Origin of the sequence: Microbacterium sp. NPDC056052, from assembly GCF_042266785.1 — a bacterium.
In the GTDB taxonomy this organism is placed as follows: Bacteria; Actinomycetota; Actinomycetes; order Actinomycetales; family Microbacteriaceae; genus Microbacterium.
On sequence record NZ_JBHJWV010000004.1, the window covers coordinates 176,516 to 360,400 of the forward strand.

The 183,885-nt window shown below is 69.5% G+C and carries 174 protein-coding genes and 2 pseudogenes (1 of these 176 running past the window's edge); 97 read left to right on the forward strand and 79 right to left on the reverse strand.

Annotated features, from left to right (window positions below):
* Positions 1 to 652: the 3' portion of an LLM class flavin-dependent oxidoreductase gene (locus ACFC1J_RS09795; RefSeq protein WP_375904809.1), read on the forward strand. 404 nt of this gene lie to the left of the window's left edge; the window shows 652 of its 1,056 coding nt (coding positions 405-1,056); its start codon lies off the left edge, out of view; it ends in the stop codon at positions 650 to 652.
* Positions 653 to 715: 63 nt separating this feature from the next.
* Here the strand turns inward: ACFC1J_RS09795 and ACFC1J_RS09800 are convergent, their stop codons facing one another.
* The gene (locus ACFC1J_RS09800; RefSeq protein ID WP_375904811.1) at positions 716 to 2,569 is read right to left on the reverse strand and encodes an alkaline phosphatase family protein; all 1,854 of its coding nucleotides are present in this window, start codon (positions 2,567 to 2,569) and stop codon (positions 716 to 718) included.
* A 159-nt stretch (positions 2,570 to 2,728) separates the two neighbouring features.
* Here ACFC1J_RS09800 and ACFC1J_RS09805 point away from each other — a divergent pair, with 159 nt between their 5' ends.
* Together ACFC1J_RS09805 and ACFC1J_RS09810 are read left to right on the forward strand one after the other, a co-directional pair.
* Positions 2,729 to 3,031 carry a hypothetical protein gene (locus ACFC1J_RS09805; RefSeq protein WP_375904813.1) on the forward strand — a complete coding sequence of 101 codons (303 nt, stop codon included), beginning with the start codon at positions 2,729 to 2,731 and terminating at the stop codon, positions 3,029 to 3,031.
* A 37-nt stretch (positions 3,032 to 3,068) separates the two neighbouring features.
* Entirely contained in the window at positions 3,069 to 4,511 is a 1,443-nt protein-coding gene (locus ACFC1J_RS09810) for a CCA tRNA nucleotidyltransferase (RefSeq protein ID WP_375904815.1), read from the forward strand.
* An 83-nt stretch (positions 4,512 to 4,594) separates the two neighbouring features.
* On the opposite strand, the gene ACFC1J_RS09815 is transcribed toward ACFC1J_RS09810, so the two are convergent.
* From ACFC1J_RS09815 to ACFC1J_RS09825, 3 genes and pseudogenes are all read right to left on the reverse strand, one after another.
* On the reverse strand, positions 4,595 to 4,795 hold the full coding sequence (locus ACFC1J_RS09815; RefSeq protein WP_375904816.1) for a hypothetical protein: 201 nt from the start codon (positions 4,793 to 4,795) through the stop codon (positions 4,595 to 4,597).
* A 3-nt stretch (positions 4,796 to 4,798) separates the two neighbouring features.
* Positions 4,799 to 5,902, reverse strand: a complete 1,104-nt coding sequence (locus tag ACFC1J_RS09820; protein ID WP_375904818.1) for a hypothetical protein — start codon at positions 5,900 to 5,902, stop codon at positions 4,799 to 4,801.
* Positions 5,903 to 6,027: 125 nt separating this feature from the next.
* Positions 6,028 to 6,336 (reverse strand): annotated as a pseudogene (locus ACFC1J_RS09825) (PadR family transcriptional regulator); the annotation flags it as partial.
* Between the two features lie 143 nt (positions 6,337 to 6,479).
* Here ACFC1J_RS09825 and ACFC1J_RS09830 point away from each other — a divergent pair.
* The 7 genes from ACFC1J_RS09830 to ACFC1J_RS09860 all read left to right on the forward strand — a co-directional run bounded on the left by ACFC1J_RS09830 (position 6,480) and on the right by ACFC1J_RS09860 (position 15,853).
* Positions 6,480 to 7,808 (forward strand): GAF domain-containing protein, encoded by a 1,329-nt coding sequence (locus tag ACFC1J_RS09830; protein ID WP_375904820.1) that lies wholly within the window; start codon positions 6,480 to 6,482, stop codon positions 7,806 to 7,808.
* 260 nt (positions 7,809 to 8,068) lie between these two features.
* A complete protein-coding gene (locus ACFC1J_RS09835) occupies positions 8,069 to 9,619 on the forward strand; it encodes an aldehyde dehydrogenase family protein (RefSeq protein ID WP_375904822.1) in 1,551 nt (516 codons plus the stop codon).
* Positions 9,620 to 9,744: 125 nt separating this feature from the next.
* Positions 9,745 to 10,125, forward strand: coding sequence for a DUF779 domain-containing protein (locus tag ACFC1J_RS09840; protein ID WP_375904824.1), 381 nt, complete (start codon positions 9,745 to 9,747; stop codon positions 10,123 to 10,125).
* A 177-nt stretch (positions 10,126 to 10,302) separates the two neighbouring features.
* Positions 10,303 to 11,937: an ABC transporter substrate-binding protein gene (locus ACFC1J_RS09845; protein WP_375904826.1), complete on the forward strand. Its 1,635-nt coding sequence runs from the start codon at positions 10,303 to 10,305 to the stop codon at positions 11,935 to 11,937.
* A gap of 112 nt (positions 11,938 to 12,049) precedes the next feature.
* Positions 12,050 to 13,126, forward strand: coding sequence for an ABC transporter permease (locus ACFC1J_RS09850; protein WP_375904828.1), 1,077 nt, complete (start codon positions 12,050 to 12,052; stop codon positions 13,124 to 13,126).
* Position 13,127: 1 nt separating this feature from the next.
* Positions 13,128 to 14,141, forward strand: a complete 1,014-nt coding sequence (locus ACFC1J_RS09855; RefSeq protein WP_375904831.1) for an ABC transporter permease — start codon at positions 13,128 to 13,130, stop codon at positions 14,139 to 14,141.
* Entirely contained in the window at positions 14,138 to 15,853 is a 1,716-nt protein-coding gene (locus tag ACFC1J_RS09860) for a dipeptide ABC transporter ATP-binding protein (RefSeq protein WP_375904834.1), read from the forward strand. Before ACFC1J_RS09855 ends, ACFC1J_RS09860 begins: the two co-directional genes overlap by 4 nt.
* Before the next feature lie 130 nt (positions 15,854 to 15,983).
* On the opposite strand, the gene ACFC1J_RS09865 is transcribed toward ACFC1J_RS09860, so the two are convergent.
* Complete coding sequence (locus ACFC1J_RS09865) at positions 15,984 to 17,162, reverse strand: hypothetical protein (RefSeq protein WP_375904837.1); 1,179 nt, start codon at positions 17,160 to 17,162, stop codon at positions 15,984 to 15,986.
* A 52-nt stretch (positions 17,163 to 17,214) separates the two neighbouring features.
* Complete coding sequence (locus ACFC1J_RS09870; RefSeq protein WP_375904840.1) at positions 17,215 to 18,180, reverse strand: hypothetical protein; 966 nt, start codon at positions 18,178 to 18,180, stop codon at positions 17,215 to 17,217.
* A 175-nt stretch (positions 18,181 to 18,355) separates the two neighbouring features.
* On the opposite strand from ACFC1J_RS09870, the gene rpsF reads away from it, so the two are divergent.
* The 12 genes from rpsF (at position 18,356) to dnaB (ending at position 29,437) form a co-directional block, all read left to right on the forward strand.
* Positions 18,356 to 18,721 carry a 30S ribosomal protein S6 gene (gene rpsF, locus ACFC1J_RS09875; RefSeq protein ID WP_292717734.1) on the forward strand — a complete coding sequence of 122 codons (366 nt, stop codon included), beginning with the start codon at positions 18,356 to 18,358 and terminating at the stop codon, positions 18,719 to 18,721.
* 5 nt (positions 18,722 to 18,726) lie between these two features.
* On the forward strand, positions 18,727 to 19,248 hold the full coding sequence (locus ACFC1J_RS09880) for a single-stranded DNA-binding protein (RefSeq protein ID WP_375904843.1): 522 nt from the start codon (positions 18,727 to 18,729) through the stop codon (positions 19,246 to 19,248).
* 71 nt (positions 19,249 to 19,319) lie between these two features.
* The gene (gene rpsR / locus ACFC1J_RS09885) at positions 19,320 to 19,574 is read left to right on the forward strand and encodes a 30S ribosomal protein S18 (RefSeq protein ID WP_040168021.1); all 255 of its coding nucleotides are present in this window, start codon (positions 19,320 to 19,322) and stop codon (positions 19,572 to 19,574) included.
* A gap of 11 nt (positions 19,575 to 19,585) precedes the next feature.
* Positions 19,586 to 20,038, forward strand: coding sequence for a 50S ribosomal protein L9 (gene rplI, locus ACFC1J_RS09890; RefSeq protein ID WP_292717746.1), 453 nt, complete (start codon positions 19,586 to 19,588; stop codon positions 20,036 to 20,038).
* 232 nt (positions 20,039 to 20,270) lie between these two features.
* Positions 20,271 to 21,287 (forward strand): Bug family tripartite tricarboxylate transporter substrate binding protein, encoded by a 1,017-nt coding sequence (locus ACFC1J_RS09895; protein ID WP_375904847.1) that lies wholly within the window; start codon positions 20,271 to 20,273, stop codon positions 21,285 to 21,287.
* Between the two features lie 84 nt (positions 21,288 to 21,371).
* Positions 21,372 to 21,938, forward strand: a complete 567-nt coding sequence (locus tag ACFC1J_RS09900) for a tripartite tricarboxylate transporter TctB family protein (protein WP_375904850.1) — start codon at positions 21,372 to 21,374, stop codon at positions 21,936 to 21,938.
* Entirely contained in the window at positions 21,938 to 23,542 is a 1,605-nt protein-coding gene (locus ACFC1J_RS09905; protein WP_375904852.1) for a tripartite tricarboxylate transporter permease, read from the forward strand. Before ACFC1J_RS09900 ends, ACFC1J_RS09905 begins: the two co-directional genes overlap by 1 nt.
* A gap of 83 nt (positions 23,543 to 23,625) precedes the next feature.
* Entirely contained in the window at positions 23,626 to 25,221 is a 1,596-nt protein-coding gene (locus tag ACFC1J_RS09910) for an ATP-binding protein (RefSeq protein ID WP_375904855.1), read from the forward strand.
* Entirely contained in the window at positions 25,218 to 25,895 is a 678-nt protein-coding gene (locus ACFC1J_RS09915) for a response regulator (protein ID WP_375904858.1), read from the forward strand. Before ACFC1J_RS09910 ends, ACFC1J_RS09915 begins: the two co-directional genes overlap by 4 nt.
* 238 nt (positions 25,896 to 26,133) lie before the next feature.
* Positions 26,134 to 26,808 carry a hypothetical protein gene (locus ACFC1J_RS09920; protein WP_375904861.1) on the forward strand — a complete coding sequence of 225 codons (675 nt, stop codon included), beginning with the start codon at positions 26,134 to 26,136 and terminating at the stop codon, positions 26,806 to 26,808.
* A gap of 22 nt (positions 26,809 to 26,830) precedes the next feature.
* Positions 26,831 to 27,559: a class F sortase gene (locus ACFC1J_RS09925; RefSeq protein ID WP_375904864.1), complete on the forward strand. Its 729-nt coding sequence runs from the start codon at positions 26,831 to 26,833 to the stop codon at positions 27,557 to 27,559.
* Between the two features lie 492 nt (positions 27,560 to 28,051).
* Entirely contained in the window at positions 28,052 to 29,437 is a 1,386-nt protein-coding gene (dnaB, locus tag ACFC1J_RS09930) for a replicative DNA helicase (protein WP_375904867.1), read from the forward strand.
* A 262-nt stretch (positions 29,438 to 29,699) separates the two neighbouring features.
* Here dnaB and ACFC1J_RS09935 read toward each other — a convergent pair whose 3' ends face one another.
* Positions 29,700 to 30,725: an alpha/beta hydrolase family protein gene (locus tag ACFC1J_RS09935; RefSeq protein WP_375904870.1), complete on the reverse strand. Its 1,026-nt coding sequence runs from the start codon at positions 30,723 to 30,725 to the stop codon at positions 29,700 to 29,702.
* Positions 30,726 to 30,755: 30 nt separating this feature from the next.
* Between ACFC1J_RS09935 and ACFC1J_RS09940 the strand changes: the two genes are divergently transcribed.
* Positions 30,756 to 31,346 carry a GNAT family N-acetyltransferase gene (locus ACFC1J_RS09940; protein ID WP_375904873.1) on the forward strand — a complete coding sequence of 197 codons (591 nt, stop codon included), beginning with the start codon at positions 30,756 to 30,758 and terminating at the stop codon, positions 31,344 to 31,346.
* On the forward strand, positions 31,343 to 32,152 hold the full coding sequence (locus tag ACFC1J_RS09945; protein WP_375904876.1) for a PaaX family transcriptional regulator: 810 nt from the start codon (positions 31,343 to 31,345) through the stop codon (positions 32,150 to 32,152). The genes ACFC1J_RS09940 and ACFC1J_RS09945 overlap by 4 nt, the downstream gene beginning before the upstream one ends.
* A 1,066-nt stretch (positions 32,153 to 33,218) precedes the next feature.
* Here ACFC1J_RS09945 and ACFC1J_RS09950 read toward each other — a convergent pair.
* The 6 genes from ACFC1J_RS09950 to ACFC1J_RS09975 all read right to left on the reverse strand — a co-directional run bounded on the left by ACFC1J_RS09950 (position 33,219) and on the right by ACFC1J_RS09975 (position 40,143).
* A complete protein-coding gene (locus ACFC1J_RS09950) occupies positions 33,219 to 33,695 on the reverse strand; it encodes a hypothetical protein (RefSeq protein ID WP_375904879.1) in 477 nt (158 codons plus the stop codon).
* A gap of 26 nt (positions 33,696 to 33,721) precedes the next feature.
* Positions 33,722 to 34,843, reverse strand: a complete 1,122-nt coding sequence (locus tag ACFC1J_RS09955; RefSeq protein WP_375904882.1) for a hypothetical protein — start codon at positions 34,841 to 34,843, stop codon at positions 33,722 to 33,724.
* 862 nt (positions 34,844 to 35,705) lie between these two features.
* Positions 35,706 to 36,986: a Gfo/Idh/MocA family protein gene (locus ACFC1J_RS09960; RefSeq protein ID WP_375904885.1), complete on the reverse strand. Its 1,281-nt coding sequence runs from the start codon at positions 36,984 to 36,986 to the stop codon at positions 35,706 to 35,708.
* Positions 36,967 to 37,857, reverse strand: coding sequence for a carbohydrate ABC transporter permease (locus ACFC1J_RS09965; RefSeq protein ID WP_375904888.1), 891 nt, complete (start codon positions 37,855 to 37,857; stop codon positions 36,967 to 36,969). Before ACFC1J_RS09965 ends, ACFC1J_RS09960 begins: the two co-directional genes overlap by 20 nt.
* 2 nt (positions 37,858 to 37,859) lie before the next feature.
* Positions 37,860 to 38,759 (reverse strand): carbohydrate ABC transporter permease, encoded by a 900-nt coding sequence (locus ACFC1J_RS09970; RefSeq protein WP_375904891.1) that lies wholly within the window; start codon positions 38,757 to 38,759, stop codon positions 37,860 to 37,862.
* Positions 38,760 to 38,841: 82 nt separating this feature from the next.
* Positions 38,842 to 40,143 (reverse strand): ABC transporter substrate-binding protein, encoded by a 1,302-nt coding sequence (locus tag ACFC1J_RS09975; RefSeq protein ID WP_375904894.1) that lies wholly within the window; start codon positions 40,141 to 40,143, stop codon positions 38,842 to 38,844.
* A 187-nt stretch (positions 40,144 to 40,330) separates the two neighbouring features.
* Here ACFC1J_RS09975 and ACFC1J_RS09980 point away from each other — a divergent pair, with 187 nt between their 5' ends.
* The gene (locus tag ACFC1J_RS09980; RefSeq protein ID WP_375904897.1) at positions 40,331 to 41,578 is read left to right on the forward strand and encodes an ROK family protein; all 1,248 of its coding nucleotides are present in this window, start codon (positions 40,331 to 40,333) and stop codon (positions 41,576 to 41,578) included.
* Positions 41,575 to 43,266 (forward strand): beta-galactosidase, encoded by a 1,692-nt coding sequence (locus ACFC1J_RS09985; protein WP_375904900.1) that lies wholly within the window; start codon positions 41,575 to 41,577, stop codon positions 43,264 to 43,266. The genes ACFC1J_RS09980 and ACFC1J_RS09985 overlap by 4 nt, the downstream gene beginning before the upstream one ends.
* A 42-nt stretch (positions 43,267 to 43,308) precedes the next feature.
* On the opposite strand, the gene ACFC1J_RS09990 is transcribed toward ACFC1J_RS09985, so the two are convergent.
* From ACFC1J_RS09990 to ACFC1J_RS10035, 10 genes are all read right to left on the reverse strand, one after another.
* Positions 43,309 to 45,153 (reverse strand): right-handed parallel beta-helix repeat-containing protein, encoded by a 1,845-nt coding sequence (locus ACFC1J_RS09990; RefSeq protein ID WP_375904903.1) that lies wholly within the window; start codon positions 45,151 to 45,153, stop codon positions 43,309 to 43,311.
* Positions 45,154 to 45,260: 107 nt separating this feature from the next.
* The gene (locus ACFC1J_RS09995) at positions 45,261 to 46,193 is read right to left on the reverse strand and encodes a carbohydrate ABC transporter permease (protein ID WP_375904906.1); all 933 of its coding nucleotides are present in this window, start codon (positions 46,191 to 46,193) and stop codon (positions 45,261 to 45,263) included.
* A complete protein-coding gene (locus ACFC1J_RS10000; RefSeq protein WP_375904909.1) occupies positions 46,193 to 47,107 on the reverse strand; it encodes a carbohydrate ABC transporter permease in 915 nt (304 codons plus the stop codon). Before ACFC1J_RS10000 ends, ACFC1J_RS09995 begins: the two co-directional genes overlap by 1 nt.
* A gap of 67 nt (positions 47,108 to 47,174) precedes the next feature.
* Positions 47,175 to 48,512 (reverse strand): ABC transporter substrate-binding protein, encoded by a 1,338-nt coding sequence (locus tag ACFC1J_RS10005; protein WP_375904912.1) that lies wholly within the window; start codon positions 48,510 to 48,512, stop codon positions 47,175 to 47,177.
* Between the two features lie 250 nt (positions 48,513 to 48,762).
* Positions 48,763 to 49,785, reverse strand: coding sequence for an aldo/keto reductase (locus tag ACFC1J_RS10010; protein ID WP_375904915.1), 1,023 nt, complete (start codon positions 49,783 to 49,785; stop codon positions 48,763 to 48,765).
* On the reverse strand, positions 49,775 to 50,098 hold the full coding sequence (locus ACFC1J_RS10015; protein WP_375904918.1) for a hypothetical protein: 324 nt from the start codon (positions 50,096 to 50,098) through the stop codon (positions 49,775 to 49,777). The genes ACFC1J_RS10010 and ACFC1J_RS10015 overlap by 11 nt, the downstream gene beginning before the upstream one ends.
* Positions 50,095 to 50,442 (reverse strand): L-rhamnose mutarotase, encoded by a 348-nt coding sequence (locus ACFC1J_RS10020; protein WP_375904921.1) that lies wholly within the window; start codon positions 50,440 to 50,442, stop codon positions 50,095 to 50,097. Before ACFC1J_RS10020 ends, ACFC1J_RS10015 begins: the two co-directional genes overlap by 4 nt.
* Positions 50,439 to 51,539 carry a Gfo/Idh/MocA family protein gene (locus ACFC1J_RS10025; RefSeq protein WP_375904924.1) on the reverse strand — a complete coding sequence of 367 codons (1,101 nt, stop codon included), beginning with the start codon at positions 51,537 to 51,539 and terminating at the stop codon, positions 50,439 to 50,441. Before ACFC1J_RS10025 ends, ACFC1J_RS10020 begins: the two co-directional genes overlap by 4 nt.
* On the reverse strand, positions 51,509 to 52,219 hold the full coding sequence (locus ACFC1J_RS10030) for a ThuA domain-containing protein (RefSeq protein WP_375904927.1): 711 nt from the start codon (positions 52,217 to 52,219) through the stop codon (positions 51,509 to 51,511). Before ACFC1J_RS10030 ends, ACFC1J_RS10025 begins: the two co-directional genes overlap by 31 nt.
* 27 nt (positions 52,220 to 52,246) lie before the next feature.
* On the reverse strand, positions 52,247 to 53,362 hold the full coding sequence (locus ACFC1J_RS10035) for an enolase C-terminal domain-like protein (RefSeq protein WP_375904930.1): 1,116 nt from the start codon (positions 53,360 to 53,362) through the stop codon (positions 52,247 to 52,249).
* Positions 53,363 to 53,481: 119 nt separating this feature from the next.
* Here ACFC1J_RS10035 and ACFC1J_RS10040 point away from each other — a divergent pair, with 119 nt between their 5' ends.
* Positions 53,482 to 54,252, forward strand: a complete 771-nt coding sequence (locus ACFC1J_RS10040) for a FadR/GntR family transcriptional regulator (RefSeq protein ID WP_375904933.1) — start codon at positions 53,482 to 53,484, stop codon at positions 54,250 to 54,252.
* A 10-nt stretch (positions 54,253 to 54,262) separates the two neighbouring features.
* On the opposite strand, the gene ACFC1J_RS10045 is transcribed toward ACFC1J_RS10040, so the two are convergent.
* From ACFC1J_RS10045 to ACFC1J_RS10065, 5 genes are all read right to left on the reverse strand, one after another.
* Complete coding sequence (locus ACFC1J_RS10045) at positions 54,263 to 55,168, reverse strand: ROK family protein (protein ID WP_375904936.1); 906 nt, start codon at positions 55,166 to 55,168, stop codon at positions 54,263 to 54,265.
* Positions 55,168 to 56,916, reverse strand: a complete 1,749-nt coding sequence (locus ACFC1J_RS10050; RefSeq protein ID WP_375904939.1) for a class I mannose-6-phosphate isomerase — start codon at positions 56,914 to 56,916, stop codon at positions 55,168 to 55,170. Before ACFC1J_RS10050 ends, ACFC1J_RS10045 begins: the two co-directional genes overlap by 1 nt.
* Positions 56,917 to 56,994: 78 nt before the next feature.
* Complete coding sequence (locus tag ACFC1J_RS10055; RefSeq protein ID WP_375904942.1) at positions 56,995 to 58,011, reverse strand: LacI family DNA-binding transcriptional regulator; 1,017 nt, start codon at positions 58,009 to 58,011, stop codon at positions 56,995 to 56,997.
* Positions 58,012 to 58,118: 107 nt separating this feature from the next.
* Positions 58,119 to 58,682, reverse strand: coding sequence for a TetR/AcrR family transcriptional regulator (locus tag ACFC1J_RS10060; RefSeq protein ID WP_375904945.1), 564 nt, complete (start codon positions 58,680 to 58,682; stop codon positions 58,119 to 58,121).
* A 5-nt stretch (positions 58,683 to 58,687) separates the two neighbouring features.
* Complete coding sequence (locus ACFC1J_RS10065; protein ID WP_375904948.1) at positions 58,688 to 59,155, reverse strand: DUF1348 family protein; 468 nt, start codon at positions 59,153 to 59,155, stop codon at positions 58,688 to 58,690.
* A 312-nt stretch (positions 59,156 to 59,467) separates the two neighbouring features.
* On the opposite strand from ACFC1J_RS10065, the gene ACFC1J_RS10070 reads away from it, so the two are divergent.
* The gene (locus ACFC1J_RS10070) at positions 59,468 to 59,899 is read left to right on the forward strand and encodes a YjdF family protein (protein ID WP_375904950.1); all 432 of its coding nucleotides are present in this window, start codon (positions 59,468 to 59,470) and stop codon (positions 59,897 to 59,899) included.
* 29 nt (positions 59,900 to 59,928) lie between these two features.
* Here ACFC1J_RS10070 and ACFC1J_RS10075 read toward each other — a convergent pair whose 3' ends face one another.
* From ACFC1J_RS10075 to ACFC1J_RS10085, 3 genes are all read right to left on the reverse strand, one after another.
* Positions 59,929 to 61,704: a glycoside hydrolase family 3 protein gene (locus ACFC1J_RS10075; protein WP_375904953.1), complete on the reverse strand. Its 1,776-nt coding sequence runs from the start codon at positions 61,702 to 61,704 to the stop codon at positions 59,929 to 59,931.
* Positions 61,705 to 61,793: 89 nt separating this feature from the next.
* Positions 61,794 to 62,531: a tyrosine-protein phosphatase gene (locus ACFC1J_RS10080; RefSeq protein WP_375904956.1), complete on the reverse strand. Its 738-nt coding sequence runs from the start codon at positions 62,529 to 62,531 to the stop codon at positions 61,794 to 61,796.
* Positions 62,528 to 63,841, reverse strand: a complete 1,314-nt coding sequence (locus ACFC1J_RS10085) for an MFS transporter (RefSeq protein ID WP_375904959.1) — start codon at positions 63,839 to 63,841, stop codon at positions 62,528 to 62,530. The genes ACFC1J_RS10080 and ACFC1J_RS10085 overlap by 4 nt, the downstream gene beginning before the upstream one ends.
* 147 nt (positions 63,842 to 63,988) lie before the next feature.
* Between ACFC1J_RS10085 and ACFC1J_RS10090 the strand changes: the two genes are divergently transcribed.
* Positions 63,989 to 64,666, forward strand: a complete 678-nt coding sequence (locus ACFC1J_RS10090; protein ID WP_375904962.1) for a TetR/AcrR family transcriptional regulator — start codon at positions 63,989 to 63,991, stop codon at positions 64,664 to 64,666.
* Between the two features lie 53 nt (positions 64,667 to 64,719).
* Here ACFC1J_RS10090 and ACFC1J_RS10095 read toward each other — a convergent pair whose 3' ends face one another.
* Entirely contained in the window at positions 64,720 to 65,631 is a 912-nt protein-coding gene (locus tag ACFC1J_RS10095) for a LysR family transcriptional regulator (protein ID WP_375904965.1), read from the reverse strand.
* Positions 65,632 to 65,726: 95 nt separating this feature from the next.
* On the opposite strand from ACFC1J_RS10095, the gene ACFC1J_RS10100 reads away from it, so the two are divergent.
* Both ACFC1J_RS10100 and ACFC1J_RS10105 read left to right on the forward strand, forming a co-directional pair.
* Entirely contained in the window at positions 65,727 to 67,253 is a 1,527-nt protein-coding gene (locus ACFC1J_RS10100) for an aminotransferase class I/II-fold pyridoxal phosphate-dependent enzyme (RefSeq protein WP_375904968.1), read from the forward strand.
* Positions 67,254 to 67,310: 57 nt separating this feature from the next.
* Positions 67,311 to 68,744, forward strand: a complete 1,434-nt coding sequence (locus ACFC1J_RS10105) for an amino acid permease (RefSeq protein ID WP_375904971.1) — start codon at positions 67,311 to 67,313, stop codon at positions 68,742 to 68,744.
* 40 nt (positions 68,745 to 68,784) lie between these two features.
* Here ACFC1J_RS10105 and ACFC1J_RS10110 read toward each other — a convergent pair whose 3' ends face one another.
* Complete coding sequence (locus tag ACFC1J_RS10110; RefSeq protein WP_375904973.1) at positions 68,785 to 69,435, reverse strand: DUF2461 domain-containing protein; 651 nt, start codon at positions 69,433 to 69,435, stop codon at positions 68,785 to 68,787.
* A 1-nt stretch (position 69,436) separates the two neighbouring features.
* On the reverse strand, positions 69,437 to 69,811 hold the full coding sequence (locus ACFC1J_RS10115; protein WP_375904976.1) for a TfoX/Sxy family protein: 375 nt from the start codon (positions 69,809 to 69,811) through the stop codon (positions 69,437 to 69,439).
* Positions 69,812 to 69,952: 141 nt separating this feature from the next.
* Between ACFC1J_RS10115 and ACFC1J_RS10120 the strand changes: the two genes are divergently transcribed.
* Positions 69,953 to 70,519, forward strand: coding sequence for a dihydrofolate reductase family protein (locus ACFC1J_RS10120; protein ID WP_375904979.1), 567 nt, complete (start codon positions 69,953 to 69,955; stop codon positions 70,517 to 70,519).
* A 92-nt stretch (positions 70,520 to 70,611) separates the two neighbouring features.
* On the opposite strand, the gene ACFC1J_RS10125 is transcribed toward ACFC1J_RS10120, so the two are convergent.
* Complete coding sequence (locus ACFC1J_RS10125; RefSeq protein WP_375904982.1) at positions 70,612 to 71,208, reverse strand: TetR/AcrR family transcriptional regulator; 597 nt, start codon at positions 71,206 to 71,208, stop codon at positions 70,612 to 70,614.
* An 82-nt stretch (positions 71,209 to 71,290) separates the two neighbouring features.
* Between ACFC1J_RS10125 and ACFC1J_RS10130 the strand changes: the two genes are divergently transcribed.
* Positions 71,291 to 71,677 (forward strand): DUF1304 domain-containing protein, encoded by a 387-nt coding sequence (locus ACFC1J_RS10130; RefSeq protein WP_375904985.1) that lies wholly within the window; start codon positions 71,291 to 71,293, stop codon positions 71,675 to 71,677.
* A 44-nt stretch (positions 71,678 to 71,721) separates the two neighbouring features.
* A complete protein-coding gene (locus tag ACFC1J_RS10135) occupies positions 71,722 to 72,759 on the forward strand; it encodes an NADP-dependent oxidoreductase (RefSeq protein WP_375904987.1) in 1,038 nt (345 codons plus the stop codon).
* Positions 72,760 to 72,817: 58 nt separating this feature from the next.
* Here ACFC1J_RS10135 and ACFC1J_RS10140 read toward each other — a convergent pair whose 3' ends face one another.
* Entirely contained in the window at positions 72,818 to 73,639 is an 822-nt protein-coding gene (locus ACFC1J_RS10140; protein ID WP_375904990.1) for an alpha/beta fold hydrolase, read from the reverse strand.
* A 107-nt stretch (positions 73,640 to 73,746) separates the two neighbouring features.
* Entirely contained in the window at positions 73,747 to 74,574 is an 828-nt protein-coding gene (locus ACFC1J_RS10145; RefSeq protein WP_375904993.1) for a helix-turn-helix transcriptional regulator, read from the reverse strand.
* A 177-nt stretch (positions 74,575 to 74,751) separates the two neighbouring features.
* On the opposite strand from ACFC1J_RS10145, the gene ACFC1J_RS10150 reads away from it, so the two are divergent.
* Positions 74,752 to 75,720 (forward strand): Dyp-type peroxidase, encoded by a 969-nt coding sequence (locus ACFC1J_RS10150; protein ID WP_375904996.1) that lies wholly within the window; start codon positions 74,752 to 74,754, stop codon positions 75,718 to 75,720.
* Between the two features lie 11 nt (positions 75,721 to 75,731).
* Here ACFC1J_RS10150 and ACFC1J_RS10155 read toward each other — a convergent pair whose 3' ends face one another.
* A complete protein-coding gene (locus tag ACFC1J_RS10155; RefSeq protein WP_375904999.1) occupies positions 75,732 to 75,902 on the reverse strand; it encodes a hypothetical protein in 171 nt (56 codons plus the stop codon).
* Between the two features lie 172 nt (positions 75,903 to 76,074).
* Here ACFC1J_RS10155 and ACFC1J_RS10160 point away from each other — a divergent pair, with 172 nt between their 5' ends.
* The 3 genes from ACFC1J_RS10160 to ACFC1J_RS10170 all read left to right on the forward strand — a co-directional run bounded on the left by ACFC1J_RS10160 (position 76,075) and on the right by ACFC1J_RS10170 (position 78,199).
* Positions 76,075 to 76,542, forward strand: coding sequence for a hemerythrin domain-containing protein (locus ACFC1J_RS10160; RefSeq protein ID WP_375905002.1), 468 nt, complete (start codon positions 76,075 to 76,077; stop codon positions 76,540 to 76,542).
* Between the two features lie 132 nt (positions 76,543 to 76,674).
* A complete protein-coding gene (locus ACFC1J_RS10165; RefSeq protein WP_375905005.1) occupies positions 76,675 to 77,061 on the forward strand; it encodes a YciI family protein in 387 nt (128 codons plus the stop codon).
* A gap of 82 nt (positions 77,062 to 77,143) precedes the next feature.
* Positions 77,144 to 78,199, forward strand: a complete 1,056-nt coding sequence (locus ACFC1J_RS10170; protein WP_375905008.1) for an RNA polymerase sigma factor — start codon at positions 77,144 to 77,146, stop codon at positions 78,197 to 78,199.
* Positions 78,200 to 78,354: 155 nt separating this feature from the next.
* Here the strand turns inward: ACFC1J_RS10170 and ACFC1J_RS10175 are convergent, their stop codons facing one another.
* The 3 genes from ACFC1J_RS10175 to ACFC1J_RS10185 all read right to left on the reverse strand — a co-directional run bounded on the left by ACFC1J_RS10175 (position 78,355) and on the right by ACFC1J_RS10185 (position 81,277).
* Positions 78,355 to 78,582 (reverse strand): RNA-binding S4 domain-containing protein, encoded by a 228-nt coding sequence (locus ACFC1J_RS10175; RefSeq protein WP_375905011.1) that lies wholly within the window; start codon positions 78,580 to 78,582, stop codon positions 78,355 to 78,357.
* A 127-nt stretch (positions 78,583 to 78,709) separates the two neighbouring features.
* Positions 78,710 to 80,023 carry a serine hydrolase domain-containing protein gene (locus tag ACFC1J_RS10180; RefSeq protein ID WP_375905014.1) on the reverse strand — a complete coding sequence of 438 codons (1,314 nt, stop codon included), beginning with the start codon at positions 80,021 to 80,023 and terminating at the stop codon, positions 78,710 to 78,712.
* A gap of 273 nt (positions 80,024 to 80,296) precedes the next feature.
* Complete coding sequence (locus tag ACFC1J_RS10185; RefSeq protein ID WP_375905017.1) at positions 80,297 to 81,277, reverse strand: J domain-containing protein; 981 nt, start codon at positions 81,275 to 81,277, stop codon at positions 80,297 to 80,299.
* A gap of 105 nt (positions 81,278 to 81,382) precedes the next feature.
* Here ACFC1J_RS10185 and ACFC1J_RS10190 point away from each other — a divergent pair, with 105 nt between their 5' ends.
* Both ACFC1J_RS10190 and ACFC1J_RS10195 read left to right on the forward strand, forming a co-directional pair.
* A complete protein-coding gene (locus tag ACFC1J_RS10190; RefSeq protein WP_375905020.1) occupies positions 81,383 to 81,922 on the forward strand; it encodes a VOC family protein in 540 nt (179 codons plus the stop codon).
* A 59-nt stretch (positions 81,923 to 81,981) separates the two neighbouring features.
* On the forward strand, positions 81,982 to 82,788 hold the full coding sequence (locus ACFC1J_RS10195) for a 2-phosphosulfolactate phosphatase (RefSeq protein WP_375905023.1): 807 nt from the start codon (positions 81,982 to 81,984) through the stop codon (positions 82,786 to 82,788).
* 37 nt (positions 82,789 to 82,825) lie between these two features.
* Here ACFC1J_RS10195 and ACFC1J_RS10200 read toward each other — a convergent pair whose 3' ends face one another.
* Positions 82,826 to 83,476, reverse strand: coding sequence for a GntR family transcriptional regulator (locus ACFC1J_RS10200; protein WP_375905026.1), 651 nt, complete (start codon positions 83,474 to 83,476; stop codon positions 82,826 to 82,828).
* 78 nt (positions 83,477 to 83,554) lie between these two features.
* Here ACFC1J_RS10200 and ACFC1J_RS10205 point away from each other — a divergent pair, with 78 nt between their 5' ends.
* A complete protein-coding gene (locus tag ACFC1J_RS10205; RefSeq protein ID WP_375905029.1) occupies positions 83,555 to 86,419 on the forward strand; it encodes an FAD-binding and (Fe-S)-binding domain-containing protein in 2,865 nt (954 codons plus the stop codon).
* Between the two features lie 150 nt (positions 86,420 to 86,569).
* Here the strand turns inward: ACFC1J_RS10205 and ACFC1J_RS10210 are convergent, their stop codons facing one another.
* Positions 86,570 to 88,888 carry a hypothetical protein gene (locus ACFC1J_RS10210; RefSeq protein WP_375905032.1) on the reverse strand — a complete coding sequence of 773 codons (2,319 nt, stop codon included), beginning with the start codon at positions 88,886 to 88,888 and terminating at the stop codon, positions 86,570 to 86,572.
* 164 nt (positions 88,889 to 89,052) lie between these two features.
* On the opposite strand from ACFC1J_RS10210, the gene ACFC1J_RS10215 reads away from it, so the two are divergent.
* Genes ACFC1J_RS10215 through ACFC1J_RS10235 form a run of 5 tightly spaced genes read left to right on the forward strand, consistent with a single transcriptional unit; the run spans position 89,053 to position 94,891 of the window.
* On the forward strand, positions 89,053 to 90,102 hold the full coding sequence (locus ACFC1J_RS10215; protein ID WP_375905035.1) for a LacI family DNA-binding transcriptional regulator: 1,050 nt from the start codon (positions 89,053 to 89,055) through the stop codon (positions 90,100 to 90,102).
* A complete protein-coding gene (locus tag ACFC1J_RS10220) occupies positions 90,099 to 91,703 on the forward strand; it encodes an FAD-dependent oxidoreductase (RefSeq protein ID WP_375905038.1) in 1,605 nt (534 codons plus the stop codon). The genes ACFC1J_RS10215 and ACFC1J_RS10220 overlap by 4 nt, the downstream gene beginning before the upstream one ends.
* 29 nt (positions 91,704 to 91,732) lie before the next feature.
* Complete coding sequence (locus ACFC1J_RS10225; protein WP_375905041.1) at positions 91,733 to 93,019, forward strand: ABC transporter substrate-binding protein; 1,287 nt, start codon at positions 91,733 to 91,735, stop codon at positions 93,017 to 93,019.
* A complete protein-coding gene (locus tag ACFC1J_RS10230; RefSeq protein ID WP_375905043.1) occupies positions 93,016 to 93,990 on the forward strand; it encodes a carbohydrate ABC transporter permease in 975 nt (324 codons plus the stop codon). Before ACFC1J_RS10225 ends, ACFC1J_RS10230 begins: the two co-directional genes overlap by 4 nt.
* Positions 93,980 to 94,891: a carbohydrate ABC transporter permease gene (locus tag ACFC1J_RS10235; protein WP_375905046.1), complete on the forward strand. Its 912-nt coding sequence runs from the start codon at positions 93,980 to 93,982 to the stop codon at positions 94,889 to 94,891. The genes ACFC1J_RS10230 and ACFC1J_RS10235 overlap by 11 nt, the downstream gene beginning before the upstream one ends.
* Positions 94,892 to 95,053: 162 nt before the next feature.
* Here ACFC1J_RS10235 and ACFC1J_RS10240 read toward each other — a convergent pair whose 3' ends face one another.
* From ACFC1J_RS10240 to ACFC1J_RS10290, 11 genes are all read right to left on the reverse strand, one after another.
* Positions 95,054 to 95,395: a CHY zinc finger protein gene (locus tag ACFC1J_RS10240; RefSeq protein ID WP_375905049.1), complete on the reverse strand. Its 342-nt coding sequence runs from the start codon at positions 95,393 to 95,395 to the stop codon at positions 95,054 to 95,056.
* A 26-nt stretch (positions 95,396 to 95,421) separates the two neighbouring features.
* Complete coding sequence (locus ACFC1J_RS10245; RefSeq protein ID WP_375905052.1) at positions 95,422 to 96,216, reverse strand: ABC transporter ATP-binding protein; 795 nt, start codon at positions 96,214 to 96,216, stop codon at positions 95,422 to 95,424.
* Positions 96,213 to 97,265: a FecCD family ABC transporter permease gene (locus ACFC1J_RS10250; RefSeq protein WP_375905054.1), complete on the reverse strand. Its 1,053-nt coding sequence runs from the start codon at positions 97,263 to 97,265 to the stop codon at positions 96,213 to 96,215. The genes ACFC1J_RS10245 and ACFC1J_RS10250 overlap by 4 nt, the downstream gene beginning before the upstream one ends.
* Complete coding sequence (locus ACFC1J_RS10255; protein ID WP_375905057.1) at positions 97,262 to 98,311, reverse strand: FecCD family ABC transporter permease; 1,050 nt, start codon at positions 98,309 to 98,311, stop codon at positions 97,262 to 97,264. The genes ACFC1J_RS10250 and ACFC1J_RS10255 overlap by 4 nt, the downstream gene beginning before the upstream one ends.
* On the reverse strand, positions 98,311 to 99,342 hold the full coding sequence (locus tag ACFC1J_RS10260) for an iron-siderophore ABC transporter substrate-binding protein (protein WP_375905060.1): 1,032 nt from the start codon (positions 99,340 to 99,342) through the stop codon (positions 98,311 to 98,313). Before ACFC1J_RS10260 ends, ACFC1J_RS10255 begins: the two co-directional genes overlap by 1 nt.
* A gap of 99 nt (positions 99,343 to 99,441) precedes the next feature.
* The gene (locus tag ACFC1J_RS10265; RefSeq protein ID WP_375905063.1) at positions 99,442 to 99,918 is read right to left on the reverse strand and encodes a hypothetical protein; all 477 of its coding nucleotides are present in this window, start codon (positions 99,916 to 99,918) and stop codon (positions 99,442 to 99,444) included.
* A gap of 124 nt (positions 99,919 to 100,042) precedes the next feature.
* On the reverse strand, positions 100,043 to 100,849 hold the full coding sequence (locus tag ACFC1J_RS10270) for a prolipoprotein diacylglyceryl transferase (RefSeq protein ID WP_375905066.1): 807 nt from the start codon (positions 100,847 to 100,849) through the stop codon (positions 100,043 to 100,045).
* A complete protein-coding gene (locus ACFC1J_RS10275; RefSeq protein ID WP_375905069.1) occupies positions 100,849 to 101,268 on the reverse strand; it encodes a hypothetical protein in 420 nt (139 codons plus the stop codon). Before ACFC1J_RS10275 ends, ACFC1J_RS10270 begins: the two co-directional genes overlap by 1 nt.
* A gap of 33 nt (positions 101,269 to 101,301) precedes the next feature.
* Positions 101,302 to 103,011 carry a radical SAM protein gene (locus ACFC1J_RS10280; protein WP_375905072.1) on the reverse strand — a complete coding sequence of 570 codons (1,710 nt, stop codon included), beginning with the start codon at positions 103,009 to 103,011 and terminating at the stop codon, positions 101,302 to 101,304.
* Positions 103,012 to 103,179: 168 nt separating this feature from the next.
* Complete coding sequence (locus ACFC1J_RS10285) at positions 103,180 to 103,590, reverse strand: hypothetical protein (RefSeq protein ID WP_375905075.1); 411 nt, start codon at positions 103,588 to 103,590, stop codon at positions 103,180 to 103,182.
* A gap of 76 nt (positions 103,591 to 103,666) precedes the next feature.
* Positions 103,667 to 104,689, reverse strand: a complete 1,023-nt coding sequence (locus tag ACFC1J_RS10290) for a hypothetical protein (RefSeq protein WP_375905078.1) — start codon at positions 104,687 to 104,689, stop codon at positions 103,667 to 103,669.
* Between the two features lie 156 nt (positions 104,690 to 104,845).
* Between ACFC1J_RS10290 and ACFC1J_RS10295 the strand changes: the two genes are divergently transcribed.
* The gene (locus ACFC1J_RS10295; protein WP_375905081.1) at positions 104,846 to 106,150 is read left to right on the forward strand and encodes an aminotransferase class V-fold PLP-dependent enzyme; all 1,305 of its coding nucleotides are present in this window, start codon (positions 104,846 to 104,848) and stop codon (positions 106,148 to 106,150) included.
* A complete protein-coding gene (sufU, locus tag ACFC1J_RS10300; RefSeq protein ID WP_375905084.1) occupies positions 106,147 to 106,596 on the forward strand; it encodes a Fe-S cluster assembly sulfur transfer protein SufU in 450 nt (149 codons plus the stop codon). The genes ACFC1J_RS10295 and sufU overlap by 4 nt, the downstream gene beginning before the upstream one ends.
* On the opposite strand, the gene ACFC1J_RS10305 is transcribed toward sufU, so the two are convergent.
* Positions 106,593 to 107,492, reverse strand: coding sequence for a LysR family transcriptional regulator (locus ACFC1J_RS10305; RefSeq protein ID WP_375905087.1), 900 nt, complete (start codon positions 107,490 to 107,492; stop codon positions 106,593 to 106,595). The two genes, sufU and ACFC1J_RS10305, sit on opposite strands and share 4 nt — an antisense overlap.
* Before the next feature lie 150 nt (positions 107,493 to 107,642).
* On the opposite strand from ACFC1J_RS10305, the gene ACFC1J_RS10310 reads away from it, so the two are divergent.
* From ACFC1J_RS10310 to ACFC1J_RS10330, 5 genes are all read left to right on the forward strand, one after another.
* Positions 107,643 to 109,034, forward strand: a complete 1,392-nt coding sequence (locus tag ACFC1J_RS10310; RefSeq protein WP_375905090.1) for an MFS transporter — start codon at positions 107,643 to 107,645, stop codon at positions 109,032 to 109,034.
* A 40-nt stretch (positions 109,035 to 109,074) separates the two neighbouring features.
* Entirely contained in the window at positions 109,075 to 110,295 is a 1,221-nt protein-coding gene (locus ACFC1J_RS10315; RefSeq protein WP_375905092.1) for an FAD-dependent monooxygenase, read from the forward strand.
* Entirely contained in the window at positions 110,292 to 110,912 is a 621-nt protein-coding gene (locus tag ACFC1J_RS10320) for an NADPH-dependent F420 reductase (RefSeq protein ID WP_375905095.1), read from the forward strand. The genes ACFC1J_RS10315 and ACFC1J_RS10320 overlap by 4 nt, the downstream gene beginning before the upstream one ends.
* 197 nt (positions 110,913 to 111,109) lie before the next feature.
* On the forward strand, positions 111,110 to 112,159 hold the full coding sequence (locus ACFC1J_RS10325; RefSeq protein ID WP_375905098.1) for a pyridoxal-phosphate dependent enzyme: 1,050 nt from the start codon (positions 111,110 to 111,112) through the stop codon (positions 112,157 to 112,159).
* A complete protein-coding gene (locus ACFC1J_RS10330) occupies positions 112,156 to 113,307 on the forward strand; it encodes a cystathionine gamma-synthase (protein WP_375905101.1) in 1,152 nt (383 codons plus the stop codon). The genes ACFC1J_RS10325 and ACFC1J_RS10330 overlap by 4 nt, the downstream gene beginning before the upstream one ends.
* Before the next feature lie 106 nt (positions 113,308 to 113,413).
* Here ACFC1J_RS10330 and ACFC1J_RS10335 read toward each other — a convergent pair whose 3' ends face one another.
* On the reverse strand, positions 113,414 to 114,082 hold the full coding sequence (locus ACFC1J_RS10335) for a hypothetical protein (RefSeq protein ID WP_375905104.1): 669 nt from the start codon (positions 114,080 to 114,082) through the stop codon (positions 113,414 to 113,416).
* Positions 114,083 to 114,249: 167 nt separating this feature from the next.
* Complete coding sequence (locus tag ACFC1J_RS10340; protein WP_375905107.1) at positions 114,250 to 114,792, reverse strand: hypothetical protein; 543 nt, start codon at positions 114,790 to 114,792, stop codon at positions 114,250 to 114,252.
* A 125-nt stretch (positions 114,793 to 114,917) separates the two neighbouring features.
* On the opposite strand from ACFC1J_RS10340, the gene ACFC1J_RS10345 reads away from it, so the two are divergent.
* From ACFC1J_RS10345 to ACFC1J_RS10360, 4 genes are all read left to right on the forward strand, one after another.
* A complete protein-coding gene (locus ACFC1J_RS10345) occupies positions 114,918 to 115,496 on the forward strand; it encodes a DUF1349 domain-containing protein (protein WP_375905110.1) in 579 nt (192 codons plus the stop codon).
* A gap of 151 nt (positions 115,497 to 115,647) precedes the next feature.
* The gene (locus ACFC1J_RS10350; RefSeq protein WP_375905113.1) at positions 115,648 to 115,857 is read left to right on the forward strand and encodes a heavy-metal-associated domain-containing protein; all 210 of its coding nucleotides are present in this window, start codon (positions 115,648 to 115,650) and stop codon (positions 115,855 to 115,857) included.
* Positions 115,857 to 116,828, forward strand: coding sequence for a heavy-metal-associated domain-containing protein (locus ACFC1J_RS10355; RefSeq protein ID WP_375905115.1), 972 nt, complete (start codon positions 115,857 to 115,859; stop codon positions 116,826 to 116,828). The genes ACFC1J_RS10350 and ACFC1J_RS10355 overlap by 1 nt, the downstream gene beginning before the upstream one ends.
* A gap of 38 nt (positions 116,829 to 116,866) precedes the next feature.
* Entirely contained in the window at positions 116,867 to 119,179 is a 2,313-nt protein-coding gene (locus ACFC1J_RS10360; protein WP_375905118.1) for a heavy metal translocating P-type ATPase, read from the forward strand.
* Between the two features lie 157 nt (positions 119,180 to 119,336).
* Here the strand turns inward: ACFC1J_RS10360 and ACFC1J_RS10365 are convergent, their stop codons facing one another.
* From ACFC1J_RS10365 to ACFC1J_RS10375, 3 genes are all read right to left on the reverse strand, one after another.
* Positions 119,337 to 119,702, reverse strand: a complete 366-nt coding sequence (locus ACFC1J_RS10365; protein WP_375905121.1) for a Fe-S protein — start codon at positions 119,700 to 119,702, stop codon at positions 119,337 to 119,339.
* Positions 119,703 to 119,829: 127 nt separating this feature from the next.
* Positions 119,830 to 120,555, reverse strand: a complete 726-nt coding sequence (locus tag ACFC1J_RS10370; protein WP_375905124.1) for an SDR family NAD(P)-dependent oxidoreductase — start codon at positions 120,553 to 120,555, stop codon at positions 119,830 to 119,832.
* The gene (locus tag ACFC1J_RS10375; RefSeq protein WP_375905127.1) at positions 120,552 to 121,262 is read right to left on the reverse strand and encodes a hypothetical protein; all 711 of its coding nucleotides are present in this window, start codon (positions 121,260 to 121,262) and stop codon (positions 120,552 to 120,554) included. The genes ACFC1J_RS10370 and ACFC1J_RS10375 overlap by 4 nt, the downstream gene beginning before the upstream one ends.
* A gap of 53 nt (positions 121,263 to 121,315) precedes the next feature.
* On the opposite strand from ACFC1J_RS10375, the gene ACFC1J_RS10380 reads away from it, so the two are divergent.
* Entirely contained in the window at positions 121,316 to 121,792 is a 477-nt protein-coding gene (locus tag ACFC1J_RS10380) for a MarR family winged helix-turn-helix transcriptional regulator (RefSeq protein WP_375905130.1), read from the forward strand.
* Between the two features lie 136 nt (positions 121,793 to 121,928).
* Here the strand turns inward: ACFC1J_RS10380 and ACFC1J_RS10385 are convergent, their stop codons facing one another.
* Positions 121,929 to 122,816 carry a helix-turn-helix domain-containing protein gene (locus ACFC1J_RS10385; RefSeq protein WP_375905133.1) on the reverse strand — a complete coding sequence of 296 codons (888 nt, stop codon included), beginning with the start codon at positions 122,814 to 122,816 and terminating at the stop codon, positions 121,929 to 121,931.
* Between the two features lie 174 nt (positions 122,817 to 122,990).
* Between ACFC1J_RS10385 and ACFC1J_RS10390 the strand changes: the two genes are divergently transcribed.
* The 3 genes from ACFC1J_RS10390 (at position 122,991) to ACFC1J_RS10400 (ending at position 126,678) form a co-directional block, all read left to right on the forward strand.
* A complete protein-coding gene (locus ACFC1J_RS10390; RefSeq protein WP_375905136.1) occupies positions 122,991 to 123,995 on the forward strand; it encodes an aldo/keto reductase in 1,005 nt (334 codons plus the stop codon).
* A gap of 123 nt (positions 123,996 to 124,118) precedes the next feature.
* Positions 124,119 to 125,591 carry an MATE family efflux transporter gene (locus tag ACFC1J_RS10395; RefSeq protein ID WP_375905139.1) on the forward strand — a complete coding sequence of 491 codons (1,473 nt, stop codon included), beginning with the start codon at positions 124,119 to 124,121 and terminating at the stop codon, positions 125,589 to 125,591.
* Between the two features lie 184 nt (positions 125,592 to 125,775).
* Complete coding sequence (locus tag ACFC1J_RS10400) at positions 125,776 to 126,678, forward strand: VOC family protein (RefSeq protein WP_375905142.1); 903 nt, start codon at positions 125,776 to 125,778, stop codon at positions 126,676 to 126,678.
* A 144-nt stretch (positions 126,679 to 126,822) separates the two neighbouring features.
* On the opposite strand, the gene ACFC1J_RS10405 is transcribed toward ACFC1J_RS10400, so the two are convergent.
* A complete protein-coding gene (locus ACFC1J_RS10405) occupies positions 126,823 to 127,188 on the reverse strand; it encodes a DoxX family protein (protein WP_375905145.1) in 366 nt (121 codons plus the stop codon).
* 59 nt (positions 127,189 to 127,247) lie between these two features.
* On the opposite strand from ACFC1J_RS10405, the gene ACFC1J_RS10410 reads away from it, so the two are divergent.
* The gene (locus tag ACFC1J_RS10410; RefSeq protein WP_375905148.1) at positions 127,248 to 127,712 is read left to right on the forward strand and encodes a winged helix-turn-helix transcriptional regulator; all 465 of its coding nucleotides are present in this window, start codon (positions 127,248 to 127,250) and stop codon (positions 127,710 to 127,712) included.
* A gap of 177 nt (positions 127,713 to 127,889) precedes the next feature.
* Here the strand turns inward: ACFC1J_RS10410 and ACFC1J_RS10415 are convergent, their stop codons facing one another.
* Positions 127,890 to 129,635, reverse strand: a complete 1,746-nt coding sequence (locus ACFC1J_RS10415; RefSeq protein WP_375905151.1) for an AMP-binding protein — start codon at positions 129,633 to 129,635, stop codon at positions 127,890 to 127,892.
* Positions 129,636 to 129,818: 183 nt separating this feature from the next.
* Between ACFC1J_RS10415 and manA the strand changes: the two genes are divergently transcribed.
* The 7 genes from manA to ACFC1J_RS10450 all read left to right on the forward strand — a co-directional run bounded on the left by manA (position 129,819) and on the right by ACFC1J_RS10450 (position 136,202).
* Complete coding sequence (gene manA / locus ACFC1J_RS10420; protein WP_375905154.1) at positions 129,819 to 130,979, forward strand: mannose-6-phosphate isomerase, class I; 1,161 nt, start codon at positions 129,819 to 129,821, stop codon at positions 130,977 to 130,979.
* 180 nt (positions 130,980 to 131,159) lie between these two features.
* Positions 131,160 to 132,095: a DMT family transporter gene (locus ACFC1J_RS10425; protein ID WP_375905157.1), complete on the forward strand. Its 936-nt coding sequence runs from the start codon at positions 131,160 to 131,162 to the stop codon at positions 132,093 to 132,095.
* Positions 132,096 to 132,476: 381 nt separating this feature from the next.
* Positions 132,477 to 132,938 carry a hypothetical protein gene (locus ACFC1J_RS10430; protein ID WP_375905160.1) on the forward strand — a complete coding sequence of 154 codons (462 nt, stop codon included), beginning with the start codon at positions 132,477 to 132,479 and terminating at the stop codon, positions 132,936 to 132,938.
* Between the two features lie 34 nt (positions 132,939 to 132,972).
* Entirely contained in the window at positions 132,973 to 133,290 is a 318-nt protein-coding gene (locus ACFC1J_RS10435) for a hypothetical protein (RefSeq protein ID WP_375905163.1), read from the forward strand.
* Between the two features lie 225 nt (positions 133,291 to 133,515).
* Positions 133,516 to 134,184: an acyl-CoA synthetase gene (locus ACFC1J_RS10440; RefSeq protein WP_375905165.1), complete on the forward strand. Its 669-nt coding sequence runs from the start codon at positions 133,516 to 133,518 to the stop codon at positions 134,182 to 134,184.
* Positions 134,181 to 134,621, forward strand: coding sequence for a hypothetical protein (locus ACFC1J_RS10445; protein WP_375905168.1), 441 nt, complete (start codon positions 134,181 to 134,183; stop codon positions 134,619 to 134,621). The genes ACFC1J_RS10440 and ACFC1J_RS10445 overlap by 4 nt, the downstream gene beginning before the upstream one ends.
* A 168-nt stretch (positions 134,622 to 134,789) precedes the next feature.
* Positions 134,790 to 136,202, forward strand: a complete 1,413-nt coding sequence (locus ACFC1J_RS10450; protein ID WP_375905170.1) for an MFS transporter — start codon at positions 134,790 to 134,792, stop codon at positions 136,200 to 136,202.
* A 168-nt stretch (positions 136,203 to 136,370) separates the two neighbouring features.
* Here the strand turns inward: ACFC1J_RS10450 and purB are convergent, their stop codons facing one another.
* On the reverse strand, positions 136,371 to 137,747 hold the full coding sequence (gene purB / locus ACFC1J_RS10455; RefSeq protein WP_375905173.1) for an adenylosuccinate lyase: 1,377 nt from the start codon (positions 137,745 to 137,747) through the stop codon (positions 136,371 to 136,373).
* A 41-nt stretch (positions 137,748 to 137,788) separates the two neighbouring features.
* On the reverse strand, positions 137,789 to 138,292 hold the full coding sequence (locus ACFC1J_RS10460; protein WP_375905176.1) for a low molecular weight protein-tyrosine-phosphatase: 504 nt from the start codon (positions 138,290 to 138,292) through the stop codon (positions 137,789 to 137,791).
* 192 nt (positions 138,293 to 138,484) lie between these two features.
* Between ACFC1J_RS10460 and ACFC1J_RS10465 the strand changes: the two genes are divergently transcribed.
* Positions 138,485 to 138,730: a hypothetical protein gene (locus ACFC1J_RS10465; RefSeq protein ID WP_375905179.1), complete on the forward strand. Its 246-nt coding sequence runs from the start codon at positions 138,485 to 138,487 to the stop codon at positions 138,728 to 138,730.
* 6 nt (positions 138,731 to 138,736) lie between these two features.
* Positions 138,737 to 140,140: a hypothetical protein gene (locus ACFC1J_RS10470; RefSeq protein WP_375905181.1), complete on the forward strand. Its 1,404-nt coding sequence runs from the start codon at positions 138,737 to 138,739 to the stop codon at positions 140,138 to 140,140.
* A gap of 23 nt (positions 140,141 to 140,163) precedes the next feature.
* Here ACFC1J_RS10470 and ACFC1J_RS10475 read toward each other — a convergent pair whose 3' ends face one another.
* Complete coding sequence (locus tag ACFC1J_RS10475; protein WP_375905184.1) at positions 140,164 to 140,568, reverse strand: phage holin family protein; 405 nt, start codon at positions 140,566 to 140,568, stop codon at positions 140,164 to 140,166.
* A 185-nt stretch (positions 140,569 to 140,753) separates the two neighbouring features.
* Between ACFC1J_RS10475 and ACFC1J_RS10480 the strand changes: the two genes are divergently transcribed.
* From ACFC1J_RS10480 to ACFC1J_RS10505, 6 genes are all read left to right on the forward strand, one after another.
* On the forward strand, positions 140,754 to 141,821 hold the full coding sequence (locus ACFC1J_RS10480; protein WP_375905187.1) for a histidinol-phosphate transaminase: 1,068 nt from the start codon (positions 140,754 to 140,756) through the stop codon (positions 141,819 to 141,821).
* Positions 141,822 to 142,142: 321 nt separating this feature from the next.
* Positions 142,143 to 143,267 carry a thiamine pyrophosphate-dependent dehydrogenase E1 component subunit alpha gene (locus ACFC1J_RS10485; RefSeq protein ID WP_375905190.1) on the forward strand — a complete coding sequence of 375 codons (1,125 nt, stop codon included), beginning with the start codon at positions 142,143 to 142,145 and terminating at the stop codon, positions 143,265 to 143,267.
* A 106-nt stretch (positions 143,268 to 143,373) separates the two neighbouring features.
* Positions 143,374 to 144,375 (forward strand): alpha-ketoacid dehydrogenase subunit beta, encoded by a 1,002-nt coding sequence (locus ACFC1J_RS10490; protein ID WP_375905193.1) that lies wholly within the window; start codon positions 143,374 to 143,376, stop codon positions 144,373 to 144,375.
* Positions 144,376 to 144,505: 130 nt separating this feature from the next.
* Positions 144,506 to 145,867, forward strand: a complete 1,362-nt coding sequence (locus ACFC1J_RS10495; protein WP_375905197.1) for a dihydrolipoamide acetyltransferase family protein — start codon at positions 144,506 to 144,508, stop codon at positions 145,865 to 145,867.
* Positions 145,868 to 146,009: 142 nt separating this feature from the next.
* Complete coding sequence (locus ACFC1J_RS10500) at positions 146,010 to 146,288, forward strand: hypothetical protein (RefSeq protein WP_375905200.1); 279 nt, start codon at positions 146,010 to 146,012, stop codon at positions 146,286 to 146,288.
* Positions 146,281 to 146,859, forward strand: a complete 579-nt coding sequence (locus tag ACFC1J_RS10505; RefSeq protein ID WP_375905203.1) for a hypothetical protein — start codon at positions 146,281 to 146,283, stop codon at positions 146,857 to 146,859. The genes ACFC1J_RS10500 and ACFC1J_RS10505 overlap by 8 nt, the downstream gene beginning before the upstream one ends.
* Here the strand turns inward: ACFC1J_RS10505 and ACFC1J_RS10510 are convergent.
* From ACFC1J_RS10510 to ACFC1J_RS10520, 3 genes and pseudogenes are all read right to left on the reverse strand, one after another.
* On the reverse strand, positions 146,856 to 147,992 hold the full coding sequence (locus ACFC1J_RS10510; protein ID WP_375905206.1) for a hypothetical protein: 1,137 nt from the start codon (positions 147,990 to 147,992) through the stop codon (positions 146,856 to 146,858). The genes ACFC1J_RS10505 and ACFC1J_RS10510 overlap by 4 nt on opposite strands.
* The gene (locus tag ACFC1J_RS10515; protein WP_375905292.1) at positions 147,989 to 148,717 is read right to left on the reverse strand and encodes an ImmA/IrrE family metallo-endopeptidase; all 729 of its coding nucleotides are present in this window, start codon (positions 148,715 to 148,717) and stop codon (positions 147,989 to 147,991) included. The genes ACFC1J_RS10510 and ACFC1J_RS10515 overlap by 4 nt, the downstream gene beginning before the upstream one ends.
* Before the next feature lie 120 nt (positions 148,718 to 148,837).
* Positions 148,838 to 149,014 (reverse strand): annotated as a pseudogene (locus tag ACFC1J_RS10520) (helix-turn-helix domain-containing protein); the annotation flags it as partial.
* 331 nt (positions 149,015 to 149,345) lie between these two features.
* On the opposite strand from ACFC1J_RS10520, the gene ACFC1J_RS10525 reads away from it, so the two are divergent.
* Positions 149,346 to 149,738 (forward strand): helix-turn-helix domain-containing protein, encoded by a 393-nt coding sequence (locus tag ACFC1J_RS10525; RefSeq protein ID WP_375905208.1) that lies wholly within the window; start codon positions 149,346 to 149,348, stop codon positions 149,736 to 149,738.
* 43 nt (positions 149,739 to 149,781) lie between these two features.
* Positions 149,782 to 150,858, forward strand: coding sequence for a DUF3039 domain-containing protein (locus ACFC1J_RS10530; protein WP_375905211.1), 1,077 nt, complete (start codon positions 149,782 to 149,784; stop codon positions 150,856 to 150,858).
* A 692-nt stretch (positions 150,859 to 151,550) separates the two neighbouring features.
* Here the strand turns inward: ACFC1J_RS10530 and ACFC1J_RS10535 are convergent.
* Positions 151,551 to 152,762 (reverse strand): ROK family protein, encoded by a 1,212-nt coding sequence (locus tag ACFC1J_RS10535; RefSeq protein ID WP_375905214.1) that lies wholly within the window; start codon positions 152,760 to 152,762, stop codon positions 151,551 to 151,553.
* A 145-nt stretch (positions 152,763 to 152,907) separates the two neighbouring features.
* On the opposite strand from ACFC1J_RS10535, the gene ACFC1J_RS10540 reads away from it, so the two are divergent.
* Genes ACFC1J_RS10540 through ACFC1J_RS10555 form a run of 4 tightly spaced genes read left to right on the forward strand, consistent with a single transcriptional unit; the run spans position 152,908 to position 157,748 of the window.
* The gene (locus ACFC1J_RS10540; protein ID WP_375905217.1) at positions 152,908 to 154,212 is read left to right on the forward strand and encodes an ABC transporter substrate-binding protein; all 1,305 of its coding nucleotides are present in this window, start codon (positions 152,908 to 152,910) and stop codon (positions 154,210 to 154,212) included.
* Positions 154,209 to 155,120, forward strand: coding sequence for a carbohydrate ABC transporter permease (locus tag ACFC1J_RS10545; protein ID WP_375905220.1), 912 nt, complete (start codon positions 154,209 to 154,211; stop codon positions 155,118 to 155,120). The genes ACFC1J_RS10540 and ACFC1J_RS10545 overlap by 4 nt, the downstream gene beginning before the upstream one ends.
* Positions 155,120 to 156,016 carry a carbohydrate ABC transporter permease gene (locus tag ACFC1J_RS10550; RefSeq protein ID WP_375905222.1) on the forward strand — a complete coding sequence of 299 codons (897 nt, stop codon included), beginning with the start codon at positions 155,120 to 155,122 and terminating at the stop codon, positions 156,014 to 156,016. Before ACFC1J_RS10545 ends, ACFC1J_RS10550 begins: the two co-directional genes overlap by 1 nt.
* A 52-nt stretch (positions 156,017 to 156,068) precedes the next feature.
* Positions 156,069 to 157,748 carry a glycoside hydrolase family 13 protein gene (locus ACFC1J_RS10555; protein ID WP_375905225.1) on the forward strand — a complete coding sequence of 560 codons (1,680 nt, stop codon included), beginning with the start codon at positions 156,069 to 156,071 and terminating at the stop codon, positions 157,746 to 157,748.
* Between the two features lie 100 nt (positions 157,749 to 157,848).
* On the opposite strand, the gene ACFC1J_RS10560 is transcribed toward ACFC1J_RS10555, so the two are convergent.
* From ACFC1J_RS10560 to mshB, 8 genes are all read right to left on the reverse strand, one after another.
* Positions 157,849 to 160,641, reverse strand: a complete 2,793-nt coding sequence (locus ACFC1J_RS10560; protein ID WP_375905228.1) for a PIG-L family deacetylase — start codon at positions 160,639 to 160,641, stop codon at positions 157,849 to 157,851.
* A gap of 185 nt (positions 160,642 to 160,826) precedes the next feature.
* Positions 160,827 to 161,708, reverse strand: a complete 882-nt coding sequence (locus ACFC1J_RS10565; RefSeq protein WP_375905231.1) for an ROK family protein — start codon at positions 161,706 to 161,708, stop codon at positions 160,827 to 160,829.
* A 20-nt stretch (positions 161,709 to 161,728) separates the two neighbouring features.
* Positions 161,729 to 163,234, reverse strand: coding sequence for an argininosuccinate lyase (gene argH, locus ACFC1J_RS10570; protein WP_375905234.1), 1,506 nt, complete (start codon positions 163,232 to 163,234; stop codon positions 161,729 to 161,731).
* Between the two features lie 35 nt (positions 163,235 to 163,269).
* The gene (locus ACFC1J_RS10575; protein ID WP_375905237.1) at positions 163,270 to 165,012 is read right to left on the reverse strand and encodes an ABC transporter permease; all 1,743 of its coding nucleotides are present in this window, start codon (positions 165,010 to 165,012) and stop codon (positions 163,270 to 163,272) included.
* A complete protein-coding gene (locus ACFC1J_RS10580) occupies positions 165,012 to 166,097 on the reverse strand; it encodes an ABC transporter ATP-binding protein (RefSeq protein WP_375905240.1) in 1,086 nt (361 codons plus the stop codon). The genes ACFC1J_RS10575 and ACFC1J_RS10580 overlap by 1 nt, the downstream gene beginning before the upstream one ends.
* An 8-nt stretch (positions 166,098 to 166,105) precedes the next feature.
* Positions 166,106 to 167,203: an extracellular solute-binding protein gene (locus ACFC1J_RS10585; RefSeq protein ID WP_375905243.1), complete on the reverse strand. Its 1,098-nt coding sequence runs from the start codon at positions 167,201 to 167,203 to the stop codon at positions 166,106 to 166,108.
* 71 nt (positions 167,204 to 167,274) lie between these two features.
* Positions 167,275 to 168,393, reverse strand: a complete 1,119-nt coding sequence (locus tag ACFC1J_RS10590) for an ROK family transcriptional regulator (RefSeq protein ID WP_375905246.1) — start codon at positions 168,391 to 168,393, stop codon at positions 167,275 to 167,277.
* Positions 168,393 to 169,277 (reverse strand): N-acetyl-1-D-myo-inositol-2-amino-2-deoxy-alpha-D-glucopyranoside deacetylase, encoded by an 885-nt coding sequence (gene mshB, locus ACFC1J_RS10595; RefSeq protein ID WP_375905249.1) that lies wholly within the window; start codon positions 169,275 to 169,277, stop codon positions 168,393 to 168,395. Before mshB ends, ACFC1J_RS10590 begins: the two co-directional genes overlap by 1 nt.
* Before the next feature lie 154 nt (positions 169,278 to 169,431).
* On the opposite strand from mshB, the gene ACFC1J_RS10600 reads away from it, so the two are divergent.
* The 14 genes from ACFC1J_RS10600 (at position 169,432) to ACFC1J_RS10665 (ending at position 182,619) form a co-directional block, all read left to right on the forward strand.
* A complete protein-coding gene (locus tag ACFC1J_RS10600; RefSeq protein ID WP_375905252.1) occupies positions 169,432 to 170,364 on the forward strand; it encodes a metal ABC transporter solute-binding protein, Zn/Mn family in 933 nt (310 codons plus the stop codon).
* Between the two features lie 62 nt (positions 170,365 to 170,426).
* Positions 170,427 to 171,233 (forward strand): metal ABC transporter ATP-binding protein, encoded by an 807-nt coding sequence (locus ACFC1J_RS10605; RefSeq protein WP_375905295.1) that lies wholly within the window; start codon positions 170,427 to 170,429, stop codon positions 171,231 to 171,233.
* Positions 171,230 to 172,114, forward strand: coding sequence for a metal ABC transporter permease (locus ACFC1J_RS10610; protein ID WP_375905255.1), 885 nt, complete (start codon positions 171,230 to 171,232; stop codon positions 172,112 to 172,114). Before ACFC1J_RS10605 ends, ACFC1J_RS10610 begins: the two co-directional genes overlap by 4 nt.
* A 408-nt stretch (positions 172,115 to 172,522) precedes the next feature.
* Complete coding sequence (locus ACFC1J_RS10615) at positions 172,523 to 173,824, forward strand: cell division initiation protein (RefSeq protein ID WP_375905258.1); 1,302 nt, start codon at positions 172,523 to 172,525, stop codon at positions 173,822 to 173,824.
* A gap of 84 nt (positions 173,825 to 173,908) precedes the next feature.
* Positions 173,909 to 174,310 (forward strand): Fur family transcriptional regulator, encoded by a 402-nt coding sequence (locus tag ACFC1J_RS10620; protein WP_375905261.1) that lies wholly within the window; start codon positions 173,909 to 173,911, stop codon positions 174,308 to 174,310.
* Positions 174,311 to 174,317: 7 nt separating this feature from the next.
* Positions 174,318 to 175,388 carry a permease gene (locus ACFC1J_RS10625; RefSeq protein WP_375905264.1) on the forward strand — a complete coding sequence of 357 codons (1,071 nt, stop codon included), beginning with the start codon at positions 174,318 to 174,320 and terminating at the stop codon, positions 175,386 to 175,388.
* Complete coding sequence (locus ACFC1J_RS10630; RefSeq protein ID WP_375905267.1) at positions 175,381 to 176,172, forward strand: TIGR03943 family putative permease subunit; 792 nt, start codon at positions 175,381 to 175,383, stop codon at positions 176,170 to 176,172. The genes ACFC1J_RS10625 and ACFC1J_RS10630 overlap by 8 nt, the downstream gene beginning before the upstream one ends.
* A complete protein-coding gene (locus ACFC1J_RS10635) occupies positions 176,162 to 178,018 on the forward strand; it encodes a hypothetical protein (protein ID WP_375905270.1) in 1,857 nt (618 codons plus the stop codon). The genes ACFC1J_RS10630 and ACFC1J_RS10635 overlap by 11 nt, the downstream gene beginning before the upstream one ends.
* Positions 178,018 to 178,830, forward strand: a complete 813-nt coding sequence (locus ACFC1J_RS10640; protein ID WP_375905298.1) for a DNA-3-methyladenine glycosylase — start codon at positions 178,018 to 178,020, stop codon at positions 178,828 to 178,830. Before ACFC1J_RS10635 ends, ACFC1J_RS10640 begins: the two co-directional genes overlap by 1 nt.
* Positions 178,831 to 178,971: 141 nt before the next feature.
* The gene (rpmB, locus tag ACFC1J_RS10645; RefSeq protein WP_045271470.1) at positions 178,972 to 179,208 is read left to right on the forward strand and encodes a 50S ribosomal protein L28; all 237 of its coding nucleotides are present in this window, start codon (positions 178,972 to 178,974) and stop codon (positions 179,206 to 179,208) included.
* On the forward strand, positions 179,208 to 179,378 hold the full coding sequence (rpmG, locus tag ACFC1J_RS10650; RefSeq protein WP_045250846.1) for a 50S ribosomal protein L33: 171 nt from the start codon (positions 179,208 to 179,210) through the stop codon (positions 179,376 to 179,378). Before rpmB ends, rpmG begins: the two co-directional genes overlap by 1 nt.
* A gap of 3 nt (positions 179,379 to 179,381) precedes the next feature.
* Positions 179,382 to 179,687, forward strand: coding sequence for a 30S ribosomal protein S14 (gene rpsN / locus ACFC1J_RS10655; RefSeq protein ID WP_045250847.1), 306 nt, complete (start codon positions 179,382 to 179,384; stop codon positions 179,685 to 179,687).
* 320 nt (positions 179,688 to 180,007) lie between these two features.
* Positions 180,008 to 180,295 (forward strand): HU family DNA-binding protein, encoded by a 288-nt coding sequence (locus ACFC1J_RS10660; protein WP_045250850.1) that lies wholly within the window; start codon positions 180,008 to 180,010, stop codon positions 180,293 to 180,295.
* A 134-nt stretch (positions 180,296 to 180,429) separates the two neighbouring features.
* Positions 180,430 to 182,619, forward strand: a complete 2,190-nt coding sequence (locus ACFC1J_RS10665) for a cytochrome c oxidase assembly protein (RefSeq protein ID WP_375905277.1) — start codon at positions 180,430 to 180,432, stop codon at positions 182,617 to 182,619.
* Between the two features lie 40 nt (positions 182,620 to 182,659).
* Here ACFC1J_RS10665 and ACFC1J_RS10670 read toward each other — a convergent pair whose 3' ends face one another.
* Positions 182,660 to 183,778 carry a hypothetical protein gene (locus tag ACFC1J_RS10670; RefSeq protein ID WP_375905280.1) on the reverse strand — a complete coding sequence of 373 codons (1,119 nt, stop codon included), beginning with the start codon at positions 183,776 to 183,778 and terminating at the stop codon, positions 182,660 to 182,662.
* Positions 183,779 to 183,885: the final 107 nt, after the last annotated feature.

Below are 183,885 nucleotides of genomic sequence, written 5' to 3' on the forward strand. Positions count from 1 at the left end.
CAGCGTGCTGGCCCGCGACAAGTTCGACCTGTTCCTGGAGGCGATCGACGGCGCCGGCATCGCACCCGGCGATCCGCGCATGGTCGGGGAGGGTCACTACCTCTCGGTGGAGCCGCGCTCCACGAGCCTGCGCGATCACATCTGGTGGGGATCCGGTTCCCGTGCGACCGCGGAGGAGACCGGCCGGAAGGGCCTCAACATGATGAGCTCGACGCTCGTCACGGAGGCGACCGGCCAGCCGTTCCACGAGCTGCAGCGCGAGCAGATCGACCTGTTCCGCGCGGCCTACAAGGAAGCCGGCCACACCGGCAGGCCCCGGGTGTCGGTGAGCCGCAGCGTGTTCCCGCTCATCAGCGATCAGGATCGGGCGTACTTCGGGCTGCGCAGCGAGGAGAACGGAGACCAGATCGGCGTGATCGACGGGTTCCGCTCCACGTTCGGCAAGACCTACGCGGCCGAGCCGGACGTGCTCATCTCGCAGCTGAAGCAGGATGAGGCTGTGATGGCGGCCGACACCCTCATGCTGACGATCCCGAACCAGCTCGGCCCCGAATACAACCTGCACGTGCTGCAGGCGTTCGCCGAGCACGTGGCGCCGGCACTGGGCTGGAAGCCGAACACCGAGGGACCGGTGCAGGGCGACCCGGTCTGAGCCCGGACTCATGCGTCGAGGGGGCGGGCATCATGACGATGCCCGCCCCCTCGACGTCTCCGCTCAGCCCTCCTGATCCGGCGGGCCGAAGATGTTCTTCCCGTGCTTGTGCAGCAGGTTGTACGCATCCATGAAGGTCTGCGGCTGCTCGTCGCCGGGCAGGCCGTAGCGCGCCAGCAGCAGACCGAGCAAGCCTTCCGCCGGCGGAGTCAGCGGCTTCTTCGCGTGCGTGTGCGCGGGATGAGCCGGCTTCGATTCGGGATTGGGCGGCAGGAACCGGGACTGGGTGACCGGCCAATCCGAGGGGTGACGGGGCTTGTCCAGGTTGATCACCTGGAACAGATCGTTCGCGGTCGCGTCTCGACGAGTCAGCGGCTTCAGGCCGTGCAGGCGAGTGAGGGTCGCGATCACGGATCCGTGATGCATCTGGTCGTTGATGACCGTGCCCCTGCGCGTGTAGGCGGACACGGCGATCGCGGGCACGCGGCATCCGAGGCGATCGAACGCGAAGCCCATCTCCCCCTTGCCGGAGTTGTCGGGCGGGGTTGCCTTGGGCGGCGCCACGTGGTCGTACGTGCCGCCGTGCTCGTCGAAGGTGATCAGCAGCAGCGTGTTGATCGCGTTGGATCCCTTCGGCGACTTGCTCGTGCGGATCGCGTCGTAGATGTCGTGCACCAGGTCATCGCCGGCACGCACATCGGAATAGGCACTGTTGATCAGCGCCGTGTCCTCATCCTCCAGATCCGTCTCGCGGCGGCTGCCGAACGGCGGATGGAAGTCGTTGTGGTCGTAGATCATCCGCGGCTCGACGAAGGCGTACGCCGGCAGCTCGCCGTGCTCGACATCGGCGTAGAAGTCGTCCATCGTGCCGAAATGCTCGGTGCGCCAGAACTCTTCGAGCACCGGCGCGTGCAGGACGCCGGTGAAGGACACCATCTGCACCTCGTCGAAGTAGATCTTCCAGCTGAGACCCGACTCCTCGAGGCGGTTGAAGATCGTCGGCGACTTCGGCGCGTTCAGCCACTTGGCGTAGTCGCCGCCCTCGTGGTTGGTGACCTGACCGTGCGAGGTCGAGGCGTTGAAGAAGGAACGGTTGCAGAAGGTCTGCGAGGGCACCGCGCAGAACCAGTGATCGAACACGGCGAATTCGCGAGCCAGAGTCGACACGGTCGGCAGCATCTCCGGCGAGAACGAACCCATGATGCGCGACAGCTCGTCCTGGGTCGGGGACTTGCCGTGCTTGAGGCGCATGACGTTCACCATGTAGTCGGTGACGAAGCCGGTCATCGTCGGCTCCGTGCCGTCGGCGGGCTCGTTGTAGGGAGCCGAGAGCCCGCCGTTGTAGAGCTCGGCATTGCTGGCCGGGTCGATCGTGTTGTACAGCTGCGTGTTGACGTGCGGATACATCTCGCCCGGATCCGGATCCGGCCAGGTCATGATCGTGTCGGTCGGACCCTCATAGACGTGCGCGTCGTAACGCTGCCCGTCGAGCTCGTTGTAGTACTCCCCGAACGCCAGGCCGTCGAACTCCTGTCCCTCGGGCAGATCGTCCTTCGTGTAGAGATAGCCGAGCAGGTTGTCGAAGGAACGGTTCTCGCCCATGAGCACGACGATGTGGTCGAAGCCCGGAGCGTGGCGGGGCGCAAGGGCTCCGTAGTCGTCCATCGCCTCCTGGAACCCCTCGCGCTGGCCGAGGCCGTATCCGATCGCGGCACCGGCCCCGCCGCCGACCACCGCGCCGGCGGCGGTGAGGCCACCGATCCGGAGGAAGTCGCGACGGGAGCGTGTACCGCCCTGAGGGGCACCGTCCGTGCTGCTCTCTGCCGCGGCGGGTGTGCTTTCCGGCGCATCGGCGGCGTTGCCCTGCGATCCTGACCTGCCGTCGCCCGAGGCGGGGGAGTTCTTGCGTCTGACCATGCCGCGATCCTACTGAGCGGGCGAACGGTTCCTACAGGCTGCGAACGGCTCCCTGCGGATCCTTCGCGACACCCGCGGCCCCATCCACGGGATACCCCGTAGACGCCGCGGCGGCCTGGCAGAGGAGGCGGCCGCACGGCGTCGCCTACGCTGTCCGACATGACCGACTACTCGACCCAGGCGCAGGTGCGCCGCATCACCGAGGAGTTCGCCCGCAAGCGCTCCCGCATGTTCGTGGCGTTCGCCTGCATCGAGGGCGCGATGCTGGCCGGTGCGGTCATCGTGGTCTATGTGCTCAAGCTCGTCGATCCCGACGTCGGCGTGTGGATCCTCGTGGCGCTCGCCCTCATCGGATCGCTGGTGCTCAGCACGATGATCATCCGGCAGATCAAGGCCCAGCAGCAGGCGATCCGCGACGTGGGCGGCACCCCGTTTCCCGGCTCGACCGGCCCGACCTTCTGACGGCACGGGCCGAGCGCGCCCGGGTACCCTGGAAACCATGCTCAACATGGCCGATTCCCTCGCGCGCCTGGGCGCCCTCGCCGAGAATCCGGTCGTGCGGACCCTGGCGACGGCGTTCGCCGAGGCCGGGTTCGACCTCGCCGTGGTAGGCGGTCCGGTGCGCGACGCGCTGCTCGGCCGCCCCACGCACGATCTCGACTTCACCACGAACGCTCGTCCCGACGACATCCTCCGCATCGTCACGCCGATCTCGACCACGCAGTGGGACATCGGCCGGGAGTTCGGCACGATCGGCGCCAAGGTCCCCTCGCCCGACGGTCCCTCCGAGCAGGTCGAGATCACGACCTACCGGGCGGACGCGTATGACGGCGTCACGCGCAAGCCCGTCGTCTCGTTCGGGGATGACATCGAGGGCGACCTCGTGCGCCGCGACTTCACGGTCAACGCCATGGCGTTCCTCGTCCCGCAGCAGAAGCTCGTGGATCCCACCGGGGGAGTGGAGGATCTGCTGGTCGGCGTCCTGCGCACCCCGACCACCCCGGAGGTGAGCTTCGGCGATGACCCGCTGCGCATGCTCCGTGCGGCACGGTTCAGCGCGCAGCTCGGATTCGGCATCGAGGAGCGCACGCTCGCCGCGATGTCGGACCTGCGGTCGACGCTGAGCATCGTGAGCCCGGAGCGCATCCAATCCGAGCTGTTCCGGCTGCTGCAGTCCGACGATCCGGTGCGCGGGATCCGCGTGCTCGTCGAGACCGGGCTCATCGACGAGTTCCTGCCCGAGGTGAGCGCGCTTCGGCTCGAGATCGACGAGCATCACCACCACAAGGACGTCTACGAGCACTCCCTGACCGCGCTCGAGCAGGCGATCGCGCTCGAGCACGCGCGTCACCCGGACGAGCCGGCCGATGCGGTGCTGCGTCTCGCGGTGCTGCTGCACGACATCGGCAAGCCGCGCACCCGCAAGCTAGAACCGGGTGGCGTCGTGAGCTTCCACCACCACGACGTGGTGGGATCCCGGCTCGCCCGCAAGAGGCTGCAGGCGCTGCGGTTCGACAAGGACTCGACCGACGCCGTGGCGAAGCTCATCGAGCTGCACCTGCGCTTCTTCGGCTACGCCGAGGGCGCGTGGACCGACTCCGCCGTCCGCCGCTACGTCCGCGACGCCGGCGACCAGCTCGAGCGGCTGCACATCCTCACCCGCGCCGACGTCACCACGCGCAACAAGCGCAAGGCCGGTCGCCTCGCCGCGGCCTACGACGACATCGAGGCGAGGATCGCGACCCTGCGCGAGCAGGAGGAGATCGACGCGATCCGTCCCGAGCTCGACGGCAACGACGTGCAGCGCATCCTCGGCATCGCCCCGGGCCGCGAGGTCGGCGAGGCGTACCGCTTCCTGCTCGAGCTGCGCCTCGACGAGGGCCTCATCGGCCCCGAGGCCGCCGAGCAGCGCCTGCGCGACTGGTGGGCCGCGCGCGGCTGAGGTTCAGCGCGCCCTGACGGAGCGGATCCGGGGCTTCTGGGATGCCGTCGAGTCGATCGCCCGGGTTGTTGCTGGTACGAAACTCAGTCGTTTCGGGGGATGGCGGCCGAAGTCGCAGCCTTTGCCCCCGAATCGACTGAGTTCGACACGCGGTCGGTCGTGTACTGGACTTCGGTGGCCTCCTCGTGATGGGGGACACCGCCGTCCTGGCCCTCGTGTTCGCCGCGCAGTGCGGCTTCCACGAGGTGCGTGAGATCGATCGAGACGATCCGTGGCGCGGCCATCGCTCAGCCCGCCGGGGTGGGGGTCGGCGACGGGCTCGGCACGGCGTCGGATGGCCGTGGCGACGGTGTCGGCGTGGGCGGCGTCGTCGAGCCCGGCGTGGGCGCGGGCGCGACGGTGAGCGCGCGATCCGGCGCGCGCAGGAACGGCGGCTGGGGCGTGATGACAGAGCCGTGACTGCCGCCCTGGATGTCCTTGAAACTGCGAAGGGGCAGCGGGTAGACGTTCCAGACGGGTCGTCCTTGGGCATCGCGCATCGGCACGACGGTGTTCTGGCTTTCGTTGTCGGTGATCCACCCCATCGCGTCGTCCATGTTCTCGCTCTCTTCGCCGAGCAGGTTCACGGGTGTGCCCCGGTTCGTATACAGCTGAGCCCCCTCGACGAGGTTGCCGTCCTTGTCGTAGACGAACAGATTGCCGATCCGATTGCCGTCGAGCAGCAGGCCGGGCGGCGGCGTGTAGCCCGCGTTCGACGGGTCGACGTTCTGGTTCCACACTCCGAACATCACGGGGGAGGAGAGCAGGGGCAGGAACATCACGGCGACGATGCTGGCGACCGTGCGCACGTGTCGCAGTGCGTTCCTCGGCAGCCAGCGGCCGCGGCCCCACTGCACGCTCACGAGGACGATCATCGCCACGAGAACCCAGGTGAACACCTGCGCAAGGAAACCGCCGAAGCCGGCGATCGTTCGCGGGCCGAGGCCGGCCGGAATGGCGATGAGCGCTGCCAGTACCAGGCCGCGCAGCACCCACCACACGGGGCGCAATGCGATCAGCAGATCCAGCAGCCAGGCGCCGAACGCCGAGGACCGGATCCGCCCCGCTGCCCGTCCTGCCACCGCGGCGAGGCGTTCGTGCCACGGCGCCTTCGTCCCCGGGGTCGGACCTCGCTCGGGCAGGCCGGCCGCGGAGCGCAGTTCCTCGGCGTACGCGGCCGGATCGCCCAGATCGATCGCACCGTCGTGGTCGGCGGCCTGATCCGTGAGGTCCCCGACGAGGCCGTCGACGAGGTCGTCGACTTCTTCGGCGGGCAGGTCTGCGAGCTGTGCGCGGACGGCGTCGGCGAACGCGCGGATCCGTTCCGCGGCGCTCAGGGTGGTTTCGTTCATCGCTGCGCTCCTTCGGAGAGGATCCCGGTGGGTTCGGCGGGGGGATGGAACAGGGCGGGTGCTGCGGCGCCGGCGGCCGCGGCGGGTCCGGGCGGAGCGGCGGCCGCGGGTGGGACGTGGGGGGCGAGCAGCCCCGACATGGCCACGGCGAAGTGCGACCAGGTCGCGATCTGCTCGTCGAGCATGTGCTTGCCCTGCGCCGTGATCGCGTAGTACTTGCGGTGCGGTCCGCCGTCGGAGGGCACCACATAGCTCGAGAGCGCGCCGCCGGAATAGAGGCGGCGCAGGGTTCCGTAGACCGAGGCATCGCCGACATCGCCGATTCCGGCGTCGCGGAGGCGGCGCACGATGTCGTAGCCGTACCCGTCCTCGTCGCGCACGACGGCGAGCACCGCGAGATCCAGCACGCCCTTGAGCAGCTGCGTCGTATCCATTCCGCCTCCTCCGCCACGTCCCCGTGGCTGCGTCGCTCCGCACACTACCACGCGACACACAGTAGTACCGAGCGCGCCACAGTCCCAGGGTCGCTCCGCGGTCGTACACTGGACCCACTCCGTCGCCGATGATCGGAGACCCTGTGTCCTCTGGCTGGCAGCCCGCCCGCGAGCCTGCGCCCGCGGCGTCGCGCCTGCTCATCGAGCGCGCGCACGAGGAACTGGTCGCAGGCAACATCGCCGACGGCCGGCTGCAGAACGTGCGCTCGCTCGTGCGAGAGTCGTGGGAGAGGGCCTGGCGCCAGAGGGTCGGCGCCGAAGGGCTCCCTCCGCTCGACTTCACGGCGGACGCCCTCGATGCCTACCGGCGCGCGCATCCGCTCGCGGGCGCGATGGACACCATTCGCGCGCTGCTGCTCCCCGGATCCGCCGACGACGCGGGCGTCATCGTCGCGGTCGGCGACCACGCAGGCCGCCTGCTGTGGGTCGAGGGCGACCTGAACCAGCGGATCCTGTCCGGCGAGATGGGCTTCGTCGCGGGCGCGAACTGGTCGGAGCGAGCGGTCGGCACGTCCGCTCCCGGTACGGCGCTCGAGCTCGGCGCCTCGGTGCAGATCCACGGGGCCGAGCACTACAACCGCCTGGTGCAGCCCTGGTCGTGCACCGCCGCACCCGTGTTCGATCCGGAGGATCGGCGCATCCTCGGCGTGATCGATGTGACCGGCGGATCCGAGGCGGCGAGTCCGCAGGCCCGCATGCTCGTCGACGCCACCGCCCGCGCGGTCGAGGCCGAGCTGCTCGTGGCGCGGCTGCGGGCCAGGGCCGAGCCCGCGGTTCCCGCCGCTCCGGCGTCACGTCGACGCCCCGTGCCGGACCGAGCCGCCCTGCGGGTCCTGGGCAGGGATCGAGCCAGGCTCGAGGTCTCGGGAGGCGACGGCGAGCGCGTGGTCGAGCTCAGCGCACGGCACGCGGAGATCCTGCTGCTGCTCGCTGTGCACCGGCAGGGCCTGTCCGCCGAACGCCTCGCCGAGCTGGTCTACGGGGAGGGCTCCTCGGCCGACACGCTGCGGCCCGAGATGGTGCGCCTGCGGAAGGCTCTGGAGCGGATCTGGCCTGCGCTGGTGCCCGAGTCGCGTCCGTATCGGCTGCCCGTGCCGTTGGAGACCGACGCGCAGGACGTGCTGTCGCTCCTCGACCGAGGGGCGCACCGGGTGGCTCTCTCGGCCTACCGCGGCCCTGTGCTGCCGGACTCGACCTCCCCCGGCGTGGAGGAGTACCGCGAGACCGTGCGCTCGACACTGCGGGAGACGATGCGCACCGAGGCCAGCATCGACGTGCTGCTGTCATACGCCGAGATCCCCGAGGGATCCGAAGACGCCGAGGTCCTGCGGCTCTGCCTGGAGCTCCTGCCCGCGCGCTCGCCGAAGCGGGCGGGCCTGGTCGGCCGGATCGAGCGCCTCGAGCAGGCCTGACCCGGATCCAGGCCGCCCTTCGTCTCGCTTCGCTCGCTCAGGGACCGGGCGCTTCGTTCGCTCAGGGACCGGTGGGAGCGCGCCAGGCAACGGTCCCTGAGCGAGGAGCGCAGCGACGAGACGAAGGGCGCCGGCCTCATCGGGCAGCGTCTGCAACCCGTTGCAACGTGACGCACCGGCGTGCAACCTCCGCGCGCCTACCGTCGAGGCACACATCAACCCGCGCGGCGATGCAGCCGCGGAACGTCGAAGGAGACGCGATGACCATCATCGAGGAGACCGTGTCGACCGCCTATGCGGCACCAGGGCAGCCGGGCGCGCTCGCGAACTACCGCCCGCGCTACGGGCACTACATCGGCGGCGAGTTCGTCGAACCCGTCAAGGGCCAGTACTTCGAGAACATCAGCCCCGTCAACGGCAAGCCGTTCACCGAGGTCGGCCGCGGCACGAGCGAGGACATCGACCGCGCCGTCGACGTCGCCTGGAAGGCGTTCGCGAGCTGGGGCAAGACCAGTCCCGCCGAGCGCGCCAACGTCCTGAACAGGATCGCCGACCGGATCGAGCAGAACCTCGAGGCGATCGCGATCGCCGAGACGTGGGAGAACGGCAAGCCCGTGCGCGAGACGCTCGCAGCCGACATCCCGCTCGCGGTCGATCACTTCCGCTACTTCGCCGGGGTTCTGCGCGCGCAGGAGGGCGGGATCAGCCAGCTCGACGAGAACACCGTCGCCTACCACTTCCACGAGCCGCTCGGCGTGGTCGGTCAGATCATCCCGTGGAACTTCCCGCTGCTCATGGCCACGTGGAAGCTCGCTCCGGCGCTCGCCGCGGGCAACTGCGTCGTCATCAAGCCGGCCGAGCAGACCCCGGCATCGATCCTGTTCCTGTTCGAGATCATCGGCGACCTGCTCCCCGCGGGCGTCGTGAACATCGTCAACGGCTTCGGCATCGAGGCCGGGGCTCCCCTCGCGCAGCACAAGAGGATCCGCAAGGTCGCGTTCACCGGCGAGACCACGACCGGCCGCCTGATCATGCAGTACGCCTCGCAGAACCTGATCCCGGTCACACTCGAGCTCGGAGGCAAGAGCCCCAACGTCTTCTTCGAGGACGTCGCGAGCTCGACCTCCGACCCGTACTACGACAAGGCGCTCGAGGGCTTCACGATGTTCGCGCTGAACCAGGGCGAGGTGTGCACCTGCCCCTCGCGCGCGCTCATCCAGCGCTCGATCTACGACGGCTTCCTCGCCGACGGCCTCGAGCGCGTGAAGAAGGTCGTGCAGGGCAACCCGCTGGATCTCACCACGATGATCGGCGCGCAGGCGTCGAACGACCAGCTCGAGAAGATCCTCAGCTACATCGACATCGGGAAGCAGGGCGGCGCGAAGCTCCTCACCGGAGGGGAGCGGGTGGACCTGGGCGGCGATCTCAGCGAGGGCTACTACGTCGCGCCGACCGTGTTCGAGGGCACCAACGACATGCGGATCTTCCAGGAGGAGATCTTCGGACCGGTGCTGTCGGTCACGAGCTTCTCCGACTTCGCCGATGCGATCTCGATCGCGAACGACACGCTCTACGGCCTCGGCGCCGGCGTCTGGAGCCGCAGTGGAGACACGGCGTACCGCGCCGGGCGTGCGATCGAAGCGGGCCGCGTCTGGACGAACACCTACCACCAGTACCCGGCGCACGCCGCGTTCGGCGGGTACAAGCAGTCGGGCGTGGGCCGCGAGAACCACAAGATGATGCTCGACCACTACCAGCAGACGAAGAACCTCCTCGTCTCGTACGCCGAGGGGCCGATGGGCTTCTTCTGATCCGGATCCGTCTCCGCCCCGGTCGTTGAGCGAGCCGAAGGCGAGCCGAAACGCGGCGAGCTCGACAGGGCGCCGCGTTTCGACGCGCTCAACGACCGGTGGAGCACACACGAGAGGAGTGGGCGATGCCCGAGTTCCACCGCGTCGACGTCTCGGAGGAGGCGGCGGCGCTGCTGCGCACGCTCACCGTGCAGCACGGTCCGCTGATGTTCCACCAGTCAGGGGGCTGCTGCGACGGATCGGCGCCCATGTGCTACCCGGTGGGGATGTTCCTGACCGGATCCGGTGACGTGCTGCTGGGCGATCTCGAGGTGGGTCTCGACGAGACGGTGCCGGTCTACATGTCGGAGTCGCAGTTCGAGTACTGGAAGTACACGCACCTCACGATCGATGTCGTCGCCGGTCGCGGATCCGGCTTCAGCGTCGAGTCGCCGACCGGCAAGCGGTTCCTGACCCGCTCGCGGATGCTCGATCAGGCCGAGCTGGAGCACTTCGCTTTGGCGTGAATGAGCGAGCATCGCGCCGCAGGAAGATCTGCGGTCGAGGTCACGTCTCGGCGTCGGAACTCCCGAGAATCGCCGACCCGTGCCTACAATCGGGTGTCCCGTGCGCCGTGAACCCTGACGGCCATGGATGTTGCGGCCGCGTTGAAGCGCGGTCACGGAACCGATACAGAGGTGTATATGTCATTCCACAGCACTCGAGGCCGTCTCGGCCTCGCCATCGGCGCGCTCGGCGCCACGGCCCTCGTTCTCGCGGGCTGCGCGACGAGCAGCACGGGCGGCGGGGGTTCGACCGGGGGATCCTCCGGCAGCACGATCACCGTCGGCACGACCGACAAGGTCACGTTCCTCGACCCGGCCGGATCGTACGACAACGGTTCGTTCGCGGTGATGAACCAGATCTACCCGTTCCTCATGAACAGCAAGTACGGCACGGCGGAGGTCACCCCCGACATCGCCGAGTCGGCGGAGTTCACCTCGCCGACCGAGTACACGGTGAAGCTCAAGAAGGACCTGAAGTTCGCGAACGGCGACCCGCTCACCTCGGCGTCCGTCAAGTTCTCCTTCGACCGCATGGTGAAGATCAACGACCCCAACGGCCCGGCTTCGCTCCTCGGGAACCTCGACCGCACCGAGGCGCCGGACGCGACCACGGTCGTCTTCACGCTGAAGAACGGCAACGACCAGATCTGGCCGCTCATCCTGTCGAGCCCCGCGGCTCCCATCGTGGACGAGAAGGTCTTCTCGGCCGACAAGGTCACCGATGACGACACCATCGTCAAGGGCAAGGCCTTCGCTGGTCAGTACGAGATCACCGACTACAAGAAGAACCAGCTCATCTCCTACAAGCCCTACGCGGGCTACCAGGGCGAGCTCGGCAAGGCCGCCAACAGCCAGGTCAACGTCAAGTACTACGCGGACGCCTCGAACCTGAAGCTCGCGGTCGGCAACGGCGACATCGACGTGGCCTTCCGCAGCCTGTCGGCCACCGACACCGAAGACCTGAGCAAGAACAAGAAGGTCAAGCTCGTCGAGGGCCCCGGTGGCGAGATCCGCTACATCGTGTTCAACTTCAACACCATGCCCTACGGCGCCACCACTCCCGAGGCCGACCCGGCCAAGTCCCAGGCCGTGCGCCAGGCGGCAGCCGACCTGGTCGACCGCGCGGCGATCGCGAAGGACGTCTACAAGGACACCTACAGCCCGCTGTACTCCTTCGTCGCCGACGGCATGGCCGGCGCGACCCAGCCGCTGAAGTCGATGTACGGCGACGGCAACGGCGGTCCCTCGCTCGACAAGGCGAAGAAGGTCCTCGCCGACGCGGGCGTCACCACTCCGGTCACCCTGAACCTGCAGTACAACGGCGACCACTACGGCCCGTCCTCGGGTGACGAGTACGCCGCGATCAAGGCTCAGCTCGAGGAGGGCGGCCTGTTCGCCGTGAACCTGCAGAGCACCGAGTGGACGCAGTACTCGAAGGACCGCACGGCCGACGTGTACCCGGCGTACCAGCTCGGCTGGTTCCCGGACTACTCCGACGCCGACAACTACCTGTCGCCGTTCTTCCTCACGAAGAACTTCCTCGGCAACCACTACGACAACACCGCGGTCAACGACCTCATCGTGAAGTCGCAGACCGAGACCGACAAGGACAAGCGCATGGCCGACCTCGCGCAGGTGCAGGACATGGTCGCGAAGGACCTGTCCACCCTGCCGCTGCTGCAGGGCAAGCAGGTCGCGGTCGTGGGCGCGGGTGTCAACGGCACCACGCTCGACGCCTCGTTCAAGTTCCGCTACGCGCCGCTGACGAAGTAGCGCACCCTCAGACGGGGCACCGCCGCACTCGCGACGGTGCCCCGTCCTCGTTCCGGGGCCCTTCGACGGGCTCGGGGACCGTCATTCCCTCTCCTCCTCACGAAGGTTCTCCATGGCCGTTGATGTCCTCGCCGCAGATCCCGTGGCGACGCGCCCCAAGTCCTCCGGAGGAGGACTGTGGCGCTACATCCTGATCCGCCTCGTGCTGATCATCCCCACCGTCCTCATCCTGATCACCCTGGTCTTCTTCCTGATGCGGGTCACCGGCGACCCCATCACCGCGGCCCTCGGCGGCCGCCTTCCCGCCGACCAGCTCGCGCAGCGCGTGCACGAGGCCGGCTACGACCGCCCGGTCCTGATCCAGTACTTCGAATACCTCGGCAACATCCTGCACGGCGACTTCGGCACCACCATCACGGACGGCCAGAAGGTCACCACGGTGCTGCTGACCTACGGATCCGCCACGCTCGAGCTCGCGATCTACGCGCTCATCGTCGCGTTCGCGGTCTCGATCCCGCTCGGCCTCGTCGCCGCGCACCGCCGCGACAAGTGGCAGGACGCGTCGCTGCGCATCATGGCGATCCTCGCCTACGCCACGCCGATCTTCTTCGTCGGCCTGCTGCTGAAGCTCGTCTTCTCGGTGTGGCTCGGCTGGATGCCGGTCTCCGGGCGCGCGAGCACCCAGACGGAGCTGCTGATGAGCGGTGTCAGCACCCCCACCGGCATCTACCTGCTCGACGCGATCCGCCTCGGAAACGGCTCGGCGATCCTCGACGTGCTGTGGCACGCGATCCTGCCCGCCGTCGCGCTCGGCCTGCTGACCGCCGGCATCTTCCTGCGGCTCATCCGCACGAACGTGATCGGCACGCTCGGCCAGCAGTACGTCACCTCCGGACGCTCCCGCGGTGTGAGCGAGTACCGCCTCGTCACCAAGCACGCGTTCCGCCCGGCTCTCATCCCGATCATCACGGTCATGGGCCTGCAGATCGCGCTGCTGCTCGCGGGCGCCATCCTCACCGAGACGACCTTCGAGTGGAAGGGCATCGGGTTCATGCTGAGCGAATACCTGAAGGCCCGCGACTTCGTGGCCGTGCAGGGCATCGTCGTCATGATCGCCCTGATCGTCGCCGTCACGAACTTCATCGTCGACATCGTCGCCGCCATGATCGACCCGCGGGTGAGGTACTGAGATGACCGTCGACAACACGCCCGAACCCGTGATCGACCGGGACCTGCCGACCCCGAAGACCGAGGCGCTCGCCGCGCAGACGCCCCACAAGCGCCGCTGGAGCGAGCGACTCCCCGTGGTCTCGCAGCTGCGCCAGAGCGTCGGTCTGCAGCGCGGCATGCTCATCACCGGCCTCGTCATCACCGGTGTCTTCGTGCTGGTCGCGATCCTGGCTCCGCTCATCGCCCCGTACTCATGGGCGCAGCAGTCCGTCAACGGGGTGAAGTTCGGCACGCAGCAGCCGCCGAGCGCCACCAACATCCTCGGCACCACCGTGAGCGGGTTCGACGTCTTCTCGCGCGTGATCTGGGGATCCCAGACCGCCCTGCTCGTGATCCTCGCGGCGATCGCCTGCTCGATCTTCATCGGCATCGCGCTCGGCCTGGTGTCCGGGTACTTCGGCGGCTGGCTGGACCGCACGCTCGTCGTGATCGCCGACGCGATCTACGCGTTCCCCTCGCTGCTGCTCGCGATCGTCATGTCGATCGTGATCAGCCACGGCCAGTCGAACCTGTGGTCGGGCATCATGGCCACGGCCCTGTCGATCACCGTGGTGTTCGTGCCGCAGTACTTCCGCGTGATCCGCGCCGAGGTGGTGCGCGTGAGGGCCGAGCCGTTCGTCGAGTCGGCGAAGGTCATCGGGGTTCCGACCGGACGGATCCTGACCCGTCACGTGCTGCGCAACTCGACGCGCTCGCTGCCGGTCGTGATCACGCTGAACGCCTCAGAGGCGCTGCTGACCCTCGCCGGGCTCGGCTTCCTCGGCTTCGGCATCGAGGCGACCTCGGCCGCGGAGTGGGGTTACGACCTGAACCGCGCCATCGCGGACGTCACCAGCGGCATCTGGTGGACGTCCATCTTCCCCGGCCTCGCGATCGTGCTGGTGGTGCTCGGCATCACCCTCGTCGGCGAGAGCCTGAACGACCTGAGCGATCCGCGACTGCGCACCCGCCGTCGCGCGGGAGGTGCGGCATGACCGGCACGACCATGAACACCGGGCTGCCCGATGTGGCCGACATCCGCGGCCTCAAGGTGCGCTTCGCTACCGACGGCGACCCGGTCGACGCGGTCAAGGGCATCGACATCCAGGCGCACGCGGGCGAGGTGCTCGCGATCGTCGGCGAGTCCGGATCCGGCAAGACCGTCACCGCCAACGCCCTGCTCGGCCTGCTGCCGGAGACCGCGACCATGTCGGGTGCGGTCATCGTGCGCGGCCGCGGCGGTGAGACCGACGTCGTGCACGCGTCTGCCGCGAAGCTGCGCGCGATGCGCGGGCGCGACGCGGCGATGGTGTTCCAGGAGCCGTCCACGGCGCTGAACCCCGTCTACACCGTGGGCTGGCAGATCGCCGAGGGACTGCGCGCGCATCACGACGGCCGGCTCTCCAAGAAGGAGGCGAGGGCCAAGGCGATCGAGATCCTCCGCAAGGTGGGGATCCCGGATCCGGACAAGCGCGTCGACGAGTTCCCGCACCAGTTCTCCGGCGGGCAGAAGCAGCGCATCGTGATCGCGATGGCCCTCGTGCTGAACGCCGGGCTCATCATCGCCGACGAGCCGACGACCGCCCTCGACGTCACGGTCCAGGCGGAGATCCTCGAGCTGCTGCGCGCCTGCCGCGACGAGTTCGGCGCGACGATCGTGCTCATCACGCACAACATGGGCGTGGTCGCCGACCTCGCCGACCGTGTCGTCGTGATGCTGCGCGGAGACATCGTGGAGCAGGCCCCGGTGCGGGACCTCTTCGCGAACCCGCAGCAGGAGTACACCAGGGAGCTGCTCGCGGCCGTGCCGCACGTCGGCCAGGGCAAGTCGGCTCTGCAGCCGGTCTCGACCCCGGCGGGCACCGCCGGCTCGGCGCCGGAAGGCAGCCTCATCGTGGCGCGTGCGTGCGAGATCGGCTACCCGGGTCGGTTCGGACGCGGCGTCGTCGCGGTCAAGGGCGTCGACTTCTATGTCGGTCCGGGCGAGGTCGTAGGTCTGGTCGGCGAATCCGGATCCGGGAAGACCACGATCGGCCGCGCCGTCGTCGGCCTCACCACGGTCGTCGGCGGATCGCTGCGCGTGCTCGGCCAGGAGATGAACGGCGTCAAGCAGCGCCAGCTCACCCCGCTCCGCCCCGAGATCGGGTTCGTGTTCCAGGATCCGGCGACGAGCTTCAACCCGCTGCTCTCGATCGCCGAGTGCATCGCCGAGCCGCTCGTGGTGCACGGGAAGGCGTCGAGCGTCGCCGCCGCCCGCGCCCGCGTGGACGAGCTGCTCGACGCGGTGCGGCTGCCGACGAATTTCGGCGACCGCTTCCCGCACGAGCTCTCCGGCGGACAGCGTCAGCGCGCCTCGCTCGCACGCGCCCTGGCCCTGGATCCGAAGCTGCTCATCGCGGACGAGCCCACGAGCGCGCTCGACGTCTCGGTGCAGGCGAAGGTGCTCGACCTGTTCGTGCAGCTGCAGGCCGAGCTCGGCTTCGCGTCGTTGTTCATCAGCCACGACCTCGCCGTGATCGACGCCGTCTCCGACCGCATCATCGTGCTGCAGCACGGCCGGATCCAGGAGCAGGGCACGACCGCACAGGTGCTGAACGATCCGTCGAACTCCTACACCAGGGAGCTGCTCGCGGCCCTTCCGGTGCCGGATCCGGTGGAGCAGGCCGAGCGTCGCGCCCTCTGGCAGGCGGTGCGGCGCACGGCCTGACCGGCCGCACGTCGGGGTCGTTGAGCGAAGACGCGCGCCAGCGCGACTGAGACGAAACGCGGTGCTTTCGTGAAGATGCCGTGTTTCGTCTCGCCTTCGGCTCGCTCAACACCCCAGAGGGGGCGACGGGTCAGTGCCCGAGCATCATGCGGAACACCAGCCACGAGATCCCGACGCCGGCGAACACCAGTACCGACACCCAGGGGAAGGCGCGCTTGAGCCGGCGCCCGCCGGGAGCGACGCCGGGCGGGGGAGACCACGGCTGGCCGGGATCGCCGGGCGTCGGCGCGACCGGCCCGGCGAAGAGGGCGGGGGCCGATGCCGGCGACGCTGCGACCGTGACCTGAGGGGTGCCGGACTCGGCCGGGGTCGCCGAGCGCAGGCGCTCGTCCCGCCAGCGGGCCCACTGCGCGAGCTTGTCGATCACGGCCCCCACGGTGGCGAAGGCACGCGCCCAGGCATCCGGTTCGAGCGTCGACACGTCCTGGCGCTGGGCGTACAGGAAGAGCCAGTCATCGACGACCTCGACGTCGAAGGTCGCCGCGTTGTCCATGAACCGCGCCATGATGTCGGGCGTGAACAGGTAGAGCGCGTCGCGCTCGTAGCCTTCGGGGCAGTACAGCGCGAAGTACTGATCGAAGTCGCCCTCGAGCGACAGGCGCTGGTGGCCGCTGTAGGAGGCGGGCAGGTTCGAACCCAGGAAGCCGTTGTTCGCGAGCGAGTCGAGCACGATGTTCGGCAGTGGCACGTCGAGCTTGATCGCGATGTAGCCCCATGCGTGCGTCTCGGCGTTCTTCCCGGATCCGGTCGTGTACCGGTAGTTCGCGAACTCCACGAAGCGCGGAGACGTGCCGCGCACCAGGTCGGACGAGCGCCGGCCATGGCCGAGGCCGAAGATCATGCCGGGCAGCTGCGGGTCGGAGAGCTCGGACAGGTAGCTCATCCCGTTGGCGGCGGCGAACATGGCGAGGCGATAGGCCCGGATCCTCCGGCTCCGCAGCCAGAACACCACTCCCAGAGCGACGCCGGCCACCACGACGAGGATCAGCAGGGGCGTCACGATCGCGCCGACTCCGACGCCCAGTGAGGTACTGATCATCGCGCCGAAGACGGTCCCCGCAACGCCGAGGATGAAGACGACGACGATGCCGCCGAAGACCAGGGCGATGATCTGGGAGGCGCTCATCCCCGAACCTCCGGCGGGTGCCGAGCGGGCGAACGCCGCCAGCGCGGCGCGGTCGATCGGCGCGGTGAGCGGTCCGGCATCGAAAGGATTCGAGCCCGCAGGCCGGTTGGTCGGGACAGTCACGCGTCCACGCTAAACCCGACGGCGCCCGTCCGCCCCCGGCCGCCCCGGAGGTTCAGCGGTTGACCTCGTCGGCGTCCCATTGCAGGTTCGCGCCCTCGGGGATCGGCCGGGCCTCGAGCCGCTCGTCCGCGCACAGGGCCGAGACGAGCGCGGCGGATCCGGCCACGATCGTGGAGTCGAAGTCGATCTCGCTGACCAGGATCCAGGCGCGGTCGGCCGGCCAGATCAGGTTCGGATGCAGCGCGCCGGGAGGGAAGCCCTCGGCGGTCTTGTCGCTCCACGGGACGAAGGCCACCCAGTCCGGATCCGCGAACGTGCGCGGCGGTGCGGCGAAGAGCACGTGGTTGCGCTGGGGGAGCTGGAGGCGGGCGCCCTCGGAGATCTCGCGGGAGAGGACCCCGTCCTGCCACACCGCCTTCTGATACGGATTGTTGAACGGGTCGTGGATGCTCTCTGCGAGCATGGCCGCGTGCGCCTCCTCCGGATCGCCGGTGAAGGTGAGGAAAGCGCGGCCGGTCGAGCCGAAGCCGCCCAGCAGACCGCCCCACCCCTCCCAGACGCCTGCGACGCCGTCGTCGGGTGTGGTCGTGTGCGCCACCAGGTGCTCGGCGACGGACGCCAGAATGCCGGGCGGCAGGTCGCCCTCGATCGGCGCGTGGAACTCCCGGCCGTCCGGAGCGCGGCGGTGACGCCAGTCCTCGCCCTCGGGCGTCCGCACGATCCGGTTCCACTGCGCGAGCGGATGCAGCACGGTGCCGAACGCCGCGGCCGCATCCGCCCAGGTGGCCTGCTCGTCGCGGAGCCCCGACAGGATCCGCGCCTCCTCGTCCTCCGGCATCGCCCGCAGCTCGTCGTTCGTCGGCACGCCGCCGCCGGACACGCTCCGCACCCAGGCGGGATGGAAGATCCGCGCATACGCCTCGAACCCCCGTGGGACGACACCGTGCATGGTCTCGAAGCCGGGATCCAGGCGTTCGCGGATCCAGCGGCCGACCTCGACGTCGTTCTCCCAGCGCATGCGGCCAGGTTACCCGGCCCGATCGCCGGGCGGAGAGGGCTCCGATTCGGCGCACCCAGCCGGATCCGCTAAGCTGTTCAGGTTGCCTGGGTGAATCATGCCCCGGCACGTGCTACACACCCTCCTGCTTCCGGGAAAGTCCCGGAAGCCGTTCTAGTCCGAAGGAGGTGGGTAAGTGACGCACCAGTACGAGCTCATGGTCATTCTGACCCCCGAGCTGGACGAGCGCCAGGTTGCCCCCAACCTCGACAAGTTCCTGAAGGTCATCACCAACGATGGTGGCTCGATTGACAAGGTCGACATCTGGGGCAAGCGCCGTTTCGCCTACGAGATCAACAAGAAGACCGAGGGCATCTACGTCGTCGTGAACTTCACCGCGACCAGCGATGCCACCAACGAACTCGACCGTCAGCTGAACCTCAGCGAGCTCGTGTTCCGCACCAAGGTGCTGCGCGCTGAAGAGGCGCAGGCGATGGTCGCCGCCGAGGCCAAGCGGGCCGAGGAGAAGGCCGCTCGCAAGCCCAAGGCCGCGAAGGTCTAAGGATCATGGCCGGCGAGACCGTCATCACCGTGGTGGGAAACCTCACCGCCGACCCCGAGCTGCGTTACACGCAGAACGGGCTGCCGGTGGCGAACTTCACCATCGCTTCGACGCCGCGCACCTTCGACCGCCAGGCGAACGAGTGGAAGGACGGCGATGCGCTGTTCCTCCGTGCGTCCGTGTGGCGCGAGTTCGCCGAGCACGTGGCCGGTTCGCTGACGAAGGGCATGCGGGTCATCGCATCCGGACGCCTGCGTCAGCGCTCCTACCAGGACCGCGAAGGCCAGAACCGCACGGCGATCGAGCTGGAGGTCGACGAGATCGGCCCCTCGCTCCGCTACGCGACCGCCCAGGTCACCCGTGCCGCCTCGAACGGCGGCGGCGGGAACTTCCAGGGCGGCCAGGGCGGCGGACGTCCGCAGCAGCAGGTCTCGGAAGAGCCGTGGTCGACCCCCGGGTCGTCCGGTTCCTCGAGCGCCGATGCGTGGAGCACTCCCGGCTCGTTCGGCGACGACACGCCTTTCTGAGCGTCGTCTCCGGACACAACAAGATTCCGGATCCTGACGGATCCGAAAACCATTTCTCGTAAGGAAGACTCATGGCTGGAAAGTCGAGCGGCGACCGCCGCAAGCCGCGGAAGGGCGCGAAGAACGCCGCTCCCGCGAAGTCCATCCGCGTGGGTGTCATCGACTACAAGGACGTCGCGACCCTCCGCAAGTTCATCTCGGAGCGCGGCAAGATCCGCGCCCGTCGCATCACCGGTGTTTCCGTGCAGGAGCAGCGTCTGATCGCCAAGGCGATCAAGAACGCGCGCGAGATGGCTCTCCTGCCCTACGCCGGCGCTGGCCGCTAAGGGGTACCGACATGGCAAAGCTGATTCTCACGAATGAGGTCGCCGGGCTCGGTAGCGCCGGTGACGTGGTCGAGGTCAAGAACGGGTACGCCCGCAACTACCTCGTGCCGCAGGGTTTCGCCGTCGCGTGGTCGCGCGGTGGCGAGAAGCAGGTCGAGCAGATCCGTGCCGCCCGTCAGGCGCGCGCGATCCACGACCGTGACGACGCCGTGGCGCTGAAGAACGCGCTCGAGGCCGCCAAGGTCCGCCTGGCCGTCAAGGCCGGCGCCGAGGGCCGTCTGTTCGGCTCGGTCAAGACCGCCGATGTCGCCGCTGCCGTCGAGGCTGCGGGCATCGGTGCGATCGACAAGCGCAAGGTGCACATCACCACGCCGATCAAGTCGGTCGGCGAGCACGAGGCCACGGTTCGTCTGCACGACGACGTGACCGCCGTGATCACGCTGCAGGTCGTCGCCGCCAAGTAGTTCATGGCGACGCTGTAAGCGCCGACACTCTGTCAGGGGCCGTCTCCTTCGGGAGGCGGCCCCTTTCGCGTACCCGGGATCCGCCTCTCCTGGGGAGCCGCGGCGAGGTCGTGGCTTTTCTTAATGACCACAACCGGTTTCACGGGAGACGCCTCAGTACATTCATCGGGTCCGGCAGCGTCGCCGGCTCCGCACACCGGCGATGGTGCCGGTGACATGAAAGGCATCGTCCGTGAAGATCTCGACATTCGCCAGGGCCGCGGCGGTGGGGACGGTTCTGCTCCTCGCCCTGACGGCGTGCAGCTCCCCTCAGGCCGACAAGACCGCCTCCGCCGACTCCGGCACCACGGCGTTCGTACCGCTCACCCGCCTCGAGCTCATTGCACCGGCCGCGCCGGGCAGCGGATGGGACCAGACTGCTCGCGCGACCCAGGGCGCGCTGCAGACGGATGAGCTGGCGAAGACCGTGACCGTCAACAACGTGCCGGGCGCCTCGGGCACCGTCGCCCTCGCCCAGGTCGCGCCCAAGAAGGGCCAGAAGGACCTCCTGATCATGTCGGGGCTGGCGATGATGAGCGGCGTCGTGACGAACGGCACCGCGGTGTCCCTCGACGACCTCACCCCGATCGCGCGCCTCGTCGGAGAGCACGAGGCGATCGTCGTCCCCAAGGGGTCGCCGTACGCGAACGCCGACGATCTCTTCGCGGCGATCAAGAAGGATCCCAAGTCCGTCGCGATCGCGGGCGGATCCGCCGGATCCGCCGACCACCTCTTCATCGGCCTGCTCGCGCAGCACTACGGAGTGAAGCCCTCCGACGTCAACTACGTGCCCTACTCCGGCGGCGGCGAGGCCACCACCGCGCTGCTCGGCGGCAAGGTGCAGGCGGGCATCGCCGGCACGGGCGAGTTCGCGGCGCAGATCGAGAGCGGCGAGCTGACCGGCCTGCTCGTGTCGTCGCTGAAGAACGACGGCTCCCTCACGTTCGCCCAGGCGGCCGGGGAGATCGATCCGAAGCTCGAGTTCGCCAACTGGCGCTCGATCATGGCGCCGGGAGGGATCGACGCCACGCTGCGGACCCAGTACCTGGCCGCGATCGAGAAGATGCACGCCGGCGATGCGTGGAAGGCGGAGCTGCAGAAGAACGAGTGGCTCGACAACTACATCGCCGGCGACGAGTTCGCCGACTGGCTGAAGACCGAGAACACCCGGGTGCAGAGCGTCCTCAAGGACCTCGGTCTCGCGAAGTAGCACCGTCGCTCGCGGAGGAGGGGATCGTCCTCCTCCGCGAGCCGTCGTGCCTGCGCCGTATCAAGCCGCATGAAGGAGCATCCGATGAGCGACCTCTCTTCGCATCAGGGAACCGCCACGCACGAGGATCCGCAGCCCGAGGGCCACGGGGAAGGACCCGGTCCGGCATCGACGAGGGGGCTCGGCGAATGGGCCGTGGCCGGGGCGGTGTTCGTCCTGGGCGGGATCGTCCTCCTCGACGGCCTCGGCCAGCGCCAGTCGACCTCCGCCTCCGGAATCGGCGCCGGCTTCATGCCGATCGTGGTGGGGAGCCTGCTGCTCCTGCTCGCGGTGGTGCTGGCCGTCCAGCTCGCTCGCGGCCGGCGCGGTGAGCCGGAACAGGCCGAGGGCGACGTCGACGTCACCCGCACGCACGGGGTCGCGCTCGGCATCGCGGCCGCCGGCCTGCTGTTCTTCCTGTTCACGGTGGAGCCGCTCGGCTTCATCCCCGCGACCACCGTGATGTTCTTCCTGATCTCGCTCGCGATGGGATCCCGCCGGTACCTGTTGGCCTTCGTGATCGCTCTCGCGACCGCGTGCGTGATCTTCTTCTCCTTCACGAAACTGCTCTCGATCGATCTGCCCGCGGGCTTCCTGGAAGGGATGATCTGATGCCAGGCCTCGAAGGACTCATGCACGGGTTCGAGCTGGCGTTCCAGCCGCAGAACCTGCTGTTCGCACTGATCGGCACGATCGTGGGGACGCTCGTGGGCGTGCTGCCGGGGATCGGTCCCGCGCTCACGATCGCCCTGCTGCTGCCGCTCACCTACTCGGTCGACCCGTCCGCCGCGTTCATCATGTTCGCCGGCATCTACTACGGGGCGATGTACGGCGGTTCGACGACCGCGATCCTGCTGAAGACCCCCGGCGAATCCGGATCCGTCATCACGGCGATCGACGGCAACAGGATGGCGCGCATGGGAAGGGGGGCGACGGCCCTCGCGACCGCGGCGATCGGATCCTTCGTCGCGGGCACGATCGCGACGATGCTGGTCGCGTTCTTCGCGCCATGGATCGTGGACATCGCGGTGCAGCTCGGCCCACAGGACTATCTCGCCCTCATGGTGGTCGCCTTCCTCACCGTGAGCGCGCTGGTCGGCAGCTCCCCGCTGCGCGGGCTCATCTCGATGGCGGTGGGACTCGCGATCTCGCTCGTCGGGATCGACTTCCAGAGCGGGCAGCAGCGCCTCACGTTCGGCCTGCTTCCGCTGCTCGACGGCATCGACACCGTCGTCCTGATCGTCGCGCTCTTTGCGATCGGCGAGCTGTTCTACGTCGTGGCGCACCAGTCGACCCTGATCTTCAAGGTCATGCCGTTCGCCGGGCGATGGATGAACCGCGAGGACTGGCGGCGCTCGTGGAAGCCCTGGCTGCGCGGCACAGCGATCGGCTTCCCCCTGGGCGTCATCCCCGCCGGAGGATCCGAGATCCCCACGTTCCTGTCCTACACGTTGGAGCGCAGGCTGTCCCGGCGTCCGCAGGAGTTCGGCCACGGCGCGATCGAGGGCGTGGCGGGGCCGGAGGCGGCGAACAACGCCAACGCCGCCGGCACCATGGTGCCGCTGCTCACGCTCGGCATCCCGACCTCCGCGACCGCCGCGGTGATCCTCGTCGCCTTCCAGCAGTACGGCATCCAGACCGGACCCCAGCTGCTGGAGACCAACGGGCCGCTGGTGTGGAGCCTCATCGCGAGCCTCGTGGTCGCCAACGCGATCCTGCTGCTGCTCAACCTCCCGCTCGTGGGCCTGTGGGTCAAGCTGCTGAAGATCCCGAAGCCGTACCTGTTCGCCGGCATCGCGACCTTCGCCGTGCTGGGGGCCTATGCCGCCGGCGGATCCACCTTCGACGTGGGCCTGCTCCTCGTGCTCGGGGTGCTCGGATACGTCATGCGCCGCTTCGGATACCCCGTCTCGCCGCTCATCGTCGGGGCGATCCTCGGCCCGATCGCCGAGGTGCAGTTCCGGCGCGCGCTCGACATCGCCGGGGGCGATCCCGCGACGCTGATCTCGACCCCGTTCACCTGGGTGATCTACGGCACGCTCGCCCTGGTCTTCGTCCTCACCTTCGCGCTGCGCCGCCGGCCCTCGAAGCGCGACGTGCTCGTCGAGGTGGGCGGTCTGCCCACCACACTGACCCCCACGATCGAGGCGCCCGAGCCGGCCGGCGACACCGCGCCAGAGCAGGAGGCGGCGCGCACGCAGAGCGATCAGGCGTGAGCATCGCGGAGGGCACGAGCCGCGCTCGCACGGAGGTTCCCGCCTCCGGCGGGCGCCGCTCCGCCCCGTGGGACACTGGTCACGTGCGTCGATCGATGTCGTTGAGCACGCAGCTGCTGGTGCTGCAGATCGCCATCGTGCTCGTCATCGTCGCCGGAACCGGCGCGGTCGCCGCCGTCCTCGCCGCCCAGGCGAACCGGGACGCCTACCGGGATCGCATGGTCGCGATCGCGCAATCGGTCGCCGGCCTGCCGACCATGGCGGAGGCGCTCCTGGCGCAGGATCCCGACGGCCAGATCCAGCCGATCGCCGAGGCCGTGCGGAAGTCGTCCGGCCTCAGCTACGTCGTCGTGACCGATGATCACGGCATCCGCTACTCGCATCCGAATCCGGACCGCATCGGCGAGAAGGTCTCGACGGATCCCTCGGTCGCGCTGTCCGGGAAGGTCCAGATCGAGACCCAGACGGGCACGCTGGGCGAATCCTGGCGGGTCAAGGTCCCCATCCACGGCCCGGACGGTCCCGTGATCGGCATCGTCTCGGTCGGGATCTTCGAGGTGGATCTCCAGGCGCAGTTCGTCGACGATCTGCCCGGGCTGATCATCGCGCCGATCGCCGCCGCCGTGATCGGCGTGATCGGCTCGGTGTGGATCGGCTGGCTGCTGCGCCGGCGCATCTACGGCCTCGAGTCGGAGGAGATCCGCACGATGCTGGACACCCGGGAGGCGATGCTGCACGGCATCCAGGAGGGGTTCATCGCCGTGGACGCGGACGGCCGGCTCGTCGTGGTCAACGATGCGGCGGCGCGGCTGCTCGGAGTGGAGTCGGACCAGATCCTCGGCAGGGACGCGGCGGACGTGCTCGACGAGGAGCTGGCGCAGTTCCTGCTCTCCGGGGAGACCGCGGAGACCCCCGTGCTCTCGGGCGAGCGCGTACTCGTGGTGCACGGCGCCGTGGCGCGGGTGAAGGATCGCGACGTCGGCCACATCGCCATGCTCCGCGACCGGACCGAACTCGAGGAGACGCTGCGCGACCTGAGCGGCGCACGCAGCCTCGCCGATGACCTCAGGGCGCAGTCCCACGAGTTCTTCAACACCCTGCAGGTGCTCAGCGGTCTGCTCGAGACGGACCAGACCGATGCCGCGCTGTCCTTCATCCACCGGGTCGGCGGGGGCGGAGCGCTTCCCACGGGGCAGCTGCTGCACGGCATCGACGACATCGAGGTCTCGGCGCTCGTACTGGCCAAGTCGGCACGGGCGCAGGAGCTCGGGATCGACCTGGTCGTGGATCCCGAGTCCCATCTGCGCGAGGTCGAGCAGGACGACGACCTGCTGACGATCGTCGGCAACCTGCTCGACAACGCGATCGAGGCCCTCGAAGCCCGGGGAGGGCGCGTGGTGCTGCGGATCAGCGACGACGTCGCGCCGGATCGGATCACGGTGAGCGTCGACGATGACGGCCCGGGAGTCCCGGCGCACCTGCGCGATGCGGTCTTCGAGATGGACGTCTCGGACAAGGGATCCGTGCCGCGCAAGGAGAGGCGCGGGATCGGGCTCACGATCGTCAAGCGCGTGGCCCAGCGCCTGGGCGGCACGGCGATCGCGGAGGCCTCCGCGTCGGGCGGCGCGCGTTTCGTGGTGGACGTGCCGTGGTCGTTCGAGGCGCGGGCTCCGCGATGAGCCCCGCACGGGTCGTCATCGTCGAGGACGACCGGCTGCTCGCCGCCCTCAACGCGACGCTGGTCGACGACCATCCCGGGTTCGAGGTGGTCGCGGTCGCGCACACGGCGTCGGCGGGCCTCAGGGAGATCGAGCATCATCGCCCGGATCTGCTGCTGCTCGACGTCTATCTCCCCGACCTGAACGGTCTGGAGCTGCTGCGCCGCCTGCGGGCCATGCGCACCGACGTGGAGGTGATCGCGGTGACCGCCGCCCGCGATCTCGAGACGGTCCGCCGCGCGCGGGTGCTGGGCGTGCGGCACTATCTCGTCAAGCCGTTCACGAAGGCCGACCTGCACCGTCGGCTGAACGAGGTGCAGCGGGCGCTCAGCATGACGACGGGGGATGCGGATCTCGATCAGCGCGCGGTCGATCTGATGCTGGGCGGCGGATCCGAGGATGCCGCGGTCGCCCCCAAGAATCTCTCGGCTTCGAGTCTGCAGCGGGTCGCGGAGCTCCTCGAGGGCACCGAGGGGGACATGTCGTCGGCGGAGATCGCCGACGCCCTCGGGATGTCGCGGGTGAGTGCGCGCCGCTATCTCGACCATCTCGCCACGATCGGACGCGCGGAGGTCGCCCCGCGGTACGGTGCGGTGGGGCGGCCGGAGAACCGCTACCGGGCGATCCGGCGCTGAGGCCCTGCGGCGGATTCGCTGCGACGGCGCTGACGTTCCCGCCGCCCCCTTGTCCGCATACCAGAACACCGGTATGGTTTTGCTCAAAGATTGCATGGGCTGGGGCGTGGGCAATTTTGACGGGGTGGGACCCGACGAACTGGGGGAACTGGATTCGCGGTGTCCGTTGGACACTCCGCCGATTTCCTCGTACCCGGATGCGTGTGATCGTCACCGATCACCGAGGGGGACTGGGGAGATGTCTAGGAACAACTGGGGCGCTGGGGTGCTCCGCAAGGCCACGTACGCGGCGGGGGCGATGTCGCTCGCGGTCGCAGGAATCCTGATCACGGTGCCGGGCGCGTCCGCCGAAGACGCACCGTGCACACCGACGCCGGCGTCGGACGAACAGGTGCTCGTCACGCCCGCGGTGCCGGCGACGCCGGGTACGCCCGCCGTCACGCACACCGAGTACCAGAGGTGGTCGTGGAAGGGCGGACCCGATGGCCCTGCACCCTCCGACATCCCGCCGAGCGAGGGGTGGCAGGAGAACACCGAGGCGTACTTCCCCGGCCATTCGGACGACCCGCTGAACACGATCTTCCAGGCGGGAACTCCCGGCAACGCGGACTACTTCTATTGGGCGACGGAAGAGGTCACCGACACTCCGGAGGTTCCCGGAACTCCGGAGATCCCCGCGGTCTACACGACGATGCACCACGACGCCGTGACGTGCTCCGTGGTGACGCCCCCGGTGGTGACCCCGCCGGTCGTGACGCCGCCCGTGGTCGCACCCGAGACGCACATCGTGCCGACCACCGTGCAGACCGACGGCGACCAGACCGCCGTGACGGTGCTCGCAGCCGGCCTGGGGGTCCTTGCGGCCGGTGCGCTGACCGGGGCGGGGCTGCTCATCCGCTCGCGCCGCGGCTGAGCCGCACGCGCCGCAGCACATCATGAAGGACAGGGCCATCGCGTCGCGCCGCCGCCTCGCGGTGGCCCTGCTCGTCGTGGGCCTCGTCGCGGGCGGATCGGCCGCGCTGCTCTGGAGCGCGACGCGCTCCGCGCTCGGCGACGTGCCGATGTCCACGTCGCCGGCCTCGTCGACGTTGCCGGTCGCGCCGGTCGCACCCGCTCCATCACCGGGCTCCACCACGCCGACCGCGGCTCCGCTGCAGGACATCGCAGGGACGCCCGTGCACGTGACCGTGCTTCAGGAGGGCGCGCGGCTGATCGATGCCGATGTGAACCGGATCCAGCTCGATGAGGACGGCTGGCTGAGTCCCGATCAGGGGCTGGCAGGATGGTACGGGCCGCCGCAGTGGGAGACGGTTCCCGGCAACCTCTCCGCCTATCGCGGCATCATCGTCGGGCACAATGTCACGGGCTACGGCACGAAGGACGTCTTCTACGACCTTGGGCAGGTGCGGGCGGGGGACAGCGTGGTGGTCACCTACGCGCTGCAGGCGGGCGGATACGCCACCGCGGGCTTCGCCGCCACGCAGGACGCGCAGTCCGCCCCCAAGCAGGACGTCGTGGAGCAGGCCGCGACCACCTACAGATGGGTGTGGCAGGTCGATGCGCCGGAGCGCTCGCTCGCACTGTTCTCCTGCGATCTCGACGCCCCGCACATCGACGGGCACTCGGTCGACAACTGGATCGTGACCGCGGTGCGCGTGTCCTGATCCGGCGTCCCCGTGTTCGCGCGCGGGTACGTCCATGCGAGCGCGCGCATCGCGCTCTCTCGCTCGGATGAGCAGCGCCACACCCGCCGAATGGCCGACTTGACAAACAGATGGGTGCGTGAGTGTTGCCGCCAAGTTGTACACATCCGACGATCTGCGGCGTGAACCTTAAACACGCGCTTGAAGCAGGATTCCGTCCACAGGGTGGGGAGGAGGAAAACCGCTGATCCTGAGCAATTAAATAGTTCCAGAACCCAACCCTCCCCACAGTTATCCCCAGGCGTTCTGCACAGACACTCCAGAGTTTCCCGCAGACTCTCCACAAAGTTATCCACAGGCACTCTTGCGTGCGGAGAGGGGTGCTTCTAGCGTTGTCGAGCATCCCGATGTCAGACCTTGGTGATGTGCTTTGTGCGGCGGGGGTTCATCCCGCCCAGAGCGCGGATCTGACCGGGATGTGCTCGGCAGTCGGTGGAGGAGAAGGGGGCGCGCGTGTCGATCGCGGACATCGCGGAGGAGCGGCTCGGTTCAGGCCGCGGCCCCGAGCGGACCCCGCCGCACGACCTCATGGCCGAGCAGAGCACCCTCGGCGGCATGCTGCTGTCGAAGGACGCCGTCGCCGACGTGATCGAGTCGCTGCGCGGATCCGATTTCTACATCCCCAAGCACGAGCTGATCTTCGACGCGGTGCTCTCGCTGTACTCGCACGGCGAGCCCACCGACGTCATCGCCGTCACCGACGAACTCATCAAGACCGGCAACCTGTCCCGCGCGGGCGGGGCCGACTATCTGCACTCGCTGACGTCGATCGTGCCGACCGCCGCGAACGCCGGGTTCTACGCCGGCATCGTGTCGGAGCGCGCGATCCTGCGCAAGCTCGTCGACGCCGGCACCCGCATCGTGCAGATGGGCTACGACGGTCAGGGCGATGCCGCCGACCTCGTCAACAGCGCCCAGGCCGAGATCTACTCCGTCACCGGAACCGAGCACGCCGAGGATTACGTGCCGCTCACCGTCGCGGTCGATGCCGCGGTCGAGGAGATGGAGGCCGCGAGCGGTCGCGACGGATCCATGACGGGCGTGCCGACCGGGTTCCGCGAGCTCGACGAGCTCACGAACGGTCTGCACGGCGGCCAGATGATCGTCGTCGCCGCCCGACCCGCGATGGGTAAGTCGACGCTCGCGCTCGACTTCGCCCGGGCGGCCTCGATCGGGCACAACCAGCCGTCCATCTTCTTCTCGCTCGAGATGGGCAAGGCGGAGATCGCCATGCGTCTGCTCAGCGCTGAGGGCGCCGTGCCTCTGCAGAACCTCCGCAAGGGCACGCTCGACCAGCGCGACTGGACGACGGTCGCCTCGACCCGCGGCCGCATCAACGACGCCCCGCTCTACATCGACGACAGCCCGAACATGACGCTCGTCGAGATCCGCGCGAAGTGCCGCCGGCTCAAGCAGCGCGTCGGCCTGAGGATGGTCGTCATCGACTATCTGCAGCTGATGACGAGCGGCAAGAAGGTCGAGTCCCGTCAGCAGGAGGTCTCCGAGTTCTCCCGCGCGCTGAAGCTTCTCGCGAAGGAGCTGCAGGTGCCGGTGATCGCGCTCTCGCAGCTGAACCGTGGCTCCGAGCAGCGGCAGGACAAGAAGCCCGCGATCAGCGACCTCCGCGAGTCGGGCTCGATCGAGCAGGACGCCGACATGGTGATCCTGCTGCACCGCGACTCCGTCTACGACAAGGACGTGCGACCGGGAGAGGCCGACCTCATCGTCGCCAAGCACCGTAACGGCCCCACCGCGACGATCCAGGTCGCCTTCCAGGGCCACTTCTCCCGCTTCGCCGACATGGCCAGCGATTTCCAAGGCGGCGGCGACTTCCACTGATGTAGGTTCCGGTGCAGTCCCGACTACTGACGGCAATCCGCGCGGAGATGGCAGTGACATGGCAGCAAGGCAACTGTCTGGCAGTCGGTGAAGACGAGGCTCTGAATCCGGGGTGGCTGGCGGGGCGATCGCCGCGTTTCCGGGTCCGGAGGAAAGAGATCGCTGCGGGGGTTCGCCGCGCGGCCAAATCTATGACGCGACGCGCCTGGACCCCGGGGTCGCCCGGTCATGCCGATTCAGAGTTGACGGTCATGAGCCCGGATCAGCGCCCGATTGTAGAGAGAAATGCCCTGTAGTCCTTGATGACGCCGGGGGCGAGGAGGGCTCGAGGCCAGACAATGCCCGTGGCGAGGCCTACGGCTTCGTTATCCTCCATCACTGTGCGGGCCAGTGAGTGCGCTCCATCGATATGCGTGACTGTGAGAGACGGTCCAAGGATCGAACGGTAGGTCTGTTCGGTCTCCGCGACGTCGACGTTGCGGTCATGCCTGCCGACCATGAGATGCACGGGAACCACTTGTGAAGCAGAAGTGATCAGGTCCTCCGTTGCATCCGCGTTGAAGTTCCTCATCACGAAGCCCCAGCGATCTTCGGTCATCCGATCGGCGCTGGTCGTCGACGCACGATACTCCTTGTACGTCGCCCCGCGCTGGAGAAGTGCCAGCGTCTCGTCACTCTCCGTTATGACGCGTTCTCGCTCCTGCGGACTCGCGTCGTCGTAATCAAGCTGAGCGAGAAGATTGAACCTTCCTTGACGGATCCAGCTGATCGCGGTCCCGACGGCCACGACGCCGTCGATGTCATCGCGATCACCAATGACCTTGGGGAGAACCCATCCAGCTTGACTCGCACCCCACAAGACGATGGCGTCGGTCGGGACGTCCTTGCTTTGATCAGCCCAATCGAGCACCGCGGAGACTTCGTCCGCCCGGTCTTTCATCGACTGCGACAACCAGTCACCGTCGGACCCGCCTATCCCAGGCTTGCTCCATGAGAGTGTGGCGAATCCCGCATCGGCCGCACCTTCGAACCAGGGCGAGTAGAGACCATCCTGCGTCGCTTCGACGGAGCCATCACCATGGACCATGACGACCAGGCCACGCGCCGAGCCGTCAACCGGGAGGGTTAGGACCCCGGCAAGGTTTCCGTCGGGCCCAGGGATCGTGACCGGCACTTGGCGGAAACGATAGCTGTTGCCGACGACCGTGGTGCCGACCACGAGCATCGCAGTAGTGACGAGCGCGAGAGTGACGACGAGCGCCTTGCGGACTAGTTTCTTCCTTTGCACGTTCGTAGCGTAGACGATAGATTGATCTCTATGGACACCGTCGCGATCGGCCGAGGATTCACCGAGGATGAACGCACCCGAGTCGCATCCTTGTATTGGGAGGCCTTCAGCCGGAAGCTGCGACCCGGATTCGCCGACGAGCCGACCGGGGTCGCCGTCGTCCGGGCTGGTCTGCGCACTGACCACGTACTCACCGCCCGCCGCGGTGACCAAATCCTCGGGGTCTGCGGCTTCTACGACGCCGGCACAGGGGCAGCGGATCTCACCTGGACTCGCCTGCGACGGTCGCTGTCTGTCCCGGCGGCACTGCGTGCGAGCCTTGTGCTGTCGCTGCTGTCTCGACCCGCCCGCCCGGGATCGCTCGTGCTGGATGGCCTCTGCGTCGACAGCGCCGCGCGTGGCCTCGGCATCGGGACAGCGCTGCTGAGCGCAGCATCCGAGCGCGCCAGACAGGATGGCGCGCGAACTGTCCGCCTCTCGGTGGTTGATGGCAACCCTCGTGCGCGCGCCCTCTACGAACGCCGGGGCTTTGTACCGGTCGAGTCGGGAACGATCGGCATACTCTCGCTTGTGTACGGCTTCGACGGCTACACCGCCATGGAACTCGCGGTTGACAAATGACACGTCAGATCACCCCGCGGACCGTCGTTGAGGCGTTTCTGCCAGCTTCTGGCGAGGCCCGGCTGTCCGACATCTACGACACCGCCAATCTCGCAGGCCTCGACGACCAGCCAGTGCGCCTGGCGATCCGCCGCCTCATCGCCGGCGGCGACGTCACACAGCATGGGCGAGGGCGAGCAGGCACGCTCGCCCTCACCAACGCCGGACATCGTCGCCTGCAGCGCGATAGGCAGAGCCTCACCCTCGCCTTCGCCCAAGATGCGGGCCACTCAAGGTGGGACAGGCGCTGGCATTTGATCGTCGTGAGCGTCCCCGAACGCGAACGCGCGGTACGGGACGCGCTCCGCCGGGAGCTCGGCGACCTGGGGGCGGTATCCATCTCGACCGGGCTCTACGTCAGCCCACATGACCTCGTCGCTGCGCTGCGTGTCGACGCAGGCCAGTACTTGTCTACGGCGACGACCGACGACCTCAACGTCCAAGGGATCACCGATCCTCTCGCGATCGCCGAGAACCTCTGGCCACACCGCCACATCGCCGCCGCCTACACGGTCATCGACGACGTCCTCCGAGAAGATGCCGCCAACACGTCGACACCCGACGTCGTGCGCCAGCTACAACTCGCCGATGCCCTCGAACGAGCTATACGACATGACCCACTCATCCCACTCGAGCTCCGAGGGGGCACCTGGGCACCAACCACGATCCGTGCCGCATGGGCACACCGGTGGGACACGCTGCAAGAGGGTGGCAGAAGCCTGATCTACCAGGGGTGGTGGCCACCCGCGACCGACGAAACGAGTTGACGGACGCCGGGCTCCTTTGACCTGATCGAAAGCCACCGACTCTCGATCAGGTCAAGGGGTGAATGCTGGGTTCGTGGTGCGCGGCGATGGGTGGTGTCCCGGCTGGAGGCTGCGTGGTCACATGGGTGTTGTGCTGGTGATGCGCTCGTCCCCAGAGACGACCCGCGCTGAGCATCCCACGAGGCTGCCGGCCCTCATTACAGACACGAAGGATTTCATCCGGTACGAGCATCTCTACGCAGGATCGCCATCACGGGATCGCCCTAGTTGGAGTAGTTCTTGCCGGGTAGGACCGTTGCGACCGAGCATCCACTCACTGACTGGTGCGGGCGGGGTGATCCACATGTGTGGCTCCTTTCTGCCAGCTAGACCAGCCTCCCATTGGCCTCGGTCCTCGTGGCAGTCCGGCCGGTGGCTCCTGGTGCTGCCGTCAGTTCTGCTCGCCGGCACGCGAGGTGCGGTGTCGACGTTTGAGTGAACGTGCTGTCCGATACGTCATGCGCGCGATGACTATTATCGCCAGCATCAGGGGTCGACGAAGTTGTCAAACGCATGGGCGGGCAGGGCACGGACATCGCATCTGCGCTGACCTCCCGATGGGGGCGGTCTCGTGGTCAAGGTCGATGAGGACTGGATGCGTTGCTGGGTCTGGAAGGCTGCCGCCCGCTGGCGAGCCGCTGCGAGTAGAGGGATTGCGGTGCCAGCGGGGAACGAGGTCGCGGAGGTCGTGTCGCTTCGGCTGATCACGATCGACCGGGGGCTCGAGTTCGACGGCCTGTAACAGCGCGCGAGCCGCACCGTCTCGGTTGCTGGCGTGGGGATAGTTCTGCGTCCTCTCCTGAGGACGCCTGTGGTGATCGTGGCGCTTACTTGGATGTCGGTGCTAGGAATCCGCCAACTATGCCGGACGGTTGCCCGCGGTGAACGCCTGCCAACCATGCGGGAATCGGTACCTTTCAGTGCCAACCTCCGCCCGAACCTACAGGCGACTTCCACTGATGTAGGTTCCGGCTATTGATGGCAAAATCCGCCGCTAGTTGGCAGTCCGGCAGGGTTCACGACTGCATTAGTCGACAGGCTTGTGCGGGTTCTGGGCGCGTCGCCGTGTGACTCGGCTGACAACCAGTACAAGTGTGAGGGCCAGGGCCGATCCGGCTGCGCAGAAGAAGATCCATGAATTGATTCCCCAGACCGAATCCGGGTTGCTTGCCAGGACGGCAAGGGTCGTGATCATGACGACGGCGATGGCTGTAGAGAACAGCCATGCGTCTCTACGTTGCTTCGCGTATCGCTGTGAGGTGAGGGTGATCAGCGCTGCGACGATTGCGACGATCACCCCTGCCAGGGTGACGATCGTCCCTGTCCAACCGACGACGAGAGCGAGAGGGCTTCTCGTCCCGCAGGTGATCAGTAGTGGTGCGAACGTATACGAGAACTGTTCGCTGCAGTGCAGGTCCCTCAGCCTCAACATCGCCAAGAACGATACGAGAAGCGGTATGAGGATGGCGCCGACCAATGCCGTCCATCCGAGGATGAATGGCATCGGCCGACGCATTGATGTGGAACTACTCAATTGACTCGGCAATCCCAGAACTGAGCCGAGTCGTTTCCGAAGTTGCCTGAGTACCAGCAGAGGTTCGGAGCTTTGTAGTGCCACTTGTCACGGTTGAGCACCATACGGCTTTCTGCAGGCCCTGGGCCGGGGTAGGTGCCTGGGGTGACTCCCATGCAATCCATCAGCGCCATCTGAGGCCACGTCTCACACATGGATCGACTCACCGGCTGGACGATCGAGCCGAGCTCGCTGGAAGTGTCGTCCCCCTTGAGCGGGTACATATAGATCGACAGATAGTTGCCGCCTGTGGAGTTGGCCCATCCCATCACCTGGGGCTGCGCCATGCCCACGGTGATTGAGCTCACTTCGCACGGGTCGGTCAGATCGTTGAAATCACCGTAGAGCCCGAGGTTGCCGGGGGCGGCGATCTGCGACCCCCCATAGATCACCCACGCGAACCAGCTGAACGGCCTCGTGGAAGCCGCCGCCCAATCCTTGTAATTGACCGTCGTGGCACCACAGGTCGGCCGGTACCCATATCCGATGGGGAGGGGGCCGGGAGCTGTGCGAGCATGCGTGTAGAAGTCGTACTGGAATTCCATCCCCCAGTGGTCCGCCATAGCCGACGGCGTGGCGAAAGGGGTCAGGCCATACCATGAGTACTTCGCGCTGATCGCAAGGGTTGTGCCGGCGCTTTGCACCATAGACTCCACTGCGTTCGGTTGCCACGTATATGTGTAGCCGGACGCGCGAGCAGGCGGTTGCTCGCTAGGCGGGGGGTTCTTTGCATCTTTCATTGCCAGCGATGCATCGGCGTCCGGTGCGTCGTAGACGGGTAGATCCGCGCCCAAGGCGACCGGCGCGCTTCGCTTGCCTGAGCCGCTGTCGGCTAACAACTGCGCATCGACGTATGCGGATGTGATCTCTGGTGCAGTTCCTGTCTTTTCCTTCACCTGCGCCAGGAACTCGTCGACTGTCATCCCCTCGTCAGGCCAGAAGTCACCGACGATCGAGTCGGTGACGAAGTGGTAGCCGAGAACTTCGATCCCTGCGCCGGTGGTGACGGTTGTCGCCGACTCAAGGCTCACCGGATGGGCGAAGTCCAATTCGGCGAACGTCGCCTTCACATCTTTCATTGTTGGAGCCGTCGAGGCAGGTGCAACAGCGGCGCTTGCCGCCGGCAACCCAACTGACGCGGCGAGCACGACAGCAGTGATCCCCCCTAGAAACGATCCCACGAGCTTTGTACGCAAACTATCCTCCGGTCCCGCTTCGCTACAGCCTTCCCCCTCTTCGGAGTCTGGGGATTTGTTATGTGCTTGTCAAGAATTTCTTGAGAGGTGCAACAGGGCGGTCGGGGCGCCTGCAATGTCGGTGGCCACTGTTGCGCCAGGAGCCAAGGCTCGCCGTGTGGTTCCCGGAGTGGGCGCAGGCAGAGGCGCGCCCGGCACCGCATGTCCGCATGAACACGACCGTTACAGAGGCATGGGGACAGGTCGACGGGTACCCCTGGGCTCGGCCACAGAGCCATCGTCCATGCGGAGTGTTGCACGACTAAGTTCGGGAACACCGCGACCATGCGCTCTCCTGAACGCGTGTTCAATCATGCCTTTGGCGTGGTTGCTTATCTCGGAGTCCGTCATCGCCCTGAGCGTACACACGGGCGCCGATGTCGGGGCCGACGCGAAGATGGAACGCAGTGTAGGAATCCGCCCCTTCACGTGGAACCCTGAGCGGGCGGCCATTGTCAATTGCCTTAGATTCGGCTCGATCCGCCGCCATCTCGTGCCCGAGCCTACAACTGACCCGGTGGGCGCCGGTGGTTGACGGAGAGTCTGCGAGTCTCTGGCGACGACTCGGCACGGGGGAGGGATGTCTTTGTCGTTTGGAGAGCCCGGCCCGCGCCGACCACCTAGCGCCACAACCGTGCTGTCGCATCAGAGCGCAGCGTCACCCCGCGGAGTTGCCCGACTCGCTGCGATCTCCGCGGAAGCACTATCAGTGCGCAGCCATCTCCACCACGGCTCCCGTTCGCCGCGACTCCTCTGCCGCGAACACCACGCGATGGCTCTCCATGCTGGCGTGGATGCTCGTCGAGAGCTGTTGCGGCGACGCCTCCCGCAGCGCCTCGACGAATGCCGCGACGAGTCGCGCGTCACCACCGCCGTGACCGGCTGCGGCGTCGAACCCGCCCTCGTCCGTGTCGTACGTCGTGGTCTGCAGTGTGCGGAAGTCGTAGACGCTGATCATCCGCCCGTCGCCCGTGATCTGCCCCGCGGTGCCGAACAGCCGCGTCTTGCGGTTCGCGCCCTCGGTGAAGGCGGAGAGCGTGAAACTTGCGAGCCGGCCGTCGGCGAACTCCATCTGCACGGTCTGGTGATCGACGAGATCGTTGTCGCAGTCGTACACGCATCGCCCCCAGGGGCCGGTCTCCAGCGCCCGCTCGATCGCCCCTGGAGTGACCTCGCCCGCCATGACGAGAGCGTTGTACTCCTCCGCGGAACCGGGGTTGTCGAGGCCGCGCCGGTAGTAGCGCACGGCCGAGAAGGCGCAAGAGGGCTCCAGCGCGCAGCTCACGCACCGATCTGACGCGCCCGCCGGGCGTGCCTCAGGGCGGAAGTATCCGAGGGACCCGAACGACGTGACCCGTTGCACGGGCCGCCCCATGACGTAGAGCAGCCAGTCGATGTCGTGGCACGACTTGGCGAGCAGGAGGCTGTGACTGGCGTCGGATCGCCGCCAGTTCCCGCGCACGAATGAGTGCGCGAAATGCAGATGCCCGATCGGCTCGAGGTGCTCGATCTGCATGATCTCGCCGATCGCGCCGCCGTCCAGCAACTCACGCAGCTTCTGCGTGTAGGACGTGTAGCGCAGCACATGACAGACGGTGATGCTCACCCCGTTGTCGTTCGCGACGGCCTCGATGTCGTCGCAGTCCTCGGGACTGGTGGCGATCGGCTTCTCCAGGAGGATGTCGTATCCGAGCTCCGCGAAGGCCACACTCGCGTCCCGGTGCTCCTGGTCGGGCAGCGTCACGATGACGGCGTCCGCGAGCCGTGGCTGTGCAGCCAGTTCACGCCAGTCTCCGAAGACCTGTGTCACGGCGAACGCGCCCGTGAATCGCTCCAGCGTCGTCGGATTGGGCTCGGCGACGGCGGCGATTTCGACGCCAGGGATCTCCACCGCTGCGGAAGCATAGGCATGACCGCGCATCCCCGCTCCGACCACGGCGAGACGGATCCGCCGCGCCTCGATGACATCATCCCTTTGCTGCACCACTGAGCAGTCCCTTCACGAAGTATTTCTGCAAGAAGATGAACAGGATCACGATGGGGATCGTGGCCAGCACCATGAAGGCGAAGACCGCACCATAGTTCGACACGTGCTCACTGATCTGGCGATACATGCCGACCGTGACCGTGCTGCCGCTGGCCGGGCCGAGGATGATCAGCGGTGTGATGAAGTCGTTCCAGAGCCCGACCGCGAGGAAGATGATGACGCTGGCCCCGGCGGGCCGGAGCAGCGGGAACACGATCGCCCAGAACGTGCGGATCGGCCCGGCGCCGTCGATCGCGGCGGCCTCCTCGAGTTCCTTGGGGATCGTGCGCATGAAACCGGTGAACACGAGCACCCCGAACGGGAGGTTGCCGGCGACGTACACGATGATGAGACCGAAGATCGAGCCGATCAAGCCGAAGTCCTTCATCATGCGCAGCAGCGGCAGCAGGGTGGTCGCCTGCGGGATCATCAGGCCCAGCGGGATCGCGACCCACAGCGCCTTCGAGACCCAGCCGCTCGATCGCACCATGTAGTGGGCCATCATCGCGGAGAGCACCGTCGAGATCACGACGCTGATCACGGTGATCTGCACGCTGTTGATCAGTCCGTTCCAGAACAGGGCATCCGGCCTAGTCAGCACATCCACGAAGTTCTGCAGGGTCAACGGCATCACCGGCAGACCGGGGAAGCGATAGATGGCGTCCTGAGTCTTGAACGAGTTCAGCAGGACCAGATAGATCGGGTAGATGAAGATCGCTGTCACGATCAGCGCGATCAGCGTGCGCAGCGGGCCGGAACGGCCGGTGTCGACGCTTCCGTTCCGACGGCGGCGACGGCTCTTCGACGAGGCGGTGACGATCTGTTCGGTCACGGTCACAGGTCGACCTCCCGCTTGCGCATCAGACGGATGGAGAGGAGCGAGATCAGCGCGATGATGAGGAACATCACCGCTGCCTTCGCTGCGGCATACCCCACAGCCCCGGAATCGAGCCCGGTGTGGACGACATCGAACGCGAGAGTCGAGGTCGTGCCGACGCCGGGGCCGCCATTGGTCATGACCTTGACCTGGTCGTAGATCTTGAAGCCGCCGATCATCGACAGGACCGTCATGATCGTCACGGACGGAGCCAGAAGCGGCCAGGTGATCGCCCAGAACCGACGGATCGGCCCCGCTCCGTCGATCGAGGCCGCTTCGGCGAGCTCCTTGGGCACGCTCTGCAAACCGGCGAGATAGAGCACCACGCACGTGCCGACCGACTGCCAGGCGACGATCCCGCCCACGCTGTAGAGCGCCAGCGCGGGATCGGACAGCCATCCGGGCGGATGCGGCATGAATGCGTGCAACGCCGAGTTGATCAGGCCGTCGTCCTTCAGCAGCTGCTGCCAGATGACCGCCACGACGACGGAGGACAGGATCACCGGGACGAAGAAGACCGCGCGCATGGCGTTGAACGCCCAGCCGCTGCGGTCCAGCAGAACCGCGATGCCGAGCCCCAGCGCGTTCGGCACGACGACGCAGATGGCCGTGAGGATGACGGTGTTGCCCAGGGTCTGCAGATAGGCCGGATCGGCGAACAGGCGCCCGTAGTTCTCGAACCATACGAACGATGTCGTGACGCGGTAGGCGTCCTCATTCGTGAGACTCGACCAGAAGGCGACCAGAAGCGGCCAGAGCACGAAGATCGCGTAGAGGGCGGCGCCGGGGACGGCGAACAGCAGAAGGTGGAGTGGATTGCGCAGGATCTTCCGGCGCGGGGTGGTCTGTGTGGTCATGAAGGTCCTCACCTCCGAACGGCGCACCGGGGAGGGGCGGATGCTGCGGCACTGCGCGCATCCCCCTCCCCGGGCGTTCGGGCTACTTCTGGGCGGCCGCGTACTGCTCGTCGAGGTACTGCGCGAACTCCTGCGGCGACTTCTTCCCCGTCAGCAGGTCGACGTTCGCGGCGATCAGCAGATCGCCGAATCCGGGCGGCAGTGCGCCGTCGCCGGTGACATTGCCCCAGGCCGGCACCGCGGTCTTGGCGGTGGCCGCGTCGTCGTAGGCGGTGACCATCTGGGAGTAAACCGGGCCGACATCGCTCGGCACGGTGTAGTCCTTGACGGTGATGATCCCGCCGTCGATGATGACCGTGGAGTCGAGGTTCTTGGTGTCCGTGGCGAAGGCGAGCGCCCACTTCTTGGCGAGTGCGACGTTCTTCGACTTGGCGTTGACGTTCATGCCGGCACCGCTGACCGTCGGGATTGCGGCCTTGCCATCGTCGCTCGGCCAGCCGAAGACGCCGATGTCCGTGCGCTTCGCCTTGTCCGCGGCGGCGGTGAACCACGAGCCCATCGGGTACATCGCGGCCTTGCCGTCGAGGAACGCCTGCTCCAGATCGGCGTACGGGCGCGTCATGGCGTCGGCGTCGTCGTAGCCGGCCTTCACCAGGTCCGCGACCTTCTGCGCGGAGCCGACGAACTCCTCGTCCGTGAATTTCACCTGGTTCTTCTCGCGCTTGACGAACCAGGTCGGATCCTTGATGAGCACATCCGCGGACACCGCGGCGTTGAGGGCGAACACCGTCGCCCAGGTGTCTTTGCCGCCGCCGCCGATCTCGAACGGGGCGATACCCGCGGCCTTGAGCTTGGCGCAGTCCTCGGCCAGCTCGGCATAGGTCTTCGGCGCGCCACTGATGCCGGCCTTCGCGAAGAGATCCTTGTTGTAGTAGACGAGCGGGATCGCCTGGGCGCTGCTGGGCACGCCGTAGAACTTGCCGCCGATCGTTCCGGAAGTGAAGTCCGTGATGCCTGCGTCCTGCAGTTCCTTCTTCGTGTACTCCGCGAGTTCGCCCTTCTGTGCGAGTCCGTTCGCGACGCCGGCGGCGAAGATGTCGGGCGCCTGCCCCGAGGCGAACAGCTGCTGCGCATAGGCCGGGGTGTTCTCCCCGACGACCTTCTTGATCGTGACCCCCGGCACCTTCTCGGATGCGCGCTTGATCGCCGCGTCCCAGTACTGCGGGGTGAGGTTGGGCGACTCGGAGACGAGGAAGGTCAGGGTGACCTGATCGCCGGACCCGGAGGAGTTCGGCGCGCCGGCGGTGCATCCAGTGAGCGCAACTGCTGCCGCCGCGACGGTGCCGACGAACAGGAATTGCGTTTTACTCCGTTGTGTACGCATGGGGGCTCGTTTCTCGGTGATGTGGGCGCGTGGCGATCCACGCCGCCTTGTCGGGATTAGATAAAGTGATTTAATAATCACCGTATCCCGGGTAGTTTGACAGTCGCTCCTCACGCTGTCAACCCTCTCTTGATCAGATAGGCTCTGCCCTATCCGGGTCGGCGCCGATTCAGAAATGAGCTTTGTTATGTCCCTTGAGCACGCCTCCTCGAGCGTGGCGCACGCGGGAGACTCGTCAGCGTTGCGCAGCTGGAACGTCGCCGCGGTCCTGCGCGTGCTCTTCGACGCTCAGGGGTCACCGCCGTCGACACCTCCCTCGTCGCGCACCGACGGGCACACCGTCACGGACATCGCGCGCACCGCGGGAGTCTCCCGCCCGACGGCCGAGGCCGCCGTCGAGGCCCTGATCGGGCAGGGGTGGCTGACGGTCGCCCCGCCGCCCGCGAAGGCCGGACGCCGCACCGCGGGGCGGCCCGCACGACGCATCCGCTTCAACGCCGACGCCGGATGCGTGGTCGGCGTGGACATCGCTCCGCATTGGGTGCGGTGCCTCGTCGCCGATCTGGCCGGACAGGTGATCGGCCGCGCCGACTACCCCCTCGCGGGTGGAGCGACAGCCGAGGAGCGCATCGCCGCCGCGCGCGTCGCGATCACCGAGGCGCTGCGGCTCGCCGACCGCACCGATGACAGGATCCTTGCCGCTACGGCCACGACCGTGGGTATCGTCCAGGCCGACGGCGAGGTCCTGAGATCGCTGCTGCCCGGTCTCAGTGGTCGGAACATCGCCGAGATGCTCAAGCCCCTCCTCCCGGTTCCGGTGCGCGTGTCGAATGACATGCGCGCCGCGGTGCTCGCCGAGCACTGGGTCGGTGCGGCGGTGGACTGCCGCAGCGCCGTCTATCTGCATGTCGGTCGTCGGCTGGGCTCGGCATTCCTCATCGACGGCGCCTCACCGCTCGGGCACCATGGCGCCGCGGGAGAGATCCCGCCGGAGACCGGCCGCCGCCTCATCGACGCCTATCGCAAACTCATCCGGTTCACCGGCGTGCACGTCGATACGCTCTCGCGTGAGGAGCTGCTGGCCGTCGATCCGCATACGGTGTTCGACGCCGCACGTCTGGGGGATCCCGGCGCCCACCACGCGGTGACGGAGTTCGCGGGCGAGTTCGCGGAGGGCATGGAGGGCCTTGTGATCACGGTCGACCCCGAAGTGGTCGTGGTCGGCGGCGGCGTGGTCGTCGCGGGCGAGGTCGCCGCCGAGGCCTTCAGGACGCATTTCGCGAAGGTGTGCACGTTCGAGCCCCGGGTGGTGGTCTCCACCTTGGGTGAGAACGCGGCGGCGATGGGTGCCGTGCGCCTCGCGCTCAACGATGTCGAGGCGCACCTGTTCGCCAATCCGCTCGCGCACCCGACCACCATGGGAGCCGTCGGATGACCTCGACCGGCGCCCCTCGGGTGCTCTCGGGCGCGGCCCACTACTTCCGCTCGCTCCCCGAGCAGTGGCCCGACATCATGCGATCGCTGCGGGCGATGGGCCTCGATACCGTCGAGACGTACCTCGCCTGGAACGTGCACGAGCCTCGAGAGGGGCGATGGGAACGTCTCGACGAGATCCGGCGGTTCCTCGACGACGCACACGCAGAAGGGCTGCGCACCATCGTGCGGCCCGGTCCGTACATCTGCGCGGAGTGGGACAACGGAGGGCTGCCGTCCTGGCTGACCGGCCGGCTCGGACGCCGCGTGCGCAGCAGCGATCCCGGCTACCTCGCAGCGATCGAGAGGTATCTCGATCAGGTGGTGCCGCAGTTCGCCGATCACCCCAGTCTTCTGATGGTGCAGGTCGAGAACGAGTACGGATCCTTCGGCACCGATCGCACGTACCTGACGGCGCTCGCGGACGGGCTGCGGCGGCGCGGCGTCACCGTGCCGCTGTTCACGAGCGATGGCTGGACCGACGCGTGCCTGACCGGGGGCATGATCCCCGGAATCCCCGCGACGGTGAATTTCGGATCCCAGGCGGAGGACGCGTTCGCCGCGCTGGCGCGGCATCGCCCGAACGATCCTCCGTTCTGCATGGAGTTCTGGAACGGCTGGTTCGACCATTGGGGGCGCCCGCATGTCACCCGCGCTGCGGACGACGCCGCCCGCGCCCTCCAGGAGATCCTCGAGGCCGGCGGATCCGTGAATCTGTACATGGCTCATGGCGGCACCAACTTCGGCACCGGCGCCGGCGCCAACCATCACGACCATGCCGGCGCCGACGTCTACCTGCCGACCGTGACCAGCTATGACTACGATGCTGCGCTCGATGAGCGCGGCGCCCCCACCGAGAAGTTCTTCGCGTTCCGGGAGGTGCTGGAACGGTTCCGGCACCGTCAGGAGCGGGCAGAGCTGCCGTCGCTGCACCCGCTCGTCTCTCCCGTCGTCATGCCACTCGTTGACGAGGCATCCGTGGTCTTCACCGAGCGCGGTGCCTTCCCCCTGCCGCCCGCCTTCGAGGACCTCGGCATCGATCATGGTCTGGTCCGCTATCGCACCGCGGTGCCCGGCCCCCGTGTGCCGTTGCCGCTGCAGCTCGTCGAGCTGCGCGACCGCGGGCATGTCCTCGTCGACGACCGGCTGGTCGCGATCGTGGAAGGATCCGGTGCGCCCGCCGATCTGCCCGTCGTCGGGGGGCCCGCGCGCGTCGACGTGATCGTGGAATCCATGGGGCGCGTGAACTACGGCCCGCGCCTCGGCGGCACCAAGGGTCTCGGCGGGCTGCGCCAGGACAACCAGTGGCTGCATGGCTATGCCGTGTCCGTGCACGAACTGCCGCAGGTGCATGAGCTGGAATGGACGCCGGTCGTCGCCCCGCCGGCGCCGACCGGACCGCGCTACTACCGCGCCACGGTCGACCTGCCGGAGCAGGCGGACGGCTATCTCTGCATCCCCGGAGGATCGAAGGGCTACGTCTGGTTCAACGACCTGTGCCTCGGACGCTATTGGAACCAGGGCCCTCAGCAGCGGCTGTACGTGCCGTGGCCCTGCACCCGCGCCGGCGTCAACACGGTGACCGTGCTGGAGCTGGACGGACTGGCGTCGCTCGACGTCTCCCTACACGACGCGCCGGCGCTCGGGTAGACCCCGTCGACCTGACCGTGCGCCGTTTCGACGGCGCCTGCATCAGGGGGCGGGGGAGGCGGGGACACCCGTTCGCGGCCAGACCGGCAACCGGCCCACGGCTGCCGGTTCGAACGGTCCCGGGGTGACCTGCTCGGTGCGCGGTCCCCCGAAGTAGTCGATCGTGACGTCGGCGGAGCTGCCATCCGCATTCGTGTAGCGCTGCTGCGGCACGACGGCGACCCCGAACGCCGAGGCCACCACCGGTCCGACCGAGCGGGTCCAATGCGTCCGGGATCCGATCGACACCACCCACTCGTCGCCGAGGTGCTCGAGATCCACGACGAGGTCGACCTCGTGCGGGTGGCGCTCGTCGGGTGTGATCGGCACATTCCCCTCGAACGAGCAGGGCAGATCGGGCGCGGCCCCGTCATATTGACGAAGGTCGACGGCGTCGCCGAGAAGGTTGTTCACCCAATGCGCATCGCCGACCGTACATAGGCGGCGCATCTCGACGAGATCAGTGCTGTGCGGACGCAGGTAGGGCGTCTCGCGGTCGTCATGCCGCACCTCGAGCCGGCCGAACACGAGATTGTGAGCCAGGAGCATGCCGCGCGAGTTGGTGAGCAGACCCCGGCGGGACAGCAGGATGTTGTTCACCAGTTGAATCGGCCCGTGGCATACCTCGGTGAAGACATCCCGCACGTTGTCATGCAGGAGGTTGCCGATCAGCTGCGTCCCTTGCGCCATCCAGTCCAGCCAGATCGCGGCGGGCTCACCGCAGCGGTACAGGTGGTTGCCGCGGATGGCGACATCGATCGCGCCGTGCAGTTTGATGCCCGCCATCTCCGCTCCCGACCAGATGCCCTGCAGGTTGCAGTCGTGGATCTCGTTGTCCTCGATCGTGCTGAACGCGCAGCCGAGAGAGCCGACGATGCCGACCTGGCCGCAGTGATGGATGCGATTGCCGCGGACGGTGTGCGAACCGATGCTCTCGCGCGACCAACCATCGCGATCGAGGGCATCGCGGATCGTGTCGTAGTAGCCCTCGGTCGTGCCCCGTTCGCCGTCGAAACCGTCACGGTTCTTCGCCAGGGCGATGCCCGCGCAGCGGGAGTAGCAGATCTCGTTGTCCTCGATCAGCCAGCCGCGGCTCCAATAGGCCGTGACCATGCCCTCCTGGCCCGCCGTCGGGGCGACCCAGTTGGTCGCCGCGTTGCGGATCTCGAAGCCCCGCAGCGTGATGTGGTCGATGTGCTCCGCCGTGGGGGTGAACACGGTGGGGCGTACGGAGACCTCGACGTCCCCGGCGTTCGGATCGACACCATGCGGGAAGCGGGCCGTGATCGTCGTCACTCCGTCACGGTCGTAGACGGCGGGCGTGAACGCCGCGTGCCCCTCGACGCTGTACACCTCCGCGATCGGGCGGTCCTGCAATCCGTCGACATGCGAGGTCCAGCCGACGCCGATCCCCGTCTCGAGCGCGTCCGGAGAGACGACCTCGGGAAGCCATCGGCCGTCCAGGAACACGTTTCCGCGCCGATGCCGTCGACCGTTGCCGTTGAACCAGTCCCCGTGCACGACTTCGGCATAGGGGTTGAAGTCGCCGAAGTGCCGGTTCGGCACGACGAGTCGCCACAGCCCGTCATCGAGAGGTGCCCAGTCGTCGAATCGATCGGAACCCGTCAGCACGACCGCGGCGCCGGGCTCGGCGGCGTAGGTGATCGGCGCCTCCTCCGTTCCGCCACGTGGAGGGTCGACGCGCTCGCGATAGACGCCCGCGGCGACGAGTACGGTGTCGCCGGCCCGCGCGCGCTCGGCAGCCGCGGACACCGTGCGCAGCGGGAGAGCGGCCGTCCCGTCGTACGCGTCGTCGCCGGAGGGCGAGACGTGGATCGTCCTGGTCATGGGCTCGCTTTCCGTGGAGGGGCATGGTGGTCCGTCCCCGGCGCCGACGCACCGGGCGGATGAGGTAGGCGTGCGACTCTCGAGCGGATGCCGAAGGGGCTACCCCGCTACCCCTTCGTCCCGCCCGCGAACATTCCGGCGACGAGCGAGCGCTGCGCGAAGAGGAACAGCACGAGGACCGGGACGACGGAGATGATGATCGCCAGCGCCAGTTCTGGCGAGTCGATGCCGAAATCGGCGGTGCCTCCTGGATTGAAGGCCGGCGACGACGCCATCAGCTGGCTGAGCCCGACCTGGATCGGCTGCTGTGCGCTCGACGGGGTCACGAGGTAGGGCAGGAAGAAGTTCTGCCAGTTCCCCACGAAGTTGAAGAACGCCACCAGCGCGATGATCGGCTTCGCCAGCGGGAGTGCGATCCGGAAGAAGATCTGCACCTCACCCGCACCATCGATCCGCGCCGCCTCGAGCATCGATCGCTGCAGGCTCGTGGAGAAGTAGATGTACGTGAGGTACACGCCGAAGGGGAAGAACGCGAAAGGCAGGATCAGTGCCCAGGGCGTGCCCACGAGTTTCACGGCGTTGAGGCCGAGGAAGAGCGGGATCACCAACGTCGTGGCCGGCATGATCATCACCACGAGCGTGATCGTCAGCAGCGCTTTGCGCCCGCCGAACCGTGTCAGGGCGAGGCCGTACCCGGCGGGGATCGCGGTCACCAGGGTCAGGATCAGGCCGCTGAACGCGTAGAGCGTGGAGTTGCCGAACCACTGGAAGATGACGCCGTCCTGGAACGCCGCAAGGTGTCCCCACGCTGTGCCGACCGCGTCGAAGGATCCGAACGCGAACGGGAAGGCGTGCTCTATCTGCTGCGCCGTCTTCGTCGGCGCGAGCAGCAGCCACGCCATGGGCAGCACGAAGAACACGCCGAAGAGGATCAGTACGGCCCGCACCAGGATCCCGCCGATGCTCCGGCGCGTCCTCGACCCCCCGCGCACGGGGTGCCGTTGCGCTCCGGGCGCCACGATTGCGCGTGTCTCGCTCATCAATCCTCCGCCTCCACATCGAACAGGCCCGACTTGCGCACCAGGATCACCGCGAAGACGAGGCCGACGGCGAGCAGCAGCACGGATAGCGCCGCGGCGGCGTTCGCGTTCGACATCGGCCCGAACGCGAACTGATACGCCAGCTGATTGGGCGACCAGGAGATGTCCACCTGCTTGCTCGCCACCCCGAGCATCTGCGGCTCGACGAAGAGCTGCGTCCCGGCGGCGAACGCGAGAATGGCCATATAGGCGATCCACTGCCGGATCATCGGGATCTGGATGTGCCAGGCGAGCTGCCAGGCCGACGCGCCATCGATGCGCGCCGCCTCCATGACCTCGTCGGGGATGTTGTTCAGCGCGCCGTACATGATGATGATCCAGCCGCCGGCGCCGACCCAGAAGGCCATGACCGTGAAGATCACGGGCAGGTTCTGCGGCTGGACGATCCTGCCGAAGTCGGTCCAGCCGGCCGCCTTCAGCAACGGCGCGATCGGGCTCACCTGCGGGGACAGCATGAACATCCACACCAGCGAGCTCGCGACGCCGGCGAGTGCGCCCGGCAGGTAGAACAGGAACCGCCAGAACACCGACATCCGACCGCGCACGTAATTGCGCAGCAGAAGCGCCAGCGCCACGGCGAAGACGACGATCGTGACCAGCCAGAGCAGTATGTAGGAGCCCAGGTTGGCCATCGAGCGCAGGAACCGGAAGTCGGTCGTCGCGACGACGAACTGGCCGAAGCCCACGAACTGTCCCTGATCGTTCGTGAACGCGAGTACGAACGAGTAGACGGTGGGGAGTACCCCGAACGCGAGCAGCAGGATCGCGTACCCTGCCACGAAGACGTACCCGGATCTGTTGCTGCGTTCCCTGCTCGATGGCCGGATCGACGGAATTGTGGTGCGGGCGCTCATGCGGTGCCTCCTGAACGGAAAGGGCTCGGGTGCGGCAGGGCGACGCCCGCCGCCGCACCCGAGGACGTTACTGGACGACCTTGTACCCCGCGGCCTTGGCCGTGTTGGTGGCCTCGGTCTGCCAATCGGTCAGCACCGAGGTCACGGTCTTGCCGCCGTTGATCGCCTTGAGCACGACGTTCTTGAACGGATCCTGATCCGAGAACGTCGAGAACGCCCACTTCTTCCAGACCTGGTCGGCGGCCTTCACGAACGGCGCCTTCACGTCGGTGGCGAAATACGAGACGTTCTCGGGGTTCTCCAGCCAGGCTGCTGCGGCCGCCTTGTTCGCCGGGTAAGTCGGAGCCGTCTTCTGGAAGCCGGGGTCGCTGGTCACCCAGGTGATCAGGTCATTCGCGGCCTTCAGGTTCTTGCTGTGCGAAGACGTCATCCAGACGCCGCCGCCCACATTGCCGTTCGACGCCGTGGAGTCACCCGCCCACTGCGGCTGGTCGGCGACGCCGATCTGCCCCGCGGGCACCTTGTAGGTCGCGTCGAAGAGGTACTTGCCGAACCAGCTCGGCCCCACGGCCAGGGCGATCTTGGAGCCGTCGAGGCCCTTCTCGAAATAGCTCTGCTTGCCGAGAGATCCTGCTGCGAGCAGCTTGTCGACCATTGCGGCGGTCTTCTTGCACTCCTCGGTGGCGAGGTTGATCCGGAGCGTGTCGGCCTTGTCCGTCGTCTCCTGCGCGGAGCATCGGCTCGCCCAGAAGTACACGTCGAGCGCGTTCGGGTCGCCGAACTCGCCGACGAGGTATCCCGGGTGCTCGCTCGCGATCTTGAGGCCGAGCGCCTCGTAGTCCTCCCACGTCTTCGGGACCGCATAGCCCCACTGGTCGAACAGGGACTTGTTGTACCAGGTGACCGTCTGCGCCAGGTCGTTGCGGAGGCAATAGGTGTTGCCGTCGATCTGGCACGGCGCGAGCGAGCCGTCTGCCCAGCCGTCGAGTGTCGCCTTCGGGATCATGTCCTTGTTCAGCGGAGCGGCGAACGCCTGCACGCCGCCGTTGGGCTGCGCCGCCCACGCGACGTCCGAGGTGTTGGGCGAGAACACGACATCGGGCCAGCCCGACCCGGACTTGTCCAGCAGGGAGATCTTGGCCTGCAGGCCCTGCCCGTCGAACGTCTCGATCTTGAGCTTCACGTCCGGGTGCGCCTTCTGGTAGGCCTCGACGGCCGCCTGGCGGGTCGGATCCACGAGGACGTCGATCGCCGACTTCTCGTCCTGTGCGACGGGGGCGAATCCGCTGCCTCCGGCCGGCTTCGACGGTGCAGCGCTCGCACAACCCGCCATGATGACGGCGGATGCGAGGATCGCGATCGCCCCGAGCCCTGCGCGGAGCCGATGCTGTGTGGTCTTGTTCACTGCGACTTCCTTTCTGGATGACGCCGGCTGCGACAATGCGATACCGGCGGACGAGCGGAGAATCGGGTGGTTCTCCGCGATGGACGACGTCGAACTCATCGGAGAATCGGGAGTCCCGAGCGACGCGTCCGAGGGAACCGGGTCTGTCGTCGCGGAGCGGCGGTCGTCGATGTCATGAACGCTCCTCGGACGTCGTCGTGCGAAACGCGGTGCGCCGATCAGGTATCGGCTCTCGTCAAACGTTACACGTCTAATGTTTGCTCGGCAAGAGGTCTTCGTCGCAGCCGCTTCCCGGCCGCGGGCCCGGTCGCTCGGCCGTGAGCCCGGTCCGCCGTTCGGCGTCGAGTTCCACCCAGAACTCGACGGGGATCTCCGCCGAGAGCAGAGCGACGTTCTCGCGCAGCTGAGCCGGCCGTGAGGCAGCGACCACCACCGACACGATCGCCGGATCCCGCAGCGGGAACTGCAGCGCGGCCGCGGGCAACCGCACGCCATGGTTGCGGCACACGCCCAGAATCGCCTGCAGCCTGCCCCAGAGCCCCTCGGGCAGGGCCCCGTACTCGAAGCGAGCATCCCTCGACGGATCGTCCGCGGCGAGCAGTCCCGAATTGAACACCGAGGCGGCGACGGCCTTGGTCCCGCGTTCTCTGCAGGCGGGCAGGACACCGTGGCGCGCTCCGTCGTCGAGCAGCGTGTAGCGGCCCGCGATCATGATCACGTCGAGGCGCGCCTCCCTGACCGATCGTTCGAGAGACGTGTTGTCCATCGAGCCGATGCCGACACCCCGCACCGCACCATCGTCCCGGGCGTGTTCGAGCGCCGGGAACGCGTCCGAGATCGCCTGCTCCAGGCTGTGATGCTCGGGGTCGTGCACGAAGACGATGTCAGGATCGAAGCCGAGCCGGACGCACGAGTCGTCGAGCGAGGTCAGCACCCCGGTGCGACTCAGATCCCAGATCCTGCGGTGGCTCGCGCGGACGTGGAAGCCGTTGTCCGTGTCGAGACCGCCGTCGTACCGGGGGTCGGGTCGGATCAGTCGCCCCGCCTTCGTGGAGACGATGAACTCGCTGCGCGGCTTGGTCTGCAGGAATGCTCCCAGGCGGCGCTCACTCAGGCCGAGACCGTAGTGCGGCGCGGTGTCGAAATAGCGGATTCCTTCGTCCCAGGCCGTCTCGAGCAGCTCCCAGGCGTCCTCGTCCGAGAGCTCCCGATACAGGTTCCCCAGATTCGCGGCGCCGTAGCCGATCCGCCCCGGGGAGGCGTCAGCGTCCATCTCCGTCTCCTCCTCGTCCGTCCTTCTCCCGCAGCTTGTAGAAAGTCCGGGCGGCGCCGGCCTCGACCGCGTGCGGATCCGCGCGCCATTCCCTGACGCTCGGCCAGACGCGACGCAGGCCTCGAACCCACCTGACCTCGTCGATCGCCTGGCCCAGCGCGTTCCCCGCTTCGACGAAGATCATGCCCGTCGTCTCGCCGTCGCACCGATCGAGGTCCGCCGGAAGATGCGGCGCCGCGCGATCGCCGGCGCCGTCCAGCCAGGGGTAGGCGAACACCGTCGGATCCCAGATGTGCACATGCGCGTCGATCACGGCCGTCGCCGTTCATCCTGCCGCTGAGTGGACAGCGCCCAGACCTCGGCGAGCGGTGCGGCGTCATCTTGCCCGTCCGGTCCGTGGAACCTGCTCACGAATCGGCCGATGTCGCGCTGCCAGGCCTCGTTCTCCGGGCTTTCGCCGATCCGGCGCATGACGTCGTCGATGTCGTCGCAGTCGACGAGATGGAACAGCCGATCCCCCGAGCGCCAGATGACCCAGTCGATGACGCCGACGCGATCGAAGACGCCCTGCAGGTCGTCCGGGATCCTGCGGTGCTGCGCCACATAGTCGTCGATCGCGTCGGCCCGGATCGTGGAGTGCAGGGCGAAGCGCGTCATCGGAGGTCCGCGATCCCTGCGACCAGAGGGACCAGCGGCGGGCGCTCCGCTCGCGTGGAGAGCGTCACGCCCGCGCCGCGCCGAGCTGAATCGAGGAGCGCGGTCATCGCGTCGAGCACGTGCAGCCCGAGGTCAGCGGACGCCCGCGGCGGCCGCGCCCGCTCCCCGCGGAGCATCTCGATCAGGCCCGCTCCGCGTCGCGCATCGGCGACCCCGGCGAGCGGCGGCACCGGCTCCCAGCCCGCGTCGCCCAGCAGGCGCACCGCCGGGGCGCCGTCGAACCCGTTCGGATCGGGCACCGTCAGACTGCCCCGTTCGCCATGCACCTCGATCGGAGGCGCGGCGCTCGCCACGCTGTCGAAACTCATCACGACGGTCGACAGCGCCCCGGACTCGTGCTCGAGGACACCCGCGACATGGGTGTCGACATCGACCCGAACCCTCTCGCCCTCCCGCGGTCCGGAGCCGATCCGGCGCTCATCCCTGAGGCGGCTCGATGCGCCGATGACCCGCCGGATCGGGCCGAGCAGATGCACGAGCGCGGTGAGGTAGTACGGCCCCATGTCGAGCAGCGGGCCACCACCCGGCGCGTAGTAGAAGTCGGGGTTCGGATGCCATCGTTCGTGACCCGGTGTCGCCATCATCGCGGTTGCCGCCAGGGGCCGCCCGATCCGCCCCTCGTCGATCACCGCGCGAGCGGTCTGCACGCCCGTGCCGAGCACGGTGTCGGGCGCACATCCCAGCCGCACGCCCGCCGCGCGCGCATCGTCGACGAGCGCGCGGGCGGCCTCCAGATCTGCGGCCAGCGGCTTCTCCCCGTACACGTCCTTGCCTGCGCGGATCGCGGCGGTGGCGACCTCGGCGTGCGCGGTCGGTATCGTCAGGTTCAGCACCGCATCGATGTCCGCTGCCGCCATCAGTCCCGCGACCGTGGAGGCCCTCGCGCCGGGGATGCCGTGTGCGATGCTCTCCGCCCGGCCGAGATCCAGATCGGCGACGGCGACGATCCTCACGTCGTCGACTTCCTGGAGCGTCTCCAGGTAGACGCGTGAGATGGCGCCGAGACCTACGACGCCGATGCGGTGCGTGCCGCCCATAGCATTCCCCTCTCGATGATCGTTCGTACGCTGCGCTCCTGCAGGGTCGGGACGTCGTGCCCCGGGGTGATCACGACGATCCGCCCCGCCCCCCACTGCCGGGTCCAGACGGCCGGGCAGGTGAGGGGTCGCGACCAGGCGGCGCCCGGCTCGGCAGGATGCGTCGTCGTCGCGAGCACATCGTTCAGTGCATCGCTGAGCACCCAGTACTGCTCTGTGCGCAACGGGAAGTCGGTGAGCCCCGACGTCACGGGATGCCGCCGACCGGCCTCGGTGAGATCGATGGTGTGGTCCGGCCACGACTCCTGCCCCGGGAGACGTTCGACGCCCGTCGCGACGCGGGGGTGCGCGACGAACTGCCCGCCCACGAGCTGCAGGTACTCCGCGTTCGCACGGTAGGAGTCCACGATGCCGCCATGCCACCCGACCATGCCCGCACCGGACGCCACCGCCCTGCGGAGTCCGGCGACCTGATCCGCGGCGATCTCCGACATCGTCACGCACGGGACGATCAGATCCACGGGCGCCATCGCGTCCGGGGCCGCGTAGACCTCGGGGGTCTCCTCGACGCGCACATCGAAACCCTGCGCGGAGAGGAAGGGGATGAACAGCTCCGTCGCCTCCCGAGGAACATGCCCTTCCCAGCCGCCGCGTACGACGAGGGCCGAACGTCTCACCATGCGATGCGCCTCCCTGTCTTCGAGTTCTCAGGCCGTCACGAGGGGAGCGGGGTCCGGGTTGACGTACTCGGCGAGCTCCGAGGGGTACTCGAGCGTGCGAGGCAGGGAGACCCCCGGCCCTACGGGCGCGAGCAGATGCCCGGCCTCATCGATGCCCGCCGCGCGCTCGAAGCCGGTGTGGGTCACCAGCGATTCGAAGTAGCTCGCATTGCTCACCGCCATGCACAGATGCCGCTCCGGCTCGCCCATGCCATGGGGCTCAGCACGCACCCGGAACGAGTCCGCGAGGTGCGCGGTGCGCATCGCGCCCGAGATCCCGCCCCGCAGCTCGGAGGAGATCCGCAGGCCGAAGGACGCTGCGCCCGCCGCCACGAAGTCGGCGGAGTTCATGTAGGCGCCGTCGGAGGTCTCCGCCGAGAGCAGCGGCACGCGCACCGCGCGGCCCAGCGCGGCGTAGGCGGAGACGGAGAACTCGCGCATCGGCTCTTCGTACCAGAGATAGTCGGCCTCGGCGAGTGCGTGGCCGAGGTAGATCGCGTCGGGAAGATCGAAGCCTGCGGATCCGTCGTACATGAGCGGGACATCCGGGCCGACATGGTCCCGCAGAGCCTGACAGAGTGCGGCGTCCTTGCGGGCATCACCCCAGGCGTGCAGCTTGATCGCGGGGTATCCGAGGGCGAGGGCGCGATCGGCGACCGCGAGGAACTCCTCTGTCGTCTCGTACGTGGTCGTCGACGCATAGGCAGGGATCCGGGTGCGTGCGCCGCCGAGCAACTGCCACAGGGGAACCTCCGCGTCACGGGCGGCGAGGTCCCACAACGCCAGGTCGACCGTCCCGAAGTAGGGAAGAGGGAACTCCTCGAGCCGATCGAGTTCCCACATGCGGTGATAGAGGTGTTCCCGCTGCCGTGGGTCCTGACCCACGAGCTCGTCCCGGAGCACGCGATCGACGAGATCGCGCAGCACCGTCGCGCTGCCGGGACGGGATGCGAACGCCACGCCGGTCGCCCCGGTGTCGGTGCCGATGCGCAGGATCCCCCGCTCACCCTCAGGACCGCTCCCGGCAAGCCCCTGCCGCCAGCGGAAAGCGGGGATCGGCGCCGGAACGGACACCGGCCAGACTTCGACGTGGGTGATCTTCATGGTGATTCCTCGAGCCTCGGAGCGCCGAACCACTCGGCATTGGTAAGACGTTACACGTTTGATGTTCGACCAACAAGATACGATGCAACGAGAACGACCGCCTCCAGGAAGGAGCAGGGATGCCTCAGTCATCCGCGGGCCGAACGCGTCCAGAACTCCTCGACGTCGCACCAGGAGCCCTCGATCCGAAACGCCGCGGTCGCCCGAACCGGCTCAGCACCGCCGTCTCGGAAGAGCTCCTGCGCCGGATCATCTCGGGCGAGTACCCCATCGGCACCCTGCTCCCCCCGGAACCCCAGCTCGTCGCGGAGTTCGACGTGAGCCGCCCTGTGGCCCGCGAGGCGGTGAAATTCCTCGAAGCGGCCGGACTCGTGTCCATCCGTCAGGGTGAAGGGACGGTCGTCCGGGAGTCCTCCCGCTGGAATTTCCTGGAACCCAGTGTGCTGAGGATCGCTCTCGCTCTGAACGTCGGCAAGCGCATCCGGGCCGACGCCGTCCAGCTGCGGCTCGACCTCGATCTGTCGCTCCTCGCGGAGGCCGCTCCGTTGCTGATCGAGGACGACTACGTCGAGATGGAGGCTCATCTGCACACGATGGACACGGAGAAGTCGTTCAGCCGGCTCCAGGCCGCGGACCTCGCGTTCCACCGGGTCTACCAGAGCCGTGCGGGCAACCAGCTCACCGAGGGCATCGTGCATCTGCTCGTCGAGGAGATGCCGCCGCCGAATCGCGTCATCGCCAATCCGCGGGACTCCTACGACCACGCCAACCGGCAGCACTGGGCGATCTACGAGGCCCTGCGGGCGGGTCGCGCGGAGGACGCCCTCACCACGTTGCGGGAGCACATCTCGCAGATGTGGACGTGGCGGGAGGAGACGCCGCCGGCCTGAGCGCGGCCCCTCAGCGCCGGAGCACCGACGCCATCGCCGCGCCGACGAGTGGGGACCCGTCGGGATCATCCGCACGGCGCAGCACGGTCGTGCGCGTGCGCGGGTCGCCGTGAGCGAGTCCCTCCGCGAGCGGGGCCTCGATGAGATCCCAGGATCCGGAGATCGATCCGCCGACCACGAGCGCGTCCGCGCCGAATTCCGCCACGCAGGGAGCGAGGCAGATCCCGAGCGTCCGGAACGACTCGGCGAAGATCCGTGCTGCCGCCGCATCGCCCGCACGGGCCGCATCCGCGATCTCATGGACGTCGCGCGCGAGCCCTGTGCGGTGCGCGTAGGAGTCGATCAGCGTTCGCCGGGACACCGCCCGCTCGATCGGTCGTCCCTCCCAGCGCAGGCGGAAGATCTGCCCGTGAGGGGGAATTCCTCGCCCGTCGGCGACCGGCTCGCCATCCACGAGGAAACTGGATCCCAGTCCTGTGCCGAGCGTGACGTACAGCGCCCGGTGCTCGGTGCCACCGCGCCCAGTCCACTCGCCGAGGGCGAAGGCCTCCGCGTCATTGACGAAGACGATGCCGTCCGGACGAGGCGCGATCCGCTCCTGCAGCGCTGCGCGCAGGTCCCTGCCGCGCAGCGCGCCGAACTTCCCCACGCCGGTGAAGTCGCCGATCCCTCGGGCGTAGTCGAAGGGGCCGGGGATCGCGACGCTCCACGGCATCCGGCTCGCGCCGCGATCGAGCGATGCCGCCGCAGCGGCGAGCGCGGCGAGGATGTCCTGCGCCGTGCCCGTGGGGTCGAGCGACGCACGGCGCCGTTCGTGGATCGATCTCAGCCGCACGTCGACCATCGCGGCCGTGACATGAGTGCCGCCGATCTCCAGGACGGCCACCGGCGGCGGGGATGCGGCGGGCGCCGTCATCACTCGCCTCGCCGGGTGCCGCGCACGTACGCCTTCACGGTCGCGAGGCGCCGGCCCACGCCGCGGCCGTGCGGCCGGATCGTGTAGGCGCCCACCGCAGCCGGTACGACGAACGTCTCCGCATAGTGCACGATGAACGGTGCGAAGGCGCCGGACGGGGACTCGATGATCGCCTCGTCGCCCTCGACGAGGTTCAGCATGTTGACCGTCCCCTCGGTGTCATGCCTGACGACATCGGTGAACCAGTGCCGCCGCACCTCGATGAACTCGAGCTCGTGCAGGCCCGTGCGCTCCTCGACCCATCCGTCGCCCTGGTCGACGACCTCGACCTGCGCGACGAGGTTGTCGCCGACCCATTCGGTGTCACGGTCCCACTGGATGTTGGCCAGGGCGTGATCCAGATGGATGGGCCGAGGGGCGCCGTCGAGGCCGACTCGATCCCAATCCCACATCTTGAAGGTGAACAGGTACGGTGTCGCGGAGATCTCCAGAACCATCGCATCCGCTCCGGAGCAGTGCACGGTGCCGGCAGGGATCGCGAAGTGGTCGTGCGTGCGCGCGGGGTAGGCGTTCACATAGTGCTGCGCGGGGAACGAGGGGCCACCGGACTGCGCCGCGATGAGATCGCGTTCCAGGGCGGCGGGATCCACTCCCGTCTTCAGCCCGAGATAGACCACGGCGCCCTCACCGGCGTCGAGCAGGTAGTAGCTCTCGTCCTGCGTGTACGCCATGCCGAAGCGATCCCGGATGTAGTCCGCGAGCGGGTGCACCTGCAGCGAGAGGTTCCCGCCTCCCATGGTGTCGAGGAAGTCGAAGCGGATGGGGAACTCCGCCCCGAACCGTGCGTGCGTGCGGCGTCCGAGGAGCTCGACCGGTCGTGCGAAGACGAGGTCGATCGCCGGGATCTCGAAGACCGCGTCGCCGTCGGTGAGCAGCAGGCTGTTCTCCTCCGGGACTCCGTCGAACGACCAGGCGTAGTTCGGCGCCTCGTCGGGCAGCCCGCACACCTCCCGCATCCACTGGCCGCCCCAGACTCCGGGGTCGAAGTACGGCACCAAGCGGAAGGGCCCGTGCGAGAGTTCGGTCACTGCGCCGCGGAAGGCTTCACCGGTGATCGCCGCGATCCTGTCGGAGCGGTTCAGATCGAGGACGAAGTCCGCCGTCTGCAGCAGCGGTCGCTTGTGGCGGTCCGCGACCCGCCACTCGATGAAATACCCGCGCTTGATCTTCCGGAGCACATCCTCGTCGCCGTTGTCGGCGTGCCAGTTCGCTGCGCCCGCGCGATATCTCTGCTGGATCTCCCAGCGGGCGAGCTCGCCGAGGACGACTACGTCCGCCGCCGGTGCCACATGGGAAGCGCCCCATCCGACGAGCACGACCCCTCCCTCACGGCGGGCGAGCTCGTCGCGCAGCGCGCCCACGGCGTCATCGTCGTAGAAGACGTCGATCCTCGCGTGCGAGAGGATGCCGAAGACCCGGTCATCCGTCAGGTTCGCCTGCATCCACCCCGTGAGCTCCTCGCCCGGTCGCGCGGCAGCCTCCACATCGATGATCTCGAAGGACGGCAGCCCCGCGCTCACGTGAGCGAGGAGGGCCGCCATGTCCGTTCCCGGATACGCGTCGATCGCGATCACCGGGCGTTCGATGTTGTGCGCGGCATCCGCGACCGCTGTCCATGCGTCGGCATCGAGCAGGATCCTCTGCCCGTCGGCAAGGCGGGTCCGGGGTGTCTTGTCGTACGCGGACATGCAGTCCCTCCATCCTCCTGGATCGTTCTGGTAACGATAACAGAATGGATTCGCCGACAGCTCTCCCGCTTGCGCAGGTCAGTTCCGCAGGCGGGTCGGCAGTTCGCGTCGCTCCGGCGCCAACGGCGCATCGCTGTCCAGCTGACGCAGCGCCAGCTCCGCGGCCGTCCGGCCGAGAGCGCGCGCGTCATGCTCGATGACGGACAGATCGAAGGGCAGGAGATCGAAGAGCTCGAAAGCGTCGAACCCGACCACCGCGATGGCGCGAGGATCCATGCCCGAGTCCGCGATGGCCCGGAGCGCCCCGACGGTGTTGCGGTTGTTGGCGCTGAACACGGCCGTGGGGGCGTGTCCCGATCGGAGCAGATCCTGCAGCGCTCTCCGCGCGGCCTCCGGATCGCGCTGTCCCATCTTGATCAGCGCGGGATCGGTCGCCACTCCGGCGTCCGCATGGGCGCGCAGGTATCCGTCCAATCGACGCTCCGCGGTGAACGCCGAGCTGGAATGCCCGAGGAACGCGATCCGCCGGTGTCCGTGCGCGAGCAGCGTCGCGACGCCGTCATAGGCGCCCCGCACGTCGTCGAGGACGACGCCGTCGACGTCGAAGCCGGCGATCGCACGGGAGGCCAGCACCAGGGGCACGCCCGCGGACCGCACTGCCTGCAGATGTGCGGATCGCTCCCCGACGGGTACGACGATCAGGCCGTCGACCTTGCGCCCGAGGAAGTCGGAGACGAGGTCCTGCTCCCGATCGATGCGCTCATCGCTGTTCCCGACGAGCATGCGGATCCCGCGGGACGTCAGCACTTCCTCGACGCCGAGCTCGAGCTGGCCGTAGTACGGGTTGGACACGTCGGTGACGATGAGCCCGAACAGATCCGTCCGCTGTCCCGGGCGGATGCTGCGCGCATTCTCGTTGCGGCGGTATCCCAGTTCCAGGATCGCGTCACGGACGCGCTGGACCTTCTCCGCCCGGACGTCGCCGGTTTCGCGAAGCACCCGGGAGACGGTCATCGGCGAGACGCCTGCGGCCGCGGCGACGTCGTTCACCGTCGGCGGCGTCGCCCATCTGGCGGAACCTTCCGACGCGCTCACATCGCAATGCTACTGACCTGGGGCCGGTTCGAGACGAGTCTCTGGCGGGCAGCTGTCAGGGTGCTCCAGCGCGAAGGATGAGCGCGATCCTGCGGGGCGGGTGCGCCTCACAGGTCGAGGGACGTGCGTGCCGCCGCGATGGCGCCATCGAAAACGGCAGGATCATCGAGGGCGCGAGCCAGGGTGATGCCGCCCTGGATGGCGGCGATCAAGTGAATGGCGTGTTGGCGCGGCGCCCTGATGCCCAAGACATTGAGGGCGATGGTGAGGGCGTCGATCCACTGCGAGAAGTATGCGGCCACCGCCGTGTCGAACCGGTCGCGTTCGCGGCCGACGGCGAACACGCCGGGGAGACACACCCGCCTGCCGGAGCGGTAGTAGCGGCGCACCTCGTCGAACATCGATCCGATGCCTTCCCGTGCCTGAGCCCGGTCCGTGCTGTTCGTGCGCAGCGGCGCGAACACGTGGTCATCGAACCACGTCCGAATGTCGGCGAGGACGGCGGTCGCCATTTCCTCCTTGCCGCCGGGAAAGAAGTGGTAGAGGCTGCCACGCCCCAGCCCTGTCGCATCCTGGAGGATGGCCATGCTCGCTCCCTCGTACCCGTGCTCACGGAAAGCTTCTGCGAGCACGGGGACGACGGCCTCCCGTGACGTGGGCGGTTTCGGCATGGTGTCTAGATCCCCAGCTCGGTCAGGCCGGGGTGATCGGCAGGGCGTGGACCGAGCGGCCAGTGAAACAGGCGATCGCTCTCCCGAATGGGGACATCGTTGATCGCGGCGAGCCGGCGCCGCATGAGGCCGTGTTCGTCGAACTCCCAGTTCTCATTGCCGAACGAGCGGAACCAGCGGCCCTCGGCATCGCGGGACTCGTAGACGAATCGCACGGCGATGTGGTTGCCCTCATATGCCCAGACCTCCTTGATCAGGCGATAGTCGAGCTCCCGCGACCACTTGTCGGTGAGCAGCGCGACGATCTCGGCGCGACCATTCACGAATCGATCACGGTTGCGCCAGGCGCTGTTCTCCGAGTAAGCCAACGAGACCCGTTCAGGGTCGCGGGTGTTCCAGGCGTCCTCGGCCGCCCGCGCCTTCTGGGCGGCCGTTTCGGCAGTGAACGGGGGGAGTGGCGGGCGTGCATCCATGGGCTGCTCCAGACATTGTCAGCGCCGGCTCTTTACCGACTGGTACAGAACAGTCTGCTGTACCGATCGGTAAAGTGCAAGTCCTGCCCAGATCGTCCACACCTGCTTCGTGCGCCGCGGAGGAGTGGGGCCCACGACGAGGATCCTGGAGAGGCAGTGCGGAATGATACGGTCGACTCACCTATTCGGTAACGAACCTCACAGCCCGGCTGGTAGTCCGGGCGGCCAAGACCAATCGGCTCGTTGTCCCACAATCGTGGAAACCAGTTGCGACCAGGCATCTTTTTGATGCCCGCACACTGAGGAGATTCCATGGGGACCGAGTCCGGCTTCACCGTGTTCTTCGACGGCAGGTTCTGGGTCGGAGTGTTCGAGATCGTCGAGGAAGGCGAGGTCCGGGCTGCGAAGGTGGTGTTCGGTGCCGAGCCCAATGCGGCCGAACTCTGGGACTTCGCACGCACGGAGGCGCACCGGCTCATCGATGACGCCTACCGTGCGCCCGGCGTGCCGCTCAGAGCGCGGCCGGCAACCCGTCCGCCGCGGAATCCCAAGAGACTCGCACGGGAAGCGGCGAACCAGCAAAAAGACACCTACAGGACTCGGAGCCAGGAGGCGCTGGCCGCGACACGAGTCGAGAACGCCAAAGGCAAGGCCGTTTCTCGGCGCAAAAGACGTGCGGAAGAGGCGGAGCGGCGGAGGTCCATTCGTGTCGCGAAACAGAAAGCCAAGCGCCGGGGGAGATAGCTCGCCCGTGGTCCTGCCGACCTCTGTGCCTACTGCTCGACCTGGCCTGACCACATCAGCCCATGGCCGAAGCGGTAGAGCGGATCCTCGGTGTCGAAAGGCACGTCTTCGCGGGAGGCGATCACAGCGGCGTCCGAGCGGGGGAGGTCGAAGGGAAGACGCCCGGTCGTTGCCGCCCTCCCGGAGACGGCGTCCAGCAGCAGGTCGTCGTCGACGCCGAACGTGCCGGTGAGGGCGGCGATTCCTGCGTCGAGGAAGGGGGTGAGGACGGCGGCGCGTTCCAGGAAGACGTCGACGAGGGTCGTGGTGTTCCGTGCGATCCCGGCGACGCGGGCGATCTCGTCGGCGGGGAACTCGAGGCTTCCCTCGTGGAAACCTGCTTCCAGGGTCCCGGCCGGCTTCTGTTCGAAGGGGGCGGAGAGGCGCAGGATGACCAGATCCGCGTCCTCGACGGCATCCACCGGAGTGGCGTACGCCGCGAGCACGGCCCTGTCCACGCCCTCGCTGTAGACCTTCGTGTCGGGTGAGAGCGGGACGGGAGCGCCATGGAGCGCGACGATCGAGGCGCGCTGGGCACGTCGGGCGAGAGCGACATGCGCCTCCGTCCGTACCCGCTCGCCGATCGCGTCGGCCCCGATGGCTCCGGCGGACGGATCGTCCAGCAGACCGAGCCGAGCCTTGTCGGCAAGGAGGCGGCGCACCGACTCGTCGAGGCGCCCCTCGGTCACCAGTCCGCGCCGTACGGCTTCGAGGATCAGCTCCGGATCCGATTCTCCGCCGAGCTGATCGACCCCGGCGTCGAAAAGCATGCCGACACGTTCGACGGGTTCGACGTCGAGGAGACCCCACGCGCGCACCGGGAGCTCGAATCCGAGCTGGGGCAGTCGCATCCCCGTGACGATGTTGAAGTCCGTGACGACGACCCCGTCGAATCCGAGCCGGTCGCGCAGGAGGCCGGTGATGAGGGAGCGCTGGAAGGCGAACCCGACTTCGTCATGCGGGGTGCCGACGGGTGCGGCGTAGCCGGGCATCATCATGGCGACGCCCTCGTCGATCGCGGCGGCGAACGGACGGAGGTGGTCCTCGAAGCGGCCTCCGGGGTAGACGGTGTTCGCACCTCGCTCGAAGTGCGCGTCGAAGCCGTCCCGTTGCGGTCCGCCGCCGGGGAAGTGCTTGGCCGTGGCCAGGACGAGATCGTCGGCGCCCCCGCTCTGCAGTCCGCGGACGAACGCGCGGATCGTCTCCGCGGCGTGCTCCGGATCCTCGCCGAAGGTTCCCGCCACCCGCGCCCAACGGGGCTCCGTCGCCAGGTCCGCCATCGGGTGCACCGCGATATGGATCCCCGCCGCCCGCAGTTCGCGCGCCATCATGGTCGCGACGTCTTCGACGAGCTGGGGATCCCAGGTCGCCGCGAGTCCGATCGGTTCGGTGATCGTGCTGAAACCTGCACCGGATTGGCCGACCTGCGCATTGCGTGAGCGTCCGTGGGTGGGGTCGGATCCGATGGTCACCGGGATCCGCAGGCGGGTACGGGCGGTGAGGTCTCGGATGTTCTCGCCCCACCGGGAGAGCGCCTCCACGCTGGGCATGTTCATAAGCCCCAGGTGGCCGATGTGACGTTCGAGAATCATCTCGCTCGTCGACTCGAACCCGAACGGGGTCTCCTCCGGGCTCCCTTCCCACAGCGACCCGTCGGGGTTCATGGTGACGCGCGCCGCCAGGAGCGCGCCGGCCTTCTCGGGCAGAGTCATCTCGGCGACGAGAGAGTCGATACGGGCCCGTTGTGCTTCGGTGATGTTCGTCATGTTCTTTCCTGGACGTTGTCGGTCCGTCTTCGGCGTCGGGTTTCGGCGATCGGAACCCCAGACGATCTCCCGCGCGGTCGCGGCGACGTTCAGCGCCGCACCAACCGGTCCCGCAGACGCGTGAGCTGCTCGTCCGTGAGGCCGTGGTGAGTGAGATAGCCGGAGACGGACCCGAACTCCGCCGAGATCCATGCGAAGGCCGCATCGAAGCCCGCCTCGGTGGTTCCGTGCAGCAGTGCGCGTATCTGCGGAGTCTGCGGCACGGTGAGCCCCATCTGCGTGATCATCGCGAAGACGCGATCCGTCCACTCGCCGGAGAGGTTCTCGCTCGAGGCGGAATAGTCGGTCCGTACGGCGTCCCAGTCCGCGCCGACCGCGACGAGGATGATCGCGACCGCGAGGCCGGTGCGGTCCTTCCCGGCTGTGCAGTGGATCAGAACGGCGCTGTCGGCGTCGGCGACGATACCCGCGATGCGGGCGAAGTCCTCGCCATGTCCGCGAACGAGGGCGTCATAGGCCTCAGCCAGCGGTCGGATGTCGGCCAGCGATGTCGGGATCGCCCCGTCGAGCATCGGGATCGAAAGGAGGCGGGGGACGGCCGAGTCGGCGGGAAGCCCCGGAGCGAGGTTCGCCTCCTTCGGGCTGCGCAAGTCGATCACGGTGCCGATGCCGCTCTGGGCGAGGTCCTTGCGCCCCGATTCGGTCAGGTCCGCCAGTGATTCCGAACGGTACAGCACACCGTGATGCACAACAGCCTCCGCGGCGGGCAGCCCGCCGAGGTCCCGGAAGTTCACGAGGCCATCGAGTTCGATCAGAGGGATGGTCATGGGATCAGTTCCTTCGTGTTCTCGACGGCCGGGACCGCCGGTGGGTTGAGCTTGGTGCGGAAGCCGATGATGGCGAAGACGGAGAGCACGACACCGGCCGTGGCGAACAGATACAGCGCCATGTAGTTCTTGTCGCCCCCGGCGACAGGGTCTCCCGAGCCGACCATCAGGAGCAGCGGAGCCAGAGCCGGGGCGATGGTCTGAGGGAGGGTCTTGGCCATGTTGAAGATCCCCAGGAACTTCCCTTCCCTGCCCGCGGGGAGCGTGCGCATCACGACGGCGAGATCCACCGAGAAGTAGATCCCCATCGCGATCCCCGATAGGAGAACGCCGACCAGGTACAGGACCAGGCTCTGCGTGAAGGCGCTGATCATGAGGCTCGCTGCCATCACGGCGATCGCCGTGACGAAGTATGCGCCATATCGGCTGTGGCGAGAGGCGACGAACCCGATCCCCCAGGACACGGCGCTCATGAGGACGAGCGTGATGATCCCGATCAGAAGGGTGAGCTGCGTCGCTTCCACGACGGGCATGTCCATCCGCAGCATCAGGAAGTAGAGACCGAACGCGCTCACCAGCGTGTAGCCGGTCTGCATGATGAAGCGCTGGAGCGCGACGAAGGCGAAGGTGGGGGCTTCCTTCGGGTTGAAGACGAACGATGTCAGCACGCTTCGGGCAGTGACGCGCGGGATGTCCCCCAGCGGCATCGGGTCCCTGACGAGGAGGCACACCAGGACCACGATCACGACCGCGATCGCAGGCATCGTGAGGAACATCGCGGGAAGGTGGGTCGCGAACACCGCCGCCAGCGCGTAGGAGGAGAGCATCCCCAGTCCCGAAGCTGCGCCGAAGATCCCTGATGCCCTGCCCCGGTCGTCATCGTCGACCTGCTCCGCGAGCATGGCGTTCAGCGCCGCGAAGGTGGCGTTGTACCCCGCTTGAGCGATCATCCAGCCGATGGTGAGCACCACGATGCTCGGGGCGACGAGCATCACGCCTGCTCCCATCAACCCGACGACGATCCCCGCCGCGATCCAGGGGCGTCGCCGCCCGAAGCGACCGCGCGTCCTGTCGGACAGGCCCCCGAACAGTGGGTTCGTGACCAACGCCGTGGCGCCGCCGACCGCGGTCACCAGCGCGAGAGCGCCCTCCTTCTGCCCGGCCGGCACGAGCTCCAGGACCTTGAGCGAGAGCGCGACTGCAGACGGAGCGACGAGTGCGCCGTAGGTCGCGAACTCCACGAGCGCGAGCAGGTAGATCTTCTTCAGCGATGATTGCTGCCGAGGGGCGGCCGAAGTCTGGGGTGACATGTCGGGTTCCTTCCGATGAACTCTTCGTCGAGCTCGATTCGATCAGGGCTGGGCAACGCCCCGGCAAAACACTAGTGACGACTAGGTTAATTTCGCAAGCGCCCATCGGAGCGGCCGGCCGGCCCGCCGGGTGCGAGAATCGTGACGATGAGCGAGCGGAATACGTCGGACGGGCGCGTGCGTCGAGGCCAGGAGAGGCGGGCGCGGATCCTTGAGGCCGCGGTTCGACGCTTCGCGCACCAGGGGTATGAGACGACCCGCATCGCCGATATCGCACACGATGCGGGGATGACCGACGCGGGCCTCATCCATCACTTCCCGACCAAGCTCGATCTGTTCATGGCCGTGGTCCAGCGTCGCGAGGAGGCGTTCGCTCCCGTCGTGGAGAACGAGGTCCGTACCGTCGCCGACATGATCGCGGCATTCAACTCCGGCGTGCGGTCGGCGACGAAGGAGCCGGAGTACATCCGGTTCCGGGCCATGCTCAGCGGGGCGAGTGTGCTCGACGACCATCCCGCGACAGCCCATCTCGCTCGGCGGCTCACCGAGTCGCTGGCTTTCCTGGTGCCGCACATCGCTCGAGGCATCGACAGCGGGGAGCTGCTGCCGCACCAGGACCCGCGTGCCATCGTGTTGCATCTCCTCGCCCTCAACGACGGCATCCGTGCGCAATGGGCGCTGCTGCCCGAGGAGATCGACTACGCGGAAACCCTCGAAGGGGCGACCAGGGCGTTCTACCGGCAGATCTCCGGCCGCGACCTCGACGACCCGGCCAACACGACGTTCGCGTGGGCGGAGCCGGTGGTGACGCGGCCTGATGCGTGACGACGAGCAGCGCACGTCCCGCGTCATGATGGCGCCCGACAGCCCCTGATCCGCTACCGAGAGGCCTCGGCTCGGGCGAGCGCGGCGGCGCGGACCGCCTCAGCGAGCCAGTCGACAGCGGCCGGCCGGGCCTCGCGGCGGCTCGCGAGGTACACGCGCCGCTCGCCGAGGTCCTGGACCGCGGGTCGCAGCACGACCTCGAAGTCCGTGTCGGTCATCACGGTCGTGGAGAGCGCGAGCGCGAGCCCCCGCTCCACCAGTCCGTGAATCATGTACAGGTCGTCGGTGCGGATCAGTTCGCGCACCGGATATCCGGCGCCATGGCAGACCCGGCGCAGGACGCGGTCCGACGCCTCGTCGCCACTTCTGCTCTGCAGCCAGCTCGCGTCCGCGAGGTCGGAGAAGTCGACGCGTTCCCGGGCCGCCCATTCGCTGCCCTTCGCGACCATCACCTGATAGGGCTCGCTGAGCACCGTCTCGAGGACGAGGTCCGGTGCCGTGAACGCGGGATCGGCCGTGGCATCGAAGATGAGACCGGCATCGATCTCGTCCGCGCGCAGCATCCGGACGACGTCCGTCGGTTCCGCCTCGATGACCGCGATCCGGACGCGGCTGCGTTCCTGGATCGCGGCGATCGCATCGGGGAGCAGGCGTGAGCCGACGGATGCGAAGGTGCCGATGCGCAGCATCGCGAGTCCCGCATCCTTGAGCTCCGCCACGTCGCGTTCGGCGCGCTCGAGCTTCGTGAGGATCGGTGCGACCTGTTCGGCGAAGAAGGCACCGATCGGTGTGAGCCGGGTCCCGTTGCGATCGCTCTCGACGAGCTTCGCACCGAGGTGGGCCTCGAGGCCCTGCAGGTGGTGCGTCAGTGTGGGCACGCCGTAGTGCAGTGCCTCGGCGGCTTTCGTAAGGCTGCCGTGCTCGCGCACCGCGAGCAGCACGCGGAACTGCTGGAGGCTGATCATGGCTCCGGAGCTTAGTCCCATAGAAAGTATGTGACCAAGAACGAAAACCTGATATTCCATCGAAAACAGAGCACTCCTAGCCTGGCGACATGCGAATGACTGAACGTCGTGAGCTCCCTGCCGGAGTCGATGTGCGGGGGGCTGCGTCCGTGCCTGCGGGACAGGACGAGACGCCGTATGCCGATGCTCTCCGCGGCCTCGCGGCGCACGACTGGCAGCGTCTGCATGTCCCCGCGCACCAGGGTCGGGCCGAGAACGCTCCGGGGCTCACACGAATCGTGGGACCGGAGGCGCTGTCGATCGACTTCCCGATGCTGTTCAGCGGCGTCGACCAGGAGACATGGCGGCTCGTGACCCCGGGCCGGCGCGCCCCTCTGATGCGCGCGCAAGAGCTCGCGGCCGCGGCGTGGGGCGCTCGGCGCACCTGGTTCCTCACCAACGGCGCATCGGGCGGCAATCACATCGCGACCACGGTCGCGCGGGGCCTCGGCGCCGAACTCGTCGTGCAGCGCAGCGTGCACTCCAGTGTGATCGACGGCCTCGCGCACGCGAGCCTCACCCCGCACTTCGTCGCAGGAGCGGTCGACACGGGCCTGGGCTCATCGCACGGCGTCACCGCTGCGCAGATCGAGACGGCGTTGACCGCCCACCCTGCGAGCTCCGCGGTCTACATCGTCTCGCCGAGCTACTTCGGTGCGGTCGCCGACGTGGCAGCGATCGCCGAGGTCGCCCACCGGCACGGGGTGCCGCTCATCGTGGATGAGGCGTGGGGCTCGCACTTCGGGATGCACCCGCGCCTGCCGCTCAACGCGGCTCGGCTGGGTGCCGACCTGGTGATCTCCAGCACGCACAAGGGCGCGGGCTCGCTGACGCAGTCGGCGATGCTGCATCTCGGGCACGGCCCGTTCGCGGAATCGATCGAGGACCTCGTGGACCGCGTGGTGCGGTCCTATCAGTCGACCAGCTCCAGTGCGCTCCTCCTGGCTTCCCTCGACGAAGCACGGCATCACCTCGTCACCCGGCCCGCGATGATCGATCGGGCACTCGATTCGGCCGAGGAGATCCGGATGCGCGTACGCGACGATCGACGCTTCCGCGATGCGACGCCGGACATCCTCGCCAGCGCCGGCACGGTCGCGAATGACCCGTTCAAGATCGTGATCGACACCCGCGGGGCGGGGATCACCGGCCACGACGCTCAGCACCGGCTCCTGCGCGACCATCGGGTCTATTGCGAGCTCGCGACCCCGGCCGCGCTTCTGCTCCTCGTGGGCGCTGCGTCCCCGGTCGACGTCGGCCGGTTCTGGAGCGCGCTCCAGGCGTTGCCCGCGGCGGAGATCGACCCGGCGCGCCCGGTCGCACTGCCGGCCGGCTGCGATCGTGCGATGGGGCTTGCCGAGGCGTTCTTCCACCCCGTCGAGACCGTGCCCTACGCGGACGCGATAGGACGGGTATCGGCCGACTCGCTCGCCGCGTACCCGCCCGGAGTCCCGAACGTGCTGCCAGGGGAGATCCTCAGCGAAGAGGTCATCGCCTTCCTCCGGGCGACCGCCGCCGCGCCGTCCGGATACGTCCGCGGCGCGTTCGACCCGGCTCTGGATCGGTTCCGCGTCGTGGCGTGACCCGGCGCGGCCCTCACGCTCACGACGCCATCATCCACATCGATACAAGGGAGTGTCATGTCCATCACACAGACGACGCAGCAGGAGGAGATGCATCGCGGGCTGAAGAACCGCCACCTTCAGTTGATCGCCATCGGCGGCGCGATCGGCACCGGCCTGTTCATGGGATCGGGGCGGCTCGTCTCGGTCGCGGGTCCGTCGATCATCTTCGTCTACGCGATCATCGGCTTCTTCGTGTTCTTCATCATGCGAGCTCTCGGGGAACTCCTGCTCTCGAACCTGCACTACAAGACGTTCGGCGACATCGCCAAGGACATGCTGGGGCCATGGGCCGGCTTCTTCGTCTCGTGGAACTACTGGTTCTCCTGGGTGATCGCGTGCGTCGCCGACATCACCGCAATCGTCGGCTACACGCAGTTCTTCTGGCCCGATGTCTCCCTATGGATTCCGGCGGCCGCTGCCGCTCTGCTGCTGCTCCTGCTCAACCTCCAACCGGTGAAGTGGTTCGGGGAGATGGAGTTCTGGTTCGCGATCATCAAGATCACCGCCATCGTCGCGCTCATCGTGACCGGTGCCGTGCTCATCCTCACCCAGCTGAGCCACGGCGGCGTCACGGCATCCGTCACGCACCTCTGGGACAGGGGTGGCATGTTCCCCTTGGGGATCAGCGGCTTCATCCTCGGCTTCCAGATGGGGGTGTTCTCCTTCATCGGAGTCGAACTCGTCGGAACGGCGGCGGCCGAAACGCAGAACCCGCGTAAGACGCTGCCGAAGGCGATCAACTCCATCGTCGTGCGCATCCTGATCTTCTACGTCGGCTCGCTGACCGTGATCATGAGCGTGATCCCCTGGTCCGAGCTCAAGGCCGGCGAGAGCCCATTCGTGCAGATGTTCCTGCTCGCCGGGTTCGTGCCCGCCGCGCTGGTCATGAACCTGGTCGTGCTGACGTCGGCGGCGTCGAGCGCGAACTCCGGCGTCTACTCGGGGACCCGGATGCTGTTCGGGCTCGCGAAGGACGGGCACGCACCGCGCGCTCTCGCACTCACCGACAGCCGCGGCGTGCCTCGGCGGGCCGTGTTCTGCACCGCGGTCCTGCTGTTCAGCGCGATCGCGCTGCTGTACGCGGGGGATGGCGTGATCGCCGCGTTCGACTTCGTCTCCACGATGTGCGCCGCGCTCGTCATCTTCACGTGGGGTTCGATCGTCGTCAGCTACATCGTGTACCGGCGCCGCCATCCCGAACGCCACGCCGCCTCCGCCTTCAAGATGCCATTCGCCGCGGTCACCCCGTGGCTCGTCCTCGGGTTCTTCGCCTTCGTCGTCTTCGCGCTTCTCTACAGCCCCGGGACCCGGTATGCAGCGCTCGCCACGCCCGTGTGGTTCCTCCTGCTCGCCGTGCTGTGGCAGGTGCGCAAGCGCCAGCTGATCCGAACCGGGGCACCGCTCACCGGGTCGATCCCCACCTCGGCGCACCCGCTCGACCGGGACTGAGGCGTCGGCCCGGGTCTCCGTCCGACGGAAGGGCGTCTCCTCAGCGACGTCCTTCCGTCGCGGTCGGGCCGACGTTCTCGTCGAGCCACTGCACGAGCGGGCGGGCGGCGCGGAGCACGGCGACAACATGGTCCACGGTCTCGGGGGAGCGCAGCCAGGGCGTCGTCGGATCCCAGTGCTTCCTCGCAACCAGGTCCTTGTTCCGGAGCAGCTCGATGCGCGGATGGTCCTTCGCGTATCCGCGGGGGGCGGTGGCGAGGCGGTCGTGGGAGGTGACGTCGATGCCCGAAGCCTCGAGGTCGCCGATGATGGCCTCGAGCCGGGGGCCCGTCGCATCGTCGGCGACGGCGGCGCGCAGGCGCGTCAGCTGGTCTGAGGCCAGCATGTGGCACCCCGCACCGGTGCCGAGTCCGCGGGCGGAGAACTCGACGTGGCCCTGGCCGAGCATGGCCCCGATCGACGTCTTGTAGGGAGATTTGTCGGCGCTGAAGCGGATGTCGCGGTTCGGCCGGAAGATCCGTCCCTCGCCGAACTCCGCGGACAGGTCGTCCAGCAAGGCCCGCATCGGGGCGAGGACCTCGGTGTCGTAGACCGCGCGATTCCGGGTCCAGTAGTTCTTGGAGTTGTCGGCTTCGAGGCCGACGTAGAAGTCGCTCGCGCGCTCTGACCACCCGGGGAACGTCGTGCCCATGTCAGGCCTTCTTCCGCGGCGCGCGTGCCTGGGGCTGCTTGGCCGGAAGGCGCCCGACCTGTTCGAGTGCGGCGGACACCCATTCCGCGGTGCGCTCCGGGTCGCCCCGCCATTCGGCAGGCAGCGCGAGATAGCCGCCCATCGGCCGCTCCGCCGGGCCGAACGGTCCCGCCCCGGGAACGACTCGCAGCGCGCTGAGCGAGTCCTCGTCGACGAGGCGCACGCCGAGATCGTCGCCGAAGAGTCCGGCGAACATGTTGCCGTTCACGAAGGCGCCCAGGTTGCCGAACATCGGCTTGACCTCGACGCCGGGCGCTGCGGGTATGACGGCGCGGAAGAACTCCTTGGAGTCCTCGGACGGACGCGGGATCTGCATGGCTCTGTTATCTCACGTTCGGCCGGAGATCGTAACCCGCCGATGCCTTCCGCGGGTGCCGTCCTCGGCCTAGACTCCTGCGCGAAGCCTCCGCATCGCACCGGAGATCCTCGGCGCCCCGGCGGAGCTGAAGGAGAAGACATGCAGAACCTGACGATCGACTTCATCTGCTCCCTCGACGGCTACGGCGCCGCGGAGGGCTGGCCCGGGCTGTGGGGGATGGGCGGTCCCGAGTACTTCGAGTGGCTCGGCTCCACGCCCGACAAGGACTATCCGATCCTCATGGGGGCGACGACGTACCGGCTCATGTCGGCGTTCGCCGCAGGAGGGGAGGAGGGCGTCGGCGTGCTCGACGCGATCCCGAAGTACGTGTTCTCGTCGACCCTCGAGGAGCCGTTGACCTGGGCGAACTCGACCCTCGTCCGCGACGACGCCGTCGAGTACGTGCGGCGGCTGAAAGAGCAGTCGGACAGTCCGCTGCGCACCCTCGGCAGCATCGCCCTCTGCCGTGCCCTGCTGAACGCGGGGCTCGTCGACCGGTACCGTGTCGTGATCTTCCCGGTGATCACCGGTGCCACGGGACAGGACCGGATCTTCGACGGCTACCCCGACGTGCGCCTCGACCTCGTCGAGTCGCGCACGTTCGACGGGCGGCTGCAGCTGGTCGAATACGTCCCGACCGTGCTCGAGGGGCCGCCCGGACGCTGAACCCACGCGCGCACCGCGGGAGGGAGGAGCATCCTGGACTCGGAAGCGCACGAGACCCTGATCCGCCCTGCGCGCGCTGGCGGCCGCCGAGGTCAGCCGACGACGTCTGCTGCGACGGTGACGATGCCCACCGCCGTCTCGATGCTGCGCGCGGCCTCTGCGGAATCGATGCGGGCGAGCGCGAACGCCGCGACGACCAGGTTCGTGACGGTGTCGGCGAGCCGTGACTGCTCCGCGGCCCCTCGGGAGTCGGGCTGTGCGCGGACGCCCCGGGCGATCGCGTCGTGCAGTTCCGTCCGGTAGTCCGCGATCACTCGGGAGACCTGCGGGTCGCGGGCGATCGGGGCACCCGCGGCGTTGATGAGGAGGCAGCCGTTCGACGCGGGCATCGAGCTCAGGGTGAGGAAGGCGCCGTGCAGGCCTCGCAGGTAGTCGAGGATCGCCTCGGGAGCGACGACGTCGGCCTTCAATGGCTGCAGACGAGGTCGGACGACCTCGTCCAGGTAGTTCTCCACGGCGGCGTCGAAGAGTCCGCGCTTCGAGCCGAAGGCGTTGTAGATGCTGGACCGGCTGAGCCCGGTCGCCGCCTCGAGCTCGGGGATCGACGCGCTCTCGTAGCTGGTGGTCCAGAAGAGCGTGCGGGCGGCGCGGACGACCGTGTCGCGGTCGAATCCCTGGGTGCGTGCCATGTCTCCGCCTTTCTGTAACGGTTGATCCAGTATATATTGGACAGGTCGTTACAGAATAGATCTTCACGAGAAGGAGTTCCCCATGGTGATCGCAGGCCTGATCCTGGCCGGACTGGCGGCCCTCGTCCACGTCTACATCTTCGTCATGGAGTCGATGGCATGGACCTCGGCGCGGGTGCGCGCGACGTTCGGCATGAGCGAGGAGGAGGCGCGGGCGACGAAGTCGATGGCCTTCAACCAGGGCTTCTACAACCTGTTCCTCGCCCTGATCGCCGTCGCGGGCATCGTCTTCCTCATCGCCGGTGCATCGGCGCTCGGGGCGGGCCTGGTGTTCGCCGGCGCCGGATCGATGGCGGGAGCCGCCCTGGTCCTCCTGCTGTCCAGCCCCGACAAGCGGGGCGCAGCGCTGAAGCAGGGCCTCCTCCCCGCCGCAGCCGTCATCCTCCTGGCGGTCGGTCTCGTGCTCTGACCGAGCACCGCCCCCTCCTCGCCCCTTCGAGAAAGAGAGTTCCCATGTCCATTGCCCTCAGCACCCAGATCCAGCTCGCGAAGCGCCCCGTCGGATGGCCGACGCCCGACGACTTCCGCACCACGGAGGTCACGTACGAGGATCCCGCGCCGGGTGAGGTGCGGGTGCGCAACGAGTTCGTCTCCGTGGATCCGTACATGCGGGGACGGATGAACGATGTGCGCAGCTATGTGCCGCCCTTCGCGCTGGGCGAGACGATCACCGGCGGCGCGATCGGTCGCGTCGTCGCGTCGAACGCCGACGAGCTGCCGGTGGGCACGGTCGTGCTGCACCAGCACGGCTGGGCCGACGTGGTCCAGGCCGAGGCGACCTCGTTCCGGCCCGTCGACGAGATCCCCGGCGCCCCCTCGTCGTTGCGGCTGCACATCCTCGGGATGACCGGGCTGACGGCGTACGTCGGGCTCACCGCGATCGCCGGGATGAAGCCCGGCGACACCGTCTTCGTCTCCGGCGCCGCGGGCGCCGTGGGTACCGCCGTCGGGCAGATCGCGAAGCTCCTCGGCGCCGGACGGGTGATCGGCTCGGCCGGCAGCCCGGAGAAGGTCGCGCTTCTGACCGAGAAGTACGGCTACGACGCCGCGTTCGACTACAAGGACGGCGACGTGCGGGCACAGCTCGCCGCGGCCGCCCCGGACGGGATCGACGTGTTCTTCGACAACGTCGGCGGAGACCACCTCGAGGCGGCGCTCGACGCCTTCAACGATGGCGGGCGTGCGGCTCTGTGCGGAGCGATCGCCGGCTACAACACGACCGATCGCACCCCGGGGCCCGACAACCTCGCGAACGTCATCACCCGGGGCCTGATGCTCAAGGGCTTCACGCTCTCGGGGTACCTCGGTCTCGCGCCTGAGTTCCAGGAGAAGATGGCCGCATGGTTCGCCGCGGGCCGGATCGCCTATGACGAGACGATCGTCGACGGCATCGAGAACACGGTCGACGCGTTCCTCGACATGATGCGCGGCGCGAACACCGGCAAGATGCTCGTGCGCATCGCACCGGCCGAGGCGGAGCCGACCGCCTGAGCGGCGGCATCGACACCGGGTGGCGAGGATCGGATCCGGTCCTCGCCACCCGTCGACGTCACTCCGCGAAGAACGCGAGGATGTCGTCGTCCAGCGCCACCTGGTAGTCGCCCCAGATCCCGTGCGACGCGCCGGGGTAGATCTTCAGGGTCCCCTGGGAGACGAGCGCGATCGCCTTCTCCGCCGCGGCGGCGATCGGGACGATCTGATCGTCGTCGCCGTGCGCGAGCAGGATCGGGACGTCGAGAGCCCGCAGGTCCTTGGTGAAGTCCGTCTCCGAGAAGACCTTCACGCAGTCGTAGGCGGCGTTGAGGGCTGCCGTCATGCCCTGGCGCTGGAAGTCGTCGACGAGGCCCTGCGAGCGCTTCTCCGGCTGGTGGTTGAAGCCGAAGAACGACTCGGCGAGGTCCTTGTAGAACTGCGAGCGATCGTTGAGCACGCCCGCGCGGATGCCGTCGAACACCTCGAGCGGGGTGCCCTCGGGGTTCGTCGCCGACTGGACCATGATCGGGGGCACCGCCCCGGCCGTCGCGACCTTGGACACCCGCCCGGCGCCGAGGGTGGCCGCGTAGCGGACGACCTCCCCGCCCCCGGTGGAGTGGCCCACGAGGAGGATGTCCTGCAGGTCGAGCTGCTCGGCGAGCGAGGCGAGATCGGCGACGTAGGTGTCCATGTCGTTGCCCCGGTAGGTGCGGGACGAGCGGCCGTGTCCGCGGCGGTCGTGCGCGATGGCGCGGTAGCCGGCGTCGGCGAAGATCTTCAGTTCCTTCTGCCAGGCGTCCGAGTTCAGCGGCCAGCCGTGGCTGAAGATGACGGGGCGGCCCTCGCCGAGCTCGGTGTAGTAGATCTCGGTGCCGTCGGGCGTGGTGATGTAGGGCATCGTGTGTCCTTTCCTGGGGGAGGGGAGCGGTCCGCGACGAGGTCGCTGCGGACTCGCGTCACACACGATATGGCTCAGCGGCACGGGCGAGAGAGGCCCGCGTAGTACTACCCTCCGGGTGCCTCGGAGAGAGGGACGGATGCCGCGAGGCCGGCGAAGAGGGTCTCCGCGATTCCGCCGGGAGGGGCCGAGAGCACGGTGAGCTGGTAGCCGGGGAGGCTCCGCACCGCGAAGTTGTGCGCATCGATCGCGACGTCGCCGAACCCCTCGATGGCGATGTGGAAGGTCGTGTCCTCGGGGCCGGAGACGTCGTGCCGCTCCCAGATTCGGACGAAGTCCGGATCGGACGAGAGTTCGCCGACGAGGTCGGCCAGTCGGGGCGAGTCCGGATGGGCGTCCCTGCGCAGGGTGGCGACGGCCGAGCGCGTCATCGCCTCCCACTCCACGAGGGTGCTCTTCATGCGCGTGTTGAAGAGGGCGGCGACCTGATTGGATCCCACGGCGAGGCCGCCGTGCCCGAGCGCTGCGGCCAGGGCGGTGGAGGCGACGATGTCTCGGTGCGGGTCGGAGATGTACGCCGGGGTGCGATACCAGCGGGAGAGTGTGCGGGCGATGCGCTCCGTGAGCTCCGGGCTGGGGGCGCTCCTCACCGGCGGGTGGCCGGCGACCAACCGGTGCATGTGCGCGACCGACTCCTCGTCGAGGCGCAGCGCGCGGGCGAGGGAGGAGAGCACCTGTTCGGACGGGCGCCCGATGCGTCCCTGCTCGATGCGCAGGTAGTACTCGGCGCTGATGCCGGCGAGCTCCGCGACCTCGAGACGCCGGAGCCCGGTGACACGTCTCCCCTGCTGCCTGACGAGCCCGACCTCCTCCGGCTGCACCACGCCGCGCCGCGCTCGCACGTAGCGGCCGAGAGCATTCAGGGAGTCGTTCACGAAGGTCCTCGGTCGGGGGAAGGGGATAGGCCCATTGTCCGTCACCCGGCGCTGTCGGCCGGGCATGTCGACGTCCCGCCCGCCCGCGTCGCCGGGTCAGGTTCGTCCCCTCGGAGGTTGAAGCGGATGCTCGCCGCGTGACAGGCTGACCGTGCATCGCGAACGCGCGCGGAGGGGATGGATCCGGTGGTCACACAGCAGGTCGTCGCCCCGCCCGCCAGGGCGGCTCTCTTCCTCGTGCTCACCGTGCGCGAGGGGAGCGAGGAGGCCGTCCGCGACCTGCTCGCCGACCTGTCCGGGATCACCCGGTCGGTGTCGTTCCGCACGCCTTCGGACCACCTGAATGCCGTGCTCGGCATCGGCGCGCTGCTGTGGGATCGGATGTTCGGCGCGCCGCGACCGAAGGGGCTGCACCCGTTCGAGGCGCTGCACGGCCCCCGCCATGTCGCCCCCGCGACGCCGGGCGATCTGCTCCTGCATGTGCGCGCGCATCACATGGACGTGTGCTTCGAGCTGTGCCGCCAGGTCGTGGATCGCCTCCGCGGTCACGCCGACGTCGTCGACGAGACGCACGGGTTCAAGTACTTCGACGAGCGCGACCTGCTCGGCTTCGTCGACGGCACGGAGAACCCGGAGGGATCCGCGGCCACGGCGGCGGTGCTCATCGGCGACGAGGATCCGGATTTCGCCGGCGGCAGCTACGTCATCGTGCAGAAGTACACGCACGACCTCGGCTCATGGGGCGAGCTGCCCGTGCACGAGCAGGAGCGGGCCATAGGGCGCAGCAAGCTCGAGGACATCGAGATGCCCGATGCGGTGAAGCCCGCGAACTCGCACGTGCACCTCAACACGATCGTCGACCCGGACAGCACCGAGCGCCAGATCCTGCGCAGCAATATGCCGTTCGGCGAGCTGGGCACCGGCGAGTTCGGCACCTACTTCATCGGCTACGCGGCGGATCCGGATGTGATCGAGCGGATGCTGCGGAACATGTTCCTCGGGGATCCTCCCGGCAACACGGACCGGATCCTGGACTTCTCCACAGCGCGCACCGGTTCGCTCTTCTTCGTGCCCACGGTGGACTTCCTCGATGATGTGCCGCCGGCGCCGGCGGGGCCGACGACCTCGGCTCGCGACGTCCCGTGACAAGGGCGCACCTACTTCCGGACGTCCCCGCTGTCCGGCTCCTCCTGCTGTTCGAGCGTCTCGTCGGGCTCGAACGAGGCGTCATCCGTCTCGCTCTCCTCGACCGCGGCGGACGCCTGCTCCTTGGCCTCCGCGAGCGCCGCCTCCTCGCGCTTCTCCTCGCGTCGCTTCTCTCCGAACATCGCCTCTCCTCTGCATCCGGGGGCTCCGCTGTCACCCTACGCCCGCCGTCCCGCCCCGCAGTCAGGGGATACACTGACCCGAGCGTCGCGTGCCGGTGGCAGACCGTGTCAGGCATGGAGGCGCCGGATGGAAGGAGCGTGACGATGCTCTCGTCCCACCCTTCGCTCTCGCGTGACTGAGCGCGAGACGACCAGGCTCATCGCCTGGAGCAACGAACTCCGCCGGGCGCACGCGCGGCTGCGCGAGGCCCTGCGCCTCGTGCGCGACGGCGTGCACGCGGCGGATCCGCAGAAGCCGGGCCGCGACCTGCTCCTGTACTGCCGCGGGTTCTGCACGGCCCTCGACCAGCACCACCGGGGTGAGGACCGTGCCCTCTTCCCGGCGATCGAGGCCGCGCATCCGGAGCTGGCCCCCGTGCTGCGCACGCTCACCGAGGATCACGCGATGATCGACGTGCTGCTCACGGCGCTCGCCGCGTCCGCGGCCAGCGGGGCTCCGCCGGAGGACCTCGACCGCCACCTCGACGGGGTCGGCGCGATCATGGAGAACCACTTCGCCTTCGAGGAGCGGCAACTGCTCGGCGTGCTCGAGGCGCTCGCGCTCGACGCGGATCCGCCGGACGTGCTCGGCAGGCTCTGACCCGGCGGCCCTCGGCCGAGACGCGCCGGGACTGATCCTCGCCCTCCCGATCCGGGCCGTCGCGGAGGAGGATGTCGATCAGTGGCTCCTTCGATCGTCACCATGATGTCGATACCCACGAAAGGACGGATCATGCGTTACACGCTTCTGCTGCAGTACCCCGAGATGAGCGCCGAGGACCTCGGACCGGAGGTGCTCGCCGAGGGCATGCGCGCCTTCGACGTCTATGCCAAGGCCCTGGACGAGGCGGGCGTCCTGCGCAGCGCCGAGGTGCTGCACCCCTCGACCGCCACCACGACCGTGCGCGTGCGCGCGGGGCAGCCCGTGATCCAGGACGGCCCTTTCGCCGACACCAAGGAGCAGCTCGGCGGCAGCTTCGTGATCGAGGTGGACGACCTCGACGCCGCGATCGCGTGGGCTGCGAAGGCGCCGTCCGTCGAGTGGGGTGCGGTCGAGGTGCGCCCCGTCGCGACGCGTTTCGCCGACGGTGCGTGGCAGGGAGCTTCGCCGGTCCAGTAGCCACGACCCGGCGCGGGCGGGGCGGGCGCCGAACGCGGTGCATCCCGGAGGAGCACCGGATCCGAGAACGCCAGGAGGCGAGATGAGCACGGCCGAGGAGGTCCGGAGCGCCGCCGAGCGCGCGGTCCGAACGTCCTACGGCCGACTCGTCGCCCTTCTCGCGGCCGGAAGCGGAGATCTCGCGCTCGCCGAGGACTGCCTCGCCGACGCCCTCGAACGCGCCCTGCGCACCTGGCCCGATGCCGGCGTGCCGGACAACCCGGAAGGATGGCTGCTCACCGTGGCTCGCAACAGACTGCGCGACGTGTGGGGTTCCGCGGCACGCCGCACGAGCACCCCTCTCGACGACGCTCTGGGCGACGTCGATGCCGGCATGGACGTCGCCGCCCTGGTGGAACGCGGCGAGGCGATCCCGGACCGGCGCCTGGAGCTGCTGTTCGCCTGCGCGCACCCCGCGATCGATCAGAGCATCCGCAAGCCGCTCATGCTGCAGGCCGTGCTCGGCTTCGACGCCGCCCAGGTGGCGCGCGCGTTCGACGTCGAGCCCGCGGCCATGGCGCAGCGCCTCGTGCGGGCCAAGCGCAAGATCCGCGACGCCGGGATCCCCTTCGCCCTTCCCGTGCGCGCCGACATGCCTGCGCGCACGGCTGCGGTGCTCGAGGCGATCTACGGCGCCTATGCCTTGGACTGGCTGGACCGGCACGGCGATGTGCGCACCTCGCTCGCCGACGAGGCGCGCTGGCTCGCCGTGCTCACCGCGACCCTGCTCGACACGGATCCGGAGGCATGGGGGCTGGCGGCGCTGCTCACGCTCGCGCAGTCCAGGGCGCCCGCGCGCGTCGGAGATCCCTGGCCCGCGCTGGACGAGCAGGATCCGGCGCTGTGGGACCGCGGGCTCATCGCCGAGGGTGAGGCGCTGCTGCACCGCGCGGCACGGCTCAGCGGCGTCGCCGGGGGAGGGGAGCCCGGACGGTTCCAGCTCGAAGCGGCGATCCAGTCGGTGCACTGCGACCGTGCGCGCTCCGGGGCGACGGATCGCGAGGCGCTGCTGCGCCTCTACCGCGCACTCGTGCGGATCGCCCCGACGCGCGGCGCGGTCGAGGCGCTCGCCGCGGTGGAGGGGCGCCGCGAGGAGTAGGGGGCGCAAGCCAGGGCGTTGCTGTGTGTCCTGCTACAGGTGACGACGAGCCGCATGGGTGTCGATGACCGAGGACCAGGTTTTCCTCGACGCTGAGTTCGTCGAAGCTTCCGCGGATCCGGCCCTTCGACAGGCTCAGGGACCGGATGGGCCGCTCAGGGGCGGACGCGCACCGTGCGTCCCTCGTACGTCACGAGGTCGCCGTCGACGAGCTGACGTCCGCGACGGCGGTCCACCTCGCCGTTCACGCGCACGTACCCGTCGATGATCGCCTCCTTGGCGTCGCCGCCGGAGTCGAGCAGCCCCGCGAACTTCAGGAACTGTCCGAGCCGGATGCCCTCGCCCCCGATGGAGATGTCGTCGCTCACGTCGTTGCCGCTCATATCGCCACGCTATCCCAGCCGCGACAGGCCGACGCCCCCGCGCAGGATCCGCGCCCCCCTGTGGCGGCGCTGCTGCGAGGGGGCGCCGACGCGCAGAGGGGGCGTCGACGCAATGACGCGGCCCCTCCTACTTCTTCTGTGGGGCGAACGGGGTGCCGAGCTCCTGCGCGAGGGACTGGAAGATCCGGGTCGCGGGGGAGCTGCAGGGCAGATCCGTCGGATTGTCGGTCAGCGTCCTGGCATCGCTCGGGCAGTCGCCCGAAGGGATGTCGCTGTTGACCATCGTGATGATCGTGGTGTCGTCCTTGGTGCTGTAGAACATCGAGGTGTTGTAGCCGGGCAGCTCCCCGGCGTGGCCGACCCAGCCGTTCTGGCAGCCCCAGCCGATGCCGTATCCGCCGTTGCCCGGCCCGTTGAACTCGCGGAACGACGTGAGCCGCTCGATCTGGTCCTTCGCCGGCACGAGGCCTGCCCCCGTCGCCTCGGCCCGCCCGAAGGTCAGCAGGTCCTGCGCGCTCGAGATCAGCTCGCCCGCGGTCCACCCCCAGGAGGGGTTCCAGTTCGTCGTGTTCGCCGGGGCGTCCGGCGTGCCGTGCCCGCCCTGCAGGGTGAACCCCTGCGCGTGCGGATCCGGGAAGGCGGCGGATCCGGCCGGGAAGATCGTGTGCGTGAGGCCGAGCGGGGTGAGGATCTTCTCCGCCAGCACGTCCTGGTAGCTCTTGCCCGTCACCTTCTCGATCACGAAGCCCAGCAGGATCGTGTTGGTGTTCGAGTAGTCGAACGCGGTTCCTGGCGCGAAGTCCTGCGGCTTCAGGCCCAGGCCGGCCGTGAGCAGCTCCTCGGGCTTCCACACCCGGTCGGGCTCGGAGAAGAAGATCTTCTGCCAGGCCGGATCCTTCGTATAGCTCGTCACCGAGCTGCTCATGTCCGCGAGCATGCGGATCGTGACCTCGTCGCCGCGGGGCACCCCGTCGACGTATTTCGAGATGGTGTCGTCGAGACTCAGCTTGCCCTCGGCCGCGAGCTGCAGGGTCAGGGTTCCGGTGAAGGGCTTCGTGATGGATCCGACCCGCTGGTAGACGTCGGTCGTCATCGGGGCGCCGGTGGAAGGATCCGCCACGCCGTAGGCCCTGAAGAACAGGCCCTCCGGCGACTGCACGGCCACGATGGCGCCCTTCGCCGACGTCTGGGCGAAGGCGGCCTGCGCAGTCTTGTCGATCGTCGCGGTCAGGTCGTCGGGAAGCGCCGAGGTCGGCAGGTCCGCGGTGCGCGCCACGACGGCCGAAGGGTCGGCGACGCAGGTCGAAACCGCGGGCACCGTCGATGAGGGGGTGCCGGCGCCCGTCGCGGTGGGCCCGGTCGAGGGTTGCGCCGAGCACCCGGCGAGGATGAGCAGGGCGGCCGCGAGCGCGATCGGCCTCGCGAGACGAGCGGTGACCATGGCGGACTCCTTCAGGCGGATCAGTCCTCTCCCCAGGAAGACTCTGGCACCCGCGGCGTCCGTGAGGAATAGACATGGCCCATTCCGACCCGTGCCCGGCCCCGGGAGACGGGTGATCGCATGCGCATGCGGGAGGGGAGGATCGGGCTCCGGCTCATCCCCGCGGGACCACATCGACGCCCCCTGCAGCGTCTGGGCCCCCTCGCAGAGATGCGCGCCAGAGGGGGCGTGGATCGCCAGAGGGGGCTCCGACGCCACGTTGGCACCCCGTCCTCAGGCGAAGCGGACGGTCTGCTGGATCCGGGTGCGCACGTCGAACAGCTCGGTGCCGCCGATCGTCCGGGATCCCGGCACGCCGGACCGCAGCAGTGTGCGGAGGGTGCTGCGGCGCGCGACCATCACGGTCGTGCCGCGGATCGCGCCGAGGGGCGTGGTCGCCTGTGCCAGGTCGTCGTCGGGGAGCACCAGGATCGCCCCGCCGAAGCGCACCCGCGCCGAGCGTGCGACCGTGCGCACCTGCGTCACCAGCGCGGTGATCGGAGCCCGGGGGCCGGCGCCGGAGCCGATGACCTCGCCGCCGCGGAAGCGCGCGATCTCGCCGAAATCGGCCGACATCAGTCCGTAGAGCCCCGACGGCCCGAGCACGATGTGGTCGAGCGTGTCGGGGGGCGTCGGCACCGAACCGCCGCCGGGACCACCGGATCCGCCGGGACCGCCGAACCCATCGGGACCACCGGATCCGCCGGGCACCGCCACATCGTGCCATGCCGTGAAGCCCATGCCCAAGTCGGCGACGGAGCGGGCCGTGTGCTCCTCGGCGAGGGCGTTCGCGAGGATCCGGCGCAGCTCGCGGGGGATCGCGCGCACGAACGCGGGGTCGTACGGATCCGGCACCTCGGATCCGGCCCAGGCGTGCACCTGCGCGACGTAGTGACGCCGCCGGCTCGCGCCCGCTTCGCCGTAGGCCTTCGCGCGCGGGCGCGTGTCGGTGCGTGCGGCCGGAGCGCGCCAGCCGTCCCACGCGACCTCGTCGTCGGCGAATCCGTGCCCGCGGTCGTAGGCGGCGCGCAGCTCCGGGGTGCCGACGAGCTCCCAGGCGCGCTGGACCTGGATGAACACGGTCGCGTCGCCTCCCGTGTCGGGGTGCGTGCGGCGCAGCTGCAGACGGTAGGCGCGGCGCAGCTCCTCGTCGGAAGCGCGTGCGACGACGCCGAGCACCTCGTACGCGGAGGCGGAGAGCGGGCTGTCGAACATCGCCCTCCTCGGGGTGGTCTGCGCCGCGGATCGGCGGAATACAGGGTATCCGGTCCGATGTCGGAGGCGGTCCGTAGGCTCGGGATCACGACGAGAGGATCCCCCATGGCGATGATCGATCCGGCTACTCCGACCGGCTACACGACCGTCGCGCCCTGGGTGGTGACCGACGACACCGGCGCACTGCTCGACTTCATCGCGGGCGCGTTCGAGGGGGAGGAGCTCGCCCGGGTGCAGACCGCGGACGGTTCGATCGGCCACGGCGAGATCCGTGTCGGGGACACCGTGGTGCTGGCCTTCGACCGGCGCCAGGACTGGCCGGTCATGCCGAGCCTGCTGCGCGTCTGGGTGGCCGATGCCGATGCCGCCTTCGCGCGGGCGCTGGACCGCGGGGCGATCGTCGTGACCGAGCTCGGCGACAACGCCTTCGGGCAGCGCGGCGGACGCGTGAAGGATCCGTTCGGGAACATCTGGTGGGTCACCGCCCAGGTCGAGGACGTGCCGGAGGACGTCATGTGGCAGCGCCTGCAGGAACCGCGCTACGCCGAGAACATGCGGTACGCGCAGGAATCGCTCGACGCGGCGCTGACCGGGTCGGCGTCGACCTGGAGCAGTGCCCCGCTGCGTTCCGACGACGCGCACTGAGGGCCGAGCCGGGCGAGGTGGAGCGCGAGGCGCCGATTGCGGCCGGGTACCATTCCCGGGTGAGATCCCCGATGAGCCCCGACCATCCGCTGCAGCAGGACTACGAGGTGCGCTTCGACTGGGCGCGCGAGGGCCTGCGCTCGATCGCACAGGGGGCGGGCGTCATCGTCGTGATCGACGCGATCTCGTTCACGACGACTGTGGAGCGGGCCGTGACCGAGGGGCTCGAGGTGCAGCCGTTCCCCGGCACGCGCGCCGAGGCCGAGCGGTTCGCCGCCGAGCACGGCTTCGGGGAGGCCCGTCTTGCGGGTCCTCGCGGGGGAGCGGGGGTGACGCTGTCCCCGTCGAGCCTCACCGCCGAGAACGTCGCGGCCTTCGGGGCGACCAGGGCCGTGGTGCCGTCCTTCAACGGCTCCCGGCTGTCGGCGGCCGCCGCGCGGTTCGGCGTGCCCGTGCTCGCCGCGTCACTGCGCAATCGCTCCGCCGTCGCGCAGTGGATCCTCGACCACCAGCACGCCGTCGGGCGCCGCGTGAAGGTCGCCGTGGTCGCGGGCGGCGAGGTGCGCGATGACGAGACCGTGCGGTTCTCCGTCGAGGACCTGCTCACGGCGGGCGCCGTCATCGACGCGCTCGGAGCACTCGGCATCGACGCGTGCTCGCCGGAAGCGGCTGCGGCAGGCGCCGCCTACACCGGCCTGTCCCGGGCGACCCGCCACCTGTTCACGGCCTCGTCGAGCGGCGTCGAACTGCGCGACGAGGGGCAGGGCGCGGACGTCGAGCTCGCCGCTCAGACCGACGTGTCCTCGACCGTGCCGGTGCTCGTCGACGGCGCGTACCGGGTGGCGGAGCCGGGCATCGGCACCTGAACGGCACCCGCGCGCCCGGCTCGTCAGGCGCCCTGCGTCAGGCGCCCAGCGCGTCCACCAGCCGCTCTTCGGCGGATCCGAGGTGGTCGTGCAGGAGCCGGGAGGCGAGATCCCCGTCATGGTTGCGCACGGCGTCCAGGATCGCGCGGTGCTGCGCCGCGATGTCATGCGCGTCGAGCAGGCGGCGGTCCTGCACCTGCGCCATGCAGAGGCGCGTCTCATCCAGCAGCGTGCGGTACATGCGGGAGGTGCGTGCGCTCTCGATGCCATCGATGAGCGCGGTATGGAAGCGGATGTCCGGATCGACGGTCGCGGCATCCGGTCCCGGAGGCAGTGCGCTGATCTCGTCGTTCGCCGCGACCGCTGCCGCAGGGATGCGGGCGTCGACCGCGAGCTCTCGCAGCGCCATGCTCTCCATGCGCGCGCGGGTGCGGTAGACGTCGCGCACCATGCCCGCGTCGATCGCCGCAACACGGGCGCTGCGGTGCGCGGTCCGCACGAGCAGCCCGCTCGCGACGAGCTGCTCGATGGCCGCTTTGGCGCTCGGGCGGGCGATGCCGAACTCTGCAGCCACCCAGGCCTCGGTGACCGGGGCGTCGCCGGCGAGCGTCCCGTTCAGGATCCGTGTACGCAGCACCCGACTCGTCGCCTCGACGACGCCGACGATGTCCAGGGTGCTGTTGATCATGGCAACAGCGTAGAAGATGTGAATGCGATCGGTATGCTTGTCAGACAATCTTGATCGCGCTGTCGCGAGGAGTTCCGCATGTCCGCCACCCTGACCTCACCACTGGACGAGGCCGCCCTCGGTCCCGACGTCCGGGTCGCGTCGCGCACGATCGACCGCTTCGCCCGTGCGCACGACGCCTCGCACTACCTGCTCGTGCCGGACGCGGTTCTCGTCCCTCAGGACGCCGCATCGGTCGCGCGGGTGTTCGGCGCCGTGCGCGCGGCGGGCCGCACCCTGACCTTCCGCTCCGGCGGCACGAGCCTCAGCGGTCAGGGCGTGACCGGCGATGTCATGGTCGACACGCGCTCGGCGTTCCGCGGCATCAGCGTGAGCGCCGACGGGACCTCCGTCGCGGCCCAGCCCGGCGCCACCGTGCGTCAGGTGAACACGCGGCTGGCGCGGTTCGGGCGCAAGCTCGGACCGGACCCGGCGAGCGAGATCGCCTGCACGATCGGCGGTGTGGTGGCCGACAACTCGAGCGGCATGGCGTGCGGCATCGTGGAGAACTCCTACCGCACGATCGAGTCGATGCTGCTCGTGCTGCCGAGCGGCACGATCCTCGACACCGGCGCGCCCGACGCCCTCGCCCAGCTGCGGGACCGGGAGCCCGAGATCGCCCGGGGTCTGCAGCATCTGCGCGACCGCCTGCGCGGCGACCCGCGCCTGAGCGCCGAGGTCGCGCGTCAGTTCTCGATGAAGAACACCATGGGGTACGGCCTCAACTCCCTCCTCGACTTCGACGATCCGGTGCGGATCCTGGAGCACCTCGTGATCGGATCCGAGGGGACGCTCGCGTTCGTCGCGGAGGCGCGGTTCCGCACGATCCCGATCCAGCCCGCGATCTCGACCGGGCTGCTCGTGTTCGACACGCTCTCCGACGCGATGGCGGCACTGCCCGGTCTGACCGCGCTCGGGCTCGCCACGATCGAGCTCATGGATGCGGCCTCGCTGCGCGTCGCCCAAGGGCTCAGCGCGGTGCCAGACGCGATCGCCGGGATCGAGGTGCAGGGGCACGCGGCGCTGCTCGTCGAGGTACACGCCCCGGATGCCGCCGCGCTCGCCGAGGGCAAGGCGGCCGCGCTCGCCCACGTCGCCTCCCTGCCGCTCACGACGCCGGCGCGGATGACCGAGGATCCGGCTGAGCGCGGCGAGCTCTGGACCGTCCGCAAGGGGCTGTACACCGCGGTCGCGGGGGCCCGCCCGTCGGGCACGACGGCGCTGCTCGAGGACATCGCGGTGCCGGTCGAGCGCCTGCTCGGCGTGTGCGAGGGGCTCACGGCGCTCTTCGAGAGGCATCACTACGAGGGCTGCGTGATCTTCGGGCACGCCAAGGACGGCAACGTGCACTTCCTCGTCAACGAGCGCTTCGACGATCCGGAGGCGCTGCGTCGCTACGAGGCCTTCACCGAGGACCTCGTCGAGCTCGTGCTCGCCCAGGGCGGCACCCTCAAGGCCGAGCACGGCACGGGCCGCATCATGGCTCCGTTCGTGCGCCGCCAGTACGGTGACGTGCTGACCGACATCATGTGGGAGATCAAGGGCCTCATCGATCCGGACGGGATCCTGAACCCGGGTGTTGTGCTGTCGGACGATCCGAGCTCGTACCTCGCCGACCTCAAGCTCGTCCCGACGGTCGAGGGCGAGGTCGATCGCTGCGTCGAGTGCGGGTACTGCGAGCCGACCTGCCCCAGCAAGGACGTGACGCTCACCCCGCGGCAGCGCATCGTGCTGCGCCGCGACATGGCCGCCGCCCTGCACCGGGGCGAGGTCGAGGTGGCCGCCGAGATCGCGCGGGACTACGACTACGACGCCGTGCAGACCTGCGCGGTCGACGGGATGTGCGGGGTCGCCTGCCCGGTCGACATCAACACCGGGGATCTCGTGCGCCGGCTGCGCGCGGAGGAGGCCGGCCGGCTCGAGCAGGGCGTGTGGAACGTCGCGGCGAAGGGCTGGGGAGCGATCACCCGGGGCGGCGGTCTCGCGCTGAACGTCGCCCAGGCGCTGCCGGCGCCCCTTGCGACCGGTGTGACCAGGGCCGCGCGCGCCGTGCTCGGCGCCGACACGGTGCCCCTGTACGACGCGCGCCTCCCCGGGGGAGGATCGCGCGCGCCGCAGGCCCGGAATCCGGTCGATGCGCAGGCGGTGCTCTTCGGATCCTGCATCGGGACGATGTTCGGGCCCGAACCCCGGTCCCTGAGCGAGCGGAGCGAGACGAAGGGCGGCGAGGGCTCCAGGGAGGCCGTGCGCCTGCTGCTGGAGCGGGCCGGGATCTCGTACAGCGTGCCGCCGGATGCCGGCGGACTCTGCTGCGGCACCCCGTGGAAGTCGAAGGGGCAGCTCGACGGCTACACGACGATGACCGAACGCGTCCTGCCCGCCCTCTGGGCCGCCAGCCGGCAGGGCGCCCTGCCCGTGGTGTGCGACGCCGCGTCCTGCACCGAGGGCCTGCACGTCATGCTCGCGAAGGCCGTCGCGGAGCGCCCCGAGTATGCCGCGCTGCGGATCGAGGATGCGACGACCTTCCTCGCGCGCGAGGTCCTGCCGAAGCTGACCGTGCGGGAGCGCATCGGGTCGGTCGCGGTGCACCCGACGTGCTCGACCACGCAGCTCGGCGCGAACGACGCCCTGCGTGCGCTGGCCGCGGCCGTCGCGGATGAGGTGTACGTGCCCGAGGGCTGGGGCTGCTGCGCGTTCGCGGGCGACCGCGGCATGCTGCATCCCGAGCTGACCGCGAGCGCGACCGCCGTCGAGGCGGCTGAGGTCGCGGCCGCCGGCGTCGATCGCGGCGGCTTCGACGCCTACGTCTCGGCGAACCGCACCTGCGAGCTCGGGATGAGCCGCGCGACCGGCCAGCCGTATCGGCACGTGGTCGAGGTGCTCGAGGAGCTGACCCGCGCCTGATCCGTCTCTGGCTGACCGGTGGTCGGGTCGCGCGAGCCCCACGTCCGCAGGACTTCTGCACCTCTGCAGGATGATTCCCGCGGGATCATCCTGCAGAGCTGGATCCGTCCTGCGGACTGAGGCGCGGATCCGACGCTCAGGGCGCCGTGGTCATGCCCCGAGCTGCGTGCCGCTGCAGTCCAGCCCGCGGTAGATGCGGGGCGCGCCGTCCAGCGTGAGGGCCACTGTCCCCGCGCCGGCGGCGAGGGCAGTCTCCTGGCCGATGCAGTCGATCTGGGTGACGCTCGCCCCCGCGGCCGGGACGACGAGCGTCGTCTTGGTCGGCCACGGATCCAGCCAGAGCTCGGGGGCGGGGAACGCGGTCCCCGCGGGATCGTGGTCGGCGTTCAGGATGTAGCCGTCTGCCCGGTTCCACAGCACCGCGAACTCGCCGCCCGGCGCGTCGAAGAGCAGGCCCCTGTTGTGGTCATCGGCGAAGTCGAGCCAGCGGACGAACGCGGCGCGGTCGAGCAGGCGTGCCGCGTTCGCGTACGCGAGCAGGGACGGCTTCGCGCTGGTGTCGCGGTTCATCAGGCCGTAGTGGTACTCGGCGTCCGCGGGGTTCGCGACCTGGGGGTTGCCGAGGACGCTGTCGTGGAACTGGTACCAGCACACGCAGCGGACGCCCTCCGCCTTCGCGAGCGCCAGGCTCAGGAACACGTTCTCCGCGGCGTGCCGGTAGGTGTCGTACCACCACGCGTTGGGCTTGGTGCAGGCGTACGCCTCGGTCATCCAGATCTCCTTCGGCCCGTACTGCGCGACGAGCGCCTTGAGCCGGCGGAGGCCGCCGAGGAAGTTCCAGTAGGTGCCGTTCGCGCCTGCGTCCACGGGATCCTGCGGCACGTAGTCGGGGGTGAAGTTGCCGCGGCCGGGGTGGAAGGCGATGCCGTCGATGAGATCCCAGCCGCCCGCCGCGTGGAAGTTCTGCACCCACGGCTCGTCCATGCCCGCGAGCCCGTTGTTCAGGAGCTTGAGCGATGCCCCGGTGGCGACCACGCGGTCGTGGACGGGACGCAGCGCCTTGTCGACGTACGCCTGCGCCGCGGTCCCGGTGTTGAACGGGCGGTTCAGCTCGTTGCCGACCTCGAAGTACTCGGCGCCGGCTCCGACGGCGATCGCGGTGTTCGCGGAGGCCCACGCCGTCGCTTCGGCGGGAGTCGCCGTCAGCGAGGGCTGCAGCTCGACGTTGTGCGACATGCCGCGGGCGTCGAACGCGGACGGCGGCAGACCGGGGCCGCCGTCGTACGAGATGCGGACCCGGTCGACCCCGATGCTCTGCCAGAGGTCGAGGACGGCCGTCGCGGAGGGCACCTGCAGCCAGGGGTAGTTGGCCATCCCGAACATGCTGTCCGCGGTCGCCGGATGGTCGCGGGGCGGGATCGCCGTGAGATTGGTGCGGGCGAACGCCTCCGTCCCGCCGGCCACCGCGGCGATCTCGGTGACCACGAAGCCGGATCCGGGCGCGGTCAGGAGGAAGCTGTGATCCAGCGTTCCGGAGGCCGGCACGACGACGGCGACGGTCTGACTCGCCAGCAGGGTTCCGTTGAAGTCGCGTGCCCACCACACCAGGTCGACCGCGCGATCGGTCGCGCTGCCGTTCGCGACCTGTGCGGAGATCGTGAGCTGCTGCCCCGCGGAATCCCACAGGCCGAACGGCCGATCCGTCCAGACCTCGATCCCGAGGTCCTGCGCCGTGCCGATCGCCGCGACCGCCGAGGGGCGCTTGTCGCTGAAGAAGAAGTCCGCCCGGCTCACGACGCTGCCGTCGGGCTGAACCACGCCCGGCGCGTGCACCCAGGTCGAGTTCGTCCAGGACTGACGCGATCGATCGAGGATGAGCAGGCCGTGCAGCGCGCCCCATGCGGAGGTGTGCGCGACGCCCACGGCGTCCTCGAAGGGTATGCCTCCGCCGGCATCCCGCTTCCACTCGGTGAGCGCCACATAGCCGTCAGGCTCGGTCGCGGACAGGACCGCGCGGCTGAACAGGAATCCGTCCGGGATGAAGACTCCGGAGCCCGAGGCGTGCCACTCCAGGCGCACATGCCGGGTGCTGATCGAGAAGAGCCCGAAGACCGCGATCGGTCCTGCGGCGCTCGGCATCGCGTAGTCCATCCGGATCGCGGGGGTTCCGTCCGCCAGCGTCACGAGTGTCGGCGTGCCGCCCGTGGACACCTGGATGCCGGTCGCCGTGTCCTTGGTCTGGAACTTGGAGCCCTGCATGCGGATGACGCCGGAGCCGTCCCTGATGGCGACGCGACCGCCGGGACTCGCCACGATGCTCACCCCGTCCGCACTGAGGGTCACATCGCCCGCGGTCGCATTCGCGCGGATCGGGCTCTGCGCCGCCACCAGCAGCGCCCCTGCCGCGAAGGTCGCGCCGAGGAAGCCTCGCCGGGTGAATCCCGTCGCGCCGTCGTTCCCGTTCGTCATCCGGATCTCCTTCGATCGTGATAATGCGCATTAGCGCCAGAACGGCCACCAGTCTGACCCGCTGTCCGCGTCGATGTCAAGAAGGCTTGCGCTTTCTGAAGATACGCATTAGCGTCATGCTCACGCCTTGGTGATAGGCATTATCAACACGCGGAGGGACCGGCATGTCGGGGAAGACGGGCAAGACGACCCAGAAGGAGATCGCGCGGATCGCCGGGGTCAGCCAGACGACGGTGTCCCTCGTGCTCAACGATCGCGACGGCACGAACGTCCGGATCCCGGAGGCGACCAGGGAGCGGGTGCGGCGCGCGATCGAGCAGACCACGTATGTCGCCGATCCCGCCGCGCGGAGGCTCGCAGGACTCGACAACAAGATCCTCGGCGTCTTCACCTACGAGTCGGCGTTGACCGCGGAGAGCATGGACTTCTACGGGCCCCTGCTCAACGGGATCGAACGGGCCGCCGAGCAGCACGACTGCGACCTCCTGTTCTTCACCAGCTCGCCGGTCGAGAACGGATCGCGCCGGCTCTTCCACCGGAACACCCGGCTGCGTCTCGCCGACGGCTGCATCCTGCTCGGCCAGCACATGGACGGCGAGGAGCTGGCCCGGCTGGTCAGCGAGGGCTTCCCCTTCGTCGCCGTCGGACGGCGCGACGAGGCCGAAGGCGTGCCGTACGTCGGGATCGACTACCGCGCGCTCACCCGGGAGCTGATCGCGAGCGCCGCCGGGCTGGGGCACACGACCGCCGTCTACGTGCACGGCGACAGGGACACCCCCTCGTCCCGCGATCGGCTCGCCGAGATCGAGGCGGCGGGCGGGAGCGGACCCCTGTCCTTCCGCTCCCTGCCTGATGTCGGCGGCGACCTTGCCGCGACCGCACGCGCGATCGTCGAGAGCGGAGCCACTCTCGTGGTCGCCGAAGACGCCTTCGCCGCCGAGGATCTCGCGCTCGCTCTCGAGCGCCTCGGCGTTTCTCTGCCCGGCGACGTCTCCCTCGCGGCGCTCGGCGAGGTGCAGAGCCACACGATCGGCGGGCTGCGCCTGTCCGGATTCCACACCCCGCGCCAGCGGATCGCCTTCGAGGCGCTGAGTCTGCTCCGCGAGCTGATCGCGGCCGCGCCCGAGGACGCAGGGACGATCGACCGGCAGCGGCTCCTCAACGGCTCCCTCGAGCTCGGCGAGACGCTCGTGGCACGTCGGGCGGACGCATGAGGGTCCTCCGTGCGGACGTCGCCGTCATCGGGGGCGGACTCGGGGGCGTCGCCGCCGCCCTCGCCGCCCTCGGTCGGGGCAAGCGCGTGATCCTGTCCGAGGAGCACACATGGCTGGGCGGTCAGCTCACCTCGCAGGCGGTGCCGCCCGACGAGCACATCTGGGTCGAGCAGTTCGGCGTCACCGCGCGCTACCGCGCCCTCCGCGAGGGGATCCGCGCGCACTACCGCTCCTTCTACCCGCTCACCGACGCCGCCCGCCGCGACCTCCGGCTCAACCCCGGGCTCGGCCGCGTGAGCAGGCTCTGCCACGAACCCCGGGTGGCCGTCGCGGTGATCGCGCAGCAGCTGGCCCCCTATCTGTCCAGTGGCCGGCTCACGGTCCTGCAGCCGTACACGCCCACCTCGGCCGCCGTGGCCGAGCACGTCGTCTCGTCCGTGGTCCTTCGCCATGCTGAGGACGGCACGGAGGTGCGGGTGGAGGCGCCGTTCGTCCTCGACGCCACCGAGACCGGCGAGCTCCTCCCGCTCACCGGCACCGACTTCGTCCTCGGGGCCGAGTCGCGCGCCGAGACGGGCGAGCCGAGCGCCCCGGAGGACGCGGATCCCGGCAACGTCCAGTCGATCTCCTGGTGCTTCGTCTTCGACCACGTCGAGGGCGCCGACTTCACCATCGAGAGGCCGGCGAGCTACGACTACTGGCGGGAGTACGCCCCCGCCTTCTGGGGCGACCGGCTGCTCTCGTTCACCGCGCCGCAGCCCCGCACGCTCGAACCGGAATCCCGCACGTTCCACGTGAACCCGCCCTACGGCACGGGCGCTGCGGAGGACCCCCGGCAGGATCCCGGCGACCTCGACCTGTGGGAGTTCCGCCGGATCATCGCCCGTCAGAACTTCGAACCCGGCGCCTACGAGAGCGACATCGTGGTGGCCAACTGGCCGATGCTGGACTACCTGGACGGATCGATCATCGACGATCCGGACGCCGCGGCCCATCGGGCGGCGGCCAAGGAGCTGTCCCGCTCCTACCTGTACTGGCTGCAGACCGAGGCACCGCGCCCGGACGGCGGCACCGGCTGGCCGGGGCTCCGCCCCCGGGGCGACCAGACCGGAACGGCCGACGGATTCGCGCAGGCGCCGTACATCCGCGAGTCCCGGCGCATCAGAGCGGTCACCACCGTGGTCGAGCAGGACATCTCGGTCGCCCACCGCGGGCACGCCGGGCCGGCGACGTTCGAGGACTCGGTCGGGATCGGCATGTACCGGATCGACCTGCACCCCTCGACCGGCGGCGACAACTACATCGACGTCGAGTGCGCGCCGTTCGAGATCCCGCTCGGCGCGCTCGTGCCGGTCGCGACCCGCAACCTCCTCCCCGCCGCGAAGAACATCGGCACGACCCACATCACCAACGGGGCCTATCGGCTCCACCCCGTCGAATGGAACATCGGAGAGGCTGCGGGCGAGCTCGCGAGCTTCTGCATCGACGAATCCACGCTTCCGAGACACGTGCTCTCGGATCAGGAACTGCGACAGCGGTTCCAGAACCGGCTCGTCGAGTCGGGCATCGAACTCCATTGGCCGGAGATCCTCGGCTACTAGCGAGCCCCCTCCTATCAAGAAAGCCCCCCATGAACACAGCAAAGAAGCTGGTCGGCGCCGCTGCCCTGGCGACGGCCGCGATCGTCGCGATCACCGGATGCAGCGCCACCCCGAGCACCCCTGCACCCACCACCGCCGCCCCGGACAGCGTGGCTCTCCGGATGACCGTGTGGACCTCGAACGAAGCGCAGCTCGCACTGTTCGCCTCGATCGCCGACGACTACAAGGCCACGCATCCCGAGATCAAATCGATCACCTTCGACAGCCTCCCGTTCGCGGACTACAACACGACCCTCACGACGCAGATCGCCGGCGGCAACGCTCCCGACCTCGCCTGGATGGGGGATCTGTCCAAGGACCTCATCGCCTCCGATGCCCTCCTCCCGCTCACCCCCGTGCTGAAGGAGACCAAGGGATGGGGATACGACGACCTGCTCCCCAGTGCGACCGCGGAGTTCTCCAAGGACGGGCAGCTCTACGCCTACCCCTTCTCGAACTCGCCTTACGCGCTCTACGTGAACAAGGACCTCCTCGCCGCCGCCGGCCAGTCGCTGCCCTCCTCGGGGCTGACCTGGGACGACGTGTCCAAGGCGGGGGCGGCCGTGAACGCCGCGACCGGGAAGGCGGGGTTCGTCATCCGCGACTTCGACTTCTCCGCCTGGAACACCCTCGCCACCGTCTGGACCGGCTGGGGCGCGAGCGCGTGGAACGCCGACGGCACGAAGTGCACCTTCGACGACGACAAGATGGTCGACGCCTTCACGTTCCTGCACGACGCCGTCTTCAAGGACTCCGCCATGCCGGGGCCCGGAACCAAGGCCGACTTCTTCGCGGGGGACTCCGCCTTCACCGTGGCGCAGGTCTCCCGGGCTTCGCTCCTCACCGGGGACTTCGGATACGACGTCGTGCCGCTTCCCGCTGGGCCCGCCGGGCCCTACTCGGTGATCGGGCAGGCCGGCGTGGGCGTCCTGCGCACGAGTGCGCACCCGCAGGAGGCGAGCTCTTTCCTGGCCTACCTCACCGGGCCGGAGAACAGCGCCAAGCTCTCGCAGTTCTTCCCGTCGGCGCGCACGTCGCTGCTGACCGGCGAGAAGCTGGCGGCGAACAACACCAAGCTCAGCGCCGATCAGCTGCAGACCGTCGTCGTGGATCAGCTGGCCGGAGCGGTCACCCTGCCCAACCACACCAGCCCCGCCGAGATCGCACAGAAGGGCAAGACGGCCCTGGACGCGATGTGGAAGCCGGACGCGGACGTGAAGAAGGTGCTGACCTCGGTCTGCTCCGCGATCACCCCGCTCCTCGCGGGCGGACGATGACTGCCGCAGGCACCGCCACCGGGGAGGCGCGCTCAGCCGCCTCCCCGGCCTCGGCCGGACTGCGTCCCGCGGTCGCGCGCCGCGGGAGGTTCTGGACGATGCGGCGCAGGGACGCGGCTGCCGGATACCTCTTCATCGCGCCGCAGGTGATCGGCGTCGTGCTCTTCGTGCTGATCCCGGTGGGTCTCGCGATCTACTACAGCCTGAACAAGTGGAATATCTTCACCGGGCAGCTCAGCTTCGTGGGCGGGGCGAACTATGCCGCGCTCGCCGCGGATCCGCAGCTGCCGAGTGTGCTGGGCGCCACCGCGGTGTTCTCCCTCGGGGTGGTCGTGCTGAACATCGGACTCGGGCTGGGCCTGGCCGTGATGCTCAACCGCCGGTTCCGCGGGGTCACGTTCTTCCGCACCCTGTTCTTCTCCCCGGTGGTGATCTCGGTCGTCGCCTGGACCCTGGTCTGGGGGTTCCTGCTCCAGGACAACGGCGGGATCAACGCGCTGCTCGCGCAGCTCGGGATCCACGGGCCGAACTGGCTGCAGGAGGGGCCGACGGCGATGGGCGCCGTCATCGTGACGCAGGTCATCCGCAGCGTCGGCGTGAACATGGTCCTGTTCCTGTCCGCGCTGCAGGGCGTGCCGGGCGAGCTGTACGAGGCGGCGCGCATCGACGGCGCGGGCAACCGCACGATCTTCGCGCGCATCACCCTGCCCCTCATCTCCCCGACGCTGCTGCTCACGAGCATCATCACGATCGTCGGCGCGCTGCAGGCGTTCGCGCAGATCGCCGTGCTGACCGAGGGAGGGCCCGCGCTCTCCACGACGGTGCTCGTCTACTACGTCTTCCAGCAGGCGTTCACGTTCAACAACATCGGCTACGGCTCGACCCTCGCACTGATGCTGCTCACGTTCGTGATGCTGCTCACCGTGCTGCAGTGGCAGCTCAGAAGGAAGTGGGTCTTCTATGAGCACTGAGACGCTCACCGGCGCTCGGGCGGGGATCCGTATGCAGACGCCGCCGATCGTGAGGACCCGGCCCTCTCGGGGCCGGATCCTCCGCCGGATCGTGCTCTACGTCGCGCTCGGCGTGATGGCGCTGCCGTTCGTGGTTCCGACGATCTGGATGGTCGCGTCCTCGTTCAAGCCGCTTAACCAGATCTTCGCCGCTCCGCCCTCGATCTTCACCGCGTCGCCGACCTGGGACGCATACGTGCAGGCCTTCGGCTTCCAGCCCTTCGCCCGCCAGTACGCCAACAGCGTGTATATCGCGGTGGTCGTGACGCTCATCGTGCTGCTGGTGTCGAGCCTCGCCGGCTACGCCTTCGCCCGGCTGCGCTTCCCCGGCCAGAACGTGCTCTTCCTGATCGTGCTGGTCGGGCTGCTGGTGCCGGGCGAGGTGACGATCGTCCCGCTCTTCCAGATGTTCAAGAGCGTGGGCCTGATCAACACCCACTGGCCGCTGATCCTCGTCACGGCCCTGGCCGCGCCCTGCGTGCTGGCGACCTTCATCATGCGGCAGTTCTTCATCGCGCTACCGGTCGAGCTGGAGGAGGCCGCGCGGCTGGACGGACTCGGCCGCCTGGCGATCTGGTGGCGGATCTGTCTGCCGCTCGCGAAGCCCGCCCTCTCGGCCGTCGCGATCCTCACATTCCTGGCCTCGTGGAATCTCTACCTCGAGCCGACGGTCTACCTGACCTCGCCGGATCTGTTCACACTGCCGCAGGCGCTCACGCGCTACACCGACGCATACGGCGGAGAGATGTGGAACACCCAGCTGGCGGCCGCGACGATGACCGTGGTTCCGGTGCTCGTGGTGTTCCTGATCGCGCAGCGGCAGTTCGTCGAGGGGCTGGCGCACTCCGGGCTGAAGGGCTGAGGCGGTGACGCGGTCGCGGTCGAATGCCGCTTCCGCAGGACCTCTGCAACTCTGCAGGATGATTCCGCGCGGATCATCCTGCAGAGCTGGATCCGTCCTGCAGACCTGCGGCGCCGATCGGCCGACGACCGCGGGAGAACCCTGCAGAAGTGGGTCCGTCCTTCAGGACCCGCCCGGCGCGACCTCGAAGTACAGGTCCGCGTGCAGCGCGCAGCGCGGATTGAACGCGGCGGCGCACCGAGGGCAGGCGGTGACGCCGAGGTACTCGCGGATCTCGAGTTCGTGGCCGCAGACGCCGCACAGCACGGCCTTCGAGCCCTGCTCGGCCGCCGGCCACGGCCGGGAGGGATGTCCGGCCGTCTCCTCGTGGCAGAGGTGGCACGGGTAGTACTCGCCGCAGCAGGCGAAGCGGATCGCCACGACGTCGAGCTCGGTGCGATAGTGCACGCAGCGCGTCTGCGCGTCGACGGGACGCCCCTTGACCTCCACGCCCTCCGTGCCCATGCGACGATCCTAGGCGCGCCGCGCGTTCAGCCTCGATGCACGTCCACGGGCACGATCATCGGCGTACCGGCGACCGGATCCGGGATCACGACGGCCTCGAGGTCGAACACCTCGCGGAGCAGCTCGACCGTGACGACGTCTCCGGGCGCTCCCTCGGCGACGATCCGGCCCTCGCGCATCGCCACGAGATGGTCGGCGTAGCGCGTCGCGAGGTTGAGCTCGTGCATGACGACGACGACCTGGGTGCCGCGCTCGCGCGAGAGCCGCACGAGCAGCTGCAGCAGCTCGACCTGATGCGCGAGGTCGAGGTAGGTGGTCGGCTCGTCGAGCAGCAGGATGTCGGGCTCCTGCGCGAGCGCCATCGCGACCCATGCGCGCTGCCGCTGCCCGCCCGAGAGCTCGTCGATCGAGCGCTCCGCGAACTCCGCCATGCCGGTCACCTGCAGGGCGTCGGCCACCACCTCGTCATCGCGGTGATCGCGCCCGCCCAGCCAGCCGCGGTGCGGGGTGCGGCCACGGTCGACGAGGTCGGCGACGCTGATCCCGTCGGGGGCGACCGGCGCCTGGGGCAGAAGGCCCACGATGCGCGCGACCTCCTTGGTGGGCAGGTGCGCGATCGCGGATCCGTCCAGCAGCACGGATCCGCGTCGCGGCTTCAGCAGCCGCGCGAGCGCGCGCAGCAGAGTCGACTTGCCGCAGCCGTTGCCGCCGACGATCATCGTGATCCCTGATGCGGGAAGGGCGAGATCCAGCCCGTCGATGACGGGATCGCCGTCGTAGCCGACGGTCAGGCCGGTCGCTTCCAGCGTGTGCGAGCTCATGCGCGCGTGCGTCCTCTCATCAGGAGCCAGAGCAGGAACGGCGCGCCGATCGCGCCGGTGATCACGCCGACGGGCAGCGCGATAGGGAACAGGTGCTGCGCGACCGCATCGCCGGCGAGCACGATGATCGCGCCGAGGAGCGCGGAGACCAGGGGCAGCGCCGCATCGCGTCGCACCAGCCGCAGGGCGATGGGGCCGGCGAGGAACGCGACGAACGAGATCGGCCCGGTCAGTGAGGTCGCCACCGCGATCAGCAGCACCGCGCACAGGATCAGCAGGATCCGGGAGCGCTGCGGGCGCACGCCGAGCGCCGTCGCGGAGTCGTCGCCGAGACGCAGCACCGGAAGCGATCGCGCCGTCAGCACCGCGATCGCCAGCAGCACGACGAGCACGGGCGCGGTCGGCGCGAGCTGGTCCCAGAGACTGCGGCTGAGGGATCCGGCCATCCACACGGTCGCTTGCTCTGCGGCTTTGACGTCGGAGCGGGTGAGGACGTAGCCGATCACGGCCTGCAGCGCCGCGGCGACGCCGATGCCGACGAGCACGAAGCGCAGGCCGGAGAGCCCTCGCCGGTACGCGAGCACCCAGATCAGGAGAGCGGTCACGAGCCCTCCGCCGATGGCCGCGCCCGAGACCACGAGGCCGGAGGCGCCGAAGAACGAGATGGCCGTGATCGCGGCTGCGCTGGATCCCGTGCTGATGCCGATCACGTCGGGGCTCGCGAGCACATTGCGCAGCAGGGTCTGGAACAGCATGCCGCCGAGGCCGAACGCGGCCCCCGCCAGCAGCGCGCCGACCGCGCGGGGCAGGCGCAGCTCCACCACGGCGAAGCTCGCACCGGGCACGGTCTGTCCGGTGAGCGCGCGCAGCACGTCGGGAAGGGCGAGGGTCTTCGCGCCGAACACGAGCACGGCGCCGAACAGGACGAGAGTGACGACGGCGAGGCCCGCGAGGAGTACCGTGTCACGGACCGCCCGGCGGCGACGGGCGGCGCGGAGCCGATCCGCGGGTGCGGCGGTGGCGGGGCGCGGGGTGTCGAGAACGGTCACAGCCCGATCGCCTTCCGCCGTCGCAGCAGCGCGATGAAGACCGGCGCGCCGATCACGCCCGTCACGATGCCCACCTCGAGCACGCCGGGGCGCGCGAGGATCCGGCCGATCACGTCGCAGACGAGCAGGAACGTCGCGCCGGCCGCGGCAGAGAGCGGCACGATCCAGCGGTAGTCCGCCCCGACGAGGAACCGCACCGCGTGCGGAACGGCGAGACCCACGAAGCCGATCGGTCCTGCGAGCGCGGTGGCCGTGCCGCACAGCAGCACGACGGCGAGCACCGCGGTGAGGCGGGAGGCGCCGACGCGCACGCCCAGCCCGCGGGCGACGTCGTCCCCGAGGGCGAGCGCGTTCAGCCGGCCGGAGCAGGCGATCGCGAGGACGGCGCCGAGGGCGAGGAAGCCGCCCAGCTGCGCCAGGGCGGAGAACGATGCGGCGGTCAGCGATCCGACCTGCCAGAAGCGGAAGCTCTCCAGCGTCGACTCGTCGACGATGAGGATCCCCGTGATCACGGCCGTCGCGATCGCCGCGACGGCAGCCCCCGCGAGGGCGAGCGTCACCGGGGTCGCGCCTCCGGGACTCGCCGCGGCGGCGCCGTATCCGACCACGACCGCCACGGCGGCGCCGGCCAGGGCGCACCACACGATCACGAGCGGTGCCTGCCACCCGAACAGCGTCATGCCCAGCACCACGAACAGCGACGCACCGGCGTTCACACCGAGCAGGCCGGGATCGGCGAGGGGGTTGCGGGCCATGCCCTGCATGACGGCGCCGCCCGTGCCGAGCGCCGCGCCGACGAGCAGCCCGGTGATCGTCGTGGGCACCCGCGAGAGCACCGCCGCCTGATCCGTGGATCCGTCGGGGCGCAGGAACGCGCCCCACACGGCGTCGAGCGGCACGAGCCGCGCGCCGAGGGCGAGGGAGAGCGCGGACGCGGCGAGCATCGCGCCCAGGCACACGGCGATCGCCCACCCCGGGCTCAGATGCACGCGACGGCGTGCACCGGAGCCCGGCGTGGGCGTCGTCGGCGCGGGGGCGAGGCTCATCAGGCCTTGGCGGCGGCCTCGCCGAGCATCTTCGCGTAGGTCGGCAGCGCCCACGGGATCGACAGCACGGTGGGCGCGGAGACGGCCATGAGCAGCTCCTCGTCGTTCATGAGCGCGACGGAGCCCTTCCTCACGGCGGGGATCCGGCTGAGCAGCGGGTCGTTCTTCAGGGTGGACAGGTCGCCGCCCTGCACGTAGACGACCGCCACGTCGGCATCGAGCTTGTCCGCCTGCTCGGCCGAGATCGTGCCGACGAAGCCCTTCTCGTTCTTCGCGAGGTCCGCGAGGGACTTCGGGGTGGCGAAGCCCAGGTCGTTCAGATACTTCACGCGGGTGTCGTTCGGCGTGTAGTACTGCACCTTGCCGGGATCCTTCGCGTCGACCCAGATCACCATGCCCGTCTTGCCGGTCGCGGCCGGATACTTCGCCATCTCGGCGGCCATGGTCTTCTCCGTGTCGGCGATCAGCGTCTTCGCCGCGGCGGACCTGCCCAGCGCCGTGCCCACCATCGTGGTCGAGTCGCGCCACGACGTGCCCCAGGGGGCGCCGGGGTAGGCGACGGTGGGCGCGATCTTGGTGAGCGTGTCGTACTCCTGCTTGGTGAGGCCGGAGTTCGCCCCCAGGATCAGATCCGGAGAGGTGTCGGCGATCTTCTCATAGGGGATGCCGTCCGTCTCGTCGTGCACGGGCGGCAGCTTGGCCTTGTCGGCGAGGATCGCGTCCTTGGTCCATTCCAGGTAGCCGTCGCCGTCCGAGTCGCCGAACGTGGCCTTCGGGATCGTGACGGGGACGGTGCCCAGAGCGATCGAGGCGTCGAAGCTGCCCCAGCCGATCGTCGCCACGTTCTTGGGGGTCGACTCGATGACGGTCTTGCCGTAGACGTGCTCGACGGTCGCGGGGAAGGCGCCGTCGGCGGACCCGGTCCCGGTGGCGCTGGGCGCGGACCCGGTCGAGCACGCGGTCAGGGCGAGGGCGCCGGCGGTCAGGAGGCTGAGGACGGCTGCGCCGCGGCGCAGGCGGAGGGAGGGCATGGATCTCCTCGGAGCAGACAACGGGTAGGTAGGTAAGCCTAACCTATCTATCCGACTCGACGAGGAGGAGCGGCACCGACCAGAGGCGCGCCGTGCGGATCAGGCCCCGTTGAGCAGTCCCAGGCAGGGCCCGATCACGACGAGCCAGGCCGCCGCGGAGATGATGAGCACACCGACGCCGATGCCCCTGGTCTTCGACCAGATGAGCAGCACGGCGCCGAGGACCAGCGGCAGGACGAGCGCGCCGATCGAGAACGCCATGCCGAGGTTGGCGAGGGCAAAGAACAGGACCAGGGCGAGAAGCATGGATCCGCAGCCCACCGCGGTGCCGATGCCGATCCCGGCCCCGAAGCTCAGTCCGGAGCGGGGTGCGGCGCCGGGCTGGCCGACGTACGCGGCGTAGCCGCCGGGTGCTCCCGGGGCACCAGGGGCTGCGGGGTAGCCCTCTGGGGCGGGCTGGGCCCCGCCAGTCGGGGCTCCCGGGGGCGGGCCGGCGGGTGCCACCGGACCCGGCGGCGGAACCGGCGCAGGCGGCGCGGACGGGGTGAGCGGTGGCGCCAGGGGCACCGGTGGCATCGGCGGGACCGGCGGTGCGGGCGGCGTCGGCGTTCCCGGGTGCGCCGGCGGCTCCGTCGGGCCCGTGGGTGCACCCGGTTCCGGTGGCGCCGGCGACTCTTCCGGATCCGGTCCGGCGGGGAGGTCAGGCGTGTTGTTCACTGGGGGTCCTCCTGGGGATGAGAGGGAAGGCGCCGCGTCGCGCCTTCCAGACGATGCGGGCGAGTAGGAGCGGGATCGTGACGATCAGGAAGAGCTGCGGGCGGGAGAGGCCCATCCAGGCGATGTCGTTGCCGCGTACGAACTCGACGAAGAAGCGGAAGATCCCGTAGGCGGCGATATAGAGGGTCAGGGTCTCCCCGGCGGCGATGTCGCGATGCCGTAGCCAGAACCACAACACGCAGAACGCCGCCGCGTGGAACGCGATCTCGTACACGAAGCTCGGATGCAGCGGCACGCCCGCCGGGGATCCGACCCTGGTGGCCGCGGCAGGATCCAGGACGATGCCCCAGCCTGCGCCGGTGGGGGTGCCGGGGCGCTCCGTGAAGAGGCAGCCGAAGCGCCCGATCGCCATCGCGATCGCGACTGCGGGCGCGAACAGGTCGCCGCTGCGGTCCCGGTATCCGACGATCTTCTTCGCCACGTGCACGCCGAGCCAGGCGCCGACCAGGGCGCTCAGGATCGAGGCGTTGCCGTGCGTGAGCTGCGAGACGAGGTCGCGATTCTTCGTGAGGTCGATGTGCTGAGCCCACGTGCCGAGGCGGCTCAGGATCGCCGCGCCCAGCAGTGCACCGAGCACGAGATACGCCACCCGGGGGTCCGTGACGCCCCGTCGGCGACGCTCGATGAGGAACACGATCCCCGCCGCACCCAGTCCCAGCGCGACGAAGAAGCCGTGCGTCTCGAGCGGAGGCGCCCACGGTCCGAGCAGATCCTGCAGCGTCGGGAACATCAGAACCGCCCGATCCAGAACATCACCCAGAACGGGGTCGCGACGGCGGCGAGCACGGCGAGCACGGAGAGATACGCGAGCACGAGACGGGTGTCGCCGAGCTTGCACTTCGATCGCAGCAGTCCCTGACGGCGGGCGCGTGCGTATCCGGCGATGGCGATGAGCGCGAAGCCCAGGACCGCGATCGGGCCGAGCAGGCACGCGATGAGCGCGACCGTCGTGAACACGCACAGCCGCAGCGGATCGAAGGGCGGGGCGGCGGATCCGACCGCCTCGTCATAGCGGTTCAGGGCGGACAGGTCGAGCGGGGCGGGGCCAGTGGCGGAGTCAGCGGCGTCGACTGCTCCGAACTCAGTCGATTCGGGCGCTGCGGCGGCGGGGCGCGCGGGAATCGCCGTCTCCGACTGAGTTCGGAACACGTCGCGCTGTGCATCGCCCCCCGATGACATGGCTCAGTGCCCCACCGAGAGTGGAAGCCGCGTGCGGTCGCCGGCATCGACACCGGCTTCGGAGGTCGCTCTTGCCGCCCGGGCGCCTGCGGATCCGGTCGCCGTGGAGATGCGGGTGCGGGAGAGCGGCGCCCACGCCTGTACCGCGCAGAACGGGGCGCACTGGTGGGCCGACGTCTCTTCGTTGACGGTTGCGACATGCACGCAGCACTGCGTGAGGCGCTCCTCGATCATCGTGTTGATGTCCATGAAGGGCTTGACCGTGATGCGCTTGACGCGCTCGCCGAGGAACTGGCGCAGTCGCTTGTGCTGACCGGGCAGTGCGGCGGTGGCGAGCTTCGTGAGCGTGCCGATGCCGAGATCGCAGCCCGTGCAGATGTCCTTCCAGAGGGATCCGATCGACGGGTGCGACAGCGACGACTGCTCGCTGAGCAGGTCGAGCAGGGACTGCTTGACCGAGTCCTTGAGCTTCTGGTTGATGCCGCTGTCGGCGATCCGGTTCGCGATCAGGTCGGGGTTCAGGTCGAGGAACTCCTTGAGCCGGTCGTGGCCGACGAGCTTGGTGAGCGAGTTCCAGGATCCGGAGTCGTCCTTGAGCAGGTAGCCGACCGAGCAGCAGTGCGGGTGGCTGCAGGGCAGCGCGGTGAGATCCTGCCAGGTGACCTCGCCGTCGGTCTGCGGCGCCAGCCGTGCCAGCACGCCCGTGTGCGTGAGGCGGTCGTGCGGGTCGATGCCCGCCGACCGGCCGGATCCGAAGACGGGCTGGATCGTGACGCCGCCCACGTAGGGCGTCTCCATGGCGCGGCGGATCACGGCGCCGATCTCGCCGTCGTTGACGCCCAGGGCCGCGGTCATCGTGAGGGTCGTGAACACCCCCGCCTCGCTGAGGCGGGCGAGTGCGCGCTCCTTGAACCGGCGGATGTCCGCCCCGCGGTGATAGGCGGAGGCCTCGGCGCTCTCGCCGTCGTACTGCAGATACACCTCGACCCGCTCGCGATGCTTCTTGAGCGTCGCGACGAGCGCGTCGTCCTGCGCGATGCGCAGACCGTTGGAGTTGAGCAGGATGCGCACCACGGGGCGTGCCACGAGGTGCTCCAGCAGCTGCTCGAGCCACGGGTACAGGGTCGGCTCACCGCCGGAGAGCATCAGCACGTCGATGCGATTGTTCTCGCGCGCCAGCCGCGCGTCGACCGAGGCGAGCACTTCGGCGAGCGGTGCGATGGCGCTCGCCGCAGGGCTGGACTCCGCGAAGCACGTGGGACAGCGCAGGTTGCAGTGGTCGGTGAGGTCTTCCAGCAGGATGCAGGTGTGCTGCGTCTGCATCTCCGGCAGGCCGTCCTCGTAGGCCGAGGGCACCGGCTTGAAGTTCCCGGTGAGGTCGGGCTCGTGCACCTTCGTCGGCGCGGTCCACTGCTCGAGGTAGGTAAGGATCTCGGCCGACTCGTCGTACATCGTGCGCTGCAACCCGTGCTCGGGGCAGCCGCGCTCCAGCCAGACGCGATCGCCGCGTACCGCGAGCCACCCGCTCAGCCGGCGGACGTCGGCGAGCGGTCGATCCGGATCCTCTTCGTGGCACGTCGGGCAGAACGCGTTGACGTAGCGATGCACGCGGTAGTCGCGCAGGGGCTGGCCGGATCCGGCGGTCTTCGCACGGGCGGGGGCTCCCGCCGCACCGGGGCCGAGGCCTGCCGGAGTCTCCACGGTGGGGGTCATGGGCTCACCCTAGCGGCGCGACCGTGCACATGCGGGCCTTGGAGGGCGGAGGGTGGGGAAAGCCCGTAGCGAGGCCTGCCGCACCGACCGCCGACCCGCGCCGGGCAGGAGGTCGGCAGAGTGTGCGGAGGACCGCCCTCCGGGCAAGGCGGTCCTCCGTCCCGTGATTCAGCGGCGTTCGAGGAACCTCATCGCGGCGCCCGCGGCGAGCAGAACCACGCCGGAGACGAGCAGGAACGGGTCGTAATACCCGGTCTGCGCCAGCGAGCCCTGCTTCGCGGCTGAGGAAGCGCGCAGGGCGCGCGCCGCTTCGTTCGGACCGTGCGTCTCGGGGGACACGACCTGGACTCCGCCGCCGGCGGCGCCCGAAGCACGTCCTCCGCCGCCGGCGCCGGGCGACGGGCCGCAGGGGCCGCTCAGCAGATTCGTGACTGTGGTGAGAGTGCTTTTGACGGTATCGCAGCGGCAGCCGGCACCATTGGGCGGCGCCTCTGCGGCGTGTGCCGCTGTCGCGCCGGCGAGAGTGATCCCGCCCGCGAGGAGCGCACCCCAGAGGGCGCGCTTGACGATGCGATTCATGGTCTCTTTCCTTCTGATCTGGGGATTGCGCGTATGCGCGATGACACGTGCCGTCCTGGGGGCGGCTGTGCCCCGTTCAGTCGGGAGAGGAGTCGTGGTCTGCGACGGGGGAGGTCGGCAGGCGGTCGTCGCCTGCCGATACGGAGCGGACGGCCAGCAGGCCGGCGCCCGCCGACGTCGAGGAGACGGTGCCGAACAGCCGCACATCGCTCGCGCTGCCACCCGAGGCGGAGCCGGCTCCGGGCATGCCGAACTCGGAGGTGGGGTCGCCCGGCGGTTGCTGCGCGGGGGCACCGGGTGCTGTCACCGTGGCGGGCGCAGAGATCGCGACCGCATCGACGGCGTGGTCCGTCCCGGGCAGCGCGCGCTGCCCGTGATCCTGCGTCGACGGGGGCGCAGCGGGCGGTGATGCCGCGGAGACGGGATCCGGCAGGCCGCGGAGTTCCGGAACGGCGGGATGCCCGCCGGGAGCCGTCGTCGTCGGCGGCGCGACGGTGGTGGCCGGACCGCGCACTGCCTCGGTCACGGCGCTGACGGCGTCGTCGAGCGAGACGGCGATCCGCGGAAGCACGGCCGTCACGGTGTCGAGCGTCGCGGGCACGCGGCGCAGCAACGCATCGACGGGCGCGAGCACAGGGCTCAGCGTCGGGGCGACGGTGTCCGTGGTGGTCGCGACCACGTCGATCGCAGCGCCGGCGGTCTGGCCGACGTCCTGCAGGACCGGGGTGATCGCACGCACGAGCGGAGCGACCAGCGGACCGGCGGGCTCTTCGGCGGCGGGGGCGAGCGGGGGTGTGGGGGCGGTGGGTGCCTCCGCGGCGGGTGCGGGGGTCGGTGCGTCGACGGCGGCCGGCGCCGGGAGCGCCTCGGCGACCGTGGCCTGCACCGCCGAGAGGGTGCTCTGCACGGTGGCAGGCGTCTCGACGATCGTGCTCTGAACCGCGCCGAGGAGGCTCGGCGGAGACGGCGGAACGGCCTCGGCGGCCTGGGCGGATCCGGATCCGAAGGCGATCGACAGCACCACCCAGCCGAGGGCGAGGACCCCGCCCGCGACCGCACCGGGGATGAATCCCCGGTGCGACCGCGCACGACCCCGCATGGATACCCCCCCGATATACCGGCTTACCGCACAAGCTATGTCCCGGGGATGGATCTGTCCAGAGGCGCGTGCGGGTGTTTCCCATCGCTTCACCCGGTCGAGCCCCGCTTTGCAAGGACGGGTCCCGGGCGCCCCGCACTGACGTAGCGTTGATATGTGAGTTCTCCCGCCCTAGATGTGGCCGCCGCCCGCGCCGACTTCCCCCTGCTCGCCGAATCCGTGAACGGGGCCCCACTGGCGTACCTCGACTCCGCTGCGACGAGCCAGAAGCCCCGCGTCGTGCTGGACGCCGAGCGGGACTTCCTGGAGCACTCGAACGCTGCAGTGCACCGCGGCGCGCACACGCTCGCGGCCGAGGCGACCGAGCTCTACGAGGACGCCCGCGCCGCCGTCGCCGGATTCGTGGGCGCGGACGCCGACGACCTGGTGTGGACGCACGGCGCCACCGAGGGCCTGAACCTCGTGGCCTACGCGATCGGCAACGCCACGGCCGGCCGGGGCCTGCCGGAGAGCGCCCGCTTCGCCCTGCAGCCGGGGGACGAGCTCGTCGTCACCGAGGCCGAGCACCACGCGAACATCGTGCCGTGGCAGGAGCTCGCGGCCCGCACGGGTGCCGTCCTGCGCGTGATCCGGATCCGCGACGACGGATCCCTCGACCTCGACCATGCGGCGGAGGTCATCGGATCCCGCACGCGCGTCGTCGCCTTCACGCAGGTCTCCAACGTGCTCGGCATCGTCAACCCCGTGGCCTCGGTCGTGGCTCTGGCGCGCGAGGTCGGCGCGCTCACCGTGCTCGATGCGTGCCAGTCCGCGCCGCATCTTCCGCTCGACCTGCCCGGCCTGGGCGTCGATCTCGCGGTGTTCTCCGGCCACAAGATGCAGGGTCCCTACGGGATCGGCGGGCTGTACGGACGCCGCGAGGTGCTCCAGGCGCTGCCGCCGTTCCTCACGGGCGGCTCGATGATCACCCGCGTCACGTTCGAGCGCACCGAGTTCCTCCCGCCGCCGCAGCGCTTCGAGGCCGGCACGCAGCCGGTGTCGCAGGCGATCGCGCTCGCCGCGGCCGTACGGTACCTCGACGGTCTCGGAATGGACGCGGTGCACGCGCACGAGCAGGAGCTCGAGCAGCGTCTGCGCACGGGGCTCGGCGCGATCGACGGCGTTCGCCTGCTCGGCGCCGCGGACGGTGCGGAGCGGGTGGCCCTGCAGTCCTTCGTCGTCGACGGGGTGCACGCGCACGACGTCGGCCAGTTCCTCGACTCCCGCGGCGTCGCCGTGCGCGTCGGGCACCACTGCGCCGCGCCCGTGCACGCGCGCCTCGGCGTGACCGCGTCGGTGCGCGCTTCGGCCGCTCTCTACAACACGGCGGACGAGGTGGATCGGATGCTCGACGCCGTCTCCGGGGTGCGCGCATTCTTCGGCGTCTCCGGATCCGCCGAGGAGCAGGAGGTGGTCGAATGAGCGGCCTCGAGGACCTGTATCAGGAGCTCATCCTGGACCATTCCAAGCGCCCGCACGGCAAAGGGCTGCTCGGTGCCGAGGGTGACCCGCACACGGCTGAGTCGCACCAGCGCAACCCGATCTGCGGCGATGAGATCACTCTGCGCGCCCAGGTCTCCGACGACGGTGAGCGCATCACCGAGGTGAGCTGGGAGGGATCCGGCTGCTCGATCTCGCAGGCGTCCGCGTCGATGCTCACCGAACTCGTGATCGGTCACTCGCGGGCGGAGGCGGCGGAGCTCATCGACGGGTTCCGCGAGGCGCTGCGCTCCCGCGGCGCGATCGAGCTCGACGAGGACGTGTACGGCGACGCGGCTGCCTTGACCGGTGTCTCCCGCTACGTCGCCCGCGTCAAGTGCGCGATGCTCGGCTGGGTCGCCCTCGAGGACGCGCTGCTCCGGGCCTAGGCCCCGAGCTTCTCCACGGCGAAGTCAAGGAGGGCCGAGGCGCGCGGGGTGAGATTCATGTCGGCGGGCCAGATCCCCACCACGTGGGAGCGCGTCACGGGCGGATCGAGCGGCCGGATGATGATCGGGCGGCCCTCGCTGCTCATCGGGATGATGTTCGGGCGAGACATGAGCAGCCCGTAGCCCAGTCCGCGGCCCACGAGCGCCTCGACGAGACTGATCTGCGTGACCCGGACTTCGATGCGGGGCTCGAGCCCGCGGGCAGCGAAGGCGTCCGTCACATTGCGGATGCTCGGGGCCGCGTCATAGAGGATGCAGGGCTGGTCGGCGAGATCCGCAAGGTCCACGGCGTCGGCCTTCGTCAGCGGATGGTCGGGGTGCAGGTGGACCTCGAGTTCGGTCGCGTAGATCCTGCGCCGGCGATATCCGACCGGCAGGGACACGTCGAACACGAGGGCGGCGTCGAGGCGGCCGGCCTCGAGCGCGGAGAGCAGCTCCTCGTTCGTTCCCACCATGATCTCCAGACGCACGCCGGGGTGCCGCTTCGGAAAGCCCTCGAGGAGCTCGGGGACCACGTTCGTGGCGAAGCTCGCATAGCAGCCGAGCTTCACCGGCCCCCGCAGTTCCTCGCCCCGGCCGGCACGCAGGACGAGCTCCTGCGTGTCGGCGATGATCCTGCGGGCGTGCTCGGCGAACTCCTGGCCCGTCGGCGTCAGGGTGAGGCCGCGCGCCTTGCGACGGACGCACAGCTGCTCGCCCACGGCCTTCTCGAGGCTCGTGATGGCCTGAGACAGCGCGGACTCCGAGATGTGCAGATGGGCGGCAGCGGCGCTCAGCGTCGGGAAGTTCGGCAGGGCGGCGAACAGCTCCAGCTGCCTCAGGCTCACATCGGCCACGGCCGTCCTCCTCGGGCGATTTCTTCAGTTCACTGGAACTATATCCGCGCATAACTGCGATTTACACGCAGACAAGGGTGTCTCACGATGAGAGGACCCGCTTCCCGAACCCTCCTCGACGGAGGGAGAACAATGACGTTAGGGACAACCATGACCTCCGCTCTTGCCCCCGGCGATCGCGCCTCTCAGCGACGGATCGCCTTCGCCACGATCATCGGCACCACGATCGAGTGGTACGACTTCTTCATCTATGCCACGAGCGCAGGGCTCGTGTTCGCGCAGCTCTTCTTCCAGCCCGCGGGCAAGGAGATCGCGCTCCTGCTGTCGTTCGCCACGGTCGGCATCTCCTTCCTCTTCCGCCCGCTCGGCGCGTTCCTCGCCGGGCATTTCGGCGATGTGATCGGACGGCGGGCGATGCTCGTTCTCACGCTCGTTCTCATGGGCGCGGCGACCACGCTCATCGGCGCGCTGCCGACCTTCGCCCAGATCGGCATCGCGGCACCGATCTGCCTGCTCCTGCTCCGCATCCTGCAGGGCCTGTCTGCAGGCGGCGAGTGGGGCGGCGCAGTACTGATGGCCGTCGAGCACGCGCCGGCGAATCGCCGCGGTCGCGCGGGCTCCTGGCCTCAGCTCGGAGTCCCGCTCGGCTTCCTGCTCGCCTCGGGCATGACAGCGCTCATGACCGGTGTCGTCTCTCCCGGGGAGGCGTATCTGCAGTGGGGCTGGCGAGTGCCGTTCCTGGCGAGCGTGATCCTCATCGTGGTGGGCTTCGTGATCCGTCGCTCGGTCGAGGAGAGCCCCGTGTTCGCGGAGATCGCGAAGCGTGGCAAGCAGGCGAGCCTCCCGATCGTGACGCTGTTCAAGCGCCACTGGCACCTGGTGATCCTCGCCGCTCTCGTGTTCGTGGGCAACGGCGCGCTCGGCTACATGACAACGGGCGGATTCCTCAACAGCTACGCGATCAACGTGCAGAGCATCGACACCACAGCGGTCCTGATCGCCGCGGTCTTCGCCGCCGCCGTCTGGTTCTTCTCCACGCTCCTCGCGGGCTATCTGGCCGACGCGATCGGCCGGCGCAACACCTTCCTCATCGGATTCGCCCTGCAGGCCGTGATCGTCTTCCCGATCTTCTGGCTCGTCGACGCCGGAGGGCTGCCGGGTCTCTACGCCGCGCTGCTGCTGATCTCGACCGGCCTCGGTCTCACCTACGGGCCGCTGGCCGCCTGGTACGCGGAGATCTTCCCGGCCTCCATCCGCTTCTCGGGGGTGTCGATCACCTACGCGCTCGGCGCGGTGCTGGGCGGAGCGTTCGCCCCGATGATCGCGCAGATGCTGCTGGGCGCCACGGGCACCACGACCGCGGTATCGAGCTACCTGCTCTTCGCCACCCTTCTGGGAGCAGCGGCGACCCTGTGCCTGCGTGACCGCAGCGGCATCCCGCTCGGACCGGACCACGAGGCCGAACAGGCGAGCGGCGCCACGATGTTCACCCCGAGGGAGGCCGCCGGGGCGCCGGTCGGCGAACTCGCCGGGAAGCGCTGACGCCGGCCACGTTTCTGCACGCGTCTATCAAGGAGGAGAAATGGTCAGTCACGCCACCAGGATCGGGATCATCGGCGGGGGGATGGGCGGGCTCACGGCGGCGATCGCCTTGACGCGGATCGCCGGGGTCCAGGTCACCGTGTTCGAGCAGGCCGGTGCGCTGGGCGAGGTGGGCGCGGGCGTCACGATCGCGCCGAACGCCTCGCGCGTCCTCGACAGACTCGGTGTGCTCGATCGGATCCAGAGCGCAGGGGCGGTCCCGGACGGGCACGGCGTCTACCAGGACGCCATGGGCCGCATGGTCACCGACGCCGCATGGGAGGACTCGGCCAAGAGGTATCAGAACATCGGGATGTACCGGCCGGACCTCATCGACGCCCTCGCGCAGGAGATCGATCCGGAGACCATCCGCCTCGGCCATCGCCTGAGCGCGGTGGAGACGGTGGACTCCGGTGTCCGCGTGAGGTTCGAGAACGGTGCGGAGGACGTCTTCGACGCCGTCGTGGGTGCAGACGGGATCCACTCCGTCGTCCGGAAGGCCGTCGGGCAGTTCCCTGAGCCGGTCTACTCCGGGTACCTCGTCTATCGCGGCGTCGTCGACGCGTCCCGCCTGCCCGCGGACTGGCCCATGATCAGCCAGGTCTGGATGGGCGACGGCAGGCACTTCATGTGCTATCCGCTGCAGCAGCGGAAGCTGATCAACTTCGTCGCAGGGATCCCGAGCGACCGGCCGCTGCACGGGCCGTGGTCGGGGCCCGCGGAGGTCGGAGAGCTCGCGGCGGAGTTCGCCGGCGACGGATGGGATCCGAAGCTCCAGCAGTTCATCGGGCTCATCGACCGGACCTTCTGGTGGGGCCTCTTCGACCACGAGCCGCTCACCGACTGGTCCCGAGGGGCCATCACGCTGCTCGGCGACGCGGCGCACACGATGCTGCCCCACCAGGGGCAGGGCGTGAGCCAGGCGATCGAGGACAGCATGGCCCTCGCGACCTTCCTCGCGGCTGCGGATGAGGTCTCGGATATCCCGGAGGCCTTCCGCCGCTACACCGCGGTACGCATGCAGCGCACGGCGATCCTGCAGAACGGATCGCGCAGGGCGGGCGCCATGTTCGATGCGCAGAACGAGTTCGCGGATCTTGCGAAGCGCGACGCCGACATCCGCGTCGGCCGGGATTTCCGCCGGAGCGCGGTGTTCGACTACGACGCGCAGAAGGTGGCAGAACAAGCACTCACTCGATTCCGGAAGGTCCAGTTCGCATGACTTCGATCAGCATCATCGGCAGCGGGAAGATGGGCGCGGCGATCGCGGAAGTCGCCTCCCGCGCGGGCGCGGGCATCCAGATCCTCAAGCGCAGCGCGACGAGCACGTCCGCCGCGCGTCCCGGCTTCGAGTACGGCGTCATCGGCGACGAGCTCACCGGGGACCTCGTCGTGCTCGCCGTCCCCTCCGGGGCGTACTCGAGTGTCCTCGGTCACTACCGGGACCGACTCGGGGGGAAGGTCGTCATCGACATCAGCAACCCGATCGACTTCTCCACGTACGACGCGCTGACGTCCCCGCCGGACTCGTCGACCGCGGGCGAACTCGCCAGGGCGCTCCCCGAAGGGGCTTCCGTCGTCAAGGCGTTCAACGTCAACCTCGGCGACACCCTCGTGTCGGGCACGAACGGCACGACGCGCACGACCGTCCTGTTCGCCGGAGACTACGCCGACGCGAAGATGGCCGTCGCGGCGCTGATCGAGGCGGCGGGGATGCGCGCCGTCGATGTGGGACCCCTGACCCGCGCGAGGGAGCTCGAGGCGATGGGCTTCCTGCAGATCATCATGGCGGCGCTCGGCAAGACCCGCTACGAGTCGGGATTTACTCTCCTGGAGTGACCCCGCCTCCCGGTTCGAAGCGCGCAGATGACCCGATTCCGGGTGCGGAGGGAGCTGTTTGCGCGCTTCGAAGCCAGGGTGTTAGGTTGACAGCGTGGCCCTGACCTGTCGTTGTTGTCTCTGAGCGCGATCCGCGCTCCTTCGACGACCACAGACAGCCCGCGCCTCGTGCGCGATCACCGTTCAGGACACCTTCCGTGCGCTATGCCAGCCACGTCGCCGATCTCGTCGGCGCGACGCCTCTCGTCCGTCTCTCCTCCATCGTCGGTGCGACCGCCGACCGCGGGCCGATCCGCGCGACCGTGCTCGCCAAGGTCGAGTACTTCAACCCCGGCGGATCCGCGAAGGACCGCATCGCCCGATCCATCGTCGACGCCGCCGAGCGCGACGGGCTGCTCCGGCCCGGCGGCACGATCGTCGAGGCCACGAGCGGCAACACCGGGGTCGGCCTGGCGCTGATCGCGCTGCAGCGCGGCTATCGCATGGTCTTCGTCGTGCCGGATAAGTTCGACGGGCCCAAGGTCGCCACGCTCCGGGCCTACGGCGCCGAGGTGGTCGTCACGCCGACCTCGGTGCCGCCGGAGCACCCCGAGTCGTATTACTCCGTCGCCGCCCGGCTCGCCCGTGAGATCCCCGGGGCCTTCAACCCGAACCAGTTCGCGAACCAGAACGGTCCGCGCGGGCACTACGAGTCCACCGGCCCCGAGATCTGGGCCGACACCGACGGCCGGATCACGCACTTCGTCGCGGGCATCGGCACGGGCGGCACGATCAGCGGCACCGGCCGCTACCTCAAGGAGGCCAGCGAGGGTCGGGTGCGGGTGATCGGGGCGGATCCGGAGGGATCCATCTACTCCGGAGGCGAGATCCACTCCTACCTCGTCGAGGGGGTGGGCGAGGACTTCCTGCCGTCCACGTTCGATCCCGCCGTGGTCGACGGCTACGAGCGGATCTCCGATGCGGAGTCGTTCGCGATGACCCGGCGGCTCGCCCGCGAGGAGGGGCTGCTCGTCGGCGGTTCCAGCGGCATGGCCGTGGTGGCGGCGCTCCGCGTCGCGGAGGGCCTGGGGGAGGACGACGTGGTCGTCGTGCTGCTGCCCGACCACGGCCGAGGCTATCTCGACAAGCTCTACGACGACGGCTGGATGACCGCGCACGGCTTCGACGTGCCGACTGCATCCGTACTGACCGACCACGCCGGCCCCGAGGCCGGCGCGAACGACCGACCCGGAGGGATCCGATCATGACCATCGAGACCGACAAGACCGCCACCGCCGCGATCCACGCGGGTCAGGCCGCCGACCCGTACACGGGGGCGGTGATCCCGCCGCTGCACCTGTCCACGACCTTCGTGCAGGACGGGATCGGCGGGCTCCGCCAGGGCTACGAGTACGGCCGCAGCGGCAACCCGACGCGGGACGCCCTGCAGGCGCAGCTCGCCGCGCTCGAGGGCGGCACGCACGCCTACTCCTTCGCCTCCGGCCTCGCCGCGGAGGACACCCTGCTGCGTGCGATCCTGCAGCCGGGCGACCACGTGCTGCTCGGCAACGACGTCTACGGCGGCACGTTCCGGCTCATCTCGCGGGTGCTCGGCGCCTGGGGGGTGACCGTGCAGGTGGTCGACATGAGCGACACCGACGCGGTGCGCAACGCCGTGGCCGCCAAAGCCCCTCGCGTGCTGTGGGTCGAGACGCCGTCGAACCCGCTGCTGCGCATCTCGGACATCGCCGCGCTCGCCGCGATCGGACACGAGGCCGGATCCGTCGTCGTGGTCGACAACACCTTCGCGACCCCCGCGCTCCAGCGTCCGCTCGAACTCGGCGCCGACGTGGTCGTGCATTCCACCACGAAGTACCTGGGCGGGCACTCCGACGTCGTCGGCGGCGCGGTCGTGCTGCGCGACGACGCCCTCGCGGAGAAGATCGGCTTCCTGCAGTTCGCGGTGGGGGCCGTGTCCGGCCCGTTCGACGCCTGGCTGACCACGCGCGGCATCAAGACGCTGCCGGTGCGGATGCGCCAGCACAACGAGAACGCGCAGGCCGTGGCCGAGTTCCTGGACGGGCATCCCGGCGTCGCCCGCGTCTACTACCCTGGACTGCCGTCGCACCCGGGGCACGAGCTCGCGGCGCGGCAGATGTCGGGCTTCGGGGGCATCGTCTCGGTCGCGCTGGAATCCGGCGAGGCCGCCCGCCGCTTCGCCGAGTCGACGCACGTGTTCCAGCTCGCGGAGTCGCTCGGCGGCGTGGAGTCCCTCGTCAACTACCCCGACGCGATGACGCACGCCTCGGTGCGGGGCACCGAAGCGGCCGTGCCCGTCGAGGTCGTGCGCCTCTCGGTGGGTCTGGAGGACATCGCGGATCTGCTCGCCGATCTGGAGCAGGCGCTGCAGGCCTGACCCGCGGGCCCGGATCCGGACTGCCCCCGCGAGACACCGGATCCGGCATGAGACACCACGGCACACGTGGTTTCTCGTGCAGGATCTGGTGTCTCGCGAGCGCGGATCAGAGGCAGTGCGCTGCGCGCGCGATCCCGGCGTCGCCGACGAAGTCGCCGAGGGCCGCGACGTCGTCGAACGTAGACAGCGCGAGCGCTGTGTCGTCGACCGCGTAGAGGTGATCCTCGAACGTCGCGCTGTGCGGCGACAGGGCGGTGTAGAGGACCGCGATCCGGCCGTCCTCCAGGTCGACGGCGATGTAGTAGCCGCCGGATCCCGAGGATCGCGCCGCGGCGAGCTCGTCCACGTCGAGTCCGCCGAAGCCGGCCGCGATGACGCCGTCGAGTCTCGGATGCACCACGACGCACTGTGCGGCGATGCCGGCGGGGGAGGCGGCGCGGCGGGCGTCGTCGAGGAAGTCCTTCCGGTCGTCGGGGTCGTCGATCCCGTCGAGGTCGTCGCGCCCGACTCCCAGTCGCCTCAGATCGTCGTCGTCCGGATCCGTCTCGTCATCGGGGTCGTCGTCATCGGGGTCGTCGCCGTCGGGGTCGTCGTCGTCCGCGGGGGCGCCGGTCGACGACAGGGACGCGGGATGCGATGACGGATGGGCGCTGGAGCCCGACGGCGCCCCCGCGTGCGGGCCGGTCGCCGATGCGCAGCCGCTGAGCAGGAGCACGAAGGCCGTCACCAGAGTGAGCGCGAAGCCCGTCAGGGGCGGTCGTCCGGATGCTCGCATGTGATCTCCCCTGGCTTCGCGAGTGCCGTGCCGTCCGCCGGGGGCATGTCCTCTGCCTCGACGGAGAACACGGCGACGGATCGCGATCAGGATACGGAGCGTCGGGGGAACGGCCCGGTGCGCCTAAGGGCATCCCCGCAGGTTCGAGCCGATGGCGCGCGGGCGCATCACAGTGCGTGGCCGGAGGACCAGCCGGAGACGGCGCTTCTCAGCGCTGCCAGCCGGGTCGCCGGGTCGCCGGCGAGCTCCAGGATCCGGGCTGTGCCGGTGAGGTCGGGGTCGCCCGCGAGATCGAGCAGGGCGTCGGCCATCGCCTCGCGGAGTTCCGGATCCTCGTCCTCCGGCACCGCGATGGCGTCCGGCGCGAGGAGCACCAGCAGGTCCACCTCCGCCATCGCCCGGGCGGCGAGGGCCGCCTCGCGGTGGACGAGCTCCGCCGCGGACCCGGCGCGGCCGAGCTCGTCGATCGCCGCGAGGTAGGCGAGGAAGTCGAGCGGGCCGCGTTCGGCGATCACCGCGGGCGGCAGCGCGGGATCGAGGAGGCGCTCGGCGCTGAACCGCAGCTGGGCGACGAAGGATCCGGATCCGGGGCCTGCGTCCACGAGATCGAAGGGGTCCGGCAGCACGGCGAATTCCGGACGCGTGAGAGCGAAGTCCGAGATCAGGGTGCTCTTGCCGGTCGCGTGCGTTCCAGAGACGACGATGCGCATGGCCGGATTCTACGGAACCTGACGCGGCGATCCGCCGCCGCATCGATCGCGTCGACCGCGGAGCCGACGCGACCGGCATCGGCCCCGGCCCACGTCGTCATCGGCCGGGATCGTAGCCTGAGGTCATGACGGATATCGCCTGGTCGGACGGACGCTGGACCCACGAGCCCGCGGGGGTCGTCGAAGAGCGGGGCGATCTCGTCGTCACCGCCGTCGAGGGAAGCGATGCGTGGCGGATCACGTCGTACGGCTTCGTGCACGACAGCGAGCACGCGCTCCTCGCACCGTTCGAGGTGGACACGGCCGTCGAGGTGGAGTTCACCGCGGCGTTCGCGGAGCAGTTCGATCAGGCGGGCGTGTTCGTGCGCGTGTCGGATGAACGCTGGGTCAAGGCGGGCGTGGAGTTCGCGGACGGGCGGCCGCAGGTCGGAGCCGTCGTCACCGACGGGATGTCCGACTGGTCGCTCGCCCCTGTGGCGGAGTGGGCGGATCGCCGGATCCTGGTGCGGGTGAGTCGCGGAGCGGATGCGCTCACGGTGCGTGCCGGACTCGTCGGAGCGCGGCTCCAGCTCGTGCGCGTGCTGCCGTTCCCCTTCGGGGTCTCCGCCGAGGCGGGGCCGTTCGTGTGCGCGCCCACCCGCGCCGGACTCGCCGTGCGACTGCACGCGTGGCGCGTGGTCGACGCGGACGGCGCCCTGCACTGATCCGGGGCCGGTGCGACGCGCCGGCGGCACCTCCCGATCCGCGGTTCTGCGGACCGCGGAGAAGTTCTTCGATGCGTGCGGAATACCCCCAGGGGGTATATGGTTGGTCGATATCGGATACCCGGACGGGGTATCGACGGAAGGAGACGAGATGACGACGACCGAGTACCAGGTGACCGGGATGACCTGCGGGCACTGCGAGATGTCCGTGCGCCGTGAAGTCGGCAAGATCGACGGCGTCGACGCCGTCGACGTGAGCGCGGCCGATGGCTCGCTCACGATCACGGCGAGCGCCCCGCTCGACGACGCGAGCGTGTTCGCGGCCGTCGATGAGGCCGGGTACCGGGCGGTCCGGGCCTGATGAACACCACGGGACGACTGGGCCTCTACGGCGCCGGACTCGCGGCGGCGTTCGCCGTGGCGTTCGGCGCTGCGGGACTCGTCGCCCCGCGAGAGGCCGCGGCGCAGGGCGCACAGCACGAGCACAGCACCCAGCAGGAGGAGAAGAGCATGAACGGGCACGACGCGCACGGCGCCGCTGTGCAGGAGGACGCCGACCACGGCGCGCACGCCACGGCCGAGACGACGGCGGGCGTGTCCCTCGCCGCCGGCGGGTACACCCTGGCCCCGGTCTCCGCACCGGTCGCGGTGGGGGAGCAGGGTCAGCTGAGCTTCCGGATCCTCGACGGGTCCGGCGCTCCGGTCACGGCCTACAGGCCGCAGCATGAGAAGGACCTGCACCTCATCGTGGTCCGCAGCGACGGCGCGCAGTTCCGGCACGTGCACCCGACGCTCGACGCGGGCACGGGCACGGGCACGTGGAGCATCCCGTGGACCTGGAGCGCCGCGGGTTCGTACCGGGTGTTCGCCGACTTCGCGGCGGATGGTGCGGATCCGGTCACGCTCACGCGCACGGTCGACGTCGCCGGATCCTTCGCCCCCGTCGTTCCCGCGTCGAGCACCAGGACGAGCGTCGACGGTCTCGACGTCGGCATCGCCGGCGATCTGGTCGCCGGATCCTCCTCGGAGCTGACCGTGACGGTCCGACGCGACGGGGTGCCCGTCACGACGCTGCAGCCGTACCTCGGCGCCTTCGGGCACCTGGTCGCGCTGCGCGAGGGCGACCTCGCCTACCTGCACGTGCACCCGGAGGGCGCCGCCCCGGCAGGCCCGGATGCGGCCTCCGGCCCCGACGTCCGGTTCGGCGCGCACGTGCCCACGGCCGGCCGTTACCTGCTCTACTTCGACTTCCAGACCGACGGAACCGTGCACACGGCGTCCTTCGTCCTGGACGCGGAAGGCGGCGCCGCGAAGGCCCCGCACCAGCACTGACCGCCCTGAACACGACCGACCCGGAAGGAGACGCACCCATGAACGCGAACAGCGTGGAGCTCGAGATCGGCGGGATGACGTGCGCCTCCTGCGCGAACCGCATCGAGAAGACCCTCAACAGGATCGACGGCGTCACGGCAACCGTGAACTATGCGACCGAGAAGGCCAAGGTCGACCTGCCGGACGGCTTCGATCCCGCGACGCTCATCGCGCAGGTCGAGGACATCGGCTATTCCGCAGTGCTCCCGGCGCCGCCGGTCGCGGAAGCGCACTCGGACGGCTCGGGTTCGCCGACGACGGAACCCGTCGACCCGGAGCTGAGCTCCCTGCGCACCCGGCTCCTCGTCAGCACGGTGCTGGCGGTGCCCGTCATCGCGATGGCGATGATCCCCGCGCTGCAGTTCACCAACTGGCAGTGGGCCTCGCTCGCGCTCGCCGCGCCCGTGATCGTGTGGGGCGCGTGGCCGTTCCACCGTGCCGCGTGGCTGAACCTGCGCCACGGCGCCGCGACCATGGACACGCTCATCTCGATGGGCACGCTCGCCGCGTTCGGGTGGTCGCTGTACGCCCTGTTCTTCGGCACCGCCGGCATGCCCGGCATGCGGCACGAGTTCTCGTTCGCCCTGCAGGCCGGAGACGGCAGCAGCAACATCTATCTCGAGGTGGGCGCGGGTGTGACCGTGTTCATCCTGGCCGGCCGGTACTTCGAGAAGCGCTCCAAGAGGCGCGCGGGGGCGGCGCTGCGTGCGCTGCTCGAACTCGGCGCGAAGGACGTGGCGGTGCTGCGCCCTTCGACGAGGGCCGGGGCTGGCTCGGAGGCCGGGACGGGCTCGGAGACCGAAGAGGTGCGGATCCCGATCGCGCAGCTCGCCGTCGGCGACGAGTTCGTGGTGCGGCCCGGCGAGAAGATCGCGACCGACGGCGTCGTCGTCGCCGGGACCTCGGCGGTCGACGCCTCGATGCTCACGGGCGAATCCGTGCCGGTCGAGGTCGGCGCGGGCGACGTCGTGGCCGGAGCGACCGTCAATGCGGGCGGGCGCCTCGTCGTGCGCGCCACGCGGATCGGATCCGACACGCAGCTCGCGCAGATGGCGCGCCTCGTCGAGGACGCGCAGACCGGCAAGGCCGAGGTGCAGCGCCTCGCCGACCGGATCAGCGGAGTGTTCGTGCCGATCGTGATCGCGATCGCCGTGGTGGCGCTCGGGGCCTGGCTCGGCGCAGGATTCCCCGCGACGGCGGCCTTCACCGCCGCCGTGGCCGTGCTCGTGATCGCCTGCCCGTGCGCCCTCGGCCTCGCCACCCCGACGGCGCTGCTCGTGGGCACGGGCCGTGGCGCGCAGCTCGGGATCCTGATCAAGGGTCCTGAGGTGCTCGAGTCCACCCGCAAGGTCGACACGATCGTGCTCGACAAGACCGGCACGGTGACGAGCGGCCGCATGGAGGTCACCGACGTCATCGTCGAGGACGGTACGGATCCCGCGGAGCTGCTGCGCCTGGCCGGTGCGGTGGAGAGTGCGTCCGAGCACCCGATCGCGCAGGCCGTGGCCCGCGCGGCGGCCGCCGCTCCGGTCCCTGAGTGGGGAGCGCAGCGACAAGGCGAAGGGTCGCCCGTCGAGTCCTTCCAGAACATCCCGGGCCGCGGCGTGCAGGGCGTCGTCGACGGCCGCGCCGTGCTCGTGGGCCGGGAGGCCCTGCTGGCGGACTGGGCGCAGCACCTGAGCCCGAGGGTCGCGGCCGCGAAGGCCGAGGCCGAAGCCGGAGGCAAGACGGTCATCGCGGTCGGGTGGGACGGATCCGCCCGCGGCATCGTCGTGATCGCCGACACGGTGAAGCCGACGAGCGCCGAGGCCGTCGCCGCACTCAAGCGTCTCGGCCTCACCCCGATCCTGCTGACCGGGGACAACGAGGCCGTCGCCCGGCGGATCGCCACGGAGGTCGGCATCCAGGAGGTCATCGCCGAGGTGCTCCCCGAGGGCAAGGTCGACGTGGTCGCCCGGCTGCAGGGGGAGGGGCGTGTCGTGGCGATGGTGGGCGACGGCGTGAACGACGCCCCGGCCCTCGCCACCGCCGACCTCGGCATGGCGATGGGCACGGGCACCGACGTCGCGATCGAGGCGAGCGACATCACGCTCGTGCGCGGCGACCTGCGTACCGCGGCCGACGCGATCCGGCTCTCCCGCCGCACGCTCGGCACGATCAAGACGAACCTGTTCTGGGCCTTCGCGTACAACGTGGCGGCGGTCCCGATCGCCGCGCTGGGCCTGCTGAACCCCATGCTGGCCGGTGCCGCGATGGCGTTCTCGAGCGTGTTCGTGGTGGGCAACAGCCTGAGGCTGCGCCGCTTCCGCTGAGTCCCGCGCCCCGCCCGCGGCCGTGACCCACCGCGTCCCACTTTTGGCTCCACCGTGTCCCACTTCTGGTTCAGAAAGACTCGGATCCGGAGCCAAAAAGGGGACACGGTTGGGGCCTGCCACGGTTGGGGCCTGCCACGGTCGGGGACCGCGTCGGTCAGGCGCCGTGCCAGAAGATCGCGATGCCGGCGTTCAGCACCGCGAGCGCTCCGATCGTCCAGAAGGCTCCCGCGGTCGGCCGGCCGGCCTTCTCCCGGGTGATGACGACGCCGAACGCGCCCCCGATCGCCAGGGCGACCACGAGCTTCACGCCGAGCTTGAGGTAGTCCAGGTGCACCCCGGCGGGGAAGGGGATCGCGAGGAGCAGGCCCGTCGCGATCATGATCCCCAGCCCAGTGCGGAACAGGGTCGTGGTGACGTAGCGGCGGCGCACGGCCTGGGCGGCCCAGCCGCCGAGCAGCAGTGCGAAGCCCACGAGGTGCACGAGCACGAGGAACTCGCGCAGCAGGGACAGGGGATCCATGAGTGTCTCCATTCGGATCGGGTCGGGTCAAGCAGGGCGGATCAAGCAGGGCGGATCCGGCAGAGCGGATCGGGCGCGCCGAGGAAACCTGGCGCAGCAGGTGATGATGGGGAACAGTCCAGGGCGGTCAGGCCGCGGCGGTCTTCCCGCCATCGACCGGCAGGACCACGCCGGTGACGAACGAGGCGGCCGGCGACGCGAGCCAGGCGATCGCCTCCGCGACCTCCTCCGGACGGCCCATCCGCTGCATCGGCACGAACCGGCCGATGTGCTCCCGCACCTCCGAGAGCTGGGTGAGCACGTGCCCCGAGGCGATCGGGCCGGGGGCGACGGCGTTGACCCGCACGCCGCGGGCCGCCTCGTCGAGGGCCGTCGTGCGGGTGAGACCGACGACGCCGTGCTTGGCGGCGGCGTAGGCCGACATCCCCGGCGCCCCGCCGATGCCCGCGGTGGAGGACACGTTCACCACGGCCCCGCCATCGTTGATCGTGGCGAGCTCGGCGCGCAGGCACCGGGCCAGTCCCAGGAGATCCACGGTGAGCACGCGCTCCAGCTCGGCATCGTCGATCGCGCTCAGGGGGCGGGGCATGTGCGCGACGCCGAGATTGTTGACGGCGACCTGGATGCCGTCACGGGCCTCACGGGCGAGGAACTCTTCGAGCGCGCCCTCCTCCGAGGCGTCGAATGCGCCCACCGTCACGTCGGTCCCCGCCGTCTGCAGCCGCGCGGCGAGATCCTCGAGCGGTTCCTGTCGGCGTGCCACGAGCAGCATCCGGTGCCCTTCGCCGGCGAGCCGCCGTGCGACCGCCTCTCCAATCGCGCCGTTCGCGCCGACCACGATCGCGCAGCTCATGACAGGGGCTCCGACGTGACGAGGCGCGGATCCCGGCGCGGGCGATCCCGGGGGAGGACGAAGGCCGCGGCGATGAGCCAGGCGCCGCCGCCGAAGCGCACCACCGGAAGCAGGATCTGCAGCGGATCCAGCACGAGCGAGAGGAAGGACACCTCGCCGGCGGCGGCGATGACGAGCCCCAGGAAGGTGAGCCATCTCGGCATCAGCCGCAGGATGTATGCGGGGACCGCGATGCCCGCGATCAGCAGGCCCATGCCCACCGCGTAGCCGACGCCGCCGAGGCCGAAGGCGAGCCGGCCGAGCGCCGCAGCTCCGGCGGGATCGGCCGGGTCGGTTCCGGAGGCGATCGACCAGGTGACCAGGGCCGAGACGAGCAGCAGCAGCGAGGCGGCGATGCCGCCGTACAGCCCGATCACCGGGCCGGGCACCCGCACGCCGAGCCGGAGCTGCCGTGCATAGACGGACGCGGCGAGGATCCCGAGCGGCACCGCCGCGCCGAGCTGCAGGGTCGCCGCGATGCGGATCGGCAGGGCGTGCGCCGTGTACCAGGCCGCGACGTCGGCCGCGGGCGCGAACGGCGCAGGAGCGGATCCGGTCCCCGCGAGCAGGGTGACGACGCCGGCGATCGTGAGTGCGAACGTCACGATCGCGAGCGGGCCCAGAGGTGGTCCGCCGGGTCGGCGAGAGGGCTGCGAATATTCGGTCATGTCGATAACGATGCACGCTATGAATCATTCTGTCAAGCGACTATACTGAGGTGATGGACACCCCCCGCCGACCCGAGCGCACGGGCTTCCTGCTCTCCCAGCTCGGATCCTTCGCGGCCGCGCGCTTCGCCGAACTCGTGAAGCCGGCCGGCCTCACCCCCGCGACCGCCGGCGCCCTGCGCATCCTGGCGCGCAATCCCGGACTCAGCCAGCGCGCGCTGGCCGATCGGCTCGGCGCGGTGCCCAGCCGCGTCGTGGTGCTTGTCGACGCGCTCGAGAACGCGGGGCTCGTCTCCCGTACCCGCGATCCAGACGACCGCCGGCACCACCGGCTCGATCTCACCGACGCCGGCCGCGCCGCGCTGCAGGGGCTGCGCGCGGCGGCAGAGCAGCAGAACGCCGACATCCTCGGGCCGCTCGATCCCGCAGAGCGCGAGGCGTTCGCCGCTCTCATCTCACGCCTCGCCGCGGCGCACGGCATCGACCCCGATGTGCACCGGGGCTTCGGCGACCATCCGCATGCGCGCTGAGGACGGCGCCCCACACCCGACCGCGTCCCACATCTTGCGCCGTCGTGTCCCACTTCTGGCTCAGAAAACCGCGGTGCAAGAGCCGAAATGGGGACATGGTCGGTGCGGAGTCTGCAGAACCCGCTGACCCCCGGGCTCAGCGCTCCGCGCGGAGCCTCTCCTCCTCGCCGGTCGCCGCCCAGCTGGCGAGCATGCGCAAGGCGTCCGCGGATCCGGATCCTGGCTCGGCGGTGTAGACGGCCATCATCACTCCGGGATCGGCCGACAGATCCAGGCCCTCGAAGGTGAGGTCGAGGTCGCCGACGACGGGGTGATGCAGGCGCTTGACTCCAGTGCGGTGGAAGCGCACGTTGTGCGCCGCCCAGAGGGCGCGGAACTCCTCCGAGCGCTCCGACAGCTCCGCGACGATCGACGAGAGGGCCGGATCCCCGGGATGCCGGCCGACCTCGGCGTGCAGGGTCGCGACGAGGTCCTGCACGACCTGATCCCACTCCCGGTAGAACGTGCGCGCCGCCGGATCGAGGAACGCGAAGCGCAGGCTGTTCGGGGCGGCGTGCGCGAACAGGGGCGCGTACAGGGCGCGCCCCAGTCTGTTGGCGCCGAGGTAGTCGAAGCCGCCGCCGCGCACGATCGCCGGTGCGTCGACGATCGCGTCGAGCATCCTGAGCACACTGGGCCGGAGGGCGACGGTGCGCGGCCGCACGGCGGAGCCTGTGCGGGCGGTGCGATCCGCGCCGCGGGCGAGGTCGAACAGGTGCGCCGTCTCGGCCTCGTCCAGCTGCAGGGCCAGCGCGATCGCGCCCAGCACCGCGTCCGAGGCGCGGGCGAGGTCGCCGCGCTCGATGCGGATGTAGTAGTCGACGCTGACCCCCGCCAGCAGCGCGACCTCCTCGCGGCGGAGCCCCGGTACCCGTCGGAACCGCCCGTAGGCGGGCAGCCCCGCTTGCTCGGGGGAGAGGCGGGCGCGGCGCGAGGTGAGGAAGTCCTGCACCTCTGCCCTGGCGTCCCGTGCGCGCTCATCCATCCCTCGACCGTACGCGCCACGTGTCCGCGGTGCCAGGCACTGGCAGTACCCGGAACATCCGGGTCTGGCGCCCGTCGCCGATCGGGAGTCGACTGGACGCGTCCCGGATGCACCGGGGCGAACACGCACCGGCCGCGATCGCGCGGACCGGATCCGCGACGGAAGGAGAGCCGCATGCACACGCGCACACTCGGACACGGTATCGACGGCGCAGGCCTCGAGGTCTCGGCGGTCGGCCTCGGCGCGATGGGGATGTCCCAGAGCTACGGACCGAACCCCGGCAGCAGGGACGACATGATCGGCGTGCTGCGCTCGGCGCTCGATCACGGCGTGACCTTCATCGACACCGCGGAGGTCTACGGCCCCTATGTCAACGAGGAGCTCGTCGGCGAAGCGCTCGAGCCGGTCAGAGACCAGGTCGTGATCGCCACGAAGTTCGGCTGGCACATCGAGGAGGACGGCCGGTACACGGGCGTGGACAGCCGGCCCGAGCAGATCCGCCGGGTCGCGGAAGCGTCCCTCCGCCGGCTGCGTACCGATGTCATCGACCTCCTCTACCAGCACCGGGTGGATCCGGCGGTGCCGATCGAGGACGTCGCCGGGACGGTCGGCGAGCTCGTGCGCGAGGGAAAGGTGCGCCACTTCGGCATGTCCGAGGCGTCCGCGGCGACCATCCGCCGCGCGCACGCCGTGTTCCCCGTGACCGCCGTGCAGAGCGAGTACTCGCTGTGGACGCGGGATCCGGAGGCCGAAGTGCTGCCAGCGCTCGCCGAGCTCGGGATCGGCTTCGTGCCGTTCAGCCCCCTCGGCAAGGGCTTCCTCACGGGCACCGTCACGGCGGAGACCCCCTTCGCCGACGGCGACATCCGCTCCACCATCCCGCGGTACACAGCCGATAACCGTGGCGAGAACCAGCGTCTCGTCGACCATGTCGCCGCGCTCGCCGCAGCCAGAGGCGCGACGCCGGGGCAGATCGCGCTGGCCTGGCTGCTCGCCCAGGAGCCGTGGATCGTGCCGATCCCTGGCACCCGGCGCACCGCCCGCATCGCCGAGAACGCCGGATCCACCGCGGTCGCCCTGTCCGCCGACGAGAGAGCGGATCTCGACTCCCTGGCCTCGCGTCTCGGCGTCGCCGGCGATCGCTACAACCCGGACCAGATCTCCTACGTGGGGCGCTGACCGGCCTGCCTGCGGGCGAGGTGGGCGAACCGGACAGAAAGATCCGATGATTCGATCGACATGATCGAATCGATTCGATAGGATTGCTCGGTTCCGCTCACCTCCGTCCCCCGAAGAGCACACATGGCCACGCCCCTCACCACCGGCCGCCCCTGGCGCGTCATCCTTGCCTTTGCCGTCCCCCTGCTGATCGGCAACGTCGTCCAGCAGCTCTATCAGTTCGCCGACGCGATCGTCGTCGGCCGCCACCTCGGCGTCGACTCGCTCGCGGCCGTCGGCGCCACGGGCAGCCTGATCTTTCTATTGATCGGCTTCGCGTGGGGGCTCAGCAGCGGTTTCGCGATCCCCACGGCGCAGTCGTTCGGCGCGGGGGACCACGCCGCGGTGCGCCGGTCCGTCGCCACGGGCACGCTGCTGACGGCTGCGACGAGCATCATCATCTCGGTCGGCGCCCCGCTCGTGACCGCGCCGCTGCTCGCCCTGCTGCAGACGCCCGAGGTGCTCATGCCGGAGGCGACCGTGTTCACGCAGGTCACCTTCATCGGCGGCAGCACCGTGATGTTCTTCAACTACCTGTCCGCGGTGATCCGCGCGATCGGCGACTCCCGCACCCCGCTCGTGTTCCTCACGGTCTCGTGCGCGCTGAACATCGTGCTCGTGATCCTCATGGTGGGCACCTTCGAGTGGGGCGTCGCGGGAGCAGCCTGGGCGACCGTCGTCGCACAGGGCGTCTCGGTCGCACTGTGCCTCGTGTACGTGTGGCGCAGGCTCCCGGTGCTGCATGTGCACCGTGCCGACTGGCGGGTCACCCGCGACGACATCGTCCAGCACCTGCGCCTCGGTCTTCCGATGGGCTTCCAGGCCTCGATCATCGCGATCGGCACGATCACCGTGCAGGTCGCCCTCAACGTGCTCGGCCCCGACGCCGTCGCCGCCTACACGACCGCATCCCGGGTGGACAGCATCGCGGTCGCGTTCCTCTCCTCGATCGGTCTGGCCGCCTCGATGTACGCCGCGCAGAACCTCGGCGGGCGCCGGCCGGACCGCATCCGCCGGGGCGTCACGCAGGCGATCTGGATGGCCGTCATCACAGCGGTCGTGCTCGGCGCCCTGCTGGTGCTGTTCGGATCCTCGATGGTGCGCGTGTTCATCGGCGACGGATCCGACGAGGTCGTGCGGCTCGCCGCGCTCATGCTGCTGATCAACGGACTCAGCTACAGCGCGCTCGGCGTGCTGTTCGTGCTGCGCGGCGTGCTGCAGGGCCTCGGGCACACGCTCATCCCGACCATCACCGGCGTGATCGAGCTGGTGATGCGCGTGGCCGCGGCCGTCGTGCTCGGCGCCCTCATCGGCTACCCCGGCGTCGCGCTGAGCAACCCGCTCGCATGGCTGGGCGCCGCGGCGCTCCTGATCCCCGCATACGTGAAGGCGCACCGTGCGCTCGCGCGGATGCCCGTGGATCCGCTCGAGGTCACCCCGACCACCGCGATCCCCGTGGTCGGCCCCACCGACGGCTCCATGGTCGTCGATGCGGTCATCACGGCGCCGGTGCCCGTGGTCAAGGCGCGGTCGCGTCTCAAGGTCGGACGCCGCTGAGCGCGGACGGGGACGCCGAGGAGCGGACCGGGGCGATGGCACGGCATCGACCGGGTGAGACGGGTCGCGGCGGACGGCGTCGACATGACGCCGTGCGACGGATCTTCCTCGGGCGCTTGCGGTGGAAGCGGGCTGTCGCGCACTCTGGACTCCGGGGACCATCGTCGCGCGAGGAGCATCTCCCATGACCCAGCGGATCATCCCGAACATCTGGTGCGACCACGATGCCGAGGAGGCCGGGGCTTTCTACGCCTCGGTGTTCGACCGCACGACGTCGCAGGTCGTCGCGCGCTATCCCGAAGACGGGCTGCCCGAGTTCCAGCGCTCGTTCGCCGGACAGCCGCTCACCGTCGACGTCACGATCGACGGCTACCGGATCACCCTCATCAACGCCGGCGCCGAGTTCGCGCCGAACCCGGCGATCTCCTTCCTGCTGAGTGTGGATCCGCGCCGCTTCAGCGACGGGGACGCCGCGCGCGCCTGGATCAATCGCGCCTGGACCAGGCTCGGCGAGGACGGCCTCGTGCTGATGGACATCGGGGAGTACTTCTTCAGCGGCCTGTACGGCTGGGTCGAGGATCGCTACGGCGTGAGCTGGCAGCTGAAGCTCATGGACCGCGACGCCGAACCTGCGCCGCTGATCACCCCGATGCTCGTGTTCGGGGGGCCTGTGCGGAACAGATCCCAGGAGGCGATCGCGCTGTACGGCGAGCTGCTGCCGCCGTCGGGGATCGCCCGTGAGGTCGAGTACCCGGTGACCGAGCCCCCGCACGTCGACGAGCCGATCGGATACTCGGAGTTCCTGCTCGCCGGCCAGCGCTTCGCCGCCTTCGATTCTCCCGTCGACAGGGACTTCACGTTCACCCCGGGGCTGTCGTTGCAGATCGACTGCGACGGGCAGGAGGAGATCGACAGGATCTGGAATGCGCTCAGCACCGTTCCGGAGGCCGAGCAGTGCGGCTGGCTGGTCGACCGGTTCGGGGTGAGCTGGCAGGTCGTGCCGGCGAATCTGGGTGAACTGATGCAGCGACCGAACGCCTATGAGCACCTGATGCGGATGGGGCGGATCGTCATCGCCGACCTCTGAATGAGCCCAGGGAGCCCGCCGCGTCGGCGCTCAGGTCGCCGACGCGGTGTTCAGGTCGCAGAAACTGCCGCTTGAGCCCATCCGAAGCAGCAGATATTGCGACCTGAACGGATCCGAGGTGCCCGCGCAGGTGCGGTGAGGGCGTCAGCGGACGGCGAGGAAGCTCAGGATGGCGCTCGCGACGGCCAGCACGGCGAGGACGATCGCCGGGGCGGCCGGCTCCTTGCGGCGCAGGTGCACGACGACCGCGCCGAGCATGATGACGGCGAGACCGGTGCCGGCGAGGGGCGTGAGGATCGGGGCGATCCCGGTCGCGAGCGGCAGGATCAGACCGATGGCGCCGACGACCTCGAGGGCGGCGATGGCCTTGATCGACCCTGCGGAGAAGTCCTCGGTCCAGGCCATCCCGCGCTCGGCGAGCACCGGCTTCGGGGTGATCAGCTTCATGCCGCCGCCGCCCAGCATGGCGAGGGTGAGCAGCGCGTTGACGATCCAGAGGGCGATCAGCATGAGGTTCCTTCTTGTTATCGATCGTCACCTGGTTACGATCAGTAAGTAAAGGATGGAGCATGGTGGAGACGCGTACAAAAGGCACACCGGTGTCACCGGCGCACCACGGGAGAACCGTGACCGAGCGGCGCGCGCCCGGCGGCCTCGCCGAGTACGAGCGCTCCTGCGAGGGACGCCAGGGCGGCCCGGAGGCCGGCCGCATGATCCGGGATGTGCTCGATCGCGTGGGCGACAAGTGGTCCCTGCTCGTGGTCGCGACGCTCGGCGACGGCGTGATGCGGTTCAGCGACCTGCTGCGTCACATCCCGGGGATCTCGCAGCGCATGCTCACCCTCACACTGCGCCAGCTCGAGCGCGACGGGCTCGTGATCCGCACCGCGTACGCCGAGGTGCCGCCGCGCGTCGAGTACCGGCTCACCGCCCTCGGCGCCACGCTCATCGAGATCGCGCACACGATCGCGCAGTGGGCGATCGCGAACCACTCCACGATCGAGAAGTCCCGCGCCGAGTACGACGCACGCTGAGCGCCGGCTGTCACCGACCGCTGCCGGGAACTGACGCTGCTTCGGGGCGTTCAGGTCGCAAAAACTGCCGCTCCGGAGCGCCGAGAACGGCAGAAATCGCGACCTGAGCGAGTTGGGAGACCGGCGACCGAGCCAACCGGAAGTAGCCGGGACCAGTCGGAAGCAGCCCGGACCGGCTCAGCGGTGGTCGCGGTCGTGGTGCTGGCCCGACTCGTCGCCGGCGGCGATGCGCTCGGCCTCGCGGGTGCGCAGATCCACGCGGCGGATCTTGCCGGAGATCGTCTTCGGCAGCTCAGGCACGAACTCGATGATCCGCACCCACAGGTGCGGGGAGAGCTGGCCCCGCGCGTGCGCGAAGATCGAGCCGGCGGTCGCGACCAGGTCGTCGTGCGCCGACGCGGTCAGCAGCACATACGCCTTCGGCACGGCGAGGCGGGTGGGATCCGGGCTCGGCACGACGGCCGCCTCCACGACGTCGGGGTGCTCCAGGAGCACCGACTCGAGCTCGAACGGCGAGATCTTGTAGTCGGAGGCCTTGAACACGTCATCCGCGCGACCGACGTACGTCAGATACCCCTCGGCGTCGCGCGTCGCGATGTCGCCGGTGTGGTGGAACCCGCCCTCGCGGGAACGGGCGGTGGCGTCGGGATCCGCGTAGTACCCGGCCATCAGCCCGAGCGGACTCTCTGCGAGGTCGAGGCAGATCTCGCCCTCAGCGACTCCGTCGGCGTCGCCGTCGACGCGCGCGCCGGTGACCGGATCCACGAGCACGACCGGATAGCCCGGGAGGGGGCGCCCCATGGATCCGTCCTTCACGACCTGGCCCGGGGAGTTGCCCACGCACGCGGTCATCTCGGTCTGCCCGAAGCCATCGCGGATCGTGCCGCCCCACGCCTGGCGCACCCGGCCGATGACTTCCGGGTTGAGCGGCTCGCCGGCGCCGACGAGCTCGCGCGGAGGGTGCGGGAGCCGGTCCAGATCGGCCTGGATCAGCATGCGCCACACCGTCGGCGGGGCGCAGAACGTCGTGACGCGGTGCGTCTCCATGACCTCCATGAGGGTGTTCGCGTCGAAGCGGTCGTAGTTGTAGACGAACACGGTGGCCTCCGCGAGGAACGGCGAGTAGAAGCTCGACCACGCGTGCTTCGCCCAGCCCGGGGAGGAGATGTTGAGGTGCACGTCGTCTTCGCGCACACCCAGCCACCACATGGTCGACAGGTGCCCGACCGGATAGGACACGTGGGTGTGCTGCACGAGCTTGGGCCGGCTGGTCGTGCCGGAGGTGAAGTAGAGCAGGCTGGTGTCGCCGGCCGGAGTCGGGCCGTCGGGCTCGAAGTCGTCGGACGTGCCGGTCGAACCGGCGAAGTCGTGCCAGCCCTCCGGCGCCGCGGCGCCCATGCTCTCCGGCACGGCGATCCGCACGATCGAGTCGGGCAGCTCCGCCACGCGGTCGGCGAGCGAGCCGAGCGTCACGACCGCTCGCGCCTCGCCCTTCTCGGCGCGATAGGCGAGGTCCGCGGGGGAGAGCAGCGTCGAGGTGGGGATCGCGACCGCTCCGATCTTGGTGAGGCCGAGCATCGTCTCCCAGAGATCGATCGTGTTGCCGAGCATCACGATCACGTGGTCGCCGCGGCGGATCCCGAGTCCGTGCAGCCAGTTCGCGACCTGGTTCGAGCGCCGCGCGAGCTCGCCGTACGACCAGCTGCGGCTGGAGAGGTCGGCCGAGACGATCCGCACCGCGGGGCGGTTCGGAGTCTCGCCGGCCACCACGTCGAACCACTCCAGGGCGAAGTTGAACTCGGAGAGAGCAGGCCAGCGGAAGACCGCACGGGCGCCCGCATAGTCGGTGGCGTGCGCGAGCAGCAGGTCGCGGGCGGAGCGGATCGCGGCGGTCGCCGCGGTGGCGGAACGGGGCTGGCTCATGGAGCCATCTTCGTCCTGCCGGAACGGATCCGCGAGGCGCCCTTCGTCTCCGTCGCCTTCGGCGTCTTCGCTCAACGAGCCCCGGAGGAGTGAGGGGAGAGACCGCGAGTCCGGCGGCAGGTTGCGGTGGCCGAGGGCCGTACGCTGGCAGAGGTCCCTTCCCGCAACCCTGAACGGAGCCGCATGAGCACGCACGAGAACGAGCTCTTCGTCCAGATCGGCAACGAGCCGCGCGATTACGCCTGGGGCAGGGTCGACGGCGTCGCCGGCGTGCTGGGCACGGCGGGCACCGGCGGTCCCGAGGCCGAGCTCTGGCTGGGCGCGCACCCCGGATCCCCGGCCCGGACGGAGGACGGACGCCCCTGGCCCACGCTCCTCGACTGGGAGCAGCGGAGCGGGGCGAAACTGCCGTTCCTGCTGAAGATCCTCGTGTCGGGCGGTCCGCTCTCGCTGCAGGCGCATCCGACGCCCGCGCAGGCCGAGGCCGGGTTCGCCGACGAGAACCTGCGCGGCGTGCCTCTCACCGCTGGGCACCGCAACTACAAGGATCCCTACGCCAAGCCCGAGCTGATCGTGGCCCTCGAGGACGGCTTCGAGGCGCTGTGCGGCTTCCGCCCCGTCGCCGAGATCCTGGCCGACGTCGACGCCCTGGCCGCGCGGGCCGGATCCGACTCCCTCGCCCCCTGGCGCGAGGAGCTGAGCGGGCCGGATGGGCTGCGCGCCGGGTTCTCCTGGCTGCTGGCCGGCGGCGCGGCCGTGGACCTCGCCGTCGCGGCACTCGTGGCCGCGGCCTCCGGCGACGACCGCTTCGAGCTGATCACGCGCCTCGCCGAGACGTACCCCGGCGATCCCGGCATCGCGGTCGCGCTCATGCTGCACCACATCACGCTCGCCGCGGGGGAGTCGCTCTGGCTGCCCGCCGGCAACATCCACGCCTACCTGCGCGGGGCCGGCGTCGAGCTCATGGGTCCGAGCGACAACGTGCTGCGCGGCGGGCTCACCCCCAAGCACGTCGACACCGCCGAGCTCGAGCGGGTGCTGACGTTCACGGCCTCGAAGGACGACCACCTGGTGCCCGTCGCGATCTCCGCGAACACGCAGAGCTACCGGCCGCGCATCCACGCCTCGGGCGCCGACGTGCCGTTCGAGCTGCTCGCGATCACCGGCGACGCCGAGATCGCGCTCGCCGGCCCGTCCATCGCGATCACTACGGACGGATCCTTCACGCTGTCCTCCGACGGCGCGGCGGCCGGCGTGCCCCGCGGCGCCGCGGTGTTCGTCACCCGCGCGGCGGAGGTGCAGGCCGCCGGATCCGGACGGCTCTGGATCGCGACCGCCGGCTGACGCGGCGACCTCACGAGAGCACCGCGTTTCGTCTCGGTCGGCTTCGCCGTCCTCGCTCGACGACCCCGGGGGATGGTCGGCTTCGCCGTCCTCGCTCGACGACCCCGGAACGCGATGCCCGGGTGCTCGGCCTCCCCGGGAACGCGACCGAGCGGCGCGGGAACCGCGTAACGTAGTCCCGTGAACCAGCCCGCCTCCCGCCGCGTCCTGGGGCTTTCCGTTCCGGAATGGGCCCTCGTCGGGATCACCATCATCTGGGGCGGCACCTTTCTCGTCGTGCACACCGCGATGCAGCACTCCGGACCGTGGTTCTTCGTCGGGTTCCGGTTCCTCGCCGCAGGGCTGTTCGCCGCGGCGATCTTCTGGCGCTCGCTGCGCGGCATGACCTGGCGCGAGATCGGCGCCGGCGCGGCCATCGGCGCCGCGATCTACGGCGGCTACGGACTGCAGACCGCGGGCCTGCAGACGATCGACTCCAGCACCAGTGCGTTCATGACCGCGTTCTACGTGCCGCTCGTGCCGCTGCTGCAGTGGCTCGTGCTGCGCAAGCCGCCGCGCGCGCTCACCCTCGCCGGCGCGGGCCTCGCCTTCGTCGGCCTGCTGCTGGTCGCGGGCATCGGATCCCGCGGGATCCGGCTCGGCGAGGGCGAGATCCTCACGCTCATCAGCACACTGCCGATCGCGGGCGAGATCATCCTGATCAGCCTCTTCGGCAGACGATTCGATGTGGGCCGGCTGACCGTCGTGCAGCTGCTCACCGCGTCGCTGCTGGGGTTCGCGACGATGCCCGCCGTGGGCGAGAGCGTCCCCGCCTTCGACCCGGTCTGGCTGATCGCCGGACTCGGCATGGGCCTGGCGAGCGGCCTGATCCAGCTCACCATGAACTGGGCCCAGCGCTCGGTCTCCGCGACCCGCGCCACCATCATCTACACCGGCGAACCCGTGTGGGCCGGGGTGGTCGGACGCATCGCGGGGGAGCGGATCCCGCCGCTCGCGATCCTCGGTGCGGCCCTCATCATCGCGGGCACCCTGCTCAGCGAACTGCAGCCGCGGCGGAAAGACGGCCGCACGGCCGAGGATCCGGATCCGGCGGGGTCCTCGGCCCTGAGCCTCTGACGATGGTGCCCGCCTGACGGCTCTGCCGGAGGCCGGCAGGGGTGCTCGGTCGACGTCAGCATCGATATCGCGACGGATTTCCGCCTTTGCACGTCGCAGCCCCGCGCGGTGGGCGCGCGTTCGTCGAGACTCGCAGAGGCGCCGCTGTGGGAGCGGCGCTGCGCAAGTCTCGCCCATGCGGGCGTCCCAGGGGGAAGACGTCTTCGTGACGCTCATCGCTGTGTGCGAAGAGCCCGGTGTGCTGCCGGTCGCGCCCCCAGGGGAGCGCTGATCACACACTGAGGGAAAATACGAATGATTGACGAGAAGAGCACGACGGCCCGGGGACACACCCGCCGAACCGTAATCAAATCCGCCGCCTGGTCGATCCCGGCGATCGCGGTGGCGACCGCCGTCCCGCTTGCCGCGGCTTCGGTGCCTCCGGCGCAGCAGAACGTCATCGTGACATCGTCCTGCTACGGCATCAACATCCTGGGCATCGGGCAGTCGTTCCCGCAGTTCACGATCACCGCCGTGGGCGCGCCGATCCAGGCGGGATCCACATTCCTGCTCACCGGAACGGGTATCGCCAACCTGACCTTCGGCGACACCAACGGGCTCGGAGTGCTCAACATCCTGAGCTCGGACAGCGCGATCTTCACCCTGAACCAGGCCATCCCTGCCGGCAGCTCCGCCACGCTCCAGGTGACCGGGTTCGCATCGGCGCAGGTGCTGCGCTCCTACACGATGTCGGTGGGCACCATCATCGGCAACGCGAATACCAATCACGCCGACGACGCGGCGAGCCAGACTCTGCTCGGCGTCTCGCTCTTCGGCATCCTCGTCGGCTACTGCGGCCGCTGAGCCCGCGCAAGACACGAACGGAATGGACTCTCCCATGACCAGCACTTTCACGCAGCAGCGCGCCGATGAGATCGTCGCGGCGGTCGCTCAGAGCGACCTGACCACGTTCCTCTCGGCGGTTGCGTTCGCACCCGGTGTGGAACCGACGGCAGCCGCGGTGGCCGCCGTGTCGTTCGCCTCCGACTTCCGCATCGACGCGTCCACCTTCATCGGCGGTGACACGGCCGGCCGCGTCACCGCGACCGCCGGCGGCGATCAGGCTGCCCTCGCCCTCATCGTGCGGGACGGCGCCTGGAAGCTCGACAGCACCGGTTCCTCGGCTGAGATCACCGAGGCGCGCTCGAACGCCTGAGCCAGACGCCATCCGAGGCCGCGATCGGCGGGCGCCCGCCTTGCCGATCGCGGCCTCCGCGTTTGCGAGGGCCGATGTCCCGAGCGGGCGCCTAGGATCCCGCGCGTAGACTGGCAGGGTCCGCCCGCCCATCGGGGCGGCCGGAGAACCCGTCGAAGCGGTTGCTGAGGCCTGGTCCCTGAGGCCGCTCGAGGGGTTCGAAGCACAGGGACCCGAGGATCCGTCATGCCCGCCACCCGCACGTTCCCGCTGCGCCATGCGCAGCTCGCGCGCGCCGCCTTCGCCGCGGTCGCGGCACTCATGATCACCTTCTCCGCGGACCACTCCGCGTTCGTGGGGCTTGCGGTGTTCAGCGGATTCGCCCTGGTCACCGCCCTGATCCATATCCTCGCCGCGTGGCTCGTCGTTCCCGCGGGGTGGCGCTGGCCGTCCGTGCTGCTTGCAGCCATCGCGATCCTCACCGGCATGGCCGGCAGCATTCCCGCCTGGCGCACCACGCCGATGTTCTTCGTCGTCGTGATCACGTGGGGAGCGCTCAGCGGGCTCGTCGAGCTCCTCGCCGGGATCCGCGCCCGCCGCCAGGCCCGCGCCGGGGCCGCGCCGGCCGTCGTCGCCGACGGCGCCCGCGACGCGATCCTGATCGGATCCCTGGGTCTTGCCCTCGCCGTCGGTCTGCTGTGCGTGCCGACGACCTATGCGCTCAACTACTCCATCGCCGAGGCCGGCTCGTTCACGCTGACCGGGATCACCCTGGCCGTCGGGATCTTCGGCGCCTACGCCGCCGTCGTCGCGGTCTTCCTCGGCATCGCCGGGTTCAGTCCCCGAGCCCGTGCCACTGACACCGACACCGACACCGCCGGCACGGTGCCGGCCGCGAACGAAGGATCCGCATGACCGAGAAGACCAGGCGCAGGGATCTGCTCCGACCGTTGCAGCTGGTCGGCCTGTCACTGCTGTGCGGCCTCTTCGCCGGTGTCGTGACGCTGATCGCCACGGGCGCGTTCACCGACAAGGTGATGCGCATGGTCGACAAGGGCACCTACGGCACCATCCCGCCGTGGAATCTCGCGTTCATCGTGACGGGCGGGATCTTCATCGCCGCCCTGCTGATCTTGTCGATCCTGATCCTGGCCGTCGACCCGTCGGACTTCACGAAGCAGCACGACCGCCCGGTGCTGTACGACGACGTCGACGATTCCGCGGATGCCGCGAGCGCCGGAACGATCGGAGCCGCCGCCGCGGCCGACGCGGCAGGTGCGGAGACGACCGCAGCCGACCCGTCGAACGGCGACGACGACGCCCCCGCATCCGGGGCGCCCTCTGCGTCCTGACGGGCAACTCTGAAGGATCCTTGCATCTCTGCAGGACAGGATCCGAGGATCCGTCCTCAGAAGCTGCCGACGTCCTTCAGAAGGGGGGCGCCCAGGGCCGGATCCCCCTCCCGCGCGACGGGGATCGGGAATAGCCCGCCGTCCGCACGGCTTGTCACGAGGGTGAGCATGACGATCGATCGCGCCTCCGTGGGCTTCCGCTCCGAGCGCGGGCCGGTGCTGCTCTCGCTCATGCTCGCGATGGGTCTCATCGCGATGGACGCCACGATCCTCGCCACAGCCGTCCCGAGCGTGGTGCGCGACCTCGGCAGCTACCAGCAGTTCCCCTGGCTGTTCTCGATCTACCTGCTCGCGCAGGCCGTGAGCGTGCCGATCTACTCCAAGCTCGCGGACACGGTCGGCCGCAAACCGATCGTGCTGATCGGAATCGCGCTGTTCCTTCTCGGATCCATCCTGTGCGGACTGGCGTGGAGCATGCCCTCTCTCATCCTCTTCCGCCTGCTGCAGGGCCTGGGCGCGGGAGCCGTGGGTCCGATGGTCGCGACCATCGTGGGTGACATCTACACGCTGTCCGAGCGGGCGGTCGTGCAGGGGTACATCGCGAGCGTCTGGGCGCTGTCCTCTGTGGTGGGACCCGCGCTGGGCGGAGTGTTCGCGCAGTTCGACGCCTGGCGGCTGATCTTCTTCATCAACATCCCGCTGTGCCTGATCGCGGCATGGATGCTGCTGCGGCACTTCCACGAGCAGATCGAGAAGCGCCGGCATCGGATCGACTACGCGGGCGCCGTGCTGCTGACGATCGGACTCACCGCGATCATCGTGGGCGTGCTCGAGGGCGGGAACGCCTGGGCCTGGCAGTCGGCGCCGAGTCTGGCCTGCTTCGCCGGCGGGACCATCGCCCTGGTCGCCTTCGCGCTCGTGGAGCGCCGGGCGGCCGAGCCGATCATCGACCTGCGGCTGATCTCGGGGCGCCTCATCCTCACCACGACACTCGCGTCCCTCGCGATCGGCGCGCTGCTGACGGGCATCACGAGCTTCGCGCCGGCCTACCTGCAGGGCGCGATCGCCGTGCCGCCGCTGCTCGCGGGGCTCGCCGTGGCGGCGCTCACGCTGGGGTGGCCGCTCTCCGCCGCCAACGCGGGGCGGCTGTACCTGCGGCGCGGGTTCCGCTTCACGGCGCTGATCGGGGCGTCGATCGCGACGCTGGGGTCGATCGGGCTGGCGCTCGTCGGGCCGTATCCGAACGCGTACACGCTCGCCGCGGTCGCCTTCGTGATCGGCTTCGGCCTGGGCTGGACGGCGGCGCCCACCCTCATCGTCGCGCAGGCCTCGGTCGGCTGGGGCGAGCGCGGCGCGGTGACCGGCATGAACACGTTCGCGCGGTCGGCGGGCAGCGCCGTGGGCGTGGCCGTGTTCGGCGCGATCTCGAACGCCGTCATGGCCTCCGGCGGTGGATCGGGGGATCCGGCCACGGTCGTGCGCGCCTCGACGTGGGTGTTCATCGCGGCGGCCGTGACGGCGGCGCTCGTGCTGGTCGCCGTCTTCGCGATGCCGAAGGATCGCGCAGGCGACCACGCCTGAGGCCCCCCGGCGGGCGCGCTGCGCCCTTCCGCGCGGGCTCCCCCGGGCCGGCGGGCGCTGCCCGTCTGGAGGACGATTGCAACTCCGCAGGAGGATCCGGCGGATCCTGTCCTGCAGAAGTGCAATCGTCCTGCGGAATATCCGCGGCCGGGTGCGCCCGTGGAGCGGCTACTTCGCGAGCGTCTCCGCGAGCCCCACGTAGGTCGCCGGGGTCAGGGCCAGCAGGCGCTGCTTCGCGGCGTCGCCGATCTCCAGTCCCTGCACGAACTCGGCGAGCTCCGCGGCGCCCACGCGGTGACCGCGGGTGAGCTCCTTCAGCAGCGCATACGGATCCTGGATCGTGGAGCGCCCCGCGACGACCTCGGCGCGGATCGCCGTCTGGATCGCCTCGCCGAGCACCTCCCAGTTCGTGTCGAGGTCGGCGAGCAGCACGTCGCGCGAGAGCGAGATCTCGTTGAGGCCGCGGCGCAGGTTGTCCAGCGCCAGCAGCGAGTGCCCGAACGCGACGCCGATGTTGCGCTGCGTGGTCGAGTCGGTGAGGTCGCGCTGCAGGCGGCTCGTGACGAGAGTCTGCGACAGCGATCCGAGCAGCGCGGCCGAGAGCTCGAGGTTCGCCTCGGCGTTCTCGAAGCGGATCGGGTTGATCTTGTGCGGCATGGTCGAGGATCCGGTCGCGCCCGCGACGGGGATCTGGGCGAAGTAGCCGAGCGAGATGTAGGTCCAGATGTCGGTCGCGAGGTTGTGCAGGATCCCGCCCGCGTGACGGACGTGGTCGTACAGCTCGACCTGCCAGTCGTGCGACTCGATCTGCGTGGTGAGGATGTTGAAGTCGATCCCGAGGCCCTCGATGTACTCGCGGGCGATGCGGGGCCAGTCGGCGTCGGGCTCGGCGGCGAGGTGCGCCGACCACGTGCCGGTCGCGCCGGAGAACTTCGCGAGGTACTCGGAGCCCTCGATCCGCGTGACCACGCGCTCCAGGCGCCACGCGAACACCGCGAGCTCCTTGCCCATGGTGGAAGGCGTCGCGGGCTGGCCGTGCGTGCGCGACAGCATCGCGGCGTCGGCGTGCTCGATCGCGAGCTCGCGGAGCTTGGCGATCACGTCCTGCAGGGCGGGCAGCCACACGCGCTCGACCGCGCGCTTGACGGTCAGCGCGTAGGAGGCGGAGTTGATGTCCTCGCTCGTGCAGGCGAAGTGCGTGAGCTCGGCGATCGCGTCGAGGCCGAGCGCCGACAGGCGGTCGCGGACGAGGTACTCCACGGCCTTCACGTCGTGGCGGGTCGCCGCCTCCTTCTCGGCGAGCCAGTCGATCTCGGCCTGGCCGAAGTCGCGGTAGAGGCCCCGCAGGCGCTCCTTGTCGGCGTCGGCGAGCGGTGCGGTGCCGAACAGCGAGCGGTCGGTGAGCGCGATCAGCCACTCCACCTCGACCTCGACGCGGGCGCGGTTGAGCCCGGCCTCGGAGAGGTAGTCGGCGAGAGGGGCGACCGCAGCGCGGTAGCGTCCGTCGAGCGGGCTGAGGGGCTGCACGGGAAGCGAGGCGGTCACGGGGGTCCTCCGGGAAGAGTCGTGGATCCGGACCGCCGGTGTCACGGACGTGACGGTCGGATGGCGGGTTCGAGCTGACGGAAGAGGCCGTGGCTCGCGCTCTCGATCATACCGAGCACCTCATCGAACACCCGGGCGTCGGCGTAGTAGGGGTCCGGCACGTCCAGCACGGACGGGTTGTGCTCGAACGAGAGCAGCAGGGTCACCTTGCCCTCCTCCGACTCGTCGCGCGCCCACTGCTTCAGGATCCGCTCGTGCGTGCGGTCCAGGGCCACGACGAGGTCGCTCCCGGTGAAGGAGTCGTAGGTGAACTGGCGCGCGCGGTGCTTGGTCCCGTCGTAGCCGCGGCGGGCGAGGGCGTCGATGGTGCGACTGTCGGCCTGCTCGCCCACGTGCCAGTCGCCCGTGCCGGCGCTCGTCGAGACGATCCGGTCGCCGAGACCCTGCTTCGCGGCGATGTCGCGGAAGACCACCTCCGCCATCGGGGACCGGCAGATGTTCCCCGTGCACACGAAGATGACGCGGAACGGATCCGACTCGGTCATCTCTCCATTGTGCCGCACCGGATCCGCCGCCCCGCGCGTCGATTCCCGCCTCACGCGCGGAATCCTGCCGTGGGGCCGGATTCCGTGTTGCGCGGCAGGGTTCGTCCTCCACAAGGCGGGGCGTGTCCCTGCTGCGCACGGGTTGCGCGACGCGGCCTCCACGGGCCTCCGCCGGTCGGCAGGCTGGCGGTCATGATCACCATCGCACCGGCCGCCGGACCGGGATCCTGGCGGCTCGCCGAGGCTCTGCTCCGCTGCGAAAGCGCCCGCGAGCGCATCGAGGCGGCCGCCGTCGCGCTGCGTGCGATCGAAGCGGACTGCGGATGGCGCTCGAAGAGCGTCGAGTTCGTGCAGCGGGAGCTCGATGCCCAGCGGCGGGCGCTCGCCGTGGCTGTCGAGTCGTTGCCGTCGATCGAGTCGGCGCTGCGGGTGCGGTGAGCGCGGATGGCCGATGAGATCGAGATCTCGCACGGCGGGGTGATCGCGGTCGATCCGGACCTGCTGCGGACGACGGCGGGCCGGGTACGCGCCGAAGCATGGGTGGTCGCATGCGCGCGGGAGGATCTGCTCGCGATCCCCGGTCTCGTCGACGACGTCCCTCTCGCTCCGGGGATCCCCGCGCTGTGGTCGGCCGCGGCGCAGCTCCGGAACGTGGAGGACATGCTGGAGCGGCTCGCCGCCGGGGTCGGCACGATGGCGGATGTGTACGAGCTGGCCGATCTGCGCGCACGGCAGGCCATGCTCGGCGCGGGCGACGTCGCGACCGCCCGCGATCTCCGCCGCCGCGAGGAGCGGCTGCTGGCCGGTGACGCGAGACTGTCCGCTCTCGATGAGCGGCTGCAGCAGAGCTGGCGGCGGGGCGTCACCGAGGGCTTCGTCCCGGGGGAGGAGCCGGGGCCGGTGCCCGGGGCGCCGGGCACCGCGCTGCTGCTCGGGCTCAGTCCCGCGCTGTTCCTGCTCCAGAGCCTGCTCGGGTGGAATGCGCGGGTGTGGGCAGAGGGCGGGCAGCGCCTCATGACCTCCGTCGCGGCCGAGAACGGCGTGGTGCGCCCGGTGCCGCTCGCGCCCGCGCCCGGCGTCGTCCTGAGGGCGGATGCGCGGAGCCCGGCGGGCGTCGGACCCCGGCCGGGGGACGTGGTGATCCACCGCGGACCCGCCGCCGCGATCCCGGCCGGACCGTCGACGCTCGCGGGGGCGGTGTCGCGCATCCCGTACGGGCGGTCACCGCAGGTGCGGGTCGAGACCTATCGGATGGACGACGGCGCGCAGCGCTTCGTGGCCTACATCGACGGCACCCGTGGCGGGTCCGCCGGAGAGCCGTGGTCGTACGCCTCGAATCTGCGGATGTACTCCGAGCACGCCGAGGCCGACTCCTACCGGGCCGTCGCCGAGGCGCTGCGCGATGCCGGCGCCGGAGCGGACACTCCGGTGGATCTGGTGGGGTACTCGCAGGGCGGGATGATCGCGGGCCTGATCGCGCAGTCCGGCGAGTTCGACGTGCAGGGCGTCGTCACCGTGGGATCCCCGATCGAACCCGTGCTGCCGGACGACGTGCTGAGCGTCGCCGTCCGGCATACCGACGATCCGGTCGCCGGCCTCGCGGGCGGCGGCAGCCCGAACGGCACGGGCTCGTCCGACAGCCTGGTCATCCGTCGCACGGTCGCACCAGGCCATGGGATGGATCCGCAGATCCCCGCGCACCTGCTCGACGGCTACGTCGAGACCGTGCGCCGCGCCGAGGCTTCGGGGGATGTGCGGATGGCGAGGATCGCCGAGCACTTCGCGGTGCTCGATACGGCGACGTCGATGACGTCGACCGACTACACCGCCCGGCGGATCACCGGATGAGGAGGAACGCCCGCGAGAGGGTTTCAGCGATCGCGGTCGCGCTGCCGCTGCGGGCGAAGGATCGCATTGAAGACCGCGTTGATGACGGCGATGAGGAAGGCGGCGACGATCGTCCAGCCGAAGCCGCCGAGCACCAGGCCCCAGCCCCAGAATCCGGTGATCCAGGCAGTGAGCCAGAGCAGGAAGCCGTTGATCACGAGCGAGATCAGGCCGAGCGTGAGGATGTACAGCGGGATCGCCACGATCTTCACCACGGTGCCGACGATCGTGTTCACGATCGCGAAGACGGCGCCGATCGCGAGCAGCGTGACGAGCAGGGGGACCATGCCGCCCGGCGGATAGGGGATGACCGAGACCTCCAGGACCGTGATCAGGCTCACGACCCAGATGGCGAAAGCGTTCACGATGACGCGGATGAGGAACCTCATGGTGCCGATTGTCGCATCCGCACCCGGGATCCGCCCAGGAATCCGCCGGGGTTCGTAGCGAGGCGGAACCGCCGTCGCGGGCGCCGGGGCGGATCCGCTGTCGCGCTCACCGCGCCGGACTCCGGCTGGAACAGCGTGGGGCGCTGGGCCGGAACAGCGCCGGGGCGCGGATCTAGACTCGACGCGTGAGCGAAGAGATCCTGCCCCGCATCCGTGAAGAGATCGCGGCCCTTCCGCCGTACCGCCAGGGCAAGCAGGCCGGTGCCGACGCGTTCAAGCTGTCCAGCAACGAGAACCCGTTCGATCCGCTGCCCTCCGTCCTCGCCGCGCTCTCCGACGCGACGCCGATGAACCGCTATCCCGATGCGACCGCGGGTGCGCTGCGCGCGCGCCTCGGCGAGCGGTACGGCGTCGCACCCGATGCGGTGCACGTCGCCTCCGGCAGCGTCGCGATCCTGTACCAGCTCGTGCTGGCGGCGGCGACCGTCGGCGACGAGGTCGTCTACGCGTGGCGCTCGTTCGAGGCCTACCCCGGGCTGCCGCTCGTGGCCGGGGCGACTGGGGTGCAGGTACGGCTCACCGCGGACGCCCGCCACGACCTCGACGCGATGGCCGCCGCGATCACCGAGCGGACCCGCGTGGTGATCGTGTGCACGCCCAACAATCCGACGGGTCCGATCGTCACGAGCGCCGAGTTCGCGGCGTTCGTCGAGAAGGTGCCGCAGGACGTGCTGGTCGTGCTCGACGAGGCCTACGCCGAGTTCGTCACCGCGCCCGGCGCCGTCGACGGCCTGGCCGAGCGCATCTTCGAGGCGCACCCCAACGTCGTGGTGCTGCGCACGTTCTCCAAGGCGTACGGGCTCGCGGGCCTGCGCGTCGGCTACGCGATCGGGCATCCACGCGTGCTGGATGCGGCCCGCACGACCGCGATCCCGCTGTCGGTCACCGCGGCCGCCGAACGTGCCGCGATCGCCAGCCTCGACGCCGAGGACGAGCTGCGCGCCCGCGTCGCCGTGATCGTCGAGCGCCGCGCGGAACTGGTCGAGGGCCTGCGCGCACAGGGCTGGGACGTTCCGGACGCCCAGGGCAACTTCGTCTGGCTGCCCACCGGCGAGGCGACGGTCGCCGTGGCCGCGGCTTTCGAGGAGGCAGGTCTCATCGTGCGCGCGTTCCCCGGCGACGGGATCCGCATCTCGGTCGGCGAGGCGGAATCGCTGCCCCGCGTGCTCGCCGTCGCCGCCGCGCAGGCCTGACCCCGCCGTCTGCCGCGCCTGCGCCTGCGCGCCCGCCGCGCGCGTACGAATGCAGGACGAGGACACGGATGCAGGACCGATCCGGCGGATCCGTCCTGCATCCGTGCCAGGATCCTGCATCCGTCCCACGGCACGCCTGTCGTCGGCCCGTTCCGATGCAAGGACACCCATGTAAAAAGCTAGGGGGACCTGGCATTAATACGTGGGACACCTGGATATCCGCGCACCCGCATGCGTCCGTGGGGATCGTCACAGCGGGCCGCTGATCGTTTGTGCGCACCCTCCACTGCGAAGCCGGAAACCTCGGTTAGCGTAGACAAGGTGACTGACGCCGATATCCCCACCGTCCGCGTCCTCGATGCCGACGGCCGCTTCGCCCCGAACCTCGCCGCAGAGGAGTATCTGCCCCTCATCGAGGCCTTGCCTGACGGCGACCTCGAGCAGTTCTACCGGGACATGGTCGTGATCCGCGCGATCGACACCCAGGCCACGAACCTGCAGCGTCAGGGCCAGCTCGCCCTGTGGCCGCCGAGTCGCGGGCAGGAGGCCGCCCAGGTCGGATCCGCCCGCGCTGCCCGCCCGCAGGACACGCTCTTCCCCTCCTACCGCGAGCATGCCGTCACCCGCATCCGCGGAGTGGATCCGGTCGACATCATCAAGCTCATGCGCGGCACCTCGAACGGCGGCTGGGATCCGACGGATCCCCGCAACGGCAACACCCGCATCTACACCCTCGTGCTCGGCTCGCAGACCCTGCACGCGACGGGCCTCGCGATGGGTCTCGTCTTCGACGGCACGTGCGGAACCGGCGACGTCGACCGCGATCAGGCCGTGATGGTCTACTACGGCGACGGGGCCTCCAGCCAGGGCGACGTGCACGAGGCGATGGTGTTCGCCGCGAGCTACCAGACCCCGGAGGTGTTCTTCCTGCAGAACAACCATTGGGCGATCTCGGTGCCCGTGAAGACCCAGTCCCGCGTGCCGCTCGTCCAGCGCGGCACCGGTTACGGGATCGAGTCGATCCGCGTCGACGGCAACGACGTGCTCGCGAGCTGGGCCGTGACCCGCCGCGCGCTCGACGAGGCGCGCACCGGCGACGGCCCGCGCGCGATCGAGGCCGTCACGTACCGGATGGGGGCGCACACCACGAGCGACGACCCCACGAAGTACCGGGGCAGCGACGAGGAGCAGGAGTGGTCGCTGCGGGATCCGATCGCCCGCATGCGCGCGTTCCTGGAGAACCGGGGAGCCGCCGGATCCGTCTTCGCCGACGCCGAGACCGAGGCCGCGGACGCCGCCGAGGATCTGCGCGTGCGCACCCTCGAGCTCGTCTCGCCGACGGCCGAGGCGATCTTCGACAACGTGTACAGCGACCCGCACCCGCTCATGGCGGAGCAGAAGGCGTGGCAGGCGCAGTACGAGGCTTCGTTCGAGGCCGGTGCATGACCGCCCGGGCCTCGGAATCGAGGATGATTCGCACTCTGCAGGAGATTCGGGACGGATCCGTCCTCCATTCCTGCGATCGTCCTGCAAACGTGAAGGGACCCCGCGCATGACCACCGTGGAGACGAGCACCGGCATCGAGACGATGCCGTTCAGCAAGGCCCTGAACGCGGGCTTGCGCAAGGCGATGGAGGACGACCCGCGCGTCCTCCTCATGGGCGAGGACATCGGCAGCCTCGGCGGGGTGTTCCGCGTCACCGAGCACCTGCAGCGCGACTTCGGCCCGCAGCGGGTGCTGGACACCCCGCTCGCCGAGTCCGGCATCGTCGGCACCGCGATCGGCCTCGCGATGGGCGGGTTCCGTCCCGTCATCGAGATCCAGTTCGACGGATTCGTCTTCCCCGCCTTCGACCAGATCACGACGCAGCTCGCGAAGATGACGGCCCGCCATGAGGGTCGGATCTCGATGCCGATCGTGATCCGGATCCCCTACGGCGGGCACATCGGCGCGGTCGAGCACCACCAGGAGAGTCCGGAGACGTACTTCGCGCACACCCCGGGGCTGCGCGTTGTCTCGCCGTCGACCCCGAACGACGCGTACTGGATGATCCAGGAGGCGATCGCCTCGAACGATCCCGTGATCTTCCTCGAGCCCAAGAGCCGGTACTGGCCCAAGGGCGAGGTCGACCTGTCCGCCCCTGCGCTCCCGCTGCACGCCTCGCGGATCGTGCGCCGCGGATCCGACGTCACCCTGGTCGGGCACGGCGCCATGGTGTCGACGCTGCTGCAGGCGGCCGCGCTCGCCGAGTCCGAGGGCACGAGCTGCGAGGTCGTGGACCTGCGCTCGCTGTCGCCGGTCGACTACGGGCCCCTGCTCGACTCGGTGCGCTCCACCGGCCGCATGGTCTACGCGCAGGAGGCGCCGGGCTTCGTGAGTCTCGGCAGCGAGATCGCCGCGACCGTCATGGAGCGCGCGTTCTACGCCCTCGAGGCGCCGGTGCTGCGGGTCTCGGCCTACGACACCCCGTTCCCGCCCGCGAAGCTCGAGAGCACCTACCTGCCGGATCCGGACCGGATCCTCGAGGCCGTCGACCGGTCGCTGGCCTACTGATGTCTCGTCCGGTCGTCGGGCGTCCTTCGTCTCGCTTCGCTCGCTCAGGAACCGGAGCCGTGCTGGTTCCTGAGCGAGGAGCGCAGCGACGAGACGAAGGACGCCGCCGTCGTGTGAAAGGATCCCGACCATGAGCACCCAGACCTTCACCCTCCCGGACGTCGGCGAGGGACTGACCGAGGCCGAGATCGTCACGTGGCGGGTCGCCCCGGGCGATGCGGTCGCCGTCAACGACGTGATCTGCGAGATCGAGACCGCCAAGTCGCTCGTCGAGCTGCCCTCGCCGCACGCCGGCACGGTCGGCGAGCTCCTCGTGCCCGAGGGGAAGACGATCGACGTCGGCACCCCGATCATCACGTTCGTGACGGGCGCGGCCGAGCCTGCCGCTCCGGCCGCCGCACCCGCGGCTCCGGCCGCGGAGGAGGGATCCGGATCCGTCCTCGTCGGCTACGGCTCCGGCGCGGAGGCCACCTCGCGTCGTCGTCGCCCGGCAGAGCGCCCTGTGCGCTCGACGGTCGGCGTGATCGCGAAGCCGCCGATCCGCAAGCTCGCCCGCGACCTCGGCGTCGACCTCACCCAGGTCGCCCCGACCGGCGCGGACGGTGAGGTCACCCGCGACGACGTGATGCGCCACGCCGAGCAGGCGAGTGTGTTCCGCAACATCCAGACCCCGGAGTGGGGCGACGTGCGCGAGGAGACCGTGCCCGCGCCGCAGGCGGGGCCGGTGGGCCTCGCGCGGGGGCTCTCGCCTGCCCGCCCTTCAACGGGCTCGGGGGCCGGTGCGGACGAGAGCCGCACCGAGTCGATCCCGGTCAAGGGCGTCCGCAAGGCGACCTCCTCGGCGATGGTGCAGAGCGCCTACTCCGCGCCGCATGTGACCGTGTGGAAGGAGGTCGACGCCTCGCGCACGATGGAGCTCGTCAAGCGGCTCAAGGCCTCGCCCGACTTCGCCGACGTCAAGGTGTCGCCGCTGCTCATCATGGCGCGCGCCGTGATCTGGGCCGTGCGCCGCACGCCGATGGTCAACGCCGCCTGGATCGACACGGCCGACGGCGCCGAGATCGCGGTGCGCCACTACGTGAACCTCGGGATCGCCGCAGCCACGCCGCGCGGCCTGCTCGTGCCGAACATCAAGGACGCGCAGGACCTCGGCATGCGCGACCTCGCCCGTGCGCTGAACCGCCTCACCGCCACCGCGCGCGAGGGCAAGACCACCCCCGCCGAGCAGCAGGGCGGCACCATCACGATCACCAACATCGGCGTGTTCGGGATGGACGCGGGCACCCCGATCATCAACCCCGGCGAGGCCGGCATCGTCGCCATGGGCACGATCAGCCAGAAGCCGTGGGTCGTCGACGGCGAGGTGCGCCCGCGCTGGGTGACCACCGTGGCCGGATCCTTCGACCACCGCGTCGTGGACGGAGACGGCATGAGCCGCTTCATCGCCGACGTCGCCGCCGTGCTCGAGGAGCCCGCGCTGCTGGTCGACTGAGCTGAGACGTCGCTCAAGGTGCGATTTCTCGAGTCGAAGTTGATCCCCGTGTGAAGAGGGAAGAGCTGCGCGCTCATCCGCCACCACGCCTTTTGAAGGTTGTATGTAACCTGTAATGCAGGTTACGAGTTACACTGCGGGGATGAGAGAGGGCATCGAGGCGAGGTCGAAGCTGCTGTTCAACAACACCCATATGCTGAGCGTTGCCGGTGCTATCGGTGCGGGAGCGGGGACGCTGGACTCCAAGAGCCTGCAAGAGCAGCTGGAGATCGGACAGTCGGCGGTCCAGCGTATCCTCATTGCACTGGAGGGAGTGGGACTTATGGAACGGCTAGAACGCCAGACTCGGACGGAACCCGTGCGGTACCGTCGCATCAACCACTCCTTCTGGGACGCGGCTCAGGAGCTCTCGCATGCTTGAGGTGGTGCAGGAGTCAGGGGCGCTCTACCGTCACGACGGCGTGTTTGACCGTTCGAAGCTCACCGTCACCTACGCGGTGAACTGGGCTGAGCACGAGTCGCGCGTGAAGACGGGACAATGCGAGATCCGGGACGAGTTCCTCCTCGCCGCGTTGCTGTCTCTCCCGGAGGATCGGCTCGGCCCGGTGGATACACGATTCGAGCGTGTGCTGCTCAAGGCGGACGGTGCGCTCGTCGCGTCGGTGCTCGCTGACCCGGAGGGTGGCCTGTGGGCGCAACGTCGCGCTCAGCCGGTGGTCGATGTGGTGAGCATCGAGATCACGTCTTCGACGTTGGGTGGAGGATGTTCTGTCGCGCACCGGTGGGCGGGCTACGGCCCGCGGACGGTTCGTGTATCGCGCTCGGCGAGTTCATTCGAGCTCACCGAAGCGTCGCACTACGGGATCGGGCTGGTGCTCAGCAGCGGCGAGCATCTGCTGTCCCCGGCGACGTACGTCGCGCAGCGGTGGTCATCCGCCCGGTGGCGGTTCTCGGAGATGGTCTACGGCCAGTTCCGCGAGCTCCTTGGCTAGGACGCGGACGCCCACACCTTCAGGACGTTGTCGACGGGGACAGGCTGGTTGATGTGCGCGGCCAGCTGCGGGTGCGTGTCGATGGCCCCAGCGGTCTGACGTGCCCAGAGCGCGCGCCGTCCTGCCTCATCGAGATCCCGGTAGGAGGAGTAGAGGTGATCGATGGTTACGACGTTGTGGTTGTGCCCGAGGCGGCGCTCGTGTGGCTCGCCGTGAAGGCGGTCGATGTCCGCGCCGCGGCAGATGACGCAGAAGCACTGGATGGAAGCTGCGGATGCGAACCAGATACGCCGCATGTGTGTGGAACGGACGAAGCGGAGCATGTCGGTGATGAGCATGTGGGGCGACTTCACCTCGGGGTCCATCGCGAACCCGCGTCCACCAACGGGGGTGAGACGGCGCAGTGACGGGTAGGAGCCGATAGCGGAGGCTAGGGCGCCGTGAGCGACCGCGTCGAACCCGACGAGGTCCGTGCGGTAGGCGACGACGGGGGCGGTGGTTTCCTTGAAGATTCGGCGGTAGGCCTTTGCGCGTCGCGCGCTTCCCACGGGGTTGCTCGAGCTGGTGAAGGTGAGAAGCACGGGGTGACGGCTGCGGTTGATCACGGCGATGAGCTGCTTCACGTGCTGCTCGTTGTTCATCCAGCCACTGGCCATCGGCAGGGCCAGCATCATGTCGGAGCGGTCGAGCTTGTTCGCCTCTCGCAGCGCAGCCTTCAGTGTCGCGGAGTCCCCGACGCGGATCTGGCCAGTGGGAGTGATGGCGAGGTCGCTGTCCAGGCGCTGCCAATCCAATTCGCCGTCGAGAGTCGACTGGAAGAGTCCACCCGGGAGTAGGAACGGCTTGTCCTCAGTGGCCCAGTACTTCCGCATCGCTCGCGGCTCGAGGATCAGCGGCAGGCCCGGGTTATCGCTGCGGATCTGCTCGATGGTCTTCGGTGCACGATCACCGACGAGGAAGAGGCCGCCCGCGCTGGCGTTGATCAGGGGCGCTTCGCCGGCCGCGTTCACGTTGGACACATGGAACTGGCGGTTGGGCAGCAGCGCGAGAGCGTCACCGGTCTCGACGGGGCGCGGTGCGACGAACGCGGTAGACGGGGCGGTGCTGGGGTTGTCGATGACAGTGAACATCATGATGGCTCCTGCAAGAAGGTCAGTTGGAACTCGCGCGGGTACATGAAGGCACGGCTTGCAAGTTCTTCGACGCTCGCGCCGTCGTCGAGGGACCTACGGATTGCGGAGTTGAGAGCGCGGGGATTCTCCCGCTCGGTGGGGTCGGGTTCCCGGCGGTGCATGCCGGTCGTCGAGAGCTGAATGTTCCAGTTGCGGTATGCCGCTTCATCGAGAAGGTCCGCATCCAGGCCCCGCCGCACGAGAGCGGCGAGGGAGATGCCCCAACGTCGCTTCAACGTGATGAGAGCATCGAGCGTGACCGGGTTCGGCCACTCTCTACGGATCGCGGCCGCGGGGGCGAGGAATTCGGCGGCGAAGGCATCGGCCTCCTTCTCCTGCTCCGCGCTGGCCTCCGTGTCGTGCATCACGGCGTGGCCGAGTTCGTGCGCCATCGTGAAGCGCTGCCGGTCGGGCGGCACGTGCTCACCGACGAGGATGACCGGAACCTCGCCGTCCTGCCAGGAGGCGATGGCGTCGACCTGGATGGACTCCAGCGGCCAGCGAAGGACGAGGGCCCCGGCGTCTTCGAGAATCCCCACCAGGTCGGTGATAGGGGCGGTTCCGAGTCCGAGCTCACGGCGGACTTCGTGTGCGACCTCCTGCGGGGTGACGAAGCCGTCTTCCAGATCGTGGGTCTGCAGCGTCGTTCGCTGTTCGCCCATCAGGTCTCTCACGCGCAGGCGCACGAGAGCGAGCTCTGCGGCGACCTTCTTCACGGCGCCTTTGGGTGTCGACTTCAGCTTGCGGTGGAAGATGCGCGCTGGCGCCGCAGACGAGCGGACCGAGAAGAACGCGGACACGGGCACACCCAGAAGATCGGCGACGCGGTCCCATCTCTCGGCGTCGAGGTCCGCGTCGCCGGACTCCACCTTCGACAGCGCAGCCTGGGACACCCCGGTCACCTGGGCGACCTGCGTCTGGGTGAGCCCACGCGACAGGCGTAGAGCTTCTAGAAGCTCACCGCGGGCTCGGGCGCTTGTCATGAAAATGATGTTAGCACGGAATATTCCAGTCGCGCACTATGTGACATATAGATGTTTCTTGGGGGTCCCTCGTCATGACGCGGGGACTGGCGGGAGATCGTCATGCGTCTACCCCGGGGCGTCGTCGCTGTTCCCGTCGAGAAGAAGACCGCGTCCGGCGACGGTTTCGCCCAGACCCTTCACGACGCAGAATTGACTCATTTCGTGCCATGTGTGACACTTAGGCCATGCGCACACGCCGACGACGGTGAACGTACCCGTCAGCCGCACCCCGCCATCCGCCGCCTGACCAGCGGCCCCCGACGTCCGATAAGGATCAGAGGCAACTGCCATGCCTAAGCTCGACGCCTCCAGCGTGCCCACTACCGAGATCGACATCCTCGAGGCCTCCTTCGAGAAACTGCCGGCGGGCGCCCTGCGCTCCACGCTGGAGACCTTGTCGCACGCCCTCCGCGGTGGTCGCGACGCTTTTGTCGTCACCGAAGACGGAACTTTTACCCCGTCTGAAGCCGCCAAGGTCCTCGGCATGAGCCGCACGCACCTGTACAAGATTCTCGACTCCGGTGCACTCCCGCACCATGTCGTCGGGGCTCGGGACCGGCGGATTGCGGCAACCGACCTTGTCGCGTACCGTACCCGCATGCACGAGGCGCAGAAGCGCATGGCGGAAGCTGCCGCGCGCACCGACGACCTCGACGACCTCGTGCTGGACGAGTTCGACTGAACAAGCCGTCACCGGTGTCCAGTCGACTTCGTATGCTGGTGGCATGGGACGAAACCGGCGAGTGACGCTGCGTTGCGCGGCTGAGGACCTCCGGTCGGGGTGGACGACACCGGCGGACCTCACCAGCGTGCAGCAACTGCGTGAGCTCGCCCAGCAAGCCGTCGCCGGAGACATCAGGGACTCCGCAGTGAGTAAGCAGCTGCGCGCACTCCCTCCCTTCGCGCTACTCCGCCACCCGCTGATCCAGGCGTTCGAGGAGCAGTTCGCGGGTGATGACGACCGCGGAACGCTGCGAGAGACCATCAGCGCCGTCACAGACCGGCAGTGGTTCAAGCAGACTCACTCGGCGCGCTGGCGCGGAGCGGCCGTAGTCGTTGAGAAGGACGGCGTGGAGACCGCGTGGCTGGGAGCTGCGGGGTATCACCGTGCCGGCTCTCCCGAAGATTTCTATGTGGAGTTCGCACGCCGTTGTCACTCGGGCTCCGACGGCTTCCTGCCGACGGTCGAGGACGAGAAGGTACGCTCCATCGAGCGCAAGATGGCTCAGCGGGACGCCTGGAAACTGCAACTGCACCTCACCGCGCTCGCTCTTCTGTGCACGGCGCTGAACGACCCGGACGGCACCCACGACGTCGAGGTGTGTGCGCCAGACGGTGCGGACCTTCTCACGCTCTCGATGCTTATTGTGCACACCGAAGTCGACGGCGTCGTTGCCCACGAACTGGTGGTGGAACTCGTCCCCGTCGGCTGGGATAGCCCGATGCTCTGCGCGCAGGCCTCCCTCATCGTGCAGAGCGCCATCGACCCGCAGCTCGAGACCTGGACGACCGGCCCGCTGCAAGACAACGGCCTCTCCCACTGGACGGTGCTGACCGAGGAAGCGATGCTCGCCGCCCGCGCCACCACTGCGGCTGGTGGAGTCGGGGCCGACGCGCGTCCGGGCGAGGTGCGACTCGGGACCATCGCCCACTACACCCGGCGCGATAGCGTCACCTACGCCACCGTCTACGGCGAGGCCGTTCAAGCGATGTGCGGCCATTGGTTCGTGCCGACCGCCGACCACGTCGATAAGCCGACGTGCGGAACATGTCTCGAACACTACGAGATGATCCCCGTCTGACGGGCACTAACCTCAGGCCCGCGCATAGAACCCCGCGCATAGAAGACGGTATGACCGTGACCCTGCCGCCGCCGCTGGCCGTCGTCTCGCCGCCGCTCCCGGACCTATCGAGTGGGATGTCGGGTTTACCCGAGCTGGTCCGACTACGTGGGACGTCACTGCCCACCTCGCTGCCGAACGCGGCCCGTACACGATGACGCCAGGCTGTGACGGGGCCGGTGCGCGCGGAAGCTGCCGGGGGCCTACACTCATTCAACATTCGGGCATCTAGAACCCTCACCGGTTCGGCGACCGGACGGTGGTCACTTTCGCCCACTAAGTCCTCGACGAGGTGGCTCGATAGGGTGAGCGCACATGCTCAGAGCGGACGTCGATACCCGAGGCAAGCCCTAGGCAACGCGGTATCCGTGAAGAAGCTGACGAAGCTCTACGAGAGGCTACGGTTGGACGAGCGTCAGCGCGGATGAGGGGACCGTGGAGACGGAACTTCTCGCACGCGAAGGTGCGTCGTCCATCTCAGACCTCGTTGGCCAGTGGTTCATCTGCGAAGCCACAGCGTGCTCACGGATGCAGCCAGGCGTGAACCTGCTGGTCCGCGATCTCAGCCACATCGCGTTCCTCAAAGGCTGAGGACGGGCTCAATCACACTCGCCGTTATGACTGGCGCTGACCGCAGCCGTATCCGGCTCGCCTCAGCCGCGCAGCCGCTGCGCCACGAGTCGCGGCAGGCCGACGGTGCGGGCCGCGGCCAGGGCCGTGGAGACCGCGCCGGCGAGCACGATGTCGGCGCCGAGGTGCGAGCGCAGGATCGTCGGCGCCGGCAGGTCGAGCAGCGGGCGCAGCACGTCGCGCGCCGCGTCGAGCACGGGTTCGATGGCGTCGGAGATCGCGCCGCAGACGATCACGCGCTCCGGGTCATAGGTGCTCCCGAGCACCGCGACGACGCGCGCCAGGTACTCGCCGGCTCCGCGCACGACCTGCACCGCATCGGGATCCCCGGTGGCAGAGAGGGCGAGGATGCGCTCCGCGCGCAGACCGTTCGCGGCGAGATCGGCGAGCGCTCCGTCGGCCGCGGCCTTGCCCGAGGTCAGCAGCTCCTGGGCGATGCGGGTGATCGCGGGCCCGAGCCCCTCGGCGGATCCGACGCCGCGCACGTGGTCCAGCAGCACCATCTCGCCCACGCCGCCGTGCGCGCCGTGCAGGATGTGGCCATCCACGACCGCGCCGGCGCCGAAGCGCTCGCCCGCGATCAGCGCGATGTAGTCGCGGCAGTCCACGGCCTGCCCGAGATCGCCCTCCGCGGCGGCGGCGAGCACGGCGTCGTTCTTGACCTCGACCACCGGCGCCCACCCGGCCAGCAGCTCGGCGAGGCCGGGGTTGGTGCGCTCCCAGAAACCGTCGGGGTGCGGCGGCGACGAGCCGTTCCGCGCCACCGGGGCCGCGACGCCCGCGCACAGCGCGAGAACGCGGTCGCGGGGAACCCCGCTCGAGGTCAGGGCCGCGTCGAGGTGGCGCAGGATCGCCGCGCGGCGCTGCCCGACGGTGTGCAGCGGATCCAGGTCGGCGCGCACCTGCGCGAGCGGGGCGCGCGCGAGGTCGGTGACGGTCACGCCCAGGTGCGTGTCGCCCGCATCCAGCGCGATCACGGCTCCGAGGTCGGCGGGCAGCTCGAAGCGTCGGGCCGGGCGCCCGGCCGAGTACTCGCCGGCGTCGCGGGCGTTCGCGAGCTCGCGCACCACGCCCGTCTCGACGAGCGTGTCGATCGCGTCGATCGTGGTCGAGCGCGTGAGCGAGGCGCCCGCCATCGCCTCCGTGGCGGTGAACGGACCGCGGCCCCAGGCGAAGTCCAGCACCTGGCCCAGGCTCGGCCTGGTGGCGCCGACGTCGGCGGCGGATGTCGACATGATGCTTGACCTCTCGGGTGGACCTCTGTCAGAGTAACCCTTGCCCGAGTTGATTCGGGCACAAAATCTAATCTCCGAAACAAGGATCCGCCTGCTGCGTCGAACGCTCACGAGCCGGATCCCGTCGGAAGGGATGAGGACGAAGGTGTCTGCACCACGCACGCGGATCGCGAGGGCGCTCGCCGCCGTCGCCGCGCTCGCCGTCGCCGGGGGAGCCCTCGCGGGCTGCTCGCCCGCCGACGGGCGCGAGACGATCCGGTTCACGTTCAGCAAACGCGAGGCGATCGACTTCATGACGAAGAAGGTCGCGGAGTACAACTCCTCGCAGTCGAAGGTCAGGGTCGTGATCGACACCTCGGGCGTCGACGTCGTCTCGGCGAGCTTCGTGCGGGGCAACCCGCCCGACCTCATGCTCGCGAACTACAACATGGAGGTCGCGCGGTTCGTCTCCCGCTGCGCGCTCAGCGACCTGAGCGGCACGAAGGCGGCGGGCGAGATCGCCGCCACCTACCAGCCGCTGCTCGATCAGTACGGCACCTGCGCCGGCCGCACCAGCGCGCTGCCCTACTCGGTCATGGCGGCGTCGGTCATCTACAACAAGCAGATCTTCGCCGAGCACCGCATCGCGGTCCCGACGACGTGGGACGAGCTGATCGCCGCGTGCGATCAGCTGAAGGCCGCGGGTGTCACCCCGTTCTACGCGACGCTCAAGGACGACTGGACGGTCGGCCAGGGCTGGTACGACTACGCGACCGGCGGATCCCTGGATGTGCTCGACGTGTTCCAGAGACTGAACGCGGAAGGCGCGAAGGTCGGGCCGGACTCGACGACCTCGTTCTCGAAGGACTTCGCCGCACCGATGGCGAAGATGCAGCAGCTGCTCGGCGCCTATGTCAACAAGGACGCGGCCAGTCGCGGCTACGGCGACGGCAACTTGGCCTTCTCGAAGGGGCAGGCCGCGATGTACCTGCAGGGCCCCTGGGCGTTCAGCGAGATCGCGAAGACCGCGCCCGATCTGCAGCTCGGCACCTTCCCGCTCCCGATGACCGACGACGCGGACGACCTGAAGGTGCGCGTCAACCTCGACCTCGCCGCGATGATCCCCGAGGGCTCGCACCACAAGGCCGCCGCCCGGGACTTCCTCGAGTACCTGTATCAGCCGCAGAACATCGAGGCGTACAACGCGTCGCAGCTCGGGTTCGCCCCCACTACGTCGGCGCCGGCGCCGGACGACCCCCGCGTGGCCGGGATGATCCCCTACGTCGACGAGGGGCGCATCTACCAGGGGCCGTCCGTCCTGGTGCCCAAGACCATCCCCGTCTTCAACTACGCCCAGGCCATGGCCCTGGGCGCGAAGCCTCGGACGACCCTCGCGACCATGGACGCCGACTGGGCGCGACTCGCGTTCCGCGCCCCGGCCGCCCGTGACACGAAGGGAGCGGCGAAATGAGCGCCACCACCACGATCGTCACCCAGGGCGACCGCACGGCGCGCCGCAGCGCGCGCCGCGTCGAGCCGATCTACTACCTGTTCCTGCTGCCGAGCCTGATCCTGTTCACGCTCGCGATCACGGTCCCCGCCGTCATCGGGATCTTCTTCAGCTTCACCGACTCGATCGGCATCGGCGACTGGAGCTTCAACGGGGTGACCAACTACCTCGCGGCGTTCAGTGATCCGGCCATCCTGCAGAGCTACCTGTTCACGTTCGGCTTCTCGCTCGCCACGGTGATCGTGGTGAACGTGATCGGCTTCCTGCTCGCGGTCGGCCTGACCTCACGGATCCGGTTCAAAGCGGGCCTGCGCACGATCTTCGTGATCCCGATGGTGATCTCGGGCATCATCATCGCCTACGTCTTCAACTTCCTGTTCTCGAACTCGATCCCCGGGCTCGGGAACGCGACGGGGCTGGAGTGGCTGCAGACCAGCATCCTCGCCAACCCCGACCTCGCCTGGGTCGCGATCGTGATCGTGACGGCCTGGCAGGCGATCCCGGGCACGCTGCTCATCTACATCGCGGGCCTGCTGTCGGTGCCGGGCGAGGTGTACGAGGCCGCCGCGATCGACGGCGCGTCCAAGACCCAGCAGCTCACCCGGATCACCGTGCCGCTCGTGTTCGGCTACGTGGTGATCAACGTGATCCTCGGGTTCAAGGGGTTCCTCAACGCCTACGACATCATCGTCGGCCTCACCAACGGCGGTCCGGGCACCGCGACGCGCAGCGTCGCGATGACGATCATCGCCGGGTTCAACGGCGGCGACTACGCCTATCAGATGGCGAACGCGACAATCTTCTTCGTCGTCGCCATCCTCATCTCCCTCCTCCAGCTCTCGCTGACGCGCGGAAGGAACGCCCTCTGATGTCGACCCAGACCTTGCTCACGACCGAAGCCCTCACCACCGGATCCATCAGGAGGCGCCGGCCGCGCGTCCGCATGGAGCGCGTCAACTGGTCGGGCACGATCATCCTCGTCCTGTGCGCGATCACGGTGCTGCTGCCGCTCTACGTCACGATCTCGATGGCGTTCAAGACCACGGATCAGGCAGTCGACGGCAATGCCTTCTCGCTGCCCGCGCCCTTCTCGATCGACGGCTTCGTGCAGGCGTGGAACCTCACGACGTTCCCGGTGGGGGCGGGCATCTCGCTGTTCGTGACCGCGGGCACCGTGGTGCTCACGATCGTGCTCGCGGCGTTCGCGTCGTACGCGATCGTGCGCAACTGGGACCGGAAGCTGTTCCGGTACTCGTTCTTCTACTTGCTCGCCGCGATGTTCATCCCGTTCCCCGTGGTCGCCCTGCCGCAGATCCAGCTCACCGGGCTCGTGCACCTGGACAACCCGTTCGGCGTGGTCATCCTCGCCACGATGTTCCAGCTGAGCTTCAGCGTGCTGCTGTTCACCGCGTTCCTGCGCTCGATCCCGCTCGAACTCGAGGAGAGCGCGCGCATCGACGGCGCGAGCACCTGGCAGACGTTCTGGCGGATCATCTTCCCGCTGCTCGGCCCGATGAGCGCCACGGTCGGCATCTTCGCCTTCCTCTACGCCTGGAACGACTTCATGATGCCGTCGCTGATCATCTCGGATCCGGCCTTGCAGACGCTGCCCGTGAGGCAGAACCTGTTCCAGACCCAGTTCAGCAACAACTACAACGTGTCCTTCGCCTCGTACCTGATGGCCATGGCCCCCGCGATCGTCGCCTATCTGTTCACGCAGCGCTGGGTGATGGAGGGTGTGACCCAGGGCGCCGTGAAGGGCTGACGCCTTCGCCGACCAGATGATGACCGACCACCCAACCCCGGAAGGGAACCCCATGACCGATGCAGTCCTCACGACCGACACCCTCGTGACCGGATCCGCCGATGCCGCCTGGTGGCGTCAGGCCGTCGTCTATCAGGTCTATCCGCGCAGCTTCGCCGACACGAACGGCGATGGCCTCGGCGATATCCGGGGCGTGGTCGAGAAGGCCGACTACCTCGCCGGACTCGGCGTCGACGCGGTGTGGCTGAGCCCGTTCTACCCGTCGGAGCTGGCCGACGGCGGCTACGACGTCGCCGACTACCGCGATGTGGATCCGCGTCTGGGCACCCTCGCCGACTTCGACGACATGATCGCCGCCCTGCACGGCCGCGGGATCAAGGTGATCGTCGACATCGTGCCGAACCACTCGTCGGACCGGCATGCGATGTTCCAGGCCGCGCTCGCCGCACCCAAGGGCTCACCCGAGCGCGACCGGTACATCTTCCGCGACGGGCTCGGCGAGAACGGCGAGCTGCCGCCCGCCGACTGGACGAGCGTGTTCGGGGGCGCCGGCTGGGAGCCCGTCGGCGACGGCCAGTGGTACTTCCACTTCTTCGCCACGGAGCAGCCCGACTTCAACTGGGACAACCCCGACGTGCACGCCGAGTTCCTCTCCACGCTGCGGTTCTGGTCGGACCGCGGGGTCGACGGCTTCCGGATCGACGTCGCGCACGGGCTGAGCAAGGACCTGCCGGACGTGCTGCCGAGCCAGGCAGAGCTCGACGCGATGGACACGACCGACGGACAGCACCCGCTGTGGGACCGCGACGCCGTGCACGACATCTACCGCGAGTGGCGGCGGGTGTTCGACGAGTACGACCCGCCGCGCATCGCGGTGGCCGAGGCGTGGGTGGCCACGGCCGAGCGCCGCGCGAAGTACGCGACCCCGGAAGGGCTCGGCCAGGCGTTCAACTTCGACCTGCTCGAGGCGGACTTCGATGCCGCGCAGTTCCGGCACATCGTGACCGACAACCTCGCGCAGAGCGAGGCGACCGGATCCAGCTCCACCTGGGTGCTCTCGAACCACGACGTGGTCCGTCACGCCACCCGCTACGGCCTGGAGCCGCTGAACGGACGCGACGTCAAGCAGGGGTCCGCGTGGATCCTCGCCGGCGGGCCCGCGGACCAGGTCGACCTGGAGCGGGGCGGACGCCGCGCGCTCGCCGCGTCGCTGTTCCTCCTCGGCCTGCCCGGCAGCACCTACCTGTACCAGGGCGAGGAGCTCGGCCTGCACGAGGTCGCCGACATCAAGGCCGAGGACCGGCAGGATCCCGCGTTCTTCCGCGGCGCCGACCCCGACCGCGACGGTCTCGGCCGCGACGGCTGCCGCGTGCCGCTGCCCTGGGCGCGTTCCGGAACCTCGTTCGGGTTCGGCAGCGCCGGCGCCCACATCCCGCAGCCGGACTGGTTCGCGGATTACGCGGTCGAGGCGGAGGATGCGGATCCGGCGTCGTCGCTGAACACCTACCGTCGCGCGCTCGCCCTGCGCCACGAGCTGCAGACCGCGGAGACGCTGGACTGGATCGAGACCGGTCGCGACGACGTGCTCCGCTTCGCGCGCCTGAACGGCTGGCAGGTCGTGACCAACTTCGGCACCGAGCCGTTCGCGCTCGCCGCCGGGGAAGAGCCGGCGCTCGGCATGCTTGTCGACGGCGCCGTGCCCGGCGAGAGCACGGTCTGGTTGCGCAGCTGAGCGGACCCGCCTCCGAAGGATCCCGTTCTGCGGGATGACCCAGCGGTCGGCGGACAGGGGAGGGGCCGACGCGAACGATCGCGTCGGCCCCTCCGTTCGTTCAGCGCGAGCGCCCGCCCAGCGGCGCGCGGGTGGCGGAGACGCCGCTCTGCGACTCGAAGGACACGGCCAGCACCGGCGAGGCCGGGGTGCCGGTGAGGCTGTCGCCCGTGCCGCTCGCCGTGGTGCGGACCGGGAAGCCGACGTCGGTCCGTCCAGAGCCCACCGCCTTCTCGGCGCTGCCGAGGACCTGCGCGCCGTCCCAGAGGAACACCCGGGCCGTGCCGGCCCGCGGGGTCTGCAGCGCGACCTTCGCGATGCCGCCGGAGACGGAGGACGAGAGCACCTTGAGCGCGTGGTCCGCCTTCGACGATCCGCCGAGGGGCACCTGGTCGCCGGCGGACTGCAGGATCGACTGCGGCGAGGCGACCGACCGCGCCGCGGTGTCGGGCAGCGTCGGATCCTTGGGGCTGGCACCCGCGTCGGCGATGCCGTCGAGCGTGATGATGCCCCAGCGCCACGGATCCGCCCGCATGCCGGGGAATGTCGACCAGCCGACGCGGTTCTGCGCGGCCTTGTTCTGGGTGTCCGAGTCATTCACGACGACGTTGAACCCGACGTGGGCCGGGTCGAGGTTGTCGGGGAGCACCGAGAACGGGATCCTCACCTCGAGGTCGTAGCCGGCGTACTCGGCGGCGGTCGGCGCCATCCGGACCGCGACCTCCATGCCGGGCGCCGTGACAGCCGCTTCGCCCTGCCAGTTGTCCCTGTCGCGTCCCACGCCGGGGGCGCCCGTCATGGTGTCCATCGAGGGCATGATGCCGCCGATGAAGGTGTGCGCGGTGTTGGGCGCGTCCCCGCGGGGGTCGACGTAGATCTCGACCGAATCGGTGCGGCGCTGGCGCTTGTTGTCCGCGGCCGGCAGGATCGTCCCGCGGATGTCGTCGGCGACCGAGATGAACAGATAGAGGTTCGCGTCGTCGTGGGTGATCCAGGTCTTCGCGCTGATCGAGGCGGTGGTGCCGCCCATCGGGGATCCGTCCCAGATCGTCTCCACCGGGATCGGGTCGCCGGGGTACTCGTCGTCCCGGCGGATGCCGTCCAGCACGGGGGTGACCTCGGCGCGCTGCACCGCATAGGCGGGCACGAGATTCATCGTGACCGATCGGGCCGCGGTGCCCGCATCGCTCGCCGCGCGGACGGTCACGGGCCAGTTGCCGCGGTTGCTCGCGCGGTTCGCCGTGGGGATCGCGGTGTCGGTGTTGGCGACGTCGAAGGTGAGCGTGGCGGTCTCGCCGGCGCCGAGCCCCGCATAGGGCAGCTCAGTCGGGGACGCGGAGAACCCGGTGGGGAGCTCGAGCGAGACCGAGCCGGAGCGGAGCTGGTCGGAGAAGTTCTGCACGACGACGTCCAGCGGCCGGGTGCGGCCCTGGCCGACGGGGAACAGCTCGGGGACGAGCACGTCGAGGTGCTTCATCCCGAGACCGGCGGTCCATTCGCGGAACAGGCGGATCTCGGGCAGCGGGCTGATCGTCGCCTCGACCGCTCCCGCCACGCGGAGCTGGGCGAACGTGGTGCCAGAGGCGCCGCCCGCCGTGAGCGTCGCCTCGACACGCGCCTGGGTGCCCACCGGGTCGGATCCGGCGGTGACCTGGAATGTGAGGCGCTGGGATCCGCCCTTCTTGAGCGCCCGCACGGACTGGGATCCGTTCACCGTCCACCCGCTCGGGACCGCCAGCGTCACCGCGCCGCCCGCGAGCTTCGCGTCCTCCGGCGCGGTGATCGTCACGTCGACGGCGAGGCTCTGCCCCGCGACCGCCTCGAACCGTGCGGGGCGCACGTCGATGAGAGTGCCGAGGGGGAGGCCGCCGTCGATCGGCAGCGCTGCGCCGCGCAGCGCGGCATCGCCGCCGGAACGGGGATCCACGATCGGCGTGCGGGAGTGGATGACCGTGAACCAGGAGGTGGAGATCTTGGCGGGGTCCGTCGGGCTCGCGGCCATCTCGGCCCAGCCCTGCGTGACGTAGGCCCAGCGCGCGAGGTCGAGCATCTCCGACCAGCGGCGGCCGTTGCGGGTGCTGGGGGTGCCGTTCCAGCAGCCGAAGACGATGTCGGACGCGACGGACGGGGTGTATCCGGCGGCGACGCCGCCCTCGCCGTTCGTGCCCGTGCCGTTCGCGCCCGCACGGAGGATGCGCCGCGGCTGCCAGGCCGCGAAGCCCTCGGAGAGGTGCTCGGGGAAGCGGCTGGGGTCGCCGGCCGCGAGGTAGGCCTCGACGGCGAACATCGCCGCCTGCTGGTGGTTGCCGTGGTTGCCTTCGACCGCCGACGGGTTCATCGTGACGATGACGTCGGGCCGGGTCGCGCGCACCACGCGCACGATGCGGCCGAGGACCGCGTCACCGCCCCAGACCTGATGCGACAGCGGCGCGCTCGCGGTGTAGTAGAAATCCAGGCCGTCCAGGTTGAAGACGTGCTCGATGCCCGCGTAGCCGACGGCCTTGCGCTCCTCGGCCTCGCGCATCATGCCCAGCGGCGGCCCCTCCTCGAGCCCGACGGCGTTGCCGCCGCCCTCGCCGCGGGTGACCGTGATCACGCCGGCCTTCATGTCGAAGAACTCGTTCCACTGACCGAACACGCCGAGGTTGCCCGCTTCGTCGTCCGGGTGCGCCCCGATGAACAGCACGTTGAGCTTCACGGCACCGCCCGGCGTCGCGAGCGCCTGTTCCGCGGCGCTCAGCGGCGAGACCTGGAAGGCGGCGCCGGCCGCGGCGGCGGCGCCGAGCACGCCCCCGGCTTTGAAGAGGGTGCGGCGGGACATCGCGCGCTGGGACAGGGGGAGTCGATCGTCCATGAGTCGTCCTTCCGCGCGGGCGGACGACGACGTCGCGCCCCGCGCCTTCAGTGGAGAGGGGAGGCGGTACTTTCTTTCTGTGTAGAAATAACCGCTGATAGCAATTCCACAGGTGTGGGGGAGGGGCGTCAACGCCGGAAAATATGTCCGCCGCCGCGTCCCTCGGGGGAACGGGGCGGCGGAGCTCACGCCGCTGCGGCGTCGTCGGCCAGCATCACCGCGCCGCGCAGCGAGGCATCGGGCCCGAACTCGGACAGCAGCAGCTCGGGCGCATAGGGGAGGGCGGCGCCGAGACGCGCGGACAGCGGCTGGAACAGGGCGGATCCCGCCCGGGTCATCCCGCCCCCCACGACGATCCGCGACGGATCGCAGGTGAGCGCGGCGGTGATGAGATGACGGGCGATCTCGTCGACCGTGCCCGACCACATCTCATCGGCCGCGGGGCTCGTGCCGAGCGCTGCGATCAGCCCAGGGACATCGGAGGCGGGCACGTGACCGTCGCCACGGACCCGCTGCTCCAGGCCGCTGCCGCCGGCGAACTCCTCCAGGGTCGGGACGCCTGCGCGCCACTCGGACACCGCGCCCACGATGCCGTATCCGATCTCGCCGGCGGCGCCGTGGGCGCCGCGGAGCACCCGGCCGTCCAGCACCGGGGCGATCGCGATGCCGGTGCCGAGATTGACGTAGAGCCCCACCCTCGTGCCCCGCAGCGCGCCAGCTCTGGCCTCCGCCAGGGCGGCGGCCTTCACATCGTTCTCGATCGCGACCGGGACGGCTCCGAAGGCGTCCCGGAAGCGGCCGGCGAGGTCGAGCTCGGACCAGCCGACGACGTTCGGGGCGAGGTCGACCCTGTCGTCGAACACGATCCCCGGGGTCGACACCCCCACCGCGTCGACGACGACGCCCGGTTCCGTCAGTCGCGCGGCGGCCGCGAAGGTCCGCTCGAGCACGCTGAGGGCGGGCTCGTCGGGGCCGATCCGCAGGCGCTCGTCCCTGCGCGAGCCGTCTGCGGCCTCCACGCGGAGCGCGACCTTGGTGCCGCCGAAGTCGATTCCGAGAACGCTCATCCGGCGCGACATCCGCCCGATCACGCCTGAAGGGCTGCCGTCGCCTCGACCAGCCGGTCGGCGACGGCGTCGAGGTGATCGCGCTGGGTGTCGCGCCAGCGGCGCAGCTCCTGCTCGGTCTCCTGCCGGGCTGCGGCCATGCGGGCGACCTCGCTCGGGGCGGCGCCGCCGGTCGAGGTGCGCACGGCGACGAAGTTGTCGGCGTCGAGCGCGCGCGCGACGTCGTCGGTCGTGAGGGGGACCTCGCGACCCGTCACCTCCTGGGCGACCTCGCGCACGCGGTCGGTGGACACGGACCGCACGTCGGTCATCCCCGCGGCGTCGGCCTCGCGGACGATCCGGGACACGACCGTGTGCGCCTGGGTGAAGGTGAGCCCTCCGTCGCGCACGAGCGTGTCGGCCAGCTCGGTGGCGTTCGCGAACGACGCCAGTGCGCGCTCGCGCATCACGTCGGTGTTCACCTGGATCGTCCCGAGCACGCCGGTCAGCAGGTGCAGGACGTCGGTGAGGGTGTCGACCGCGCGCCACGCGTACGGCTGGAGGTCGTCCTCGGTGTCGACGATGTCGCCGAACGGGGTGTTGTGCATCATCGTGAGCACGGTCGCCGCGCTCGCCGACGCCGCCGACAACAGGGACCGGGAGTGCTCGATGGAGACCGGGTTGCGCTTCTGCGGCATGATCGAGGAGATCTGCACGTAGGGGGCCGCGACCCGGTAGAGGCCGAACTCCGCGGTGCACCAGGTGAGGAAGTCGACGCAGCTGCGCCCGGTGTCGATCGCCATCAGCTGCAGCGCGATCGCCGAGTGCGCGATGTAGTCGGTCGCCGCGACGGCGTCGTAGGAGTTCTCCACCAGCCCGCCGAAGCCGAGCAGGCGCGCCATGTTCTCGCGGTCGATCGCGAAGCCGGTGCCGGTGAGCGCCGCACCTCCCATCGGCGAGAAGTCGAGGCTCTCGTAGGCCTGCTGGACACGGCGGATGTCCCGGCCGAGCACATCGGCGATCGCCAGGAAGCGGTGCCCGAGCACGGAGGGCTGCGCGGGCTGCGTGTGGGTGTGCTCGAGCGTGAGCGTGTCGGCGTGCTCCGCTCCGAGCCGGATCAGCGTCGCATAGAGCTCGCCAGCGGCGTCGAGCACCTTCAGCAGCTGGCGCCGCATGACCATGCGGTACAGCGTCATGCCCATGTCGTTGCGGCTGCGCGCCGTGTGCAGGCTGCCGGTGACCTCGCCGCCGATCCGCATGAGCTCGTGCTCGACGGTGAAGAACAGGTCCTCGAACTCGCCGGTGTACTCGCTCGCCGCGAGGGCGCCCAGGTCGAGCCCGTCGATGGCCGACGCGATGGTCGCGGCCTCCGCATCGCCGAGGATGCCGGCGTCGTGCAGCATCACCAGATGCGCCCGGTGGATCTGGATCATGGACGGCAGCAGCATCCGCTTGGCCTCGTTGTACGCGGGGCGCAGCACGGCCGTGGTGTAGCTCTCGCCGGGGAAGGAGGCGCCGTCGCGCTGGACGATCTCGTCGCGGTTCATTCTCTATCTCTCTCTGAGGGGTCTGTGGGCGGAGGTCAGAAGGCGGGCGTCGCCGCTTCCCTGGCTTCCATGCGCCGGGTGACGATCAGCACGACGAGCACCAGGAGGACCTGGATCATGCCGTACACCGAACCGGTGCCGATGTTGCCCTGGTAGTTCTCGTTGTTCACCGCGATCGACAGGGGGATCCACTCGGGGGTGTAGATCAGGATGCTCGCGACGAACTCGCCGACGCCGTCGACGAACGCCAGCAGCGCACCCGCCATGATGCCGCGCGAGATGAGCGGCAGCACCACACGGCGGAACGCGTACCACCAGCTCGCGCCGAGGCTGCGGGCCGCGTCCTCCAGATTCGGGTCGAGCTGCGAGAAGGACGCGACGGTGGAGCGGAAGATCAGCGGGTTGAACCGCACGAAGTAGGCGAGCGGAAGGATCGCGAACGTGCCGACCAGAACCTGCCCGAAGGCGAAGGGCGAGGGACTCGAGAACGCGGTGATGAGGTTGATGGCGACCACCGTGCCCGGCAGCGCCCAGGGCAGCATGATCGCGATGTCGAGCGCGAGCTTGCCGCGGAACCGCATCCGGCTCATCACGTAGGCCGCACCGGCGCCGAGGATCATGGCGCCGCCGACGGCGATCACGCTCATCAGCAGGGAGTTGGTCACCGGGCGCCAGAACTCGAAGCCGCTGAACAGCTGGCCCCACCACTCGAGGGTGTACTGCGTGGGCAGCGCGCTCATCCGCCAGCCGCCCTTCGCCGTGACCGAGAGCACCGCGATCATCACGATCGGCAGCACCAGGAACAGCGTCACGGGCACGGCGACGACGAAGAGCAGCACCCGGAGGGGCGTGGAGGCCACAGTCGACCGCTTGCGTCCGCCGCCCTTGGACTGGGTGCGGTACACCTTGCGCTGCTCGTAAGAGCGGATGATCGCGAGGAACACGATCGAGATCACCGCGAGCGTGGTGGAGATGATCGAGGCGAGCCTCATGTCGCCGTTGGTCTTGGCGATCACGATCTGCTGCGTCATTACGTCGGTGTACTGGAAGAGCAGGGGGGCGGTGTACGAGGACATCGCCGACATGAAGGTGATGAGCGAGCCCGCGACCAGCGCCGGCGTGAGCATCGGCAGCACGACCTTGGCCCAGATGCGCGCGGTCCGCGCGCCCATCGAGGCCGCCGCCTCCTCGAGCGACGCGTCGGAGTTGGCGAGTGCGGCGGAGACGGTGAGGAAGAAGTAGGGGTACATCGTCATGGCGTGCACGATGAGCACGCCGGCGACGCCCTGCAGCCAGAAGGCCTTCTGGTCGACGCCGAAGAGCTCGTGCAGCGCGAAGGGGATCCGTCCGCCGACGCCGAACAGGAGCTTGAACGACCACACGCCCATGAGCGGGGGCAGCGCGATCGGGAGCAGCGCCAGCACCTGGAACACGCGTCGGCCGGGGAACTCCCAGCGCGTGAGCAGGATCGCGACGCCGGTGCCGAGCACGCCCGCGCACAGCACGGACAGGAGCGACAGCACGATCGATCCGCCGATCGCAGAGGTCTGCGTGGGGTTCGCGAAGAAGTCGCCCCAGGCCTTGAACGAGAACCCGAGGATCTCGGCCTTGTCCTGCGAGACGCTGCGTCGTGCGGTCGCGATCATCGGCCCGATGACGTAGCCGAGCAGGACCACGAGCAGGAGGGCGAGCGTGAGTGCCGTCGACCAGCGTCGGCGGATCCAGGAGGGGCGCTTCGACGGCCCGATGACGCGCTGGGCGTTGGTGAGCGTGACCATCAGCTGTCCGCCGGCACGCAGTACGCGGCCTCCTCGGGTAGCACCACGCGCAGGGCGTCGCCGCGCGTGGGGCGCATGTGGGAACCGGTGAGGTCGACCTTGATGCGGCCGATCGCGGTGTCCAGCTCGCAGGAGAGCGAGTGCCCGATGAAGTCGACGTCCGCCACGGTGCCGGAGACCGTGTTGACATCGTCGGTGGGGCCGGCGAGGCGGACGTTCTCGGCGCGGATCGTCGCGACCACGTCCGATCCGACGGCGAAGTCGACGCCGGGAGCGGCCGAGCCGGTGCGCACCGCGAGAGTGCTGCCGTCGGACAGCGTGAGCTCGGCGCGGTCGCCGTCGCTCCGGCGCACGGTGGCGCGGAGCAGGTTGTTGCGTCCGAGGAACCCGGCGACGAACGCGGTGAGCGGCCGGCTGTACACCTCGTCCGGGGTGCCCACCTGGTGCACGACGGCCGTGTTCATGACGGCGATGCGCGTGGACATCGCCAGCGCCTCCGCCTGGTCGTGGGTGACGTAGACCGAGGTGATCCCGGTCTCGGCGTGCAGGTCGCGCAGCGCGCTGCGCATCTCGAGCCGCAGCTTCGCGTCGAGATTCGACATCGGCTCGTCGAGCAGCAGGAGCTGCGGGCGGAAGACGAGCGCCCGGGCGAGCGCGACGCGCTGCTGCTGCCCGCCCGAGAGCTCGTCGACGCGTGCGTTCGCCTGGGCTGAGAGGCCCACCTGCTGCAGGACGTCGGAGATCCGACGGGCGGCCTCGGCCTTCTGCACCCCGCGCACGTCCAGCCCGAAGCCGACGTTGCGGCTCACCGACATGTGCGGGAAGAGGGCGTAGTTCTGGAACACCAGGCCCACGTCGCGCTTGTTCGCCGGAGCGTACGTCACATCACGATCGTCGAAATGGATCGTGCCGCTGTCGGGTTCCTCGAACCCGGCGATCATGCGCAGCGTTGTCGACTTGCCGCATCCCGACGGGCCGAGGAGGGTGAAGAACTCCCCGTCGTCGATCGTCAGGTCGATGCTGTTCACGACGGTGCCGGAGCGGGCGAACGATTTGCGGAGCTGGTGCAGAGAGACCGAGACCATGCGTCAGTTCAGCCCTTGTCCTTGATGTTGTCGGCCCAGTAGGTCATCCACTCGCTCTGGTGGTCGGCGAACACCTTCCAGTCGATCTTCATCTCGTTGATCTTGAAGTCCTTCATCCAGTCCGGCTGCTTGTCCTTCGGGATGTCCATCGCGGGGATCTGGTAGTAGTCGGTCGCGAGCTTCGCCTGCATCCCGGGCTCCATCAGGAAGTCCATGAACGACTTGGCGGCGGACGCCTGCTTCGTGTTCTTGATGATGCCGACGCCGTCGACGAGCACGGGAGCGCCCGACTTCGGCATGATGTAGCCCCACGGGCGGTTGTTCTTGAGCGGCTGGATCAGCGCGTCCTGCATGTTCCAGACCGTGACCTGACCGGTGCCCTGGTCGAGCTGGGTGTACATGTCGTCGGGGTTGGCGGCGTACGAGACGGTGTTGGCGTCGATCTTCTTCAGGAGGTCGTAGCCGGCTTCGGGCTTGCCGTCCTTGGCGAAGGCCGAGTAGACCATCGAGGCGTAGATCGTGCGCATCGTGCCAGAGGGCATGACGTCGCGGATGACGATCTTGTCCTTCCACTCGGGGCTGGCGAGATCCGCCCAGTCCTGCGGCGCGGTCTTCTCGGTGAGGAGATCGGAGTTGTAGATGATGACCTCGGGCAGCAGCATCTCCGCCGTCCAGCGGTTCTCGGGGTCCTTGTACTTGTCCGGAACGCCCTTGTCGTTCTTCGGGGTGTACGCGTCGAGCAGCCCCTCGGAAGCGGCCTGCTCGAACTGCTGCTGGGTGCCGCCCCAGAGGAAGCCCGCCTGCGGGTTGCCCTTCTCGGCGCGGACGCGGTCGAGGTTGTCCTGTGCGCCGGCGATGACCGTCTGCACCTTGCCCTTGTACTCGGGGAACTTCTTCTCGAACTCGCCCACGACCCAGGCGACCTCGTCCTTGTCGCGTCCGGTGTAGATCGTGAGGCCTTCGCTGGGCGCATCCGTGGCGGAGGCCTTCGTCTGGGTCGGCTTCGCAGCGCTGACGTCGCCGGCGCAGCCCGAGAGCAGCAGCGCTCCGGCGGAGGCGAGGCCCGCGGCGGTGAGCAGGGGTCGGGTGATCTTGTGTGCCTTCATTTGTCTTCCTCGTCGAAGTGGTGCGGCGGGTGCCGCGGATCGGGTGGGATTCGGGGGAGCGGGGAATGCGATCAGAGGCCTCCCGCGAGCAGCTGCTGCCAACAGCGGTTCACCGCCGAGTCGAGCACCGCGTTCGGATTCGAGCGGGCGGCTCTGACGTCGGGGGCGAACGGCAGGTTCTTGCGGACGGGCGCGAGCATCTCCGCGTGGTCCTCCGCGCGGAAGGCCCGTGCGTGACCGCCGAGCAGGATCACGTGCGGATCGAGGATGGCGGTGATGACCGCGATCGCGTGCGAGAACGAGGCGAGGATCTCCGTGCGGAGGGTCTGCGCCGCGGGGTCGCCGGCGTCAGCCAGTGCGAGCAGCCGGTCCACCGCCTGTCCGCCGACGTCGTGGCCGGCGGCCTCGAGTCGCGCCGCGATCGCGATCGTGGAGGTGGAGTCCTCGAAGTCGGTGCGATCGGTCGCGCTGAGCGGGAACAGCCCGATCTCGCCCGCGGCGCCGTGGTCGCCCTCGATGAGCCGGCCGCCCGCGATGATGCCCGCGCCGATGCCCCGCTCGCCGAGGTAGAGATAGACGGCGTTGCGACCCGCGCGCGGGTCGAGGCTGCGGCGCTCGGAGGCCATCATGAGGTTCACGTCGTTGTCGATCGTGACGACGGTCCCGAAGCGGTCGCGCAGCATGGTGCGCAGCGGCACCGTCGACTCCCAGCCGAGATCGGGAGCCGCGCTCACGTCGCCGGTCTCGGCGTCGACGACGCCGGGCACGGCGACGCCGATGCCCAGGAGATGCGGCGTGCGCTCGACCAGGCTCGCGACGAGCTCGATGATGGCGGCGGGGTCAACCCTGCCGGACGTCGCGGGGGCGACGGTCTCGGCGATCACGCCTCCGTGCAGGTTGATGCTGCGGGCCCGCAGCGAGTCCGAGGCGCAGGAGACGGAGAGCAGTGCTCCGTAGTCGCGGACCACCTCGAGCTGCACGGGCGGCCGGCCGATGGTCTGGGTCTGGTTGCCGACCTCGCGCAGCACGCCGTCATCCAGAAGGCTGCGCACGACGCGGGTGATGAGAGAGGAGCTGACGCCGAACTGCTCGACGAGGTCCGTGCGGCTCTTGCGCTGCTCGTGCAGCGCGCCGACGATGCGGGCGCGCTGCGTGCGCCGGTCGTCGAGCGCGAGGGTCGGACGCGCCATCATCGCGCCGCGCCCGGCAGCAGTTCGGTCTCGTAGTCGGCGGACGTGCGGTGCCCGCCCTTCACACGGATGAACCATTCGCGATCCTGGATCCGCATCCCGCGCCCGGAGGCGAGCACCCAGTACGGGCCCTTCACGGTGAGCTGCGTGCGATGGCAGTCGAGGGCGGCCGCCTTCGCGTCGAGGTGCGCCGACACGTCGAACTCGACGTCGATCTCCTCGTCCTCGTGCACGCCGTCGGGGTATTCGGCCGGATCCGGGTCGACCCACAGCCCGAGCTCGTCCGCGTGCGCGGCGAGGGCGGTGAGCTCGTCGACGATCAGGCGACGGGGCACGGCCGTCCAGTAGACCGACGGCACCTCCCAGGCCGGGCCGTCGAGCGCGGCACCGGGATCCGCGGCGAGTTCGACGCCCCGCATCGCGACACGGTGCGTCTGGATGTGGTCGGGGTGCCCGTAGCCGCCGTTCGGGTCGTAGGTGATCAGGGCCTGAGGGCGGATCTCGCGGATGATCTCCGCCATCAGCAGGCCCGCCTCGTCGAGGTCGGCCTGCCAGAAAGCGTCGGGGCGGTCGTTGGCGGCGATCCCCATCCGCCCGGAGTCGCGAAAGCGCCCTGGCCCGCCGAGATAGCGGTGGTCCGCGACACCGAGCGCGGACATCGCCGCGGCGAGTTCGCGCGCGCGCTCGGGACCGAGCGCGTCGTCCTCGTCGACGTACAGGTGCGACAGCTCGGGGACGGCGATCCTGCCCTGCTCGCCCTGCGTCGAGGTCACCACGGTGACGCCATGCCCTTCGGCGACGAGCCGCGCGATCGTTCCCCCCGTCGCGCAGCTCTCATCGTCGGGATGAGCGTGCGCGAGCAGGACGCGAGATCCGTTCGCCATGGGTGATCTCCTCTGATCGTCGTGCCCGCCGCCGTCGGCGAGGCGAATTAGATTCTGACAGCAAGAATCAAAGTGAGGCCAGACCGGAAAATAAGTCGGGATGCCGCCACTCCTCGTTTTGATAATGATTCTCATTTAACGTAGAGTCGAGCGCATGACCAAGCCCCTCGCCGCCCTCGCTCTCGCCGCCGCCTCGCTCCTCGCCCTCGCGGGATGCTCCGCAACGCCGGCGGCGGGATCGCCCACCGGGGACTCCTCGGACCGGATCCCGGTGACGGCCTCGACGAACGTCTGGGGCGACGTGGCGAAGCAGATCGGCGGCGATCACGTCGAGGTCACGTCGGTCATCGACTCGCTCTCGAAGGATCCGCATGAGTACGAGGTGACGGCGGCCGACCAGCTCACGGTGAGCAAGGCGAAGCTCGTCCTGGAGAACGGCGGAGGGTACGACGCGTTCATGGGGGACCTCGTCACGAAGGCCGCCGACTCGGTGCCTGTCGTCTCCGCCGTCACTTTTGCGCCGGCCTGGCCGAAGGGCGAGGACGGCGCCAAGACGGTCGAGGGCTTCAACGAGCACGTCTGGTACTCGACCGCGGTCGTCGACAAGGTGGCGGCGAAGATCGCCGATGAGCTCGGCACGATCGCCCCCGCGCACAAGGCCGACTTCGAGAAGAACCTCGCCTCCTTCGAGGAGGGGCTGAAGGGCCTGGACGCGAAGCTCGCCACGATCAAGGGCGCGCACGACGGCGTCAAGATCTTCGTCACCGAGCCCGTGCCGCTGTACCTCACCGAGGCGGCGGGGCTCGTGAACGTCACGCCCGACGCCTTCAGCCACGCGGTCGAGGAGGGGCAGGACGTGCCGCCGGCGACCCTGCTCGAGGCCACCAAGCTGATCGACTCCGGCGATGTGAAGGTGCTCTTCGCCAATGCGCAGACCGGCGGCGCCGAGACCACGCGCGTGATCGATTCGGCCAAGGGCAAGGGCGTTCCGGTGCAGGAGGTCACCGAGCTCGTGCCGGACGGCAAGACCTACCTGACCTGGATGCAGGACAACATCGAGACGCTGACCCGTAATCTCGACAAGTGACCTTTTCCTCCGACGCCACGCGGGCCGGGGCGGCGTCCGGCGGGACGCCCGCTCCGGAGCCGGTGCTGCAGATTCGCGGCGCCGCGATCCAGCGCGGCGATCGGGAGCTCTGGAGCGGGCTCGACCTCGACGTCGCCCCCGGTGAGCTCGTCGCCGTGCTCGGTCCGAGCGGAACCGGCAAGACCACGCTGCTGCGGGCGATCCTGGGGCTCCAGCCTCTCTCGGCGGGCACGGTGATCGCGCTCGGCGAGCCGGTCCGCCGCCGGGGCAGCCGCCGCATCGGGTATCTGCCCCAGGCCAGGCCGCTGCCCGCGGAGACCTCGATGCGGGGGCGGGATCTCGTCGCCCTCGGCGTCGACGGGCACCGCTTCGGTCTTCCGTTCCCGCGCCGCGGCGACAGGGCCCACGTCGATGCGCTCATCGACGCGGTCGGCGCCCGCGCCTTCGCGGACCGCCCCGTGGGCGTGCTCTCCGGCGGCGAGCAGCAGCGGCTGCGCGTCGGCCAGGCGCTCGCGGACGATCCGCGCCTGCTGCTCTGCGACGAGCCGCTCACGAGCCTCGACCTCGCGAATCAGCAGGCGGTGACGGGGCTCATCGACGCGCATCGCCGCACGGGAGCCGGCGTGCTGCTCGTGACCCACGACATCAACCCCGTGCTCGACATCGTCGACCGGATCCTCTACATCGCGAACGGGCGGTTCACGCTCGGCACTCCGCGCGAGGTGCTGACCACACAGGTGCTGAGCGCGCTCTACGGCGCGCCCGTGTTCGTGCAGGAGGTCGGCGGCCGGCTCGTGGTGGTCGGCGCCCCCGACGCGGAGATCGCCGCGCACCACCACGAGCACGGCGACCACGAGGAGGGCGCATGAACATCGACGACATCGGCCAGGCGATGTTCGGCGGGCTCTCGCAGTACGGCGAGATCCTCGGGCTCGTCTCGAACTCGGTCTGGGCCGGCGCGATCCTCGGCCTCGTCGGCGGGCTCATCGGCGTCTTCGTGATGCAGCGAGACATGGCCTTCGCGGTGCACGGGATCAGCGAGCTCTCCTTCGCGGGCGCCGCCGCAGCGCTGCTCTTCGGCGTCGACGTGATCGCCGGATCGATCGTGGGATCCGTCATCGCCGCGGCGATCATCGGCTGGCTGGGCGCTCGCGCCCGCGACCGCAACTCGATCATCGGCGTGCTGATGCCCTTCGGGCTGGGCCTCGGGATTCTCTGCCTCTCGCTCTACAGCGGCCGCGCGGCCGGCCGGTTCAGCCTGCTCACCGGGCAGATCGTCTCGGTGCAGTCGACGCAGCTCGGCTGGCTCGCGGCGATCTGCGCGGTCGTGCTCGTCGGGCTGCTCCTCATCTGGCGGCCGCTGCGCTTCGAGTCGCTGGACCCGCAGTCCGCGGCCGCGCGCGGCGTGCCCACGGTGGGCGTCTCGTTCGCGTTCATGCTGCTGCTCGGACTCGTCGTCGCGGTCGCCGTGCACATCATCGGTGCGCTGCTCGTGATGGCGCTCGTGGTGACGCCCGCGGCGGCGGCGATGCGGATCCGTTCGGGCCCCGTCGCGGTGCCGCTGCTCGCGGCGCTCTTCGGCCTGGTCTCGGCGGTCGGCGGAATTCTGCTCGCCGTGATGGGCACGCTCCCGGTGAGCCCGTACATCACGACGATCTCGTTCGCGATCTACCTCGTCTGCCGCATCGTGGGCGCACGTCAGGAGCGCGTCGTGCGGCTCTCTCCCCGCGTCTCAGAGCGGGTCGCCTGACTTCCGTGCCTGTCGTCATCCGGCCGGTCATCGCCGGCCGAATGCAAGGCGCTCTCGCTGCGTGCAGGACCGAAGGGGCATGCCGGACCGTGATTCGCGGGGGATCGTGGCGGTACGGCGGGCCGGTCCTGCAGACGGCCACAGGTTCGGCGACGCCCGAGAGGACAGTGCACGGCGGCCTTGCGGACGCGGTGCCGACGGCGCGTTCGATCCCGGGCGCGATCGAACTGCACCCGGCCGCATTCCGCCCTGTCGGCAGACCGGAACCGCGGGTTAGGATCGTCAGGACTCGCGCGGATCGCGGCCCCCGCACCCAGGGGCGCCGGACGACGCGATTCCCCCTCCGCATCCATCCCGGCGCATCCCCCGCGCCGGGGAGCAGGAGGGGAGAACAGAAAGGCGCGGCACGTGGCCGAGGCAACCGAGGACCGAGCAACCGAGGACAAGGCGCAGCAGGGCGATTTCTTCGACCAGCTGCTGGACAACCCCGCGACGCAGCAGTCCTTCACGATCGGCTTCCGCGGCTATGACAAGTCCGAGGTCGACGCGCATCTGACCGCCCTCAAGGAGGAGCTGCGGCGCGCCACCGAATCCGGGGCCAAGACCGACGCGCACCTGCGCAGCGAGCTCGACAAGGCGGCGGAGAAGCACCGCCAGGAGCTGGCGAAGGCCACGGCCGCGCATGACAAGCGCGCGGCGAAGCTCGAGTCCGACCTGGCGACGGCGAACGCGAAGATCACGGAGTCGGCGCAGCAGATCCAGTCGCTGAGCACGGCGCTCGCCGGATCCCAGGAGGACATCGACGAGGCGACGTCTCGGTCGCAGTTCGAGACCGTGCTGCGGGTGGCGGAGGAGCAGGCGAGCGTCCTGATCCAGAACGCCGCGGTGCAGGCGGAGCGGCTGCTGGAGGCGGCGCGGGACGAGGCGGCCGCGAAGCGTGCGGAGCTCGACGCGGATGTGGCCCGGATCACGGCCCAGGCCGAGCGCGACGCCGACCAGGTGCGCTTGAAGATGGAGACCGAGTTCACCGCGCACACCGCCCAGGTCGAGCGGGAGGCCGCGCATGCGGCCGAGAAGGTGAACCACGCGGAGCAGGAGGCGCACTCGATCCGCACCGAGGCAGAGAAGGGAGCGGCGGCGCTGCGGGCGATGGTCACCCGGGAGACGACGGATCTGCGCGTCTCGGCCGAGCGCGAGGTGCGGGAGATGAACGCGCGCGTGCTCGAGATGGAAGAGTCCCTCACCCGCCGTCAGGACGACGCGCAGCAGGAGTTCCTGGTGCTGCACAACCAGGCCGTCGCGCACGCGGAGCGGATCACCGCAGATGCGAACGAGCAGGTCTCCTCGTCGCTCGCTCATGCGGAGCGGATCTCCGCGAAGGCCGAGGACTACGAGCGTCTGATGCGCTCCCAGGCGAGTGCGATCGAGGCCGAGGCCCAGGTGCGCGCCAGGGAGACCCTGGATCGTGCCAGGACGAAGTCGCAGAAGATCGTCGACATGGTGACCGCGCACACCGCGAACGTGGTCCGCGACGCGGATGACCGTGCGCGTCAGCTGCGCTGGCAGCAGCAGCAGCTCACGAGCTTCATGGCCGAGGTGCGCGAGCTGATCCGCCCCGACGGCGCTCTCGGCAGCGAGGCATCCGGATCCGCCCCCGCCGACACCGGGACCGAGCCTTCCGGAGACGCCGAGGCCACGTCCGCCGAGTGACCCTGCCCCGGGGTCGACTCGGCGCCCAGCGACCGGAATGACTGCTCCCAGCCGTGGACCAGGGGACGGCTCTAGACTCGGGGCATGGCCCAGCGGAACACGTGGCAGCGCGAACGCGTGCGCGAGGAGCTCTCCGACGCGCGCGGATTCGTGAGCGCGCAGTCCCTGCACCAGGCCCTGCGCGAGGCCAACACCGGCATCGGCCTGGCCACCGTCTATCGGGCCCTGGCCGGGCTCGCAGCCTCCGGCGAGGCCGATTCGCTGCAGAGCCCCGAGGGTGAGGCGCTGTACCGCGCATGCAGCAGCGAGGGTCACCACCACCACCTGATCTGCCGGTCCTGCGGGCTGACCGTCGAGATCGAGGCCACTGACGTCGAGCAGTGGGCGCAGCGCACGGCGGCCCTGCACGGCTTCCGCGACGCAGAGCACGTGGTCGACATCTTCGGACTGTGCGCGAGCTGCGCCAACGCCGCTGCGCAGGAGTGATCGTCGCGTGACCCTGACGACCTCCGGCCGCCGAGCCACCGCCGCGCGAGAGGCGGAGACGCCGCACGCCCTGCGCGCCCCGGCGCCGCGACTGTCCGGCCGCACGGCGCTCATCGGCGCGGCGATCGGCGCGGCCGTGGTGGCCGCCCTCGTCACGATCGACGTGTTCGCGCCGCAGCTGTTCTCCGCCCGGCTGCCCAACCGGCTGCAGGACGGGCTCACCCTCTCCCTGAGCGTCCTGTTCGAGGCGCTGCCGTTCGTGATCCTCGGCGTGCTGCTCTCGATCGTGGTGCAGGTCTGGCTGCCGGCGGGCGTGATCGAGCGGATCCTGCCGAAGCGCGGCTGGGCGCGGCGGGCCGTGCTGTCGCTGCTGGGCATGCTCATCCCGGTGTGCGAGTGCGGCAACGTGCCGTTCGCGCGAGGCCTCATGATGCGGGGCCTCGGCCCCGCGGAGGCGCTGACCTTCCTCATGGCGGCCCCGATCGTCAACCCGATCGTGATCCTCACGACGCATGCGGCGTTCGGCTTCGACGGCGGAATCCTCGTGGCCCGGCTCGTCGGCGGCTACCTCGTGGCCAACCTGATCGGCTGGGTCTACAGCCGCCACCCGGATCCCGATGCGCTCCTCACCGCGCGGTTCCGCGACACCTGCGAGGTCGTCGTCCACGAGCAGGGATCCGGGGTCCGCCGGAGCCTCGCCCAGTTCCTCATCGAGTTGCGCGCCGTGATGCCCGCGCTGATCGTCGGATCCGCGCTCGCCGGCGCCGTGCAGGTGCTCGTCCCGCGCGACGTGCTGCTCGCGATCGGCTCGAACCCGCTGCTCTCGGTCGTCGCGATGATCGCGCTGGCCATCTCGGTCGCGATCTGCTCGAACGTGGACTCGTTCTTCGCGCTCTCGTTCGCCTCGACGTTCTCGCCGGGCGCGATCGTCGCCTTCCTCCTGGTCGGCCCGCTGGTCGACATCAAGATGATGGCGCTGCTGCGGACGACCTTCACCGCGCGCACTCTCGCCGGGATCGTGGGCATCGTGATCCTGTTCGGATTCGCCCTGGGGATCGGGGTGAACGTCTTTGCCTGAGACGACGACCGCGCACCGGCCCTCCCGCGCACAGGCGCTCGGCACCCGCTGGCTCGGCGCGGGCCTGGCCGCCGGGCTCGCCATCGCCACCCTGGTGCTCGCGTTCACCGGGCGGCTCACGCTCTACATCAGCCCGGAGACGGTGTGGTTCGCCGTCGCCGCCGCGATCGCGACGCTCGTCGGCGCCGTGTGGTCGTGCATGCTGCCGCTCGGCGCGGAGCAGGACCACGGGCACGACCACGATCACGCGCCCGCGAGGTCCGGCCGCCGCGTGCTGGGCGCCGTGGCGGGCGCGACCGGCGGTGTGATCGCGACGGGTGTCGTCGCGGGTGCGCTGCTGCTGCCGCCCGCCTCGCTCTCGGTCGACATGGCGATGCAGCGCGCCCCCGTGGGCAACGTGCTGTTCGCCGGCGCGGACAACGTCGCGCTCGGGGCGAACACCGACACCAGCACGTTCGGCGTGGGCGGCTGGGCCAGCGTGTTCGCCACGGGCAGCCGTCCGGAGAAGTACGACGGCTCCACGGTGACGCTCACGGGCTTCCTCACGCCCGACGGATCCGCGAAGGATCAGGCGCACCTGACCCGCTTGGTCATCACGCACTGCGTGCTCGACGCGCAGCCGGCGTCGGTGCCGGTGGGGATCAGCGGGTGGCAGGGCCAGTACGCTGTGGGCGACTGGGTCCAGGTGAAGGGAACGGTCCGCGCCAGTGCGGATGGGAAGCTCTCGATCGTGCCGGCCAGTGTGTCGAAGATCCCGGAGCCGAAGGACCCCTATGAGCACTGACGACGCGGATCATCCCCTCACCCGCGCCGAGCTGCGCGCTCGCCGCGCGGCCGAGGAGGCAGCGGGGGCCGTCGCGCCCGCGGCGCCGGAGAATCCGGAATCCGGGGGGCCTGCCGCGCCCGAGGCTCCGACTGCGCCCGAGGCGCCCGAGGCTGGCCGGGGCGCCGAGGCGCCGGCCGCTCCGGGCGTCCCCGCCGTGCCGCCCGCGGACGAGCCGGTCACGCGCTCCGCCGCGCCCGCGGAGGTCTTCGACCGTGCCCCCGGTCCTCGTCGCACGCCGAATGGCGGATCCGATCCCTCGGCCGTCCCTGCGGACGCCTCAGGGGCCGCTGCGGACCTCAGCCCCGCGCCCGCCGCAGAACCGATCGTGAGCTCGGAAGCCGAACCCGTCGCCGAGGCCGCGGCCGGGGGCGCCTCGCCGGATCCCCGGCTCGAGGCGCCGGAATGGCAGCCGCACCCCGCGCCCGCGCCGGCCGCACGCCGCCGCCGGTTCCCGCTGATCCTCGGCGCGGTGATCGGGGTGCTCGTCGTCGTGGTCGCCGGGTTCGGCGTGATCACGCTCCTGCAGGGGCCGCGCGTCAGCAGCGTCAAGATCGACGCGCAGTCCGCGATCGACGCCTCCGGCACGCGCATGATCATCACGGCCAGCCAGCCGCTGGCGAAGGTGGATCCGAAGCAGGTCTCGGTGAGCCCCCAGGCGCCGTTCACGGTCGACACGTCGGGGCGCAACCTCGGGATCCGCTTCACCGTGCCGCTCGACGACGATACGAACTACACGGTCACCGTGAAGGACGCGACGGGGACGGACAAGCAGAGACAGAGCACACTGCAGGCGAGCTTCCAGACGCCGAAGTCCACGATCTTCCTGCTGCAGCGCAACGCCAAGGGCGACGACACCATCTTCCTCACCGACCTCGGCGGCAAGAACGCCGTCCCGGTCGTGCAGCACGAGAAGATCGACGACTTCCGCGCCACCGCGGATCACCTGGTGGTGGCGACCGAGAAGGACGGCATCTCCGAGCTGCTCGTGATGGACCGGAAGGGGAAGAACCAGCGCGCGCTGAAGCTGCCCGGCCCCGGGTTCCTCTCGAACCTGCAGGTTTCGGAGCGCGGCAACCTGGTCGGCTACACCTTCACGGACAAGGGCATCAGCGCTACGAGCGGCCGCGCGAGCATCCTGGTCACGCAGTCGCTCACCGGCGACGGGGAGCCGCAGATCGTCAAGATCGGCGAGAAGATGCCGAGCATCTCCCAGTGGGCGTTCGTGCCCGACTCGTCCTCCGTCCTGTTCATCGACTTCAGCGGCGCCCTGTTCGTCCAGGACCGCGCCGATGCCAAGACGGCCCCGACCGCGCTCGGCGCCGCGCAGACCGTCGAGGGCATCTCCCGGGGCACCTACACGGCGATCGTCAGCCGCGGCAACGACCTCGTCGAGCTGAATCTCGCAGACGGCTCGGAGAAGCCCCTGGCCGCCTCGACCCCCGACTTCGGGGTGCCGGGGACCATCGCCCCGTTCCCCGGAGGGACGCTCCGCCAGGTCGCCACCCGCGATGCGAACGGTCTTCCGACCGGGCAGATCGTCACGCGGGTGGGCGACGACGGCAAGGCCACGAAGCTCTTCAGCGTCACCGGATCCGACGCGATCATGCAGGCCTGCCCCTCGCCGAGCGGGCAGTACAGCGCGATCGTGGTGGCGCCGAAGCTCGTCAACAACCCGTACGACCAGTCGCTGCTGCCGCTGCCGACCACGATGCAGACGCACATCGTCGACACGAAGACCGGCAAGGAGCTCGTCGTGCTCGCCGGGTTCGATCCGTCGTGGTGCGCGCAGGCGCCGCACCGCTGATGACCGGCGCCGGTCAGCCGCCGGCCGGAGACGGCCTGCGCCGGGCTCGTCGGGACGACCTGCTCGCGCTGCCGCTCGAGGTCGCGCCGCGTCTGCTCGGCGCCCGGCTGCGCACGATCGTGGACGGCGCGGAGGTGGTGCTGCGGATCACCGAGGTCGAGGCCTATCACGGCCAGGGCGCGGGTCCGGTCCCCGATCCCGGCTCGCACGCCCGGATGGGTCGCACGGCGCGCAACGCCACGATGTGGGGCGAGCCAGGGCATCTGTACGTGTACCTCAGCCATGGGATCCACTCCTGCGTGAACGTGGTGTGCGGGCCCGACGGCACCGCGGGCGGTGTGCTGCTCCGCGCCGGCGAGGTCGAGGCCGGGGTCGAGGAGGCGGCGGTACGGCGCAGACTGCGCCCGAAAGTCAGTCGATTCGGGGGCGCCGATGCGGTTCCGGTGTCGGAGGCCGCGGAATCGACTGAGCTTCGCACGCGTGAGCTGCGCGACCTCGCCCGGGGCCCGGGCCGGCTCGGGCAGGCGTCAGGGCTGCGACACCCGCGGCACGACGGCATCGACGCGATCCTCGGCTCCGAGCGGGCGGGCGCCGTCGCCGAACTGTGGCTCGCGGAGCCGCTCGCCGAGGTCGCCTCCGGCCCGCGGGTGGGAGTGGCGGGTCCCGCCGGCACGGATGCATTCCCGTGGCGCTTCTGGATACCGGGGGATCCGACGGTCTCGCCGTTCCGCTGGGGTCGGGGAGCGGAGGAGGCCCATCGCGCCGCGGAGGCTCTGCGGACGAGGACGCGCCCGGGATCGGATCCGTGCTAAAGTAGCTCTTTGTCTGCGCACACTCCTGTGCGCAGTTCGTATGCCTCCCTCCCTGCGGCCGACCGATCGGCGAGGGGAGAGGCGTGCAGACAAGGGATCTTGGGTGGGGCTGTCCGGCCTCACGGTAGAGAAGGAGTCATCATGGCAGCAGTGTGCCAGGTGACCGGTGCTGTTCCCGGCTTCGGTCACAACATTTCGCACTCGCACCGCCGGACGAAGCGCCGCTTCGACCCGAACGTGCAGAAGAAGACGTATTTCGTTCCGTCGCTCGGTCGCAAGATCACGCTGAACGTGTCCGCCAAGGGCATCAAGGTGATCGACGCCCGGGGCATCGAGAAGGTTGTCGCTGACCTCCAGGCGAAGGGTGTGAAGCTCTAATGGCCAAGAAGGCACAGGACATCCGTCCGATCATCAAGCTGCGTTCGACGGCAGGTACCGGTTACACCTACGTGACCAAGAAGAACCGTCGCAACACCCCCGACCGCCTCGTGCTGAAGAAGTACGACCCGGTGGTTCGCAAGCACGTCGAATTCCGAGAGGAGCGTTGATCCATGGCTAAGAAGAGCAAGATCGCACGCAACGAGCAGCGCAAGGTCGTCGTCGAGCGTTACGCCGAGCGTCGTGCCGAGCTGAAGAAGACCCTGGTCGACCCGAACGCGACCGACGAGGCCCGCGAGGCCGCCCGCGTCGGCCTGCAGAAGCTTCCGCGCAACGCGTCGCCGGCCCGCGTCCGTTCGCGCGACGCGATCGACGGCCGCCCCCGTGGTGTCCTCACGAAGTTCGGCATCTCGCGTGTCCGCTTCCGTGACATGGCGCACCGCGGCGAGCTGCCCGGCGTGACCAAGTCGAGCTGGTAAGTCTCACCGGTCCCTGAGCCTGTCGAAGGTTCAGGGAATCAGGGGCGGGGATCTTCGGATCCTCGCCCCTTCTGCGTGCCCGGATCCGGGAACTTCCCGCCCTGATGCGAGGAGTCCGATTCGTCGGACAGTGGATCAGACGTGTGACTGGAGTGACGGATGAGGCGCGACACGCCGCCGCAAAACGTCAAAACCCGCGAAATGACGCGGAAAACCAGGGTTTGGTTGATACATTCAAGGCGGTCGTTCGACCAACGGGGGGCATCCGCCCATCCGGAACTCTGATACGAAGCGACGGGATCCCGTCGCTGGAGGATGAAATGGCTGACAAGTCCATCACCAAGACCGAGCTCGTCGCGAGCATCGCCAGCGCCACCGGCCAGAGCCAGGCTGCCGTCTCCGGCGTTCTCGACGCCCTGTTCGCCACGGTCTCGGACGCTGTTGCCAAGGGCAGCAAGGTCTCGATCCCGGGCTGGATCTCCTTCGAGCAGGTCGCGACGGCTGCCCGCACGGGCCGCAACCCGCAGACCGGCGCCGAGATCAAGATCCCGGCCGGCAAGCGCGTCAAGGTGACCGCTGGTTCCAAGCTCAAGGCCGCCGTCAAGTAATTCGGCTTCGCCTCGCAGGGCCGTCCCTCCTCGGAGGGGCGGCCTTTCGCGTGCCGCCCCGATGCCCGGACCCTGTCCCCGGAGCGAAGTCCGCTCCCGGCAGACCCCGAGCGACACCGGAATAGGGTGGAGGGGTGAATCGCCCCGCCACCGGGGTCCGCCCCGAGACCGGGTCGGATGCCGCCCGCTCCGCCCTGCCCGCCGGATCCCCGACCCTGCGCATCGCCGGTCCCGTGATCCTCGTCGGAGCCGGGATCCTCGCGGTCATCGCCGGCCTCGCGTTCGGCGGGGGCGCGGCGCCGAACCTGCTGCTCGACCCCGGTCCCGTCGTGCGCTGGGGCCTTCCCGTCGTGAAGACGATCAGCAACCTGGGCGCCGCCGCGATGCTCGGGTCCCTCGTGCTCGCGCTGTTCTCCCTCCGCAGCGGGGCCCGCTCCTTCGAGATCGCGCTCGACACCGCCTCGATCGGCGCCGCCGTCTACACGGTCGCGAGCGCCGTGGCGGGCCTGTTCACGTTCCTGCAGACCCTCGGCGTGAAGCTCAGCGCAGGACCGGAGTTCGGCGCACAGCTGGGGCGGTTCCTGCTCGAGCTCCCGCTGGGGCAGGCCTGGCTGATGACCGTGCTCGCGGGGGCCGTCATCACGATCGCCGCCTTCGCGTTCCGTGGCTGGACCGCCACCCTGCTCACTGCGATCCTCGCCGCCGCCTCGTTCGTCCCGCTCGCCACGCAGGGCCACGCGGGCGAGCTCAGCGGTCACGACGCCGCCGTGAACTCCCTGCTGCTGCACACGATCGGCGCGGCCGTGTGGATCGGCGGCCTCGTGCTGCTGATCGTGCTGCGCGGATCCCGCAGCGAGCTCGGTGGCGACGGCCGCGCGACCGCGGCCGGCGCGAACGCCGCGATGAGCGCCGCGAACCCCGGCGTGAAAGCGGCGAAGCCCGCCAGGTCCGCCAAGCCCGCGAGCCCCCTCCAGGGCTCGAAGAAGGCGAAGGGCGCGAGCGGCTTCGCCGACGTCGTGCGCCGCTACTCCTCGCTCGCCCTCGCCGCCTACATCGTGGTCGCCGTCTCCGGTGTCGCCCGCTCGATCGTCGCCGTGGGCGACTGGGCCGGCATGCTCACGCCGTACGGCGGCCTCATCATCGCGAAGGCCGTCGTCCTGATCCTGCTCGGCGCCCTCGGCGCCCGCTACCGGACGCGCCTGATCCCGAAGCTCGACGCGGGCGGATCCGGCCCGTTCTGGACGCTGGTGCTGCTGGAGCTCGCGCTCATGGGCATCGCCTCGGGCCTTGCCGCCGCGCTCTCGCGCACGGCTCCGCCCACCGGGCTCGAGGTGGCGACCGTGCGCACGCCCGCCGAGATCCTCACCGGATCCCCGCTGCCGCCGGAGCTCACCCCGCTCCGCTGGATCACCGCGTGGAACATCGACCTCATCTGGGCGACCGCCGCGGCGTTCGGCATCGCGCTGTATGCGATCGGCGTGCTGCGTCTCCGCAAGCGCGGCGACTCCTGGCCGATCCATCGCACCGTCTTCTGGATCCTCGGCCTGCTGGGGCTGGTGTGGGTTACCGGCGGCGCGATCAACGCGTACCAGGAGACGCTGTTCAGCGTGCACATGCTCGGGCACATGATGCTGTCGATGGCGATCCCGCTGCTGCTCGTCGCCGGCGCCCCGGTCACCCTCGCCCTGCGCGCGATCGACAAGCGGGACGACGGCACCCGGGGAGGCCGGGAGTGGATCCTGTGGGCCGTGCACTCGCCGTTCTCGCGCGTGGTCACCAATCCGTTCGTGGCGGCGGCGATCTTCGTCCTGTCGCTCTGGGCGTTCTACTTCACCGACCTCGTGCGCTGGGCGATGACCGATCACATCGGACACGAGTGGATGACGATGCACTTCCTGATCTCGGGGTACCTGTTCGTGCTCACCCTGGTGGGGGCGGATCCGATTCCGCGGCGGCTGCCGTACGCGGGCCGGCTCATCACCCTCATCGCCGTGATGGCCACGCACGCGTTCTTCGGCATGGCGATCATGATGCAGTCGGGCCTGATGGTCGCGGAGTGGTTCGGTGCGATGGGGCGCACATGGGGCGCGACACCGCTGCAGGACCAGTACGTCGGCGGTGGCGTGGCCTGGTCGGTGGGGGAGATCCCGACCCTGATCCTCGCCATCACGGTCGCGATCCAGTGGAGCCGCAGCGACGCGAAGGTGCAGAAGCGTCAGGACCGGGCCGCCGATCGCTCGGGCGACGCCGAGCTCGAAGAGTACAACGCGCGGCTCGCAGAGCTCGCCGAGAAGGACCGGCGCGCCGCCACTCGCGGGCGCTGACCGCCCGGATCGGCCCTCGGGCAGGGCACGAGTCCTCGGATCAGCCCTCGGACCCGGGAGGGGGCGCCGACTGCTCGGGCGACGTGATGCTGATCGAGGCGGATCCGTCGGGCAGGAACCGGATCGTGCCGTCCACGTCGAACGGCACGTCCTGGTCGACGTGCGACACGGATCCGTCGTACAGAGACTTCACCTCGAGCTGCACATGCGCGGTGGCCGGGGCGGGCACGATCTTCCAGCCCTCGCCGTCCGGTTGCAGCGTGATGTCGGGGTTCTCGACCATGCTCCAGGTCGGGCCGTCGATGACCCTGTTCGACACGCTGATCCCGAAGGGGCAGCCGGTGGGCTGCAGCACGTGCTGCGTCGTGCACTGGCCGAGGAACTCGTTGACGCGCTGCTGCACGACCGTGACGAAGGCTTCGGTGGGCGTGGCCTGCACATCCAGTGGTACATCGGCGAGCGGCTTGTCGGCGAGCACGCCCATGCCCTTCGCGGTCGCGGTCGACGTCTTCACCGACACCGAGTAGAGCCCGGGGGAGAACACGAGCATCGGCACCGCGTCGAGCGGCGACGAGTCCGCGCCCTGCGCGGCGACCTGGCGGCGGTCGAGGTCGAAGCCGTTCACGGAGAACCGGTCGGATCCGCGCACCGTGAGCGAGATGACGGCGAGCGGGCTCTGCGCGAATTCCCACGCGGGGGCGACGCCGATCCAGCCGTCCTGGGCGACGCGGAACGTGGAGGTTCCGAGGTGGCCGCCGGCCTTGTACTGCACGGTGACCGCCGTGACGTCGCCGTCGGGGTGCTCGTCGGTCACGGTGATGTCGGTGAGCGTGCCGAGCGCGTCGCGGCGCAGCAGCGCGTCGGAGGCGGAGCGGAACGCCTCGCTGTCGAGGTCGCCGTGCGAGAGCGCGACGCCGGGCAGCTGCAGCGCGTCGGCGGCTCTTCCCTCGCTCAGCAGCGTCAGATAGCGGGTGACGAACGCGGAAGGGCTGTAGAACTCGCGGTACGCGGTGAGCCCGCCGGCGGCGAGCGCGGCCACGAGCACGGCGCCCACGAGCGCGAGCAGGGCGAGGTCGGACCAGAGCGGGGCACGGCGCCGCGCAGCCCGCGCCCGGCGCGACCGCGCGCCTGGCGCCTGCACCCCCGCCGACTGCACCATGGCGCCAGTCTACGAAGAGCAGCCTGCAGGATCCCCGAGTGGCCCGCGCGCCCTTCTTTACCGCGAGACTCCAACTGGGCGACGAGACTGCAGGCCAGGCGTGCAGT

Bases quoted from the DNA above. Each gene is read 5' to 3' on its own strand.
- ACFC1J_RS09800 (WP_375904811.1), bottom strand. From the start codon at position 2,569: ATGGTCAGACGCAAGAACTCCCCCGCCTCGGGCGACGGCAGGTCAGGA.
- ACFC1J_RS09805 (WP_375904813.1), top strand. From the start codon at position 2,729: ATGACCGACTACTCGACCCAGGCGCAGGTGCGCCGCATCACCGAGGAG.
- ACFC1J_RS09810 (WP_375904815.1), top strand. From the start codon at position 3,069: ATGCTCAACATGGCCGATTCCCTCGCGCGCCTGGGCGCCCTCGCCGAG.
- ACFC1J_RS09815 (WP_375904816.1), bottom strand. From the start codon at position 4,795: ATGGCCGCGCCACGGATCGTCTCGATCGATCTCACGCACCTCGTGGAA.
- ACFC1J_RS09820 (WP_375904818.1), bottom strand. From the start codon at position 5,902: ATGAACGAAACCACCCTGAGCGCCGCGGAACGGATCCGCGCGTTCGCC.
- ACFC1J_RS09835 (WP_375904822.1), top strand. From the start codon at position 8,069: ATGACCATCATCGAGGAGACCGTGTCGACCGCCTATGCGGCACCAGGG.
- ACFC1J_RS09840 (WP_375904824.1), top strand. From the start codon at position 9,745: ATGCCCGAGTTCCACCGCGTCGACGTCTCGGAGGAGGCGGCGGCGCTG.
- ACFC1J_RS09845 (WP_375904826.1), top strand. From the start codon at position 10,303: ATGTCATTCCACAGCACTCGAGGCCGTCTCGGCCTCGCCATCGGCGCG.
- ACFC1J_RS09850 (WP_375904828.1), top strand. From the start codon at position 12,050: ATGGCCGTTGATGTCCTCGCCGCAGATCCCGTGGCGACGCGCCCCAAG.
- ACFC1J_RS09855 (WP_375904831.1), top strand. From the start codon at position 13,128: ATGACCGTCGACAACACGCCCGAACCCGTGATCGACCGGGACCTGCCG.
- ACFC1J_RS09860 (WP_375904834.1), top strand. From the start codon at position 14,138: ATGACCGGCACGACCATGAACACCGGGCTGCCCGATGTGGCCGACATC.
- ACFC1J_RS09870 (WP_375904840.1), bottom strand. From the start codon at position 18,180: ATGCGCTGGGAGAACGACGTCGAGGTCGGCCGCTGGATCCGCGAACGC.
- ACFC1J_RS09880 (WP_375904843.1), top strand. From the start codon at position 18,727: ATGGCCGGCGAGACCGTCATCACCGTGGTGGGAAACCTCACCGCCGAC.
- rpsR (WP_040168021.1), top strand. From the start codon at position 19,320: ATGGCTGGAAAGTCGAGCGGCGACCGCCGCAAGCCGCGGAAGGGCGCG.
- rplI (WP_292717746.1), top strand. From the start codon at position 19,586: ATGGCAAAGCTGATTCTCACGAATGAGGTCGCCGGGCTCGGTAGCGCC.
- ACFC1J_RS09900 (WP_375904850.1), top strand. From the start codon at position 21,372: ATGAGCGACCTCTCTTCGCATCAGGGAACCGCCACGCACGAGGATCCG.
- ACFC1J_RS09905 (WP_375904852.1), top strand. From the start codon at position 21,938: ATGCCAGGCCTCGAAGGACTCATGCACGGGTTCGAGCTGGCGTTCCAG.
- ACFC1J_RS09915 (WP_375904858.1), top strand. From the start codon at position 25,218: ATGAGCCCCGCACGGGTCGTCATCGTCGAGGACGACCGGCTGCTCGCC.
- ACFC1J_RS09920 (WP_375904861.1), top strand. From the start codon at position 26,134: ATGTCTAGGAACAACTGGGGCGCTGGGGTGCTCCGCAAGGCCACGTAC.
- ACFC1J_RS09925 (WP_375904864.1), top strand. From the start codon at position 26,831: ATGAAGGACAGGGCCATCGCGTCGCGCCGCCGCCTCGCGGTGGCCCTG.
- ACFC1J_RS09940 (WP_375904873.1), top strand. From the start codon at position 30,756: ATGGACACCGTCGCGATCGGCCGAGGATTCACCGAGGATGAACGCACC.
- ACFC1J_RS09945 (WP_375904876.1), top strand. From the start codon at position 31,343: ATGACACGTCAGATCACCCCGCGGACCGTCGTTGAGGCGTTTCTGCCA.
- ACFC1J_RS09950 (WP_375904879.1), bottom strand. From the start codon at position 33,695: ATGCCATTCATCCTCGGATGGACGGCATTGGTCGGCGCCATCCTCATA.
- ACFC1J_RS09955 (WP_375904882.1), bottom strand. From the start codon at position 34,843: ATGAAAGATGTGAAGGCGACGTTCGCCGAATTGGACTTCGCCCATCCG.
- ACFC1J_RS09970 (WP_375904891.1), bottom strand. From the start codon at position 38,759: ATGACCACACAGACCACCCCGCGCCGGAAGATCCTGCGCAATCCACTC.
- ACFC1J_RS09975 (WP_375904894.1), bottom strand. From the start codon at position 40,143: ATGCGTACACAACGGAGTAAAACGCAATTCCTGTTCGTCGGCACCGTC.
- ACFC1J_RS09980 (WP_375904897.1), top strand. From the start codon at position 40,331: ATGTCCCTTGAGCACGCCTCCTCGAGCGTGGCGCACGCGGGAGACTCG.
- ACFC1J_RS09985 (WP_375904900.1), top strand. From the start codon at position 41,575: ATGACCTCGACCGGCGCCCCTCGGGTGCTCTCGGGCGCGGCCCACTAC.
- ACFC1J_RS09990 (WP_375904903.1), bottom strand. From the start codon at position 45,153: ATGACCAGGACGATCCACGTCTCGCCCTCCGGCGACGACGCGTACGAC.
- ACFC1J_RS09995 (WP_375904906.1), bottom strand. From the start codon at position 46,193: ATGAGCGAGACACGCGCAATCGTGGCGCCCGGAGCGCAACGGCACCCC.
- ACFC1J_RS10000 (WP_375904909.1), bottom strand. From the start codon at position 47,107: ATGAGCGCCCGCACCACAATTCCGTCGATCCGGCCATCGAGCAGGGAA.
- ACFC1J_RS10010 (WP_375904915.1), bottom strand. From the start codon at position 49,785: ATGGACGCTGACGCCTCCCCGGGGCGGATCGGCTACGGCGCCGCGAAT.
- ACFC1J_RS10020 (WP_375904921.1), bottom strand. From the start codon at position 50,442: ATGACGCGCTTCGCCCTGCACTCCACGATCCGGGCCGACGCGATCGAC.
- ACFC1J_RS10025 (WP_375904924.1), bottom strand. From the start codon at position 51,539: ATGGGCGGCACGCACCGCATCGGCGTCGTAGGTCTCGGCGCCATCTCA.
- ACFC1J_RS10030 (WP_375904927.1), bottom strand. From the start codon at position 52,219: ATGGTGAGACGTTCGGCCCTCGTCGTACGCGGCGGCTGGGAAGGGCAT.
- ACFC1J_RS10035 (WP_375904930.1), bottom strand. From the start codon at position 53,362: ATGAAGATCACCCACGTCGAAGTCTGGCCGGTGTCCGTTCCGGCGCCG.
- ACFC1J_RS10040 (WP_375904933.1), top strand. From the start codon at position 53,482: ATGCCTCAGTCATCCGCGGGCCGAACGCGTCCAGAACTCCTCGACGTC.
- ACFC1J_RS10045 (WP_375904936.1), bottom strand. From the start codon at position 55,168: ATGACGGCGCCCGCCGCATCCCCGCCGCCGGTGGCCGTCCTGGAGATC.
- ACFC1J_RS10050 (WP_375904939.1), bottom strand. From the start codon at position 56,916: ATGTCCGCGTACGACAAGACACCCCGGACCCGCCTTGCCGACGGGCAG.
- ACFC1J_RS10060 (WP_375904945.1), bottom strand. From the start codon at position 58,682: ATGCCGAAACCGCCCACGTCACGGGAGGCCGTCGTCCCCGTGCTCGCA.
- ACFC1J_RS10065 (WP_375904948.1), bottom strand. From the start codon at position 59,155: ATGGATGCACGCCCGCCACTCCCCCCGTTCACTGCCGAAACGGCCGCC.
- ACFC1J_RS10070 (WP_375904950.1), top strand. From the start codon at position 59,468: ATGGGGACCGAGTCCGGCTTCACCGTGTTCTTCGACGGCAGGTTCTGG.
- ACFC1J_RS10075 (WP_375904953.1), bottom strand. From the start codon at position 61,704: ATGACGAACATCACCGAAGCACAACGGGCCCGTATCGACTCTCTCGTC.
- ACFC1J_RS10080 (WP_375904956.1), bottom strand. From the start codon at position 62,531: ATGACCATCCCTCTGATCGAACTCGATGGCCTCGTGAACTTCCGGGAC.
- ACFC1J_RS10085 (WP_375904959.1), bottom strand. From the start codon at position 63,841: ATGTCACCCCAGACTTCGGCCGCCCCTCGGCAGCAATCATCGCTGAAG.
- ACFC1J_RS10090 (WP_375904962.1), top strand. From the start codon at position 63,989: ATGAGCGAGCGGAATACGTCGGACGGGCGCGTGCGTCGAGGCCAGGAG.
- ACFC1J_RS10095 (WP_375904965.1), bottom strand. From the start codon at position 65,631: ATGATCAGCCTCCAGCAGTTCCGCGTGCTGCTCGCGGTGCGCGAGCAC.
- ACFC1J_RS10100 (WP_375904968.1), top strand. From the start codon at position 65,727: ATGACTGAACGTCGTGAGCTCCCTGCCGGAGTCGATGTGCGGGGGGCT.
- ACFC1J_RS10105 (WP_375904971.1), top strand. From the start codon at position 67,311: ATGTCCATCACACAGACGACGCAGCAGGAGGAGATGCATCGCGGGCTG.
- ACFC1J_RS10110 (WP_375904973.1), bottom strand. From the start codon at position 69,435: ATGGGCACGACGTTCCCCGGGTGGTCAGAGCGCGCGAGCGACTTCTAC.
- ACFC1J_RS10115 (WP_375904976.1), bottom strand. From the start codon at position 69,811: ATGCAGATCCCGCGTCCGTCCGAGGACTCCAAGGAGTTCTTCCGCGCC.
- ACFC1J_RS10120 (WP_375904979.1), top strand. From the start codon at position 69,953: ATGCAGAACCTGACGATCGACTTCATCTGCTCCCTCGACGGCTACGGC.
- ACFC1J_RS10125 (WP_375904982.1), bottom strand. From the start codon at position 71,208: ATGGCACGCACCCAGGGATTCGACCGCGACACGGTCGTCCGCGCCGCC.
- ACFC1J_RS10130 (WP_375904985.1), top strand. From the start codon at position 71,291: ATGGTGATCGCAGGCCTGATCCTGGCCGGACTGGCGGCCCTCGTCCAC.
- ACFC1J_RS10135 (WP_375904987.1), top strand. From the start codon at position 71,722: ATGTCCATTGCCCTCAGCACCCAGATCCAGCTCGCGAAGCGCCCCGTC.
- ACFC1J_RS10140 (WP_375904990.1), bottom strand. From the start codon at position 73,639: ATGCCCTACATCACCACGCCCGACGGCACCGAGATCTACTACACCGAG.
- ACFC1J_RS10150 (WP_375904996.1), top strand. From the start codon at position 74,752: ATGGATCCGGTGGTCACACAGCAGGTCGTCGCCCCGCCCGCCAGGGCG.
- ACFC1J_RS10155 (WP_375904999.1), bottom strand. From the start codon at position 75,902: ATGTTCGGAGAGAAGCGACGCGAGGAGAAGCGCGAGGAGGCGGCGCTC.
- ACFC1J_RS10165 (WP_375905005.1), top strand. From the start codon at position 76,675: ATGCGTTACACGCTTCTGCTGCAGTACCCCGAGATGAGCGCCGAGGAC.
- ACFC1J_RS10170 (WP_375905008.1), top strand. From the start codon at position 77,144: ATGAGCACGGCCGAGGAGGTCCGGAGCGCCGCCGAGCGCGCGGTCCGA.
- ACFC1J_RS10175 (WP_375905011.1), bottom strand. From the start codon at position 78,582: ATGAGCGGCAACGACGTGAGCGACGACATCTCCATCGGGGGCGAGGGC.
- ACFC1J_RS10180 (WP_375905014.1), bottom strand. From the start codon at position 80,023: ATGGTCACCGCTCGTCTCGCGAGGCCGATCGCGCTCGCGGCCGCCCTG.
- ACFC1J_RS10185 (WP_375905017.1), bottom strand. From the start codon at position 81,277: ATGTTCGACAGCCCGCTCTCCGCCTCCGCGTACGAGGTGCTCGGCGTC.
- ACFC1J_RS10190 (WP_375905020.1), top strand. From the start codon at position 81,383: ATGGCGATGATCGATCCGGCTACTCCGACCGGCTACACGACCGTCGCG.
- ACFC1J_RS10200 (WP_375905026.1), bottom strand. From the start codon at position 83,476: ATGATCAACAGCACCCTGGACATCGTCGGCGTCGTCGAGGCGACGAGT.
- ACFC1J_RS10205 (WP_375905029.1), top strand. From the start codon at position 83,555: ATGTCCGCCACCCTGACCTCACCACTGGACGAGGCCGCCCTCGGTCCC.
- ACFC1J_RS10210 (WP_375905032.1), bottom strand. From the start codon at position 88,888: ATGACGAACGGGAACGACGGCGCGACGGGATTCACCCGGCGAGGCTTC.
- ACFC1J_RS10215 (WP_375905035.1), top strand. From the start codon at position 89,053: ATGTCGGGGAAGACGGGCAAGACGACCCAGAAGGAGATCGCGCGGATC.
- ACFC1J_RS10220 (WP_375905038.1), top strand. From the start codon at position 90,099: ATGAGGGTCCTCCGTGCGGACGTCGCCGTCATCGGGGGCGGACTCGGG.
- ACFC1J_RS10225 (WP_375905041.1), top strand. From the start codon at position 91,733: ATGAACACAGCAAAGAAGCTGGTCGGCGCCGCTGCCCTGGCGACGGCC.
- ACFC1J_RS10230 (WP_375905043.1), top strand. From the start codon at position 93,016: ATGACTGCCGCAGGCACCGCCACCGGGGAGGCGCGCTCAGCCGCCTCC.
- ACFC1J_RS10235 (WP_375905046.1), top strand. From the start codon at position 93,980: ATGAGCACTGAGACGCTCACCGGCGCTCGGGCGGGGATCCGTATGCAG.
- ACFC1J_RS10240 (WP_375905049.1), bottom strand. From the start codon at position 95,395: ATGGGCACGGAGGGCGTGGAGGTCAAGGGGCGTCCCGTCGACGCGCAG.
- ACFC1J_RS10245 (WP_375905052.1), bottom strand. From the start codon at position 96,216: ATGAGCTCGCACACGCTGGAAGCGACCGGCCTGACCGTCGGCTACGAC.
- ACFC1J_RS10255 (WP_375905057.1), bottom strand. From the start codon at position 98,311: ATGAGCCTCGCCCCCGCGCCGACGACGCCCACGCCGGGCTCCGGTGCA.
- ACFC1J_RS10260 (WP_375905060.1), bottom strand. From the start codon at position 99,342: ATGCCCTCCCTCCGCCTGCGCCGCGGCGCAGCCGTCCTCAGCCTCCTG.
- ACFC1J_RS10265 (WP_375905063.1), bottom strand. From the start codon at position 99,918: ATGCCACCGGTGCCCCTGGCGCCACCGCTCACCCCGTCCGCGCCGCCT.
- ACFC1J_RS10270 (WP_375905066.1), bottom strand. From the start codon at position 100,849: ATGTTCCCGACGCTGCAGGATCTGCTCGGACCGTGGGCGCCTCCGCTC.
- ACFC1J_RS10280 (WP_375905072.1), bottom strand. From the start codon at position 103,011: ATGACCCCCACCGTGGAGACTCCGGCAGGCCTCGGCCCCGGTGCGGCG.
- ACFC1J_RS10285 (WP_375905075.1), bottom strand. From the start codon at position 103,590: ATGAATCGCATCGTCAAGCGCGCCCTCTGGGGTGCGCTCCTCGCGGGC.
- ACFC1J_RS10290 (WP_375905078.1), bottom strand. From the start codon at position 104,689: ATGCGGGGTCGTGCGCGGTCGCACCGGGGATTCATCCCCGGTGCGGTC.
- sufU (WP_375905084.1), top strand. From the start codon at position 106,147: ATGAGCGGCCTCGAGGACCTGTATCAGGAGCTCATCCTGGACCATTCC.
- ACFC1J_RS10310 (WP_375905090.1), top strand. From the start codon at position 107,643: ATGACCTCCGCTCTTGCCCCCGGCGATCGCGCCTCTCAGCGACGGATC.
- ACFC1J_RS10315 (WP_375905092.1), top strand. From the start codon at position 109,075: ATGGTCAGTCACGCCACCAGGATCGGGATCATCGGCGGGGGGATGGGC.
- ACFC1J_RS10320 (WP_375905095.1), top strand. From the start codon at position 110,292: ATGACTTCGATCAGCATCATCGGCAGCGGGAAGATGGGCGCGGCGATC.
- ACFC1J_RS10330 (WP_375905101.1), top strand. From the start codon at position 112,156: ATGACCATCGAGACCGACAAGACCGCCACCGCCGCGATCCACGCGGGT.
- ACFC1J_RS10335 (WP_375905104.1), bottom strand. From the start codon at position 114,082: ATGCGAGCATCCGGACGACCGCCCCTGACGGGCTTCGCGCTCACTCTG.
- ACFC1J_RS10340 (WP_375905107.1), bottom strand. From the start codon at position 114,792: ATGCGCATCGTCGTCTCTGGAACGCACGCGACCGGCAAGAGCACCCTG.
- ACFC1J_RS10345 (WP_375905110.1), top strand. From the start codon at position 114,918: ATGACGGATATCGCCTGGTCGGACGGACGCTGGACCCACGAGCCCGCG.
- ACFC1J_RS10350 (WP_375905113.1), top strand. From the start codon at position 115,648: ATGACGACGACCGAGTACCAGGTGACCGGGATGACCTGCGGGCACTGC.
- ACFC1J_RS10355 (WP_375905115.1), top strand. From the start codon at position 115,857: ATGAACACCACGGGACGACTGGGCCTCTACGGCGCCGGACTCGCGGCG.
- ACFC1J_RS10360 (WP_375905118.1), top strand. From the start codon at position 116,867: ATGAACGCGAACAGCGTGGAGCTCGAGATCGGCGGGATGACGTGCGCC.
- ACFC1J_RS10365 (WP_375905121.1), bottom strand. From the start codon at position 119,702: ATGGATCCCCTGTCCCTGCTGCGCGAGTTCCTCGTGCTCGTGCACCTC.
- ACFC1J_RS10370 (WP_375905124.1), bottom strand. From the start codon at position 120,555: ATGAGCTGCGCGATCGTGGTCGGCGCGAACGGCGCGATTGGAGAGGCG.
- ACFC1J_RS10375 (WP_375905127.1), bottom strand. From the start codon at position 121,262: ATGACCGAATATTCGCAGCCCTCTCGCCGACCCGGCGGACCACCTCTG.
- ACFC1J_RS10380 (WP_375905130.1), top strand. From the start codon at position 121,316: ATGGACACCCCCCGCCGACCCGAGCGCACGGGCTTCCTGCTCTCCCAG.
- ACFC1J_RS10385 (WP_375905133.1), bottom strand. From the start codon at position 122,816: ATGGATGAGCGCGCACGGGACGCCAGGGCAGAGGTGCAGGACTTCCTC.
- ACFC1J_RS10390 (WP_375905136.1), top strand. From the start codon at position 122,991: ATGCACACGCGCACACTCGGACACGGTATCGACGGCGCAGGCCTCGAG.
- ACFC1J_RS10395 (WP_375905139.1), top strand. From the start codon at position 124,119: ATGGCCACGCCCCTCACCACCGGCCGCCCCTGGCGCGTCATCCTTGCC.
- ACFC1J_RS10400 (WP_375905142.1), top strand. From the start codon at position 125,776: ATGACCCAGCGGATCATCCCGAACATCTGGTGCGACCACGATGCCGAG.
- ACFC1J_RS10405 (WP_375905145.1), bottom strand. From the start codon at position 127,188: ATGCTGATCGCCCTCTGGATCGTCAACGCGCTGCTCACCCTCGCCATG.
- ACFC1J_RS10410 (WP_375905148.1), top strand. From the start codon at position 127,248: ATGGTGGAGACGCGTACAAAAGGCACACCGGTGTCACCGGCGCACCAC.
- ACFC1J_RS10415 (WP_375905151.1), bottom strand. From the start codon at position 129,635: ATGAGCCAGCCCCGTTCCGCCACCGCGGCGACCGCCGCGATCCGCTCC.
- manA (WP_375905154.1), top strand. From the start codon at position 129,819: ATGAGCACGCACGAGAACGAGCTCTTCGTCCAGATCGGCAACGAGCCG.
- ACFC1J_RS10435 (WP_375905163.1), top strand. From the start codon at position 132,973: ATGACCAGCACTTTCACGCAGCAGCGCGCCGATGAGATCGTCGCGGCG.
- ACFC1J_RS10440 (WP_375905165.1), top strand. From the start codon at position 133,516: ATGCCCGCCACCCGCACGTTCCCGCTGCGCCATGCGCAGCTCGCGCGC.
- ACFC1J_RS10445 (WP_375905168.1), top strand. From the start codon at position 134,181: ATGACCGAGAAGACCAGGCGCAGGGATCTGCTCCGACCGTTGCAGCTG.
- ACFC1J_RS10450 (WP_375905170.1), top strand. From the start codon at position 134,790: ATGACGATCGATCGCGCCTCCGTGGGCTTCCGCTCCGAGCGCGGGCCG.
- ACFC1J_RS10460 (WP_375905176.1), bottom strand. From the start codon at position 138,292: ATGACCGAGTCGGATCCGTTCCGCGTCATCTTCGTGTGCACGGGGAAC.
- ACFC1J_RS10465 (WP_375905179.1), top strand. From the start codon at position 138,485: ATGATCACCATCGCACCGGCCGCCGGACCGGGATCCTGGCGGCTCGCC.
- ACFC1J_RS10470 (WP_375905181.1), top strand. From the start codon at position 138,737: ATGGCCGATGAGATCGAGATCTCGCACGGCGGGGTGATCGCGGTCGAT.
- ACFC1J_RS10475 (WP_375905184.1), bottom strand. From the start codon at position 140,568: ATGAGGTTCCTCATCCGCGTCATCGTGAACGCTTTCGCCATCTGGGTC.
- ACFC1J_RS10490 (WP_375905193.1), top strand. From the start codon at position 143,374: ATGACCACCGTGGAGACGAGCACCGGCATCGAGACGATGCCGTTCAGC.
- ACFC1J_RS10495 (WP_375905197.1), top strand. From the start codon at position 144,506: ATGAGCACCCAGACCTTCACCCTCCCGGACGTCGGCGAGGGACTGACC.
- ACFC1J_RS10500 (WP_375905200.1), top strand. From the start codon at position 146,010: ATGAGAGAGGGCATCGAGGCGAGGTCGAAGCTGCTGTTCAACAACACC.
- ACFC1J_RS10505 (WP_375905203.1), top strand. From the start codon at position 146,281: ATGCTTGAGGTGGTGCAGGAGTCAGGGGCGCTCTACCGTCACGACGGC.
- ACFC1J_RS10510 (WP_375905206.1), bottom strand. From the start codon at position 147,992: ATGATGTTCACTGTCATCGACAACCCCAGCACCGCCCCGTCTACCGCG.
- ACFC1J_RS10525 (WP_375905208.1), top strand. From the start codon at position 149,346: ATGCCTAAGCTCGACGCCTCCAGCGTGCCCACTACCGAGATCGACATC.
- ACFC1J_RS10530 (WP_375905211.1), top strand. From the start codon at position 149,782: ATGGGACGAAACCGGCGAGTGACGCTGCGTTGCGCGGCTGAGGACCTC.
- ACFC1J_RS10535 (WP_375905214.1), bottom strand. From the start codon at position 152,762: ATGTCGACATCCGCCGCCGACGTCGGCGCCACCAGGCCGAGCCTGGGC.
- ACFC1J_RS10545 (WP_375905220.1), top strand. From the start codon at position 154,209: ATGAGCGCCACCACCACGATCGTCACCCAGGGCGACCGCACGGCGCGC.
- ACFC1J_RS10550 (WP_375905222.1), top strand. From the start codon at position 155,120: ATGTCGACCCAGACCTTGCTCACGACCGAAGCCCTCACCACCGGATCC.
- ACFC1J_RS10555 (WP_375905225.1), top strand. From the start codon at position 156,069: ATGACCGATGCAGTCCTCACGACCGACACCCTCGTGACCGGATCCGCC.
- ACFC1J_RS10560 (WP_375905228.1), bottom strand. From the start codon at position 160,641: ATGGACGATCGACTCCCCCTGTCCCAGCGCGCGATGTCCCGCCGCACC.
- ACFC1J_RS10565 (WP_375905231.1), bottom strand. From the start codon at position 161,708: ATGAGCGTTCTCGGAATCGACTTCGGCGGCACCAAGGTCGCGCTCCGC.
- argH (WP_375905234.1), bottom strand. From the start codon at position 163,234: ATGAACCGCGACGAGATCGTCCAGCGCGACGGCGCCTCCTTCCCCGGC.
- ACFC1J_RS10575 (WP_375905237.1), bottom strand. From the start codon at position 165,012: ATGGTCACGCTCACCAACGCCCAGCGCGTCATCGGGCCGTCGAAGCGC.
- ACFC1J_RS10580 (WP_375905240.1), bottom strand. From the start codon at position 166,097: ATGGTCTCGGTCTCTCTGCACCAGCTCCGCAAATCGTTCGCCCGCTCC.
- ACFC1J_RS10585 (WP_375905243.1), bottom strand. From the start codon at position 167,203: ATGAAGGCACACAAGATCACCCGACCCCTGCTCACCGCCGCGGGCCTC.
- ACFC1J_RS10590 (WP_375905246.1), bottom strand. From the start codon at position 168,393: ATGGCGCGTCCGACCCTCGCGCTCGACGACCGGCGCACGCAGCGCGCC.
- mshB (WP_375905249.1), bottom strand. From the start codon at position 169,277: ATGGCGAACGGATCTCGCGTCCTGCTCGCGCACGCTCATCCCGACGAT.
- ACFC1J_RS10600 (WP_375905252.1), top strand. From the start codon at position 169,432: ATGACCAAGCCCCTCGCCGCCCTCGCTCTCGCCGCCGCCTCGCTCCTC.
- ACFC1J_RS10610 (WP_375905255.1), top strand. From the start codon at position 171,230: ATGAACATCGACGACATCGGCCAGGCGATGTTCGGCGGGCTCTCGCAG.
- ACFC1J_RS10620 (WP_375905261.1), top strand. From the start codon at position 173,909: ATGGCCCAGCGGAACACGTGGCAGCGCGAACGCGTGCGCGAGGAGCTC.
- ACFC1J_RS10635 (WP_375905270.1), top strand. From the start codon at position 176,162: ATGAGCACTGACGACGCGGATCATCCCCTCACCCGCGCCGAGCTGCGC.
- ACFC1J_RS10640 (WP_375905298.1), top strand. From the start codon at position 178,018: ATGACCGGCGCCGGTCAGCCGCCGGCCGGAGACGGCCTGCGCCGGGCT.
- rpmB (WP_045271470.1), top strand. From the start codon at position 178,972: ATGGCAGCAGTGTGCCAGGTGACCGGTGCTGTTCCCGGCTTCGGTCAC.
- rpmG (WP_045250846.1), top strand. From the start codon at position 179,208: ATGGCCAAGAAGGCACAGGACATCCGTCCGATCATCAAGCTGCGTTCG.
- rpsN (WP_045250847.1), top strand. From the start codon at position 179,382: ATGGCTAAGAAGAGCAAGATCGCACGCAACGAGCAGCGCAAGGTCGTC.
- ACFC1J_RS10660 (WP_045250850.1), top strand. From the start codon at position 180,008: ATGGCTGACAAGTCCATCACCAAGACCGAGCTCGTCGCGAGCATCGCC.
- ACFC1J_RS10670 (WP_375905280.1), bottom strand. From the start codon at position 183,778: ATGGTGCAGTCGGCGGGGGTGCAGGCGCCAGGCGCGCGGTCGCGCCGG.